General features: G+C 47.6%; 246 protein-coding genes, 3 riboswitches and 1 other annotated feature (2 of these 250 cut by a window edge). Of the genes, 193 read left to right on the top strand and 53 right to left on the bottom strand.

Going from position 1 to position 225,542, the window contains the following annotated elements; translation table 11 throughout:
- From QRD89_RS16395 to gnd, 5 genes are all read left to right on the top strand, one after another.
- On the top strand, nucleotides 1–853 hold the 3' portion of the coding sequence (locus QRD89_RS16395; protein ID WP_286095821.1) for a PIG-L deacetylase family protein. The gene continues 35 nt to the left of window position 1, outside the view; the window shows 853 of its 888 coding nt (coding positions 36–888); its start codon lies beyond the left edge, outside the window; it ends in the stop codon at nucleotides 851–853.
- 25 nt (nucleotides 854–878) lie between these two features.
- On the top strand, nucleotides 879–2,324 hold the full coding sequence (locus QRD89_RS16390) for an O-antigen ligase family protein (RefSeq protein WP_062514780.1): 1,446 nt from the start codon (nucleotides 879–881) through the stop codon (nucleotides 2,322–2,324).
- A gap of 15 nt (nucleotides 2,325–2,339) precedes the next feature.
- The gene (locus QRD89_RS16385; RefSeq protein ID WP_286095820.1) at nucleotides 2,340–3,428 is read left to right on the top strand and encodes a glycosyltransferase; all 1,089 of its coding nucleotides are present in this window, start codon (nucleotides 2,340–2,342) and stop codon (nucleotides 3,426–3,428) included.
- A gap of 211 nt (nucleotides 3,429–3,639) precedes the next feature.
- Nucleotides 3,640–5,139, top strand: coding sequence for a glucose-6-phosphate dehydrogenase (gene zwf, locus QRD89_RS16380; RefSeq protein ID WP_286095818.1), 1,500 nt, complete (start codon nucleotides 3,640–3,642; stop codon nucleotides 5,137–5,139).
- 39 nt (nucleotides 5,140–5,178) lie between these two features.
- Nucleotides 5,179–6,588, top strand: a complete 1,410-nt coding sequence (gnd, locus tag QRD89_RS16375) for an NADP-dependent phosphogluconate dehydrogenase (RefSeq protein WP_286095817.1) — start codon at nucleotides 5,179–5,181, stop codon at nucleotides 6,586–6,588.
- Nucleotides 6,589–7,665: 1,077 nt separating this feature from the next.
- On the opposite strand, the gene QRD89_RS16370 is transcribed toward gnd, so the two are convergent.
- Nucleotides 7,666–7,950, bottom strand: coding sequence for a hypothetical protein (locus QRD89_RS16370; RefSeq protein ID WP_286095816.1), 285 nt, complete (start codon nucleotides 7,948–7,950; stop codon nucleotides 7,666–7,668).
- 266 nt (nucleotides 7,951–8,216) lie between these two features.
- Here QRD89_RS16370 and QRD89_RS16365 point away from each other — a divergent pair, with 266 nt between their 5' ends.
- Together QRD89_RS16365 and QRD89_RS16360 are read left to right on the top strand one after the other, a co-directional pair.
- Nucleotides 8,217–8,987 (top strand): SHOCT domain-containing protein, encoded by a 771-nt coding sequence (locus tag QRD89_RS16365; RefSeq protein ID WP_286095815.1) that lies wholly within the window; start codon nucleotides 8,217–8,219, stop codon nucleotides 8,985–8,987.
- Between the two features lie 97 nt (nucleotides 8,988–9,084).
- The gene (locus QRD89_RS16360) at nucleotides 9,085–9,327 is read left to right on the top strand and encodes a hypothetical protein (protein ID WP_286095814.1); all 243 of its coding nucleotides are present in this window, start codon (nucleotides 9,085–9,087) and stop codon (nucleotides 9,325–9,327) included.
- A 35-nt stretch (nucleotides 9,328–9,362) separates the two neighbouring features.
- Here the strand turns inward: QRD89_RS16360 and QRD89_RS16355 are convergent, their stop codons facing one another.
- Entirely contained in the window at nucleotides 9,363–11,183 is a 1,821-nt protein-coding gene (locus QRD89_RS16355) for an InlB B-repeat-containing protein (protein WP_286095813.1), read from the bottom strand.
- A 298-nt stretch (nucleotides 11,184–11,481) separates the two neighbouring features.
- Here QRD89_RS16355 and QRD89_RS16350 point away from each other — a divergent pair, with 298 nt between their 5' ends.
- The 12 genes from QRD89_RS16350 to galU all read left to right on the top strand — a co-directional run bounded on the left by QRD89_RS16350 (nucleotide 11,482) and on the right by galU (nucleotide 23,883).
- Nucleotides 11,482–12,240 carry a YveK family protein gene (locus QRD89_RS16350; protein WP_286095812.1) on the top strand — a complete coding sequence of 253 codons (759 nt, stop codon included), beginning with the start codon at nucleotides 11,482–11,484 and terminating at the stop codon, nucleotides 12,238–12,240.
- Nucleotides 12,230–12,928 (top strand): CpsD/CapB family tyrosine-protein kinase, encoded by a 699-nt coding sequence (locus tag QRD89_RS16345; protein ID WP_286095811.1) that lies wholly within the window; start codon nucleotides 12,230–12,232, stop codon nucleotides 12,926–12,928. Before QRD89_RS16350 ends, QRD89_RS16345 begins: the two co-directional genes overlap by 11 nt.
- A 146-nt stretch (nucleotides 12,929–13,074) precedes the next feature.
- Nucleotides 13,075–13,845, top strand: coding sequence for a tyrosine-protein phosphatase (locus tag QRD89_RS16340; protein WP_286095810.1), 771 nt, complete (start codon nucleotides 13,075–13,077; stop codon nucleotides 13,843–13,845).
- Nucleotides 13,846–13,859: 14 nt separating this feature from the next.
- Nucleotides 13,860–14,531 carry a sugar transferase gene (locus tag QRD89_RS16335; protein ID WP_286095809.1) on the top strand — a complete coding sequence of 224 codons (672 nt, stop codon included), beginning with the start codon at nucleotides 13,860–13,862 and terminating at the stop codon, nucleotides 14,529–14,531.
- Between the two features lie 129 nt (nucleotides 14,532–14,660).
- A complete protein-coding gene (locus tag QRD89_RS16330) occupies nucleotides 14,661–15,851 on the top strand; it encodes an O-antigen polymerase (protein ID WP_502875596.1) in 1,191 nt (396 codons plus the stop codon).
- Nucleotides 15,832–17,118, top strand: a complete 1,287-nt coding sequence (locus tag QRD89_RS16325) for a polysaccharide pyruvyl transferase family protein (RefSeq protein WP_286095806.1) — start codon at nucleotides 15,832–15,834, stop codon at nucleotides 17,116–17,118. Before QRD89_RS16330 ends, QRD89_RS16325 begins: the two co-directional genes overlap by 20 nt.
- Nucleotides 17,084–18,175: a glycosyltransferase family 4 protein gene (locus QRD89_RS16320; RefSeq protein WP_286095805.1), complete on the top strand. Its 1,092-nt coding sequence runs from the start codon at nucleotides 17,084–17,086 to the stop codon at nucleotides 18,173–18,175. The genes QRD89_RS16325 and QRD89_RS16320 overlap by 35 nt, the downstream gene beginning before the upstream one ends.
- Nucleotides 18,168–19,250 carry a glycosyltransferase gene (locus QRD89_RS16315; RefSeq protein ID WP_286095804.1) on the top strand — a complete coding sequence of 361 codons (1,083 nt, stop codon included), beginning with the start codon at nucleotides 18,168–18,170 and terminating at the stop codon, nucleotides 19,248–19,250. The genes QRD89_RS16320 and QRD89_RS16315 overlap by 8 nt, the downstream gene beginning before the upstream one ends.
- Complete coding sequence (locus tag QRD89_RS16310; RefSeq protein ID WP_286095803.1) at nucleotides 19,240–20,523, top strand: lipopolysaccharide biosynthesis protein; 1,284 nt, start codon at nucleotides 19,240–19,242, stop codon at nucleotides 20,521–20,523. Before QRD89_RS16315 ends, QRD89_RS16310 begins: the two co-directional genes overlap by 11 nt.
- 29 nt (nucleotides 20,524–20,552) lie before the next feature.
- Nucleotides 20,553–21,539 carry a UDP-glucose 4-epimerase GalE gene (gene galE, locus QRD89_RS16305; RefSeq protein WP_286095802.1) on the top strand — a complete coding sequence of 329 codons (987 nt, stop codon included), beginning with the start codon at nucleotides 20,553–20,555 and terminating at the stop codon, nucleotides 21,537–21,539.
- Between the two features lie 24 nt (nucleotides 21,540–21,563).
- The gene (locus QRD89_RS16300) at nucleotides 21,564–22,937 is read left to right on the top strand and encodes a sugar phosphate nucleotidyltransferase (protein WP_286095801.1); all 1,374 of its coding nucleotides are present in this window, start codon (nucleotides 21,564–21,566) and stop codon (nucleotides 22,935–22,937) included.
- A gap of 61 nt (nucleotides 22,938–22,998) precedes the next feature.
- The gene (gene galU, locus QRD89_RS16295) at nucleotides 22,999–23,883 is read left to right on the top strand and encodes a UTP--glucose-1-phosphate uridylyltransferase GalU (protein ID WP_286095800.1); all 885 of its coding nucleotides are present in this window, start codon (nucleotides 22,999–23,001) and stop codon (nucleotides 23,881–23,883) included.
- Between the two features lie 78 nt (nucleotides 23,884–23,961).
- Here the strand turns inward: galU and QRD89_RS16290 are convergent, their stop codons facing one another.
- Entirely contained in the window at nucleotides 23,962–25,671 is a 1,710-nt protein-coding gene (locus QRD89_RS16290) for a phospho-sugar mutase (protein WP_286095799.1), read from the bottom strand.
- A 14-nt stretch (nucleotides 25,672–25,685) separates the two neighbouring features.
- Nucleotides 25,686–26,648, bottom strand: coding sequence for a mannose-6-phosphate isomerase, class I (manA, locus tag QRD89_RS16285; protein WP_286095798.1), 963 nt, complete (start codon nucleotides 26,646–26,648; stop codon nucleotides 25,686–25,688).
- A gap of 605 nt (nucleotides 26,649–27,253) precedes the next feature.
- Between manA and QRD89_RS16280 the strand changes: the two genes are divergently transcribed.
- The 7 genes from QRD89_RS16280 (at nucleotide 27,254) to QRD89_RS16250 (ending at nucleotide 35,926) form a co-directional block, all read left to right on the top strand.
- Nucleotides 27,254–28,207 (top strand): LCP family glycopolymer transferase, encoded by a 954-nt coding sequence (locus QRD89_RS16280; RefSeq protein ID WP_286095797.1) that lies wholly within the window; start codon nucleotides 27,254–27,256, stop codon nucleotides 28,205–28,207.
- Nucleotides 28,208–28,664: 457 nt separating this feature from the next.
- Nucleotides 28,665–29,414 carry a DeoR/GlpR family DNA-binding transcription regulator gene (locus QRD89_RS16275; protein WP_286095795.1) on the top strand — a complete coding sequence of 250 codons (750 nt, stop codon included), beginning with the start codon at nucleotides 28,665–28,667 and terminating at the stop codon, nucleotides 29,412–29,414.
- Between the two features lie 17 nt (nucleotides 29,415–29,431).
- Nucleotides 29,432–30,727: a four-carbon acid sugar kinase family protein gene (locus tag QRD89_RS16270; protein ID WP_286095794.1), complete on the top strand. Its 1,296-nt coding sequence runs from the start codon at nucleotides 29,432–29,434 to the stop codon at nucleotides 30,725–30,727.
- Between the two features lie 13 nt (nucleotides 30,728–30,740).
- A complete protein-coding gene (gene pdxA / locus QRD89_RS16265) occupies nucleotides 30,741–31,748 on the top strand; it encodes a 4-hydroxythreonine-4-phosphate dehydrogenase PdxA (RefSeq protein ID WP_286095793.1) in 1,008 nt (335 codons plus the stop codon).
- A gap of 186 nt (nucleotides 31,749–31,934) precedes the next feature.
- A complete protein-coding gene (locus QRD89_RS16260; protein WP_008636905.1) occupies nucleotides 31,935–33,308 on the top strand; it encodes a GntP family permease in 1,374 nt (457 codons plus the stop codon).
- A 269-nt stretch (nucleotides 33,309–33,577) separates the two neighbouring features.
- Nucleotides 33,578–34,528: a dihydrodipicolinate synthase family protein gene (locus QRD89_RS16255; RefSeq protein WP_286095792.1), complete on the top strand. Its 951-nt coding sequence runs from the start codon at nucleotides 33,578–33,580 to the stop codon at nucleotides 34,526–34,528.
- A gap of 123 nt (nucleotides 34,529–34,651) precedes the next feature.
- Nucleotides 34,652–35,926 carry an Nramp family divalent metal transporter gene (locus QRD89_RS16250; protein ID WP_286095791.1) on the top strand — a complete coding sequence of 425 codons (1,275 nt, stop codon included), beginning with the start codon at nucleotides 34,652–34,654 and terminating at the stop codon, nucleotides 35,924–35,926.
- 101 nt (nucleotides 35,927–36,027) lie between these two features.
- On the opposite strand, the gene QRD89_RS16245 is transcribed toward QRD89_RS16250, so the two are convergent.
- The 3 genes from QRD89_RS16245 to QRD89_RS16235 all read right to left on the bottom strand — a co-directional run bounded on the left by QRD89_RS16245 (nucleotide 36,028) and on the right by QRD89_RS16235 (nucleotide 37,814).
- Nucleotides 36,028–37,032, bottom strand: coding sequence for a LacI family DNA-binding transcriptional regulator (locus tag QRD89_RS16245; protein ID WP_286095790.1), 1,005 nt, complete (start codon nucleotides 37,030–37,032; stop codon nucleotides 36,028–36,030).
- A gap of 248 nt (nucleotides 37,033–37,280) precedes the next feature.
- Nucleotides 37,281–37,481 (bottom strand): hypothetical protein, encoded by a 201-nt coding sequence (locus tag QRD89_RS16240; RefSeq protein ID WP_026577964.1) that lies wholly within the window; start codon nucleotides 37,479–37,481, stop codon nucleotides 37,281–37,283.
- An 81-nt stretch (nucleotides 37,482–37,562) separates the two neighbouring features.
- Nucleotides 37,563–37,814 carry a helix-turn-helix domain-containing protein gene (locus tag QRD89_RS16235; protein WP_286095789.1) on the bottom strand — a complete coding sequence of 84 codons (252 nt, stop codon included), beginning with the start codon at nucleotides 37,812–37,814 and terminating at the stop codon, nucleotides 37,563–37,565.
- Nucleotides 37,815–38,131: 317 nt separating this feature from the next.
- On the opposite strand from QRD89_RS16235, the gene QRD89_RS16230 reads away from it, so the two are divergent.
- The 16 genes from QRD89_RS16230 to QRD89_RS16155 all read left to right on the top strand — a co-directional run bounded on the left by QRD89_RS16230 (nucleotide 38,132) and on the right by QRD89_RS16155 (nucleotide 56,223).
- Nucleotides 38,132–39,052, top strand: coding sequence for a dihydrodipicolinate synthase family protein (locus tag QRD89_RS16230; protein ID WP_286095787.1), 921 nt, complete (start codon nucleotides 38,132–38,134; stop codon nucleotides 39,050–39,052).
- A gap of 62 nt (nucleotides 39,053–39,114) precedes the next feature.
- On the top strand, nucleotides 39,115–40,122 hold the full coding sequence (locus QRD89_RS16225; protein ID WP_286095786.1) for a LacI family DNA-binding transcriptional regulator: 1,008 nt from the start codon (nucleotides 39,115–39,117) through the stop codon (nucleotides 40,120–40,122).
- 20 nt (nucleotides 40,123–40,142) lie between these two features.
- Complete coding sequence (locus QRD89_RS16220; RefSeq protein WP_286095785.1) at nucleotides 40,143–41,117, top strand: tripartite tricarboxylate transporter substrate binding protein; 975 nt, start codon at nucleotides 40,143–40,145, stop codon at nucleotides 41,115–41,117.
- Between the two features lie 23 nt (nucleotides 41,118–41,140).
- Nucleotides 41,141–41,563: a tripartite tricarboxylate transporter TctB family protein gene (locus QRD89_RS16215; RefSeq protein WP_286095783.1), complete on the top strand. Its 423-nt coding sequence runs from the start codon at nucleotides 41,141–41,143 to the stop codon at nucleotides 41,561–41,563.
- A 10-nt stretch (nucleotides 41,564–41,573) separates the two neighbouring features.
- A complete protein-coding gene (locus tag QRD89_RS16210; RefSeq protein ID WP_286095780.1) occupies nucleotides 41,574–43,058 on the top strand; it encodes a tripartite tricarboxylate transporter permease in 1,485 nt (494 codons plus the stop codon).
- A gap of 165 nt (nucleotides 43,059–43,223) precedes the next feature.
- Nucleotides 43,224–44,270, top strand: coding sequence for a lactonase family protein (locus QRD89_RS16205; protein WP_286095779.1), 1,047 nt, complete (start codon nucleotides 43,224–43,226; stop codon nucleotides 44,268–44,270).
- 137 nt (nucleotides 44,271–44,407) lie between these two features.
- Nucleotides 44,408–44,872 carry a hypothetical protein gene (locus QRD89_RS16200; RefSeq protein WP_286095778.1) on the top strand — a complete coding sequence of 155 codons (465 nt, stop codon included), beginning with the start codon at nucleotides 44,408–44,410 and terminating at the stop codon, nucleotides 44,870–44,872.
- A gap of 180 nt (nucleotides 44,873–45,052) precedes the next feature.
- On the top strand, nucleotides 45,053–45,742 hold the full coding sequence (locus QRD89_RS16195; RefSeq protein ID WP_286095776.1) for a DUF4867 family protein: 690 nt from the start codon (nucleotides 45,053–45,055) through the stop codon (nucleotides 45,740–45,742).
- Nucleotides 45,739–47,499 carry a solute:sodium symporter family transporter gene (locus QRD89_RS16190; protein WP_035388273.1) on the top strand — a complete coding sequence of 587 codons (1,761 nt, stop codon included), beginning with the start codon at nucleotides 45,739–45,741 and terminating at the stop codon, nucleotides 47,497–47,499. The genes QRD89_RS16195 and QRD89_RS16190 overlap by 4 nt, the downstream gene beginning before the upstream one ends.
- Nucleotides 47,500–47,520: 21 nt before the next feature.
- Complete coding sequence (locus QRD89_RS16185; protein ID WP_286095775.1) at nucleotides 47,521–49,575, top strand: alpha-glucosidase; 2,055 nt, start codon at nucleotides 47,521–47,523, stop codon at nucleotides 49,573–49,575.
- A gap of 80 nt (nucleotides 49,576–49,655) precedes the next feature.
- Complete coding sequence (sftI, locus tag QRD89_RS16180; RefSeq protein ID WP_286095774.1) at nucleotides 49,656–50,999, top strand: sulfoquinovose isomerase; 1,344 nt, start codon at nucleotides 49,656–49,658, stop codon at nucleotides 50,997–50,999.
- Nucleotides 51,000–51,013: 14 nt separating this feature from the next.
- Nucleotides 51,014–52,180 (top strand): diphosphate--fructose-6-phosphate 1-phosphotransferase, encoded by a 1,167-nt coding sequence (locus QRD89_RS16175; RefSeq protein WP_286095772.1) that lies wholly within the window; start codon nucleotides 51,014–51,016, stop codon nucleotides 52,178–52,180.
- Entirely contained in the window at nucleotides 52,164–52,901 is a 738-nt protein-coding gene (locus tag QRD89_RS16170; RefSeq protein ID WP_236096522.1) for a GntR family transcriptional regulator, read from the top strand. The genes QRD89_RS16175 and QRD89_RS16170 overlap by 17 nt, the downstream gene beginning before the upstream one ends.
- A 15-nt stretch (nucleotides 52,902–52,916) precedes the next feature.
- Complete coding sequence (locus tag QRD89_RS16165) at nucleotides 52,917–53,810, top strand: class II fructose-bisphosphate aldolase (RefSeq protein ID WP_286095770.1); 894 nt, start codon at nucleotides 52,917–52,919, stop codon at nucleotides 53,808–53,810.
- A 17-nt stretch (nucleotides 53,811–53,827) separates the two neighbouring features.
- A complete protein-coding gene (locus QRD89_RS16160; protein WP_286095769.1) occupies nucleotides 53,828–55,261 on the top strand; it encodes an aldehyde dehydrogenase family protein in 1,434 nt (477 codons plus the stop codon).
- A gap of 62 nt (nucleotides 55,262–55,323) precedes the next feature.
- Nucleotides 55,324–56,223 (top strand): AEC family transporter, encoded by a 900-nt coding sequence (locus QRD89_RS16155; protein ID WP_286095768.1) that lies wholly within the window; start codon nucleotides 55,324–55,326, stop codon nucleotides 56,221–56,223.
- A 67-nt stretch (nucleotides 56,224–56,290) separates the two neighbouring features.
- On the opposite strand, the gene QRD89_RS16150 is transcribed toward QRD89_RS16155, so the two are convergent.
- A complete protein-coding gene (locus tag QRD89_RS16150) occupies nucleotides 56,291–56,467 on the bottom strand; it encodes a hypothetical protein (protein ID WP_161484925.1) in 177 nt (58 codons plus the stop codon).
- A 263-nt stretch (nucleotides 56,468–56,730) separates the two neighbouring features.
- Here QRD89_RS16150 and QRD89_RS16145 point away from each other — a divergent pair, with 263 nt between their 5' ends.
- From QRD89_RS16145 to QRD89_RS16125, 5 genes are all read left to right on the top strand, one after another.
- A complete protein-coding gene (locus QRD89_RS16145) occupies nucleotides 56,731–57,408 on the top strand; it encodes a DnaD domain protein (protein ID WP_286095767.1) in 678 nt (225 codons plus the stop codon).
- On the top strand, nucleotides 57,405–57,731 hold the full coding sequence (locus QRD89_RS16140; protein WP_008636877.1) for a replicative helicase loader/inhibitor: 327 nt from the start codon (nucleotides 57,405–57,407) through the stop codon (nucleotides 57,729–57,731). The genes QRD89_RS16145 and QRD89_RS16140 overlap by 4 nt, the downstream gene beginning before the upstream one ends.
- On the top strand, nucleotides 57,728–59,002 hold the full coding sequence (gene dnaB, locus QRD89_RS16135) for a replicative DNA helicase (protein WP_286095766.1): 1,275 nt from the start codon (nucleotides 57,728–57,730) through the stop codon (nucleotides 59,000–59,002). The genes QRD89_RS16140 and dnaB overlap by 4 nt, the downstream gene beginning before the upstream one ends.
- Before the next feature lie 245 nt (nucleotides 59,003–59,247).
- Nucleotides 59,248–60,519 (top strand): flagellin N-terminal helical domain-containing protein, encoded by a 1,272-nt coding sequence (locus QRD89_RS16130; protein WP_286095764.1) that lies wholly within the window; start codon nucleotides 59,248–59,250, stop codon nucleotides 60,517–60,519.
- 1,314 nt (nucleotides 60,520–61,833) lie between these two features.
- Nucleotides 61,834–62,016, top strand: a complete 183-nt coding sequence (locus QRD89_RS16125) for a hypothetical protein (RefSeq protein ID WP_286095762.1) — start codon at nucleotides 61,834–61,836, stop codon at nucleotides 62,014–62,016.
- 78 nt (nucleotides 62,017–62,094) lie between these two features.
- Here the strand turns inward: QRD89_RS16125 and QRD89_RS16120 are convergent, their stop codons facing one another.
- On the bottom strand, nucleotides 62,095–62,280 hold the full coding sequence (locus tag QRD89_RS16120) for a hypothetical protein (RefSeq protein ID WP_286095761.1): 186 nt from the start codon (nucleotides 62,278–62,280) through the stop codon (nucleotides 62,095–62,097).
- Nucleotides 62,281–62,659: 379 nt separating this feature from the next.
- Between QRD89_RS16120 and QRD89_RS16115 the strand changes: the two genes are divergently transcribed.
- The 11 genes from QRD89_RS16115 (at nucleotide 62,660) to QRD89_RS16065 (ending at nucleotide 74,596) form a co-directional block, all read left to right on the top strand.
- Nucleotides 62,660–63,706 carry a TRAP transporter substrate-binding protein gene (locus QRD89_RS16115; RefSeq protein WP_286095760.1) on the top strand — a complete coding sequence of 349 codons (1,047 nt, stop codon included), beginning with the start codon at nucleotides 62,660–62,662 and terminating at the stop codon, nucleotides 63,704–63,706.
- Between the two features lie 93 nt (nucleotides 63,707–63,799).
- Nucleotides 63,800–64,294, top strand: a complete 495-nt coding sequence (locus tag QRD89_RS16110) for a TRAP transporter small permease (protein WP_286095759.1) — start codon at nucleotides 63,800–63,802, stop codon at nucleotides 64,292–64,294.
- Between the two features lie 12 nt (nucleotides 64,295–64,306).
- Nucleotides 64,307–65,581, top strand: coding sequence for a TRAP transporter large permease (locus QRD89_RS16105; protein WP_286095758.1), 1,275 nt, complete (start codon nucleotides 64,307–64,309; stop codon nucleotides 65,579–65,581).
- Between the two features lie 15 nt (nucleotides 65,582–65,596).
- Nucleotides 65,597–67,207 (top strand): PucR family transcriptional regulator, encoded by a 1,611-nt coding sequence (locus QRD89_RS16100; RefSeq protein ID WP_286095757.1) that lies wholly within the window; start codon nucleotides 65,597–65,599, stop codon nucleotides 67,205–67,207.
- A gap of 95 nt (nucleotides 67,208–67,302) precedes the next feature.
- Nucleotides 67,303–68,580 (top strand): M20 family metallo-hydrolase, encoded by a 1,278-nt coding sequence (locus QRD89_RS16095; RefSeq protein WP_286095755.1) that lies wholly within the window; start codon nucleotides 67,303–67,305, stop codon nucleotides 68,578–68,580.
- Entirely contained in the window at nucleotides 68,567–69,349 is a 783-nt protein-coding gene (locus QRD89_RS16090) for a dihydroorotate dehydrogenase electron transfer subunit (RefSeq protein WP_286095754.1), read from the top strand. The genes QRD89_RS16095 and QRD89_RS16090 overlap by 14 nt, the downstream gene beginning before the upstream one ends.
- Nucleotides 69,346–70,266, top strand: a complete 921-nt coding sequence (locus QRD89_RS16085; RefSeq protein WP_286095753.1) for a dihydroorotate dehydrogenase — start codon at nucleotides 69,346–69,348, stop codon at nucleotides 70,264–70,266. The genes QRD89_RS16090 and QRD89_RS16085 overlap by 4 nt, the downstream gene beginning before the upstream one ends.
- A 3-nt stretch (nucleotides 70,267–70,269) precedes the next feature.
- A complete protein-coding gene (gene allB, locus QRD89_RS16080; RefSeq protein ID WP_286095752.1) occupies nucleotides 70,270–71,688 on the top strand; it encodes an allantoinase AllB in 1,419 nt (472 codons plus the stop codon).
- A gap of 18 nt (nucleotides 71,689–71,706) precedes the next feature.
- Entirely contained in the window at nucleotides 71,707–72,987 is a 1,281-nt protein-coding gene (locus tag QRD89_RS16075; RefSeq protein ID WP_286095751.1) for a CapA family protein, read from the top strand.
- Between the two features lie 248 nt (nucleotides 72,988–73,235).
- A complete protein-coding gene (locus tag QRD89_RS16070) occupies nucleotides 73,236–73,577 on the top strand; it encodes a PadR family transcriptional regulator (RefSeq protein WP_286095750.1) in 342 nt (113 codons plus the stop codon).
- A gap of 14 nt (nucleotides 73,578–73,591) precedes the next feature.
- Nucleotides 73,592–74,596, top strand: coding sequence for an HAAS signaling domain-containing protein (locus QRD89_RS16065; RefSeq protein ID WP_286095749.1), 1,005 nt, complete (start codon nucleotides 73,592–73,594; stop codon nucleotides 74,594–74,596).
- Between the two features lie 131 nt (nucleotides 74,597–74,727).
- On the opposite strand, the gene QRD89_RS16060 is transcribed toward QRD89_RS16065, so the two are convergent.
- Nucleotides 74,728–75,921: a NupC/NupG family nucleoside CNT transporter gene (locus tag QRD89_RS16060; RefSeq protein WP_286095748.1), complete on the bottom strand. Its 1,194-nt coding sequence runs from the start codon at nucleotides 75,919–75,921 to the stop codon at nucleotides 74,728–74,730.
- A gap of 139 nt (nucleotides 75,922–76,060) precedes the next feature.
- Nucleotides 76,061–76,162, bottom strand: a riboswitch (purine riboswitch).
- 151 nt (nucleotides 76,163–76,313) lie between these two features.
- Here QRD89_RS16060 and QRD89_RS16055 point away from each other — a divergent pair.
- The 6 genes from QRD89_RS16055 to QRD89_RS16030 all read left to right on the top strand — a co-directional run bounded on the left by QRD89_RS16055 (nucleotide 76,314) and on the right by QRD89_RS16030 (nucleotide 81,029).
- Nucleotides 76,314–76,616: a hypothetical protein gene (locus tag QRD89_RS16055; protein ID WP_286095747.1), complete on the top strand. Its 303-nt coding sequence runs from the start codon at nucleotides 76,314–76,316 to the stop codon at nucleotides 76,614–76,616.
- A gap of 16 nt (nucleotides 76,617–76,632) precedes the next feature.
- The gene (locus tag QRD89_RS16050; RefSeq protein ID WP_286095746.1) at nucleotides 76,633–76,869 is read left to right on the top strand and encodes a hypothetical protein; all 237 of its coding nucleotides are present in this window, start codon (nucleotides 76,633–76,635) and stop codon (nucleotides 76,867–76,869) included.
- 165 nt (nucleotides 76,870–77,034) lie between these two features.
- A complete protein-coding gene (locus QRD89_RS16045; RefSeq protein WP_286095745.1) occupies nucleotides 77,035–78,228 on the top strand; it encodes a transglutaminase-like domain-containing protein in 1,194 nt (397 codons plus the stop codon).
- 280 nt (nucleotides 78,229–78,508) lie between these two features.
- Nucleotides 78,509–79,084 (top strand): GNAT family N-acetyltransferase, encoded by a 576-nt coding sequence (locus QRD89_RS16040; RefSeq protein ID WP_286095744.1) that lies wholly within the window; start codon nucleotides 78,509–78,511, stop codon nucleotides 79,082–79,084.
- Nucleotides 79,085–79,095: 11 nt separating this feature from the next.
- Nucleotides 79,096–79,539 carry a hypothetical protein gene (locus QRD89_RS16035; protein ID WP_286095741.1) on the top strand — a complete coding sequence of 148 codons (444 nt, stop codon included), beginning with the start codon at nucleotides 79,096–79,098 and terminating at the stop codon, nucleotides 79,537–79,539.
- Between the two features lie 147 nt (nucleotides 79,540–79,686).
- A protein-coding gene (locus QRD89_RS16030) for an IS3 family transposase (RefSeq protein ID WP_286095740.1) occupies nucleotides 79,687–81,029 on the top strand; the annotation gives its coding sequence in 2 pieces (ribosomal slippage) (nucleotides 79,687–80,157 and nucleotides 80,160–81,029; 1,341 coding nt in all).
- A 180-nt stretch (nucleotides 81,030–81,209) separates the two neighbouring features.
- On the opposite strand, the gene QRD89_RS16025 is transcribed toward QRD89_RS16030, so the two are convergent.
- The 4 genes from QRD89_RS16025 to QRD89_RS16010 form a co-directional block, all read right to left on the bottom strand.
- Nucleotides 81,210–82,829 (bottom strand): L-lactate permease, encoded by a 1,620-nt coding sequence (locus QRD89_RS16025; protein WP_286095739.1) that lies wholly within the window; start codon nucleotides 82,827–82,829, stop codon nucleotides 81,210–81,212.
- Between the two features lie 18 nt (nucleotides 82,830–82,847).
- Nucleotides 82,848–83,813: an L-lactate dehydrogenase gene (locus QRD89_RS16020; RefSeq protein WP_286095738.1), complete on the bottom strand. Its 966-nt coding sequence runs from the start codon at nucleotides 83,811–83,813 to the stop codon at nucleotides 82,848–82,850.
- 235 nt (nucleotides 83,814–84,048) lie between these two features.
- Nucleotides 84,049–84,987 carry a proline dehydrogenase family protein gene (locus QRD89_RS16015; RefSeq protein WP_286095737.1) on the bottom strand — a complete coding sequence of 313 codons (939 nt, stop codon included), beginning with the start codon at nucleotides 84,985–84,987 and terminating at the stop codon, nucleotides 84,049–84,051.
- 36 nt (nucleotides 84,988–85,023) lie between these two features.
- Nucleotides 85,024–85,842 (bottom strand): AraC family ligand binding domain-containing protein, encoded by an 819-nt coding sequence (locus QRD89_RS16010; RefSeq protein ID WP_286095736.1) that lies wholly within the window; start codon nucleotides 85,840–85,842, stop codon nucleotides 85,024–85,026.
- A 331-nt stretch (nucleotides 85,843–86,173) separates the two neighbouring features.
- On the opposite strand from QRD89_RS16010, the gene QRD89_RS16005 reads away from it, so the two are divergent.
- The 3 genes from QRD89_RS16005 to QRD89_RS15995 all read left to right on the top strand — a co-directional run bounded on the left by QRD89_RS16005 (nucleotide 86,174) and on the right by QRD89_RS15995 (nucleotide 90,633).
- Nucleotides 86,174–88,441: a glycoside hydrolase family 3 C-terminal domain-containing protein gene (locus QRD89_RS16005; RefSeq protein ID WP_286095735.1), complete on the top strand. Its 2,268-nt coding sequence runs from the start codon at nucleotides 86,174–86,176 to the stop codon at nucleotides 88,439–88,441.
- Nucleotides 88,442–88,564: 123 nt separating this feature from the next.
- Nucleotides 88,565–89,572, top strand: a complete 1,008-nt coding sequence (locus tag QRD89_RS16000; protein WP_026578012.1) for a ketoacyl-ACP synthase III — start codon at nucleotides 88,565–88,567, stop codon at nucleotides 89,570–89,572.
- A gap of 71 nt (nucleotides 89,573–89,643) precedes the next feature.
- Nucleotides 89,644–90,633, top strand: coding sequence for an aldo/keto reductase (locus QRD89_RS15995; protein ID WP_286095734.1), 990 nt, complete (start codon nucleotides 89,644–89,646; stop codon nucleotides 90,631–90,633).
- A gap of 65 nt (nucleotides 90,634–90,698) precedes the next feature.
- On the opposite strand, the gene QRD89_RS15990 is transcribed toward QRD89_RS15995, so the two are convergent.
- A complete protein-coding gene (locus QRD89_RS15990) occupies nucleotides 90,699–91,304 on the bottom strand; it encodes a TetR/AcrR family transcriptional regulator (protein WP_286096892.1) in 606 nt (201 codons plus the stop codon).
- 179 nt (nucleotides 91,305–91,483) lie between these two features.
- Here QRD89_RS15990 and QRD89_RS15985 point away from each other — a divergent pair, with 179 nt between their 5' ends.
- From QRD89_RS15985 to QRD89_RS15970, 4 genes are all read left to right on the top strand, one after another.
- On the top strand, nucleotides 91,484–93,016 hold the full coding sequence (locus QRD89_RS15985) for an FAD-dependent monooxygenase (protein WP_286095733.1): 1,533 nt from the start codon (nucleotides 91,484–91,486) through the stop codon (nucleotides 93,014–93,016).
- Between the two features lie 246 nt (nucleotides 93,017–93,262).
- On the top strand, nucleotides 93,263–93,565 hold the full coding sequence (locus tag QRD89_RS15980) for a hypothetical protein (protein ID WP_026578016.1): 303 nt from the start codon (nucleotides 93,263–93,265) through the stop codon (nucleotides 93,563–93,565).
- Entirely contained in the window at nucleotides 93,566–93,769 is a 204-nt protein-coding gene (locus QRD89_RS15975; protein ID WP_026578017.1) for a helix-turn-helix transcriptional regulator, read from the top strand.
- Between the two features lie 186 nt (nucleotides 93,770–93,955).
- Nucleotides 93,956–95,286 (top strand): IS3 family transposase gene (locus QRD89_RS15970; protein ID WP_286095523.1). Its coding sequence is split into 2 segments (ribosomal slippage): nucleotides 93,956–94,328 and nucleotides 94,328–95,286, totalling 1,332 coding nucleotides; the frame shifts between segments, so codons are not numbered across the junction.
- Between the two features lie 59 nt (nucleotides 95,287–95,345).
- On the opposite strand, the gene QRD89_RS15965 is transcribed toward QRD89_RS15970, so the two are convergent.
- Nucleotides 95,346–96,221: a 5'-methylthioadenosine/S-adenosylhomocysteine nucleosidase gene (locus tag QRD89_RS15965; RefSeq protein WP_008637788.1), complete on the bottom strand. Its 876-nt coding sequence runs from the start codon at nucleotides 96,219–96,221 to the stop codon at nucleotides 95,346–95,348.
- A gap of 140 nt (nucleotides 96,222–96,361) precedes the next feature.
- Nucleotides 96,362–96,465, bottom strand: a riboswitch (purine riboswitch).
- 91 nt (nucleotides 96,466–96,556) lie between these two features.
- Entirely contained in the window at nucleotides 96,557–97,060 is a 504-nt protein-coding gene (locus tag QRD89_RS15960; RefSeq protein ID WP_008637787.1) for a hypothetical protein, read from the bottom strand.
- A 457-nt stretch (nucleotides 97,061–97,517) separates the two neighbouring features.
- On the opposite strand from QRD89_RS15960, the gene QRD89_RS15955 reads away from it, so the two are divergent.
- From QRD89_RS15955 to QRD89_RS15900, 12 genes are all read left to right on the top strand, one after another.
- Nucleotides 97,518–98,891, top strand: coding sequence for a TcaA NTF2-like domain-containing protein (locus tag QRD89_RS15955; protein WP_286095731.1), 1,374 nt, complete (start codon nucleotides 97,518–97,520; stop codon nucleotides 98,889–98,891).
- 35 nt (nucleotides 98,892–98,926) lie between these two features.
- Nucleotides 98,927–99,706, top strand: coding sequence for a DUF6574 domain-containing protein (locus QRD89_RS19290; protein WP_502875591.1), 780 nt, complete (start codon nucleotides 98,927–98,929; stop codon nucleotides 99,704–99,706).
- Nucleotides 99,707–99,879: 173 nt separating this feature from the next.
- Nucleotides 99,880–100,053 (top strand): hypothetical protein, encoded by a 174-nt coding sequence (locus QRD89_RS15945; RefSeq protein WP_286095729.1) that lies wholly within the window; start codon nucleotides 99,880–99,882, stop codon nucleotides 100,051–100,053.
- A gap of 124 nt (nucleotides 100,054–100,177) precedes the next feature.
- Nucleotides 100,178–101,086 (top strand): DUF4367 domain-containing protein, encoded by a 909-nt coding sequence (locus tag QRD89_RS15940; RefSeq protein ID WP_286095728.1) that lies wholly within the window; start codon nucleotides 100,178–100,180, stop codon nucleotides 101,084–101,086.
- 33 nt (nucleotides 101,087–101,119) lie between these two features.
- Complete coding sequence (locus QRD89_RS15935; protein WP_062514657.1) at nucleotides 101,120–101,308, top strand: hypothetical protein; 189 nt, start codon at nucleotides 101,120–101,122, stop codon at nucleotides 101,306–101,308.
- A gap of 111 nt (nucleotides 101,309–101,419) precedes the next feature.
- Nucleotides 101,420–101,689 (top strand): hypothetical protein, encoded by a 270-nt coding sequence (locus tag QRD89_RS15930; protein ID WP_286095726.1) that lies wholly within the window; start codon nucleotides 101,420–101,422, stop codon nucleotides 101,687–101,689.
- 195 nt (nucleotides 101,690–101,884) lie between these two features.
- Nucleotides 101,885–102,076: a hypothetical protein gene (locus QRD89_RS15925; protein WP_286095725.1), complete on the top strand. Its 192-nt coding sequence runs from the start codon at nucleotides 101,885–101,887 to the stop codon at nucleotides 102,074–102,076.
- Nucleotides 102,077–102,464: 388 nt separating this feature from the next.
- Nucleotides 102,465–102,662: a hypothetical protein gene (locus QRD89_RS15920; protein ID WP_286095724.1), complete on the top strand. Its 198-nt coding sequence runs from the start codon at nucleotides 102,465–102,467 to the stop codon at nucleotides 102,660–102,662.
- 94 nt (nucleotides 102,663–102,756) lie between these two features.
- Nucleotides 102,757–102,865: riboswitch (SAM riboswitch) on the top strand.
- A gap of 131 nt (nucleotides 102,866–102,996) precedes the next feature.
- Nucleotides 102,997–103,131: a hypothetical protein gene (locus QRD89_RS15915; RefSeq protein ID WP_008637776.1), complete on the top strand. Its 135-nt coding sequence runs from the start codon at nucleotides 102,997–102,999 to the stop codon at nucleotides 103,129–103,131.
- Nucleotides 103,132–103,155: 24 nt separating this feature from the next.
- A complete protein-coding gene (locus QRD89_RS15910) occupies nucleotides 103,156–104,709 on the top strand; it encodes a sodium:solute symporter family protein (RefSeq protein ID WP_062514645.1) in 1,554 nt (517 codons plus the stop codon).
- Between the two features lie 322 nt (nucleotides 104,710–105,031).
- Complete coding sequence (locus QRD89_RS15905) at nucleotides 105,032–105,175, top strand: hypothetical protein (RefSeq protein ID WP_008637765.1); 144 nt, start codon at nucleotides 105,032–105,034, stop codon at nucleotides 105,173–105,175.
- A 281-nt stretch (nucleotides 105,176–105,456) separates the two neighbouring features.
- Nucleotides 105,457–106,653 carry a dicarboxylate/amino acid:cation symporter gene (locus tag QRD89_RS15900; RefSeq protein WP_286095723.1) on the top strand — a complete coding sequence of 399 codons (1,197 nt, stop codon included), beginning with the start codon at nucleotides 105,457–105,459 and terminating at the stop codon, nucleotides 106,651–106,653.
- A 238-nt stretch (nucleotides 106,654–106,891) separates the two neighbouring features.
- Here QRD89_RS15900 and QRD89_RS15895 read toward each other — a convergent pair whose 3' ends face one another.
- On the bottom strand, nucleotides 106,892–107,476 hold the full coding sequence (locus tag QRD89_RS15895) for a CGNR zinc finger domain-containing protein (protein ID WP_286095722.1): 585 nt from the start codon (nucleotides 107,474–107,476) through the stop codon (nucleotides 106,892–106,894).
- A 190-nt stretch (nucleotides 107,477–107,666) separates the two neighbouring features.
- Between QRD89_RS15895 and QRD89_RS15890 the strand changes: the two genes are divergently transcribed.
- Entirely contained in the window at nucleotides 107,667–108,527 is an 861-nt protein-coding gene (locus tag QRD89_RS15890; protein ID WP_286095721.1) for an alpha/beta fold hydrolase, read from the top strand.
- A gap of 62 nt (nucleotides 108,528–108,589) precedes the next feature.
- Here the strand turns inward: QRD89_RS15890 and QRD89_RS15885 are convergent, their stop codons facing one another.
- Both QRD89_RS15885 and QRD89_RS15880 read right to left on the bottom strand, forming a co-directional pair.
- The gene (locus tag QRD89_RS15885) at nucleotides 108,590–109,414 is read right to left on the bottom strand and encodes a methyl-accepting chemotaxis protein (RefSeq protein WP_008637761.1); all 825 of its coding nucleotides are present in this window, start codon (nucleotides 109,412–109,414) and stop codon (nucleotides 108,590–108,592) included.
- A gap of 154 nt (nucleotides 109,415–109,568) precedes the next feature.
- Nucleotides 109,569–110,318, bottom strand: a complete 750-nt coding sequence (locus tag QRD89_RS15880; protein WP_008637760.1) for an SDR family NAD(P)-dependent oxidoreductase — start codon at nucleotides 110,316–110,318, stop codon at nucleotides 109,569–109,571.
- Nucleotides 110,319–110,489: 171 nt separating this feature from the next.
- On the opposite strand from QRD89_RS15880, the gene QRD89_RS15875 reads away from it, so the two are divergent.
- The 6 genes from QRD89_RS15875 to QRD89_RS15850 all read left to right on the top strand — a co-directional run bounded on the left by QRD89_RS15875 (nucleotide 110,490) and on the right by QRD89_RS15850 (nucleotide 113,199).
- Nucleotides 110,490–111,086 (top strand): GNAT family N-acetyltransferase, encoded by a 597-nt coding sequence (locus QRD89_RS15875; protein WP_286095720.1) that lies wholly within the window; start codon nucleotides 110,490–110,492, stop codon nucleotides 111,084–111,086.
- On the top strand, nucleotides 111,080–111,436 hold the full coding sequence (locus QRD89_RS15870; RefSeq protein ID WP_286095719.1) for a hypothetical protein: 357 nt from the start codon (nucleotides 111,080–111,082) through the stop codon (nucleotides 111,434–111,436). Before QRD89_RS15875 ends, QRD89_RS15870 begins: the two co-directional genes overlap by 7 nt.
- Nucleotides 111,437–111,459: 23 nt before the next feature.
- Nucleotides 111,460–112,098 carry a pyridoxamine 5'-phosphate oxidase family protein gene (locus QRD89_RS15865; RefSeq protein WP_286095718.1) on the top strand — a complete coding sequence of 213 codons (639 nt, stop codon included), beginning with the start codon at nucleotides 111,460–111,462 and terminating at the stop codon, nucleotides 112,096–112,098.
- 28 nt (nucleotides 112,099–112,126) lie between these two features.
- On the top strand, nucleotides 112,127–112,675 hold the full coding sequence (locus QRD89_RS15860) for a histidine phosphatase family protein (protein ID WP_286095717.1): 549 nt from the start codon (nucleotides 112,127–112,129) through the stop codon (nucleotides 112,673–112,675).
- Nucleotides 112,660–112,836, top strand: coding sequence for a hypothetical protein (locus QRD89_RS15855; RefSeq protein WP_235601497.1), 177 nt, complete (start codon nucleotides 112,660–112,662; stop codon nucleotides 112,834–112,836). Before QRD89_RS15860 ends, QRD89_RS15855 begins: the two co-directional genes overlap by 16 nt.
- Before the next feature lie 78 nt (nucleotides 112,837–112,914).
- On the top strand, nucleotides 112,915–113,199 hold the full coding sequence (locus QRD89_RS15850) for a DUF3784 domain-containing protein (RefSeq protein ID WP_062514624.1): 285 nt from the start codon (nucleotides 112,915–112,917) through the stop codon (nucleotides 113,197–113,199).
- A 46-nt stretch (nucleotides 113,200–113,245) separates the two neighbouring features.
- Here QRD89_RS15850 and QRD89_RS15845 read toward each other — a convergent pair whose 3' ends face one another.
- Entirely contained in the window at nucleotides 113,246–115,045 is a 1,800-nt protein-coding gene (locus tag QRD89_RS15845; protein WP_286095716.1) for a M3 family oligoendopeptidase, read from the bottom strand.
- A 473-nt stretch (nucleotides 115,046–115,518) separates the two neighbouring features.
- Between QRD89_RS15845 and QRD89_RS15840 the strand changes: the two genes are divergently transcribed.
- The 4 genes from QRD89_RS15840 to QRD89_RS15825 are packed head-to-tail and all read left to right on the top strand — an operon-like array spanning nucleotide 115,519 to nucleotide 117,356.
- Entirely contained in the window at nucleotides 115,519–115,893 is a 375-nt protein-coding gene (locus QRD89_RS15840) for a VOC family protein (RefSeq protein ID WP_286095715.1), read from the top strand.
- Between the two features lie 17 nt (nucleotides 115,894–115,910).
- Nucleotides 115,911–116,204 (top strand): RNA polymerase alpha subunit C-terminal domain-containing protein, encoded by a 294-nt coding sequence (locus QRD89_RS15835; protein WP_286095714.1) that lies wholly within the window; start codon nucleotides 115,911–115,913, stop codon nucleotides 116,202–116,204.
- Nucleotides 116,205–116,229: 25 nt separating this feature from the next.
- On the top strand, nucleotides 116,230–116,682 hold the full coding sequence (locus tag QRD89_RS15830; RefSeq protein WP_286095713.1) for an NUDIX hydrolase: 453 nt from the start codon (nucleotides 116,230–116,232) through the stop codon (nucleotides 116,680–116,682).
- A 38-nt stretch (nucleotides 116,683–116,720) separates the two neighbouring features.
- The gene (locus QRD89_RS15825; protein ID WP_286095712.1) at nucleotides 116,721–117,356 is read left to right on the top strand and encodes a hypothetical protein; all 636 of its coding nucleotides are present in this window, start codon (nucleotides 116,721–116,723) and stop codon (nucleotides 117,354–117,356) included.
- A gap of 92 nt (nucleotides 117,357–117,448) precedes the next feature.
- Here QRD89_RS15825 and QRD89_RS15820 read toward each other — a convergent pair whose 3' ends face one another.
- Together QRD89_RS15820 and QRD89_RS15815 are read right to left on the bottom strand one after the other, a co-directional pair.
- Nucleotides 117,449–117,871, bottom strand: coding sequence for a VOC family protein (locus QRD89_RS15820; RefSeq protein WP_286095711.1), 423 nt, complete (start codon nucleotides 117,869–117,871; stop codon nucleotides 117,449–117,451).
- 363 nt (nucleotides 117,872–118,234) lie between these two features.
- Complete coding sequence (locus QRD89_RS15815; RefSeq protein WP_008637723.1) at nucleotides 118,235–118,387, bottom strand: aspartyl-phosphate phosphatase Spo0E family protein; 153 nt, start codon at nucleotides 118,385–118,387, stop codon at nucleotides 118,235–118,237.
- A 329-nt stretch (nucleotides 118,388–118,716) separates the two neighbouring features.
- Between QRD89_RS15815 and QRD89_RS15810 the strand changes: the two genes are divergently transcribed.
- On the top strand, nucleotides 118,717–119,580 hold the full coding sequence (locus tag QRD89_RS15810) for an aldo/keto reductase (RefSeq protein ID WP_286095710.1): 864 nt from the start codon (nucleotides 118,717–118,719) through the stop codon (nucleotides 119,578–119,580).
- Between the two features lie 94 nt (nucleotides 119,581–119,674).
- Here the strand turns inward: QRD89_RS15810 and QRD89_RS15805 are convergent, their stop codons facing one another.
- Both QRD89_RS15805 and QRD89_RS15800 read right to left on the bottom strand, forming a co-directional pair.
- Nucleotides 119,675–120,178 carry a sugar O-acetyltransferase gene (locus tag QRD89_RS15805; protein ID WP_286096891.1) on the bottom strand — a complete coding sequence of 168 codons (504 nt, stop codon included), beginning with the start codon at nucleotides 120,176–120,178 and terminating at the stop codon, nucleotides 119,675–119,677.
- A 177-nt stretch (nucleotides 120,179–120,355) separates the two neighbouring features.
- Nucleotides 120,356–120,754 carry a cupin domain-containing protein gene (locus tag QRD89_RS15800; RefSeq protein ID WP_286095709.1) on the bottom strand — a complete coding sequence of 133 codons (399 nt, stop codon included), beginning with the start codon at nucleotides 120,752–120,754 and terminating at the stop codon, nucleotides 120,356–120,358.
- Nucleotides 120,755–121,056: 302 nt separating this feature from the next.
- On the opposite strand from QRD89_RS15800, the gene QRD89_RS15795 reads away from it, so the two are divergent.
- The 6 genes from QRD89_RS15795 to QRD89_RS15770 all read left to right on the top strand — a co-directional run bounded on the left by QRD89_RS15795 (nucleotide 121,057) and on the right by QRD89_RS15770 (nucleotide 125,918).
- Nucleotides 121,057–121,491 (top strand): MerR family transcriptional regulator, encoded by a 435-nt coding sequence (locus QRD89_RS15795; RefSeq protein WP_286095708.1) that lies wholly within the window; start codon nucleotides 121,057–121,059, stop codon nucleotides 121,489–121,491.
- Between the two features lie 253 nt (nucleotides 121,492–121,744).
- Nucleotides 121,745–122,335 (top strand): TetR/AcrR family transcriptional regulator, encoded by a 591-nt coding sequence (locus tag QRD89_RS15790; RefSeq protein WP_286095707.1) that lies wholly within the window; start codon nucleotides 121,745–121,747, stop codon nucleotides 122,333–122,335.
- A gap of 14 nt (nucleotides 122,336–122,349) precedes the next feature.
- A complete protein-coding gene (locus tag QRD89_RS15785) occupies nucleotides 122,350–123,627 on the top strand; it encodes an MFS transporter (protein WP_286095706.1) in 1,278 nt (425 codons plus the stop codon).
- A gap of 121 nt (nucleotides 123,628–123,748) precedes the next feature.
- Complete coding sequence (locus QRD89_RS15780) at nucleotides 123,749–124,621, top strand: AraC family transcriptional regulator (RefSeq protein WP_286095705.1); 873 nt, start codon at nucleotides 123,749–123,751, stop codon at nucleotides 124,619–124,621.
- 150 nt (nucleotides 124,622–124,771) lie between these two features.
- Nucleotides 124,772–125,446 carry a Type 1 glutamine amidotransferase-like domain-containing protein gene (locus QRD89_RS15775; RefSeq protein WP_286095704.1) on the top strand — a complete coding sequence of 225 codons (675 nt, stop codon included), beginning with the start codon at nucleotides 124,772–124,774 and terminating at the stop codon, nucleotides 125,444–125,446.
- A 217-nt stretch (nucleotides 125,447–125,663) separates the two neighbouring features.
- Nucleotides 125,664–125,918: a hypothetical protein gene (locus tag QRD89_RS15770; protein WP_286095703.1), complete on the top strand. Its 255-nt coding sequence runs from the start codon at nucleotides 125,664–125,666 to the stop codon at nucleotides 125,916–125,918.
- A 95-nt stretch (nucleotides 125,919–126,013) separates the two neighbouring features.
- Here the strand turns inward: QRD89_RS15770 and QRD89_RS15765 are convergent, their stop codons facing one another.
- On the bottom strand, nucleotides 126,014–126,202 hold the full coding sequence (locus tag QRD89_RS15765; protein ID WP_026578042.1) for a hypothetical protein: 189 nt from the start codon (nucleotides 126,200–126,202) through the stop codon (nucleotides 126,014–126,016).
- A gap of 172 nt (nucleotides 126,203–126,374) precedes the next feature.
- On the bottom strand, nucleotides 126,375–127,130 hold the full coding sequence (locus QRD89_RS15760; protein ID WP_286095702.1) for a PAS domain S-box protein: 756 nt from the start codon (nucleotides 127,128–127,130) through the stop codon (nucleotides 126,375–126,377).
- Nucleotides 127,131–127,389: 259 nt separating this feature from the next.
- Between QRD89_RS15760 and QRD89_RS15755 the strand changes: the two genes are divergently transcribed.
- The gene (locus QRD89_RS15755) at nucleotides 127,390–128,286 is read left to right on the top strand and encodes an alpha/beta fold hydrolase (protein ID WP_286095701.1); all 897 of its coding nucleotides are present in this window, start codon (nucleotides 127,390–127,392) and stop codon (nucleotides 128,284–128,286) included.
- Between the two features lie 170 nt (nucleotides 128,287–128,456).
- Entirely contained in the window at nucleotides 128,457–129,071 is a 615-nt protein-coding gene (locus tag QRD89_RS15750) for an HAD-IA family hydrolase (protein ID WP_286095700.1), read from the top strand.
- A gap of 82 nt (nucleotides 129,072–129,153) precedes the next feature.
- Here QRD89_RS15750 and hxlB read toward each other — a convergent pair whose 3' ends face one another.
- Together hxlB and hxlA are read right to left on the bottom strand one after the other, a co-directional pair.
- Nucleotides 129,154–129,711, bottom strand: a complete 558-nt coding sequence (hxlB, locus tag QRD89_RS15745) for a 6-phospho-3-hexuloisomerase (protein ID WP_286095699.1) — start codon at nucleotides 129,709–129,711, stop codon at nucleotides 129,154–129,156.
- A gap of 5 nt (nucleotides 129,712–129,716) precedes the next feature.
- Entirely contained in the window at nucleotides 129,717–130,349 is a 633-nt protein-coding gene (gene hxlA / locus QRD89_RS15740; RefSeq protein WP_286095698.1) for a 3-hexulose-6-phosphate synthase, read from the bottom strand.
- Between the two features lie 175 nt (nucleotides 130,350–130,524).
- Here hxlA and QRD89_RS15735 point away from each other — a divergent pair, with 175 nt between their 5' ends.
- Nucleotides 130,525–130,881: a winged helix-turn-helix transcriptional regulator gene (locus QRD89_RS15735; RefSeq protein ID WP_008633405.1), complete on the top strand. Its 357-nt coding sequence runs from the start codon at nucleotides 130,525–130,527 to the stop codon at nucleotides 130,879–130,881.
- 23 nt (nucleotides 130,882–130,904) lie between these two features.
- Here the strand turns inward: QRD89_RS15735 and QRD89_RS15730 are convergent, their stop codons facing one another.
- Together QRD89_RS15730 and QRD89_RS15725 are read right to left on the bottom strand one after the other, a co-directional pair.
- On the bottom strand, nucleotides 130,905–131,090 hold the full coding sequence (locus tag QRD89_RS15730) for a hypothetical protein (protein ID WP_008633404.1): 186 nt from the start codon (nucleotides 131,088–131,090) through the stop codon (nucleotides 130,905–130,907).
- Between the two features lie 94 nt (nucleotides 131,091–131,184).
- On the bottom strand, nucleotides 131,185–131,358 hold the full coding sequence (locus QRD89_RS15725) for a hypothetical protein (protein ID WP_161484916.1): 174 nt from the start codon (nucleotides 131,356–131,358) through the stop codon (nucleotides 131,185–131,187).
- A 156-nt stretch (nucleotides 131,359–131,514) separates the two neighbouring features.
- On the opposite strand from QRD89_RS15725, the gene QRD89_RS15720 reads away from it, so the two are divergent.
- The 9 genes from QRD89_RS15720 to QRD89_RS15680 all read left to right on the top strand — a co-directional run bounded on the left by QRD89_RS15720 (nucleotide 131,515) and on the right by QRD89_RS15680 (nucleotide 137,943).
- Nucleotides 131,515–132,561, top strand: coding sequence for a serine hydrolase domain-containing protein (locus QRD89_RS15720; protein ID WP_286095696.1), 1,047 nt, complete (start codon nucleotides 131,515–131,517; stop codon nucleotides 132,559–132,561).
- A gap of 12 nt (nucleotides 132,562–132,573) precedes the next feature.
- Nucleotides 132,574–133,008 (top strand): GNAT family N-acetyltransferase, encoded by a 435-nt coding sequence (locus tag QRD89_RS15715; protein ID WP_286096890.1) that lies wholly within the window; start codon nucleotides 132,574–132,576, stop codon nucleotides 133,006–133,008.
- Nucleotides 133,009–133,119: 111 nt separating this feature from the next.
- On the top strand, nucleotides 133,120–133,278 hold the full coding sequence (locus QRD89_RS15710) for a DUF2964 family protein (RefSeq protein WP_161484915.1): 159 nt from the start codon (nucleotides 133,120–133,122) through the stop codon (nucleotides 133,276–133,278).
- Between the two features lie 312 nt (nucleotides 133,279–133,590).
- Entirely contained in the window at nucleotides 133,591–134,148 is a 558-nt protein-coding gene (locus QRD89_RS15705) for a maltose acetyltransferase domain-containing protein (protein ID WP_026578049.1), read from the top strand.
- Nucleotides 134,149–134,241: 93 nt separating this feature from the next.
- Entirely contained in the window at nucleotides 134,242–134,505 is a 264-nt protein-coding gene (locus tag QRD89_RS15700) for a hypothetical protein (protein WP_286095695.1), read from the top strand.
- A gap of 29 nt (nucleotides 134,506–134,534) precedes the next feature.
- Complete coding sequence (locus QRD89_RS15695) at nucleotides 134,535–135,728, top strand: M28 family peptidase (protein ID WP_286095694.1); 1,194 nt, start codon at nucleotides 134,535–134,537, stop codon at nucleotides 135,726–135,728.
- An 18-nt stretch (nucleotides 135,729–135,746) separates the two neighbouring features.
- A complete protein-coding gene (locus QRD89_RS15690) occupies nucleotides 135,747–135,968 on the top strand; it encodes a DUF3951 domain-containing protein (protein ID WP_286095693.1) in 222 nt (73 codons plus the stop codon).
- A gap of 432 nt (nucleotides 135,969–136,400) precedes the next feature.
- Nucleotides 136,401–136,937, top strand: a complete 537-nt coding sequence (locus tag QRD89_RS15685) for a sigma-70 family RNA polymerase sigma factor (RefSeq protein WP_286095692.1) — start codon at nucleotides 136,401–136,403, stop codon at nucleotides 136,935–136,937.
- Nucleotides 136,915–137,943 carry a DUF4179 domain-containing protein gene (locus QRD89_RS15680; RefSeq protein ID WP_286095691.1) on the top strand — a complete coding sequence of 343 codons (1,029 nt, stop codon included), beginning with the start codon at nucleotides 136,915–136,917 and terminating at the stop codon, nucleotides 137,941–137,943. Before QRD89_RS15685 ends, QRD89_RS15680 begins: the two co-directional genes overlap by 23 nt.
- 54 nt (nucleotides 137,944–137,997) lie before the next feature.
- Here the strand turns inward: QRD89_RS15680 and QRD89_RS15675 are convergent, their stop codons facing one another.
- Entirely contained in the window at nucleotides 137,998–138,297 is a 300-nt protein-coding gene (locus QRD89_RS15675) for a hypothetical protein (RefSeq protein ID WP_286095690.1), read from the bottom strand.
- A 60-nt stretch (nucleotides 138,298–138,357) separates the two neighbouring features.
- Nucleotides 138,358–138,501, bottom strand: a complete 144-nt coding sequence (locus QRD89_RS15670) for a hypothetical protein (RefSeq protein WP_286095689.1) — start codon at nucleotides 138,499–138,501, stop codon at nucleotides 138,358–138,360.
- 201 nt (nucleotides 138,502–138,702) lie between these two features.
- Here QRD89_RS15670 and QRD89_RS15665 point away from each other — a divergent pair, with 201 nt between their 5' ends.
- Nucleotides 138,703–138,876 carry a hypothetical protein gene (locus tag QRD89_RS15665; RefSeq protein ID WP_286095688.1) on the top strand — a complete coding sequence of 58 codons (174 nt, stop codon included), beginning with the start codon at nucleotides 138,703–138,705 and terminating at the stop codon, nucleotides 138,874–138,876.
- A gap of 357 nt (nucleotides 138,877–139,233) precedes the next feature.
- Here QRD89_RS15665 and QRD89_RS15660 read toward each other — a convergent pair whose 3' ends face one another.
- The gene (locus QRD89_RS15660) at nucleotides 139,234–140,223 is read right to left on the bottom strand and encodes an ABC transporter substrate-binding protein (RefSeq protein ID WP_286095687.1); all 990 of its coding nucleotides are present in this window, start codon (nucleotides 140,221–140,223) and stop codon (nucleotides 139,234–139,236) included.
- Nucleotides 140,224–140,472: 249 nt separating this feature from the next.
- Here QRD89_RS15660 and QRD89_RS15655 point away from each other — a divergent pair, with 249 nt between their 5' ends.
- From QRD89_RS15655 to QRD89_RS15645, 3 genes are all read left to right on the top strand, one after another.
- Nucleotides 140,473–141,420 carry a FecCD family ABC transporter permease gene (locus QRD89_RS15655; RefSeq protein WP_286096889.1) on the top strand — a complete coding sequence of 316 codons (948 nt, stop codon included), beginning with the start codon at nucleotides 140,473–140,475 and terminating at the stop codon, nucleotides 141,418–141,420.
- Nucleotides 141,417–142,472 carry a FecCD family ABC transporter permease gene (locus QRD89_RS15650; RefSeq protein ID WP_008633378.1) on the top strand — a complete coding sequence of 352 codons (1,056 nt, stop codon included), beginning with the start codon at nucleotides 141,417–141,419 and terminating at the stop codon, nucleotides 142,470–142,472. The genes QRD89_RS15655 and QRD89_RS15650 overlap by 4 nt, the downstream gene beginning before the upstream one ends.
- Before the next feature lie 120 nt (nucleotides 142,473–142,592).
- Nucleotides 142,593–142,943 carry a DUF2200 domain-containing protein gene (locus tag QRD89_RS15645; RefSeq protein ID WP_286095686.1) on the top strand — a complete coding sequence of 117 codons (351 nt, stop codon included), beginning with the start codon at nucleotides 142,593–142,595 and terminating at the stop codon, nucleotides 142,941–142,943.
- An 89-nt stretch (nucleotides 142,944–143,032) separates the two neighbouring features.
- Here the strand turns inward: QRD89_RS15645 and QRD89_RS15640 are convergent, their stop codons facing one another.
- A complete protein-coding gene (locus tag QRD89_RS15640) occupies nucleotides 143,033–143,743 on the bottom strand; it encodes a hypothetical protein (RefSeq protein ID WP_286095685.1) in 711 nt (236 codons plus the stop codon).
- Nucleotides 143,744–143,905: 162 nt separating this feature from the next.
- On the opposite strand from QRD89_RS15640, the gene QRD89_RS15635 reads away from it, so the two are divergent.
- The 5 genes from QRD89_RS15635 to QRD89_RS15615 all read left to right on the top strand — a co-directional run bounded on the left by QRD89_RS15635 (nucleotide 143,906) and on the right by QRD89_RS15615 (nucleotide 146,187).
- The gene (locus QRD89_RS15635) at nucleotides 143,906–145,156 is read left to right on the top strand and encodes an MFS transporter (protein WP_286095684.1); all 1,251 of its coding nucleotides are present in this window, start codon (nucleotides 143,906–143,908) and stop codon (nucleotides 145,154–145,156) included.
- Nucleotides 145,157–145,174: 18 nt separating this feature from the next.
- Complete coding sequence (locus QRD89_RS15630) at nucleotides 145,175–145,366, top strand: hypothetical protein (RefSeq protein ID WP_286095682.1); 192 nt, start codon at nucleotides 145,175–145,177, stop codon at nucleotides 145,364–145,366.
- The gene (locus tag QRD89_RS15625) at nucleotides 145,363–145,539 is read left to right on the top strand and encodes a hypothetical protein (RefSeq protein ID WP_286095681.1); all 177 of its coding nucleotides are present in this window, start codon (nucleotides 145,363–145,365) and stop codon (nucleotides 145,537–145,539) included. The genes QRD89_RS15630 and QRD89_RS15625 overlap by 4 nt, the downstream gene beginning before the upstream one ends.
- Before the next feature lie 104 nt (nucleotides 145,540–145,643).
- Entirely contained in the window at nucleotides 145,644–145,922 is a 279-nt protein-coding gene (locus tag QRD89_RS15620; RefSeq protein WP_008633372.1) for a hypothetical protein, read from the top strand.
- 67 nt (nucleotides 145,923–145,989) lie between these two features.
- Entirely contained in the window at nucleotides 145,990–146,187 is a 198-nt protein-coding gene (locus QRD89_RS15615) for an acetyltransferase (RefSeq protein WP_286095680.1), read from the top strand.
- Nucleotides 146,188–146,352: 165 nt separating this feature from the next.
- Here QRD89_RS15615 and QRD89_RS15610 read toward each other — a convergent pair whose 3' ends face one another.
- Nucleotides 146,353–146,562 carry a hypothetical protein gene (locus QRD89_RS15610; RefSeq protein ID WP_062514536.1) on the bottom strand — a complete coding sequence of 70 codons (210 nt, stop codon included), beginning with the start codon at nucleotides 146,560–146,562 and terminating at the stop codon, nucleotides 146,353–146,355.
- Between the two features lie 82 nt (nucleotides 146,563–146,644).
- Between QRD89_RS15610 and QRD89_RS15605 the strand changes: the two genes are divergently transcribed.
- Nucleotides 146,645–146,815 (top strand): hypothetical protein, encoded by a 171-nt coding sequence (locus tag QRD89_RS15605; protein WP_008633367.1) that lies wholly within the window; start codon nucleotides 146,645–146,647, stop codon nucleotides 146,813–146,815.
- Nucleotides 146,816–146,876: 61 nt separating this feature from the next.
- Here the strand turns inward: QRD89_RS15605 and QRD89_RS15600 are convergent, their stop codons facing one another.
- Genes QRD89_RS15600 through QRD89_RS15590 form a run of 3 tightly spaced genes read right to left on the bottom strand, consistent with a single transcriptional unit; the run spans nucleotide 146,877 to nucleotide 149,065 of the window.
- Entirely contained in the window at nucleotides 146,877–147,797 is a 921-nt protein-coding gene (locus QRD89_RS15600) for an alpha/beta hydrolase (RefSeq protein ID WP_286095679.1), read from the bottom strand.
- A 15-nt stretch (nucleotides 147,798–147,812) separates the two neighbouring features.
- Entirely contained in the window at nucleotides 147,813–148,532 is a 720-nt protein-coding gene (locus tag QRD89_RS15595) for a CPBP family intramembrane glutamic endopeptidase (protein ID WP_286095678.1), read from the bottom strand.
- On the bottom strand, nucleotides 148,529–149,065 hold the full coding sequence (locus tag QRD89_RS15590; RefSeq protein ID WP_008633362.1) for a helix-turn-helix domain-containing protein: 537 nt from the start codon (nucleotides 149,063–149,065) through the stop codon (nucleotides 148,529–148,531). The genes QRD89_RS15595 and QRD89_RS15590 overlap by 4 nt, the downstream gene beginning before the upstream one ends.
- A 218-nt stretch (nucleotides 149,066–149,283) precedes the next feature.
- Here QRD89_RS15590 and QRD89_RS15585 point away from each other — a divergent pair, with 218 nt between their 5' ends.
- Nucleotides 149,284–149,943, top strand: coding sequence for a haloacid dehalogenase type II (locus tag QRD89_RS15585; protein WP_026578061.1), 660 nt, complete (start codon nucleotides 149,284–149,286; stop codon nucleotides 149,941–149,943).
- A 133-nt stretch (nucleotides 149,944–150,076) separates the two neighbouring features.
- The gene (locus QRD89_RS15580) at nucleotides 150,077–150,250 is read left to right on the top strand and encodes a spore germination protein (RefSeq protein ID WP_008633359.1); all 174 of its coding nucleotides are present in this window, start codon (nucleotides 150,077–150,079) and stop codon (nucleotides 150,248–150,250) included.
- A 46-nt stretch (nucleotides 150,251–150,296) separates the two neighbouring features.
- On the opposite strand, the gene QRD89_RS15575 is transcribed toward QRD89_RS15580, so the two are convergent.
- On the bottom strand, nucleotides 150,297–151,058 hold the full coding sequence (locus QRD89_RS15575; RefSeq protein WP_286095677.1) for an MBL fold metallo-hydrolase: 762 nt from the start codon (nucleotides 151,056–151,058) through the stop codon (nucleotides 150,297–150,299).
- A 118-nt stretch (nucleotides 151,059–151,176) separates the two neighbouring features.
- Here QRD89_RS15575 and QRD89_RS15570 point away from each other — a divergent pair, with 118 nt between their 5' ends.
- Together QRD89_RS15570 and QRD89_RS15565 are read left to right on the top strand one after the other, a co-directional pair.
- Nucleotides 151,177–151,596 carry an Lrp/AsnC family transcriptional regulator gene (locus QRD89_RS15570; RefSeq protein WP_026578063.1) on the top strand — a complete coding sequence of 140 codons (420 nt, stop codon included), beginning with the start codon at nucleotides 151,177–151,179 and terminating at the stop codon, nucleotides 151,594–151,596.
- A 17-nt stretch (nucleotides 151,597–151,613) separates the two neighbouring features.
- Nucleotides 151,614–152,501 (top strand): alpha/beta hydrolase family protein, encoded by an 888-nt coding sequence (locus tag QRD89_RS15565; RefSeq protein ID WP_286095676.1) that lies wholly within the window; start codon nucleotides 151,614–151,616, stop codon nucleotides 152,499–152,501.
- Nucleotides 152,502–152,813: 312 nt separating this feature from the next.
- Here the strand turns inward: QRD89_RS15565 and QRD89_RS15560 are convergent, their stop codons facing one another.
- Nucleotides 152,814–153,416 (bottom strand): YczE/YyaS/YitT family protein, encoded by a 603-nt coding sequence (locus QRD89_RS15560; protein WP_286095675.1) that lies wholly within the window; start codon nucleotides 153,414–153,416, stop codon nucleotides 152,814–152,816.
- Between the two features lie 96 nt (nucleotides 153,417–153,512).
- On the opposite strand from QRD89_RS15560, the gene QRD89_RS15555 reads away from it, so the two are divergent.
- The 8 genes from QRD89_RS15555 (at nucleotide 153,513) to QRD89_RS15520 (ending at nucleotide 159,006) form a co-directional block, all read left to right on the top strand.
- The gene (locus QRD89_RS15555; protein WP_286096888.1) at nucleotides 153,513–153,965 is read left to right on the top strand and encodes a MarR family transcriptional regulator; all 453 of its coding nucleotides are present in this window, start codon (nucleotides 153,513–153,515) and stop codon (nucleotides 153,963–153,965) included.
- 14 nt (nucleotides 153,966–153,979) lie between these two features.
- On the top strand, nucleotides 153,980–154,507 hold the full coding sequence (locus tag QRD89_RS15550) for a GNAT family N-acetyltransferase (RefSeq protein ID WP_286095674.1): 528 nt from the start codon (nucleotides 153,980–153,982) through the stop codon (nucleotides 154,505–154,507).
- Nucleotides 154,507–155,112, top strand: coding sequence for an FMN-binding negative transcriptional regulator (locus QRD89_RS15545; protein ID WP_286096887.1), 606 nt, complete (start codon nucleotides 154,507–154,509; stop codon nucleotides 155,110–155,112). Before QRD89_RS15550 ends, QRD89_RS15545 begins: the two co-directional genes overlap by 1 nt.
- 138 nt (nucleotides 155,113–155,250) lie before the next feature.
- Nucleotides 155,251–156,255 (top strand): Gfo/Idh/MocA family protein, encoded by a 1,005-nt coding sequence (locus QRD89_RS15540; RefSeq protein ID WP_286095672.1) that lies wholly within the window; start codon nucleotides 155,251–155,253, stop codon nucleotides 156,253–156,255.
- Nucleotides 156,256–156,310: 55 nt separating this feature from the next.
- Nucleotides 156,311–156,748, top strand: a complete 438-nt coding sequence (locus QRD89_RS15535; protein ID WP_286095670.1) for a hypothetical protein — start codon at nucleotides 156,311–156,313, stop codon at nucleotides 156,746–156,748.
- Nucleotides 156,749–156,864: 116 nt separating this feature from the next.
- Nucleotides 156,865–157,485: a GNAT family N-acetyltransferase gene (locus tag QRD89_RS15530; protein WP_008633340.1), complete on the top strand. Its 621-nt coding sequence runs from the start codon at nucleotides 156,865–156,867 to the stop codon at nucleotides 157,483–157,485.
- Nucleotides 157,482–158,447, top strand: coding sequence for a LipP1 family hormone-sensitive lipase (gene lipP1 / locus QRD89_RS15525; RefSeq protein WP_026578070.1), 966 nt, complete (start codon nucleotides 157,482–157,484; stop codon nucleotides 158,445–158,447). Before QRD89_RS15530 ends, lipP1 begins: the two co-directional genes overlap by 4 nt.
- A 100-nt stretch (nucleotides 158,448–158,547) precedes the next feature.
- Nucleotides 158,548–159,006, top strand: a complete 459-nt coding sequence (locus tag QRD89_RS15520) for a DinB family protein (RefSeq protein ID WP_286095669.1) — start codon at nucleotides 158,548–158,550, stop codon at nucleotides 159,004–159,006.
- Between the two features lie 43 nt (nucleotides 159,007–159,049).
- Here the strand turns inward: QRD89_RS15520 and QRD89_RS15515 are convergent, their stop codons facing one another.
- A complete protein-coding gene (locus QRD89_RS15515) occupies nucleotides 159,050–159,838 on the bottom strand; it encodes a CPBP family intramembrane glutamic endopeptidase (RefSeq protein ID WP_286095668.1) in 789 nt (262 codons plus the stop codon).
- Nucleotides 159,839–159,926: 88 nt separating this feature from the next.
- The gene (locus tag QRD89_RS15510; RefSeq protein WP_286095667.1) at nucleotides 159,927–160,088 is read right to left on the bottom strand and encodes a hypothetical protein; all 162 of its coding nucleotides are present in this window, start codon (nucleotides 160,086–160,088) and stop codon (nucleotides 159,927–159,929) included.
- Between the two features lie 119 nt (nucleotides 160,089–160,207).
- Between QRD89_RS15510 and QRD89_RS15505 the strand changes: the two genes are divergently transcribed.
- From QRD89_RS15505 to QRD89_RS15475, 7 genes are all read left to right on the top strand, one after another.
- On the top strand, nucleotides 160,208–160,603 hold the full coding sequence (locus QRD89_RS15505) for a VOC family protein (RefSeq protein ID WP_062514506.1): 396 nt from the start codon (nucleotides 160,208–160,210) through the stop codon (nucleotides 160,601–160,603).
- Nucleotides 160,604–160,618: 15 nt separating this feature from the next.
- Nucleotides 160,619–161,020: a hypothetical protein gene (locus QRD89_RS15500; RefSeq protein ID WP_082794472.1), complete on the top strand. Its 402-nt coding sequence runs from the start codon at nucleotides 160,619–160,621 to the stop codon at nucleotides 161,018–161,020.
- A 193-nt stretch (nucleotides 161,021–161,213) separates the two neighbouring features.
- Nucleotides 161,214–161,513, top strand: a complete 300-nt coding sequence (locus QRD89_RS15495) for a PadR family transcriptional regulator (protein WP_008633330.1) — start codon at nucleotides 161,214–161,216, stop codon at nucleotides 161,511–161,513.
- Between the two features lie 15 nt (nucleotides 161,514–161,528).
- Nucleotides 161,529–162,728, top strand: a complete 1,200-nt coding sequence (gene chrA / locus QRD89_RS15490; RefSeq protein WP_008633329.1) for a chromate efflux transporter — start codon at nucleotides 161,529–161,531, stop codon at nucleotides 162,726–162,728.
- A gap of 105 nt (nucleotides 162,729–162,833) precedes the next feature.
- Nucleotides 162,834–163,208 (top strand): YdeH family membrane protein, encoded by a 375-nt coding sequence (locus tag QRD89_RS15485; protein WP_235601496.1) that lies wholly within the window; start codon nucleotides 162,834–162,836, stop codon nucleotides 163,206–163,208.
- 75 nt (nucleotides 163,209–163,283) lie between these two features.
- Nucleotides 163,284–163,463 carry a hypothetical protein gene (locus tag QRD89_RS15480; protein WP_286095666.1) on the top strand — a complete coding sequence of 60 codons (180 nt, stop codon included), beginning with the start codon at nucleotides 163,284–163,286 and terminating at the stop codon, nucleotides 163,461–163,463.
- Between the two features lie 70 nt (nucleotides 163,464–163,533).
- The gene (locus QRD89_RS15475; RefSeq protein ID WP_062514498.1) at nucleotides 163,534–163,953 is read left to right on the top strand and encodes a VOC family protein; all 420 of its coding nucleotides are present in this window, start codon (nucleotides 163,534–163,536) and stop codon (nucleotides 163,951–163,953) included.
- A gap of 40 nt (nucleotides 163,954–163,993) precedes the next feature.
- Here the strand turns inward: QRD89_RS15475 and QRD89_RS15470 are convergent, their stop codons facing one another.
- Both QRD89_RS15470 and QRD89_RS15465 read right to left on the bottom strand, forming a co-directional pair.
- Nucleotides 163,994–165,109 carry a glycerol dehydrogenase gene (locus tag QRD89_RS15470; RefSeq protein ID WP_062514496.1) on the bottom strand — a complete coding sequence of 372 codons (1,116 nt, stop codon included), beginning with the start codon at nucleotides 165,107–165,109 and terminating at the stop codon, nucleotides 163,994–163,996.
- 85 nt (nucleotides 165,110–165,194) lie between these two features.
- Entirely contained in the window at nucleotides 165,195–165,851 is a 657-nt protein-coding gene (locus QRD89_RS15465; RefSeq protein ID WP_286095665.1) for a DUF4396 domain-containing protein, read from the bottom strand.
- A gap of 136 nt (nucleotides 165,852–165,987) precedes the next feature.
- Here QRD89_RS15465 and QRD89_RS15460 point away from each other — a divergent pair, with 136 nt between their 5' ends.
- The 4 genes from QRD89_RS15460 to QRD89_RS15445 all read left to right on the top strand — a co-directional run bounded on the left by QRD89_RS15460 (nucleotide 165,988) and on the right by QRD89_RS15445 (nucleotide 169,761).
- Nucleotides 165,988–166,308 carry a metal-sensing transcriptional repressor gene (locus QRD89_RS15460; RefSeq protein ID WP_062514492.1) on the top strand — a complete coding sequence of 107 codons (321 nt, stop codon included), beginning with the start codon at nucleotides 165,988–165,990 and terminating at the stop codon, nucleotides 166,306–166,308.
- 11 nt (nucleotides 166,309–166,319) lie between these two features.
- Nucleotides 166,320–168,719 carry a heavy metal translocating P-type ATPase gene (locus tag QRD89_RS15455; RefSeq protein WP_286095664.1) on the top strand — a complete coding sequence of 800 codons (2,400 nt, stop codon included), beginning with the start codon at nucleotides 166,320–166,322 and terminating at the stop codon, nucleotides 168,717–168,719.
- Nucleotides 168,720–168,736: 17 nt separating this feature from the next.
- Complete coding sequence (locus tag QRD89_RS15450; RefSeq protein WP_286095663.1) at nucleotides 168,737–168,940, top strand: cation transporter; 204 nt, start codon at nucleotides 168,737–168,739, stop codon at nucleotides 168,938–168,940.
- Nucleotides 168,941–169,173: 233 nt separating this feature from the next.
- Entirely contained in the window at nucleotides 169,174–169,761 is a 588-nt protein-coding gene (locus QRD89_RS15445; protein ID WP_062514484.1) for a DUF1541 domain-containing protein, read from the top strand.
- 266 nt (nucleotides 169,762–170,027) lie between these two features.
- On the opposite strand, the gene QRD89_RS15440 is transcribed toward QRD89_RS15445, so the two are convergent.
- Complete coding sequence (locus QRD89_RS15440) at nucleotides 170,028–170,960, bottom strand: cation diffusion facilitator family transporter (RefSeq protein ID WP_286095662.1); 933 nt, start codon at nucleotides 170,958–170,960, stop codon at nucleotides 170,028–170,030.
- 436 nt (nucleotides 170,961–171,396) lie between these two features.
- On the opposite strand from QRD89_RS15440, the gene QRD89_RS15435 reads away from it, so the two are divergent.
- From QRD89_RS15435 to QRD89_RS15425, 3 genes are all read left to right on the top strand, one after another.
- On the top strand, nucleotides 171,397–171,993 hold the full coding sequence (locus QRD89_RS15435; RefSeq protein ID WP_286095661.1) for a hypothetical protein: 597 nt from the start codon (nucleotides 171,397–171,399) through the stop codon (nucleotides 171,991–171,993).
- A 237-nt stretch (nucleotides 171,994–172,230) separates the two neighbouring features.
- Entirely contained in the window at nucleotides 172,231–173,382 is a 1,152-nt protein-coding gene (locus tag QRD89_RS15430) for a zinc-binding metallopeptidase family protein (protein WP_286095660.1), read from the top strand.
- A gap of 41 nt (nucleotides 173,383–173,423) precedes the next feature.
- Complete coding sequence (locus QRD89_RS15425) at nucleotides 173,424–174,758, top strand: sigma-54 interaction domain-containing protein (RefSeq protein ID WP_286095659.1); 1,335 nt, start codon at nucleotides 173,424–173,426, stop codon at nucleotides 174,756–174,758.
- Between the two features lie 56 nt (nucleotides 174,759–174,814).
- Here QRD89_RS15425 and QRD89_RS15420 read toward each other — a convergent pair whose 3' ends face one another.
- The gene (locus QRD89_RS15420) at nucleotides 174,815–175,303 is read right to left on the bottom strand and encodes a DUF2798 domain-containing protein (RefSeq protein WP_286095658.1); all 489 of its coding nucleotides are present in this window, start codon (nucleotides 175,301–175,303) and stop codon (nucleotides 174,815–174,817) included.
- Nucleotides 175,304–175,377: 74 nt separating this feature from the next.
- Between QRD89_RS15420 and QRD89_RS15415 the strand changes: the two genes are divergently transcribed.
- Complete coding sequence (locus QRD89_RS15415) at nucleotides 175,378–175,527, top strand: hypothetical protein (protein WP_286095657.1); 150 nt, start codon at nucleotides 175,378–175,380, stop codon at nucleotides 175,525–175,527.
- 31 nt (nucleotides 175,528–175,558) lie between these two features.
- On the opposite strand, the gene QRD89_RS15410 is transcribed toward QRD89_RS15415, so the two are convergent.
- Together QRD89_RS15410 and QRD89_RS15405 are read right to left on the bottom strand one after the other, a co-directional pair.
- A complete protein-coding gene (locus QRD89_RS15410; RefSeq protein WP_286095656.1) occupies nucleotides 175,559–176,284 on the bottom strand; it encodes a hypothetical protein in 726 nt (241 codons plus the stop codon).
- Entirely contained in the window at nucleotides 176,241–176,849 is a 609-nt protein-coding gene (locus QRD89_RS15405; protein ID WP_286095655.1) for a transglutaminase-like domain-containing protein, read from the bottom strand. The genes QRD89_RS15410 and QRD89_RS15405 overlap by 44 nt, the downstream gene beginning before the upstream one ends.
- A gap of 178 nt (nucleotides 176,850–177,027) precedes the next feature.
- Between QRD89_RS15405 and QRD89_RS15400 the strand changes: the two genes are divergently transcribed.
- From QRD89_RS15400 to QRD89_RS15320, 17 genes are all read left to right on the top strand, one after another.
- A complete protein-coding gene (locus QRD89_RS15400; RefSeq protein ID WP_062514472.1) occupies nucleotides 177,028–177,858 on the top strand; it encodes a MurR/RpiR family transcriptional regulator in 831 nt (276 codons plus the stop codon).
- 15 nt (nucleotides 177,859–177,873) lie between these two features.
- The gene (locus QRD89_RS15395; RefSeq protein ID WP_286095654.1) at nucleotides 177,874–179,250 is read left to right on the top strand and encodes a YjiH family protein; all 1,377 of its coding nucleotides are present in this window, start codon (nucleotides 177,874–177,876) and stop codon (nucleotides 179,248–179,250) included.
- Nucleotides 179,251–179,271: 21 nt separating this feature from the next.
- Entirely contained in the window at nucleotides 179,272–180,384 is a 1,113-nt protein-coding gene (locus QRD89_RS15390) for an amidohydrolase (protein WP_286095653.1), read from the top strand.
- A gap of 1 nt (nucleotide 180,385) precedes the next feature.
- Entirely contained in the window at nucleotides 180,386–181,504 is a 1,119-nt protein-coding gene (menC, locus tag QRD89_RS15385) for an o-succinylbenzoate synthase (RefSeq protein ID WP_286095652.1), read from the top strand.
- A gap of 9 nt (nucleotides 181,505–181,513) precedes the next feature.
- Complete coding sequence (locus tag QRD89_RS15380; RefSeq protein ID WP_008633282.1) at nucleotides 181,514–182,209, top strand: hypothetical protein; 696 nt, start codon at nucleotides 181,514–181,516, stop codon at nucleotides 182,207–182,209.
- Between the two features lie 77 nt (nucleotides 182,210–182,286).
- The gene (locus tag QRD89_RS15375; RefSeq protein WP_008633280.1) at nucleotides 182,287–182,505 is read left to right on the top strand and encodes a helix-turn-helix domain-containing protein; all 219 of its coding nucleotides are present in this window, start codon (nucleotides 182,287–182,289) and stop codon (nucleotides 182,503–182,505) included.
- A 156-nt stretch (nucleotides 182,506–182,661) separates the two neighbouring features.
- A complete protein-coding gene (locus QRD89_RS15370) occupies nucleotides 182,662–183,174 on the top strand; it encodes a DUF6141 family protein (protein WP_286095651.1) in 513 nt (170 codons plus the stop codon).
- An 11-nt stretch (nucleotides 183,175–183,185) separates the two neighbouring features.
- On the top strand, nucleotides 183,186–184,028 hold the full coding sequence (locus tag QRD89_RS15365; protein WP_286095650.1) for a metallophosphoesterase family protein: 843 nt from the start codon (nucleotides 183,186–183,188) through the stop codon (nucleotides 184,026–184,028).
- An 11-nt stretch (nucleotides 184,029–184,039) separates the two neighbouring features.
- Nucleotides 184,040–184,360: a hypothetical protein gene (locus QRD89_RS15360; RefSeq protein WP_286095648.1), complete on the top strand. Its 321-nt coding sequence runs from the start codon at nucleotides 184,040–184,042 to the stop codon at nucleotides 184,358–184,360.
- Nucleotides 184,361–184,424: 64 nt separating this feature from the next.
- Entirely contained in the window at nucleotides 184,425–184,760 is a 336-nt protein-coding gene (locus QRD89_RS15355; protein ID WP_286095647.1) for a YhfM domain-containing protein, read from the top strand.
- A gap of 157 nt (nucleotides 184,761–184,917) precedes the next feature.
- Nucleotides 184,918–185,937 (top strand): LacI family DNA-binding transcriptional regulator, encoded by a 1,020-nt coding sequence (locus QRD89_RS15350; protein WP_008633270.1) that lies wholly within the window; start codon nucleotides 184,918–184,920, stop codon nucleotides 185,935–185,937.
- A gap of 109 nt (nucleotides 185,938–186,046) precedes the next feature.
- The gene (locus QRD89_RS15345; RefSeq protein ID WP_286095646.1) at nucleotides 186,047–186,811 is read left to right on the top strand and encodes a sugar phosphate isomerase/epimerase family protein; all 765 of its coding nucleotides are present in this window, start codon (nucleotides 186,047–186,049) and stop codon (nucleotides 186,809–186,811) included.
- 27 nt (nucleotides 186,812–186,838) lie between these two features.
- Entirely contained in the window at nucleotides 186,839–188,104 is a 1,266-nt protein-coding gene (locus QRD89_RS15340) for an ABC transporter substrate-binding protein (protein ID WP_008633266.1), read from the top strand.
- A 50-nt stretch (nucleotides 188,105–188,154) separates the two neighbouring features.
- A complete protein-coding gene (locus tag QRD89_RS15335) occupies nucleotides 188,155–189,108 on the top strand; it encodes a carbohydrate ABC transporter permease (protein WP_008633264.1) in 954 nt (317 codons plus the stop codon).
- Entirely contained in the window at nucleotides 189,105–189,926 is an 822-nt protein-coding gene (locus QRD89_RS15330) for a carbohydrate ABC transporter permease (protein WP_008633261.1), read from the top strand. Before QRD89_RS15335 ends, QRD89_RS15330 begins: the two co-directional genes overlap by 4 nt.
- Before the next feature lie 25 nt (nucleotides 189,927–189,951).
- The gene (locus tag QRD89_RS15325) at nucleotides 189,952–191,058 is read left to right on the top strand and encodes a Gfo/Idh/MocA family protein (protein ID WP_062514453.1); all 1,107 of its coding nucleotides are present in this window, start codon (nucleotides 189,952–189,954) and stop codon (nucleotides 191,056–191,058) included.
- On the top strand, nucleotides 191,055–192,098 hold the full coding sequence (locus QRD89_RS15320; protein ID WP_286095645.1) for a Gfo/Idh/MocA family protein: 1,044 nt from the start codon (nucleotides 191,055–191,057) through the stop codon (nucleotides 192,096–192,098). The genes QRD89_RS15325 and QRD89_RS15320 overlap by 4 nt, the downstream gene beginning before the upstream one ends.
- Before the next feature lie 134 nt (nucleotides 192,099–192,232).
- On the opposite strand, the gene QRD89_RS15315 is transcribed toward QRD89_RS15320, so the two are convergent.
- On the bottom strand, nucleotides 192,233–193,120 hold the full coding sequence (locus QRD89_RS15315; RefSeq protein ID WP_286095644.1) for a PhzF family phenazine biosynthesis protein: 888 nt from the start codon (nucleotides 193,118–193,120) through the stop codon (nucleotides 192,233–192,235).
- Between the two features lie 218 nt (nucleotides 193,121–193,338).
- On the opposite strand from QRD89_RS15315, the gene QRD89_RS15310 reads away from it, so the two are divergent.
- From QRD89_RS15310 to QRD89_RS15220, 19 genes are all read left to right on the top strand, one after another.
- Nucleotides 193,339–194,082 carry an SDR family NAD(P)-dependent oxidoreductase gene (locus QRD89_RS15310; RefSeq protein ID WP_286095643.1) on the top strand — a complete coding sequence of 248 codons (744 nt, stop codon included), beginning with the start codon at nucleotides 193,339–193,341 and terminating at the stop codon, nucleotides 194,080–194,082.
- A 5-nt stretch (nucleotides 194,083–194,087) separates the two neighbouring features.
- Nucleotides 194,088–194,516, top strand: coding sequence for a GNAT family N-acetyltransferase (locus QRD89_RS15305; RefSeq protein WP_286095642.1), 429 nt, complete (start codon nucleotides 194,088–194,090; stop codon nucleotides 194,514–194,516).
- An 83-nt stretch (nucleotides 194,517–194,599) separates the two neighbouring features.
- Nucleotides 194,600–195,157 (top strand): hypothetical protein, encoded by a 558-nt coding sequence (locus tag QRD89_RS15300; RefSeq protein WP_286095640.1) that lies wholly within the window; start codon nucleotides 194,600–194,602, stop codon nucleotides 195,155–195,157.
- Nucleotides 195,158–195,316: 159 nt separating this feature from the next.
- On the top strand, nucleotides 195,317–195,568 hold the full coding sequence (locus QRD89_RS15295; protein WP_286095639.1) for a hypothetical protein: 252 nt from the start codon (nucleotides 195,317–195,319) through the stop codon (nucleotides 195,566–195,568).
- Between the two features lie 11 nt (nucleotides 195,569–195,579).
- Nucleotides 195,580–196,038, top strand: coding sequence for a DUF1648 domain-containing protein (locus QRD89_RS15290; protein ID WP_008633219.1), 459 nt, complete (start codon nucleotides 195,580–195,582; stop codon nucleotides 196,036–196,038).
- A gap of 38 nt (nucleotides 196,039–196,076) precedes the next feature.
- On the top strand, nucleotides 196,077–196,283 hold the full coding sequence (locus QRD89_RS15285) for a hypothetical protein (protein ID WP_153017417.1): 207 nt from the start codon (nucleotides 196,077–196,079) through the stop codon (nucleotides 196,281–196,283).
- Nucleotides 196,284–196,306: 23 nt separating this feature from the next.
- Nucleotides 196,307–196,834 (top strand): GrpB family protein, encoded by a 528-nt coding sequence (locus QRD89_RS15280; protein ID WP_286095638.1) that lies wholly within the window; start codon nucleotides 196,307–196,309, stop codon nucleotides 196,832–196,834.
- Nucleotides 196,835–196,970: 136 nt separating this feature from the next.
- Nucleotides 196,971–197,597, top strand: coding sequence for a TetR/AcrR family transcriptional regulator (locus QRD89_RS15275; protein WP_008633207.1), 627 nt, complete (start codon nucleotides 196,971–196,973; stop codon nucleotides 197,595–197,597).
- Nucleotides 197,598–197,599: 2 nt separating this feature from the next.
- Nucleotides 197,600–199,081, top strand: a complete 1,482-nt coding sequence (locus QRD89_RS15270) for a DHA2 family efflux MFS transporter permease subunit (RefSeq protein ID WP_008633206.1) — start codon at nucleotides 197,600–197,602, stop codon at nucleotides 199,079–199,081.
- A 117-nt stretch (nucleotides 199,082–199,198) separates the two neighbouring features.
- Nucleotides 199,199–199,927: a ZIP family metal transporter gene (locus QRD89_RS15265; RefSeq protein ID WP_026578116.1), complete on the top strand. Its 729-nt coding sequence runs from the start codon at nucleotides 199,199–199,201 to the stop codon at nucleotides 199,925–199,927.
- 33 nt (nucleotides 199,928–199,960) lie between these two features.
- Complete coding sequence (locus QRD89_RS15260) at nucleotides 199,961–201,595, top strand: spore germination protein (RefSeq protein WP_062514433.1); 1,635 nt, start codon at nucleotides 199,961–199,963, stop codon at nucleotides 201,593–201,595.
- A 15-nt stretch (nucleotides 201,596–201,610) separates the two neighbouring features.
- Nucleotides 201,611–202,705, top strand: coding sequence for a GerAB/ArcD/ProY family transporter (locus QRD89_RS15255; protein WP_008633199.1), 1,095 nt, complete (start codon nucleotides 201,611–201,613; stop codon nucleotides 202,703–202,705).
- Between the two features lies 1 nt (nucleotide 202,706).
- Nucleotides 202,707–203,837 carry a Ger(x)C family spore germination protein gene (locus QRD89_RS15250; protein WP_286095637.1) on the top strand — a complete coding sequence of 377 codons (1,131 nt, stop codon included), beginning with the start codon at nucleotides 202,707–202,709 and terminating at the stop codon, nucleotides 203,835–203,837.
- A 137-nt stretch (nucleotides 203,838–203,974) separates the two neighbouring features.
- Entirely contained in the window at nucleotides 203,975–205,339 is a 1,365-nt protein-coding gene (locus QRD89_RS15245; protein ID WP_286095636.1) for a hypothetical protein, read from the top strand.
- Between the two features lie 237 nt (nucleotides 205,340–205,576).
- Nucleotides 205,577–205,738: a hypothetical protein gene (locus QRD89_RS15240; RefSeq protein ID WP_161484912.1), complete on the top strand. Its 162-nt coding sequence runs from the start codon at nucleotides 205,577–205,579 to the stop codon at nucleotides 205,736–205,738.
- A 124-nt stretch (nucleotides 205,739–205,862) separates the two neighbouring features.
- Complete coding sequence (locus tag QRD89_RS15235; protein WP_286095635.1) at nucleotides 205,863–207,437, top strand: sensor domain-containing diguanylate cyclase; 1,575 nt, start codon at nucleotides 205,863–205,865, stop codon at nucleotides 207,435–207,437.
- A 79-nt stretch (nucleotides 207,438–207,516) separates the two neighbouring features.
- Nucleotides 207,517–208,446 carry an aldo/keto reductase gene (locus QRD89_RS15230; RefSeq protein ID WP_286095634.1) on the top strand — a complete coding sequence of 310 codons (930 nt, stop codon included), beginning with the start codon at nucleotides 207,517–207,519 and terminating at the stop codon, nucleotides 208,444–208,446.
- A gap of 57 nt (nucleotides 208,447–208,503) precedes the next feature.
- Nucleotides 208,504–209,115: a pyroglutamyl-peptidase I gene (gene pcp, locus QRD89_RS15225; protein WP_286095633.1), complete on the top strand. Its 612-nt coding sequence runs from the start codon at nucleotides 208,504–208,506 to the stop codon at nucleotides 209,113–209,115.
- A gap of 363 nt (nucleotides 209,116–209,478) precedes the next feature.
- A complete protein-coding gene (locus tag QRD89_RS15220; protein ID WP_502875581.1) occupies nucleotides 209,479–210,909 on the top strand; it encodes a peptide MFS transporter in 1,431 nt (476 codons plus the stop codon).
- Between the two features lie 37 nt (nucleotides 210,910–210,946).
- Here the strand turns inward: QRD89_RS15220 and QRD89_RS15215 are convergent, their stop codons facing one another.
- From QRD89_RS15215 to QRD89_RS15205, 3 genes are all read right to left on the bottom strand, one after another.
- Nucleotides 210,947–211,453, bottom strand: coding sequence for a DoxX family protein (locus tag QRD89_RS15215; protein WP_286095631.1), 507 nt, complete (start codon nucleotides 211,451–211,453; stop codon nucleotides 210,947–210,949).
- Between the two features lie 212 nt (nucleotides 211,454–211,665).
- The gene (locus QRD89_RS15210; protein ID WP_008638683.1) at nucleotides 211,666–211,866 is read right to left on the bottom strand and encodes a hypothetical protein; all 201 of its coding nucleotides are present in this window, start codon (nucleotides 211,864–211,866) and stop codon (nucleotides 211,666–211,668) included.
- Between the two features lie 328 nt (nucleotides 211,867–212,194).
- A complete protein-coding gene (locus QRD89_RS15205) occupies nucleotides 212,195–213,538 on the bottom strand; it encodes a sodium-dependent transporter (protein ID WP_286095630.1) in 1,344 nt (447 codons plus the stop codon).
- Nucleotides 213,539–213,639: 101 nt separating this feature from the next.
- Nucleotides 213,640–213,853, bottom strand: a binding site (T-box leader).
- 285 nt (nucleotides 213,854–214,138) lie between these two features.
- Here QRD89_RS15205 and QRD89_RS15200 point away from each other — a divergent pair.
- The 7 genes from QRD89_RS15200 to QRD89_RS15170 all read left to right on the top strand — a co-directional run.
- Entirely contained in the window at nucleotides 214,139–214,570 is a 432-nt protein-coding gene (locus QRD89_RS15200; RefSeq protein WP_062514421.1) for a VOC family protein, read from the top strand.
- A 368-nt stretch (nucleotides 214,571–214,938) separates the two neighbouring features.
- The gene (locus QRD89_RS15195) at nucleotides 214,939–216,552 is read left to right on the top strand and encodes a DUF6583 family protein (RefSeq protein WP_286095629.1); all 1,614 of its coding nucleotides are present in this window, start codon (nucleotides 214,939–214,941) and stop codon (nucleotides 216,550–216,552) included.
- Between the two features lie 39 nt (nucleotides 216,553–216,591).
- Nucleotides 216,592–217,806, top strand: a complete 1,215-nt coding sequence (locus tag QRD89_RS15190) for an ABC transporter permease (protein WP_286095627.1) — start codon at nucleotides 216,592–216,594, stop codon at nucleotides 217,804–217,806.
- Nucleotides 217,775–218,800, top strand: coding sequence for an ABC transporter permease (locus QRD89_RS15185; protein ID WP_286095626.1), 1,026 nt, complete (start codon nucleotides 217,775–217,777; stop codon nucleotides 218,798–218,800). The genes QRD89_RS15190 and QRD89_RS15185 overlap by 32 nt, the downstream gene beginning before the upstream one ends.
- Before the next feature lie 15 nt (nucleotides 218,801–218,815).
- Entirely contained in the window at nucleotides 218,816–219,541 is a 726-nt protein-coding gene (locus QRD89_RS15180) for an ABC transporter ATP-binding protein (protein ID WP_286095625.1), read from the top strand.
- 256 nt (nucleotides 219,542–219,797) lie between these two features.
- Nucleotides 219,798–223,760, top strand: a complete 3,963-nt coding sequence (locus QRD89_RS15175; protein ID WP_286095624.1) for a cell wall-binding repeat-containing protein — start codon at nucleotides 219,798–219,800, stop codon at nucleotides 223,758–223,760.
- Nucleotides 223,761–223,790: 30 nt separating this feature from the next.
- Nucleotides 223,791–225,542: the 5' portion of a cell wall-binding repeat-containing protein gene (locus QRD89_RS15170; RefSeq protein WP_286095623.1), read on the top strand. The gene runs 720 nt beyond the window's last position; 1,752 of the gene's 2,472 nt are visible here — the first part of the coding sequence; its start codon is at nucleotides 223,791–223,793; its stop codon lies off the right edge, out of view.

Raw genomic sequence — 225,542 nt, 5'->3', positions numbered from 1 at the left:
CCCGGTCAACTCGCCGGTGACGAAGACGTTGTTGAAGCGGCATTATAATGAAGATTTGGAGCCTGTCATCGATGAGGGCGTGAAGAACGTCCTCGTCCTTGCTCCACATATGGATGATGAGACGATCGGACCCGGCGCGACGCTCCGCAAGCACGCCGATGCCGGTGCGAATGTCCACGTCCTGTTCATCACGGACGGCGGAAGCAGCGTCAGCGACCTGTCGAAGGAAGAGCTGATGGAGGCCCGCCGTGCGGAAATCGATGAAGTCACGACCATCCTCGGTCTGACGAGCGTCGATTACTTGAACCTTCCGGATGGAAGCGTTTCGAGCGAACCGACCAGCATTTCCTACATCAAAGAGAAAATCGAACGGATCCAGCCGGAGGTCATCTATACGACGCCGTACATAGATGCTCATCCGGACCATACCCATACAGCGCAGCTCCTTGCTGATACGCTGAAGGAGCTGCAGAACTTCTATCCGAAGGTCCGCATGTATGAAATCAACTGTGCTTTCCCGCCGAGTGCGATCAACTGTGTGATCGACACGACGGATCAGCACGGCTATAAAGTCGAAGCGACGAAAGTGTTCGGCTCCCAGGCCATCGCCTTCGACGGCTTCCTTGAGCTCAATCACCTGAAGGGGAATCTCGTTACTCCCGGAGTTGAGACGGCGGAAGCCTTCATCGAATGGGAGCGGGGGTACTTCATCAACCACTGTGACACCCTGACGAATATGAACTACCATTTCCCGAAATACTTCAAACAAGTCAACCGGACAGACACACTGCTGTGGGCGATCTTTAAGAACTACGCCATGAAGAAAGATCTCTACCGCAAAACGATGCCCTAAATAACAGAAAAGAGGTGCCTATCCCATGCCCATAGAATGGAAAAAACTCACATTCATCCCGCTCATCCTGGCTTTCTTCTTTGTCGGAGCGGCCCTTGATAATACCGTCGTAGACCTTGTGATGATGCTCTTCTTCGCAGGCTATGCGCTTGTAAAACCGAAAAACGCACTAATCGTGCTGTTCATGTATTTCCCGATCCGCCCGTTTTTGCTGGAGTACAACACGGCATTGAAGGGGATCGGAGACATCATCGTCTTCGCGCTCTTATTCCGCATCCTGTGGATGTATAGAAAAGACTTGAAGAAGCTGTTCCACTTCTACTGGTTCGAGCTCGCCTTCATCGGATTCATCATCGTCGGAGCCGTTTCCGCCTTGATCACAGGCGTGACGCCGACCGCAATCATTTTCCAAATCCGCGGATTCGTCCTGTTCTATCTCGTCTTCTACATCGCGAAGCGTCTGGAGATCACGAAGGAAGATGTCTACAAGTTCGTCGCGACGACGATATTCGTGACGGTCATCATCTGTATCCATGGATTGATCGAGAAGCTCTCCCTCCGAGGATGGCTGCTTCCGCAAAGCTGGCAGGATATGCCGCTGTCTTCGAAGAACCGGATCCGTATTTACGGCATGATCGGAAACCCGAACATCCTGGCTTACTATCTGTCGTTCTCGTTTGCGATCATCCTGTATTACCGTAACTGGTTCAAAGGGAAGTACCAGTGGCTCTTCTACGTCATTCTTGCGCTGACGTTCAGCGTCTGGGCGCTAACCTATTCCCGCGGCACGTGGATCGCTGTCGGCGTCGCCCTGCTTGCCTACGTGCTCGTAACGAAATCGTGGAAGTTCCTGAAGACACTCGCCCTTACGCTTGCTGCCGGAATCGTGCTTATCGCTGTCCCGGTCAGCTACGCGACGTCCTTCATCGAAGACTCGAACTTCGGTCAGGAGAAGAAGGCGAAGCAGTCCGTCTATGACGACAGTGAAGGAAGCTTCCGCGACCGGATCGGTTCGACGTTCGATAAGGAAACCCGTGAACAAAGCGGGCAGTCCGGCCGGATCTGGATCGTGAAGCAAGGATTCGAGATCTTCCTCGATCACCCGGTCATCGGAACCGGATTCGCGACCTACGGCGATGGAGCTACGCTCAGCTACGGGTCCCCAATCTATGACGATTACGGCATCGAACGCGAATTCTATTCCGACAACCAGTACATCCAGATCATCACCGGAACGGGAATCGTCGGCGTCATCCTATTTGCCGTCTTCCTGTTGAACATGCTGTATGAAATTTGGAAGCGGAGAAAAGAAACGATCCTCGCCCCGTTCCTGTTCGCTGTACTGCTTGCTGCGTTTGCGGCCGGTATGGTGTACAACATATGGGAAGGGGATTCGTTCACGATCTTCTACTTCGCCCTGCTCGGATTTTTGTTGAACATGAGGCCAGACCATGAGCCTGACCTCCACTAAGGAGAGAGAAAGCTTATGAATAAACGTGTGCTAGTCATCAGCAACATGTATCCCAGTCGGAAGAATCCGACGTACGGAATCTTTGTAAGAAACCAGGTGGAAGCGTTGAAGGAGAAGGGGATGTCGATCGATATCGCCGTCAACCGCGACAACCGCGGCGGCAAGTTCCACCTGCTTAAGAAATACCTGATCTGGATGCTGAAGATCCTGATCAAACTTCTGACAAACGGACGCTCCTATGACGTCATCCATGCCCATTACATCTTCCCGAGCGGACTGCCGGCGCTTCTCTTCAAGAAGCTGTTCAAAACGAAGCTCGTCGTCACCTCCCACGGGGGAGATCTCGACCAGATGGCGAAGAAGAACCCGTGGATTCGCAAGATGACGAAGAAGATCATGGAGAAGGCGGATGAAGTCATCGTTGTCGGCGAAGCGCTGAAGGACGAAGTCGTCGGGGAGTTCCACATCCGCCCCGACAAAGTATCCGTCATCAACATGGGCGTCGACCGCAGCGTCTTCCGCCCGGTCGATGCCGGGGAGATGAAGGACGAACTCGGACTGGCGCGCGACCGCAAGCACATTCTGTTCGTCGGCAACCACATCAAGGCAAAAGGACTCCAGGAGCTTCTCGAAGCGTTCCAGTCGCTCAACAAACAGCGCGGCGATATGGAGCTTCACTATATCGGAAGCGTGAAGGATGAGAACTTCCTCGACTTCCTGAAGCGGAGCGTCCATCCGGATCAGAAGGCGCACGTCCATTTCCACGGGACGAAGAGCCAGGCCGACCTTGCCAAGTGGACGGCTGCTGTCGATGTGTTCGCCCTGCCTTCCTATATCGAAGGCTTCGGACTCGTCGCACTCGAAGCGATGTCGTGCCATACGCCGGTCGTCGCATCGAACGTCGGCGGGCTCACGTACCTCCTGAAGGACGGAGCCGGCATCCTCGTCGAACCGAAGAGTGCCGAATCGCTCGAAGCCGGTCTCAAGCAGATGGTCGAAGACGAACTTGGCCGGAAGCGGATGATCGACAAAGGCGAAGAAATAGCGGCACAAAACGACACCGACATCCTTTTGGACAAAATCATCGCCCTTTACAACAAGTGATGCATACTTCTATCAAATGGTCGAAACATAAGGTTAAACCAGCAGGCTGACGCAATTTCCATGCTCAGCCTGCTTTCGTTTAAATCGTCTTGCTTTCATAAAAAAATGTCGAATTATATAATAGGGTATAGTGTGGATGACTTAAAAAATTGGTAAAGATGCTATATACTTGAGTACAGTGCATTGGTAAAGTACAGGAGGTAGAAAAGAAATGGATCATAAGGAACGCGAACAATTGGATGTAAATGGAATCGATTCCGTCGAAATGATGGATGACATGACCTTTGTTTTATTCGGAGCAAGCGGAGATTTGGCCAAGCGGAAAATCTATCCTGCCTTATACAACTTATATATCGAAGGAAAAACTCCAGAGAAGCTCTCTGTCGTAGGTCTTGGACGTAAGCCATATACGAAAGAAGTGTTCCACGACATCATCAAGGAGTCCCTGGAAACCTTCTCCCGCCGCAAAGCGGACCCGGACAAGCTCGAGGCTTTCCTCGACCAGTTCCGTTACTTCATTTTCGATGCGATGGAAGCTCAGTCTTATCAGGACCTGAAAGCCTTCATCGAAGAGCGTGAAGCGGAGATCGGCATTCCGGACAACCGTCTGTTCTATCTATCCGTCGCGCCGACACTCGTCGAGCCGATCACCGAATCGATGAACGAAAACGGCATTACGAATACAGAAGGATGGAAGCGTCTGATCGTCGAGAAACCATTCGGCAGCGACCTTGCCAGCGCCCAGCACTTGAACGAGCGCCTGACACAAGTGTTTAACGAGGACGAAATCTTCCGTATCGACCACTACTTAGGAAAACCGATGGTGCAGAACCTGGAATCCCTGATTCGTCCGAACCCGATCCTGAAATCGATCTGGAACCACGAACTGATCTCCAACGTCCAGATTACGGCGAGTGAGACAGTCGGTGTCGGTACACGTGCCGGTTATTATGACAAATCCGGAGCAATCCGTGATATGGTCCAGAACCATCTGTTACAATTGGTAATGATGACGGCGCTGCACCACCCAGAGAAGTTGTCAGCGAAAGAGATCGAAGAGAGAAAGACAGCGATCATGCAGTCGATCCGTCCTGTAACGGACAACATCGAACAGCACGTCGTCCGCGGGCAGTATGAAGCAGGGAAACTCGACGGCGAAGCTCTGCCTGGTTACATGGAAGAAGACGGCGTCGCCGAAGATTCCAACAACGATACTTACTTTGCAGCGCGCTTGTATCTCGATAACGAATACTGGAAGGACATCCCGTTCTACATCCGTACAGGAAAACGCCTGTCCAAGAAATCGACCCAGATCGTCATCGAATTCAAGAACGAAGCAGACGAAGCAGAGGTACAACAAGGCGTTGTCTCCAACCTGCTCGTCATTGAAATCAACCCGAACGAAAGCATCAGCCTGCGCGTCAACATGAAGGACGACTCGAACGAACACTTCGAACCGGCTTACGTCACGTTCTCGAAGAACCTGGACGACCAGCCCGAAGCATACGAGAACCTGTTGAACGACGCCATGGGCGGCCTTTCCACTTACTTTGCCCACTGGAGCGAAGTAGAGCTGTCATGGAAATGGATCCAGCCGATCTTGGAAGCCTTCGAAGCGGACCAGCTTCCGCTCCACGGCTACAAAGCAGGATCACAAGGACCGGCAGCTGCCGACGACCTGCTTAAAGAAGACGGCTTCAACTGGTGGTAAGAACGACGTTTATTACAAAAGGGAAGGATTGATCGGAACATGGGTAAACAGAATATCGGAGTTATCGGTTTAGGGGTCATGGGTGCGAACCTTTCCCTGAACATCAAAGACAACGGCTACAGCGTATCTGTCTACGATTACTGGACAGACCGCGTCGACGAAATGGTGAAGGATGCGAATGACGACAAAGTCGTCGGCACATACAGTGCTGAAGAATTCGTCGGTTCCCTCGAAACACCGAGAAAGATCTTGATGATGGTCAAAGCCGGTGAGACGACGGACAAAGTCATCGACAGCCTCGTCCCTTATCTTGAAAAAGGCGACATGCTGATCGACGGCGGGAACACGTTCTATGAAGATACCGAGCGCCGCGCTTCTTATCTCGAAGAAAAAGGCATCCACTTCATCGGCACAGGCTTCTCCGGCGGGGAGGAAGGTGCCCGTAAAGGACCTTCCATCATGCCTGGCGGACCGCGTGAAGCATACGAAGAAGTGAAACCGATTTTCGATGCGATCGCAGCGAAAGTCCAGGGAACTCCTTGTGCTGCCTACATGGGCCAAGGCGGAGCCGGCCACTACGTGAAGATGGTCCACAACGGCATCGAGTACGGCGACATGCAGCTCATCTGTGAGGCATACTTCCTGATGAAGAACGTCCTCGGCCTGTCCGCTGAAGAGCTTCACCAAGTCTTCAAAGAGTGGAACGAAGGCGAACTCGACAGCTACCTGATCGAAATCACAGCCGACATCTTCACGAAAGTCGACGAAGAAACAGGCAAACCGCTCGTCGAAGTGATCCTTGATACCGCAGGTCAGAAAGGTACCGGAAAATGGACGAGCCAAAGCGCGCTTGACCTCGGTGTACCGCTTCCGATCATCACCGAATCCGTATTCGCACGCTTCATCTCCGCTATGAAAGAAGAGCGTCAGAAAGCGAGCCAATACCTGACTGGTCCGGAAATCAACTTCACCGGCAACAAAGAAGAAGCGATCGAATCGATCCGCAAAGCGTTGTACATGAGTAAAATCGCTTCCTACGCGCAAGGCTTCACGCAGATGAAGGCAGCTTCCGAAGAAAAAGGATGGGACCTTCAGTACGGCGACATCGCGATGAACTTCCGCGGCGGCTGTATCATCCGTGCGCAGTTCCTGCAGAAGATCAAGGATGCGTTTGAGAATGATAAAGAGTTGACGAACTTGCTGCTTGATCCTTATTTCCAGGATATCGCGGTGAATTATCAGAAGGATCTTCGTGATACGCTTACGCTTGCGATCCAGAATGGTATTCCTGTTCCTGCGTTCTCTGGTGCGCTTGCGTACTTTGACAGTTATCGTACGGCGAAGCTTCCGGCGAATCTGCTTCAGGCGCAGCGTGATTATTTTGGTGCGCATACGTATCAGCGTGTGGATAAGGAAGGTACGTTCCATACGGACTGGATGAATATTTAATGTTTTTTAGAGTCAGTGCCCTTTTGGGTGCTGGCTTTTTTTGTTGGGGGGGTGTTTCCGCTATCTGATTGGGAGTAGGAGGGGGCAGGGGTAACTCGCTTTCCGTGGGGAGAGGGGGAGCCTCCTCGATTTTTCAAATCTGCGGGGTCTCCCCGCTTCTCCAGTTCCCACAGGAGTCTCGTCACCCCTGCCCCCTCCTTGCGGTGATGGAGAAACGGAAACGCAGAGGGTCGTCACAGCAACTCTCTTTTTTGGGAGAGGGAGAAAGGAAATGGACGGGGGTAACTCGCTTTCCGTGGGGAGAGGGGGGAGCCTCCTCGATCCTTTGGATCTGTGGGGTCTCCCTGCTTCTCCAGTTCCCACAGGAGTCTCGCCGTCCCTCGCCCCTCCTTGCGGTGATGGAGAAACGGAAACGCAGAGAATCGTCACAGCAACTCTCTTTTTTGGGAGAGGGAGAAAGGAAATGGGCGGGGGACGACTCGCTTTCCGTGGGGAGAGGGGGAGCCTCCTCGATCCTTTGGATCTGTGGGGTCTCCCCGCTTCTCCAGTTCCCACAGGAGTCTCGCCGTCCCTCGCCCCTCCTTGCGGTGATGGAGAAACGGAAACGTCTGGGATTGTTAAAGCCACTCTCTTTTTGGGGAGAGGGAGAAAAGAAATGGACGGGGGTAACTCGCTTTCCGTGGGGAGAGGGGGAGCCTCCTCGATTTTTCAAATCTGCGGGGTCTCCCTGCTTCTCCAGTTCCCACAGGAGTCTCGTCACCCCCGCCCCTCCTTACGGTATCTGGTGAACGGAAACGCTGAGGATTGTCACAGCTACTCTCTTTTTTGGGAGAGGGAGAAAGGAAATGGGCGGGGGACGACTCGCTTTCCGTGGGGAGGTGGGAAGCCTCCTCGATCTTTCAGATCTGTGGGGGCTTCCCTACGCTCCACTTCCCACAGGAGTCTCGCCGTCCCCCGCCCCTCCTTGCGGTGATGGAGAAACGGAAACGCAGAGGGTCGTCACAGCAACTCTCTTTTTTTGAGAGGGAGAGGGCAAAAGAAGGCCCATGTTCTTTGGGGAACATGGGGGAAGTGGGGTTATGCTTTTTTGCTTCTGGTGATTTGTGTGATGAGTCCTAGAAGGAAGAGGAGCAGGCCGTTGGCGATGGCGAAGATGGCGAAGTAGGCGCCGGTGAAGGCTTCGCCTGTCGATCCGAGCACAGCGAACAGGGCGCCGGCTGTGATGGAGACGAGAATGCCGCCGATCATGATGAGGACGCCGGAGATCATGAGATCGGCGGAGCCGTCGCGCTGCCATTTGACGGCGTAGACGTTGGCGGTGATGAACAGAGCAATGACGAACACATAGACGATGGTTTCCATGTCATCCCTCCTTATTTGCTTCTACTATACATGGTTATGAAAGCATTTACAAAAATAGAGCCGAACATATCAAGGAATGAAAATCACCGGTGCTTCGTATAGTGAAGAGTGCTAGTGATAAGTATATTCCTTAGCATCTTTCTTGTGTATTTTACTACCCAACAAGTAATTCTCTTATTACATTTACTTTTATTAATTGGTACTTTTATCCTCCAATCTATTTGTTTTGTTATATAATTTACGTAACGAAAAGGGGAGGCGTACTCATGTGGACTTTTATTGGGATCGTTGGTGTTATTATTATGGTCATTGGAGTGTATGGTTACATTACTAATGGTGGGGAGGACTGGGAGAAAAAAGTGGATGGGAAGGTTGAATTGGCCTTTCAATCACAGGATATTACACCGACACAATTATTTAAAACAAGAGGTAACTATATAATTGCGGTTGATGAAAATAAGGAAAAGATATGTTTCTTAGTGCCTTCTAAAGTAGTGATACGGGATGTGTCGGATTTTAAAATATTTAATATGAATTATCAAGATCTGATGGAAGTAGAAGTAAAGGTTGACGGTGAGACAGTCACTAAAACATCCAGAAGTAGCCAATTAGCTGGAGTTGCTATAGGAGGATTATTAGCAGGTGGAGCAGGAGCGGTTATAGGTGGCTTGTCTGGGAAGACTACATCTTCTGAGAAAGTGCGTAGTATTCAATTAAACATAGTTATTAACAACACCGAAAATCCCTTCCATTCGTTTGAGTTCCTAAAAGTAACTGAGGCTAAAAAGCAGGATATTCAGTACAAAGCTGCTTTGGATATGGCAATGCACTGGCAAAGTCTTCTTAAAGTAATCATTGGAATTGCTGATAAAAGGGATAAGCAAAAAGTTACCAATCATCAACACATGGATCATTTATTCAAAACAGGTCAGGTGGACAGTCTGGCTGACGAGCTAAGAAAAATGCATGAGCTTTTTAGTGATGGGATAATAAGCCAAGAAGAATATGACGTGCAGAGGAAGCGTATGCTCAATTAGGTTTGACTTTCGATTGCATAGGATAGCCTTTTTAGGGTGGTTAAATTATCCATTACATGGTAGTTTTGGGCATAGGAAGAGAAAGAGAGGGACGCCTGTGTATCACAAAATAAGTACCATCGTTACATTTCTTTTTGCTTTTATATTCTTATATGCCGCACTCTTTAATCAGTCATTATTGTCCACTCCCCTGTACCAATGGCTGATGTGTGCGTTTCTGTTTATGCTTGGAGCGGAAGCGGTGTGGGCGAGGCAGGTCAAAAAGCGGGCGAATATCACAGCGGGGATCTTCTGTATGGCTACGGCCCTGTTTATTCTTGCTGCTACAACATTCTTATGAAAAAAGGCAGCACATATTCATGTGCTGCCTTTTACTTATTCTGTTGATTGGCTTGACGTATCGACCTGTTTGAATACCGCGGTCACCTGCTTGTTGCGATCCATCGTGACGGAGCTGCTCGATCCAGCTCCGGAGATATCTCCCTGCCAGCCGGCGAACTTCCAGCCGTCACTCGCGACAGCGGATACGGATATCGATTGTCCCGCCTTAGCACTCTTGCTGGAAGCACGGATGGTTCCTTCTCCGACGACCGACATCGTGAGGGAGTAAGTCTCCGGCTCTGGTTCCGGTTCGGGCTCTGGCTGCGGAGCAGGGTCAGGCTTCGGTTCCGGTTTCGGTGCAGGAGCTGGTGACGGTTGGGGTTTCGGCTCAGGCTTTGTTTCCTGTTTCGGTTGCTCCGGAGCAGGTGAGTTGTCCTCCTCACTCTCCTCGGATACCGTCTCTTCCGGCTCCGCCTCTTCGGCTTCTGTCTCGACAAACACGGCACGGACCGACTTATCTTCGTCCATCGTCAGCACAATATCCCGCTCCGTTCCAGTGAAGGACCCTTCCCAATGATCGAATTCCCATCCATCTTTGGCCCGGGCGCGCAAACTGACTTCCGTCATATCGGGATACGTACTCTCAAGGGAATCACGAACGATATTCCCTTCTCCGTCAATCGCTAGAGAAAGCTCATGCTGGCCCTTTTCGAACACGGCAGTCAGCTGCATGTGATCCTCTACTGTCAGATTGAGCGGGTTCACGGCATCATTCCGGTCTCCACGCCATCCGACGAATTCCCATCCTTCGGCAGGAATCGCTTCGATGGTGACATCTTCTCCCACCGCATAGCTGTCCTCGGCAGGGTACACAGAGACAGATCCTTGGCCTTCCGCAGAGGTTTGAATAAATTTCTCCCCTTCGTCTCCCTCTACAAAAAGATCGACCGTTTCTTTCAATCCATCATAGCTCACCGTCAGCGTGTCTTTCCCTTCCGCAACGGCTGTCAAGGTCGCGCTTTGGTCATCACCGGCTTCAATATTAAAAAGTCCGCCATCCACGGACCATTCCGGTTCAAACGTCATCTCTTCTCCAGCTGCATCCGTTCCAGTGACGGAAAGGTCTAAGGTCTCATCCACCGCGACCGGCTCCAGTTCCTCCGGTTCCACTGACATCTTCTCGAGCAGCTGCTCAACGACTTCCACATCTAATTGCTCGGTGTAATCTTCCCACTCGACGGAGACCTTCGCTTTCCCGAGCTGATCACCAGCTAGTGTCACAAATTTCTTCCCGTCCTTCTCCTCAAGCGTCACTGTCTTCTTATCGACGCTCCACTCAGCAGCGAGGGGAGTAAGCTTCTCGTCTTCGCCTTTATACACAAGCTCAATCTTCCGGTCAAAGCCCTTCTGAATGAGCGGACGTTCCGTATGTATGTATATCTTTGAAGTCAAATCATCCTTCGCCTGATTGAGCGTATCCGACTCCGCATAAGTCAGGCCACGGTCCAGGGTCTGGTATCCCTTCTCTATATCACCCATCGAAAGGTAAAGGCTTGATAACTTCCCATATAAGTCCGGCTCCTTCGGTGTTTCATAGATCCCTTCCTGAATGACAGCGACCGCCTCATCCGTATCCTTCACCGCCACATACGCATCGGCAAGCTCCAATCGCGCATCCACATGCCCGGCGTCCTTCGACAAGACTTCCTTATACAGCCGTATGCTTTCTTCATAATTCTCCGCTGCATAAGCATCCTTCGCCTGTTTATATAATTTATCCAACGTATTCGCTTCGACCGCATTCATTGTGAAGAATGCCCCGACTCCGACAACGATCAGTCCAATGACTACGATCAACAGGGACTTCCAGTTCACTGAAGCCTCACACCTTTCCTTATTTAATAGATTAGTTCCCCTCCATTATACATAGATTTAAGAAAAATATGGATTAATTAGTGGGAATTTTGTAGAATAGTAGGTATTGGAAAATGAAAAGCTAATACATTTGTACTAAATAGTGGTATCTACTGCAGCATAAACCTTGATAGGACGATACTATTAGGTAGCAGGGATATGAAGTGTTTGAAAAATTTGCAATTGTCACCGCAAATTTGAAAATATGTATGCTATAATGTCCTCATGTGTAAATTCGACAAAAATTGGAGGTTCATCAATGGAAGAGACTATTTCCTTGAAAGAAATTTTCGAGGTGTTGAAGAAAAGAATGTGGCTTATCCTCGGTCTTGCCGCAGGTGCCGCCGTTATCAGTGCCCTTATCACGATCTTCTTGATCACACCTACGTATGAAGCATCTTCACAATTCATCGTAAACCAGTCCCAGAGTCAGAACCAGAATGCAGCGGTCGATATCAACGAAATACGATCCAACGTAGAACTTATTAATACATATAATGTTGTTATCAAAAGCCCGGCTATATTAGATGAAGTAGCAGACGAATTAGGCTTATCGATGACAGCCAGCCAGTTGGCAGGAAAACTGCAAGTGTCCAGTGCAGAACAATCCCAGGTCGTAAACGTGACGGTGACGGATGAAAGTGCCCAGCGTGCAGCAGATATTGCCAACACGACTGTCAGCGTGTTTAAAGAGCAAATTCCTCAATTGATGAGTGCAGATAATGTCAAAGTATTATCTACAGCGGATGTGGGAACGAATCCATCACCAGTAAGCCCGAATAATACATTAAATATAGCCATAGCGCTTGTAGTTGGATTGATGATCGGTGTCGGTCTTGCCTTCTTATTAGAATACCTGGATAACACCATCAAGACAGAAGAAGACATTGAAGATTACCTAGGTATGCCGGTGCTTGGCGTTGTCTCTACCATTTCCGATAACGATATGGTGGGAAGAGGACGTACTCAAAAAAAAGCACAAGTAAGTTCCGTAAGGGGTGAATCTGTTGGCACGTAAACCGAAGAAGCACGCATACAACAAGTCTGTACGTACCCTTATTGCGAACGACAACCCTAAATCACCCATTTCGGAACAGTTCCGGACCATTCGTACCAACCTTCAGTTCGCGCAAGTTGATGGTGATTTGGAAACGATGATCATCACTTCGGCAAGTCCATCGGAAGGAAAGTCGATTACTGCCGCAAACGTAGCGATCGTGTACGCACAGCAAGGGAAGAAAGTCCTCCTCGTTGATGCAGATCTAAGAAAACCGACGGTTCACTATACGTTCCGTACTGGGAATACACACGGCTTAAGCAATTACTTGGTCGGAAGCCAGCCGCTTCGTGAGCTTGCACACATGAGCAGTGTGGATAAGCTTGATATCATGTCCAGTGGTCCGATTCCACCTAATCCATCGGAACTGCTTGGTTCCAAAAAAATGATCGAGTTTATTGAAGAAGCAAGAAAGCTTTATGATTTGGTCATTTTCGACACCCCGCCAGTTCTAGCTGTAGCTGATTCGCAGGTATTGGCAAATCATGTAGATGGGGTCCTTCTTGTCGTCCGCAGTAAGCAGACAGAAAAAGAAGCAGCTATGAAAGCGAAAGAACAGCTTGTACAGACGAAAGCAAATGTCTTAGGAGCTGTCTTAAATGATCAAGAAGTGAAGAACAGTAACTACTATTATTACTATGGCCAGTAAATAAAATGAGAGAAGCGTGATGGCTTTTCTCATTTTTTATAGAAGTTAATTTTTTCAAGGAACTATCTTCATGTTATTACAAATTATTGATATAATAATTTGTGTAGTTTGAAAGTCTTGTTAAATAACCATATAGGAGGAAAGTTATGATTGATATACATAGTCATATTATCCCTGGTATAGATGATGGGGCTCAAACCTTAGAAGATAGTTTAGCAATGGGAAGGTCAGCTATAGATAATGGAATATATAAAATTATCGCGACGCCCCACCATAAGAATGGTGTCTATGAAAACTATAAGGATGATATAGTTGCTCAAGTAGAAGTGTTGAATCATCATTTTAATGAACATGGGATTGAATTGGAAGTATTACCAGGGCAAGAAAATCGCATTCATGGTGACTTTTTAGAAGGAGTCAGTAAAGGAGAAATTCTTACAGTCAATGATAATAATAAATATTTTTTAATTGAATTTCCAAGTGGACATATTCCAAGCTACGCTTCTCAATTGTTTTTTAATATACAGTTAGCGGGATATATCCCAGTAATAGTGCACCCAGAGAGAAATAAAAGGATAATAGAACAACCTGATCTTCTGTTTGACTTTGTAGAAAAAGGGGCCTATGCCCAGCTTACTACTGGAAGTATTTGCGGTTCATTTGGGAAGAAGATTATGAAATTCTCAGAGCAGTTAATTGAAGCGAATCTAGTTCACTTACTTGCAAGTGATGCACATAATATCTCTAGCCGTGGTTTCAATTTTTATGAAGCGATTATGAAAGTTGAAAACCAGTTTGGTAAAGATAAGTCAGAGGAATTTTTGCAAAACTCTAGTCATTTAATTTCTGGAGAAATGCTATCGACTGATATGCCAATGAAAATAAAAAAAAGAAAAATAATTAAACTATTTAAGTAGAAAGGAGAGATATAATGAAGGTTAGTGAACTTACTCAGTTTAATGAATCATATAGCTTAGAACAACAAATTAATAACCAAAAAAGTTATGATTTAGCGAAGCGAATGTTTGATGTAGTTTGCTCATGTTTAGCAATAGTAATTTTAAGCATCCTTTTTCTTTCCATAGCAATCGCAATTAAAGTTGAGGATCCAAAAGGGAAAATTTTCTTTTCTCAGATTCGAGTAGGAAAGAATGGAAAGAAATTTAAGATGTTTAAATTTAGGTCTATGGTACATGATGCGGAGGAAAGACTTAAAGAATTATATAAATATAACGAAGTAAGTGGCGCAATGTTTAAAATGAAAAATGATCCAAGGGTTACTAATATTGGTAAATTTATAAGGAAAACATCACTAGATGAATTGCCGCAACTTATTAATGTAATTATTGGCGATATGAGCTTAGTAGGTCCGAGACCGCAACTTGTAAGTGAAGTAGCAGAGTACGATTCACATCACAGCAAGAGGCTTCTAGTAACACCTGGTTGCACGGGCTTATGGCAAGCTACCGACAGGAATTCGGTTGGATTTGAAGAAATGGTGAAGCTAGATTTGTATTATATTAGGAATAGATCATTTTTCTTCGACATTAGAATATTAATACAAACATTAAAAATTTTATTAAAACCGAATACAGCATCTTAACTGAGGGATATATATATGTTTATTACTAGTTTTTCACTTTATATAATCTGTTGCATATTAGTTGCAACAATAATTGTTAAGCGTTCCTTGCAAAAAATATACCTCACCCCGTTCATGTATGTTTTAGTGATGCAGTTATTATTACCTTTTTTGTTCATATATCCTTTTTCTTATTCTCCAAATAATATTGAAGCGGTAGGCTTGCAATGGTACTCGAGATATTTGTCTTATATTAATGAGGCATTACTTGTAGGTAGTTTAGGAACTCTGTTTTTCTTACTTGGGTTTTACTTATTCTCAAAACGTAAAACTAAGTATAAAGGTATTTTTATGAAATCAGTAGATGGATTAGCCAATCCAATAGTTTTGTATTTAATGGGTTTTACTATCTTTCTATTTATGTTTTTTATGAACGATTTTCAATTGTTTCCAAACCCAAAAGGAGTAAGAAATATTGTATCATCCAATGGAATATTTGGACCTTTATATAATCTAGTTGTATCTTCTCTACCATTACTTGTTGGTTTAGTTATATTACGTTTCCAGAGACATAAAAACTCACTTGACTTATTTATGTTAATCATTCTTGTATATGCAGCATTTTTAACGGGTTCAAGAACAGTTCTATTTTCTGGCGTTCTTTTCTACATAATAGCTTACTTTTCTTTAAAACAGCATTATCTCAGAAACTATTTGAAATTATTAGTGGCTGGCCTGCTATTTATAGGAGTAATGATAGTCTTATCATTGTTTAGAATGGGAGATTTGACTGCAGGTACAAATATAATGGATGTTATAGGTAATTTCTTATATGGAAATACCTTTTCAGATTTTAGAGATACAGCATGGGTTCTAGCTGGTATTCAAGATGAATTATTAAATGGAAAAACTTACATTTCTGCAATAATGAGTTTTGTACCCAGTAGTTTTTTAAATATCCGAGAAATTTGGAGTTTAGGAGTAATTACGACGACAGCTACAGGTTTAGATAGTACTACGCATCCTGGGCTAAGACCAATTATTTTTGGAGAATCTTATATGAATTTTGGGTTTATTGGAATGATACTTTTTTCTTTTGTCTATGGAATGATCATAAGTTATTTAGATAAACTTTATATTAATAAATTAAAATCTGAGGAAAGTACTTTTAATAAGCTTTACTTTTTATTTTTAATACTTTTTTTAACTGAATTATCGAGCAATCTAATGATCACTGCAGGGTTCTTTTATGTTTACGTGGTAATGGGACTTTTTTTACTCGGAAAAATTATCAAAGAAATTTTTGGAGGTAAGTATTCATATGAAAATAACTATAATTGACGCATATACTTGGTATAACAAAGGGGATGCAGGAATTCTCCTGGGTACTGTTGAATCACTAAATCAAATGTATAATAATCCAGAGATTCGTGTACTATCATTCACTCCAAGACTTGATCAACTTAAGTATAGTCAAGTTTATTCAAATATTAATTTGGTGAGAACTAATTTACTTAATCCATATCCATTAAAGAAAACAAAGTTCCAGAAGCTTATTGCAATTGGAAAATTAGCGAAAGAAAAATTAATACAAGATATAATTTTTAAAATCTCAAAAGAAAAATACCTAAAAAAGTATGAATCTGCCAGAATAATTAACGATTCAGACGTAGTATATGTATGTGGAGGTGGCTTCCTCGGCGGGAAAAAATTTAACAGCTTAATACACTTACACCAAATAAAAAAAGCTACAAAATTAAATGACAATTGCATATTATGGGGAACTTCAGTAGAGCCACCCACCAATAAATTGCTAAAAAAGATAACAGAAGCTACTTTGGGCGATCTAAACTTGATTTTACCTAGGGAAGATATAACGGAAAACTATTTAAATACTTTTTATCCAAAGAGTAAAACCATTGCTACACCTGATATGGCTTTTAACTTAAAAACTATAGAGACTCAAAGAATTGAAGATTTAATGGATAAACTCGGATCAGGAAAAAAGATAGGGATAACAATTAGAGACTGGCACTTCCCTAATTCCATAGATTCTGAAAAGGATAAGCAGAATTACTTTAAAAGCATAGTTGAAATTATCGAAAGAAAATCAGCTTTAGGTTACAAATTTGTATTTATACCCCAGGTTATATTTACGGGAGATGATGATCGAATAATAGCAAAGGAAGTTAAAGAACATTTGAATAATAAATATAAAAATAATTTTGTTGTTTTAGAGGATGATTATTCACCAGGTGAACTTAAATACTTAATTTCAAAACTTGACCTGTTTTTAGGTACAAGAATGCATTCTAACATATTTGCGACAAGTGTAGGTGTTCCAACTTTTGCAATTGCATATGAAAGGAAGACCAACGGGATTATGAATAGACTAAATATGAATGAGTACGTGGTAGATATTGAAGATGTAAGTGCAGAAAAAGTTTTAGTAGGTTTACAATCCCTTGAAGAAAATAAAGATATAATATCTGAGAGTTTAAAGAAAAGTGTGCAGCATTTTCAAAATAATATTAATTCTGTAGGTAAAACAATATTGAATGAGGTAGATGTTAATGATTACGATAATATCGTTAAGAGGGCCAACTAATACGGGTTTAAAAGGAGGTGCAAGAAACTATATTCAGTCTTTTGCTGAAGCACTAAAAAAAGAAAGTGAAAATAATATAACAATTTTATGCTGCAAAGAAGACAATGATGATTTACCATCCAACGAAATAATAAATGGAATTGAGATTATTAGAATTGACAAGGGTAAATTTCCATCATATACGTTGTATAAATATTTCAAAAAAAATCTGATGCATAAAACTAAACTTCTAATAGAGAATATGGTATCTTACCCTTTGTTTACCAGGTTATTTTACAAAAAGAATCATATAACAGTTATACATCACTTAACAGGTAAAGAATATTTAAATAGAAAGAATAAAGTGGAAGGTATTATAGGCATAGTATTAGAAAAAATATTCATTAAATTGTTTTATAATAAATCAAATATTATTACCGTTAGTGAAGAAAGTAAGAGAGATATAATGAAAGTAGGTCTAAAAGAAAATAAAATAACCATAATATATCCTGGTATAGATACTAAGTTCTTTAATAAAGGTAAAAAGGAGAAGAATCCAACTTTTTGTTATGTAGGAAGATATGATGGGCCTAATGGAGTCAAAAAGGTTGATGATCTTATAGAAGCTTTTAAGAGATTTGATAACAAAAATTTCAGATTAAATATTGCTGGCCCTACAAAATATGAAAAAAGATTATTATCTCAGATTAGTAATGATAATAGAATAACATATTTAGGTATGATAACTGAGAAAGAAAAAAAAGAGATATTACAAAAGTCTTGGGCACTTATCAGCCCTTCTAGTAGGGAAGGTTTTGGAATTACTTACATAGAAGCTAATTCATGTGAAACACCTATCATAGCTTATAACATTAATGACTTAGAAACACTAACTGATAGAAACAGTATTGTTGTACCACAAGGTGACATTGAAGGACTCTATATGTCTATGAAATCTCTAATTGAGAGTGAAGAAACTACAAGTCAATTAAGAACAAATTCCAGGAAGTTTGCTTTGAAATTCTCAAAAGAAGTCTTTGATGAAAAAGTTAGAAAGTATGTGAACAGTCATGTCTAGTAAAAAAATGCTAATTGTAACTGAATGCTTTGCAGGTGGAGTCTATAAATATTTGAAAAATTATTGTTCTTATTTAGAGTCTATAGGGTATTCATATGATTTAATTATTGGCACTAAGGAAGAAACTCCTGATTTAAATACTATAAAAGATGATTTCAACTACAAAAATATGTATCTACAAGATATAAGAAAAAGAAGTTTTAAAAATCTTTTTCAGTTTTATAGAACAATAAAAGATGTAACTATATCCAATTCATATGAGATCGTTCACCTACATTCTTCGTTGGCAGGTTTCTTAGGCCGTTTCGGTATAAAAGAAACTTCTAAGAAATTTTATACGCCACATGGATATAGTTTTATTCAATTAACTAAACCGTTAAAATCAAAAATTTATAAGTGTATTGAAAAGTTCATAAATAAAATGGATAAAGCTACTACAACAATAGCAATTTCTGATTCAGAAGGTGACCTAGCAAATCAAGTGGGTAATAAAGTGGATATCGTTAAGACAGGACTGACATCTATACCAAGTTATATAGAGAGAAGGTCAGGTTCATCTGGTGGTGCTGTTAATAATGTAATATCAATTGGTCGTTTGGCAGATCAGAAAAATCCTATTTTATTTTTAGATATTGCAGAATTACTACCATCATATAATTTCACATGGGTTGGAGATGGTCCATTACGTTCACTAATGGAAGGAACAATTAGAAAGAGGAATTTACATAATGTAACAATTACAGGATGGCTAGATTTCTCAGATGTTGAAAAACTTTTGGTCGCTGACGACTATGTTTATTTACAAACTTCACTTTGGGAAGGACTTCCACTAACCCTTCTTGAAGCTTTGGCAGCTTCCTTGCCGGTTGTTGTTATGGATAGTTATGGTAATAGGGATGTTGTTTCAGTAGGAGAGAATGGATTTATTTGTAACAATGTTGAGGAATTTGTTGAGTCAATAAAAATTGTTAGTGATAAGTACAATCAATTCTCTCAAAAATCTTATGAAATCGTTAGTAGTGAGTACAATTTCAATAAAAATATAAAAAAATTAGTTGAAATCTATGATAGATAGAATCATAACATCCTATTCAATTCTTTCGAGAATTTATAGCGCCGGGTTAAGTTACTTATTTTTACTTCTATTAGCAATATTGATGAATAATAATGATTTTGGATTGTATAATTTTTTTATAGCACTAGTAGTATTTTCTGTCTATATTGTATCGTTCGGAATGGAATCAACAATAATTTTCAGTAAAAATAATGAAAAAAGAAATGATAATTCAACCCTAGTAATTGTATTAATTCAAATGTCGCTTATATTCATTTTGTATATAATTTTTACTAACTTATTTTCATTTGCGATATTTTCTGCTATAGATATAAATTTAACTTTATACCATTATCTAATACTATATGCAATAATACTTCTTCAGGTAACCCAAGCATTGATAAGAGTAATAAACCAAAGTAAAGAAAGGTTTATAAAAGCTTTTTTAGGAGAATTTATAGTAAGACCCACCGTTCTTGTCATTGCATGTATATATGTATATTTAGCAAATTATGAGGTAAACTTGTACACCGCTATGGTTATTTATGGGATTTCTTTATTGTTTAGTGTTACTATAAGTTCAATTTTGGATATAAAAAATATAATTAAATTCATTTTATTTGTATTAATCTCTAAAAATAAAAATGATCTTGATTTAAGCAAGCAAAAAATAGTGCAAACTACAAAAAGATCTTTTAGATACTTTCTTATACAAGTTTTAAATCAAGCTCCTACATTCTTTTTGGTTTATTTTGTAGGGATGATTGGATCTAACGAAAAGATTGGTGTTTTCAGGGCTTTATCACAAACAGCTTCTTTAGTTGGCTTTATATTTAGGGCAATAGAAGGTATATACAATCCTAAGTTTAGAAATTTATATTTAAAATCATATAATGACCTTACTGAAGTATTTAATATTCAAATAAAACTTTCACGAAAAATCACAGGAGTAGCAGTATTTATTGCTTGCGTTTTGTCACCATTATTACTATGGTTCCTTAAATTCGATATAGTATATAGTTGGGTGCTAATTATATTATTAAATGCACAGTTAATAAATGCAATGTTCGGGTCAAATGACTATTTCTTGGTTACACTAGGTCATGATAAGAAGGTAATTAATGCAGCAGTATATCAGTCTTTATCTGCAATAATCCTCGGTTTTATTTTCACACAAATACTAGGTATCTATGGAACGTCATTAGCTTTGTTATTCTCTTTTTGTGTATATCGTGTTATTTGTGAAATATATATAAAACAACATCAGAAAAAAATATTGTTAGAAATTTCGTGATAACATTAGTTATTGTTAGGTGGTAAAAAATGAGAATTTTAGTATGTGGTGGCGCAGGATACATAGGTAGCCATGCTGTTGCTGAATTACTGAAGATTGGGCATGAAGTTATTGTAATAGATAATTTGGCTACGGGACATAAAAAGTCTTTGGTCGAAGGTTCTGTGCATTATGAAGCTGATTTAACAAATATAAATAGTATAAGAGAAGTTTTTCTAAAGTATGAATTTGATGCAGTTATGCATTTTGCTGCTAGTTCATTAGTGGGAGATAGCATTATAAATCCTCTTGATTACTATTACAACAATGTTTATGGAACTATGAATCTAATTCAGTGTATGAAAGAACATAAGGTTAGTAGTTTAGTATTCTCATCTACTGCTGCTACTTATGGAGTTTCAGAAGAGATGCCGATACGCGAGGAGTATGAATTAAACCCTACTAACCCCTATGGTGATACAAAGCTTGCTGTTGAGAAGTTGCTTAAGTGGGCAAGTTCAGCATATGGAATAAACTATGTGGCACTAAGGTACTTTAATGTAGCAGGTGCACATCCAAACTATAATATTGGAGAAGACCATAACCCTGAATCTCACATTATTCCAATAATTCTAGCTACAGCCTTAGGCCAAAGAGAATACGTTTCAATCTTTGGAGATGACTATTGTACTCATGATGGTACATGTGTGCGTGACTATATACATGTATTAGACTTAGTAGATGCACATATTAAGTCATTGGATTATCTTAGGAATAGCAGGAAGTCAAATATTTTCAACTTAGGTAATGGAGAAGGATTTTCAGTTAAAGAATTAATAAATGTTGCCCGAGATGTTACAGGTAAAAAAATATCTGCCAAGGTAGAGGCTCGTAGAGAGGGTGATCCTCCTATTTTAATAGCATCTTCAAGAAGAGCAAAAGAAGTTTTGGGTTGGAATCCAAAATATAATTCTATAGAGAAAATAGTCTCTAGCGCTTGGAATTGGCATAAAAAAAATCCACACGGTTATCAATAAATAGAGGGGAGATGTAAAAATAAAATGAAATTAGTACTACTCTCAGGAGGTTCCGGTCAACGTTTATGGCCGCTTTCTAATGACTCTCGGTCAAAACAATTTATAAAAGTTCTTAAGGACGAAAGCGAAAATCAAATTTCTATGGTTCAGAGAGTATGGAGCCAATTAAGAGAAAATGGAATTGACGATGAGTCCATTATTGCTACAAGCAAATCTCAGGTAGACATGATTAGAAACCAACTAGGTGATAAAGTAACTATTGTAACGGAACCGGAAAGAAGAGACACATTTCCCGCAATAGCACTCGCTTCTGTCTATCTTTACTCAGAAATGAAATGTGCTAGAGATGAAGTGGTAACCATGTTGCCCGTAGATCCTTTTGTTGAAAACAATTTTTTCAACAAAGTTAAAGATCTTGAAAAAGTTATAAATGAATCAAAGGCTGATATAGCATTAATCGGGGTTAAACCAACTTATCCATCTGAAAAATATGGATATATTGTTCCTGAGGGTGAAATGGATAGATATGTAAGTGTTAATTCCTTTAAAGAAAAGCCTAATAAAGATGTGGCTATAGATTTAATTAGCAAAAACGCTTTATGGAACTGTGGTGTCTTTGCTTTTAAGCTTGGATACATTCTAGATCTTTTAAAAGAGAAAGGTTTTTCGAGTAATTACAAAGAATTACTTCAGCAATATAAAAATTTTAGTAAAGAAAGTTTTGATTACGAAGTATTGGAAAAAGCACAAAACATAGTAGCAACCTCCTATGATGGTAAGTGGAAAGACTTAGGGACTTGGAATACATTAACTGAAGAAATGACCACTAATATGATAGGGAAAGGTATCATAGCTGATGATATAAATAACTCCCACATCATTAATGAGTTAGACATTCCAATAACTCTCCTAGGGTTAAATAATGTGGTAGTAGCTGCAAGTCCTGACGGGATTCTGGTATCAGATAAAGAATCTAGCCCTAGTATAAAGAAATACGTTGGAAAGTTTAATAACAGGCCAATGTATGAGGAAAGACGATGGGGGTGGTATAGAGTCCTTGATTATACAAAATTTGTGGAAGGAAACGAAATATTGACTAAAAGAATAGGCATTACTGCTGGTCAGAATTTGAGTTATCAGGTTCATTATAAGAGAACTGAAGTTTGGACAATTGTAAAAGGGGAAGGGGTTTTTGCTATAGATGGACAACTTCAGCACGTGAGAGCTGGAGATGTTATCCAGATACCCTTAGGTCAAAAGCATGCCCTAAGAGCAACTACCAATATGGAAATTGTAGAGGTTCAAACTGGTAGTGAGTTGATAGAGGAAGACATACATAGATTTGCTTTAGATTGGAATGAAATTGAAACCTTATGTAATGCATATGTTAATTATTAATATTAAGCAATAAAACTTATACTTATGGTTATATATTTCAATTTGAGGAGTGGTTATTTATATGGTTAAAATAAAAAAAGCTATTATTCCAGCAGCAGGCTTAGGTACTAGATTTCTTCCAGCAACAAAAGCGATGCCAAAAGAGATGCTCCCAATAGTCGATAAACCAACTATACAGTACATAGTAGAGGAAGCCATTGCTTCTGGCATTGAAGACATAATTATTGTAACTGGTAAAGGGAAAAGAGCAATCGAAGATCACTTCGATAAGAATTTTGAACTAGAAGATAACCTGATGAGCAAGCAGAAATTCGATATGTTAGATAAAGTAAATGAAACCTCTAATGTAGATATCCACTATATCCGTCAGAAAGAGCCTAAGGGCCTTGGACATGCTGTCTGGTGCGCGCGCAAATTCATAGGTAATGAACCATTCGCTGTACTATTAGGTGATGATATTATCCGTTCTGAAGAACCAGGTTTAAAACAATTGATTGATCAATACGATAAAACTAGGTCTTCGGTCATAGGTGTTCAGCAAGTCCCGGATAATCAAACACATCGATACGGTATAATTGACCCAGAAAACAAAGAGGATCGCCTATATCAAGTGCGAAATTTTGTAGAAAAGCCTCCTAAGGGTGAGGAGCCTTCCAATCTTGCCATTATGGGACGTTACGTATTGACACCTGAAATTATGATGTTCTTGGATAAGCAGGAGAAAGGTTCTGGTGGAGAAGTTCAATTGACCGATGCTATACAAAAATTAAATGGTATTCAAAGAGTATTTGCCTACGATTTTGATGGTGCTCGCTATGACGTAGGTGAAAAGTTGGGATTCATTCAAACTACTATAGAAATGGCCCTGGAGAATCCAGAACTTAAGGATGACGTTATGGATATTTTGAAATCTTTAGTTGAATCAAGTGAAAGTGTAAAATCTTAAATAAGAGTAATAATTATATATTTTCTTTGTAAACTTAAAAAGCCACGATCCCTATTCAAAGGATCGTGGCTTTTTATTTCAACTTGATGGGACAGTAATTCTGTTGTTAATAGTAGTTTTTAGAGTATTAATGATTTCCTGGCTTTTAGCATTAGATGTTGATTTAACCCCATAGTAAAACTTGATTTTTGGCTCAGTACCGGATGGGCGAAGACAGAACCAACAATCATCCTCTAGGATGAACTTGAGCACATTCGAGTTCGGGAGGTCTATTTCCTCACTTCTTTTTTCTTGCACATATTTACGGGTGGAGGAATGATAATCTTCAATAGCTACAACTTTCTTACCTGCTACTTCTTCAATGGCTGCATTTCGGAAATCATCCATGATTCCTTGAATAGCAGCCGCTCCTGACTTTCCTTCCAGTTTCATAGACTGTAGATCTTCAAGGAAGAATCCATGCTTTTCATATAGTTCGTGGAGGGCTTCCCATAAGGTTTTGTCCTGATTCTTCCAATAGGCCGCCACTTCTGCTGCCAATAGAGCAGCCTGAACCGCATCTTTGTCCCTTGCAAAGTCTTTGACGAGATAGCCATAGCTTTCTTCATAGCCGAACAGGAAGTTGAATTCTCCGCTTTGTTCGAATTCGCGGATTTTTTCTCCGATGAACTTAAAACCGGTTAGAGTATCGATTGATTTAACTCCGTAAGAATTTGCAATGACACGACCGAACTCAGAGGTAACGATGGTCTTGATTAAGAGGCCGTTGTCTGGAAGGTTCTTATTTTGACCTAAGAGGTAATCAAGCATTAAAGCTCCTGTTTGGTTACCGGAAAGTACTTTGAAATTACCATCGGCATCCGGTGCAGCAACTCCTAAGCGGTCTGCGTCTGGGTCGGTAGCCATCAGGACATCGGCTCCTATTTTTGCTCCATAGTCGATAGCCATTTCAAAGGCTTGATGTTCTTCCGGGTTGGGTGATGATACTGTCGAGAATTCTGGGTCCGGAGAAGCTTGTTCTTTGACGGTATAAACAGAAGTGAATCCATTCTGTTGAAGGCCTTTTTCGACTAAGTCTTTAGCTGTTCCATGAAGAGGGGAGAAGACGATATTCAGGTCTTTTTTTATGTCACTGCGAACGGTAACGTGCTTCAGTTCTTCCAGGTAAGCAGTATCAACTTCTTCGTCGATCCATCTTAATAGATTATTTTGCTCCAATTCATCTTGGTCCGAAACTTGCACTTCCAACTCATTCTCTACCTGATTTACGTATTTGATAATGGCTTTGGCTTGGGATGGTGGTACCTGACCGCCGTCGTCGTTGTACACTTTAAAGCCATTGTATTCTGGAGGGTTGTGGCTGGCTGTGATAACGATTCCAGCACCTGCATTTAAATGGCGGACTGCAAAGGACAGTTCTGGAGTCGGCCTTAGGGAGGTGAACACATAAGCTGGGATGTTGTGACAGCCTAGGACACGAGCTGTTTCCACAGCGAATTCTTTCGACATATAACGAGAATCGTAAGCAATGGCTACACCTCGTTCGATCAGTTGTTGTTCTTCTATGTAATTGGCAAGCCCTTCCGCAGCTTTACGGATGGTGTATATATTCATCCGGTTGGTACCAGGACCTATTTTTCCTCGGAGGCCGCCTGTGCCGAATTCCAGATCTTTATAAAAAGCATCTTCCAATAGGTTTTCATCATCAGCCAGCTGATCTAATTGCAATGCCAGGTCTTCATTTAATGTTTGAAATTCTCTCCAACGTTGGTACTCTTTTTTCCACATATAGATGCACCCCTTCAATTTTGATTAGATTTGGAAACGATGAACGTCGCGTTTCCGTGTAGTGTATAGGACTCCATAGTCGAAGGAAGAATGAAATGATCCCCTTTTTTAAAGAAATAGGATTGGTCTTCAATCGTTAACTTCCCTTCACCCTCGATCGTGCTAACAAGCAGATAAGTAGAAGGAGACAGTTCTTCACTCTTGTCCGTTACTTGCCATTTATATACGGAGAAATAATCTTCTTCTATCAATGTTTCTTCCACTAGCCCTTCTTTAGTCTTCCTGCTCTTTGGAAAGGCAGGGTCATGGTGGGGAGCACTCGTCACATCCAGGGACTTCTCCAGATGCAGTTCTCTTTGCTGACCGTTGGCATCCACTCTGTCATAATCATAAACACGATATGTGATATCGGAACTTTGTTGGGTTTCTAAGATTTGTATTCCTGCCCCTATAGCGTGAATTGTCCCACTAGGTACATAGAAGAAGTCTCCAGGGGTTACCTTAATTTTGCGAAGCAGATTGTCCCAATCTCCGCTGTTAACCATATGTATAAGCTCTTCCTTATCAGCCGCATGATGTCCGAAGATTATTTCTGCATCTTCTTCACAGTCGACGACGTACCAGCATTCGGTTTTTCCGTAGTTTTCTCCTTCTACTTCTCTTGCGAAGGAATCATTAGGATGGACTTGAACGGAGAGATCCTTTTTTGAATCTAATAGCTTCGTCAATAGAGGGAACTCGTTACCTTCCTCATTTGAAAAGAGTTCGCGGTGATGCTCCCATGCATAGGCGAGAGTTTTCCCTTGAAGAGGGCCGTTTTTTATAGTGCTGGAGCCATTAGCATGACCGGAAATGCACCAAGCTTCACCAGTTTGATTAGAAGGAATATCATAGTCAAACAGTTCCTGCAGTTTGGTTCCTCCCCATATTCTTTCTTTGTACTCGGGTTGTAAAAATATCGGTTCTTTATACTTCATTTATTCACTCCTATAAAATAATCACAAAATAGATTGTATCATAAACCAAAAGTGGAAAATATATTTAATTACATAAGTAAAAAGAATTTTAAAGTTGCATATATTGGAACTTTTAAGGTTTAAAGACTTATAAAAACAATTATTGGATCCCTCTACTATAACTCGACAAAAAAAGAAGAATAGAAAAGTGTTTTTCTTGCAATTTTTTTGGGTAAACTGTGATAAAATCAATATTGAAAACGTTTCCAAAATAAATCAGAAAGAGGGTAGTTGCTGATGATTATAAGAGAAGGTGACTTTGCTGCAGGTCTGATTAATGGAGCTGTACTTTCCATACCTGTTTGGAGTATCCTCTTCATCATGGTTTTAAGGTTTATACAATAGAAAAGAGATTATAGAATAAGTCTCCTTTTCGGGAGGCTTTTTTATTTTGTTCAACAATCAGCTGATTTGACCGATATATCTTATGTCGAACACCGTAACATAATGTAGAAATATGGGATTTAATAGATACATATGAAGCTTAATGGTATAGTGGGAAAAGATAGAAATATATGGTTTCTGTTACATAGGCTTAACTTTATTTGGATACGGAGTGTGGAAAGATGAGAAGCGATAGAAATAAGAAAAAGAAAAAAGGGTTATGGTGGAAGATCCCTTTGTTAGCAGTCGTCCTTTTACTTTTAGCAGGAGGCGGCTATGTATTCAGCGTGTATAACAGTGCTAAAAACACGGTGAACGATGACATGCACGAAGAAGTGCAGTCCATCGATCATGAGGCAACGAAGAAGAAAATAGAGAAGAAAGAACCGTTGAATATATTGCTTTTAGGGGTGGATGAACGTGATGGTGACCGGGGCCGCTCCGATGCGCTTATGGTTTTATCTGTCGATCCGAACAATAATCGCAGCCAGTTGATCAGCATCCCGAGGGATACGAGAACAGAGCTTGTCGGTGATGCGAAACAAGCCGGCAAGATGGACAAGATCAACCACGCTTATGCGTTTGGTGGTACGGATATGTCGATCCAGACGGTTGAGAACCTGCTGGATGTAGAAATGGATTACTTTGTCCGCATGAACATGGAAGGTCTTGCAGAAATGGTTGATGCCATCGGCGGAATTACGGTGAATAATGATTTGGCTTGGACAGATACCGGCTATTATAAGAAAGGCTTTGAGTACACAAAAGGGTTAATGGAATTGAATGGTCCTGAAACAATGGGGTTTGTACGAATGAGATACCAGGACCCGGATGGGGACTTCGGTCGTAACGAACGTCAGCGCAAGGTTATTGAGGGCATCATTGATAAGGGAGCCAGCGTAGGTTCTGTCAATAAAATAGGAAGCATCATGGACGTCCTCGGTAATAACGTCAAGACGAACATGGATTTTGACATCATGAAGGATCTTCTTGCCAATTACAGAGGTGCGGGTGATCATCTCACTACCTATCAGATGACAGGTAACGGTGAAAAGATCGACGGTATCTATTACCTGCAGGTCGATGAGGGCCAGGTGCAGGAAGTACATGATATGATTACTGATTATAGCTCCTAACAAGAAACCGGCTGGTAGCAGCCGGTTTTTTTCGTACATCCAACAAATTATTCCTGTTTAATCGCATGCATGATTGGTTACAATGAGATAAATAAACATAGAAAGACAATGTCTTGGAGAGGATGGAAGGCATGAGTAATGAAGAAGGTAATTTCACTAAAGGATGTTTGAATGGTCTATTGTTATCAATTCCAATATGGCTGCTTATCTACCTTCTTTACAAATCAATATTTTAAGTACTAACAATAGTATAGAGTTTGTTAGAAGGATCCTTGTCTTTTACAGATAAGGGTCTTTTTTATGATTTGAAATTAAGATTTCACTCATTTTGAACAAATTCGAACAATATTCCAAGGATTAAAGAACATAAAAGAACATATTTTGTTATTTTATGTTGATTTAACTTCACTGAAAGCGTATACTTAACACAAACGAACATTGGAAGAGGTTGAAATAGATGATACAAGCGGAAAGACGGTTCGAGATTTTAAAGCAGCTTCACTCAGAAGGAACGGTTTACATTGATCAGCTATCCTCTCTGTTTGATGTGTCACCGATGACCATTCGGAGGGATCTTGCTTCGCTTGAAGAAGAAGGCAAACTGATCCGCTCCCATGGAGGTGCGGTCCTGCCGGAGACGTTGACACAAGAGATTCCTTATCAAACGAAGCTGTCCAGTTATACGGCAGAGAAGCAGCAAATAGCAAGAAAAGCAGTGGAACGTATTCCGGAGCATGCAAGGGTGTTATTGGACTCAGGGACAACCAATCTTGAAATCGCTAAGCTCTTGAACAAGAGGGATGATCTCTTGATTGTGACCAATGATGCGAAGATATCGATGGAGCTTCTCAATTCCGAGTGTCAGGTCATTTCAACCGGAGGGGAACTCCAGAAAGGTGTCGGTGCTTTCATCGGAGCCCATGTACAGGAATTTTTGAGGCAGATTAAAGTCGACATCGTTTTTATTGGTGCTAATGCGGTTCATCCGACAGAGGGTATTTCGACTCCGACTTTAGAGAAGTCGTATATCAAAAAGCGTATGCTCGAGAGTGCTAGTGCTAAATGGGTCGTCGCAGATCACAGCAAATTCAATAAGCGATCTTTTGCTCATGTGTGCGACTTAGGTGAGATCAACGGCATCATTACGGATGATCGAATTGACAGCGATACAGTAGAAGGATTACAGAAAGTAACCAATGTCTATTAGATGAAGGAGGGGTGGATGTGAGCAGTATTGTCGTGCTTTGTGACGACCTGACAGGAGCGAATGCCACAGGCGTCAAGCTGAATAAGAAAGGGTTCAAAACAGCAACGATCATACATGGGCTGCCAGTGCCGGATGCTGGATACGAAGCCATTTGCTTGGATACCGACAGCCGCTATGTTTCCGAAGATATGGCGAAGAGCAGGGTGAAAGCGGCTCTGGAGAAAAGTGAACGTCTGGGACGGGGAGAGATATACAGCAAACGGGTCGATAGTACCTTGCGAGGGAACATCGGAAGTGAAATGGAGGCCATGCTGGAATTTCTCGGAGAGGATGCCGTAGCGGTGGTCGTCTCCTCCTTCCCCGACTCGGCACGAACCACTATCGGGGGATTTCTGCTGGTGGACAATGTTCCTCTCCAGCAAACGGATGTAGCCGCGGATCCTGTAAAGCCTTTAACGACATCAAAGGTGGAGGAAATCATCCGGTGCCAGACGACCCTGCCGATTACTTCTGTCGGTCTCGATGTGGTCATGGATGGTCCGGACGCTTTAAAGAGAGAAATTGATGACGCGAAACAACACTCGAAAGTCATCTGTTTCGACGCGGTGACGGAGGAACATATTGAGTTGATTGCGGAAGTCGTCAAGGATATGAATGGTCCGATTCTTGCTGTCGACCCCGGGCCATTCACAGCGGCCTATGCAAGTAAGAAATTGAATCAAGTGCGGACGAATGAGAAGTACTTGATAACCATCGGAAGCGCCACTTCCCAAACGGGCCTGCAGATCGACTATTATACGCAGAAAACAGGCGTGGAACCGATTTATGTCGATCCTGCCCGCTTGGCTACTTTTTCAGAAACATGGGATCAGGAAGTGGATCGGATTGTCGCTATCGCGGAGGAAAGGCTGGAGGCCAGCGACATTTTACTCGTGACGACCTACCATCCGGGACATAAGATGTTGAACCTTTCTCAAATGGCTGAAGAAGAGAGCACAACCGAAGAAGGGCTTGCCAAGAGAATAACCGATGGGCTCGGTGTCATCAGCCGCCGCCTTTTGCAGAGCCATCGGGAATCCTTCAAAGGCTGCTATTTGAGTGGCGGGGATGTAACAGCATCTGTAGCCTCGATTACCAGAGCGCATGGGATTGAACTGAAAGACGAAATTCTCCCGCTCGCCGCCTATGGAAGTTTTACAGGAGGCTACCTGGATGGTATGCCGATTGTAACTAAGGGTGGAATGATCGGGGATAAGAAAGCCTTGTACACCTGTATGAACTATATGATTTCTTCTACAAAAAACTTTAATTAAAGGATGATGAAAAATGAACAACAACCTACCTGTAATCGTAATTCCAACCGGAGACCCTGCTGGTATCGGTCCTGAAATCGTCATTAAATCCCTGGCGCAGCAAGAAATTTACGATGTATGTAATCCTGTGGTCATTGGGGACCAAGGTGTTCTGAAAGTAATCATGGAATCCATTCATACCCACCTGAACCTGAATGTTATCAAGCAGACGTCAGAGGCTATTTTTGAAAGCGGTACCATTGATTTGATTGATCTCGACAATGTCGACCTCGACAGCTATGAAATGGGAATGGTTTCGGGGATGTGCGGGCGTGCTTCCTATGAATATATTAAAGCAGCACATGATTTAATCGAGTCCGGAGACGCAGACGCCATCTGTACACCTCCAATCAACAAGGAATCGCTGCAAGCAGCAGAAGACGTTCCTTATATCGACCATACGGCGATGCTGTCAGCGTTTACCGAGGCGGATGATCCGATGACGATGTTCGAAGTGAATGATTTGCGCATTTTCTTCCTGACTCGTCACGTATCCCTCGCCGATTCCATCCCTATGATGACCAAGGAGCGGGTGGAAGATTACTTGATTCGTTGTAAGAAAGCTTTGGAGCTGTTGGGAATCGAAAATCCGAAACTGGCACTTGCAGGTTTGAACCCACACTCCGGAGAAGGCGGACTGTTTGGACGTGAGGAGATAGACGAATTGAAACCAGGCCTGGAAGCTGCACGGGAACAAGGGGTTGAGGTGAACGGACCGGTTCCGGCAGACTCTGTTTTCCACCAAGCGGCAAATGGGAGATATGACGCTGTCCTTTCCCTGTATCATGACCAAGGACACATCGCTGCAAAAATGTATGACTTTGAACGTACCGTATCCGTGACAAACGGTCTTCCATACTTGCGGACATCTGTAGACCATGGGACGGCTTTCGATATTGCCGGTAAAGGAATCGCAAGCTCGGTCAGTATGGTGGAAGCCATCAAAGCAGCGGCCAAATACACACCATTTTTTAAAAAATAAAGAGTAAAACCCTATAGATGCAAGCGTAAAAAAAGAGTCCCCTTGGTGCCGTTCCTGTTCCGTACCCTACCACAGATCCAGAACGGACAGCCCAAGGGAGGACTCGCTTGTCATTATATATAAACAAAACTTCATTAGCAATTTAAATAAGCTTTCTATCAAGAACCATAAAGGAGATGAATGTGAGTGGAAGCACCAGGTGGACAAATAATTCTAGGTTTGGTCATTGGTATAGCCTTGCTTGTTTTCTTAGTTATGAAAACTAAAATACATGCCTTTATCGCATTGATTATTTCAGCCTCGGTCATCGGTTTAGTAGCAGGCATGACCCCTCCCAATGTGGCAAATGCCATTACAGACGGCTTCGGAGGAACGCTTGGTTCGATCGGTATCGTCATCGGTTTCGGTGTGATGCTGGGGCGCGTCATGGAAGTCGCGGGAGCTTCGGAAAGACTGGCTTACTCTTTTGTGAAAATGCTCGGAAAACGAAGAGAGGACTGGGCGATGGCATTAACGGGTTACGTCGTTTCCATTCCTATTTTTGTCGATTCAGCCTTTGTTATTTTAACCCCATTATTGAAAGCGATTTCAAAGAAAACGAAACGTTCTATCGTTACCCTGGGTGTTGCACTGGCCATCGGACTAGTAGTGACGCACTCGCTCGTCCCTCCTACTCCAGGACCCCTTGGGGTCGCCGGAATATTCGACGTCAGTGTCGGTCTCATGATTTTGTGGGGATTGATCTTCTCCATTCCATTGATCATCGTCGGTGTATTCTATGCAAAATGGATAGGCAAACGAATTCACCAGCTTCCGGACGAAGATGGCTTAGGATGGATACGTCCGGAACAGCCGGCTGAAACCTATGAAGAATTCATCAATCAGCAGGAGAACAAACATCTCCCTTCCTTGTTCATGTCGATGGCTCCGATCTTAATTCCGATTCTATTAATCTTTGCCAATACAGTCGTCTCTGCGCAGGGATTAACAGAAGGTATCTTCGGCTATATCCAATTCTTCGGTAACCCCGTCATTGCCGTAGGGATCGGCTTGGTTTTCGCGATTTATACATTGACGACTCGCTTAAGCCGCACCGATTCGCTTGACCGTATGGAAGAAGGAATTAAATCTGCCGGTATCATTTTACTCGTCACAGGTGCTGGTGGTGCTCTCGGGAACGTTCTTCGTGAAAGTGGATCAGGGGACTATGTCGCCGAATTGATCGTAAACATGTCTGTGCCGCTCGTACTTCTACCTTTCTTCGTGTCCAGCTTTGTACGACTTGTGCAGGGAAGCGGAACGGTGGCAATGATTACCGCGGCTTCCATCACGGCGCCGATATTAGCGGGAGTCGATGGAGTCTACATGCCTCTTGCGGCAGTCGGAGCGACAACAGGATCCCTCTTATTCTCTTACTTTAATGACAGCTTCTATTGGGTCGTAAACCGGATGCTTGGTATTAAGAACGCTAAAGAACAAATGATGGTGTGGTCCATTCCGACTACGTTGGCATGGCTTACAGCATTTGTGATGCTGGTAGTTGTTTCCTTTTTCGTTTAAGTAAGGACGGACACATAGCATGAAATAGGAAAGAGACCTGATCTTATTGCGGAAGGCCAAAACCTCGCAGTTAGGATCAGGTCTCTTATTTATTGCACCTCGACGGGACAAGTAAATCAGCTTAAAACAAGGGAAGTCGTTCCGGGAGGAGATCATTTCCAATAAATATCAATAAAATATTCAAAATACTTTGACTTGTAAACGTTTACGTGATACATTCGTTACGTAAACGTTTACTATAAAACTAAACATACCCAAGGAGGAAGGAAATGATGAAAAACAAAACAAAGTGGAGTGGCGTATTTCCGGCTGTTTTAATTCCTTTTAAAGAAGACGATTCAATTGATGAGCAAGGATTTCGATCGTTGGTTCGTTGGGTAGCTGGACATGAAGGGGTAAATGGTATTGTAGTAAATGGCCATACGGGAGAAATTATGACGTTGCTTCCGGAAGAACGGGCGGAAGCGGTACGAATCGCAGCAGATGAATTACAAGGAGAAGTTCCGGTCATTTCCGGTATTTCCGCAGAAGGAACGAAAGAAGCTATTCAACATGCCCAGGCTGCGGAAGCAGCTGGTGCAGAAGGAATTCTTCTCATGCCACCTCACTCATGGTTGCGCTTTGGCATGCAGCAGAAATCCACGGTGGAGTTCTTTAAGGATGTTGCAGCAGCAATTGATATCTCAATTGTGGTTCACCAATACCCATCATGGACGAAGTCTTCTTATTCCACCAGTCAACTTATCGAAATGTCCAAAATTCCGAACGTTGTATCTTATAAACTTGGGGAGAGGGATATTGCTCAATATGAAGTAGATGTTCGTGCACTTAAACAAGAAGCACCAGATTGTTCCTTGCTGACATGCCATGATGAATACTTACTCCCGACTCTTGTTCAGGGTATTGATGGGGCGCTTGTCGGTTTTGGATGCTTTGTTCCGGATCTGATCTCCGAATTAGTCAAATGTGTCAAGAACAAGGATCTTCCAGCCGCTCAGAAAGTATATGAACGCATCTTTGAATTAAAACAGGCCGTTTACAAAATGGATGAGCCGTCCTCAACTTCTCATCTCCGCATGAAAGAAGCGATGTATCAGCGCGGGTTGATCAGCAGTCGTCATGCTAGACGTCCTGTTCTTCCATTATCTGAGCAAGAGGTAGAAGAAATTCGTCAAGGGTTATTGAGTGTAGGCTTGCTGAAAGACGAAGTGAAATCATAGCGTCGAAATTCTATTAAATAGTCAACGGCCTTAGAGGGAAGGGTCCTCTCTTTGGCCGTTTATGATATGGATAGATTAAGCTGGTTTACACCTTGACATAAAGGATTATAAAGGAGGGACAATTTGGGGAAACAAGAAGTTGAAGTAAGAGAAATGATAAACGACAGTCAGTCAAAACGCCTCCCGATTACTGAATTATTAAAACGGGTGGGGCCGGGAATCATATTAACTGGAGTCGTGATGGGTCCTGGTGTCATTACTACAGCTTCTATGCTTGGTGCCTCTCATGGATATTCTCTATTATGGCTGTTTTTTCCTATATCATTTATGGCAATCAGTTTCTTACTGGCTACGTACCGCATTACACTGCTCACAGGGATGCCGTCTATTCACGCGATCCGGCATTATTATGGAAAATTTGCTGCAGCTATTGTCGGTATCTTTGCGTTTCTGTCTTGTGTATTCTTTACTATTGGAAACATATCCGGTACCGGGACAGGCATGAATTTATTGTTCGGAATCAATTGGAAATTCGGTGCCTTAATTATGTTGTGTGTTCTAGTATATTGTTATTTTGCTAAAGGAGTGTACTCGAAAGTTGAAAAGGGTGCGATGATCTGCATTCTAGGAATGATTTGCGCATTTTACGCTACATTGTTCAGTACAGGTGGGCCAAGCGCTGCGCAGACTATGGACGGGCTCACTCATTGGTATTTTCCAGCAGGAAGCTTCGCTTTAGCCCTGGGATTTATCAGCACCCACGCTTCTATCACTACGGGGATATATGGAACCTATTTAAGTAAAGAGAAGAAGTGGAAAAAGGAAGATTTGTTTAATGGAGCTATGCTTGCAGACTCTATTTCACATGTTCTGGGCGTTGTTTTAGTTAGTGGAGCGATTGTTCTTGTCGGAGCAATTGTAATGAACCCTCAAAATATTCTCATCGAGTCCCCAAAGCAAATGGCGGATATGCTTGTTCCATTTATGGGAAGAGCAGCAGGAGCAGTCATGGGAATTGCTCTTTTAGCTGCAGCTTTCTCATCTTTGTTAGGTAACACCCACCGTTCCGTCGTCCTGCTGAATGCCGGATTTAATAAACCGACAGGCTTGGAAGATAAAAGCATTAAATGGGGGTCGATAGCTGTATTAGCCGCATCGGCAGTCATAAGTTTCAGTTACGGTGGATCTCCCGTTCAACTAATCTACTTAGCGAACATCGCCACCGCTGTTGCAGCACCGGCTGCAGGTTTTTTTATCACTCTGATGTTGTTTCGAAAAGATGTCAACAAAGGTGTAAAGCAGCCGAGAGTGCTGCAGGTATGTATGATTATCAGCTACCTGTTTGGTCTAGTATTAATCGGGTTGGCAATTGTCGATCTTGTTCGTATGTTAAGTTAAGAAATTACCTAGTCACTATTCTTTTAACAATCCGCATTTTGTAAGCGTTAACAAAAAAAGACCCCGAACTTTGGTTATGAAATCAAAGTTCGGGGTCTTTTTTATTGCTCTATATTCCTTGTTGTTTCGCGGTCGACGTAACTCATAGGAAATACAAGGTTTTTAGGTTCTATCCGTTCTCCGGCGAGTAGTCTGATGAGCGTCCGAGTAGCTTCTCGACCAATCCCAGGAAGATCTACCCTGACGGATGACAAGGCTGGTGTTAATTGAGAAGCAATAGGAACATCGTCTGCACCGACAACGGATAAATCCTCTGGAATGGATAGTCCCATTGTAGTTGCTATCCGCATCGTTCCGATAGCGAGATAATCGGAAGCACAAACGATGCCGGTCATTGAAGGACGGGAACTTAAGAATGCTTCAATGCTTTCTTGTGAGGCTGCTACATCGAATTCATCTAGCTCCAGCATATCATTGCTTCCGGAGTCTAAGGCAAGTCGCTGCAAAGCCTGATGATAGCCTTCCAAGCATTTTACACTGTGCATGGAACTCATTGGCCCATTTATCAAGCCGATATGTCTATGACCGCGTTCGTATAGAGCTTGTACGGCTTGATCGATTCCATCCGCGTCATCAGGACGAACGCAAGGGAAAGGTGAGCTCTCTACATAGCTGCCAATAACGACCGTCGGCAAACCAAGGTTTTCCAACCATTCTAATTGAAATTCTTCACTCCTGGGTGAGAATAAGATGATACCGTCCACAGATTGATTTTCCAGTAATTTTTTTTGTTGGATAGAGGTGAAGGACATAACAATATTGTACTCGGTTTGATCCATTCCTTTAGCGATTCCATCGATTACCGTTGAAAAGAAAGGGTTGTTTAAGGTGAAAGATCCTCTCGGAACTATAACCGCAATGTTCCCAGTTTGCTGCTTCACGAGTCCTCTAGCTCCTAAATTGGGCCGATAATTCAAGTCTTCCATGACTTTTCGGATACGAGCTTCGGTGGCGGCACCTACACCTGGTTTTCCGCTGATCACTCTGGATACTGACGCGATAGATACACCTGCTTCGCGTGCCACATCTTTAATACTGACAGTCACAACGTTACCTCCGCTAATTAACATTAAGTATCTCTATTATAAAGGTAATTTTGTGAGATGCACAAAATTAAAAAAGTGTATTAACCTTCTCCATGAGAAATCAGTTACTAGGAATACTTAACATAATTGGAGTGATGTAGTACCAGCTAGGAAGCAGTAGGTCAATCATAAGGAAGGTGCTTGTTCTCATGTCCTTGTGGAAGAATTTTATGAGGTATTTGAATTATTTACACTGAGGGAAGTCCAAGTCATTTCCTTCTCTCAATCTCTTTTCTCAACTGATCCACAACATAACCGACAGCCTCCTCTTTATCACGGCCTTCACGGAGACTTCCAAACTCGAAAGTTCCAAGCACGCTGCCAATGACAAAGTAAGACAAGAGACCGCACCAGATTTCAATGCAGATACGTTCCTGCTCGATGGTAAAGTAGAGATATTCTTTTTTCAAGGGGGTTCACCTCGTTCGGGGAATGGTTGGAATGTTACCGGGGATAGCGCTTGAGGAGCGGGAAGAGATGAAGGAACAGGTTTAATTATACTCCTTTATCTCTTCCGGGGTGGGATAGATTTCGTCGTATTCGATTTCTAATGCTTCCGCCACTGCTTTCATGGTGATGTTGGTGGGGTTTCTCTTTCCGTTCTCTAAATCACTGATGTAGGTTACGTCCATACCGGCACGGAAGGCCAGCTCCTCTTGCGTCCACTTTCTTTCTATGCGGAGTTTACGAATTTTGATTCCTATAACCACGTTGTATAACTTACTTTCAATATAATTAGCCATGTGAAAATCATCCAATGGTTTCGGTGATCTGCCCATGGACTATGAGTCAAGTTTTGGGTTTTATTTACAATTTTATTGAACTTTTTTGTGGCGGGTGATAAAGCTCGATGCTCTTGGCGTATGAGCTAGGAATCAGGGTTTGTTCATTTATTCGAAAGAAAATTCAAAAAAAGTGTTGAAATGTAAGCGTATTCTTTTTATAATCATAGTGAAACGTTTTACTATTTTCAGCTTTTATATAGATTATTACCTTTATTAACCAATGATTTACTTGTTTTTCATAGTGAAACGTTTTACTAAAGAAGGGGATGATAGGTTTGAAACGACTGTATGGTGTGACAACGGCGATGGTAACTCCAATGAATGAAGTGGAAGAGGTCGATTTACAGGCTACTGAGCGATTAACGAACTTCCTGATCGACAAAGGGGTGGATTGTTTGTTTCCTCTCGGCACGACGGGGGAGATGTTCAAGCTGTCGTTGGAGGAGCGGAAGCGTGTAGCAGAGGAGGTCATTAATACGGCGGCGGAGCGGGTGAACGTATTCATTCACGTCGGTGCGATGACGACGAAGGATACGTTGGAGCTAGCCAAGCATGCGTGGCAGGCCGGGGCGGACGGCATCGGGGTGGTATCACCGGCGTTCTTCAATGTCAGTGACGAAGAAATCCTGGAATATTACCAGACGATATCCCAGTCGCTGCCGGAAGATTTCCCTATCTACTTATATAACATTCCGCAGTGCTCTGGAAATGACTTGTCGGTGGATGTAGTAAGAGAGCTTGCAGAGAAGTGTGCGAACATAGTTGGAATCAAGTACAGCTTCCCTGATTTTGTGAGAATCAAGGATTACCTTACGGTGCAGCCTGGTGAGTTTTCTGTTTTGACGGGGGCGGACGGATTGTTCCTTCCAGCGCTGGCGATGGGGTGTGCCGGAGTGGTATCCGGCGTGTCGGGAGCTTTCCCGGAACCGTTCGTTGAAATCAATAAGCTGTATGCGGAAGGTAGAATCGAAGAGGCGCAAAAGGTGCAGAAGGCCGGTAACGAAATCATTACGATTCTGAAGGCCGGGGCGAACATGTCTTATTTCAAGAAGGCGCTCGAGTACCGCGGGGTTCAGGGTGGAAGCATGCGCAGTCCGCACAAAGATCTGACAGAGGCGGAGAAAGGCATGCTGCTTGAGGAAATCAGGGCTTGGCAGGAGAAACACGTGTGGGATGAAATGTCCTCAAATGTTTGAAGTTTCACGGCTTCCGTGTATTAAATTAAACTAGTAGATCATGCAAACACGGAGGTATCAGGATGAGAAGAGTGACGATCAAAGATGTAGCAAAGGATGCACAAGTATCGATTGCAACCGTTTCGAAGGTGATCAATGATAAAGGGTATGTCGGCAAGGATACGAGGGATACGGTTCTGAAATCCATTCAGCGTCTCGGGTACAGCGTCAATGCAAACGCAAGAAGCTTGAAGGCTTCGAAATCCAATAAGATTGCCGTTTTGACATCGGACATCTCGAATCCGTATTTGATGTCTATTGCAAAGGACGTCGAGGAGATGATCCGTTCGCTTGGATCGCATATGATACTGCTCAGCCACAATGATGATCCGCAACTCGAGAGGGAAGCGTTGAAAATCATCATGGAGCAGCAGGTCGATGCACTGGTCATCATTCCGACGGGTGAGAATGGTGACATGATTGAATCTATACAGAAGAAGAACATTCCGGTCATTGCGATCGATAGACAGGTCAATGAAGTCGATACGGATCTGATTGTTGATGACAACTATTACGGATCTTATGAATGTATGCATTATCTCCATCGTCTTGGTCATGAGACGGTCGGCATCATTTACGGCCATGAACGTAACTCGATCGGGCGGGAGCGTCTCTACGGTGCGGTCGATGCAGTGAAGGAACTGAGGATGGATGATAGAGAATCGCTGGTGCTGGAAGCGGACTTCAAAGAAGCCGAGGCGTATCGGGCGACAATTGAGCTGTTGATGAATCCGAAGCCGCCGACGGCGATCTATTCCTGCAATAACACGATGACGAAAGGGGTCCTGAAAGCAGTTCGGGATCAGGAACTGCGGATTCCAGAAGATGTATCCGTCATAGCCTTCGGTGATAACGTACAGTGGGAGTTGATTGAACCGAAGCTGACGTTGATGACGCAGCCGATGAAGCGGATCGGGATGGAAGCATCGATCATGCTGAAGAACCGTCTGACGCTGAAAGAACAGTTCGATGTCCAGAAGAAAGTCATGAAGCCCTCCTTAGTGGAAGGAGCGTCTTGTAAAACTATATGAAATTAAGGGAGCGAATCAATATGAACAAAAAAGTAAGCGTATTCATGATGGTGTTTTTCGCTTTGATCCTGACCGCCTGCAGCAGTTCCAGCTCTAATTCCGAAGCGGCAAACTATCCGGATGACCAGGTCGAAGTCATCGTTCCGTTCGCATCCGGTGGATCTTCGGATTTGGTCTCGAGAACGATCGCGACAGAAATGGAAAGCGGCCTCGGTGTACCTGTGACGATTACGAATAAGACGGGTGGTTCTGGTGCGACAGGAATGCTTGCTGTGAAGAATGCCCAGTCGGACGGCTACACACTCGGGTATGTTCCTGTAGAAATGTCGATGCTTGATGGACTGGGGCTTGCAGATATCAAGCCGGATGATTTCGAATATATCGGTCAGCTGATGACGATTCCGGCGGCCATCACTGTGCCGGCTGATGCGCCTTACGATACGATAGAAGACTTCGTTCAATATGCCAAGGACAACCCAGGGGAAATCCAGATCGGTAACTCCGGAGCGGGATCCATCTGGCACATCGCAGCAGCGGCTTTCGCACAGGAAGCGGATGTCGATGTCGAGTATGTTCCTTATGAAGGAGCGGCACCTGCCGTGACGGCACTGATGGGCGGCCATATATCGGCTGTTGCTGTAAGCCCTTCCGAAGTAAGCGCCGGTGTAGCAAGTGGTGACTTGAAGGTGCTTGCGGTCATGGGAGATGAACGCGATCCTTCCCTTCCGGATACACCGACGATGAAGGAATCTGGGTATGATGTATCTGTTGCTGGATGGGGCGGATTTGTCGCGCCGAAGGGAACTCCGGAAGAAGCATTGAAGAAGCTGAGGGAATCATTTAAGGAAGCTTCCGACAGCGATAAATTCCAGAAGTTGATGGAAGATCGCGGTATGATTCCTGCCTATAAAGAGGGCGAAGAGTTCAAAGCGTATGCAGAAGAACAGTATGATTACTTCAATGAACTGATTCCGACCATCGAATTGAATCAGTAATGGTAGGAAAGGAGGAGAAGGACGTGAAGGATCTTCGCCTTTGGATAAATGCGACTATCTTCATTATTGCTGTGTTTCTGTTCTGGCAGACGTTCCAGTTCAACACGGCATTCCAGCAAGAGGGAGTAGGACCAGCCTTCTTCCCTCGGGTCACACTGATCGTCATCATGGTGCTTACTGTGATAGAAACGTTTCTGGCGCTTCGGAAAGCGAAGGAGGAAGGGCGGCAGCAGGTGATGAGCAAGCGGCTCTTTCTCTTCATCGTCGCCATCGGGGCATTCGTTTTCTTATTCCAGGCTTTACCTTTCCTGGTCATTTCTACAATTACCCTGTTTTTGATGGGGGTTATTCTTAGAATAAAGGTTCTTCCGTCCGTCCTTTTATCGGTAATCCTCAGCGTGTCTGTCTATTACATTTTCACGGAGGGATTCAACATCATTCTATAGGAGGAGGGGCATGATGGGCTTCATAGGAGATTTATTTCAAATAGGCACGATCACATTCATTCTGATCGGCAGTGCTCTCGGCCTGTTCATTGGAGCGCTGCCTGGACTTACAGCGACCATGGGTATCGCTATACTAACGCCTCTGACGTTCTGGCTTCCTCCTGAACAGGGACTTGCTATGCTGATCTCCATCTACTGTACAGGTATATTCGCAAGCGGAATCCCAGCGATTCTGATCAACACCCCGGGCACCCCTGCATCGATGGCGACGACCTTCGACGGTTACCCATTGACGAAGCAGGGAAAAGCGGGACTTGCGTTAGGGATCAATGCCATTTACTCCGGACTTGGCGGAATCATCAGTACGATCTTTCTTATCCTGCTCGCCCAGCCGATATCAAGTTTCGCCTTGAGCTTCGGTGCACCGGAATATTTCGCCTTGGCGATTTTCGGACTATCGATGATGATCGGAGTATCCGGAAAATCGATCACGAAAGGGCTGCTTACCGGTTTTATCGGATTATTCATCGCAACGATCGGGCTCGATCCGATCGTCAGCACGCCGCGTTTCACCTTTGAGCAGAGTGCACTCTACGACGGCATTTCCTTCATTCCGATCATGATCGGTTTGTTCGGAGTCGGAGAAATTTTCTATCAAGTGCTTGAAAATCCGCAGAAGATCGAAAAGACGAAGCAGAAGATCGGACGTATTCTTCCGAACAGGAAGGAGCATAAGGAGATGGCGAAGCCTTTCGCCATGTCCTCCATCGTCTCAACCTTCATCGGAGCCATTCCTGGTGCGGGCGGCGATATCGCCTCGATCGTTACATGGGAGCAGAGTAAGAAATTTGCCAAAGGCAAGAAGAAAGAGGAATTCAACAATGGATCGCTTGGCGGTCTGGCCGCTACGTGTACCGCGAACAACGGCGTCATCGGCGGCGCCTTCACGACGATGCTGACACTCGGTCTCCCTGGCGATGCGGTCACCGCAATCCTTATCGGGTCGCTTATGATGTACGGCATGCAGCCGGGGCCGAACCTGCTCGTGGAAAACCCGGATATCGTGCATACGATCTTTGGGCTCTTGCTGATATCGAACATCTTCGTCATCATTATCGGCTTGTTTGGTGCTCAGCTGTTTTCAAGAATCTTGTTACTCAAGCAGGAATTCATCTGGGTTTCGGTCATTCTATTCAGTATCGTAGGAGCGTACGCCTTGAACAACAGCGTTTTCGACGTATGGGTGATGTTCATCAGCGGATTTATCGGTTTGCTGTTCAGGAAATTCGACTATCCATTGGGACCGCTCATTTTGGGGCTGATTCTCGGACCGATGGCGGAGTCGAACTTCCGGAGGGCGTTGGTGATCAGTGGGGATTCCTCGTATTCGATCTTCTTTACGAGGCCTATTTCGCTGATTTTGATTAGTCTGGCTGTGATTTCTTTAGTTTTTCCTTTGATCAAGATGATTCGGAAAAAGCAATCACTTGCGTAAAACAGCTTGATTTTGAGGGATCGTTAATAATACAAGAAGGAACGCAGACGATCAGGCTGCGTTCTTTTTCTCGTTATCTGGAAAGGTGTTTCATTTTGCAATACACTAGTTTATGAGATAATTAGATAAGAAACGCAGCACACTAATCGTTAAAGGAGTTTTGGAATGGCTAAGTATAATGGATATGTCGGTACGTATACGAAACAGGAAAGTAAAGGCGTGTACCAGTTCACGCTCGATACGGAGAAGAAAGAGCTTGGCGATGTGAAGCTCGCTGCTGAATTGAACAACCCTACGTATGTAACGGTCAGTGACGATGATCAGCGTTTATATGCGGTCGCAAAAGATGGCGAGGAAGGCGGCGTGACGGCTTTCTCGATCGGAAGCGACGGCGGGCTGACACCGCTGAATGGGCAGTTCGCAGCCGGATCACCTCCATGTCACGTGAGCGTCGACCGCGATACGAATACGGTCGTGACAGCGAATTACCATACGACGAAAATTGCTTCCTATTTAACGAATGAAGACGGATCGCTGAATCCGGCTGCTTCTGTAGTGGAGCACGAAGGGACAGGCCCGCACGAACGCCAGGAGAAGCCGCACATGCACTATGCAGGCTTCACGCCGGATGAGAAGTATGTCATCGCCATCGACCTCGGAAGCGACCGCGTGATTTCTTATGCGGTGAATGACGGGAAGCTCGATCAGGTCCAAGTGTTTAAGACAGCACCTGGTGCCGGTCCGCGCCACATCACCTTCCACCCGAACGGCAAATTCGCCTACGTCATGACTGAGCTGAGCTCCGACGTACTCGTGCTTCACTACGACGAGAAGGACGGAAGCTTCACCCAGAAGCAGGCGATCACGACGATTCCGGAAACGTTCGAGGAGACGAACGACGGAAGTGCGATCCACATCTCGTCCGACGGACAGTTCGTCTACGCCGGCAACCGCGGCCACAACTCGATTGCGTCATACAAAGTGGACCAGGATTCCGGAGAATTGACGTTCATCGAATGGACGTCGACGGAAGGAAACTGGCCGCGCGATTTCGTCCTTGATCCGACGGAGGAATTCTTGATTGCGACGAACCAGAAATCGAACACGATGACGTTGTTTGAGCGGGATAAGGATACTGGGAAGCTGACGCTTGTTCAGGCGGATGTGTATGTTCCGGAGCCGGTTTGTGTGAAGTTTACTTCCGGTAAATGATTGGTTTATATAATAATGCTATGCACCCATGGAGGAGCCTCCATGGGTGTTTTTTTATGACAGAAAGGTGTGGTTGATGAAGGAATACTGGAGGAAATAGGGAATACATAGGACTATGTGATGAAGGGGGAAAGGGTATGAAGAAAAATCCGATTGCTACAGCGCTGTTTATTCTCGGCGTATTATCCATTGTTGGAGGGATCATTTTAGGCGTGGTTTACGGAACGGAGGAGCCGTCCTATGGCTACGATCAACGAACACTTGGTTGGTCCTTCGTCATATACGGGGCCGTCTGGGGAGTCGTGTTACTGGGATTCTCTGAAATTATCAAACTGCTACAGGGAATCTATAACCAAGGTGCGCCGGAGAAGGAGCGGGCCGAGGAGCACATTTCCACGCCTCCCCCGGAAACAGACAAAGGGTTTGCGGGAAATGTATCTACCGCCGCGAGAAGTGAAATCGTAAATTTCTATAAGAAGAAGGGGATAACGGTTGAGGGAATAGAGCCTATGGAAAAGGAATACTTTTACCTCGTTACGGCCGGTGGGAAACAGGAAATCGTGGAACTGGGCGGGTTTAAGCCGATTGTCCATCCTTCCTGAACAGGACGAAGAGCGCAGACTATGTCTGCGTTTTTTTGTTATCTAAAACAACAAACTATGAAAAGTTATCTCAAAATTAAAAAAACACTTGCTTTATTGAATGCGCTTCCATTAGAATAAGACTCAAAGATAGGTAGTGATGTTTAATTAAAGGTTCATACCTTTGGGAGGAGGAAGCATATGCTGAAGCAGTTGCAGGACCTTAATCAGTCGATGAATGTGGAAGATGTCAGATCGAAGTCCTTTATACGTTACGGAAAGGTGTTGGAGGATTTTCCTTTTCAGAGGTTCGAGGAACGGATGGCCCGCACGTTGATTCCGGAGGTGGGAAATGAATACGTTCCCGGGTCAGCGGAGTTGGAGGAACCCGAATTGAAGGCGCTTTTGGAACGAAGGTACTACGGGGAGATGAGCTGTCAGATTGGATACTGTAACGGCAATAATTCGAACCTGGGTGGACTGGAGTACCACAAAGGCAGTGAGATCAACGTCGCCATGACGGATATGGTGTTGTTGTTAGGGCACTTGAATGAAGTGGAGGATAATTCATTCGATACGGGATTTCTGAAGGCATTCTACATACCGAAGGGCACAGCGGTGGAAATCTATCAAACGACTCTGCACCTGGCACCTTGCAAAGTAACCGCTGACGGATTTAAATGCATGGTCATCTTGCCGGAGGGTACGAATACTCCCTTGGAAGAGGAACAGGCAGGGGAAGACCCTCTGCTTTACATGAAGAACAAATGGCTTCTTGCTCATGAAGAGCATGACAGGTTTGTCTCTAATGGCGCTCATGTCGGGATCAAAGGTCCGAATGTATTTGTTCAGTTTCTGGAAAATGAATTCACTCAAGGAGGAAGGACATGAATAGCATCGCTTTTACTCTGATTACATGTGTGTTCTTTATGGGACTTGTCGGTTGGATCTCTTATCGGAAGGCGAAGGGCCAGGTCAATGATTCGGATGGATACTTCTTGGCAGGACGCGGTCTGACAGGGGGATTCATAGCTGGTAGTCTGCTTCTGACGAACTTGTCTGCGGAGCAGCTGATCGGATTGAACGGACAGGCGTACAGTGCGAATCTATCCAACATGGCTTGGGAGGTCACGGCACCGATTGCTGTCATTATCATGGCGCTTGTCCTCTTGCCGAAGTACTTGGGCGGGGCCTTCTCCACGCTGCCGGAATTCCTCAGCACCAGGTTCGATGATGGTGTGAGACGGTACATTGTCCTGTTGTTCATGCTCGGTTATGTATTTGTTACGATTCCTTCGGTTTTGTATTCGGGAGCACTGGCAGTCCTGAAATTATTCGACGTCCCGGGCCTTCTCGGAATTTCGTTTGAATCCTCGGTTTGGTTAGTGATATGGATTATCGGAATCATCGGTGCAGTTTATGCTATTTTCGGAGGATTGAAAGCGGTTGCGATTTCGGATACGTTAAATGGGATCGGATTGTTGTTCATCGGTCTTTTGATTCCTGTTCTGGGGCTGCTGGCTTTAGGTGATGGAAACCTTTTTCAAGGGTTCAAGACGATGACGACCGATCATGCGGAGAAGCTGAATGCGATAGGGTCGAAGGATGATTCTATTCCGTTCTCTACCATCTTCACGGGCATGATCTTCATGAACATGTTCTATTGGGGAACGAACCAGTATGTGATCCAGCGTGCGCTCGGTGCGAAGAACTTGGCAGAGGGGCAGAAAGGGGTTCTGTTTTCAGGATTCTACAAGCTGATCGTTCCTATCCTGATGATGATCCCGGGGGTCATCGCCTTCCATCTGTACGGAAGCGGGATGCAGACGATGGATTTGGCTTATCCGACGATGGTGACGAACCTGATGCCTACGATCTTATCCGGTTTGTTCCTTGCTGTCCTTCTTGGAGCGGTGTTCTCAAGCTTCAACTCCTTGTTGAACAGTGCGGCAACGATGTTCGCTCTGGATATTTATAAGCCCAGCTTTAAACCGAATGCCAATGATGAGCAGCTGGTAAGGGTCAGTAAGTATTTTGGTACGATCCTGGCGCTGATCTCTTTCTTCATCGCGCCGTTACTGATGAATGCACCGGAAGGGCTTTGGAATATCATCCGCCAGTTCACCGGATTCTTCAACATTCCGATCATTGCGATCGTTCTTGTTGGGATCGCATCTAAGTTCGTTCCACCGGTGGCAGCGAAGATTGTCGTGGTCTTCCACGTCGTTACCTATTACATGCTGGTATGGGGTCTCGGACAGTTGTTCGGCATCGAAATCACGATGAGCTTCGTCCATATTTCCGGCATTCTGTTTGTTATAGAAGTAGCGATTATGCTTGTCGTCGGTTATATGAAGCCGCTTGCCACTCCTTATTCCGTCAAGTACAGCCCGAAAGTGGACATGGTCCCTTGGAAATATGCACTGCCTACAGCTGTCGTATTACTAAGCTTGATGGTTTTCGCCTATATCGTGTTCTCTCCGATCGGCCTTGCTTATCCGGATGCGATCGTTTCGAACTGGTTCTGGATGGCGACAGCTTTATTAGCGGGAGTGACCGCAGTCATTCTTATGGTGGCTAAGAAGAAATGGGAAAATAAATACGTACGATCACAAGAAGAGCAGTTGAAAGAAGCGGGAAATTTATAATTCGAATCGGAGGTCTCTTTCATGAAGACGGTATCAGAACAAAAGCATGGACTAAAGTTACACACTCAAGGAGATCAATTTACCATCGAACTGGATGGCCGTACCCTGCTGAAGCATTCTCCACAATCACCATGTGTCTATGTAGGACAAGGCGAAGAAACGATGGATATGTATAGAGGGAACTTTCACATCGAGGATTATGTCATAGAACGAAGCGGATTGAGATACGCGCAGGTTACGGAAAACCAAACAGGGTATGAAATTGAATTAAAACGGTCTCCAAAAGACGAATCCATCCTGGTGATGCAGGTAGTTTATGAGAAGGAGAGTCTTCGTATTCAATTCGATGGGGACAGGGAGATGTATAACCGTTTCTGGATTCGTATACATGCAGATAACAGCGAACGAGTGTATGGCTGCGGCCAACAAATGTCCCATTTGAATCTTAGAGGGAAGCACTTCCCACTTTGGACATCCGAGCCAGGAGTCGGCCGGAACAAATCAACCTATACGACCTGGCAGGCAGATGTGCATGACAAGGCAGGAGGGGATTATTATCATACGAACTATCCTCAGCCTACCTATCTATCTACGAGAAAGTATTTCTGTCATGTCGAGACGACGGCCTATGCGGATTTTGATTTTCGTAATGATGATTTCCACGAGCTGCAGGTGTGGGAAATACCGGAAGCCGTCCTGTTCGAGAGTGGAGAAACCTACAAGGAGCTCGTTGGCAGTCTGACCTCTCATCTGGGGCGCCAGCCTGAGCTTCCGGAGTGGACGTATGACGGGATATGGCTCGGTATGCAGGGTGGAACGGAGAAGGTCCAGCAGAAAATAGACGAGGCGCGGGAGAAGGGAATAAAAGTAGGAGCAGTCTGGGCCCAGGACTGGCAGGGCAAGCGCGTCACTTCCTTTGGCAGACGGTTGAATTGGGACTGGAAATGGGATGAGAACGAATATCCGGATTTAGATGTGAAATTGAAGGAATGGAAGGCGGAGGGGATCCGCCTGCTCGGCTATATCAATCCTTATCTCGTAAACGATGGTACCTTATATAAAGAAGCGGTTGAACTGGGTTATCTCGTTCGGAACCAAGCAGATGAGGTGTACTTGGTCGACTTCGGAGAGTTTGACTGCGGGATTGTGGATCTGACTCATCCGGAGGCATTCCAGTGGTATAAAGAAGTGATACAGGCCAATTTGATTGATTTTGGACTGGACGGCTGGATGGCAGACTTCGGAGAGTATCTGCCGACAGATGCCAAACTGCACAATCAAGTTTCCGCCAAATTGATGCACAACGCGTGGCCGATGCTGTGGGCGAAAGTCAACTTCGAAGCTGTGGCAGAGTCGGAGCGTCCGGATGATCTGGTTTACTTCATGAGGGCTGGTCATACCGGCAGCCAGAAATACTGCCACTTATTATGGGCAGGTGACCAGAGTGTGAACTGGGATCTGGATGACGGGATCGCCTCGGTTATACCGGCAGCACTGTCCGCAGGCTTATGCGGGAACGGTCTGCATCACAGCGATATCGGAGGATACACATCGCTTCACGGTAATAAAAGGACGAAGGAATTGCTGCTCCGATGGCTGGAGATGGCTGCTTTCACATCAGTGATGAGAAGCCACGAGGGGAACCGCCCCAATGAAAACTACCAATATGATCAAGAGGAAGAAACGATGCAGCATTTCGCCCGCATGACAGACGTCCATGTAGCGCTGGCTCCCTATTTGAGAACGCTCGTCAAGGAGAATGCGGCGGAAGGGATTCCTGTGCAGCGTCCGCTCTTCATGGAATACGAAGAGGATGAAAGAACGTATGAGCTGCAATACCAATACATGTTGGGGGAAGACGTTTTAGTCGCTCCTGTCTATGAGGAATCCGCGACATCCTGGTCAGTGTACTTGCCTGAGGATGAATGGGTGCACTTATGGAGTGGAGAATCCTACAGCGGCGGTACGGTTGAAGTGGCAGCCGGTATTGGCGAACCACCTGTGTTCTATAGAAAAGGTTCTGCCTTTAAAGATACCTTTGAATCCATTCGCCAGCATTACGCATGGAAAAAATGAAAATAAACATAGTTACCTTTAGTAAAAGGTAACTATGTATGTTATATTTGTCTTAAGAACACGAAGGAGGCTACCTGGCAATGAGCATGACCATTCTTTACGTCCCGATCGGCAGAAAGACATTTGACTTGGAAGCAGGAGAAATACAGCGGAAGAACAGTTCGACCATGCTGAACAGTCTTGGGGTTGAAGTGATTGAACCGGAAGAAATCGTGACGTCACCGGATGAATTAGAGGATTTCTTAAATGGCATAGAAAAGGACCGCATCGTCGCATCGATTTATCAAAGTGTCACTTTCGCAGATGGAGAATTTGTGGAGGTGTTGATCAAGCAGGTGCAGGCTCCTGTCATGGTTTGGTCCATCAGGGAGCCGAGCATCAACGGCCGGCTCCGGTTGAATTCCCTGACAGGCGGAAACAGCACGAGCCATATGCTGAAATGTGCGAATCATCCGTATTCTTTCTTGTTCGGGAACCCGGAAGAAGCACAAATCAAAAGCCGCCTGCTCAAGTTCCTGAAAGTCCAATATGTCATTCATGAACTCAAGCAATTCAAAATCGGCGTCGTCGGAGAGCACCCGCCCGGATTCTTTTTCTCTGGGACGGATGAGGAGCTTCTACATAAGCAATTCGGTGTAGAGATCAAGAAAGTAGATTTGATGAAGGCTTTCGAAGAATCAAAGAAACTGCCACAGGAAGCATGGGAGCACGCGATCGATCGGGCGGAACAGCAGGTGATCGGTCTGAACCGAAACGAAGAGACGGTCCAGAGGTTTGCCCAGTTCACGACACATGTGGAATCCATCATAGAGGAAGAGGGACTCTCCGGTCTCGCCATCCGCTGCTGGCCTGATTTCTTTAATGAACTGGGAGCTGCCGCCTGTTCGACGCTGTCCCAATTCACGGAGGACGGTATCGTATCGTCTTGCGAATCGGACATTCACGGCGCTGTCTCGATGTTCATTCTGCAGCAGCTGAGCGGCGGGAAGGCACCTTACCTTGGAGATATGGTCCACGTGAATGAAGCAAGCAATTCTGTCGTCTTCTGGCACTGCGGAGCGGGAGCCTACTCTCTTGCCCATCCGGATCAAGGAGCACGTCCGGGCGTACACCCGAACCGCAAGCTCGGTTTTACGATGGAATTCGGCTTGAAGCCGGGGCAGGTGACCATGTTCCGTGTAGGATACACGCCGGAAGGGTACCGACTGTTAGTGATGCGCGGCAATGCTCTCGATACACCTCAACGCTTCCATGGCACTTCGGTGGAAGTGGAACTGGAAACAGACATCAACGATACGTTATACGGCTTGATGGAAGAAGGGTTCGAGCCTCACTATGCCCTTGTTTATGAAGATGTTGCTGATGAATTGGTAGAACTCGGCCGCCAGCTTGGTGTGGAAACGGTGGTCTATACTAAAGATTAAAGGAGGCACGCCCGATGATGAAAATAGCAATTGGGCAAGCAGGAGGGCCGACCGCTGTGATCAATGCCACATTAGCCGGTTTTGTAGAAAGTGTAAAAGATACCTATGACGTGACCTTTGTCGAGGATGGTTATGAGGGTCTTGTTGAAGAAAGGTTCCGTCCCGGGGATTCCACCATGCTGCAGTGGGTGGTGGATAACAAGGATGTCCCGGGCGCCTGCCTTCGGTCAGGGCGCTATGCCTTCGACGATGAAGCCATCCGGAAATCGGTGGTAAACCTTGCTAAGCATCACATTGATGTCCTAGTTTTCATCGGAGGGAACGGAACGATGGAAGCCCTGTACAAAGTGAAGCAGGAAGCAGAGAAGCAGGGTGTCGAGCTCAAAGTATTAGGGCTTCCGAAAACGGTGGACAATGATTTGGGTGCGACCGATCATGCACCCGGATTTGCCAGTGCGGCGAAATACATTGCCCAGACGACGAAGGATATGAGCCGGGATTTATATGCGATGAACAACTTCGAGCAGGTGAGGGTTCTGGAAACGATGGGAAGGAATGCAGGCTGGTTGGCGGCTGCTTCCGGTGCCTTCCGGGAGTACGAAGAAGAAGGCCCGCATTTTATCGCGATACCGGAGAAGCCGATCGATAAGCAGCTGCTGATGGATGCTGTCCGGAAAGCATTGGATTCCTATGGGTACGCCCTCCTCGTCGTCAGCGAAGGTGTGCAGTGGGAGCAGGGAGAGCAAACGACGCTGGATGAGGTGAATGGACGGTCCATCTTAGGAGGGATCTCCACGGAAATCGCGAATTTCATTAAACAGGAATGCAACGTGACGACAAGAGCAGAGCTCTTAGGAATGAACCAGCGCTCTTGTTCTACATCCCGACTAGATGCAGACGAAGCCTATCAGATCGGCTGGGCCGGTGGCCGGTGGCTGCAGAAAGGGTACGATGGCTGCATGGTGGCGATCGAGCGTAAGCCGACGGATTGTTATACAATAGAATTAAAACCAGTTAAATTAGAGGATGTCATTGCGGAGGAAGAAAGGTTGCTGCCGCCTGCTTTCATCGAGGACTATCAAGCTTACTACCGTTGGCTGAGTCCGTTGTTGGGAGGTGATCCCCCTTCTTACCCTCCAGTTACGAAGAGGAGAGTGGAAATAAGTGAGTACGGATATTAATAATGGTCTGAATAAAGATCTTGCCTTATATATACAGCTGAAAGAAGTGTTTATCGAACGTATCCAGAACGGCCAGTGGAAGCCTGATACATTGATTCCGACCGAACAGGAATTGATGAAAGAATTCAACGTCAGCAGAACGACGATTCGGCAAGCCGTCTCGATTCTCGTTCAGGAGGGTCTTGTCGAGAAGAAGCAGGGTCGGGGAACGATCGTTAAGCCCAGAAAGCTGAGCGGAAACCTCAGTCAATTGAAGGGTTTCGCAGAAGAAGTGTTGGAAAGAGGCCAAACGCCGCGCAGTCGTTTGATCCGAGCCGAATTCAAAGACAACCTTCACCATGAAAAGTCGATGCTGGATATCAAAGACGATCAACCGATTCTCTTGATCGAGCGTATCCGGTTCGCGGACGACATGCCTGTTGCCATCGAGCGGACATGCTGGCCGAAGGATGTCGGGGAAATCTTGATGAAGCATGACCTGGATGAAGCGAGGTATTATGAAATCCTCGAAAAATATAACATCTATTTGAACCGGGCCAAAGAGAAGATCAGTGCAATCAACGCAACGATCAACGAGGCAGACGAACTTGGTATCCGTGCCGGGGAAGCGCTGCTCGAAATGACACGACTGAGCTTCGGCGTCCATGATCGTCCTATTGAATATACAAGAACTAAATATCGTCATGATCAATACCATTACAGTTTTGAACTAAAACGATAAAAAGGAGAAATGACAATGCCATTCATTGATGGGAAAACGATGTTGAATCATGCACGGGAGAACGGGTACGGAGTAGGTGCTTTCAGTGCACATAATGCGGAAACGATCGTAGCCATATTGGAAGCAGCAAAGGAAAAGCAATCGCCGGTCATGATTCAAATCGGCCAAAAGGTCATTCAGACACTCGGTTTGAAGCCTATGAAAGAGATGCTCGACAGCTTCGCAGAGCATTATGATGTGCCGCTTTGTATCCACTTGGATCACAGCCGCCAATTCGAACAAACGATGGAAGCGATCCAGCTTGGATTTCAATCGGTGATGTTCGACGGCTCCGCCCTGTCTTTCGAGGAAAATACGAAGATAACGAGGCAGGTGGTCGAAGCTGCCCGGGCCCTTGGTATCGGCTCAGAAGGGGAGATCGGAAAGATCGGCGGTACGGAAGATGATATTACGGTAGCAGAGAAAGACGCCCTCATTACGACAACACAGGAAGCGGTGGATTTCGTAGAGGCGACGGATGTCGATTATCTGGCAGTCTCGATCGGAACAGCCCATGGCATCTACCAACAGACTCCGAACCTCCACTTCGATCGGTTGGAAGAAATCTCGAAAGCGGTGCAGCGTCCGGTTGTTCTTCATGGAGGTTCTGACGTTCCGGATGAACAAGTGAAACGCGCCATCTCTTTGGGCATTGCCAAAATCAATGTCGATACGGAACTCCGTCAAGCGTTTACCCGAGGCTTACAAAACTACATGGACGAACAGCCGGAAGACATCGTCCTTGCCAATTCCTTAGGAGCAGGCCTTGCGCAGATGAAAGAGAAAGTAAAAGAGAAGATCGATGTATTCGGCAGTGCCGGATATGCAAGCGAGTTCAGCACAAGCAAAAAGGTCGTAACGTTACAATAAATAAGGAGGTTGTTACTATGTTTGAAGCGATGACAACGTACTCGTTTGGACTTTTTATAGACGGAGAATGGGTCGAGAAAGACGGTAGAGATCCGGTCTTCAATAAATACTCACAGGATGTAGTTGCGGAGACGGCTCGAACCGATAAAGAGGATGTCGATCGTGCTGTGGAAAGTGCGCGAGCAGCTCTTTCCAACTCCTTCTCTCCGTATGAGCGTTACGAGGTTTTATTGAAAGTGGCGCACTTGCTTCGGGATAACGAGGAAGAATTCGCTCAGGCGATTGCTAAAGAGGTCGGAAAACCGATCACAGAATCCAGGGGAGAAGTAGGCCGATCTGCCTTGACGCTTGAAATTTCCGCCGAAGAAGCGAAACGGATTCACGGCGAAGAAATTCCGGTGGAGGCAGCTCCCGGGTCAGAAAACCGCCGTGCCTTTACAAGACGCTATCCGGTCGGCGTTGTAGCAGCCATCACACCGTTCAACGTCCCGCTGAATCTTGTTTGTCATAAAATCGGACCAGCTCTCGCCGCAGGCAACAGCGTTATTTTGAAGCCGGCCGAGCAGACACCTGTCTCCGCGTTACTACTGACCAAACTGTTTGAGGAAGCGGGACTGCCGAAGGGCCGTTTGAACGTATTGACGGGCAAAGGTGAAGAGGTCGGCCCATTACTGACATCCAACCAGGACATAAACATGTTCACCTTCACAGGAAGCCCTAAAGTAGGAGGGATCATCCGCGAGCAGGCTGGGCTGAGAAACGTTGCGCTTGAACTTGGAAATAATTCCGCGACCATCGTTCACAAGGATGCCGATATCGAAGAATCAGCTTCTCTTGTTGCTCAAAAAAGCTTCAATAATGCGGGGCAGGTGTGCATTTCCGTCCAGCGCGTCTATGTCCATGAAGATGTCTACGACGAATTCCTGACGAAAGCTCGGGAGGCTTCGGCCGGCATCAAACTGGGCGACCCATTGCAGGAGGCTACCCAAATGGGACCGATGATTGCGGAAGAAGAAGCGATCCGGGTCGAACAGTGGGTGAAGGAAGCTGTTGCAGAAGGAGCAAACGTAGAGACGGGCGGAGTGAGAGATGGAGTGTTTTATCACCCGACTGTACTTACGAACGTAAAGGATACGATGAAAGTCTGCCGCGAAGAAGTGTTCGGTCCAGTTGTCGCGGTCGATTCCTACCTGGATGAAGACGAAGTCATTGCGCGTGTGAATGATTCCGAATACGGACTGCAGGCGGGACTGTTTACGAATGATATGTCCTTCGTCATGAAGGCTATGGATGAGATTCATGTCGGCGGATTGATCGTCAACGATACATCAGGCTATCGTGTCGATCATATGCCTTACGGCGGAGTGAAGAAGAGCGGTACTGGTAAAGAGGGCCCTCGTTATGCCATCGAAGAAATGACGGAAGAGAAAATTATCGTATTAAATAGTTGAGAGGAGGGGAGTCGTAAGCGGGCTCCCTTTTCCTATCAAACGTTTGGCAGGAGAATCAGACTATGGAATTCATCACAATATTATTGCCGATTTTTTTCGTTTTTGCGACGGGTTACTTTGTTCAAAAGATCTTCGACTTTGATATCACCAACTTTTCCAAGCTTGCCCTGTACGTTCTCGTACCGTTTCTCGTCTTCCGGACGTTCTATCAAGAATCGATCACCTTCTCCTATTTCTATATCACGATCTATATGGTTGGATTGTGCGTGGTCATCATCGTTGCAGTGACGCTGCTATCGAAGTTCTATCACTACACCGAAAAAGAAAAATGTGCGTTGATCCTGTCGTGTGCCTTCATGAATAATGGCAACTACGGCACGCCGCTCGTCTTATTCCTGTTTGGTGCAGCGGGGATGGAAACGGCGATTCTCCTGATGGTGTTGCAGCAATTGTTGATGAGTACCCTCGGCGTGTATTATGCGGCGAAGGGAAGCGACGAAGCAGATGGAATGGGAGCGGCTCTCCGCTCGGTCCGGAGAATGCCGATGGTTTACGGCGCGATAGCAGGAATCATCTGCAACAGCTTCGATATCACCATCGGCCCATTACTGAACGGAGTGAACCTGATTGCGGATGCTGCGATTCCGGTGATTATGGTGACCTTAGGAATGCAGCTGGCCAAAATGAAACCGCAGATCATGGACGTGAAGAAATTGTCGGCCGCCGTTCTATTGAAATTGGTTGCCGCACCTTTGATCGCTGCTGTCATTGTATGGTATCTGCCTGTCGATCCCTTAGTGAAGCAGATCATGATCATTATGGCTGCGACTCCTACAGCGGCGAACACTACGATGTATGCTATCCAGTTCCAAACGGATCCGCAGATGGTCACGAGTGCCACGCTCACTACAACCTTGTTAAGTGCGCTTACGATTCCTTGTGTGATATATTTTGTCATCTAAAAAGAGAAAAAAGCAGCAGGCGGGAAATCCCGTCTGCTGCTTTTTTACTCCGGCTGTATGAAAGAGCTCAAGCTTCCCACTTCAGCTTCATGATCATCTCCATAATCGCCTCTCGCTTATCGTTTCCTTCCACTGTAAACGTCGACGCCTTGAAATCGGCGAGGACGATGAAGCGGTCGGCTCTCAATATTTCCATCAACACAGGGGTCTTTTCGATATGGGTAAAGAAAAACTCTTTCTGCACGTACTTCCACCTCGTCACTTTCCAACCGCGCCTTCTTTTCCTGACGGTTTTCTTCTACCTACTAATTCCTCCTCTTCAAACGGTTAAACCTGAATAGAGGATTTTCGGGGTTTTGCGCGTTGGAAATTCTCTCTTATTTATAGTTCGAAAAAAAATTTGAAGAAATTTTGATTTTTTTGACACCAAAATGCCTCTCTTTCTCGATTATAGATATGAAGGAGTTTTTCCTTCTAAATTAATTAAAAAAAATAGGAGATGAGGCTGTGAATTATTTGAAGGAGATCAATGCGTTCCACGATGAGGTGGAGTTGAATGAGGTGTCGGCGTCTGCGTCGCTGCTCTGGTATGTGCTGATGCAGTTCAACAACAAGACGGGATGGAAGGAGGAGTTTACGGTGCCGACGGCTGCGGTGCTGGTGAAGTCGGCGATGAGTGAGAAGATGTTCCTCCGCGCGCGGAAGGAGCTTGCGGAGAAGGGCTACCTGTCTTTCCGGTCCGGCTCCCGTCATTCGTCGCCTTCGTATACGATGATTTCCTGTGTGAAGGAGGCCGGCGGGGCGGACAAGCGGGAGGACAGCAGGGAGGGTGCTGAGGGGGACTTTATTAAAAGAAAAGAAAGGAGAGGAAAAGAAGAGCCGGGGCGTCCGCACCTTTTCTACGAGCAGAACGTCGGAACGCTGTCGCCGCATGTGGCGGAGCGGATCACGGCGTGGGCGGAGGAGCTTCCGGATGACGTCGTGACGTCGGCGATGGGGGTGGCGGTCGAGAACAACAAGCGGTCGTTCCGGTATATCGAGTCGATCTTGAAGAACTGGCAGGCGCGCGGCGTCCGGTCGCTTGCGGATGTGGAGCGGGAGGAAAGGCGGCCGCGGGAAGAGGCGGACAGGGCGTCGGTATGGATGGCGATGTATGAAGAGAAACGGGAGGAGACGGTCGGATGAAATACGAAAAGGCGTTTGAAATTGTCGATATGCTGGAGGAGCTGTATGCACCGAAGTTCAAGGTGACAAAAAGGAAGCTGGATGTGTGGATCCCGGCGCTTGAGCGGATGGATTACGAGAAGGTGAAAGCGAACGTGACGGAGCACGCGCTGCGTTATCCTTATTCGCCGGTCATCTCGGACATCGCCGCTTATGAGGAGGAAGAGGACGATTTCATGGAAAAGGTCGAGCAGTGGAAGCGCGAAGCGGCGGCGGTCCCGCCAGAAGTGAAGCGGGAATTTTTTCAGAAATTCGAAGAACTATTAAGGAGATGGGAACGATGATGTATAACAAAGAAGCGGAAGTGTCGGTGATCGGAAGTTTGCTTGTGGACGGGATGCTTGCCGGGGAAACGATCCTGTTGCCGGAGTATTTCTATGACGGGCGCCATCGAATGATTTTCCAAGCGATCAGGAAGGTCGATGAGTCAGGGGCGCCTGTCGATATGGTGACGGTGACGACGGAGCTTGGTGAGAAGGTACGCGAAGTCGGGGGCGTCAGCTATATGACGGAAATGGCGACCTCGATTCCGACGACCGTCGACTTCAAGCATCATCAGCTCCTCGTCATCGACGCCTACCGCAACCGGAAAACGAGGGAAGCGGCCCAGCGCTACATGCAGAAACCGTCGGAAGAAGCCCTCGATCTCCTCCTCGAAGAATTGGAGAAATACCGCCAAGTGAAACGAGTCATCGAAGACCCCTCACTCTATGACACCCTCATTGAAGTATCCAAAGAACTGGAGCCGTTGGAGGACGACGCGATGACCGGCTATTCGACCGGGTACGACGAGGTCGATCAGATTACCGGAGGCGTGCAGCCAGGGGATCTGGTCATCCTCGCCGGCCGTCCCTCGATGGGCAAGACCGCCTTCGCCTTGAACCTCGCCGCCCGCCACTGCGAAAGCGGCGGCGAAACGATTTTTCTGACCCTTGAGATGACACAGAAGGCGCTCGTGAGGCGGATGCTGTCAGCGAAAGCAGGAGTGGACGGCCACAAGTGGAAGCTCCGCACCTTTTCCGAAAGCGACCTGCGCAACTGTCTGGATGCGATCGGCGAGATGTCGCAATGGAAGCTCTATCTCTGTGAGCAGGCTTACACCGTACCCGAAATCCGTGCCCACCTCAGGCAGATGATCCGCAAGCACCAGCTGACCCGTCCCCTCATCGTCATCGACTACCTCCAGCTCCTCGAAGCCCCGGGCTACCACGAACGGCGCGATCTCGAAATCGGAGCCATGACCCGCTCCATCAAGCTGCTCGCTAAAGAACTCGACGTCCCGATCATTCTCCTTTCCCAACTTTCCCGCAGCGTCGAACAGCGCAAAGACAAACGCCCGATGCTCTCGGACCTGAGAGAATCCGGCAATATCGAACAGGACGCCGACGTCGTCGGATTCCTCTACCGTGAAGACTACTACAGCAGAAGCACCGGAAACGAAATCGAACTGATCATCAGCAAGCAGCGCAACGGTCCGGTCGGGGATGTGAAGCTCTACTTCGATAAGGAAATCGGGCGCTTTAGGAACCGGAGGGAGCGGCTGCAGGTGCTGTAATAATTTTTGTGAAGAAATGAGAAAATCTGCTAAACATAGCTGAGAGGGTGACCGATATTACTAATGATCGTCGAAGTCGATGATCCGAATGGCACGAATGCCTGGGCGCGTCCGGGGGAGAAGGTCATGGTTGGAAGAAGAAAGATTGGTAGAAGGTAATGACTCTAGTTACATAGAGTGGTTATACATCATGGGGACACAAGGATGTGTCTTCATAAATACAAAAACATGGAGGTAACAAAATTATGAGAATTAATCACAACATCGCAGCGCTTAACACGTATCGTCAGTTGGGTAGTGCTAACAATGATCAAGGCAAATCTATGGAGAAATTGTCTTCTGGTCTTAGAATTAATAACGCTTCTGATGATGCCGCTGGTCTTGCGATTTCTGAGAAGATGCGTGGACAGATTCGGGGATTGGATATGGCCGCAAAGAATGCTCAAGACTCAACTTCTTTAATTCAGACGGCTGAAGGAGCTCTAAATGAAACACATTCAATCCTTCAACGTCAGCGTGAATTAGCTACTCAAGCAGCAAATGATACTAATACTGCTGAAGATCGTAAAAACATTCAGGACGAAATGGATCAATTAGGTAAAGAGATTGATCGTATCGCAGAAACAACTCAGTTTAACACTAAGAACTTACTAGATGGTTCAATGGATAAGTCAACTGTAGCAGCGGCTAATGCTAGTAAGAATGCAGCCCTTACTGCAGGTGTAGGGACGCCCGTCGTTTTAACTACTGACCTTACAGCTTTGACGGACAAAGATGGTAACAGTTTAGGTGTCCAAGTTGGTGATACTATTGAGATATCTTATGTGAAGAATGGCCAAACCGTAACGAATACTTGGACTAATGATGACGGTTCATCTGCATCTTTAACGCTTGCTGAATTAGAGACAACTGACGGAGCAACTGGTACTGATGATTCAAACTTCGCACTTACTGTTGATGGAGATGGAGCTTTGACAGCAACTGCATCAGCTAATGGTGAGACATCAGCTATTCACGGTTTAACTATTACAGTTAAAGATTCAAGTGGTAATGTTAGAACTGGAGCATCTAATGCACTTTCCAGTTTCTCTGAAACAACTCAAGCTACAGATAATCATTCGGATGGTTCATCTACATTCCAAATTGGTGCAAATACTGGACAAAATATCAATCTTGCTATTAAGGACATGGGTTCTTCAGCCTTAGGGGTTAAAGATATTAAAGTTGGTAACCAAGGTCAAGCGAACGTTGCAATTAAGGTTATTGATGAAGCAATCAAAAAAGTATCTGCAGAGCGTTCTAACCTTGGTGCTACTCAAAACCGTTTAGATCACACAATTAACAATTTGAATACATCTTCCGAAAATCTAACTGCAGCGGAATCTCGCATCCGTGACGTAGACATGGCAAAAGAAATGATGAACCAAACGAAGAACTCTATTCTTTCACAAGCTGCTCAAGCAATGCTTGCTCAAGCAAACCAACAGCCACAGGGAGTTCTACAACTTCTTCGTTAATTTTAGATTATTTGAAAGGGATTCTAATTTTCTTAGGGTCCCTTTTGCTTTGTTTGTATAGATTATTGACTCTAACTTAATTGGGACTTTATTTAAAAAATATAGATTAAATAGTATGTGTTTTGCATTTATTAAATTATAAATTGTGAGGTCTGTATGAGGGGAATACTAACATTAGCTTCAGTCGGATTATTTTTAGCAGCAATTTTTCTAATTGTTTACTTTGGATTTACAGTTATAGCAGTAATATTATCATTGCTTTTTAATCCTATAGTATGGGTTATAGCAATTGTAATTGGTTTGGTAGTTTACCTTAAAAAGAAATAAGAGTATTCTATTCACTGTAATTTGTGGAAAAACTTTTTCGGTTCAAGATAACGAAATAATTATTGGAATTGCAATTTGCCATGCCTCGCTTGGGGAAGCAATACACTTGTTCCATAGGTCAGTTCTATCAGGTGTTATTAAGTAAAAACGAGACATGGGATAAGTCTACAAAGAATGATTGGGATTTTCTTTTCTCGGAAGAAGCAGATGCTATAAAACGTGAAGTCCTAAAATATACACTAGATAAAATAGCTTTCTATGTGGATCCCGAAACTATAAAGAATTTTATGGAAGTAGAAAAGGATAAGTAACATAAGCTTGGTGTATTCCAAATATCTCTTGAAGGGGAAGGCTATTCTCCTATGTTTACAAATATTCTTTCTTACAAGTTGTTTGAAAGGTTACTATCTGACCGTGAGGAACGTTTGGTGACTAAGGATCCTTTCATACACAAGTTAGTCAATTCACCATCTATATATTGGATTAAATTCTTCTTCCATTGGACGATTATTTAAGGACTTTTTATAGTAGTAAGAAAATATGATGAAAATGGCAACGATATAGGTAACCAAAAAATTCTACAAAATACGCTTGAGTAACGAAGGTGGAAGACGTGGACATCGCATATAGAATCAGTAAGAAAAGCGTGAGGAATATGACTCCACGCTTCTTTTTCATGCCGTATTGTTTAACAGGATTAATAAAGGACGGTAAGAAGCAGGTTGATGATGAAAAGGGCGAGGCCTAATGCATCCATGAAAGAACACATCCAATAAATACGATCTACCATTCTATTAAAATGTTATTTTATAACTAAACTAACTTGATTTGTCAGACACTTTGCGTCAAAATAGTATAAAAGACTTAATACGTTGATACAGGAGCACAGGAATCGACAGAAACTCTCCGGAAACGGGGTCAGTCGCGGACTTTTGCGATAGATGTCCCTAGGATGAATGGGAACGATTCGAGGAACGAGGTGGTCGTGTGAAAGAGGATTTGGGTTCTTCGTGGGAAGAGCTCGTGGAGCTGGCGATGGAGTCGTCCTGCTCGAAAGCGGAGTTCAGGCGGTTTTTGGAAGAAAGAAGAGCGGAGGATGTCGAGAAGCGGCGCAGGGAGATGAAGGTGATCTTTTGTAATGATGCTTCTAAAGAAAAGCAAGATACATAGAAAGCAGGGAAGTTTCCCTTGCAGTTAAATAGCGGTCTCATTAGAAAATCCCTCGAGTTATCAGCTCGAGGGATTTTTTTATAATTGTTTTAACTGAAAGGTCCGTGTGAATTCTTTATGGTCCATCTCTAATATAGAACAGTTCTTCTTCACTTCGTCGAAGAAGTTGAATCCTTCCTCGGCGGGAAGATCGCGATGTTCGGCGTAGTAAAGCAGGAGATCGTGTAATTCCTTGAAGGCTTGCACTTTGTTAGCGTCAGTCATTAGTATTCCTCCTTATGTCATATGCTTATCTGAATAGTATCCATTATGTTCGTGAACCGAAACATATGTCAATATAAATATTAAGAAAATTGAAAAAAATATATCCGTTTGGCTGTTTGGACAAATTTTCAAGAGGAGGATTTGTGTCGAATATCCGTGCGGAACGGAGATCATGACGCGCGTCGTATGTCTGATCGTATCATGTTTTGTACTTATATGTCATATTATCTAACATGATAGGTTATATTAAATTACGTTTGTCATTGTTAATTCTCATGAATTTTTAGAGATTATTTAGTCAGAACGGACAAAGAAATATTCTGAAAATTCATATAAGATGTTTTTAAGCGCAAGAATCCAACAAAAAGGGGAGCTAGTCTTGAAGAGAAAGCATCTTATTGGTTTACTGTCTATCTTTATCATGGTTGTGTTAAGTGCCTGCAGCAATTCGAGCAGTGGAGAGAGTTCAGCGTCCGGAGATGAAGATTATGATTCGATGACCATTACGTTCAGCCATAATCAGCCGACGGACAGTCCGGAACATAAGGGAGCGGAGAAGTTCAAGGAAATCGTAGAGGAGAAGACGGATGGAAAAGTCACCGTGGAATTATATCCTTCTCTTCAACTTGGTAGTTTGAGAGAACAGGTGGAAGGTACGCAGCTTGGTGAGATTGATATTACGATGCAGCCTACCGCCGTTATTTCTCCATTTGTGGATAATATCAAGGCCGTAGATCTTCCGTATTTGTGGCCGGCGGATAAAGATCAGATGTATGAAGTGCTGGATAGTGAAGTAGGGGATGAACTGCTTGGGACGTTGGATGAAGGTGGATTCAAAGGTCTCGGTTTCTGGCCCGGCGGGTACAAGCTGTTTACAACCAACGACAAAGAGATTCATCAACCGAGTGACTTTGAAGGGGTAACGATGAGGACGATGGAGTCGCCGGTATTGCTTGCTCAATATCAGGAGTGGGGAGGAAATCCGATTCCTGTCCCGTATGCGGAGCTTTATAATTCCCTGCAGCAGGGAGTGGTGGACGGTCAGGAGAACCCACTACAGACGATTTACCTGAACAATTATCATGAAGTGCAGAACACGATCATCGAAAGTTACCACGGCACGATGACCTATGCTTTGATCAGCAATAAAGCATGGTATGAAGGATTGCCTGCTTCTGTTCAGGAAGCGATCGTCGAAGCGGAAGAAGAAGCGAAGAACGCAGCGAGAGAGGCTTTGGAGTCAACGGAAGAAGAATACCGGGAGAAGATCAAGGCGGAAGGGGTCAACTATTATGAATTGACTCCGAAAGAGATCGAAGTGTTCCGAGAAGCATCCATTCCTGTTCATGAGGAGAATTATAACACGGATGAACAGAAAGAACTGCTTCAGAAAATCTACGACAAGATCGACGAAGTACAAGAATGATAACTATATAAGCAGGGAGATGGTAGGGGGCTTCTGAGAAAGCGGCCCCTTACTACTGCTTTTTAAGAGGAATCCTTAATAGGGAGGATTAAGATGAACATCTTAAAGAGAATAGAAGATTATTCAATTGCCGCAGGGCTGTTCGCTGTCACGATTCTATTGTTCGTCAACATCGTCCTGCGGTATGCGTTTGCAGCCAATACGACATGGGCGGAGGAATTCATCCGTTATGTGATGATCTGGATCACCTTCATCGGTGGAAGTGTCTGCTTCCGCAAAGGGATGCATGTCGGGGTGGACTTTATCATGGATCTCGTTAAAGGGAAGGCGAAGAAAGGTCTTCAATTGTTCATTCATATCATTTCGATGATCTTTCTTGCTTTTCTTATCAAATACGGTATAGATTTAGTGATTTTCACAATGAACACGGGCCAGATTACGCCTTCGTTGCAAATTCCTTTGTTTTACATTTATTTAGCGATACCGGTCGGGTCCGGGTTGTCGCTGCTTCATCTGGTGATCAACTCCGTCAAGTTATTTCGAGAGAAGTCGGATGATCAGCCAATCCATGAAATGACAGAGAGATAGGGGGATGGTGTGATGCTTACATTTTTATTTGTCGTACTCCTGGTACTTCTGCTTGCGAGTGTTCCTATTTATGTAGCGCTTGGATTGTCCTCCTTCGCTGCGGTCGCTCTCTTCAGTGATATTAATCCAATGATTTTAATTCAACGCTTGTTTGGAGGTCTGGATCAGTTTGCCTTAATGGCCCTTCCATTTTTTATATTGGCGGCCAACATTATGGATGTCGGCGGATTATCTACGAGAATCCTTAAATGGGCACGAGCGCTTGTCGGACATGTGACCGGCGGAGTGGCCATGACGACACAGGTATCGAGCATGCTCTTCGGTGCGTTGTCCGGGTCCAGTCCGGCCACCGTCATCGCCATAGGGAAAATCATGTATCCGGAATTGACGAGAAAGGAGTACAATCCTTCGTTTTCTTCCGGACTTCTGGCATCAGCGGGGGCGATCTCCTTGATCATTCCACCTAGTATAACGTTGATTATCTTTGGATCTGTTACAGGTGTGTCGGTCGGCAGTTTGTTTATTGCGGGAATCGGAGCGGGTCTTATTTACGGCCTTTCTTCCATCTGCTACATATATTTTTATGCCAGGAAGAACAAGCTTCCCCGGGATAAGCGTGCTTCGGCAAAAGAGTTCGGAAAAGCGACGAAGGATGCTTTTTGGGCTTTATTGATTCCTGTCATCATTCTGGGTGGTATTTACTCAGGTATCTTTACACCTACGGAAGCTGCCGGTGTTTCTGCCGTGTACGCGCTGTTCGTCAGTGTGGTCATATACCGCGAGATGTCTTGGAAGAGCCTCTATGAGACGTTGTTGGAATCAGCAAGGACGACGGCTCAAGTGCTTGTTCTCGTAGCGGCGGCGCAGGTTCTTGGTTGGATTCTGACCAGAGAAGGCCTGCCGCAGCAAATTGCCGCGTTCATTACGGCTAATATAGAGTCAACGATTCTGTTCCTGCTGTTGATCAATATTGTGTTACTGGTGCTCGGCATGTTTATGGAGGGGGTTGCGGCCATAACGATATTAGCTCCACTTATTTTCACGACGGCTGTTTCCATGGGAATCGACCCGGTACACCTCGGCGTCATTATGATAGCTAACCTTGCTATCGGCATGTACACACCGCCGTTCGGCATCAATATATTCGTTACTCAGACAATCAGCAAGTTGAACATGGTGCAGATGCTTCCTGGATTGACACGTTTCTTTGCAGTCAATGTGGTGGCGTTATTAATTATTACGTATATACCGGAAAGTTCTTTGTTTTTAGTTCATCTACTCGAATAAAGTTGGTGGGAATGTATGGGTATAACCGTTGAGCAAGCGATGAAAATCGGGGGATTGAAGGCGTGTGCGGTCGTTGCCGGACATCAAGGACTGGAGAGAATGCTGAAGGTCGTTACCGTCATGGAAGTGCCGGACATCGTACGTTGGTTGAAAGGTGGAGAGCTGTTGTTGACAAGCCTTTATCCGATCAAGGACGATGCGGAAGCACAGGCCGGACTTGTGCGAAACCTTGCGGAGAAGGGGATATCTGCGCTTGCTATCAAGCCGCATCGCTTCATTGATGCGATCCCTTCGGTCATTTTAGAGGAAGCCGATAGCAACGATTTTCCAATCATTGAAATTCCAGAGGAAGTCAGCTACTTGGATATACTGGGCCCTGTAATGAACACAGTTTTCCATAATAAGGTCGTCATTCAAGAGGATTTGGAACAGGCTTATAAACTGCTGGATGAAATCAAATACAACAAAGACGGCGACATCGACCAGCTGAGAAAGACATTATCTTACCTTACGAAATATGACGTTCAGTTGGACACGTTCGTTTCCTACATGCATGTGCCTGAGCACGACCTCCTAGTCGCACCGCTTACCGTGGAGCAGAAAAGGGAGCTCGAGATGATCCAGCGCCCTATCCATGTGAACCGGTGGAATGAAAAGGAAGAATCAGACCAGGATTGCCTTGTGGCCCCTGTCATCATCGATGGAAGGTTGGTCGGGGCAATCACCTGTATCGGTGTAGAGACCGGTTTGATGGAAGTGGATCTGGCGATTTTGGAACGGGGCGTGACGGTGCTGTCTATGGAGTTGATGAAGAAAAAGGCCTTGTATGAACTTGAACAGCAATACAAGAGCGACTTTTTTCGTGACTTGCTTTTCTCCCCTATTCAACATAAGGATACGCTCCTTGAAAAAGGGGATCTATTCGGCTTCGATGTTTCTCTGCATTATCGATTCGTCACCATCCAATTCAGCCGATCGGAGCGGGATTTGGAATCCATTGCTGAACTTGTCACCCGCCTGGAGGTCGCAGGGTCCAATATCGATCCGCGCATCATTACAGGTACTGTTCAAAATGGGCTGTATATGCTGTATCCGACAGTGAATAAGAGCGAGGATAAAGTCCGTCATGATTTTCAATTGATTCATCGAGAGTTGAAGAAGATGACAGGAAGAGAGATTTATATCGGTATCGGAAGAAGCGGTGAGGATATCCGGGAAATCCGCGAAGGATATGAACAGTCGCAGCAAGCGGTCATCCTCGGCAGGAGCTTATTTGGAAACCGGGATATCATCCACTATGAGGAATTGGGCTTCTACCGGCTGCTGGCGGAAGTGAGAAGTGTAAGCGAAATGAAGAAATTTTATGGTGAAGGAATCGGGGTGCTGGAAGAGTATGATGAGAACCACGATTTGGAGCTGGTTCGTACTCTGACTGCCTACTTCCATAACAACGAATCGATGTCGAAAACAGCGGAAGATCTGTTCATTCATATCAACACGTTGAAGTATCGGCTTCAGCGCATCAAATCATTGACGGGGCTCCATGTGAAGAACTCAGAAGATAAATTGATCCTCCACATAGGATTGAAAATTCGGGACTTCATTAAATATGATTATCGATTCTGACGAAAAAACGAACAAATGAATAGCTGAATAGACAAAGATAAAATTCTGAATATTTGCGAAAATAAACGAAAGACGATGTAAAGAGGGGTCTTAACGTGAAGCAAATATGGATGAAGTCCTTACAGAGAATACAGAAGAACTTGGAGACGATCAACAGCATCGGCAAAACGGATAACGGAATGGAACGTCTTGCCTTTACGGAAGCGGAGCAGCAGGCGAGACAATGGTTTAAAGAAAGATGTATCGAAGAGGGAATGGAAGTCCGGACAGATCCGGTCGGAAATGTGATTGCAAGACGTGAGGGAAAAAGAGAACAGGCTGGGGCCATTGCGATCGGCTCCCACTTAGATACGGTGTATAACGGAGGGCGGTTTGATGGCACGATTGGGGTTCTGGCGGGTCTTGAAATCGTCCATCGATTAAACAGGAAGAAAGTGATGACAGACCGTCCAATCGAAATTATTGCATTTGCAGCGGAAGAGTCGGCGCGCTTCGGGATGGCGACCATCGGCAGTAAGGCGATGGCCGGTCTTCTCGATGAGGGTTGTACCGATCGTCTTCTCGATAAGGATGGCGTCTCACTGGGAGAGGCGATGAACCAGCTGGGTTATCGGGGAGAGCTTCTTTCGAAGGCTGCGCGTCGAAAAGAAGAGCTGTTCGCTTTTTTGGAACTGCATATCGAGCAGGGACCGGAGCTGGAACAGTTAGGGAAACAGGTCGGCATCGCGACAGGCATCGCAGCCCCTGTGCGTTTGAAAGTTCAAGTGAATGGGATGGCGGCCCATTCGGGAACGACCTCCATGGTTCGCAGGCAGGATGCTCTTGTCGCTGCCTCGAAGCTTGTGCTTGCCGTGGAAGCGGCGGCGAAGAGGGAGAAGGCATACCGGACCGTAGCGACGGTCGGAATGCTGGAGGTCCGTTCAGGCGCGATGAATATCGTCCCTGGTGACGTACAGTTTTATGTGGATATCAGGAGTTTGGATCGGGCCTCCCGGTTGAGGGTCATGCGATCTTTGGAGGATACCGTGCGATGCGTGGAAGAGGAAAATGGTGTCCATGTAACGCTGGAAACCATCAGTAAGGAAGAACCAGTCCTGTTGGATGCATGCGTCCAACAAGTGCTGGGAAATGCTTGTGAAACATTAGGCATCCAACCGAACCTTATGCCGAGCGGTGCAGGGCATGATGCGATGAATATGGCCGCGCTTTGTGCTGCGGGATTGGTTTTCACCCCGTCCCGTAAAGGAGTAAGCCACCATCCGGAGGAGTACACCGAAATCGCAGATATTACCAGAGGGGTGGATGTTTTGGAAGCAGCCGTCCTTCAATTGGACCATTCAGGAAAGGAGAGATTCGCAGATGAAGCAATATGAGGTTCCCGTTCTCTCCAACAAACAGGTGAGTAACCGGTATTGGCATATGCGTGTGGATATTTCGAATGTGAAGGAAACGATTACCCCGGGACAGTTCTTCCACATCCGGTGTACGTCGGAGCGTTCACCGTTTTTGCGAAGGCCGTTCAGTATATATCAAATTCATGATCAATCGCTGGAATTTCTGTACCTCGTCAAAGGTGTAGGGACGCAGCGGATGACCCATATCTCCCCGGGGGAGACGCTTAATTTACTAGGTCCGCTTGGGGAAGGATTCAAGCTGGATCCACAGGCAAAGACGATTCTTCTCGTTGCGCGAGGTGTCGGGGTGGCGACGCTGGCTGCTATTGCACAGCAGGCCTTCAAACAGAATGTCAAAGTGGTGGCGGTCTTGTCTGCACGTACGAGGGAAGACTTGCTTGCTGCAGAATATCTAACGGAATTCGGTGCAGACGTCTATCCGGTTACAGAAGAAGAGGGAACGAGTGACGTAGCTTACGTCAACGAGCTTTTGACGACAAATATTTTAATCCAATACAAGATTGATACGGTGTATACGTGCGGATCGCGGCGGCTTTCCAAGCTTACCCAGCAGCTGGCTGATAAGTACCGCATTCCTGGAGAGATTGCTCTTGAAGAGCACATGGGCTGTGCGATGGGAGCATGTTACGCGTGTGTCAGTGACATTATCGAGAATGGGCAGAAAAAATCCGTCCGCGTTTGTATAGACGGCCCGGTATTTCCATTGGAAAAGGTGATGATGGAATGATTAAACAACGGAAAACGGAAGTGAAAATAGGCAGCTTGACATTGAATAATCCGATTATGCCTGCCTCCGGTGCGTTTGGGGCAGAGATGGAGGCGGCGATCGATTTCACTCGTCTTGGAGCACTGGTGCCGAAGAGTATAACGAAATATCCTCAGCCGGGAAATGCGAAACCCCGCATTTGCGAAACGGAATATGGGATGATTAATTCCATCGGGATTCAAAGTAAAGGGATAGATGCGTATGTGCAGCATACGATTCCCTCCTATGCGAAATACCACGTTCCCCTCATCGCCAGCATATCTGCTCAATCGATAGAAGAATTCGCTGAAATGTCTGCCATTCTCGGCAACCATCCGGATGTCGATGCTTTAGAACTGAATATATCATGCCCGAATTTAAAAGGGGACGGCAAAGCGTTCGGGATGGACGCTGATCTTACACGTACCCTGCTCGAAGAAGCTAAAAAAGTTACAGACGTCCCTCTTATCGCCAAACTTACTCCGAATGTTACAAGCATACAGGAAATTGCGACAGCGGCAGAAAAGGGCGGTGCCGATGCCTTGAATGTGGCCAATACGCTGCTTGCGATGGCGATTGATATCGAGACTAGAAGACCGCTGATAGGTAATGTGATGGGGGGATTATCCGGCCCTGCCGTAAAGCCTGTAATTGTTCGGATGATATATCAGGTATCTCAGGTTACTTCTCTTCCGATCATCGGCTGCGGCGGTGTCTTAAGTGGGAAAGATGCCATTGAAATGATCATTGCAGGTGCAAGTGCTGTTCAGGTCGGCACGGCAAGTTTCCTGACGCCGACGGCAATGACGGATATTCTGGATGAGATAGAAGCTTATTTGGAAGCGCATGATATCGACGATATTCAGGATTTGGTCGGTTCTGTGCGGTTAGGAGGATAAACCATGCAGTGGGATTTAAAGATTATTAACGGCACGATTGTCACCGGTTCGGCGATGTATGAAGCGGATGTCTATGTGAAGGAAGGGAAAATTGCGGCGATCACAAAAGAACAGCTGCAGGGAGCCTGCACACGCGTGGTGGATGCAGAAGGAAAACATGTTCTTCCCGGCTTGATTGATACGCATATTCATTCCCGCGACCCAGGGCCTACGTACAAGGAAGATTTCGCCCATTCGACAAGGGCAGCTGCTATGGGTGGGATTACGACGGTTTTTGAGATGCCGAATACCAATCCACCTGTGAATACGCCGGAGAATTTCGACCTGCAACAGCGTAACCTGGACGAGAAAGCCTATGTCGATTACGGCCTTTGGGGGATATGCCTCGGTCCAATGAATCTGGATTCTATCCAAGGCTTGAATGATAAAGGCGTCATCGGCTTCAAATTCTTCTGGGGGTATGCTGTCCATGAGAAAACGTTCCAGCTTCTTTATAATTACGAGCCGGGGATGGATGATGTCATTCCTCCGTTCGATGATGGTGACGTTTTGGAGATGATGGAGGAAGTGGCGAAGACAGGCAAACGGTTCGCCGTCCATGCAGAAAGCAGTGACTTGATCCAGAAGCTCACTTCCCGTGTTAAAGACAGCGGAAGTGACAGCTATGCTGCTTTTCTCGAAGGTCGTCCCAATCTTGCTGAATCGCTGACAGTGAATAAGGGAATTGAACTGGCGAAAGCGACAGGGGCCAGGCTTCACATCCTTCATGTCAGTTCAGAAGAAGGTGTGACAGCTGTGAAAAGAGCGCAGGAAGAAGGATACCCGATCACTGTCGAGACATGCCCGCATTATCTGTTTTTATCAGATGAAGATTATCCGGCGATCGGAACATCGATGAAAGTGTATCCGCCCGTCAAATTCAAGAAGGATCAGGATGCGATTTGGGAAGCGGTCCGAAACGGGACGATTTCTCATATCTGTTCGGATCATGCCCCTCATACAGCGGAAGAGAAAACGGGGGATTTATGGTCGATCCCAGCAGGTATGTGCGGTGTGGAGACGATGGTTCCGCTAATGCTGAACGCTGTCCATGATGGGAAAATCACTCTCCCGGACGTCGTCCGTCTCTTAGCGGAGACGCCGGCGAAACTATTCGGAATCCATCCACAAAAAGGGACGCTTCAAGTTGGTGCGGATGCGGATGTGACCATCGTCGATATGAATCAAGAAGATAAGATAGATCAGGAGCGACTGCAGAGCAAGAGTAAAGTGACCGCGTTTGACGGTTTCTCTGTGAAAGGTCTGCCTGTGATGACCATTGTGCGGGGAAACATCGTCATGGATGAACGCGTCATCGTCGGGGATCAGGGCGGCGGCCGGATAGTGAAGCCGGTGGAGACTAGAGAAATACTTCGGAAATGATGGAAAAGGGGTGAAGAGATGAGGATGTTTGCGACAGGAGACAGTTTCATTGCCCGCAGACTGCCGCCGGAGGATGCGGCATCACAGGATCTTGCCCGATTGTTCAAGAACGGAGATATGAACTTTACGAATCTGGAAGTCACTACTCATAACCGGGAAGGATCTCCTTCTGCTTTCAGTGGCGGTACATGGGCAGTGGCGCCCCCTGCCGTCTTGGATGATTTGAAGCTTTATGGTTTTAACCTGTTTAACTGGGCCAACAACCATACGCTTGACTATCTTTACCGGGGTCTTGAGGCGACGGAGAAAGAACTGGATGCACGGCAGATGATCCATGCGGGAGCCGGTCGGGACTTAGCTGCTGCTGCTTCCCCTAAGTATTTGGAAACAAAAGCGGGGAGGGTCGCCCTGATCGGCGCTACCGCAACGTTCCATCCTTTCTGGGCAGCAGGAAACAGGAACCACTACATAGAAGGACGGCCGGGAATCAATCCCCTGCGTTACCGGACGGAAAATTTTGTGACCGAGGATCAGATGGCTGTTTTGAAAGAGATATCCGAAGCTACCTACCTTGATGCTGGAGAGAAATTAAACAGGCAGGAAGGGTTCTCGAAAGAGGATGGGAAGGGATTTCTTTTTTCGGGGTCGTTGTTCTTTACTGAAGAGGAGTCGTTTCAGAAAAGAACCCCTCTTGAAAAAGACATGGAACGTATAAAACGCTCCGTCCGTGAGGCGTGCAAACAATCCGATTTCGTCATCATCAGTCTTCATTCCCATGAAATGAAAGAGACAGACAAGCACGTGTCCCCGGAATTCCTGGAGGAAGCCGCCCGCGAGTTCATTGATGCCGGCGCTGATATGATCATCGGGCACGGTCCCCACGTCATTCGAGGCATTGAAATCTATCAGGGGAAACCGATTTTCTACAGCCTCGGCAATTTCATTTTTCAAAATGAATCCGTTGCTGCGCTTCCTGAAGATTTCTATAATACTTATAATCTTGATTCTAATGCACCTGCTGTGGATGGATTTGATATTAGAAGTGATAATGGAAAGAAAGGGCTTGGTGCGAATCCTGCTGTTTGGGAATCGGTGATCGCAGACGTGCAGTGGGAATCCGGAGAAGTAGTGGATATCAAACTGCATCCGATCGAACTCGGATATCGTTTGCCGCGTCATCGCCGGGGCTGGCCGAAGCGGACGACGGATACAATGGTCCTTGAAACAATAAAGGAGCTTTCTATCCCCTATGGAACTACGATGATGATCGAGGATGGGATAGGTAGGATTCATCTGTAGAGCTGATGAAACGTCTTTACGTTTTATCAGTTTTTTTGTGGAGGAAACATTGGTTTGACTATATAAATCTATGATTTTCGTCCCGGTGTCCGGAATCACCTCGCAGCGGACGCTTGTGCATACGTGAACGGAAGAGCCTGGATCTTGATGGTCCAGGCTCTTTTTTTTATGAAGATGTGTAAAATAAAATAAGATGCAATTTACAATAGTGTGCGTCATACAGTATAATAAAAGCAGGAGTTGATGAGATGAGCAATGCGAAGGCGAAAGAACACCTGGATAAGGTGCTGCAGGAGCTGCGGCGGGGTACGATTACGATCGGTGTGATGAGTCAGCTTTCTGAACCGCAGTACGGCTATTCGCTCGTTACGATGCTCGGGGAAAGAGGCATACACGTCGAGCCGGGGACGCTGTATCCGCTCCTGCGCCGGCTGGAGAAGCAGGGCTTGCTTGAGAGCCGCTGGGACACGGGCGAGGCGCGGCCGCGGAAGTATTACCTGTTGAGTCCGCTCGGCAGCGAGGTGTATGAGCTGCTCAAGGAGGAATGGCGCTTGATTGCCGCCAGTATGAAGGACGTCATGGGAGAATGAAGGAGGAGAAAAGGATGGAGATGGTGGACCGGTACATTTATGCCGTCACCCAGAAGCTGCCCGAGTCGCAGCGGGAGGATATCGCCCTTGAGCTTCGGACATTGATCGAGGATATGCTCGAGGACCGCGCCGGAGGAAGGGATGTCACGGAAGACGATATCGAAGCGGTGCTGCTCGAGATGGGGAGCCCGAGGGAATTGGCGCAGAAATACAGAGGTACGAAGAATTATTTGATTGGTCCGGAGCTCTATGATTCTTATATTCTTGTATTGAAAATTTCCCTGATCGCGACGGCGGCGACTATCATTATTTCCTTTCTGGGCCAGGTGGTCGTCGATCCGACCCGCGTCATCGACCACTTCGTCGGGTGTATCGTCTCGCTCGTCACCGGACTGCCGACGGCCCTTGGCTGGACGACGATCGGGTTTGCGATCGTCGGCTATGCGGGAGCGTCGGATTCAATCGATCTTTACGGCGGGAAGGATTGGAAGCCTTCCAAGCTGCCGCCCGTCCCGGAGAAGAAAAGGCAGATCAAGCGCGGGGAGACGATTTTCAGCATCGCCTTCTACATGTTCCTGCTGGCCCTCTTCGCCTTCTCCAATGAATACTTCGGCATTTGGATTTTTAAAGGCGACGGCTTCAACGGCGTCGTACCGTTTCTGAATACCGGGAATTGGAACGCGTATCTGTTTCTCTTCCTGATCTTCGGATTCGGCATCATCAAAGAATGCCTGAAGCTCATCTACGGCAGGTGGACGGTCCAGCTGGTCATCTATACCGCCGTCGTCAATGTATTATCGTTCGGGGTGCTTCTGCTTCTGATCAACGGTCCGACCTTCTGGAATCCGGACTTCATGCAGCAGCTCGCGCAGACGGAATATTTTGTCGCCGGCAGTGAGGCCTATGACACGGTAGAAATCATTTGGGAGCAGCTGACGATGTGGATCGTCGTCTTCATGGCTGTCGGATTGGTTTGGGACGTCGCGTCGGGCTGGTATAAGGTCAGGCAGGGGAAGTGAATGAGAGAAAAGGAGTATCAACGGAAGGGGTTCCGGGGGTACTCTTTTTTTCGGAAGAAGAAAAAGAGCGCGCAAAATGTTTAAATCATTTTGCGCGCTCTTTCTATACATGTATCCTCTTAAACACTTCTTTAAATAAACATATTTACAAAGATAGCTGTGATAAAGCTTGCCATCGTACCGGCGATAATCGCTTTGAAACTCAGCGATGCGATTTGTTTTTTCTTGGACGGAGCCAAGGATCCGAGGCCGACGATCAATTGTCCGATTGTAGAGAGGTTCGCGAAGTTGCACAACGCAACGGACAGGATTGCGATAGTCTGCGGCTGCAGCTGCTCCTGGATTTTCAGTACGTCCTGGAAGGCGATCAATTCATTTGCCGTAAGCTTTGTTCCGATAATGGATGCAGCGCGGAACGCATCTTCCACCGGGATGCCGACAAGGATGGCGAAAGGGTAGAAGGCATAGCCGAATATGGTAGCGAGATCGAGTCCGACGATGCCGAGCATGCCGTTGGTTAGAGCCAGGATACTGATGAAGGCAATCAGCAGACCGCCGATATTCGCAGCAAGCTTCACGCCGCTTACCGCTCCTTCGGAAATGGCTTCGAAAATATTGGTGTGGCCCGCCTCTTCCATCGAGACATCTTCTTTGGTTATCGATTCTTCCGTTTCCGGTTCCATCAATTTAGCTATGACGATCGTAACAAAAGGTACGGAGAAAACGGATATGAGCAAATATTTGATATCGATCCCCATCTGGGCATACGACAACAGGATGGCACCACTGGCGGAAGCCGTTCCTCCCACCATCACCGTAAACATTTCCGAACGGGTAAGCTTGGCCAGATAAGGCTTGATAAGTATGGGAGATTCGGCGACCCCAAGCATGGTATTGCCGACGGTGTTAAAGGATTCGACCCTCGTCGTACCGAAGATTTTGCCGACGACCCAACCGAGCCCGCGGACGACGGAAGGGATGATCCGTAAATAATACAGAGCGGATACAAGGGCCGAGATGAAAATGATGACCGATAATACCTGGATTGCAAAAACAAACCCGACAGAGGTTCCTTCTGCAAAGAAACCGCCGAATAGGAAATCGATTCCCTCCCGGCTGTAGTTCAGTACGTGCTGTACGCCCTGAGCGGCTTTCTCCAAAATCCAGCTGCCGAGGGGAACGTTGAGCATGAAGTAGACGAAGAGTCCTTCCAGCGCAACACCTGTAACGATCGTGCGCCATTTGATGGCTTTTTTATTTGTGCTCAGAAGCCAAGCCAGAAACAGTAATCCAATGAGTGATAAAATGCCATAGAAAATATGCATGAGAGCCTCCTTAAAGTGGCTTCATAGACCCTTGCTATCGTTAGACGTCTGACCTTTTCAAACAACAAAAAAAAGGCGCATCCTCTCCATCTATAAAGAAAGAAGAGAATGCACCTCCATTATTGTAAAAAGTCACATGGGGCGTTCTAACCTTCCTTATAGTCCGGCATTTTACGGCTGCCGGGTAGAAACTTATGGACCATATTTCCATAGATATATAAGGGTCGTATGAAGTTGATTTCTGAATTCTAGCAAAGGTTTTCGGAATAAACAATAGGGCTGTGAAAAGTATCAAAATAGCGAATATTGAAAATCTAATTCCTTCCTATACTATTCTTCTTTTTTTTGCTGTCTGGTAAAATATGCATAGTGTGTTTTCTTAGGAGGCTGCCATGAAAAAAATGGGTGCGATTGTGTTCAGTGTACTGCTTATCATTGGAATCGGGTTCGGATACATCCAATATAAAAAGGCAGGCGTGGAACAGCGGGTCGTGGAGTATTTGACGACAGAGAAGCATCTGAAGGAGAGCGACATTGTTTCCAGTGAGCCGTTTGTGGCGAATCTACGGGGCGATAAGAATTGGATGGTCAGCGTCCGCCTGAAGGATGATGAGAGAACCTATTATTATTACAGAAGTAAGGGGAAAGTGGTGCTGGAATCGTACGTAGAAGACGGCGTTGAACACGCGCCGTAACAGGGGAGGGATTCCATTGAAGAATCCAATGAAGCTGATCTTTGCGGTCTTTCATGTGGGGACTCCACTTCTCTATTTCATCGGGTATTCCGTCATTTCGTACATGCGTGGAAATTCGGTGGGAGCGTCGATCCCGGATACTTTATCGATCATCGCCATCTACTTGATCGTCGTCAACTGTATGTGGCTGTTCAGCGTGGATAAGTTTAAGCGGGCGGTTGAAGTGGATGAGGAAAATCAGTCGCGAGGATAGAAGGAGGGGATGTTTTGAGCTTCGTTACGATACTGCTTGGTGTCGGTGTTGTTTTCTTTTTGTTTTTTATGCTCGCTGTCACTTCTTCTCTTATGAAATGAAGGAAATGATTGGATGTTCCTAGAAGGATAAGAGGCGATGAATTAAAGGGGGAAGAGCGATAGAATGATGAAAGTATTCGACTATTCGTTCCAGTACGAAAACACGACGACAGGACGCGTGAACCTGTGGCTTGCGCACCCGCCGGAGACGGACCGTCAGACGGTGCTCGCCGAAGAACGCGCCGAGGCGGAAACGTACAGCGATGAGATCGGCAACCGCTTCAGCTATCATGAACTTGCGCCGGGGGAGAAGGTGGAGGCCTCCTACACCGTCGGACTGGAGACGGTGGCAGGAAAGCAGGCGTCCCTCACGGCAGAGGAACGGGAGCGTTACACCAGATCGACCGCGATGATTCCGGTGAATGAAGAAATCCGCCGTATGGCCGGAGATCTGACGGCAGAGGCAGAGAACGACCGGGAGAAGGGGCGGTTGTTGTTCCTCCATCTCGTTGCGGATTATACATACAAGTTCCCCGTCCGCGCACGCGGGGTGGAGCATTTCCTCAAGGAGAAAAAGGGCGACTGCGGAGAATATTCGTTTCTCTACGCCTCCCTCTGCCGGGCACTCGGGATTCCGTGCAGGGTCATGGTCGGGGCGTTCGCGATGGGGAAGCACCACGCACACGTATGGAATGAACTCTACGTAGAGGGCGAGGGGTGGATTCCGGTCGATACCAGCATGGCTTACACGGTGAAAAAGCAACTGTGGCGCTTCTTTTTCACATCGATCCGGACACTGAAGTGGCGGCGGTACTTCGGGGAAACCGAGAACCAGCGGATCGTCTTCTCCATCGACACCGAGCATGAGCCGGTGCCTTCGTATCCGGAGGAGGACTTGGAAGGGCGGCCGTATGAGACGTTCCCGCTTGCCGACAAGGATTTCACCTGGGGCAAAAGCGCGCTGCACGGGCGCATTCCTTACTTCCAGCCGATGTATTTTCACTATGAAGCGGATCGTCCGTATAAATGGAAGCGGACGGAGGAAGCGCTCGGTTCGTGGCGTGTCAAAGAAGGATCCACCGGCCGGGGCTTTCTTGCGACGAGGACGATCGCCGGCTACCTTGCACTCTTCCTTGCCTTTATCTATTTTCTCACTTCGTGGGAGATTGCGAGCATCCTGTTTCCGTTCCCGGCGTTTCTGTATTGTTTGAGCTTTTGTGTACGCAAGGAGCGCACGGTGTTCTTCTCGCTTGCGTCGAGCTTCTTCGGGGCGGTTTCAATCCTCGTGATGCTCGGATTTTTAGCGGAATATGTATGAAGGAAGAGGAGCCATTACCCGGCTCCTCTCCTTAGTTTGGGGGAAAGCCGATAACGACGGACAGCGGTATGGCCTACACGTTTTACAGAGGAAGCTATTGGAGAAACGGAAGACATAGAGGGGTGGGAAATGGAGGGTCAGGCGTCGGTCGTTTTGGAAGTGACGCTTGTGGACCATAGTGGAAGGTTTGTCTACCGAATCGGATTGACACCTTTTCGCACGGAACAAAAAGAGGGATAATGGGTGCTGTAAGAAAGTTCCTGAAAAAGGAGTGGTCGCTGTGCTGTTGGAAACAGAGAAGTTCGAGTGCAGGTCGGAAACGGAGCGTTTGGTCATCCGGCCGTTGGAGGAAGAGGATTACGGGAACTGGCTGGATGGGTTTGAGAGCCGGGGCGCATCGAAGCATGTCCATGACCCGGGGAGGCTCGACATGCGCGAATGTACGAGAGAATGGTTCAGCCGATTGGTAGAGAAACATCAGGAGCTGGCACGGACGGATAGGGCGTTTGTTTTCGCTGTGTTCCGAAAAGCCGACGGTGCGCATCTTGGCATGGTCGATTTCTCTACGCTTGCAAGAGACTCCTTCCAATGGGGGCGGATCGGTTACACGATACATAATCAGTATTGGCGGAACGGCTGCGGCGGGGAAGCGGTGAAGGAAGCGCTCCGGATCGCCTTCCGCCGGTTGGATTTCCACCGGATCGAAGCCCACATAAACCTGGACAATGCCGCATCTGTGAAGCTTGCCGAGAGCTGCGGCATGGAGTATGAGTGCATCCGCAAAGGATTCCTCTATGAAAACGATGCGTGGACGGATCACCTCGTCTACTATAAAAATGCCGAAAGTCCTATGTAGGGGCGATCGGCATGAATTATCTTTGGAAGCTGAATACCGCAAGCATTTTCGCCGCTCTCCTCGCACTGATTCCTCTTGAGCTGATGCTTAACGTCTACCGGATCAGCCGGTTGACGGGATGGGGGTTGGACCGGACGGTGCTGGTCCTTGGTGTGGCCATGGGTGTGACCGTGCTTGCCGGAACGGTTCTTCTCTACTGGTTCATGAGGAAGCGGATGGAGAGAAGGAAGGCAAATGTGTGGACGGCTCTCACTTGGATTCCCTATTTCGTGCTGTTCGCCTATCTGTTTTCGGTTTCGTTCCCGATTACGGACCCGGGGGAGGCGCCGAACCCTGGGATGGGCTTCTTCGTCATCGGCGGGCTGCTTGGCTATCCTTTTTACCTGTTGATCCTGAATGTGATCGTGCTGTTGACGGGGGAAGGCGTACAGAAGAAAGAGGGACTCCCAGATTAATAGGGAATCTTGAGGTATGTGTAAGAATTATAGTTGGAGAGAGAGCGGGCAGAGGGACATGGGACGCTTTCCGTGGGGCGGCCGGTGAGCCTCCTCAGAGCTGTGAAATGCCCCCTGAATATTGGACAATATTCAGGGGGCATTTCTATGAATAAATGGAGTAAAGAAGAAAAGTTAAGCATTGTGTTGAGATATCAAAACGAAAACATCAGTATACGAGGACTTTTCGAAGAACTCGATATCGATAATTCTTCGTTACGATATTGGGTCAAATTGTTTGAGTATCATGGGAATGAAGCTTTTCACTTTCCCTATACAAACTACCCTCCTGCCTTTAAACTGAAGGTAATTAACTATATTCAGGAAACAGGAGCCTCCATACGTGAAGCTTCCGCTCTCTTTCACATTCCAGACTTCTCTATGGTTCGCCGATGGATCGTGAAGTGGAAACAGGGCGGCCTGGCGGCCTTGGGTCCTGTACAGGAGGATCAACTACTTATGGCTAAGGACAAATCCAATAAACCGTCTCGTTCTTTCAAATCCATAGAAGAAGAAATAGAATACCTACGCATGGAGAACGCTTATCTAAAAAAATTAAATGCCTTAGTCGAAGAGGAAACCAAGAACCAACCGAAAGGCAAAAAGCCCAAACGGTCTTCGAACTAAGGCACGCCTTCCCTGTATATAAACTCGTCAAGGTAGCTGGTATCCCCCGTAGTACTTACTACTATCACGTGAAGCAGATGGGGAAAACAGATCCTGATCGTGAGCTGAAAGAAAAGATCACGGAAATCTTCCATCAGTCTGATAGGAAATACGGGTATCGTCGGGTTCAAAATCAGTTGGAGAATGAAGGTATTCATGTGAATCATAAAAAAGTTTACCGCCTGATGAAAGAGTTAGGCCTTCGATGCCAAGTTCGCATGAAGAAATACCATTCTTATAAAGGGAAAGTCGGTGAAGTAGCCGATAATCTCTTGAATAGGGAATTTACAGCTTCGAAACCGAATCAGAAATGGGTAACGGATATTACGGAGTTTAAATTGTTTGGTGAAAAACTCTATCTTTCTCCCATTCTGGACTTATTTAATGGTGAAATCATTACGTATACGATCGGATTGCGCCCTACGTACGCCTTGGTAGCGGAAATGTTGGAGAACGGCCTTCAGCGTTTGAACACGAAAGACGAATTAATGATGCATTCCGACCAGGGATGGCATTATCAAATGCGTCCCTATCGAGAACGCCTTCAAGAAGCAGGCATCACCCAAAGTATGTCTGGAAAAGGGAACTGTCACGATAATGCCGTGATAGAAAACTTCTTCGGCATCATGAAATCAGAGCTTTTATACTACAAAGAATTTGAAAGTATCGAGCACTTCAAAGAGCAACTGGCAGCATTTATGGATAATTATAATCATCAAAGAATTAAGTCGAAACTCCGCATGAGTCCGATTCAATTTCGTGAGAAATTTAATAAAGCGTCATAAAAAACATTGTCCAAGTTCATGGGTTCATTTCACTGTGCTCTTCCGGGGTCTCACCTGTTCCTCTAATCCCGCCGGAGTCTGCCCATGTCCCTCCGCCCTGTGCTGAAATTTCCCTTAGCTAATTACATAGTTTCTGAGTAAAAAGGAAGGACTCCCCGAATAACAGGGAGTCCTTCCTTTTTATAAAAGCGACAATCCATAGGTCAGGACGCAGACGACGGCTAGCAGGGCAAGGCTGTATTTCAGCGTCATTCGGAACAGGTTGGATTCCTGACCGGTCTCTTTGACGGCAGCGGTCGCGATGGCGATCGACTGTGGGGAAATCAGCTTCGCCATGACGCCGCCTGCGGTATTCGCGGCAAGCAGGAGGCCGGGATCGGTCATGATTTGTCCGGCGGTGACGACCTGGAGGTTGCCGAACAGGGCGTTGTTGCTGACGACGGATCCGGTGATGAAGACGCCGATCCAGCCGAGGACGGGGCTCACGAACGGGAAGAAGCCGCCGGTCTCCGCTAAGGCGAGCCCGATGGAGGAGCTCAGTCCTGCGAAGTTCGAGACGTTGGCGAATCCCATGACGAAGCAGATCGTCAGCACAGGAAGCCACAGTTCACGGATCGTCCGTTTCAATGCCTGCATTCCTTCAGGGAGCGTGATCGTCTTACTCGTCCAGCCGGTGACAAGGACGGCGGCCAGTATCGCCGTTCCGGTCGCAGCGACTAGGTCGAGTTGGAAGACGGCAGCAAGGGCGCTCGTTTCCGGAACGATCGGTGGAGCTTGCAGGATTTCCTCGTGAAGAAAAGGAATCTCGAGGCTCCGCGTCGTTGCAGCAAGCGGTCCGCCTTTTTCAAACAGGCTTTGGAACGCAGGCAGGCTCCAGAGCGTGATTGCCGCGGTCAAAATGTAGAATGGGGACCATGCCCGGATGATGTCGCCGATCCGGTAGGTCGTGCCGGTATCGACGGCGGGAGCGCCTTCTTCGCGGTGGATCGTCTTCGGCTGCCATTTTCTCAAGAACAACGCAAGTCCGGCCATGCTGGCGAGAGCGGCGAGAATGTTCGCAAGCTCCGGTCCAAGGAAGAGGATCGTGAAGAGCTGGACACCGGTATAAAGTCCGCTCACGACGAACAGGGCGGGCAGCGTTTCCTTGATGCCCTTGAATCCGCTCAAAAGGAAAACGAGCAGGAACGGGATGGCAAAGGAAATCAACGGCAATATGTAAGCGAGCATCCGGGACAGCTCCATCGTCTCGAGGTTCCCCATCTGGGCACCGACGATGACGGGAATTCCGATGGCGCCGAAGGCACCGGATGCGGCGTTGGCGACCAGACAGAGCGCGGCTGCTTTCAGCGGCCGGAACCCGAGCTCGACGAGCAGGGCGGCACTGATCGCAATCGGTACGCCGAATCCGGCGGCTCCTTCGAGAAAGGCATTGAAGCTGAAGCCGATCAACAGGAGCTGGAGCCGCTGGTCTTCCGAGATGCTCGCGATGCTTGCGCGGATGATGGTGAACTTCCCGGTGTCGACGGCGATTTTATACAGCCAGACGGCCATGATGACGATATAGCCGATCGGCCACAAGCCCTTCGCTATGCCGGCAATGGCGGATGCGACCGCGTTGGAAACGGGCATATCGAAGAAAACGACCGACAGAATAATGCTGAGGGCAAGCGTCAGGAACGCCGCAAGCACGCCCTTCATTTTGAAAATCGTCAATGCGAGAAAGAAGAAAAGGATCGGGAGAGCGGCGACGAGCGCGCTCACCCATGTGTTTCCGAACGGATCGTACTGTTGTAACCACATGACAGAAGCCTTCTTTCTTTATGGTCTCGTTGCCGCCTTGAAATGTTCGCCGAGGATTGCTTTCAGGACGCCGGCGCTGTGGTGAAGCTGTTTCTGTTCGGTTTCGTTCAGGTTCAGTTCAACGACGTTTCGGATACCGGTCCGGTTCACGACGGCAGGTACACCGATGTAGACGTCCTCCAGGCCGTATTCTCCGGCAAGCGGGGCGCTGACGGTAAGGATGCTGTTCTCATTGTTCAGGATCGCTTTCGTAATCCGCGCCAGTCCCATCGCGATGCCGTAGTAGGTCGCACCTTTTTTCTCGATGATCTGGTACGCCGCGTCACGGACGTTGAGGAAAATCTCCTCCAGGTCTTTTTTATGGTAACGGGGATCGCGTTCGACCCACTCCATCACAGGCACGCCGCCGATCGTCGCATGGCTCCAGACCGGAAGCTCGGTGTCGCCGTGTTCGCCGATGATGTTGGCGTGGACGTTCTGCGGGGTGACGTCGAAATATTCGCCCAAGAGATAACGGAACCGGCCGGAATCGAGGATCGTTCCGCTGCCGATCACGCGGTTCTGCGGCAGGCCGCTGAACTTCCAGGTCGCATACGTAAGAATGTCGACCGGGTTTGTCGCAACGAGGAAGATGCCGTCAAAGCCGCTCGCCATCACATCATCGACGATCGATTGGAAGATAGCGAGATTCTTCTTCACCAAATCGAGCCGCGTCTCGCCGGGCTTCTGGTTCGCTCCGGCACAGATGCAGACGATATCGGCATCCTTACAATCCGCATACGTGCCGTACCACGTCTTCGTCGGATTCGGCGCGAACACTTTTCCGTGGTTCAAGTCCATCGCATCACCCATCGCCTTGTCTTCGTTCAAATCAATGATCACGAATTCCTCTGCAATCGCCTGGTTCAGCATCGCAAAAGCGTAACTGCTTCCGACTGATCCTGCTCCGATCAAAGCTACCCGGTTCACGTTTTCTCTTGTCATTATGGATTCCTCCCGTATGGTTGTGTTTGTTTGTGAATCATTTCACAATTATAGTATGCAATAGATTTTGAATGATGACAATGGGTATTTGTGAAGTTTTTCACAAGCGAGGGTGAGTTGTCATATTTTGGTCACAAATGAAGTAGAAGGCGGCATACTATCAGCTGCGATTTGCCCATCAAAGGGGAAAGAAGCCGATGATTCCATGTTGAACCATCGGCAGGAGTTTTCTTATTCAGTTTCCACCATCAATAATATCCGACAGGAATGTGTAAATATTCGGCGGGTGCTCCGCTATCCGGTGAACGACATAGAGGTACCACTCCGTACCGTACGTCGTATAGACTTTCGTGCGTATCTTCTCTTCTCGGAGCGCGTTCAGCAAGTCATGGCGGACACCATCGAGCATCTCGACTTCCACGTTCGGTTGATGGAGGAGCCCTTTCGATTTCAGGGCAAAGAGAAGGTTCTCATCATGCGTGGCGATCGACAGCGGATGGTCGCGCTCGACGCAGGCAGCCGCAAATTCGATATACCGCTCATTCAGCGCTTTAGATCTTGGAATATGGATGTCATCCGGCTCTTCGTACGCCCCTTTTACCAAGCGGATTCTGCCGGGGTATTGCAAAAGTTCCTGTAAATCGCCCGCGGAACGCTTCAATTGAAGCTGCAGAGTGATGCCCACATTGGAAAAGGATGCCGCAATCTTTTTGTACAGGGAGAGGATGGCGTCTGTCTTCTGCGATTCCTCCATACTGATCATGAGCTGGATATCGTTCTTGCCGGCTTCTTTCGCTAACCTTTCTAAATGAGTGAAGGCCATCTCGTCGGAAATCATCATTCCGATATGCGAAAGATCGAAGGATACGGTTGCTTGCAAGTCATGGCTTCCGAGGTCCTTGATCAGTTCGCTGAATTCCTGTACAGCAGATTTACATGCCTCTTCGGAGGTCGTATTCTCCCCGATGAATTCTATCGAAGCTTCATGCCCGGCCTGAAAGGTCTGTTTGACGCGTGTGATGTCATCGGGGCGGGTTTCTCCGGCTACGAAGCGCTGCGCCCCTTTGACAAGCAGAGGATACAGTTCTTTGGAGTTCTGGATATAGGCTTTTACATGCTGGTCTCTGGCGATGGATTTGAGACTTTTGGAGAAACGGATCGCTTCTGTGTGCATAGAGGAATCCCTACTTTCTATATAAATTATCTCTGGTCATTGGTCATGGAGAAAAATATCCCGATACTGGCCGGGCGTCAGTCCGATAAACTCCTTGAAGAAGTTGCTGAAATGACTTTGGTCGATAAAGCCTGTCTCCATGGCGGCATCGAGTGGTTTGGCGCCCTGTTCCAGACGTTTCTTCGCTTCGCTGATTCGTACCGTCTGTAAATAACGGTACGGCGTGATCCTGAGGGTGCGGGTAAACGAGCGCAGGAGCGAGTATTTATTCATGCCGGCGATCCGGGCCAGGTCCTCCAGATTCACCGGCTCTGCGTAGTGAGTCTCCAAGTAGCTGCAGACCTGTTGGATCTCCTGCTTCGTCGCTTTATTGTCCGTATGCTCCCGGGTGGTCGTATATTCTTCAATCAGCTGCTGAAGAAGGAAATAAAACGTTTCTTCTTTTTCAAAATCCGCGATTTCATCCATGATCATCTGATGAAGGGTATGAAGCAGCTTGGCATGGCGGCTGCCATAAGATACAGGCGACGTGAAGGAAGGGAGATAGTCCCTGCCTGTTATCTCTTCTGCCACCTTGCGCATGACGTCAGGCTCGATGTTCAGACAACGGTAATCGAGCGTTTCGTTGTCTACGGACTCACAGGCGTGATTATCCAGCGGATTGAAAAAGATCAGGTCGCCCGTACCGATGACATACTCTTTGTTCTTACAGGACAATCGTCTCTGCCCGCTTTCGATGAACCCGATCACGTAATAGTCGTGGAAGTGATTCGGGAATTTCTGCATGATTCCTTCGAAGCGGTATGCTTCTATCTGAAGGTCCGCATCATAATGGACCGTTCGCTCTTCTTTCATGACACCCACCGTCCTTGCTTGTTCTGTTGGTCAGTTTATCACACCCAACCTCCAGGCTCTTGCAATATATTGACTGGAAAAACATACTAATATAAAAATGTATGCAGTCGAGATAAATCCAGAAAATGAAGTAGTGTGGGATAGAGAACAACGATCCTGAGCACCATCCCATCTTCTACATAGCATGTTGCACATTACGGCCCCTTCTTCTATCAACGGAAAGGTGCTCGAGCACATGGCCCGAGTCGTTTGTTTAGATTATTTACTAAATATTGGGTAGAATCATCCTACAGAACAAGTACGTTGACCAATCGTTTAGGAGGAATTACCAATGGATGCATCGATCGACCACCTCATAAAAAGTATGACCCTCGAAGAAAAAGCAGGCTTCTTGAGCGGCCGCGACTTCTGGAACTTGAAAGGCCTCGAACGTCTGGATATCCCGTCCGTGATGGTGACGGACGGTCCGCACGGTCTCCGGAAACAGGCGCAGGGAGCGGACCATCTGGGCTTGAATGCCAGCGTGCCGGCCACCTGTTTCCCGTCGGCAGCAGGACTTGCTAGTACGTGGGATCAGGATTTGATACGCCGCGTCGGCGAAGCGCTCGGGGAAGAGGCGAAGACGGAGGAGGTCGCCGTGCTGCTCGGGCCGGGGACGAATATCAAGCGGTCTCCGTTGTGCGGGCGAAATTTCGAATACTTTTCGGAAGACCCTTATTTGTCGTCGATGATGGCAGCGAGTCATATCGAAGGGGTGCAGAGCAAAGGAATCGGTACCTCCCTGAAGCACTTCGCTGCGAACAACCAGGAGCACCGGCGGATGTCGGTCGATGCGAGAGTCGATGAGCGGACGCTCCGTGAAATCTATCTGGCGAGCTTCGAGCATGCCGTGAAACAGGCGGCGCCTTGGACGGTGATGTGCTCTTATAACCAAGTAAACGGGGAGTACGCATCGGAAAGCTACCGGCTGCTGACAGAAATTCTCCGCAACGAGTGGGGCTGGAACGGCGTCGTCGTCTCTGACTGGGGCGCTGTCAACGAGCGCGTCGACGGGCTTAATGCCGGTATGGATCTCGAGATGCCGGGGACGAACGGCATTCACGACAGAGAAATCGTCGAAGCGGTCAAGAAGGGCGATTTGACGGAAGCGACGATCGACACCGCGGTCGGCCGTGTCCTCGGGTTGATCCAGAAGGCGGTAAAGAATCAGCAGCAAACCTCTTATGATAAAGAAGCCCACCACCGGCTTGCCCGCGAAGCAGCGGCTGAGGGGATGGTCCTTTTGAAAAATGAAGGACGTATCCTTCCTCTAGATAAAAAAGCCTCGGTCGCGCTGATCGGCTCGTTTGTGAAGCAGCCGCGCATTCAGGGAGGTGGCAGCTCGCACATTAACCCGACGAAAGTCGATGATGTGGTGGAAGAAGTGAAGAAGACGACCGGCACCGACAGGGTCACCTATGCGGAAGGCTATCCGCTTGAGAACGATGCCGTCGATGAAGCGATGATCGAAGAAGCATGCACGACGGCAGCGGCCGCCGATGTCGCTGTCCTTTTCGCCGGGCTGCCGGACCGGTATGAGTCGGAAGGGTATGACAGGAAGCACCTTGAGCTGCCGGAGAATCACCGTGCGTTGATCGAGCGGGTGGCGGCGGTCCAGCCGAACGTCATCGTCGTGCTCAGTAACGGGGCGCCGGTAGAAATGCCGTGGCTTGACGAGGTGCCGGCTGTCCTTGAGGGCTATCTCGGCGGGCAGGCGTTCGGCGGCGCGGTCGCCGATCTGTTGTTCGGGGAGAAGAGTCCGAGTGGAAAGCTTGCCGAGACGTTCCCGGTCCGACTCGTCGATAATCCTTCTTATTTGAACTTCCCGGGGGAAGGGGATATCGTCGAATATAAAGAAGGCCTCTTCGTCGGTTACCGGCACTATGATGCGAAACAGACCGAGCCGCTGTTTCCATTTGGCCATGGTCTCAGCTACAGCACGTTCGAATACAGCAACCTCACGATCGATTCGTACGAGATCGACGATACGGAAGAAATAGAAGTGCGTGTCGATGTGATGAACACGGGCACGGTCGAAGCGAAAGAGACGGTCCAGCTGTACGTCCGCGATACAGAAAGCAGCGTGATCCGTCCGGAGAAAGAGCTGAAAGGCTTCGCCAAAGTAAGCCTCGAGCCGCAGGAAGTGAAGACGATCTCCTTCACCCTCGACCGGCGCTCGTTCGCTTACTACAACGTCGAGCTCGGCGACTGGCAGGTGGAGACGGGGGACTTCGATATCCTGATCGGCAAGTCGTCGAAGGACATCGTGCTCAAGGATACGATCCACGTCCGATCGACCACCGTGATTTCGATGCCGATCCACCGCAACACGCTCGTCGGTGATCTGTTGAAGAACCCGAATACAGCCCCTGTCATGAAGGAATTCCTCGCTGAAAACAACCCGTTCGGCGGGATGGAAACCGAAGACGGCGAAATGGATGCCATGATGGACGCGATGATGGCAAACCTGCCGCTGCGCGCACTGGTCAATTTCAGCATGGGTGCCTTTACAGAGAAACATCTGCAAGAGCTGATTGGCAGCCTTTCCCGGCGTATATAAGGAACAGAACCTGGACGAATGGCGTCCAGGTTCTTTTTTTCTGCCAAGCGGACTATTTGCTTTATAATGGAAAAGTGGTACCATTAGTACCAGGTACTAAAAACTATGTGTGAGGTGGATGTAATGGGAAAGGCAAGAGTGACGGCGATTGGGACGTATGTGCCGGAGAAGAGGCTGACGAACCCAGATTTGGAGCAGATGGTCGATACGAGTGACGAGTGGATCGTCAAGAGGACCGGAATCAAGGAACGCCGGATCGGCCGTCCGGATGAGCAGACGAGTGATTTGTGCATCGCTGCGGTCGAGGATCTGATGCACCGATATGACAAACAGGTGGAAGATGTGGATATGATTCTCGTAGCGACAAGTACGCCTGATTTTCCGTTTCCATCCGTCGCAAGCATCATTCAAAATAAATTAGGAATCAAAGCGTCCGGAGCGATGGACTTGAGCGCGGCGTGTGCCGGATTCGTGTCCGCCCTGCATACCGCTCACGGCTTCGTCGCCTCCGGGCTTCATAAGAAAGTATTGGTCATCGGAGCGGACAGCCTGTCGAAGATCACGGACTATACCGACCGCAATACGTGTGTACTGTTCGGTGACGGCGCAGGCGCTGTGCTGGTGGAAGCGGATGCGGAATCCGACAGCTTCCTTGGCGCGTATGTGGGCAGTGACGGAAGTGCGGCCCAGCACGTCTATCGTCTTGGATTATCATCGAATGTGAACGACATCGAGCTTCAGGATACGCCGTATCTTGTTCAGAACGGCCGGGAAGTGTTCCGCTGGGTCGTCCGTAATATTCCGAAGACGATCACGACGCTGCTGGAGCGTGCGGAAATGCAGATGAAAGAAGTCGACTGGTTCGTTCCGCACAGTGCGAATTTGCGTTTGATCGAGCCGATCAGCGAGAAGCTGGACTACTCGATGGATCAGACGCTGTACAGCCTGGAGAACTTCGGAAACACGTCGGCGGCATCCATTCCTTTGGCGTTCGATCTCGGTATTCGGGAAGGCAGAGTCCAGAACGGGGACCGCGTGCTTCTATACGGTTTCGGATCCGGCCTTGTCCATGCGGGCCAGCTTTTAGAGTGGAATCCGGACGAGCAGGTCAACGAACCGAAGCCGCTGTAAGTGTTCGTGTTTCCCTTTTCCTCATTCCGGATATATACCTTTAAGCAATGCAAAAAGGAGGATCTGGAAAGATGAAAACATTCGAACATGCGTTAAAGCATAAAGTCGGACTCGGAACGGCTCCGCTCGGGAATATGTTCCGCGAAGTGTCCGAGGAAGAAGCGAGAGAAACGATCCAAACCGCCTGGGATGAGGGTGTCCGTTATTTCGATACGGCACCGTTTTACGGCGCAGGCCTTGCGGAGATGCGTCTCGGCGAGGTGCTGTCCAAGTATGACCGCGACGATTATTTGATCAGTACGAAGGTCGGCCGGTACGTGCTGGAGGAAGAAGAAGAGGACAAGGAAGGCTTGTTCCAGTACGCCCGTAACAATAAAGTCGTGACCGATTACTCGGCTGATGCGACACGGCGCTCGATCGAACAGAGCCTCGATCGTCTGAAGACCGACCGCCTCGACTTCGTGTTCGTCCATGACGTCTCTCCGGATTTCCACGGCGACGACTGGATTGCGAAGTTCGAAGAGGCGCGGACCGGTGCGTTCCGTGTCTTGTCTGAACTCCGGGAACAGGGCGTCATCCGCTCGTGGGGTCTCGGCGTGAACACGACCGAACCGATTGAAATCGCGATGGAGCTGGAGGAAAACAAGCCGGACTTATGTCTGTCTGCGACCCAGTACACGCTGCTGCAGCACGACCGCGCCCTCGAGCGCATGATGAAGACCGCGGAAGAAAACGGCGTCGGCATCGTCGTCGGTGGACCGTACAACTCCGGTGTGCTGCTCGGCGGCGATCACTTCAACTACGAGAAGGCGGGAGCCGACATCATCGGCCGCGTTAATCAGCTGAAGGAGATCGGCGACAAGCACGGCGTCCCGTTGAAAGCGGCTGCGCTCCAGTTCTCGACGGCGCACCCTGCTGTGAAGTCCGTCATTCCGGGATCGACGCGTCCGGACCGGATCAAAGAGGATATCGCCATGATCCAGAAGGAGATCCCTCAAGCGTTCTGGGAAGAGCTCGTGGAGAAAGGCTTCGTTTCAGAAAAAGCACCGTTACCGAAATAAACAGGAAAGCCTGCCGAAGAATGTCCTTCGGCAGGCTTTTTTTGTATGGGGAGCCCGGCTCTCTGTTATTTCTTTCTCTTGGCAAGGCCGGCTGCTTGGAATGGGCCGAGCAGCGACAGCCGGGCGATGTAGACCGAGATCTCCTCCGGTGATTCCTTCGTTCCCGTTTCCAGCCACTCCTGGATCACCCCGAGATGAGCGGATACGAGATAGGAGAGCAGGTAATCGTACGGTACCAGACGATCTTCCTCCTTCGCGGTCTGCAGCACCTCCCTGCCGACGTTCGTCTTCAAGTAATCTTTGAACGCGAGCTGGAAGGAAACGTCGCCGTTCGGACCGAGGACCGCATGCATGAACGCTGCATTATCCTTTATATAAGCCAAGAGGGATACGATGAAGGGGAGTGGTTTATTCGTTGCGAGGAAATGCTTCATCTCCTGGAGGTCCACTTTCTCCGCCACCGCTTCGATCTCCTCGAACACCTCTTTCTCACACTGCTCCAGGAGATCGAACTTATCCTGATAATGCAGGTAGAAGGTACCCCGGTTGATCGCCGCTCTCGTCGTAATGTCCCGTACGGAGACGGCATGGAACCCTTTTTCCCCGATAAGCTCAGCAAGTGCTTCCCTAATCAGCTTCTTCGTCCGGATGACGCGTCGGTCATGGGTCATCATCTTTGTCCCCCTTTTTTTCATATAATCGACACTACATTGGAAAACTGTTGATTATACGGCAGTTGTGCCTGGGATTGTTCATTGTAATCTACTTCCAGCTTATTATAATGGAGGTAGAAGGTGTTTATCAACACAGTGTTCATTAATTCGCTTATCAAAAAGAGGAGGATGTCACGATGAAAGCTCAGGTACTAATTGTAGGTGCGGGTCCGACGGGCCTCGCGCTCGCTCATAGTCTCGTAAAGCTCGGAGTTCCCTTCCGGATCATTGATCAAAATAAAGGACCGGGGGAGGCTTCCCGTGCGCTCGTCATCCACGCCCGGATCCTTGAACATTACGCGCAGCTCGGTCTTGCCGAGCAGATCGTCGAGCGGGGGCTCCCGATGTCATCCCTTCGATTCTGGGAGGGGAAAGAAGAGAAGGCGAAGCTGGAATTCCCGAATTTAGGAAAGGGAGTGAGCCCGTTCCCTTACGTTCTCAACCTTCCTCAGGATGAGCATGAAGAAATTCTGGTGAAGGAACTGCAGCGAGCCGGAGTGGAAGTGGAATGGGAGACATCGTTATCGGCCTTCACGGATCACGGGGACCGGATCGACGTCCGCCTTGAGAAAAAGGGGGAAGAGGAGAGGACGTCTGTTTCCTACCTGGTCGGATGTGACGGCGCTCACAGCACCGTCCGGAAGGGGCTCGGGTTGGGTTTTCCCGGCGGCACGTATGAACAGCTCTTCTTCGTAGCGGATGTGGAAGCGGATATCGATGTCGCACCTGGAAGTATGAATATCTTCGTGGAAGACAATAAGCTGCTTCTGTTCATGCCTGTCCGGGAGGAAGGGGCGTACCGTGTAATCGGAATGGCGCCGCCCGAGTTGACCGGTGTGGAAGACCTTTCTTATGCCGATGTGAGCGGTTATGTGGAAGAGAAAGTCGGCATCACAGCGACTAACGTCCACTGGTTCTCCACCTACCGCGTCCATCACCGGGTCAGTGAGCAATTCCGGAAAGGGCGTGCCTTCATTGCCGGTGACGCCGGGCATATCCACAGCCCGGCAGGAGGCCAGGGGATGAATACAGGAATCGGCGATGCCGTCAATTTATCGTGGAAGCTTGCTGCTGTCCTGAAAGGCGAGGGAGACGACGCACTTCTCGATACGTACGAAACGGAGCGGATAGCCTTTGCGAGAAAACTGATCGCCTCAACGGATAAGGTCTTCCAGAACGTCGTCGGGGACAACAGGCGCGGCAGCTTCTTGCGGAACGTGTTCTTTCCGCATATGCTTCCCCTTCTGTTCGGCTTCTCCGGCATAAAGAAAAAAGCGTTCCGCATCGTTTCCCAGACAGAGATCAACTATAAACAAAGCAGCATCAGTCAAGGCACAGCCGGAAAAATCGAGGCAGGGGACAGGCTCCCCTGGATAGAGACAGCTGCCGGGGACAATTTCGCCCCGCTCGCATCCTTCGACTGGCAGATCCACATCTACGGCGAGGCGGAGCCGGCGCTCTCCGCCTTTGCAGAGAAGCATGCCCTGCCGATTCATGCCTTCCCTTGGCAGGCGGGGATGGAGAAGAAGGGATGGAAGCAGGATGCGCTCTACCTGATCCGGCCGGACGGGTATGTCGCCCTCGCCCTTCCAGAACAGGAAGTCGCCGCTTTCAATTCATATCTTAAGAAGCACAACATACTTTTCGATAAACGAAACAGAACCACATAAAATAGGAGATAGTTCAGGGGGCGGCTCCTGCGTCTGGTGAGCTGCCCATTTCCCTACACCCTCTTGCTCAAACAGCTTTGAACTCCCGCGCCGAGTCTACGTTCGACCGGCCTCTCACCCTGGTGATTTTTTGAAATATGGTTTTTGATGAGTTAAATGTAAAAAGTATTTGACATTCTTGCATTTACTGCTATGATAAGAAATGTAAAAAGAATTTTACATTTTAATGAGAGAGGGAGCTGGGAAATGGATTATGTTAAAATCGTGTATTCCGTCCTATTGTTAATCAGCGGAATTTTGATTTTCGTTGCACCAATGTTTCAAAGAGGTGATGAAAGAAGGAAGTTTATCCACACGAAAGCTCAATCCTATGCGTTCATCGTAGTTATAGGTGTGCTTATTTTAGAAGTGGCCCAGTCCCTTTACCTGACTATCGATGGGAATGCTTCTTATAATGGTAATGGGATTTCCCCCATAATGTTTCTAACTGTCATTTCCGTTATTTATTTAGTGACATTACTAATTTACAGAAAAAAATATGGTGATTAAATGCAAAATCACATTAGAGAATTAAGAAAATCGGTTAAGTTATCCCAGGAAGAACTGGCTAAACTCTGTAAAGTATCCAGACAAACGATCAATGCCATCGAAAATGATAAATACGACCCCACCTTGCAATTAGCATTTGACATAGCCTCTGTATTGAACACCACAGTAGATAAGCTTTTCATCAGCAGTTCGAATAGAAAGTGATAAATTCGACCTCCCATCGAGGTCTTTTTTTATGCACTTATTAACATTTAAAAAAAGTCCGGGATATGTGAACTATAACCCGAATAATGGACACTTATAAAAAAGTGCCCCGTTATTCGGGTTATTTCTGTTTCAAGGAAGGAAACCCGTTTATAATCAAAATAAATATATGAACGGAGTGTGACTATGAGTAAACATCTTTATTCAAATACGGAAATGAAACAATTAGAGGACAATCCGAATGTCGTAAAGGTATCGGAACGTTCTATCACATACCATCCTTTATTTAAGAAAGCTGCAATTCAGGAATATCAGAATGGAAACTTTCCATCTCAAATATTTGAAGAGCACGGATTTGATTTAGTAGTGATTGGGAAGGATCAACCCAGAAGATGCTTAAAGCGCTGGCGTAACACATTTGAAAAGTACGGAGAACTTGGTCTGGAGGGAGACCGTCGTGGAAAAGGAAGTAAAGGTCGACCTTCTTCAAAGAAGATGTCTGCGGAAGAAAAACTTGAGAAAGCGGAAGCTCGTATTAAGTACTTAGAGGCTGAAAATGATTTTTTAAAAAAGCTAGACAAACTCGAAAGGCAGGCGTTGAAGAAGAAACGAAAATAACTCCATCAGAAGTCTATCAGCTTATTTATGAAACAATCCATAATTACTCCTTAAGGAGTATGGTCTCTTATTTATGTGAATTCACAGGAGTAAGTCGAAGTGGATATTATGCGTGGATAAATAGTGATTCCAAAAGACAAGTGAAAAATCAGAAAGACGAAAAGGATATACAAATTATTCAAGTTATCTTCTCACAAAACCATGAGAAAGTAGGAGCTCTGCAAATTAAGTTGATTCTCGAAAATGATTATGGGGTCATCATGAATCATAAAAAAATTCGAAGATTAATGAAGAAATTTGATCTTTCGGCAAAGATCAGACAGGCTAAACCATACAAACAAATGTTGAAAGCCACTCAAGAGCATCGTACGTGCCCAAACCATCTTAACCGAGAGTTCACACAACTAGAACCCGGAAAAGTCTTTTTGACTGATATCACTTACACGTATTTTGGGAAAGGTCAAAAAGCATATCTTTCTTGCGTGAAAGATAGTACAACAAAGGAAATTGTAGCTCACCATATATCTACTTCCCTAGGGATGGATATTGTTTACCGAACGTTAGAGAAACTTCAAGACACCGTAAGATCTTTCCATCCAGAAGCAATGATTCATTCGGATCAAGGGTTTCATTACACTCACCCCAAATTCCAATCTAGAGTGAGAGAAGCTGGCCTTCGTCAGTCCATGTCCCGAAAAGGTAACTGTTGGGATAATGCACCTATGGAATCATTTTTTGGTCATTTAAAGGATATGGTGGATCACCAATCATGTGAAAGCCTAAGCCAACTTAAAGAAGAAATTAGCCAGTATATAGCAAAATATAATAATAAAAGATATCAGTGGAATTTAAATAAGATGACCCCGGTGCAATACCGAGATCATCTCCTAGCCGCCTAAGGTTCTTTTTATAAACTGTCCGAATTATAGGTTACAGTTCAATGCTCCCGGACTTTTTCTTATTCCTGTTCCTTGATATATTCCTGAACGACCTCATACACATACTCCTGGTTCGATGCTGCCGTGTCCGGGTTGTACGCTCCGCCGTTCGTCTTGTTGTTGGACAGGATGCGGATGCCGAGGAACGGTACATCATAGGCGCCGGCGATCTGTGCCGCTGCCGCCCCTTCCATCTCCTCGACAGAAGAGCCGAAGTTCTCGTGGAACCACTGGATGCGGTCGACTTCATTGTTCCAGACGTCGGCTGATCCGATCGTTCCTTCGACGACTTTGCCGTCTTCATACGTATCCTTCACGGCGTTCGCCGCTTTCAGAAGACCCTCGTCCCCTTCGAAATAGCGGACCTTCTCCGCGTCTTCATCCTCGCCCGCGCTTCCTTCGGAGGCAAGCAGGTCCATCGGAATCCACTCGGTCGGCTCGATGCCTTCTTCGTCTTCCAAATGGCCCGTTTTCAGAGAACCGAGGTTGACCGTTCGTTTCCCGAGGACGATATCAAAGACGTTCAACTCCGGATCGTGCCCGCCGGATGTCCCCTGGTTGATGATCGCGGCTGGATCGAACTTTTCAATGGCGATCGCCGTCGCTGCTGCGGTGTTTTCCATTCCTTTGCCTGTCTTCATGACGATGACCGGATAATCATCGACCGTTCCTTTATAAAATACGAAGCTGCCGGATGTTTCCTCTTCGACGTCCTTCAGACGAGCGGCGAATTCCTCCGCCTCGATCGGCATCGGTCCCTGGATGAGGATCGGCTGCTGCGGATCGGCTTCCTCCGCCTCTGCCTTCGTCGTGTCGGTTTGGGTGTTACAGCCGGCAAGCATGGATAATACGATAAGTAAAAGTGCGATCGTTCGGATTGTGGCTGTCTTCTTCATCTGTCTCTCTCCTTCGATGTTTGGTTTTCCATAAGGGCCGCGGCATAAAAAAAAGCGCCCGGGACCAGCAGATCAGCTGCTGTCTCAGACGCCAAGTCAAAAATGTACAATTGGATGGAAAAGCCGTTCCAATCAGGAAACCCGTGACATTCTCAACTCGTAGTCCGGTTCTTTCGATGGGAACCGGGTAGAGACGCTCAGACCATATCACTGAGAATATACGAGTACCTTATGGAATTGATTACGGTGTTCACTATACCAGATAGGTTTCCGTTCCACAACCGTAAAAAGCGAACATTTTTATTTATATAAAAAAATAAAGTTCGGTTTTAAGGTCAATATTTGCCGTATTCTGTCGCTGTCAGCGTCGTCGATCCGAAAATGGCGAGTGAAGGGTCCTGGTCGAGCTTACGGATCGTCAAATAGTACGTGACGTTCCGCTCCCGGGGCTGCAGCGTATCGACGTACAGGAGCGGGACCGGCTGGGCGAACCCCTCCCGGCCGCCGGCGATTTCGACCGCGTTGCTGTAGACGATGCTTGCAGGATCGAAATAATTTTTGTAAAGGCTGACGACGATGCCGCACGCTTCTTCTGATGTATTGGTGACGGGGATGAGCCCGTTCAAGGAAACGGGGTTCCCGGTCGTCCCGGCATGGAGCGACACTTTCGAGATCGCCCGGTCTTCTTCGAACAGGATCGGCAGGCCGGAGAACGCCTGATTGTCGAAGTTGAACTGGACGAACCGTTTATGATGGACACTGTTCTTCTGGTTGAAGACAGGGTTGAAGTTCGGCAGGTAACTGCTCGAGACGGTTTTCTTATGGGAATGGTCTTTCATGGCTGTAGGCAGCTCCTTTCTTCATGGATTCCAAGAGTCCGCGAGAAGCCTCTTTATGCATGATATGTAAAAAGGCGGAATGTGGAATATGCGTGATGGAAAACGTGGGTGTTGGGTTGGAGAGGTCGGGCTCCGGGGAATGGGACGCTTTCCGCGGGGCGGCCGGTGAGCCTCCACATCGCGTCGCTCTTCCGGGGTCTCACCTGTTCCGCTAATCCCGCCGGAGTCTGCCCATTCCCCTCCGCCCTATGCGGTAATTATATCCCCTCTGTTTTATGCTCCATCAACCGGCTGCAGCGGATGGAGAGAGAAATAAACATACCGAAAGGAGGACATGCTTCCCGTCTTCCCTACAGAGACCGCGTGTCATAACCATGTTTCCTTGTGAATATAGTCCTTGAATAAGGGGAGAGCTTGGATACATAACGGCCGATCAGCAGAGGAGGGGGGCACATCGATGGCAACATGCACGCATTGCGGAAAGGCGCTCAAGGACGGGGAGAACTTTTGTACAGGATGTGGGAATAAGCGGGCCTCGCGCGTTTCCGGGAAACGGAAGACGGCACCGCTTTCGAAGAAGCAGAAGCTGACGTTCCTGATCGGAGGAGCGGCGATCGTGCTGCTTGTCGCCGGGCATTTCATCGTGACACAGCTGCTTGACCCGGTCACGAAGATCAAGGCGATGGACCGGGCGGTGACGGAGGAGGATGCGGAAGGTTTTCTTGATGAGCTTGAGGTGAAGAAGGACGCCTGGCTGAAGGAAGAGGAGTACCTGCGCTACATCAAGACGAGCGATTGGGAGACGATTCGTGAGCGGCTGACCGGAGCTGTCCACGCGGAGCAGGAATTCGATCGGATCGTGCGCGATGATTACGGCAATCCGTTTTTTATCGTGAAGAAGAAACCGTTCCTTTTCTATGACAGGTTCGAGTTCGAAGCGGTGCCGACGACGGTTCATGTGACGACAGAGCTCTCCGATACGTCCTTTGAGGTCGAGAACGAGACGTACGATTTCAAAGATCCGGTCGAGAGCGAGACGCTCGCGTCCGCCTATCCGGGGACGTATGAGATAAAAGGAAAAGCGGACGGTGATTACGGGGGTTGGAAGGAGACGTGGGTGCTCGATATTTTTTCCGGGGAGAACGGCTACGATTTCTATGCGGACTTCCTCTATTCCACCTACGGCATCGATACGAACAAGCCGGAAGCCGTCCTTTTCGTGAACGGAAAGAGTACGAAGAAGACGCTCGCCGAAGTCGGGGAGATCGGGCCGGTTCCTGAGGATGCGAAGCTTGAGCTGCACGCCGAATGGAAGAGCGCAGACGGCAGGGTGGAGAAGTCCGAGGTCGTCCGTCCGGGAGACGTCTCGTTCGGTGCGCTCCCGTTCCTGTTCGGCATGGAGGAGGAAGATGCCTTCCTTGAGGAGGAACAAGCGCCGGTGGAAGCCGCGGCTCCCGGGGGCGGGGAAGAACAGGCGGCTGAATTCGTGGAAGCATTCCGGACGGCGTATGAAGAAGCGTTGAACACACGCGACTACAGCCGGATTGAACCCTTTTTGAAAGAGGGAAGCATTGCAGCCTCTGATTTGAAAAGCTTCATGGCCGGGCTTGAAGAGGACGGCTCATCCTATGAGTTCCTCACGAATGAAGTGTCGGCGATCGATGCCCGGGATGAGGACACCTTTTTCCTGACGACAAGGGAGACGTTCGTCTTCCACGGAGCGGACGGTGCGAGCGTCGACTATGACCGGAAGAAGGAGTACCGGATCGTTCTTGTCGACGGCACGTTCGCGATCGAGGAAATCACCATCCGGGACACCGATAGAAACTGATTCTTTTCATGCGGCACCAGAGAACAACCAAATAGATGGAAAGGGATGATTCTATGTACTGTCAACAATGCGGCACGACAATCGAGGCCGATGCGAATTTCTGTGGAGGCTGTGGTCTGCCCGCTTCCAGCGTGGAAGGGGAGACGGTCGTGCGCAGAGCGGCGCTTCCGGTTCCGGTCGGTGGTCCCTATACGAACCGGGCGGCCCGGACAGGGAGCTCGTTCGTCACCTTCGCCCGCGATGCGCTGAAAGGCCCGTGGCAGGCGAGCAGGGCGACAGGGGAAAACCAGCTCCTTGAAGGCGTCCTCACGCTCGTTGCAATCGCCCTTCTGATGCCTTTGTATTCCTACTTCGTCGCACGGGAAGCGGCCGGAGGATTCGGAGGATTCGTCAAGGTCCCGTTCGGCGCCACCGTCCTGGAGCCGTTTCTTTACATGCTCTTGTTCCTCGCCGTCTACGCCGGTATCAATGTCGGCGTCGCCAAACTGATGCATAACGACGTCAGCTTCAAGAACGTCCTGGCCCGCTACGGTGCACTCGCCATCATCCCGGGCTGCGGTCTTGTTCTTGCCAACTTCCTGCAGCTGATCTCGCTGAACTTCGTCGGCGCTCTCGTCTATCTCGTCACACTCGTCGCGTTCCTGCTCGCAAGCGTCACTCTTGTTTTCTCCATCGATGCGGACAGGGAAACCGAAGGCGGCCTCGACAGTTTCTACGGACTGCTGATCACGAGCGTCGTCATGATGCTGTTCTTCTTCCTCGTCGGCATGAGCCTCGTCGACCGGATGGTGAACCAGATGCCGTTTTTGTGGTAAAAGCGCTACAGAAAAACCCAGGATATAAAAAGTCCAGGTGCAGAAATGGGAATTACTGCACCTGGACTTTTTTACTGGAATACGTGGTTGCCGACTGGATTTCCTCCTCCTGTTGAGTCAATGCCTGATTTTATGAGACCATTTCACTGGAACCGGCTTGGAGGTGACAGGAAATGGACAATGGACGGAGACTTACTCTATCCATCCTCTTATCGATCGTATTAACGACTATTTTAGTAAATGCAGTAGAAAATACTACGGTTCTATCCGTGGGAACAGCTGTCATTATCTTCTTCTCCCTGTGGGTATTCAACAGGAAAAGATGGAAGGGAAACAGCAGGAAATAAGAACGAAAACGCGCCATACCTTAAGCGGGGACTGGTGCGTTTCTTCTTTCATTACCATTTTTATGAAACTGATGGCCGTAGGTATTCGTACATATAAGAAGACACACAAACGGAGGTTTTTTCAATGTGGAAAAAAATGATCGCCCTTGCTGTGGTACTGCTGCTGTTTGTCGGCTGTTCATCCGATCCGTCTGCAGGAGAAGATACAGAAGAGAAGCCGACGACGAAAGAAAAGGTGACAGAGATGCTGGAGAGAATGTTCTCCGGACCGGATGAAGCATTAACGAAGCTTTTTGATCAGAGTGATCACGAAGGCCTCATGAACTATTACGAGGAGCAGTTCAGCGGATACATGACCGATGAGCGGATGGAAGATGCGATGAATACCAACCTGTTTACAAGCTTTCACCAAAAAGCTTATAGCAATGATGTAAAGATGGATATAAAGAAACTGGACGTGGAAGAGAGTGGGGATGCGGACGGTGCGTATGATTTTGATATCCAGATCAACATCAGTAATGGGGAGACGGCAGGTATTAAGGGAAGAGTGAATACGGACGAAGAGGGGAATGTCACCCGGGTGCATTTCAGCGACGGCCAACCCCTGCTCCATGCCTTCGATAAACCGGAAGAAATAGAAGAAGGCCTTTACCGGTACGATTCATCTATGGCGGAGGCCGTCGCAGGTGACGAAGCTTACCAGCCGATGTATCCGACGATCATGCCTTATGAAGTGGACGGCGTACAAGTCGATTCGGAGAGCAAACAGCAGGAAGAGAACCTGACCTTCACCTTTTATGGTGAAAAGGGAGAAGAGCTGGAACTGACAACCGTCAAGGACGGCGAAATTGCTTATGAAGAAGCAGAGATGGAAGAAGCGGTGGTCGGTGATCAGACGGCTCGTTATGCAGGTAAGGAAGGCGGAGAGCAGCGGCTGATCTGGACGAATGGATCGATTACGTATGAGTGGAAAGGGAAGGTTGAGGGGATGTCGAAGGAAGACTTGATTAAGATGGCAGAGTCTTTCGAGTAATGAAGGAGCATCATCAGTAAAGGAGTTTTTTTAGTGCGTGCAAAACTTGTTAAGTCTTCCATAGCTGCCGGCTTTCTTACCTTTGTGCTCTGCCTCGTCATTTTCTTCGCAGCAGACTCTCCCTCTCCCTATATAGGTGCCCTCGTTACAGGCTTTCTCATTTTTGAAATAGTCTTCTATCATTTCTTTGGCAGAGACAGGGAGAAGCAACGGTTGAGGTAAGGGCAACTATATGTTTTGGGGGCTGGCATTTTATACGCTGGAGTGCATCGTCAATCAGTGTCGTACTTACCTGCTATTTATCCATGAAAAGTAAAAAAGTAACGCAGATCTTTGAAGGTTGAATGTGATGGAAAAAAAGAAACAGGGAGGGGATCCGCCATCGAAAAAGAGAAGAATGGTCAAGCAATCTTATTAACGATCGGTTGGTTATCGGCTGTATTAGCTCTTGGTTTCTTACCGGTATTTCTCGGCCCCGTGGCGATCAGTATGGGGGTTGTCTTAAGAAGGGATTATGATGTCGGTAAACAAGGGAATGTCTTAATAGGAGCAGGAATTATTGGGATTAGTGCAGGCATGGTCATAGGCTTCTTAACCGCCTGATGAATGGTGGGAAAATCCTTTCCCGAGCTTAATCTTCGCTTGATATGGGAATTAAATCCAATGAAGAGGGTATATGCCAAAGAAGATCCTTTGTCTACATCAGTCTAGCTTCTCTCTTGTTCGGGCCTGCGTTATTGGACTTCATGAACGGCTGAGGAGAACAGGGTAATCTATAAACGACCCCGAGGTGATTGGATGAGTTTTAAAAAGAACTTCGTTATCCAAACCATTTTAATACTGGTTTCGTACCTGATCCTGTTCCTGGTGGATACATTCGTTCATCCTGTCAAAGATAGTTTGTGGACACTCCTTACCTTCGTGTATATAGGTGAATTGATTTTTTATAAATTGGATTCCGGCTATCGGGATAATAAAGAAAAGGATTAAACCACTCTTTATGCTTTCTGAAAAAGCGATAAATGAGGTGCGATTAATAAAGATTACCAGTGACATCGGGGTCGAACAAAATAAGAGAAGGATCTTTTTTCTGGAACAAAACAAAAAGCAGTACATGCTTCAAACGGCTTTTTCTAGCTGTTGGTTTTTAGGGGGAATTCGTATCAAAGGTAATAAAAATAGCAAAGACCAAGAAAGCATTTCATTCAAAGTGACAGCCTGGTGGTTTTCTATCCCGAGAATCATACGTATCAGTATTTTTCTGATAGCATTCCTTATCATGGCTTTCCTGTTGTGGTGAAAGGACAAGCGTTGAACGAAGAGAGCCGATCTGCACTAAAGCGGGCTCTCTTTTTATTCTTAAAAAAGGAGCCGGCATATGGAAGCTATCTCTGTCATACTCATGTCCATCGGTCTCATTCTGGCTCCTGTGGTCGGATTCTTCTATCCTGCGTGGAGACAAAGTCAGGGAAGGGATTTATCCGAACGGCAGGTGTACGGCATTCGGGCTTTGGGGATCGGGATTCTGCTGTTGATGTATATCCTGACTCAAATCATCCGACTGGTATCCAATTGAAGGCTCCAGCTTAGAGAGGTTCGTGACGAAGGGAATTGACGAAACGGCGGTATGTGGTAGAATGAAATCTATTACCAATCGAATATTTTGAATTTTCTTATCGAGAGAGGCAGAGGGACTGACCCTGTGAAGCCTCGGCAACCGGCAGATGCATGCACGGTGCCAATTTCAGTGGAAGGCGAAAGTCATTCCGAAGATGAGAGGACAAGCAGCAGCCCGATACGGTTGTGCGAAACCCTTTTCTCTTAGTGAGTGAAGGGTTTTTTATTTTTTCAAAAAAGGGGCTGATGATCGCTTCAAGTGGTTCCATACAAGGTTGGAGAGGAGGATGGCGATGTTCATAGCGATGATGGTGTGGGTGGGAACGATGATTTTCTCCTTCCTGTTAGGCACCTTTCTCTGTTACAAAGTGGAGAAATCAGGAGTGAAACGGTGGGGAGCTACAGGGAAACTGTTCAAGTATAAATGAAGTGGGGAAGGAAGTTGCTGACAAATGATATGGTATGTAGTCGTATTTAGTTTTTATGTGCTTTTTCTAGTATGGGCGAATATAAAAAGTTTGAAAAAAGCAGAGTCGATCGATGATTATACAACCGGAGGCCACAGGATGGGGCTGCTTCTTGGTATCGGTACCACGGCAGCGACGTGGGTCAGTGTGGCTTCTGTCATCGGGGTCCCTGGTTATTTGTACAGCTCCGGTGTCGCAGCTGTCATCGGCTGGGTCGCGGGCTGGTGCTTCGGCGGTGCCTTGATCCCGATCGTCGCGTACAAAATTAGACGACCGGAAAAGCCGGCCAGGACGTTTCCGGAATTCATCCGGCATCGGTTCGAGCCGTTTGAGAACAAGAGTGCTCTGCAGGCGATTGTCGGCATTCTTATGTTTATCGGTTATTTGCTTCTCGTCAATATTCAGGTGACTGGTTTCGGTATTGTGTTTTCCAGTATTACAGGCATTGATTACAAACTCGCAATCTTTGGATTCTTATTATTTATTATCATTACCAGTGTAGGTGGATTTTGGTCGGTGGCAGCGACAGATACGGTGAACACGATCCTCATTACGATCGGCGTCCTGCTTGCGGGCGGTGTCGTATGGTCGTTAACGGGTGGAATCGGCAGTATCCTGGACACACTTGCGACGACAACCGCTCCGACAAACGTCGGCGGACCGGACCTTGAGGAGGGTATCCTGCTTTCCCCGTTCGGGACCTTCGGTATCGGGGCCCTGCTGTCCATTTTTATTTCGAACTCTTTAGGGACGCCTTCTTCCCCGCACTGGGTCACAAGGATGCTGGCGCCTCAAAACGTGAAAGTGGCGATTTTGCAGGTCGTAGGTACGATCGTCGTGTTGATCTTCATCATGGGGCCGCTGATCGTCATCGGTCTCGGGGCGAAAGTGCTCGTACCCAGCATACCGGTCGGAAAGACGACCGATTATATCATTCCTTTGGTCATTCAGGAGTACACGCCGCCGATTATCGGTGCCATTACCCTGGTAGCCATTTGTGCAGCGGCTATATCGACGGCCAACTCTATGCTCCTGCACTGCGCTACGTCTCTTTATTATGATGTGTACTTGAACATAGCTCCGAAGAAGATCAGTGAGAAGAAGTTCAAGAACTGGCTCCGCCTGAGTATATTCGGGATCGCCGCCGTGGCTGTTCTGTTAGCGATCAATCCACCGTGGTTTTTGGCGATGGGCTTTGTCTACGTGTACGGAGGGTTCGGCGCCGCCTTCTTCCTCGTCGTATTCTTAGGTCTGTACTGGAAGCGGATGAACCGGGCTGGTGCTTATGCCGGTATCATTATCGGGTCTCTCGTTTATATCGCGGCGAAGGCCTTAGGATACGAGCTGCCTTTTGTCATCGCCGTTGCTGCATCCCTCATTGGTGTGATGATCGCGGTTTACTCGACGAAAAGGGCTCCTTTGGAAGCTTACGAGCCGTACTTTGAAGCGGAAATCAGTGATTCCACTCGTGAGGTGCTGTCGAATATCAGAGCGTCCTCGCAGGGGGAGTCCGAGGAGAAATCGCATAAGATAGGGTAAGTGGGGGATTTAACTGCCTGATCCGTGATTAGAGCTGCACCTTCCTTGTGGAGGTGCAGCTTTTTTAGTTCATTGAAGAAGCAGGTTTGTTGGGAGAGCGGGCTCCGGGACATGGGACGCTTTCCACGGGGCGGCCGGTGAGCCTCCTCTTTTTATATCTAACTCTTTCTTGGAAGACTTCTTTTGAAAATAGTAACAGCTTGTAAACAGTGATCTTTTCCTTTATAAGGAAAAACGGGTCCGTACATGGTATTGTAAATATAGAAAAGAGCAGGACACAATAGCATGGAGAAAGATACAGTAAGAAAGGGAGGGGAATTACATGGATGTTTTCGGAATGATGGGGTTCATTTTTGGGATCATGGGATTCATTTTCGGTCTGATTGCGTTTACGACAGGCGCGATCAGTACCAACAAAGTGAAAGAGCTGGAAGACAGAATCAGTGATTTAGAGAGAAGATCGTGAATAGAACGTGCTGCAGGAATGATCACCGTCTCTAAGTATCGTGACATGCACTCCCTCTCTTTTGTGAAATAGAAGATTAGAAACCATGAGCTGCTTAAAACACTGGGATGGCGATGGGGAAGCAGCAGCACAAAACAGGAGCTGTACTCATAAATATCCACTGTTTTTACAGTTTTTTTATACTTCACAAACCATTAAAAAAAGGTTATCGTATAAACCAGGTTTTATTCTATTACACATGAACTCGTTAAAATTCAGCAACAGGAGGAAGGAAGAGGGAGATGAAAAAAATACCATTGTTGTTAAGGATTGTTCTTGCGATCGCTCTAGGTATCGTGATAGGGCAATTTGCACCAGAAATCCTTATTGAAATTGCTGCAACATTTACAGGTTTATTCGGTAACTTTCTGAGCTTTGTCATCCCGTTAATCATTCTCGGTTTTATTGCTCCCGGCATCGCGTCCATGGGAAGAGGCGCAGGAAAGATGCTTGGTCTGACGACTGGATTAGCCTATGCCTCTACGGTCCTGGCAGGTACGGTGGCTTTTTTGTTTGCTAAGAATCTGTACCCATCCTTTTTGCAAGGGCAAAGTGGAGAATCCTTTGCTAATCCGGAAGAATCGCTGGTGGAAGCACCTTTTTCCGTTGAAATGACTCCCATTATGGGCGTAATGGCCGCACTTATATTATCTTTCTTGTTAGGGGTAGGAATGACGGCTGTTAAAGGGGATTATTTATTACAAGTCATGAATGAATTCCGCTCCATTATCCAGAAAGTAATAAAGAACATCATCATTCCTCTATTACCGTTTCATATATTCGGAATCTTCGCGAATATGACGTATGCAGGACAAGTAGGGACAATCTTGAGTGTATTCGCGAAAGTGTTCTTGATGATCATATCGCTGCACTTGCTTTATCTTGTAGTCATGTATTGTATTGCAGGCAGTATGCATGGCAGGAATCCATTCCGCTTATTGAAAGTAATGACGCCTGCCTACTTTACAGCGCTTGGAACGCAGTCTTCTGCGGCTACGATTCCCGTCACATTAAAGCACGTGAAGAAAATCGGGGTACGGGAACGTGTAGCAGACTTTGCTGTGCCGTTACTTGCTAATGTCCATTTGGCAGGAAGTGCGATCACGATTACCAGCTGTGCCATGGCGGTTATGTATATGCAAGGACAAGCAACCACATTCGCAGACGTATTCCCGTTCATACTGATGGTAGGAATTACAATGATTGCCGCCCCAGGTGTACCTGGCGGAGCGGTCATGGCAGCCATCGGCCTTCTCGAATCAATGTTAGGATTTAATTCCACCATGGTCTCTTTAATAATTGCTCTCTACCTGGCTCAAGACAGCTTCGGTACCGCAACGAACGTTACGGGCGATGGAGCAATTACTGCTATTGCTGATAAGCTTATGAAAAAAGATAAACAAGAGGATGTTCCAGTACCCGGTCATAACGTGGGATAAGAACATTCGCTTATAGTAAAAATCCGCTGCTTAGGCAGCGGGTTTTTTTGTTTGCTACATATTAGGAGAGCGTGCAGGTGCTTAACTTACTGCACATGTAATACATGATGAAGACCTCCTGGATTCAAGTTTTCACCTGAAAGGGGCGTTAGATAAATGTTGTAGGGGAACTTCGTCTGCTTTCGGAACGAACCCAACGCTTTGGAGTAACATCTTTCCATTCCATTTTGTTTAGTAACTATTTTTTCTTTTTCTTTGCATAGAATTCAGCAGCCTTCTTACGGTTGCCGCACATTTCCATGCTGCACCAGCGTCTTTTTCCGGGTTTAGAGGTATCCACGAAGTAGAGACGGCATTCTTCATGCTCACAATTTCGTATCCGGCTGACAGAAGTTGTTTCCAGTGTGTGAAAAATAGATCGAATGATATGGTACAGGACATGATCTTTCACCGACATTCCTTCACACACCAATTTAAATGCTTCCTCAGCAGACGCAACGGTCAGACGGACGTTCAGCTCTTCCGACATCTTTTGTAACTGCTTGATTGTACCGAGGGATACTTCCTTATTTTGTTCCAGATCAGACAGGACGATTTGGCAAAGGCTTCGAAGCGAACGAAGCTCATGGATCAGCGCATGCAGGGTTTCTTTGTTTTCCAATGCGTCAAGATCAGACTGCCGCACGACGTTGTTTTCCTTTAGCCATTGAAACGTAGCAGATCTATCGTCTAAGGTATCAATCTCTTGTTTATTGGCGTTGTAAGTAGTATTGACAAGGTTGATCCATGCAGGACCACCTAAAACAAATAGTGATTTATCCATCTCTTTCTCCTCCCCTCCTTAAATATAACCGTTAAAAGATATGTTGACAAGTTATAAAAGGTGCCTTAATGTAAGTTTATAACCTTTAAAATTATTTTTAAGAGGTTATAAAATGTTAGGAATGTAAAGTGTTGTCGTATTACAAGGATTAGATGGAGCATGGCTACTAAAAAACTTATGAGGTGATTACATGGAAGTGGCGTACAAAACAGTGAAAGTGAATGGCATATCGATTTTTTACCGGGAAGCGGGAAATAAAGAAAATCCAACGATTCTCTTGCTTCATGGTTTTCCTTCCTCTTCTCATATGTTCCGAAATTTAATTACAGAGCTGATGGAGGATTATCATATTGTGGCGCCTGACTATCCAGGGTTCGGAAACAGTGACCAGCCTGAATTGGAAGAGTTTGATTATACATTCGATACCATCGCTCTTTTGATCCATGAATTTGTAGAAGAATTAAACTTAGAGAAGTTCAGTATTTACGTTCATGATTATGGAGCTCCGGTAGGCTTCCGGTTGGCAGCCGACCATCCGGAACGAATTCAATCCATCATTACTCAAAATGGGAACGCTTATGAAGAAGGGCTCCTGCCTGCCTGGGACCCTGTCCGCACCTATTGGGGAAATCCGAGTGAGGAAAATAAGAATAACATCCGATTTCTTTTATCTGCGGAGTTTACGAAGTATCAATATACGAACGGAACGCGAAACCCCGAACGCATCAGTCCCGATGCTTGGAATATGGATCAATGGGCATTGGATCGTCCCGGCAATGACGACATCCAGCTTGCTTTGCAATACGACTACAGGAACAACCTTAAACAATATCCACGATGGCAGGAATTCTTCAGGACGTATCAGCCTCCTGCACTGGCTGTATGGGGGAAAAACGATATATTCTTTGGGCCGGAAGGGGCACTTGCTTTTCAAAGAGATCTCGAAGACTGTGAAGTACACCTTCTAAATACCGGGCACTTTCCATTAGAAGAAGATTTGCATACAAGTGCTTCTTTAATCAAACAGTTCCTGCACGACCGTTTAAAATAAGTGCTCCCAGCACGAGAAAAGCGGATCTCCGTATCATGCCGGAGATCCGCTTTCCTCTTTCCTTATCCTTTAATGAATGCCTGACTCATGTACTCTTTCAAATCCGTCGATGTTTTATTCAACTTCTCGATTTCGGTCATGAATGCCGTCACGAGCTTCGCTTCCTCTTGGGAAGATTCGGCGATATCGTGGAAATCCTCCTCCATCCGGCTGATCGCTCCTTTGATGGCATTCAGCGTTTCTTCTATTTTTTCTGTCGCCGTCTTCGAGTCGGCGGAAAGCTTGCGGACTTCATCGGCAACGACGCCGAATCCGGCGCCGACGCTTCCGACGCGGGCGGCTTCGATGGCGGCGTTCAGGCCGAGCAGGTTCGTCTGGTCACTGATGCTGCGGATTGTTGAGACGACGTCTGTCACGTTCCGCGAATACTGGGCTGTCTGTTTCGTGTTCTGTGAAATCTGCTCGGTCGTCGCGGACAGCTCCTCGGAGTGGGCGGCGATGTGCTGCACTTTGCCGAGCAGCGATTCAGAAATGTCTTCCATCGAGGTGATGATGGAGGTGAACATGTCCCGCTTCCGTGTACTGACAGCTGCATTGACGGCAGCGATCACCTGCCCGTTTTCTTTAATAGGAAAAGAAATGCTGTTGAAGGGAACCCCGAACTCTTCTTCTCCGACCTTCACGACGGTCGTGCCGTTCGGATCGACCATCTGAAAGTTCAAGTATCCGTCAGGCAGCGGATCACCCGGCTGGTGCTGGAAGTTCAGCTCTTCACTCGGGGAGTAGTAGAGGTACTTTTCGTGGTCGAATACGGTAAGCATCGTATCCTCCCGCAGGATTTCTTTTATGTATGGAATGGATGTAATGAATGCATCAACTTTGTTCATGTGTAACTCCTTTATAGCTTCTTTTCCTTTAATATCGGCTGCGTCCGGTCAAAATGAAAGGTTATGGCAGAAGGTTTTTATCCCTTTCGTCTATTGTTCCGAGTTTCCCGACAGCATGAAAAAGCAGCCCGGTACCGGGCTGCTTTGGTTGTGTTTATTTTGTATTCGTGAATCCACCATCGATGCTGATGACTTCACCGTTGATGTACTGCGCTTTGGACGTCAGCAGGAAGGTCACTAATTCTGCGACTTCCTCCGGTGTACCGAGACGCTTCTGCGGAATACCGCCGGTGGCGTTTTCCTTCATTTTCGGATTGGCTTCGTAGAATTCTTTCACCATTTTCGTTTCTGTCGGACCTGGTGCAATGGCGTTGACCCGCAGCCCGTCCTTCGCATATTCCGCTACCATGCTCTTCGTCAACCCGACGATGCCGTGTTTCGTTGCGGAATACGTGACGACCGAATCCTGGCCGATGACACCGGCACTGGAGGATGTATTCACAATCGATCCGCCGCCGTTCTTCACCATGACTTCTGCTACGTAGCGGACACCATACAGCGCGCCAAGCAGATTGATGCCGACGATTTTCTCGATCTCATCGACCGACGTATCCAAATAGTATTTCCCGCTTCCGGAAATACCTGCGTTATTGAAGAAATAATCGATCCCGCCGAAGTGCTCGACCGTCTGATCGACGTAATTTTTGACGTCTTCTTTTTTCGAAACGTCCGCCTTCACGAAGAGGGCGTCGACGCCTTTCGCTTTCAGCTCCTGAACCGTTTCCTCCCCAGCAGTGGCATCGACATCGACGATTGCTGCGTTTACGCCTTCTTCTGCAAGCAGCATAGCCGTTGCCTTACCGATTCCGCTGGCTCCACCTGTAATGATTGCTGTTTTACTCATGTTCATTCCTCCCTACCTCTTTATAATATTCCTCCTCAGCATGAAAATAAAAGAATCTGCCTGAGTCTTTCGGTTTGCGACGTAAGTAATGGTAATGGTGGATATATTTTCTTTTTCATCGTAGAAGGAATGATCCTCCAAGAAATAGAAGAGGAAAGAGGGGGGATGGAAATGCACTACACATCTTTATTGGAAGAAGACTTACTGGACGCTGCCGAGTTATACTGCCGCGCCTTTACAGGGGAAGGTTTCTCGAACGAGGAGAAGGAATACGCACTCCGGAACATACAAAAGCACACCACTTATGAAGGATATACAGGGATGAAAGCCACCGATCAGGACGGTCGTCTGGCAGGTTTCGCGTATGGTTATAAAAGTCTGCCGGGTCAATTTTATCGGGGGAAATTAGAAGAACAGATGACACAGGACCAAGCAGACTTCTGGTTGAACGACTGCTTTGAGTTCGTAGAGTTAGCCGTCGACCTCTCCTATAAGAGGAGGGGAGTCGGGAGTTCTTTACACGATAAATTGTTTGAGGTCGTAAGGAATTCTACAGCCGTCCTGACTACATCCATCAGTAACATTTCGGCGGTAAGCCTGTATGAAAAGAAGAGGTGGAAAATCATTAAAGACCATGCACCGGTCATTTCATCTCGAAATCTTCAAGTCATTATGGGGAGGGAATCCCCCTCTAAAGCTATACATCAAGATAAACAGGCGGCCGCTGTGCCGTCCGTTCACAAAGGAGGAGTCGCCGGACGATGGTAAAAAGAAAATCCTTAGCAGCTTTCCTTCTGCTGATGATCACGGTACCCGTCTACAGCTTAATTTCTGAAGGTCCACTATCCACGTATGTTCGCTTTTTTGTCTACGCTTTAACCTTCGCCGTCTTATGCGGAACGCTTCTGTCCATTGGTTTGGAGGCGTTGATTAAGAAACTGGGTTCCAACAGCTTCCCCCTGCGATTGATCCTGCATATCGGGACAGCGCTCCTATTAACCGCTGCATTCGTTACCAACAATTACATAACGATCGCCATGTATGTTGCCTTGCCTGTCGCTCTCGGTTATTTCTTCATTGATGAAGGATTGAGAGTCCGATCAAAGCGCCTTGGTTGATCGGGCAATGGGGAGGAGTAATGATGAAAGAGAACGATTGCTTCAAAGAAACGATTCAAACGGAAGAAGAATTGCGGGCCATCATCGGTGTTCCCAGTGACTTAGTTAAAAACAAAGTATTGACCTATCTGGATCATCATTGTGCTGCGTTCATCTCCAAATCTCCATTCCTGGTTATATCCACTGCCGATGAATCCGGCTTCTGCGACGTTTCCCCGAGGGGAGATGAGGTCGGATTTGTACGGGTTCTGAATGAAAAGCAGCTTGTCATACCGGAGAGGCCCGGCAATAAACGTGTCGATTCGATGCGGAACATTCTGTCCAATCCAAGCGCAGGTCTTCTCTTTTTCATTCCCGGAATGGAAGAAACGTTAAGGGTGAATGGGAAAGCGACGTTAGTGACAGATGACGAGCTTCTGGAGAGCATGTCCCTTAAAGGGAAAAAGCCGCTCCTCGGTATCGGGGTGGAGGTAGAAGAATGCTTTGTTCATTGTGCGAAAGCTTTCCTGCGTTCGGGCTTGTGGAAGCCTGACTCCTGGCTGGACAAATCCCATCTGCCATCAGCTGCTGCCATGTTGTTTGACCATGCGAAGCTACCACGATCCAATGTGGATTCCATTCAAAAGAGATTAGAAGAAAGCTATACAAAGCGACTTTATTAGCCGAAACTTTTATTTCAAGGAGGCTTCTATGACGACCAACCTGTACCTCGTACGACATGCCCATTCGACCTACACATCAGACGAAAGGAATCGACTGTTATCAGAAAGAGGATACAAGGATGCAGAGAAAGTGACCGAGCTTTTAAGAAAAGAGAAAATCGATGCCGTCCTTTCCAGCCCCTATGCAAGAGCGATTCAAACCGTGGAAGGAACGGCTGTTTCTCATGGGAAAGAGGTGCATCTCCTTGAGGATTTTAAAGAAAGGACGTTGACGGAAGGGCAAGCCCCTGACTTTGAAGCGGCAATCGAAAAAGTATGGGCGGACCCGGACTTCAGCTGGGAAGGCGGAGAGTCGAACAGGGACGCACAGCAACGAGGGATCAGAGGCATGAAAACCGTCTTAGCAGACTATGAAAACAAGAATGTCGTCATCGGGACGCACGGGAATATCATGGTGCTGATCATGAATTATTTTGACGAAGCGTATGGGTATTCGTTCTGGAAACAGCTTGCGATGCCTGATGTGTATAGACTCTCTTTTGAAGGGGAGTCGTTCATGGGGTGCCAAAGAATCTGAGTGGACCATATACAAAAGCAATCCTGCTTGCCTTTGGGCAGGTAATGGGATCGACGCTTGCCGGAAGGTTGGTCGATATGGAAGGATACCCGTTTTTGTTTATCCTATTCTCGCTTGTCGGTATGATCGCCCTCTTCGTTGTTCCTAAAAGCAAGTATTGAGTCGTCAAAGTAAAATATTGGAACCTGGATGGATTTAAAACGTAGATATGGTATAGACCCAGAAAGGCGGGAGAAAACGTGGACTATGGATTGCTGTTGCTCGGAATCGTTCTTCTAGGGATTTCCTTTTTGGTCGGAGTAAAGAAACAGACGTGGCTGCTGGCGGGTTTTAACGAGAAGATGATACGGAATAAGTCGTTGTTAGGCACCGTTACGGGCCTTGGCTTTTTTCTGCCTTTAGGTTTGCTTGCGGTCTTCAACAGTGTGGTTCACTACGCCGGGGAAGGTACGGTCCTTATAGTCGCCATGCTCGTGCTGCTTACCATCGTATATGTGATCATCAATAGGAGAATGCTCGATTGACGCTTGAAAGGAGATGCCGGAACTCTATGGAGAGGTCCGGCATTTTTTATACCATCGTATTGGTGAGCTCCAAATATTCTTCAATTGCGTCTGCAACCGGTTTTATCGAAGCTTCCCAGAAGTGCTTGTCTGTAAGGTCCTGATGCAGGTGTGCAGCAGCCAGCTGTTCTACCGTCATCCTTCCGGTATCCCGCAGCAGAGCATCGTATCGTCGGGCAAATCCTTCCCCCTGTTGTTTGGAAAGGGTGTAGATGCCGTTACTGAATAAGTATCCGATCGTGTAGGGGATATTGTAAAATGGTTTTTCCGTACTATAGAACTGCGGAATGGTCATCCAGCGATATCGATCATGTTCGCCGACCGTGTCTCCATATAAGGCGGTTTCGGTTTTTTCCATGAGGGTGGATATTTCCTCGCTTCCGACGTAACCATTCTGTCTTTTCTTATAAAATTCCTTTTCGAATTCATACATGGAAGGAATCATCCCTAAATAGGTGGAACCGGCTACAATTTTCATTTCAAGGAGAGCCAGTTTTTCCTGGTCTGTGGTGGCTCTGTTTACAGCTGCATCCAATACTAGATTCTCCGAGAACGTAGATGCCGTCTCCGCGACGCTTGTCCCTTTTTGCCGGGCGAAGTAGGGAAGCTCATGGAGAATGGCGTTATGATAGGCGTGGCCGAGTTCGTGCGCAATGGTGACGACATCCTGATAGTGGCCTCGAAAGGAAAGAAAAATCCGGCTTTCCTTGGCCAGTGGCAGGGAGGTACAGAATCCACCATCCATTTTGTCGGCACGGTCTTCTGCTTCGATCCATCCTTCTTGGAAGGCCTTTTCCGCAAAAGCTCCCAGCTTTTCACTGAAAGCATGGAACTGCTGGACAATGATGTCTTTTGCTTCTGCATAAGAAATTTTCTGCTTGGATTGGAAACTGCTGGTCGGGATGTCGTACCATGTGAGTGTCTCTTTTCGGGCGAGTTGTGCTTTTCTTTCGAGGAAATCGCGAAGGAGGTGCTGGTTTTCTTTCACGACAGCAGTCATGGTGTCGACCGTTTCCTCGTTGATCCGGTTTTGCTCCAGCGCTTCTTTTAACACATTGTCCCACCCCCGTTCACGATAAACATCTAATCGGAAGCCGCTGATGTTGTTCAGGATAGAGGCGAACGTATCTGCATGCGAGGCACAGACGTGGTTATAGGACTGGATGATCGTTTTTCTTCGTTCTTCCTCGTCTGAAAACAGCACCTCACTAAACGCCTGCCCGATGGAAAAAGGCTCTGTCTTTCCGGCTGTTTCCACAGGGACCCTTAGTTTCGATAGTTGCTGCTCGTAATGGTCTTCCCACGTAGAAAACCCACTCACAGAAAGGCTTTGAATCGTTTTCTCTATTTCGTGGGGACGTTTGGCTTCTATCCTTTGTCTTCTTTCTTTTAAGTGAAAAAGATAGGTTCTCACCTCGGTGTTCTCCAATAATTCGTTCCACGCATGTTCAGACAGCGAAGCCAGTAATGAATCGAATTCCACCTCCATTTTCTCAAGATCAGCTTTCGTCTTCGCACTCTCGGCGATCATTTTCGTTACATGGTCATCCTGTGTATTTTCGGCGCGCAGGCATATAAGGAACTCCTCCACCTGGAACGATCCGCTCATCACGTACTGGATTTCATCAAATACCTGCACCAATGGCTCGGTGCTTACCTCTTCATATGGTTGTAGTTTATGTATATCATTGGTGATGTTTTCTATGGATTGTTGAAGCTCTGTCAGGAAGTTCATTAACTTTGGAGAGCGACTCCCACCTGGATAAAGAGAGTCTAAGTCCCATCTCATCGGTACGGTTTGCTTCATATGTTTGCTCCTTCTCTTGGATTTAAATCCTCTATTTCCAACTATACATCACCTAATAAATGGGTACAAAGGAAATGTTGACTTCCTCCTTGATGGCGTAAAATATGTTTGAAAATAGGAGGGATCGTATTAAAAAAGCCAATCGTATTCCTTTCTGTAAGCATGCTCCTGTGCATAGGATTATTCGTAATCAATCATTTCCCGGGAAACAAGGAACCGTGGTGGACGATTATGCTGCTAGGTGCCGCCCTCACTGAATTCCTCTCTGCTTACTTCCGTGAAAAGGAAAGAAAACAAGAGGAAAATGTAACCTGAATAATGTACGTATTCAGGGGATTTCTATATCAAGAAACTGATTTGGTAAAAAATTGATGTTTGATGATATGATGGAAAGAAGAAAAGCCAAGGAGTATGCACTGCTTTTTCCATCCGCGTCTGGTGAAGCATTCTATAAGAAAAAAGGAGGGGAAAGGATGAGTCGCTCGTTTATTGAACAGGTGCACTACGTCAGGATTCCAGTGAAGGATTTAACGGCTTCCGCCCGGTGGTACACGGACGTGTTGGGGCTCGAGATGGTGACTATAACGGAAGAACCGATGGCGATCATCAAAGTGGAGGATGGTCCGTTTCTACTTATCTTGGTGCCTACCAATGATGAAACGTTTGCCCATTTCACGATTAATAAGGAAGCGGCGTTCAGCATCGGGTTTACAAGTCCGAGGCTGGCTGAGCTTCATCAACACTTGACCGCTCACAACGTGAAGGTGGAGGAGATAAGGGAAGACAACGGCCATGCCTACTTCCACTTCTATGACCCGGACGGCAATAAACTGCAGGTACACTGGTAACTAAAGGAGGCAGGAAGATGACTGAAAATAAAGAACAGAGAACCTGTGAGAAGGGCCATCGGTACTATAAAAGCAGCGATTGTCCCACTTGCCCGACTTGTGAAAGCGAACGAAAACCGGAAACCGGATTTCTCTCCATCCTGGCAGCCCCCGCCAGAAGGGCTCTTGAAAACAATGGAATCACGTCTTTGGAGACGTTATCTGCTTACAGGGAAGAGGAAATCTTGAAATTTCACGGCATGGGGCCGTCGTCGATACCGAAGCTGAAGGACGCTTTGAAAGAGAAAGGGTTAGCTTTTAAAGAGGAATGATTTCGGAAAGGAAAAGGTGATCGGTATGTCTGATTATGTCATGCAGATGAGGAAGCTGATTGGAACAAGACCTTTAATCGTACCTGGGTCGACCGTGCTTGTATTCAACGATTCCGGAGAGCTTTTGCTGCAGCATCGTTCTGATACAGAGGAGTGGGGATTACCAGGCGGAGCCATGGAGCCGGGCGAAAGTTTGGAAGAGACCGCTGCGAGGGAGCTTTTTGAGGAAACGGGTCTGCGGGCGGAGAGATTCACGTTCATCGACCAACTGTCCGGGAAGGAATTTTATTTCAAATACCCGAACGGCGATGAAGTGTACAACGTGATCGGCATTTATGAAGCGCAGCATACATATGGGAAATTAGCGATGGCCGATGGAGAGAGCATCGACCTGAGGTATTTTCCGATAGACGGACTGCCTTCAAATGTTGTTGATTGGGCGAAGTTGGTTATCGGTGCCTATAAGCGATTCCTATAGCTTTAATCAGTACACTTGTAAAACGAAGGGAGGATTCCATGAGAAAGTTAGGAAAATGGACGCTCATTGCGATGGCAGGTGCAGGAGTTATCGTCGGTTTCCTCATCGTTATTTTTATCGTCGATATGACTCCTGATGCAGGAAAAGAAGAGGAAGTGAAAGAGAAGGCAAGTGCGTATCTGGACGCTCATTTTTCCGGGCAGATGGAGATGTACGATACGTTGTACGACAACATGGGGAATTTCAACGGATTCGATTATGCTGCCAAGGTAAGGAATACAACGAACGGCGTCGACTTCACCGTCTATGAGGATGCTGCCAGTGGGGAAATGGTGGATACGTATGCCGTCAATTATTTTGAAGATGAGCTCTCTGATTTGATTATGGAGGATGTGGAAAAGCGGTTTATCGAGATCGAAATGGTGATGGTAAGCTATGCGGACCCGGCGGTGACGGATAAGTATATAGGGGAAACGGATCTGCCTGCTATTCAAGAGCTGGACGCAGCTCCTTCCGTGTCCATATGGGTCAATCGAGAGCGGAAACCTGCGGATGAGCGAAGCGTCGATGAGCTTTTGGATATTTTGAAGAATGATCTTAAGCTTCCTCATGCCCAAGTGATGGTCCAGTACCAGGCAGAGGAGGAAGAGGGAATACTTACAAAGGAATACTAGAGGTTCCCGGGAGTGGGCTCTGGAAAACGTCCCATTTCCGGAGCCGCCACCCTGTAAAAGAAATGGATGTCTCCTTATATATAAGAAGTAAATTATTCCACTTCATCCCAGGCGGGGTTCCAGACGACTTCCCATAAGTGTCCGTCCGGGTCCTGGAAGTGACCGGAGTATCCACCCCAGAACGTATCGTGCGCCGGGTCGGTGATCGATGCACCAGCTTTTTCCACCTTAGCCATCACTTCATCGACCTCGGCTTTACTGTTGACATTGTGACCGAGCGTGAACTCGGTCGGGCTCGGGCTGCCTGTTTTCACTTTCGTTTCATGAGCGATGCTTTCCCGGTTCCATACAGCAAGCTTCAGACCAGGCTGCAAATCAAAGAATGCGACCGCTCCATACTCGAACTCCTCCCCGACAATTCCCTCCGTCGGAAAGCCGAGGCCGTCCCGGTAGAATTCCAGCGAGGCCTCCAGGTTATCGACGCCGATCGTAATGACAGATACTCTTGGCTTCATGAAAGCCACCTCCTGCTTGATATGGAATCATTTTACCATTGAAATCGTTGGAAGGCAGATAAAAAAGCCAGAGCATGCGCTCTGACTAAAGATTGGAGGGGGACTCGCCATGAAGGTTTGAATGCAGTCAAAGCACTTCATTTGGGGAGCCACCATCTGCATCCTTTCCATTCCGTTCCTTCCATAAACCCTCACTTACCCTTGAGTCCAAAAAAAAGCAGCACAAGCATACCAATAAAGTTCAGAACCATCGCACCGAGCATGATCCATCCGGCCGTATCATAGGGGAAAAAGTTAAACATGCTGTTCTCCGATCTGCTTTTTATTATGTAGTATGCGCGGAGCCTGTGGTTGTATTCGTCCTTACTGGCAATGTTTCCGGTAAAGGTTCAGAAGGTGGTCCAATTCCTGCGAGATCTTGACGATGCTTGGATAGTCGGCGTGGCTGAGGTAGGCGTTGTACATGTTCCGTCTTTTCTTCTCGATGCGCTCTTTAAGTAAGATGCACGCGCTCATGGCTGTCCTCCTTTCATAGGTATACATAAAAAAGCCGGGAGAATTGCTCCCGACCAGAATGTGGTAATTAGATTTTAGCACATATCGAGGAGCATATCTGTGCGTATATATCCAACAAAATGACAGAACCTTGAACTTTGCATGAAAAGAGTAAGGCTTACTAAGAATGAGTCCGGGCTTTCATCTCCTTTTTTAATGAAAGTGTTCTGCCTTGACCTTGAGTTCTCTCTAAGGAATATACTGCGTGTACATCAGCCTTTATCAGGTTGATATTCAGCACAGGGAGTAAGTGCTGTTCTCATTTCAATAAAGAAGAGGAGATGTTTTCTATGTTGACGGAAGCATACGAACTGCCTAACGGGATAAAAATCCCTAAAATCGGACTTGGAACATGGATGATCGGCAACGAAGAGGTGAAGCAGGCAGTAGTGGATGCCGTGAAAATCGGCTACCGGCATTTGGATACGGCACAGGCTTATGAGAATGAACGAGGGGTGGGAGAAGGAATACGCGCCAGTAGTGCAGCCAGGGAAGACTTGTTCATCACTACGAAATTGGCTGCTGAAATCAAATCCTACGATGAGGCGGTGGCTTCGATCGACCAATCTTTGGAGAAGATGGGATTGGAGTACGTAGATATGATGATCATCCACAGCCCGCAGCCCTGGAAAGAATTCCGCGGGGAAGATCGTTATTTCGAGGGGAACAGGGAAGCGTGGAGAGCCCTGGAGGATGCCTATAAGGAAGGGAAGATCCGTGCGATCGGCCTATCAAACTTTCAGAAGGAAGATATCGATAACATTCTTGAATCGTGCACGGTGAAGCCGATGGTCAACCAGATTCTCGTCCATATAAGCAACACTCCATTAGAGTTGATTCACTATACACAAGAGCAGGGGATTCTGGTCGAAGCTTATTCTCCTATTGCTCACGGGGAACTGATGAAGAATGAAAAAGTGGTGGAACTGGCGGATAAGTACAACGTGACCGTTCCGCAGTTGAGTATTCGTTACACGCTGCAGTTGGGGCTTCTGCCGCTGCCTAAAACAGCCAATCCGGATCATATGAAGAACAATGCGGATGTCGACTTTTCTATTACAGAGGAAGACATGGAATTCCTAAAAACCATAGATACAATCAAGGATTATGGGGAAGCGAGCGGGATGCCTGTGTTCGGTGGAAAGCTCGACTGAATGATGAAAGAAAGCGTCCTTTTCCCAATCAGGGATAAGGACGCTTTTATCATCTTCAATAAATCAGATATCCGGTACATCGGTCGGGCCTGACTTATTCCGTTTTTTCGATGTCTTTTATATAGTTGGCCGGTACTCCTCCGACCATCACTCCCGGCGGAACATCCTTTGTGACGACGGACCCGGCGGCGATGATGGACCCTTCCCCGATGGTTACGCCGGGGAGAATGGTGGCATTGGCTCCGATCCAGACGTCGTTCTCAATGTGAACAGGCGCGGGGTGCAGCGTGCTTCGCTTCGCAGGATCCTTATCATGATTAAGGGTCGCAAGGACGACGTTATGCCCGACAAGCACTCCATCTCCAATGGTGATACCACCTTGGTCCTGGAATCGGCAACCGGAATTGATGAAAACCCGTTTGCCTATTTCGATGTTCTTTCCGCAATCGGTGGAAAACGGAGGGAACAGCATGAAGCTGCTGTCCACCGGCTTTCCAATCAGCTCAGAGAACAGTTCCCTCAGCTGTTCCGGCGGATGGTAGGCTCCATTCAGCTCGGCTGTTTTCTTCAAGGCTTCCTGAGAAAGGTGATGCATCATCAAGTGAGCTTCGGAGCCCCTTCCACGCTTGTCCCTTCCTTCATACGGGTTAGAAATTCGGTCTGATCCATGACGTACACTCCTCTGTAATTTTACTATCAGTCTACATCTTAGAGTGGGCTCTAAGGGAAGGGGAACGCTCAAAAAGCAGCGGGGCGCTCGACTTGCTGCTACTTCCTAAAGTTTGTCGTACCACTCATCATCGACCGGTTCCATCCATTCGGTTTCTCCCGGAGTCATAGCCAGGTGTACGAACCAGCTGTCTTTGGTCGCCCCATGCCAATGCTTCACCTCCGGAGGGATATTGATCACATCTCCCGTCTGCAACAGTTGGGCAGCCTTCCCTTCTTCCTGATACCAGCCCTCTCCGCCTGTCACCAACAATACCTGGCCGATCGCATGGGCATGCCAACTGTTCCGCGCCGCAGGGGCGAAGGTGACATTTCCGATTCCCGCGTTAAGCGGTTTCTCGTCTGTGAACACCATCTCTAAGTACGCATCACCAATGAAGTTTTCGGAGACTATCTTCTGTCCGATTGAAAAAATAGTGCTGTTTTCTAATCCTTCGTTTTTCATGATTGGTTTCCTTCTCCCTACGCTGATTTTTTTGTTCAAGAGGAAGTATAGACCTTAGAGTACAATCCAAGGCAAGCAATTGGTAACTATCATTTTCCCCTTGACTTAGAGTTAACTCCAGCTTGTAAAGTAAAATAGGAAGGGGAAAGAAAAGTTCCCCGACAGTTGAACGCTGATCGGTATCAGGGCTGCTTAGAGAAAAGATTATCCAGGTAATGAGGATACTTTATTCTGTGAGAATGGAGTGTTACGAAGAATTCGTACGACCATAAAAAGAATGTGGGAAATAAGGGGAGGCTGCTATGGCATATCGTATTGGAGAACTTTCTAAACTTATCGGAGTCAGTGAGCATACGTTACGGTTTTATGAAAAAGAAGGCTTGGTGGTTCCGGATCGTGACAAAAACAATATTCGTACCTATTCCGAGCACCATAAGCTTTGGGTGGAGTTTATCCTGCATATGAAAGAGACCGGGATGACTCTGGAAGCGCTGAAGAAATATACGAAGCTCTGGGAAGCAGGAGAAGAAGGGACGGTCGAAATGGTTTCCATCCTGGTCGATCACAGAGAAAAAGTGAAAAAACAGTTGGACATCTTTCAAAAAAACCTCGATCTATTGGATAAGAAAATCGACTTCTATCAGAATCGTTCAGCAGATAATACGTCCGGTAAATTGTATGAAGAATTTGTGGATAGAAAGAATTCCAAGAAGGAACATCGTTTTCTTGAGGAATAACCACCAACAGGAGGAACCAAACGGGTCCTCCTGTTTTTAGCTTAACGGTTTAGAGATGCTTTTTTCACTGCGGCAGAGCGGGCCCGGGATCTTTGTACCTAACTTATCGTGTGCGCGAGCAGGGGACGACTTAGCATTTGCTGCAGCACAATGGAAATGGTCTTGAGGAAAACATTTACAAATACCTCCCTATCCTTTACAATAATGATTAATCAATCAATCATTATAAAGGTGAAGAAAGGAGTCGATAAATATGGCGATGCAGAAGTCTGCAGAAAAGAGAGAACGGATCCTTCAAGCTGCGATCCAGATGTTCTCTATGAATGGGTACTCCAATGCGACGATCAAAGAGGTGGCAAAGGCTGCCGGGGTGAGCTTCGGTACGGTGTTTACTTATTTTGAAAACAAGGAGGAGCTTTTCCACGCTTCTGTTCTGGAGCCATTGGAGGAAGTGAAGGCGGTGATGCTCGCTTCACCGGAACCGTCGGAAGAGCCGACCGTGCAGATCCGCGAACTGATCGAGCAGCACGTTAGTTTCTTCGCTCAGCAAACGGTCTATGTACGTCTGCTTCAGTATGTGATTGCCCAGCGGGAACGATTTCCTGATTTATTCATGGAGCTCGACCAATTTGCCGTTCAGCTGCGGAATGCGCTTCGTCCGTTGATCGTCAAAGGGCAGGAGCTTGGGGAGTTGATGGAGCTGGAGCCGGATGACGTCAGTGATACATACCTTGCCTACGTCAACGGTGCGCGCCTGACTTTTACGGAGACAGCGGACGACCGTAAGGCGTGGGATATGTTCACCCGCCATGCCTACCTGCTGTTCGGGCCGAGATCCTTATGAAAAGGGGAGAGGGCATGTCCTTTAATCAGCTGCACCCGAATGTGAAGATCAGGGTATTCACGCAATTCATCACCCAGTTCTCCAACATGATGGTGCTTCCTTTCTTAACGGTATATTTCGCTCAGAAGGTCGGTGAGACGGTGACGGGGCTGATGGTCGCAAGCCTTGTATTCTTCGGAATTGCCGGCGGCATCATCGGCGGCTTCTACTCAGACCGGATCGGACGCAAGCGCTTGATGGTTTGGGCCGAAATCGGCTCCGCTTTCACTTTTTTTATCATTGCCTGGCTGAATTCCCCGTGGTTGGACGCGCCGTATCTCACCTACAGCTTCTTTATTTTTGGGATGTTCTTCGGCGGGCTGATCGGTCCGGTCTCCCAAGCGATGGTGCTCGATGTGACCTCCAGTGAACACCGGCGCTATGTATTCACACTGTTGTACTGGGTCGGGAACATTTCCTCCGCGGTTGCCGGCGTGATCGGGGCCGTCCTTTTTCAACAGTACTTGTTCCAGCTGTTTCTCGGCATAGCCGGTGTCTCGCTGCTCTCTGCCGTCATCACACAACTCTTCATCACAGAATCCTACATCAAACCTCACCAAGAGCTGCAACCTTCTGTACAAAAAGTCCAACCAACGATATGGAACAATTATAAAGTCGTCTTTCAGGACCGGGTATTCCTGATGCTCCTCTTTGCAGGGATCTGTATATACTCACTCGAGGAACAACTGACGAACTTCCTGGCGATCCACTTCGTCCAAACGATCGAAGCGCAGCCGCTGCTTTCCTTTTCTTCCATAAACATAGAAATCGACGGGTTCCTGATACTTGGAATCCTGCGTTCGGAAAACACGTTTCTCGTCGTCTTCGCTGCCGGTTTCCTTACGTGGCTTGTGAAAAAGTGGAGGAACAAAGCGGTACTGTTGGTAGGATTGATATCCTATACGATCGGCTACACCCTGTTTACCGTGGTCGATTCTCCGTGGCTCCTGATCGTACTGATGGCTGTCGTAACGTTCGGGGAGCTGTTATATATCCCCGTCAAACAGAGCATGCTTGCAGATCTGGCCCCGGATGATAAACGAAGCTCGTACTTAGCGGTTTTCCAGTTCACCGGCTACATCGCCATGCTCGTCGCCGCTCTCGGCGTCCTGTTAAGCGGATTCGTGCCTGCCTGGTTGATGGGGATGAAATATCTGGTGCTCGGTGCCGTTGGGCTTGTCCTGTTTCTGCGTGTCGATACGCATCTCACTCGGGCGGAGGAGAAGGAAGAAGCGAAGGCAGGTAATTTATAGCTTATATTGATTGATGAATCAATCAATCAATAGTATATGTGCGTACCGTCCGAATCGTGCACCGAATGTCGGGTACTCCGCATCCCGACCTGTTATTCTAAGTCTATAGGAGGTCATGCCAGTGGATAGGCTCAACGCTATGAACAACGCAATCCAATATATCGAGGAACACCTGACCGGGGAGATCGACATGAAGGAAGTGGCGGCAATAGCACAGTGTTCGGAATACCATTTCCGAAGAATGTTCCCCTTCCTTGCAGGCATCCCACTCTCGGAATATATCCGGCGCAGGCGGCTGACGCTTGCAGCCTTTGAGTTGAGGGAGGGCGGTGCCAAGGTCATCGACGTAGCTCTCCGCTACGGGTACGGCTCCCCCGACGCTTTTGCCAAGGCGTTTCAACACATGCACGGCATCACACCGTCTGAAGGGAAGCGGGACGGAAAAGCCTTGAAAGCCTATCCACCGATGTCCTTCCAGTTATCCATCAAAGGAGGAGTGGAAATGAACTACCGTATCGAAGAAAAAGAAGCATTCCGTATCATCGGTTTGAAAAAAAGGGTCCCCATTATTTTCGAAGGGGTCAACCCGGAAATCGCAGCCATGTGGGAAGCGTTGGACGAAGCATCGATCCGGGAGCTGAAGCAGCTGTCGAACATCGAACCGTCCGGCATGCTCAGTGCATCGGCGAACTTTTCCGAAGGGAGGATGCAGGAGGAGGGAGAACTCGACCACTATATAGGGGTCGCGACCACCGAAGCGTGTCCCGATGCCTTCGCAAAGCTTGAGGTCGAAGCCTCGACATGGGCGGTGTTCGAAGCCGCCGGTCCTTTTCCGGAAACGCTGCAGGATGTCTGGGGACGGATTTACTCGGAATGGTTCCCGGCATCGAACTATGAACAAAAGGAGGGGCCGGAAATTCTTTGGAATGAGTCGAAGGACGTGAACGCTCCGGCGTTCCGGAGCGAGATCTGGATCCCGGTTTGGAAGAAGTAAAAGAGCTGTTTCGGCAGCTCTTTTTTTCGTGCTTGGATTTAACCGGGAAGATGGTCTCCATTTAATTTGCTATGAGAGAGGAAAAGAAACTTTATTTATAGAAATTGGCTTGTTAAGGAGTTAACTAATAATAAGAGAGGGAGTGATCAATTGGGAAGCTTAATCCTGTCCGGCGGCGGAAGCTATGAACAAAACCTCGACGTATATCAGTTTCTCGTAAATAAGGTGGATGCAGATAAACCCATCCTCTATATCCCTTTGGCTGGTGATGAAGAGCATCGATCCTATCAAAGGAGCTTCGATTATATTAAGAGTATCCTTATGCCATTAGGCGTAAAAGAATTCGTGATGTGGACAGACCTTGCCGATAAGAAACGAGAGGACTTAACCCGTTTTTCTGCGGTTTATTTCAGTGGAGGGAGAAGTGTAACCTTGCTGGAAGTATTAAAGAAGAGTGGATTCGATGAGGTTATAAGACAGTACTATAACGATGGAGGAATTATCTTTGGTCAAAGTGCCGGGGCCATCCTGTTCGGAAGTGATATTTCCTACACGACTAAACAGAGACAAACCAACCAATACAGGCCACTTCAGCTCCTGCATGGAACTAGGTTATGGTGTCATTATGTCAAAGAAGATGATGAATTCATTTACCATCATTTAAACAATGAAAATATTCCTTTTATCGCACTTGCCGACGGAGGAGCCATACATGTTACGAAAAGAAGGATAGAAGTGATTGCGGAAGACGTTTATGATATGAGAAACAACAGGGATGGAAGGTGTAAGAATCAGCTGCGACGCGGACAACCTCTGAAAAATTAAATTCGAAAGGGTGCCTCTCATTACTACTACGGAGATGCACGTCTGGAATCCGACGGCCTATAGACATGGGAGATATTTGGAGAAGGTGGAATGGGGGGAGACAAAAGATGGTCTTATCCTTACCTTTGAAAACGAAAAGGGTATGATGCACTTTCATTAGGATTCGTATGACGAGGGAAATTTCGTTCTGTCCTTCCGGATTGCGGGGGAAGTGAAGATGTGTTCTTTTGTTGAACATGCTTCCAAAGCGCGGGCGGGTGATGTTGGAAAAGACGACAGGCCGTGGTACTTGTATAAATGCACGGATTCGGAATATCTTGACTGGTATGATGAACAGCCGGGGCCGGAAATCTATTCTATTCAACACCACGTCATAGCGACTTCAGAAACGACGTTTGACATACCTTGCACGTATGAACCGCGTATCAACTACATAGAGGAAAAGGATAATCAGGAGAGCCGGCCATCATAAAGAGGAAACAGGCCGAGAGCAGTTGAAAGTTTCTATAGATCGGTTGATAAAAATAGCTGGTTTAAAGGAGGACGAATATTTGCCTAAGTGACCTGTTACTCCTCTTTTTTTCCTCTCAGTTTCCGAATCCGTGGAATAATGAAGGCCCAGGAAATAAACCCGCCTATCGCTAGACCTGTAACGTTCTCCCACCGTATCTCTCCGCCGACAAAGTACCCAAAGAGAACAGCAAATACAGCAAACATGATAGCGGAAATCATCCCGTTTTTCATTCGCTCTTTCATGAAGCATCTCCCTTTCCGCTTGATATACCAATAGCGTGATGATGAAAGGTGTTTCCATGTAAAGTTACTTCAATATAACGAAATACAAGCGCTTATTAAATAAATGGTTGGCGGGGCATGCAATTGGTCAAAGGCCATGGCTGCGTTTTTTATAGCGGATGACCTGTGAACATCAATGAATTCCCAAATGAACAAGGGCGTCTTTAACGGAGGCCAGAGTAGGAACATCAGACAAATTTATCCCTAATTTTGTTGCCTCAATCGCCATTTCAGGACGTAAGCCGGTAAGGACCGCTTGTACGCCGAGCAGAGATAAGACGTGGATGATTTTAAATAGGGAATCAATCACCACATCATCTAACCTGTACACGCCGGAGAAATCTATAATGAGGTATTTAAGTGCTTGATCCTTTACTTTTTCAGGGATGATTTCTAAGATCATTCCTGCTTTGTCCTCACATATGTTCCCTGTTAATGGAAGGATAGCAATATTACTCATAATAGGCACGATGGTTGCTGACAGCTCGTTTATTTCCTGAAGCATATCCTCCTGCTTTTTTTCGCTTTCTTTCCGGATGGTGATATCACGGATATAGGATTGAATGGCTTTATTATTTTCCCCAAGCATAACGGGATGGCAATATAATTCAACGGTCACCGTTGTTTTGTCCATTCGATAGATGGTCTCTTCAATGACAGCAGCTGGAGAATCGTAAGCCGATTGAATCCTCCGCTTGATTGCACCCTTGGACGACTCCTTAAATATATCTAACGGGCTTACCCCGATCACACTTTCTTTATCCGTCCGGAAGAATTCCTCCGCCGCCTTGTTTATATACAGGATTTTGTAGTCTGTATGAAGAATGATCGGCTCCAGAGAATACTCCATTACTTCCTGGTAATTTATGTCTTCTATACCTTTCAACATTTTTCCACCTCTATATCAGTAAAATATATGAATATATTTTCTAGCATAGCACACTGCAGGATACTAGATTTAGTGAAAGGTCCAGCAAGCGCAGTATATATCCAATCTATGGAAAATTCGCTGTATTTCCTATATATTGGAGAAGATACCTTTTGCTCCTTTCATCAATGGAAATAGTAAGTATGACATCTGCATATGTGCTTCTTTTCACCCCATCAGCATCAATAGTTTGCACTTAAGTAAAGGAGGAATGCCGTTAATGGATGGTAATTTTAGAAAAGTCCGAGGTACCCATCTTTACGTGGAGAGGTATGGTTCCGATGATAAGGTTCCAGTCCTTTATTTGCACGGCGGTCCTGGAGAAAGCTGTTTCGACTTTACGTACCATCAGAAGGCAAGGCTGTCCGATGATCTGCACATAATTGCCCTTGATCAGCGTGGGGTCTGTCGATCTGAAAAAATCGGGGAGGATGACCTCTTTGGTTTAACCGATATCATCGAGGATTGTGAAGCGTTGCGGTCTTCCTTTCATATAGAAAAATGGTCAGTCATTGGTCACTCGTTTGGAGGCTATTTGGCGCTTATGTATGCCCATCTATATCCGGATTCTATTGATAAACTGATATTTGAATGCCCGACCTTTGATTTTGCGCGTACATCACGATCTCTGCTTCGGAAAACAGCAGCAATTGCCCGGACTATCGGCGAGGAAAGCTTGGCACAAAGGTGTGTTTCTTTTTCTAAGAATGAGAGTTTGTCTCCAAGAGAACTGACAGAAGGGTATATGAAACTAAGCGATGAACTCGGAGAAGACAGGGTGAAAATCTATCAATTTTCGTTCGATCATCCGACGGATTATGGTTCAGCTTATTCAGAGGAAGAGTGGGAAGAATTCTATGATAAGTCAGAAATTCACTATGATCGTCTTCTATCTGAAGGGGGAATTTTTCAAAGTCAGTTGCAGCATCTAAAATATGTGGAAAAGCCGATGCTGTTGATGACAGCCGAGCATGACGCGGCTGTCTGTGAGGAGCAGGTGGAGGCATTCAAAGAGACGGACGGAGATATTTATCATTTTGAAGAATGCGGACACACTCCACATCAGGAAAAGCCGGATTTATTCAGTGAGGTGGTGAAGGGATTTCTTATCCGTTAGAGAAATATAGCATAGTTTATTTGCTTAGGAAGGTGGGACGTCTTATTTGATTTAATACCTATCTTCCATGTGTTTACATTGTTTTTCCTGTCCGAAAAGCTTTGGGAAAAGGAAGATATTGGAGAGGGTCTTTTCAAAAGTGATAGAAGAACCATAAAGGAGGAATGAACGTGTATAAACATATCATTTGGGACTTTGACGGCACACTGTTCGATACGTATCCGTGGATGGCGCGGGCGTTCAAGGAAACGCTGGAAAGCCGGGGAATTGACGAGCCGGCAGAAACCATTGAAGGGCATATGAGGGTGTCGGCATCCACTGCCTACAAGCATTATGAACAGAAATATGGAATAGATGAAGATTTTCTGGCCGCCTACAACAAGAAGAGAAGCGAAGCCGAGATGGAACACTCTAAGCCGTATGAAGAGATCGAAGCCGTCTGTACCTACATAGCTGCATCAGGCAGAAAGAATTATCTGTTTACCCATAAGGGCATCACGGCCGTCGAATTACTACAAAAGGCCGGGATAGCCGACTGCTTTACGGAATGCATCACAGCGGAACAAGGATTTGCGAGAAAGCCGAGCCCTGATGCGATCCATCATTTGATAGAGAAACATGGGATGAAGCCGGAACAGACGATCATGATCGGTGACAGGGACCTGGATCTTCTCTCGGGTAAACATGCGGGAATCAGCGCCTGCTACTTTTCGGAGCACAAGGAAGAAAGCGACCATGCCGACCATACTCTCCATGACTTTAAGGAGCTGTATTCCATTCTTTAAATTTCTGCCTTTTGTTTTGTAAATCCATAAGGAAACCACCATACAAAAAGGACACAAATGCTCATTTGTGTCCTTTTCCTGATTATTCAAGATTGGCATGCTTTCCATACATCTTATCGGAATCCAGTCCTTTTTTCTCCATAAAGCGGAGGATCAAGGCGTCATAGAACAGCAGCATCGTCTGCTCGAACAGCGTTCCCATCGGTTGGATAGAGCTGTGACTGCCGGCAGATTGGTCTTTCGTCATGCCTGGCAAGGGAATGACAATGTCGGCCATTTGTCCAATCGTCGATTCCGGAGAGATCGTGACCGCAGCCACTTTTCCTCCAAAATGTTTAGCTTTTTCTGCAATAGCCACAAGGGTTTTCGTTTCTCCAGATCCGGATCCGATGATCAACAAATCACCAGGTTCGAGATTGGCTGTTACCGTTTCTCCCACGACATAGGCATCGATTCCCATATGCATCATCCGCATGGCGAAGGATTTTCCCATGAAGCCGGATCGGCCTGCGCCTGTGACGAATACTTTCTTGGAAGCTGTAATTTGATTCACGAGCTCCTCTGCTTCTGACTCAGGGATCTGCTGGACCGTCTGAGACAGTTCTTCCATGATCTCCGCTAAGTAACCAGCCGTTTTCATTTCCTTCACCCTTGTTTCAGTAATGTCTGCATCTCGCGTGCGGTCGCCTGCTTGTCCTCTTTGCCTGTGATCCCGCCGCCGACGATGACGAGGTCAGGGTTCTGCTTCACGACTTCCGGAAGTGTTTCCAGTTTTATTCCACCAGCAATGGCCGTTTTGGCATTTTTCACAACGCTTTTGATCGTGTGCAGGTCTTGGAAGGAGTCTTTTCCTTCTGCTTGCAGATCGTAGCCTGTGTGTACGCAGATATAATCGGCTCCAAGCTGATCCAACTCTTCCGCGCGGGCAGCGATATCTTTTACGGCAATCATATCGACAAGGATTTCTTTTCCTTGGTTTTTCGCTTCGGCCACCGCGCCTTTGATAGACTCGTCTTCCGCTGTTCCGAGGATTGTAATGATGTCTGCGCCCGCAGCCGATGCCTGGCTTACTTCATAGCCGGCAGCGTCCATGATTTTCAAGTCGGCCAGAACCGTCAAGTTCGGGAAGGCGGCTTTCATTTCTTTTACTGCTTTCAGTCCTTCGTTGATCACGACAGGGGTGCCGATTTCGACAACGTCGATGTATGCTTCCACCTCTTTGACTACTTCAATCGCTTCTGGAATATTGACGAGATCTAATGCTAATTGTAATTTCATGTATATTCTCTCCTTCTCTATGGTTCGAGTATCGTGTGCCGGATAAAGTGGAATGCTTTTATCGCGGGCATGTTCCATAGTATACTAAGGCCGTTCCAGAATAAAAAGTACGCACATTAATCGCATATAGTGATAAAAAGTATACTATTGGATGATAAAAGGGGTGGCGAGAGGGATGCCGAACTTAGGAGAGAAATCGTTTAACTGTGAAAAGGAATTGACCCTGTCTGTAATCGGGGGGAAATGGAAGATGCTGATCTTATGGCATTTAGGTAAGGAAGGCACGAAACGATTCGGAGAATTGAAGGCGCTCATGCCTGGGATCACGCAGCGGATGCTCGTCACACAACTGAGGGAGCTCGAAGCCCATTTGATCGTGCACCGGGAAGTCTACCCGGTCGTTCCCCCGAAAGTCGAGTACTCGCTGACGGAACATGGGGAAAGTCTCATGCCTATTTTGGATGCCATGTATGAATGGGGGAAGGATTACGTCGAGAACGTGTTGGAAAAGGAAGACTCATCCGCCATCTGACAGGACGCGTTTACGAGCGGATGCTAATCCTGTTTCCTGCCTTTTCTCCTCAAGAAAAAGACATCCAGATAAGTCACAAGTGTTATCGGAATAAGGAGCGCCGGCTTTTCTGCCGACTCGAAATCAAAAATCTGATCGAGCAGCAGCATCACCAGGTAAAGGTAGACAGGAATGCCGATGATCTTCAGCAGGACGACCGCAACTTTCATATATATCCCTCCACAAAGGTGTGTTCCTTTACGAGGGATGCTGTAAACGAAAAACGTGCCGGAGCAAGCAAGACTCCGGCACGTTTTTTGTATATTATTCTTGATTTAAGCGGGTATGGTTTTGACCACACTTCGTACATTGCGTCCACAGCGTCGTGACGATTTTCTCGGAAAATTCGTTAGGTACGACCTTGATGACTTTTTGTTCGTCATGGTGGCAATGGGTGCAGTGGTTCTTGATCAAGCTACCGACTTCGTATGTTTGCATAGGTTTGCCTCCTCTCTAAGATTCGTGAGGCAACAGCAGGAGCAACCAGTTTAATATATTTGTAGAAAAGTTTCAAGCAATGTATATAGTTACCATGAGGGTATATAAAAATATATTCATATAGCATAAAATGTAAGAAAAAGGGGAGGCGTTTAGATGGGGTTGGAAAGCAGGGAATTAAACAGAATCATCACGAACATAAGCAGCGATATCGATTTTTCCGGTGTCGTCCATGTGAAACAGGGAGAGGAAGTATTGGTGCACCGGGCCTTCGGCTGTGCGGACAGGTCGGAGGAACGGCGGAATGATATTCACACCCGCTTCGGGATCGCATCGGGGTGCAAGTTGTTCACCGCCATCGGCATCTGCATGTTGGTCGAGCAGGGAAAGATAGACTTCCACACGCCGCTGGCTGACTGTCTGGATATAGCTTTTCCTCACGTGGACCCGCAGATTACGATCCATCAGCTGTTGACCCACACGTCAGGCATGCCGGACTACTTCGACGAAGAGAAGATGAGCGATTACGAAGAACTGTGGAAGGACTATCCGGTGTACCGGATCGAATCGCTTCATGATTTCCTGCCGCTTTTTCAGGAGGAACAGATGAAATTCCCGCCCGGCGAACGGTTCCGTTACAATAATGCGGGCTATATCGTCCTTGGTCTTATCCTGGAGCAGCAAACAGGGCGCACCTTCACGGAATACATTGAAACAAAAATTTTCAAGCCTTGCGGTATGATGAATTCGGGCTACTTCTCGATGGACAGACTCCCCCGGAATACGGCTCTCGGGTACATTGATGAGGAGGAAGCAGGGGCGTGGCGGACCAATATTTACGCCCTCCCGAAACAGGGCGGATCGGACGGAGGTGCCTACACGACGGCCGCTGATATGATCAAGCTGTGGGAGGCACTGTTCCGTTATGAGCTGCTGGAGGAAGAGACGACGAACAAACTCCTTCATCCTCATCGAGCGGTGAACGAAGAGATTCATTACGGCTACGGGATCTGGATGAATAAGAAAGGCAGCGACATCTATAAATATCACGTGATGGGGTACGACCCGGGCGTCAGCTTCCGCGCATCTGTCTATCCCGGGCTTGATGTCAAAGTGGTGGTGCCGTCCAATAAGGAGTCCGGGCCTTTGGAGATGACGAAAGGGTTGGAGGAAATACTATTCGCCGAGGAGATACGAAAATGACTACACGTAACGATTGTGGAATGCAACGAAGAAAACTGGTATGCGTGCTGTACCTTGGAAGTGGCGGAGGAGCAGCGTGAGTTCATGGAGCCGAACGCCGTATCGATTGCCCAATCCAAGTTCGAACCTACGCTGAAACCTTATGCTGTTTATTTGGAAGAGGAGGTCGTCGGTTTCCTCATGTATAATTCGGTGCCGGAGGAATTGGACGGTTACTGGGTGTACCGTATAATGGTCGATAAAAAGTTCCAGGGGCGGGGAATCGGCAGGGCGGCAACGAGCTTGATGATTACCGAGATGGAGAAGTTACCGGGGGCCGGGAAGATCGTTGTCGGCTACCATCCGAAGAATACCGGAGCTCACAAGCTTTACGAGAGTCTGGGTTTTTTCGACAACGGAGATCGGTTCGGGAAAGAAATGGCCGTCATCCGAAAGATGCATTCGTAGGGAAAAGGGCGAACCGTCGCCCTTTTTTATTTTTTCTATTTCTATGAGGTATGATAAACTGATTTTCGAAAAAATGTACATAGTTTTAGGAAATAGAAAGGAGTGTTTCTTTTGAACGTTCCTATCAAGATCATGTTAGCTGGAATCGCGATTCTGTTAGTCGGCGTCTTGTTCCAAAACGAGCCCGGGCTTCGCTACGGTTTGTGGATCGGTGGGTTTGGTTTGGTTGTAACCATTATAGGTTTACTTACGCCGGAAGATCGGAAGTAGGACAACACCTTAATAAAGACGACTTTTACTGAATTCTCACATGGGACTTAAGAAAAACTTCGCAAAAAGACACCCAAATGAAAAGGGATAGTTACCTTGAAGGGCGGAGGTAAATGGGCATACTCCTACGGGCTCACCGGCCGCCCTGTGGAAAGCGTCCCATTTACCGGAGTCCGCTCTCCACATAAGCATTTTTTTATTTTTAGCCTCTATTCTCAGAGGCTATTTTTTATAGGAGATAGAGAAGGAATCCCTGCTCTCTTCCAGAATAGATAAAGAGAAAAGAACTTCATCTGCAGAGGGGCTATGGGAATGAAATCTGAAAAAGAAAAGATGATCGCCGGTGAGTTTTATGATCCGGCCGATAGAGAATTACTCGAAGGCAGGCGCCGGTCGAGACGGCTGGTCCGCAGGCTGAATGATATAGAAGAAGAGGACGAAGCGGCACGTGCCGAAGTGTTGAAGGAGCTTTTCGGTTCGACAGGAGAGCAGCTTTACGTGGAATCGACCTTCCGCTGTGATTACGGCTATAACATTCATGTCGGGGAAGACTTTTATGCCAACTTCGACTGCACGATACTGGACGGCGGGAAAGTGACGATCGGCGACCAGTGCATGCTTGCGCCCGGCGTTCACATTTATACCAATACCCACCCGACCGATGCCGGGGAGCGGACGTCCGGAATTGAATTCACAAAGCCGGTGACGATCGGGAACCGTGTCTGGATCGGAGGGCGGGCAGTCATCAATCCGGGCGTGACCATCGGTGATGATGCCGTGATCGCCTCAGGTGCGGTCGTTGTAAAAGATGTACCGGACAATGTCGTGGTCGGAGGAAATCCGGCCCGTATCATCAAAAAATTGGATTAGCAGGGAGGCGGCGAACGTGTCGCCTTTTTTGTATTCTGGAAATGGTTTGAACCGAAGAGGGGGAGAGAACGTACATAAGTAAGAGAGGTGGAAATGATGAAAGGATTGGAAGTATTGTTATTAATTCTGGCAGCCGCTGGAGTGTGTATCTACCTTTTTTATGAGGCGGACTTTCTTATTTACACAGCCTTAGTCTGCGGAATCGTCTATTCCATCCTTCGTTGGAAACGGACGCACAAGCAGAGGAAGGGGGAGGTTTTAGCGAGTCCGGATGTCAGGCACCATAGCTCTTTTCATTCTTATGGTAGAGAGTTTTTCGATGACGACATTTCGAGTGGAGATGGGGACGACACTTAAGGTGCAGGGAGCCTAAAAGGGGGAGTTGGATGGAACAGAGGTCGATGGTTCATCTGAAAAAATTAGCCGAAGAGATTGGGTGCCGCCCGGTCGGAAGTGAAGCCAACCACGAAGCGGCGCAGTATATAGAGGAATGCTTCGCCGGCTGTGGTATGGAGGTAGAGGTCCAGACATTTAAAGTGCCGGACTGGCAGCTCACGGATGCTTACATAGAGGTAGACGGGAGGAGATTGGAAGCAACGGGGAATAACTTTTCCGAGTCGTGTGCCGTTACCGGGGAGATCGTTCCTTTCTGCACGATGGATGAACTGGACGCATCTCCGGAACTCCACGGGAAAATCGCTTTTCTCTATGGGGAGCTTTCCAAGGAAAACTACGTTCCAAAGGGCTTCTCCATTTATAACCCGGCACATCACCGCCGGACGATTCAATTACTTGAGGATAAAGAGCCTTCTGCCATCCTCTTCGTAAGTATGGAGAAAGGGCAGCGTGTTCCGATTGTCAACGATTGGGACTTCCGGATTCCGTCTCTCACGGTAACACCGGAGACGGCTCTTTCCGTCAAGGGTACCGCAACGGTCGTGATCCAGTCGGAGAGAAGACAGGGGAAAACGTGCAATGTGATAGGTCGCAGGCAAGGAGCAGGTCGGGAGAAAATCATTCTTGCCGCCCACTATGACACCGTATTTGATTCGGCCGGTGCCTTCGATAATGGATCGGGTGTCGCCCTCCTCCTCACGCTTGCAGAGGAAATCGTCAGGCGGACGGACTGGCGTACAGGATTTGAATGCATCGCCTTCAGCTCAGAAGAATACCTCGGCCTCGGAGACGAGCACTACGTGAAGGAACACGAAGCAGGTTTGAAGGATGCAATTGTCGCCATGAATTTCGACGGAATTGGTCAGTCCCTCGGCACGAATACGGTGACGCTTATGGCCGGGTCAGAGGCATTGGAGAAAGCGTTGAAGCGTCGGAAGCACGCCCGCCCTGCGGTGCAATGGCGAACCCCGTGGTATGAAAGCAATCATTACACCTTTTTCGCGCGCGGCGTCCCGAGTATCCCGTTCAGCTGCACCGGGGTTTCCGACCTGCTCCACTCGAAGGAGGACACAATCAGTTGGATCAGTCAGGAGAAGCTGCAGGAAGTCCAGTCGCTTGCTTTAGAGATCATCGAAGACCTTCAGGATAAGCAGGTGGAATGGGCGAGGAAGCGGAAATCATGAAGGAAGGGAGAGGAATGTATGGTTTATATCGTGGCAGTTTTCTCGCTTGCCTTTGTGTCGCTGCTTATTTTCGTTGCCTATAAATTATTTATAAAGAAAGAAACCATCCATAATTATTATACGCCGTTCGATCATATTACCGGCCAGGTCGTCCATGAGTTCCAGGAAGAAAATTTGGAAGACGAAGAGGTGGAGGAAAGCGAGCAGGGGGATGGGAAGAGACCGGAGAGGAAGCTTTGATGAACAGCTTGGAGAGACGCAGACTGCTTTATTCTTACTTTGTAAACGAGACATATATATAAACAGTTTATGTTAACACTGATTCACACTACTTAAATTGCAACGTTTAGCAGATTTATATCATCCCCTCTGTTTACTTTCGTATAAAAGACTAGAACATACAGGATTCGCTTCGGAGTGTTGGTATCCTCCCTGTCCTGACTTTGGTTGTGCCGTTCATGGTGTGAGAAGTTCCCTTCTAACCATTTTGTTTATAGGAGCCGCCATGGTTTTAGCGGGACGGATGATCCTTATTGCCGGATTATTTACGGAACCAATATGAATATATAATTAGGAATACGTGCTTTTCAAAGAGTACGTATTTTTTATTTTGTAAAAAGTTGAAACTTTTATACAGGAAATGAACTCTAAAGACTATAAGGGGAGGATCGAGTGAAGAATCACAGACTGATTAAGAAAGCGAAGAAGGGAGATTCAGAGGCATTCGAGAAACTGCTGATTCAATACAGCGATCGATTGTATCGAACAGCTTATTTATATGCCGGTAACAGGGATGATGCTTTGGATATTGTTCAAGAAACGGCTTATAAAGCATTTCTGGCCATAAAAAATTTAAGAGAAAGCAAATATTTCTTAACCTGGATCACTAGAATACTGATCAATAGTTCTTATGAATGGAAGAGGAAGAAGGAAAAGGAGTTACCATTGGAACAAATTAGTCAAGTTTCAACGGGGAAAGATGATTGTATTGTTGAACATCTGGATTTGGTTTGGGCGTTGGATAGATTGCCGGAGAAGTATCGCGATGCCGTTGTTATTTTTTACTATCAGGACCTTCCAATAAAAGAAGTCGCTGAAATTATGGACGTTCCGGTAAATACGGTAAAGACCTACCTTCTAAGAGGGAAAAAACAATTGAAGGTAATCTTGAAAGGGGAGGGTTACCATGAAGGAGAAATTATTCAATGAAAAATACAACGATATCAATGTTCCGGAGGATGACGTCCGGCAAGCGATAAAGATGGGTGTACGTATAGGAAGTACACACAGATCGGGGGAAGGCAGGAAAGGGTATCTAAACATAAAATGGTTTCTTTCTGCAACTGCTTTTATTATTATCATGTTCGCTACGTTTGCTGTCCCATCTGTATCTCATGTCATGGCACAAGTGCCGGTAGTAGGTCACTTATATTCCACTTTTAATGACTCTATAGGAAGGAACTTAGCATCTCAAAATTTGGTTACTGAATTAGAGGAGACGGCTACTGCAAAAGACATTAAAGTGCGTATAACCAGTGCTTATTATGATGGAGCGGTAATGGGGGTGACCGTAGAAGTGAAAGGTGATGTTCAGAGCGATGATGGCGCACGTTTCAGCGGATTTTACGAAATTTATCAGGGAGATGAGTCGGTATCGGATAGCCGCGAGATCGTCTATTTTACTCCGATCGAAGACGGATACACAGGTCAAATTCAGATTCCTTATCCTTATGAAAGTATGCCCGAGCACACTACATTTCCCTTGGAATTCTTAAGAATTGGAAAGCAAGAGGGAAAGTGGGCTTTTGATGTTCCTGTTAAACAACTGCCTTACAACGTCCTGCCGGTAAACAAAGAGAGCGAGGATACGGCAGCATCTATCCGTGTCCAAGTTGATTCTATTATAGAAGGGAAAGCTTCGACTGCCATCAATTATACTGCTTCTTTTCCGTCTTCAGAGGTACATAATCAGGTCCGACTAGAAGCATATGACGATCGAGGAAGAGAGATAACTATTTCTGTGGATGGTATTGATTTGGAGACTAAAAAGGAAAATGGGAGACTTGTTGTGAAAGGAAGGAGTATCATTCCAGAAGAAATACGAGAAAGGACCAGTTACATAGAAATTTATCCTAAAGTAGCGTTAACAGGGAAAGATCCTAACGATCCCTTAGAACTGGACCCAATCAAAATGGATATAAATTCATTAAATTAAAAGCTAGATACGTTTAAAGAAAAAGAGGCTGATCCCAGGATCAACCTCTTTTCTTTAAGACTTTTTCAAAAGAGCCTCGATATTCGTATTCAGCTTCACCAATTCCGTCTTAATTTCCGCCAATTCCTTCTTTACCCCGTCAAACGTGTCCGATGCGGCTCCGGTGATGTCACCGAAAATGCCGGACAGGTCCAAGTCGTCTGCAGCATCGTTTTTCAGCAGGTTGTTGAATAAAGCATCCTCTTTCGTCAGTTTGGATGCGAGATTCATCAAAGAATCCAGATTCAATTCTTGGGACGAATCTTTCTTCGCTTCTTTTGAATTGTTCTTATCGATTTGATCGAATTTACTCATAGGTATTTCCCCTTTCTCTAATAATGAAGGGGCTGTGGTTTTATCCATAGCCCCTTATGATTAGTTGATGGTTCGCAGGATCTCATTAATGCAGTTAATGACGATCTGGCGTTGCTCACTGGATCCTAGTAGAACAGCGACCAAAAGACCCAGCAAAAACAGGACAGCGATCAGTGCCGCAACTAAGTTTCGTAAGAAGTTCATGATTTTCCCTCCTCCATTACTGGAATGTAGGAGACGTCTCTTACTTTAGTAATCTATGAAAAAACCTCCTACCCGCTTGTACCATCGCCTTTGTTGATAGAAATGAGCCGAATTGCTCAATGGTGAACAGTAGTTTGAAGGGAGAGTGGAAGGGTACTTCAATTGGATGGAGTCTATTACATCCGAATATGGAGGGTTTCGATGGGGGAGATGGGAAGGAACATCGTCATCATTCTATTAGTGATCGGAGGCTGGGCCGCGATCATTCTCCGTGATCTTCCCGGTGCAAAGGCGAAGGCAGACGGGTCCAAAAGTCTTGTCATCTTGGCTGTCGTCTGTTCGGCATTACTTATATGGATCGGGATGAGCTTATAACCATGAAAAAAACGGCCGGGGAAGCTATCCGGCCGTTCGTAGTTTGTTGAAGAAGTACTTTTATAGGGAGCGGGCGGGCTCCGTGGAATAGAGCGCTTTCCGTGGGGTGGCCGGTGAGCCTTCTCATCGCTGCGCTCTTCCGGGGTCTCACCTGGGCCACTATTCCCACAGGAGTCTGCTCTATTCCACTCCACCCTTTGCCATAATTCCCTTCATTCATCGTTATGGATATTTGATTAAAAAGTTTCATGGACGGAAGATTTTTATCCCATCCGCCTATTCTTAAGAGTTTCTCGACAGCCTGAAAACGGCCGGGGAAGCTCCCCGGCCGTTCGTTCTTTCCTTTATTAGAGAATATTATTCTTCTGTCATGATTTCCTGCAGTTCATCGAGCATCTGGTTGGCTGCAATGACGCCTCCGGCTGTGTTCCAGACGGCATCGCTCACTTTATGAGCGTTTCCTTCCTGGACTACATTGAGGTTCTTCCATAATGGATCGCTTGTCCATTCTTCTTCTGTGCTCAATGCTTCCGGGTCGTCCTGAGGGGCGTAAGTGAAGTAGAAGAGGATATCTCCATCCATTTTCGGAATGGCTTCTTTTCCTACTTCGATGGCAAGTTCACCCATTTTGTTGCTTTCGTCGAACATCTCTGTCTGTGCTTCGGTACGTTTGAAGCCAAGCTCGTCAAGGATGACTCCGGAGAAGGAATCCTTGTAGTAGATCCGGGATGTTCCGGCCATGAAGCGTACGACGGAAACTTCCTGATCTGTCTTATCTCCAAGGGCTGTCTTCACTTCTTCGACGTGCGCGTCATAGTCAGCAAGTACTTCTTCGCCTTTGTCTTCAAGGCCGAGTGCCTCTGCGTAAAGCTTGAAGTTCTCCTTCCAGTCTCCGCGCAGCTGCTCGGAGAATACGGTCGGTGCAATAGCGCTCAGTTTGTCATAGACGGCTTCCTGACGCTGTTTGTTTCCGATGATCAGATCCGGCTGCAGTTCCGCGATCTTCTCTACGTTCACTTCCTGCTCCAGACCGACGACCTCGACACCATCCATGTCTTCTTCGATATGCTTATACCAAGGATCGCCAAGCCACGATTGGACGGCTCCGGTCGGTTGGACACCGAGTGCCAGGACGGCTTCTGTTCCTTCGTTAGTCAGTACGACGACTTTCTTCGGCTTCTCCGGGATTTCCGTTTCTCCCATCGCGTGCTTCACCGTGTACGATTCCCCGCCGTCGCCACTGGTGGTTTCTTCTGCCTCTTTATCCGAGTCGCTTCCGCATGCGGTAATGAACAACAGCGCAAGAACGGATAAGAATACCCATAAACTCTTTTTATATGTACGCATAAGTCTCCTCCTAAGAATGATATTCATTATCATTTACCTAAGCTATATAGTAAAAAAAGATGATACGTTTGTCAATGGCGATATTGAAAATCATTTTCAATAATAAGAATGTTTGATACAATTTCAATGGTTGTATGGAAGTGGCGAAAGCTTGCGGCTTCCGCTTTTTCTAACTTTGGTGTAGGGGAGATTCTCTTGATCCATTCCAATAGAGCAAAAACACTTGTATTTATCGGCAGTGTCCTGCTTATGCTTGCGTCGATGGGGGCAAGCATTGTGTACGGTTATGCCGACACGGGCTGGAACACGGCCTATCAGGCGTTCCTGGATTTCGATAATTCCAATGAACATATCATCATTCAGGATGTCCGACTTCCTCGGGCGCTGATTGCGACGGTCGTCGGGGCGGGGCTTGCCGTTTCCGGTGTCCTGCTTCAGGCGCTGACGAACAATCCGCTCGCATCTCCAAGCGTATTCGGGATCAATGCTGGAGCAGGCTTCTTTATCGTCGTCGCTTTTTCTTTCTTTTCCATCAATAATATCCAAGCCTTTACCTGGATCGCTTTCCTCGGAGCAGGCGTGACGGCGGCGATCGTCTACATACTCGGCTCTGCCGGGAGGGAAGGATTGACGCCGGTCAAACTGACGCTGGCCGGAGCGGCGATGGCGGCGTTCTTTTCTTCGATGACGCAGGGACTGCTGGTCGTGAATGAGGCGGCTTTCGATGAAGTGCTTTTCTGGCTCTCCGGATCGGTGCAGGGCAGGAAGTTGGAATCCTTGATCACGGTGCTTCCTTATATGACGGTTGGCTTCGTCCTGTGCATTTTCCTTGCCGGAAAGATCAACATCCTTGTCATGGGAGATGACGTAGCGAACGGGCTCGGGCTGAAAACGCCGGTTGTCCGGTTCTTCGGCATTGCTACGGTCGTGCTGTTATCCGGGGGTTCAGTCGCCATCGCAGGTCCGATCATTTTCGTAGGCGTCGTCGTGCCGCATATTACGAAGTACCTGGTCGGCAACGATTACCGCTGGATTCTTCCGTACAGTGCCGTTCTCGGCGCAATTCTTTTGCTGAACGCGGATATCGCAGCAAGGTACATCGTCATGCCGAGTGAGGTGCCTGTCGGTGTCATGACCGCGATGCTCGGCATTCCTTTCTTCATTTACATTGCGAGAAAAGGGAGGGAGGACGCATGAATAGATACAAAACGATCCGCTCGAAGAACGGGCGTATTTCCTTTCTTATTGATAAAAAAGCCTTGCGTATCAGCCTGATCCTGCTACTGACGGCAGCGATCGTATTCCTGATCAGTACCGGGGTCGGCGAGACGATGATCAATCCGATTGACGTTTTTCAAACATTGATCGGAAACGGTACGGCCTACCATGAATTGATCATCCAGTCGTTCCGCTTACCGAGGATCATCGTTTCCTTCCTCGTCGGTGCCTGTCTGGCTGTAGCGGGAGGCATCCTTCAGAGTCTCGTACGTAATCCGCTCGCATCACCGGACATCATCGGGATAACGGGGGGAGCGTCAGTGGCGGTCGTTGTCTTCCTGATGCTGTTCTCGGATCAGAACAATTCCTTGATGGTAAGTATCCATTGGATGCCGCTTGCGGCCTTCATCGGCGCGGTCATCACAGGCTTCAGCGTGTACTTCCTCGCAAGGAAAAAGACGACTTCGGCTTTAAGGCTGGTGTTGATCGGTATCGGAGTGTCGATGTTCATGAAGTCCTTGACGACGCTGTTCATGATCAAAGGACCGATCTATCAGGCGACTCAGGCGAACGTCTGGATTACGGGTTCTGTGAGCGCCGCCAACTGGGACCAGGTGACGATCCTGCTTCCTGCTGCGGTCGTCCTGCTGCTGGTGACGGCAATGGTCACGAAGCAGCTCGACATCCTGGACTTAGGAGACGGCATTGCGACGGGAGTCGGAAGCAACGTCAAGTTGAGCCGTCTCTTGCTGCTGTTGTTGAGTATCGGGCTCACGGCTGTCGGGGTAGCCTTCGCCGGCGGCATCGGGTTCGTCGGTTTGATGGCCCCTCATATGGCACGGAGGCTTGTCGGTACGGGCTTTGCTCCGCTGCTTCCGGTTGCGGCACTGCTCGGGGGAATTCTCGTCATGCTCGCAGATTTCGCGGGAAAGACGCTGTTCCTTCCGTTGGAAGTGCCGGCCGGTGTATTTACAGCAGCCATCGGTGCCCCTTATTTCATTTTTCTTTTGTATAAAAGCAGGAATGCATAAAGGATGGCGCAGGAGCGGTTCTTCTCATAGGGAAGGACCGCTTTTTTTTGAGTATAGCGGTAGGTGTTTTATGTTACGCTGGATATACAGGAACTATAGACAGTGGAAGGAGGGAATCTTATGCCTGAGCACAAAATTTATTCGATGAGCTTTGCGAAGGTTTATCCGGCTTACGTTGCCAAGGCGGAAAGAAAAGGGCGGACGAAAGAGGAAGTGGATGAAATCATCCGCTGGATCACCGGTTACAGCCAGGAACAAATGGAGGGTGTCCTGGAAAATCAGACAGACTTCCAGACCTTTTTCGCGGAGGCTCCAGCGCTGCACCCGAACCGGACGTTGATCAAAGGCGTCATCTGCGGAGTGCGGGTGGAAGAGATCGAAGAACCGACGATGCGGGAAATCCGGTATATGGATAAGCTGATCGACGAGCTGGCAAAGGGAAAAGCGATGGAGAAGATACTTCGGAAATAAGAGAAATCAAGCCCTGCATGTCGGCGTGTGCAGGGCTTGATTTTTAGGATGTTTATAGTTGTTGGGCTGTCACGGGCTATATACTTGTTTTACAGCCTTTCGTTCTGTCCGTTCCTTTTCCGGCAGGGATCTTGTTTCCTGATGACTTTCCCTGAGAAGTTTGTGTAGGATATGAGCGCAATCGGTTGAAAGCTGGTGATGGTGAAGTTTACCGGAATCAGCGGAGTTGTGGTATCTGTCGTTCGCAGAGAGTTGACCATCGGCACAGGTGAATACCTGCCCAGCTGCGCGGTGATCGTATAGACGTGTTTTACGGCGGTGGTATCTGTGTCGATATACTGGAAAGTGGTCGTCGCAGCAGGCGGCAGTCCGTTGCTTGTAGACACGGGAGTGAGGTCGATCTGAGAGATACTTATACTTTCCGTCGTGGAGGTGACGGCGCCGGGAACCCTTGCCCGGAACATAAGCGTCCGGAAATCCGTAGTCGTGAAGATCAGTTCTTCATCGCGGTACACGTTAAACGTGACAGGGGCTTCGACCATTACGTTTACCGTCGATTCCAGAGTCGTTAACGGCTCCGCTGTGATGGGGAGGTAGGCAGTGAGGACAGCCGCTCCACCCAATGTGATCAGCCAATTCGCGGTTGCGATCAGTTCTATCTGATCGCTCAAGCATAGACGCTCCAAGCTTACTGGAACCTGCAGGCCCGTTTCTACCCCTGTCGTCTGGAGCGGGATAAGCAGGGATGGTGGTGTTTCTTTATGGTTGTAGGACTTGAGGAGCCCGTCGGATGCATACATAAGCATTCCTCCTTTCCGATAGAATGAAAGAGACAAAGGACGTCTCTTTTAACTAACATATGATGAAAGAGGAAAGTTGGCTGGGAGAAGGACATTAAAACGATAGATTCATAGAATGATCCAATACATAGAAAAAAGAATAACGAGTGAGAAGGTGCCTGGATGGGAATGGAGAAAGTAGAAACAGCTTCTGAACACGTGTCGCAGGAACAGCGGAAAACGTTGTACCGCAAAGTATTGGTGGTCGTCAGTATATCGCAGATTCTCGGCGGCGCTGGCCTTGCAGCCGGAATTACCGTCGGTGCTCTGCTTGCTCAGCAGATGCTCGGCACCGATGCATACGCAGGGTTGCCGGCGGCGCTCTTTACATTGGGGTCGGCGGTCGCCGCGTGGGCGGTCGGAAGGTTATCCCAGCGGTACGGGCGAAGGACAGGGCTTGCGGCAGGTTTCGCTGTAGGAGGCCTCGGTTCAGCCGGGGTGGTGCTCGCTGCCATTTTCAATAGCGTCTTCCTTTTATTTGCGGCTTTATTCATCTACGGAGCAGGAACAGCAACGAACCTTCAAGCACGCTACGCAGGTACGGATTTAGCGGATCGGAAGCAGCGGGCGACCGCGGTCAGCATCACGATGGTGATGACGACGTTCGGAGCGGTGGCTGGGCCGAATCTTGTCGGTGTCATGGGAAATGCGGCTCTGTCTATCGGTATCCCGGCACTCGCCGGGCCGTTTCTCTTATCGGGGGCGGCTTTCCTTTTGGCTGGTCTGTTTCTCTTCGTTATGCTGCGGCCGGATCCGCTGACGATGGCGAAGAAGCTGGCGGTACAGGAGGAAGTTCTCACAAGGGATGGAGCAGTAGCTGCAGCGGTTAACAAGCGCGGACTTGCGGTCGGAGCAGTGGTTATGGTGCTCACCCAGCTGGTGATGGTTGCCATCATGACGATGACTCCTGTTCACATGGGGCATCACGGTCATGGACTCCGGGAGATCGGCATGGTCATTGGTTTCCATATTGGAGCGATGTATCTCCCGTCGCTTGTGACCGGTGTCCTCGTCGACAAATTCGGCCGTACCGCGATGAGCATCGCTTCGGGTGTGACACTGCTGCTCGCAGGACTGGTGGCAGCGCTCGCTCCGGATGATTCGGTTGTGCTCTTAATCGTTGCTTTATCGCTGCTTGGATTAGGCTGGAACTTCGGACTGATCAGCGGTACCGCCCAGATCATCGACTCGACGACGCCGTTCACACGTGCGAAAACACAGGGGACGCTTGATGTGTTCGTTGCGCTCGCAGGTGCTTCCGGCGGGGCCCTCTCAGGAATGGTTGTCGCACACGCCGGATATGCTGCGCTGTCCATCGGTGGTGGACTATTATCACTCGTTCTCCTGCCAGTGGTAATCTGGTCACGAAGGTAGTCCGGAAAGGAGGAGAAGATGTCAAGAGCGAAAAAGGTTAAGGATATCGTCCGTTTTCTCTATATTCTGGTCGTCATTGCGGTCAGTCCTATCTTACATAAACATGTGCCGGTCGTGTTGTCGCTGGCACTAGTGCTGGCAGCTTATCCGATCTTGATGTACTTGACGGAAGCTGGAATGAAAGATAGAGGAAGGAGGGATGATGGATGAAGTATGTCATCGGCATGTTTGTGGTGATGGCTGCGATGGTTATCATCACGTTGACGAACGAGTACATTTTTCACGGGGATTATGGGGCAATTGCCAGCTGGGCCATCGTCCTACTGTTTCTCTTAGGTGGAATATGCTTCGCCAATGCCAGGTATTATTTATCAGGAAAGTAGGCTGTCTTCTACAGAGAAGTCCTTTTTTTTGCATAGGAAGAATGATAGGATAAGGAAATAGTTTGTGGGATAAAAAGGAAGAAAAAAGAGGAGGGGATGTAGACATGGATAGGGAAAACATGTCAGAAGAAGAAAAGTGGGCAGAGATCGAGCGCCTGCAGGAAGAGGAAGACCGCCAATCCGAAATTCTGAAGGAGCTGACGGGGAAGGGGCTTTACGAGGTCATGGTGGAGCCGGATGAGGATGGAGTCGTTTATATAGACAGCGAGGATCATGATCATCCCCTCGTTCACGATCTGTACGAGGAAGAACCTGATCGGGATACCATTGGCTTGTTTCATCCTCTAAACAATGGAAAGTCCATCTACCTTCCGGGAAAATAACGCCATTGTTGAAACCGAAATCCACCCCGCACGTATAGATACCATAAGGTGGAAAGAGGGGATTCCGATGATAAAGACCGACTCCTGTCCGAAATGCGGCGGGCAGAAAGTGAAAAAGGGCGTGGTCCATTCCGCAGCCGGCGCTGTGCATATGTTCCCGGAAGGAAATCCGCGGAGCACATCTTCGCCGGTCCTTTCAAAATACTGTTCGAGCTGTGGTTACATATTGGAGTGGTATGTGGAGCATCCGGAACGGTTGGATTAAAGAAAAGCCTCTTTTAAAAGGAGGTTTTTTAGCTTGTTGAGGAAGTAGTTTTTGGGAGCACCGGGCTCCGGGAAATGGGACGCTTTCCACGGGGCGGCCGGAGCCTGTCCATTTCCCTCCGCCCTTTACGGAAAACTTCTTTCTATTATTAGGTATAAGCGGCTTTTAACCGTCCGTTTCTAATGTGGAAATTTCTCTTTCGATAAGGGATAGGGACAATTCAAATGCATGGATCCGCCTTTTGGCTAAGGTGATCTGTGCTTTGTAGCGGGCCGGATTTTCTTTCGCTTGCAACGTTTTTACTGTCTCTTTCAGCTTATGGACCGTGGAATCGATCTGCCGTTTCGCTTCTACTAAATCAGAATGGTCGTACATAGGTAATCGTCTCCTTTTCTACAGGTGGATATCGAAGTATAGACGACAGTTGGGAGACTGTCAAAAAAGAAGGAGGACAGGTATGGAATCCTTTATGGTTTTTGGATTTTTAAATGTAATCTTCTATCTGGGTATCCTCGGATTCGCTATTTATTTCGTTGCGGCTATGCTGCATCGATCCAGAGAGAGGAACGAGTATTTGAAGGAGATTCTTGCGGAGTTGAGGAAGCAGAACGCCGATGAGGGTCGCTGAAGGAAAAGGAGGGTCATTCTGATGACCCTCCTTTTTTGTCTGTATGCTTGGCTTACAGCATTTAGGATTGGAGAAACTGGATCAGATCCCGCAGCATGTCCGGGTGCATTTCGTCCTTCCTGATACTTTCTTTATATTCTTTCTTTACGTTCAGAAGTGTATGATTGCCGGATCGTTTCCGGAGCAGATGGTTCATGTCTGGATAAACCTTCACTTCCGCGCCGGTATGAGAAGCGAATGCACGGGCGGATCCTTGCTTCACCTGGACGTCTTTTTCCCCTTCTATGGCGAGGGAACGGGCAGGCACGTAGGAAAGGTAGTCAGCTGTGTCGAAGGCTCTCATTTCCCTCACCCATTTGGCGTTGATTTTCGTTCCTTTGTATTGGATGACATCAGAAGGATCCGCCTCGATTTTCTCATAGAACTTACGGGTCTGCTTTTCAATTTTTTTGTTCACTTTAAGCACCCGGAAAAAGAACCCCTTCACTCCGGAAGCCTCGGCGATTTCCTGTCTGATCATCCGATTCTGATAATCAAGGAGCTCCTCTCCTTTATCAAAGGATCCGCACAGGAAGATGAACCGGTCTGCGCTTCTGTCTCTCATGACGGCAGGTCCGATAATCGCCCCTTCGCTGTGGCCGATCACCGTGACTTCCTCCACCTCGGAACGGCCTTTCAAAAATTCCAGCCAGTCCCCGGCATCTTCGATAAAGTCCCATAAGCCTGCTGCCACATAACTGCCTTCGCTTTTTCCTACTCCCCGTTTATCGTAGCGCAGCGTGATCAGCCCTGCTTCGTGTAAGCGGCCGGCTAATTCTTTATAGATATCCGCCTGCATCCATCCGCCATTGCCGTCCCTGTCGACTTTCCCGGAACCGGGAATGAGGAGGACCGCCTTCTTGCTGTGCGGATCGGGCAGGGTAAGGGTCCCGTAAAGCTTTGTTCCTTTTCGCTCTATGACTGCTTCCTGTATTTTTGTCATCTGCCTTCCCTCCAATTAGAAGAATATAGGTATAAAGATAAGCTGCATGCTGATATGGGCCGTCATATGTGACCATACACTGAACCAAAAGCCGTACTTCCAGTAAAGATATCCGAAAAACAGACCGCCAATGCTGTTCAGGAGAAGCGCTCGAAAAACGACTGGAAGGCTGAGTTCCCCGAATAAGGCCGCGTTGGCCGGCAGGTGCGCGACAGCGAAGAGGATGCTGGTCAGGATGATCGCTGCCCAGTAATAGCTGTCGGGGACGGAACGCTGCCTGCGGATCTTCCCGACCAGATAGATAAACAGTGTCATACCGAAAAGTCGGAGCATCACTTCTTCCACGATCCCTCCATACAACACGCCGCCGGCAAGCCCGGCAAAAGAAGGGGTCGGGGAGTGGTCGGCAAGCCCAGGAATGATCTGCGGGAAAACCCATGCATCCCCTGCTTGAATGAGGAAGCCGGTCAACACACCGAACCACAGCGAAAGAAGAAGTCCCTTCTGTTTTTTCTCCTTCTTGATTAACGTTAAATCGGTACGCTTCTGTAAAATCAGGCCGATCCAGCTGAATAAAAGTGTCAGGACGGCAGCCTGTACGGTCAATACAACCGTGAACACGTCCCGGTCTGGAATAGGAAGCGCGGAGGTGGTGAAGGTTTCTATCGCGATGAAGTACCCCCCTGCTGCACCAAGGATGCTCAAAAGAAAGCTGATTATCCAGATTCTTTTCATTCCGTATCCTCCTGTTCCGGGAGAAAGATTTGATAGAGCTGGATTTTTCTCCCGTTGTTCTCCTTGCTCTTTTGATGGTACTTCTCGTAAATCTGTGCCAGTTCGCTTCGCATGTCGGAGAATTCTTCGTCGGTCAATTGCACGTCCAGCCGATTGAAGCCGAACGGGTCTTTTTCTATCGTGGGGTTGCTCTTGATATAGGCTTCGGTTTGATCCAGCAGCTGAAAGTAGAGAGTGGTGAACAATTGTATCTGTTCCTCTTCGCTCATCTGTGCGAAGTCGCCGGCATGGATCCGGGCTCCGTCCTTTTTTAAGGAATAGGTCTTTTCAACGGCACCGCGGATTTTCTTCTCTTCGATGACGTGGACCACGTTTTCTTTATCTAATACATGAAGGTGCCGGTACAGCGTTGCCTGCGGAATCTCCGGCAGAGCCTGGACAATGGCATAGCCTGTGGCGGGACCTCTCGACAAGTATTGGATGATCTTCATCCGCACCGGGTGCAGAATGGCATCGGCTTTTGATTTACTCATGGAATGTTCCTCCTCCATTATTATCATTTTTGATAACAATGAAAATATACGATAGATCCGGCGTGGAGTCAATAGATATATTCTGCAGATCGCTTCGGATTTACTCTTTTCAGCAGCCGCTTACGAAATGTTCTATGTTTGCCTTGTCTTAAATGTGGCAATGAACAGAAGGGAGAGATACAGTAGGATTTAATTAGAAGAGTCGGAGGTATGTAAACATGATTAAAGCACTTGTATTTGATGCATATGGAACGTTATTCGATGTCTATTCCGTTCGGAAAGCGTGCAACGACCTGTTTCCGGATAAAGGGGATGCGATCAGTCAAACGTGGCGGAGCAAGCAGCTGGAGTATTTTTTCCTGCGTCAGTTGTTCGAACGCTATAAGCCGTTTGATGAAATTACGCGCGATTCGTTGAGGTATGCCTGTAAGGAGAACGGCGTCACGCTGTCTAAAGAGGATGAGAGCCGTCTGATGGAAGCTTATCTTGAGCTTGCATTGTTCGAGGAAGTGGAAGAAGTCTTGAAGGATCTATCCGACAAACAGCTCGTCGTCTTCTCGAATGGTTCCGAGAATATGATCGCTCCACTCGTCGATCAGTCCCGGATTCAGCCGTATATCGATTCGGTCATAAGTGCCGATGAGATCAAGCAATACAAGCCGACTCCGGCTGCCTACAACCATGCGCTGGAAAGACTCGGCGTGTCGAGGGAGGAAGTGTTGTTCATGTCCTCGAACCCATGGGACATCCTCGGAGCGAAGAGCTTCGGTTTCCGGACGGCCTGGATCAACCGGAACGAGCTTCCGGAAGAAGAACTCGACATCCAGCCGGATTCCATTTACAGCGATTTATCCGGGATTAAGGAATGGACGGAATAACGGTGGACCGAAGCCTTTTGTTTCTACAAAAAAGGAAAAGCCTGAAGTAGCTTCTACAAGGGCGGCTCGACTATACAAACATGGGATAAGCTCCATAAGATGATAGAAGCATGAGGTAAAGGTGGGAAACAATATGCCGTGCATCATTTATGGCAACATCGAAATTGGAAGTTTGTGTGGCGGAGTGGTTAATTTCGGAGATTCTTTGTATATCTCTCCGATCTCGGTATCAGACAGTGAAAGTGACGAAGCGCCGGTCGCACCTGCCAATATTGGCCAGGCTGTGACGGACCCGAATATTACGTAATTTCTTCTATATGAAAAAAGGGAAGCCTGCCACGGCTTCCCTTTTTTTAAAAGTCGTACTTTTCTCCGTCTTTTGGTATAAGAAGGTGGGAATGAAATCCGCGTTCCTCTGCGAAACGCTCCAGCTCCTCCCTCGACAACATCCAATGGTTGACCGCTTCCATATGAACAGACAGGATCGTGGTATGTGGTGCAGCGCGGTGGACCTCAAGAATATCTTCTTTTGACATGACGAGAGAGCCGCCTTGGTTGAACTGGTTGTCGCCGCCGTTGACGACGATGATGCCCGGTGCGTGCCGGCCGATTTCCTCCTGCACACCTTCATACCAGACCGTGTCTCCTGCGACATACAGGGTTTCTTCTGACGGGTGGCGGAAAACGACACCGCAGACTTCGCCGGTGAGCGTCAGGATGTCTCCTCTCCCGTGTTCTCCTTTTGTTTTGGCGAGTTCGATTCCCTGCCATTCGGTATGGGCTGTCAGAACTTCTACATGACGGAACCCGGATTCTTTCACAGTTTCTGCATCCGCATCGTTCTGGACAAACAGTTTCATGTCTTTCGGCAAAGCGTCCTTCGCTGCGTCATCGAAATGGTCTAGGTGCAGATGGGTGAGGAGGACTGCGTCGACATCTTGAAGGATCGTCTCCACGGGTAACGGCAGGTCCACCAATGGATTCTGTTCCTCTTGTCTCGGCGAATCTGGAAACGGGGGATAAGCTCCTTTTTCTGCGAGCATCGGATCGATGAGGAACTTCTTCCCTGCATAGGTGACAAGAAGGGTGGCGTTGCGGATCAGTTGTATATTCATGAGAACATCTCCTTTATTTTAGGCTCAGGTCTATTCTATACTTAAGAAAAAAAGGGATACATAGACAGAATCAAGTCTTTCTCTGTTTTCACTTGATTTATGAAAGGATGGAAGCTGGATGCTCGACCAAACAGACTGGCAGATCATCAAAGAATTGACGAAGAACAGCAGAATCAAGATGAAGGAGCTTGGAGATAAGGTCCATTTGACCGGTCAGGCCGCCGCTTCTCGGGTCGCCAAGCTGGAGGATCAGGGCATCATCGAAGGCTATACGATTACCCTCAACCAGCAGAAGGTGGGCTGGACGATTCATGCCTTCCTTACAATCATCACCGAAAGCATTCATCACCGGCCGTATTTAGAGTTCGTTGACGCAAACAAGGAGTATGTTTCGAATCATTATAAAATCAGCGGAGACGGATGCTACATTCTCGAATGTCGCTTTCCGTCCTATGAAGAACTGGATGCGTTTCTCGTGGATTTAAATAAACAGGCGAACTATAAGCTTTCAATCGTCATTAACAAGCAGCCTGTATAAACATGGAGGTATGGGAATTGGAACAAAAGACACAAGCAAATGCGGGCTTTCAGAAGATAGAGGTGGAGGAGGACCACCTGGGCGTTTCTTACCCCCTTTACCTTTTCTATCCTACAGAAACAGAGGAAAAAGAAGAGCACCTCGGCCCATACCAGATGTCTATTGCAAAAGGGGCCGATCCGCGTAAGGGAAGTTCTCCTCTAGTCGTCCTCTCTCACGGGACAGGAGGCACGCCGCTCGTATATCGGACGCTTGGCCGTTATCTCGCACGTCACGGCTTTTTCGTGGCGATGCCGGTGCACCCCTTTAATAATAAAGACGACAATCGGCTGGAGAACACACAGGAAAATCTGATAAGCCGGCCTATGCATATCACACAGACGATCGATCGGCTGCTTACGGACGATCAGCTCCGGGAGTATGTGGATGCCGGAGACATATCCATCATTGGACATTCGATGGGTGGATACACCGCCGTCGCCGCAGCGGGAGGCGTCCCGGCCACGCTTCCATGGGAGACGGACGACGGGAATCCGGAAACGATCGCAGTGGAGGTCGAGCGGAGGATCAGGAGAATGATTCTCCTCGCACCTGCCTTAGGCTGGTTCCGGTCCGCCGGTGCTCTTGATCGTGTGGACGTTCCGATTCTCGTGATGACAGGCGAAAAGGATGATATCACGCCTTCGTTCCATGCCGATATCCTGCTTCAGGGAGTGCCGCACCCAGAACGGGTCGAGCATCAAGTCATCGAACAAGCCGGGCATTTTTCTTTTTTGAGCCCGTTTCCGGATGTCATCAAGCACCCCGATTTCCCGCCTTCCCAAGACCCGGAAGGATTTGACCGCAGGCAGTTCCAGATGCGGCTTCAGGAAGAGGTGCTGGAATTTCTACGGAAAAAAGGATGATCGGGAGCGTATCCGGTCATCCTTTTTTCGTGCTGAAGTTTATAATAGGCTCCCTGATTGTTCTTTTCGCTTTCATCTACGGAGCATCCGGCCATCATTAGAAGGAAAATAGCTATATAGCTGATCGTTAGTTTCTTTAACATAAAAAGTTTTCCGCTCAGCTATTGTTTCCCTTTATTTGAATAGCCGCTATATGTCCAACTGCCATTCACCCAGTTTTTCTCAACCATTCCGTTCCTATATCTAACTTCAAAACCGGACGTCTGAGGGGGATTGCTTCCTCCTTGGGAAGCTGTCTAAAGCCTTCTTTCCTCAGGAGCTGCCGGCTGGACGACGCGTCATGCGCTCTACCCGGTTCATGAAGTAGTGAAGCACGACGCCTCCCAGAATGACCGTCAACAGCGTGCCGATTCCGATCGGCCCATTGAAAAGATAGGCGAGAATCAGGAACAAGAGATAGAGGAACGACCGGGCAAGTGTAATGCTGGAACGCAGCCATTCCTTCAAAATTAACGTGAGCCGGTCAATCGGTATCGCTGCAAAATTCGACTGCAGGTAAAGAGCTGTACCTAAGCCGATCCCCGTTAAGCCGAACAGGAAGCAGGTAGCCTGGCTGTACCAGGCAACGGGCATCAGGAAGTCATCCAGTAGAAACAGCCAAGTATCGATGCTTATGCCGGTAATCATTGCGGTAAGAAGCCCGAAGAGCTCCGGCCGCTGCTTGACGAGGAGCGCGTTGCATCCGATCAGAATGAAGGCGATGATGATTTCCCAGCTTCCGACGGTGAGTCCGATGCTTTCGGAAAGTCCGACGAGCAGCGCGTCGAACGGGGAGGCGCCTAGTCCGGAAAGGATGGTAAGCGAAATACCCAGTGCCAGGATGACGATCCCGGTGACATACAGCAGGTAGGTCATGTATATCCTCCTTTTTGTTGCAAATGCAACATTCAGTCGTTATACTGAGCATATCTGAAACAGGCTGTATTTGCAACGAAAGAAAAGGAGCAGATGATGAAAGCGATATTGAGAGAAATAGGTATGATCGCAAGGGCACTTGACTCGATCAGCAACATAGAATTCAAGGAGTATGACCTTACGAAAGGGCAGTATTTATATCTGGTCCGCATCGTGGAGCACCCCGGGATCATCCAGGAAAAGGTGGCGGAGATGATCAAAGTCGACCGCACGACTGCGGCGCGTGCGATTAAGAAACTCGAAGGGAACGGCTTTATCGAGAAAAAGCCCGATGATGAAAACAAAAAAATCAAACGGCTGTATCCGACGAAGAAGGGGCAGGCTGTCTATCCCCATATTAAACGGGAAAACGACTACTCGGAGCACGTTGCCTTCCGAGGCTTCACCGAAGCGGAGAAGGCAGCTGCTTTTGACTTGGTCGAGCGGATGAGGCAGAACATCGAACAGGATTGGGAGTTCGTAAAGAAAGGGAACAAACGGAATTATTGAAGGGGGAGAAAGCGATGGACATTCATATCAAAGCTTGCGGACAAGAGCAGGCGCACACTCTGCTTTCTATCGGAAAGGAAACATTCTACGACACCTTCGCCGCACAGAATACGGAGAAGAACATGAACGATTATTTGGCTCAGGCGTACACGATCGAGCGGATGGAAGCGGAACTGGCAGAGGATGATTCCTTCTTTTATTGTATGTTCGTGGATGGCGTACTCGCTGGTTACTTGAAAGTGAACATCGGAGATTCCCAGAGTGAGCCGATGGGGGAGGATGCGCTTGAAATCGAGCGGATATACATAAGGAAGGCGTTTCACAGACAGGGGCTTGGCCGCCGCCTGCTTACTTATGCGCTTGATCTTGCAGGCAGATGGGACAAGTCCGAGGTGTGGCTCGGAGTCTGGGAAAAGAACGAACCGGCACTCGTCTTTTATAAGCGGCTGGGCTTTAGAAGAATCGGGGAGCATTCCTTTTACATGGGAGAGGATGAGCAGACGGATTATCTTATGGCAAAGACGCTGAAGGAGGAGACATGATATACATACCGAAGCATTTCCAGATGGAACAGTCCGCTGCTCTTGAGGTCATCGAAAATAACGGGTTCGCCCTCCTCGTTTCTATGGGGGAAAGGGAAGTGTGTGCTACTCATCTTCCACTGCAGATTAATAGAGAAGAAGAAGCACTGTACGGCCATTTCGCCCTCCCGAACGACCAGTGGAAAGAGGCGGAGGGAAAGCAGGTGATGGCTGTATTCCAAGGGCCTCACTGTTACATATCTTCCGACTGGTACGAAACGAATCGAGCGGTTCCGACCTGGAATTACGTTGCCGTTCACGTCTACGGAAGGCTTGAAATAGTAGAAGATGAGAAGCAGATACTCGCCTCGCTTCATGATTTAGTCACTACCTACGAAGCACCGGGTAGCGGCTACGATTTAAATGAATTAGATCCGGCATTTGTCAAAGGTATGAGGAAAGGCATTGTCCCTTTTCGAATCCTGATAGATAGAATCGAAGGAAAAGCCAAACTGAGCCAGAATCATTCGAAAGATCGCCGGGAGCGGGTCGTACGAAAGCTTGAACAATCCGGCCGGGAAAACGAGCTCGCCATTGCGGATTTGATGAAGAAGCGGTTGGATTAAAGAAAGCCAGGCACGCTTCTTTCCTATATGTATCTATTATTCCTGAAATCTTGTGAAAAAAGCGGAGAGAGTTGTAGAAATCTTCCGGCTTTGAAATAATTGGTAGAGAGTAGATTCCAGTATAGGAGGGTGACAAAGATGTCTGATAAAAAACGTGCGTACATAAAGGATGAAGTCCGGTGGGGGATCATCGGTTGCGGCGATGTGACGGAAGTGAAAAGCGGTCCCGCGTTTCAGCGGGTGGAGAACAGCTCTCTTGTCGCGGTGATGAGACGAAACGGTGCGAAGGCGAAGGACTATGCAGAGCGCCACGGCGTGCCGAAATGGTACGACAAAGCAGAGGATTTGATTCACGACCCGGAAGTGAATGCGATCTATATCGCGACTCCGCCCTCCTCCCATAAAGCCTATACCATCATGGCAGCAGAAGCGGGTAAACCTGTGTATGTAGAGAAGCCGATGGCGATGGATACCAAGGAATGTGAAGAAATGGTAGCCGCTTGTGAGAAGCATGATGTCCCGCTTTTTGTCGCTTACTACCGGAGGTCGCTGCCGCGGTTCTTGAAAGTGAAGGAGTTGATCGAATCCGGGGCGATCGGAGACGTCCGCTTCGCTTCGATCCAGCAGACGCAGCGCCTGATGAAGAAAGACGAAAACGGAGCATGGCCTTGGCGTGTTCTGCCGGAAGAAAGCGGGGCGGGCCTGTTCTATGATGTCGGCTCCCATACGCTCGATCTCTTCGACTATCTGCTTGGACCTTTGACAAAGGTGAAAGGAGCGGCGGATAATCTCGCTGATTCCTATCCGGCGGAGGACACGGTGAATGCAGCCTTCTCCTTCCCGTCCGGTGCGTTCGGTACGGGAATATGGAACTTCTCTTCTTATACAAATAAAGATGAGAACCGCATTGTCGGTACAGAGGGAGAAATCCGTTTCTCCACGTTCGATGAGGAACCGGTCGTCCTTTTGACCGAATCCGGAGAGGAGTCCTTCTCCATCAAGCATCCGAAGCATATTCAGGAACCCCACATCCGTTCGATCACAGCGGAACTGCTCGGGGAAGGGAGCTGTCCGAGTACAGGAAAGACGGCCCTTCGTACCAACGTCGTCATGGATGACTTGGTTCATGCGTATTACCAATAAGGGCTCTGCATCTACGTATCCTACTAACTGGACTGTTTGAATAGGGGGGAGCAGGATGAAGGAAGAAACAGCAGGGAAAGTCAGGCGGATTCTGATGCGGGCTGTACTTCTGCTGGTTGCTCTTGGTATATCGTATATCTTCGCCTATACCTTCCACTATGCCCCGCAAGGGTATGAAGTCGTGGAGAAAAACGAGGCAGAGGTCCTTCTGCAGAAAAATAATTCGATCGGGGTAGAGGAAGAGCAGCTTACCTTTGCGCCGAACGACGAACAGGAGTGGAAAGTGGATTACCTCCTCGATCTGGTGAACCGGCAGCAGGGCCAGTACTGGATATTCTTTACCACTATTCTTACGACCTTTTTCTTCGTCGGAGCTGACGTACGGAAAGGAGAGCCGCTCAGGAAGGTGCTGTTCTTCAGCGGCTTTTATGTCCTTTTCTCCGCCCTGGCACTGGTGCAGAATTGGAATACGATTAAAGACATAGTGGGATGAAAGGGAAGCTCGATCCATCTGGGTCGAGCTTTTTTCCCGTTGTCTTTTTTCCTCATCTCTTCTATAATTTGATGTAAATGATAATGATAATTGTTATCAATTGATGGGGGATAAGTATGAAGACAGAATTCAGGATAGTAGAAGAAGATAAGAGCCGCCGTTTTGCGTTCCGACCGCTTGAAATCGGGGACGCAGACCTTTTACATACATGGATGCATCAAAAGCATATTGCACCGTTCTGGAAGCTCGACGTTTCGAAAGAGAAATTGACGGAATGGGTAGAGAATTCCCTGAAAGCAGAACATAAGGATTGCTACATCGGCACCTGCAACGGGGAGCCGGTCACGTATGTCATTGCTTATGATATCAGGAAAGATCCGATCCGTGAGTATTATGATCATCAGGAAAAGGACTTGGGAATGCATCTGCTGATCGGGCCCCGGCCGCTGTTGAACAAAGCAGACGGTCTCGGACTGATCAGAGCGATGATTTACTTTCTTTTCGACACGTATGATGCGCATCGAATCATCGGGGAGCCGGACCGAAGAAACCGGATCATCCTGCCGATTCTGAAGCAGATCGGCGGCGAGGTGCTTGGACATATCGACCTTCCAGGGAAGGAAGCGACGCTGATTCAAGGGGAGAAAGCGGCGTTTGAAAAGTCGTTGGCCGATCATCAAGTCGTCGTGGAACCGATGCAGAGGATGACATCCAAGGCAGGGGGGATTCTATCATGAAACCAGTCGATCCGCAGGTGTTGGACCTGTTGAATAGCATCGGGGCACGGATGAAAGAACTGGAACATCCGTCCCTTGATCGCCTGAGTCCGGGGGAGTCCAGAGAGTACTACCAAGTTGCTCGTGAGTTTTTTACCGCACTTCCGGTGGTCGGTGCATCGGTGGAAGAAACGTCGTTTGTAAACCGATCCGGGAACGAGATCCCTGTCCGGATTTATACACCCGAGAACGAAGGTCCCCACCCCGCCCTTGTATATTTCCATGGAGGAGGCTGGGTGTTCGGGGATATCGACAGCGCGGACAATGTGTGCCGTTATCTTTCCAGCCGGGCTCAGGTGGTGGTTGTTTCGGTCGGTTACCGTCTCGCTCCAGAGCATCCCTATCCTGCGGCCTTCCATGATGCCGTGGACGGCGTAGAATGGATGACGGCGGAGGCATCGCGATGGCATGTCGATCCGGAAAGAATTGCCGTCGGAGGTGAAAGCTCCGGTGGAAACCTCGCAGCCGCTGTTTCCCTTTACTTTAAAGACAGAGCGGATATAGAAATCACTTACCAATTTCTGATCACCCCCGTCCTCGACTATCGGTTCGACACCTCTTCTTACCAAGCCGGTTATGCGTACAATTTGACGAAGGAAAAAATGGAATGGTTTTTCGGACATTATTTGAAAGAGGAGGAAGACGGCGGGGAGGTCTTCGTCTCCCCGCTTCGGGCGTTGGATGTGACCGGTCTTCCACCGCTTTTACTCGTAACGGCAGCTTACGATCCGCTCCGGGATGAAGGTTTTTCCTATGCGGAGCGTCTGAAAGAAGCGGGAGGTGTGGTGCGTCACCTTCATTATGATGACCTCGTGCACAGCTTTATTAATATGATCGGCAGGGTCGATCGAGCGAGAGAGGCGCTTGAGGAAATGACAGAGGTTCTTCAGACCGTCCTCCACATGGACCCGATCCGTATTTGATAGCGGGTCTTTTTTCTTAAAAACGGGAAACACGAGACGGATGGTTTGAGGCAGGGAATCGGGCAAGCTAGAATAAGAGAAAAGAAGGGAGTGGATTCATATGAACGAAAAGCAGATTTTCACACAGATTAATATGGTCAGGCAGGCGACGCTGAAGGAAATGGACGGCGTTACGGAAGAGCAGGCAGACAAACAGCCGGGAGGATTCAGCAACACGATCCGCTGGAACCTCGGACACATCCTTGTCGTCCAAAATTCTCTCGTAGAACGATTCGGAGGCAAGCCGGTGGAAACACCTTCCCGTTATTTGGAGCTGTTCGCACCGGGAACGAAACCGGCAGACTGGCAGGGCGACGTTCCGACGCTTACAGAATTGAAGCAGGCATTGGAGGAACAGCCGAAGAAACTGGAACAAGCCTTAGCCGGACAGTTGGAAGACGAAGCGGAAAAAGCCTTCCTGGGCCTTCCGACGGTCGGAGAGATCCTGAACTTCACGTTGTACCATGAAGGGGTACATACAGGTACGATCAAAGCACTGAAAGCAACGACTGCAGAATAAGGAAAAGCCGGGAGCTCCCCTAGAGCTCCCGGCTTTTTTTCTATTAAAAGATCCATCCGTTGAGGACCATCCCCATATTAATGAGAAAGTGAAAAAAGACGGCGGGGTAGATGCTGTCCGTTTTCAGAACGACCCAGGCATAAAAGAGGCCGCCGAAGGAAAACAGCAGGCTGAAGACGAGCGGGATGCCGATAGAGACGTGAAGCAGCCCGAAGCCGATACTTGTGATAATCACGGCATGAACCGTCGAGAGATTCTTTTGAAGATAATCAAGCAGAACGCCCCGCCAGAGAAACTCCTCCAGAGATGCGTTTAACAGGGAAAATACCAGCCCGTAAAGCAAAAGGGAACGGGGATAAGCTCCGTCGGTAAACAGCAGGGGAAGGAATATAGACACCGATCCGATAAGGCCGAATGTCAAAAAGAGCAGCAATGGAACCGTGTGGTTTGGCATGACGATCCGCTTTCTCCAGTCGGGAGCTTTTGCAAAGAACGAAGCCTTCTGTCCGGAGAAGCGGATGGCCAGGAGGGAACCGGCCAATATGAACAGGAGGAAGCTCCGGTTTCCAATGACCTTCCACTCCTTAGTAACGTCCCAGAAAGCAAAAAGAAAGTCACTAGATGCTTGGTAAAGGGCCGTTCCTGTCAGGAATCCAATGAACAGGGACAGTACCGGACGATGCCGGCGTGAAAAAGTATAAAGAAGAATCAAAAGTGCAAGGATTCCTGCACCGTAGAGATAGAGTCGGCAGGATAACAGCAGTATGGCCGTGAAGAATAGACCAATGGCTGCCGGGAGTAGTGCATCGTTTTCTGGAAGTGTTTTTGGCATGATTATCTCCTGTGATTTAGTAATTCTAACTTTATTCCATTCTCTTCTCCTTACTTCCTCCATAAGGCTTGCAGGAGGCAGACGGGGGTTAATCGGTTCCCCTTTTTGTTCCGGCTTCCTCCACCGGATGTGCGGAAGAGCTCTTTGATTTCAACAGCTTGATAAAGACAATGATTCCGGTTACTACAGCAGCGAAGATCACCAGATAGATGAACCAAATGATCAGCGGCATCCATTCCTGGACATTCATAGTACTAACCTCCTTCTTCTCTGAGTTTACCAATATATGGACTATGTATCTATAAGAGAAGGAATTCTTCCAGGTTTGTGGAATGTTAAGGAGTAGAGTCGGAAGGGAGTTGGTTCATAGTGAATAAAGTCACCCCGTTTTTAATGTTTCAGAACGGAGATGCAGAAGAAGCGATGTCCTTTTATGCGTTGTTGTTCGAAGATGCCGAAATAGAAAGCATCGTTCATTTCGGATCGGATGAAGGGGCCCCGGAAGGAAGCGTCAAGGCCGGCGTCTTTTCTCTGAAAGGGCAGCAATTCCGCTGCTTCGACAGTCCGATTGAACATGCCTTTCACTTCTCTCCGTCATCTTCCATATTTGTGGAATGTGATTCAGAGGAGGAGATCGACCGGCTGTACCGGGCGCTCGTCGAGGGCGGCCAGGCGCTGATGGAGCTTGGTAACCATGGATTCAGCAGGAAATACGGCTGGGTCAACGATCGTCACGGCGTTTCCTGGCAGCTGAATCTTTCTTAAGTCAAGGTGGTGTTATTGCCTGAAAGAAATGGGGCACTATTTTTTAATGGAAAGAGAGTTGGGAAAACCGTAAAGTACTTTTTTGATTTTACTTTAGCCATCGCATTAACCGGGTGCTCTTACTATATTGCCGGTTTCCTGCTCAGCCACGGGCTGCCGTTTTGGCAGGCTTTGATCATCGGATTTTCGGTCGTCACGCTGGGTGCGTTGACGGAAGCCGTGGGAAGTCCGATGTGGTTGATCGTATTGGTGCCGTTTCCTGCAGGCATGCTTTTGCTTTACGTCTTTCTTGGTGCAGCTGTGCCGCAGTGGCTTCTTGCTTACGGACTGACACTCGCTGTCTACACGGCCATCCACATCCCGATGAGTTATTTTTTCCGATTCCACTCGCTTATTCCAGCGTGGAAACTGTCCTGACGAGGGAAGCGGTCGGAGGAAGCAAACGGAAAAGTTCCCCTAACAGCCTTAACAAAGGAAGCGTTCTGCAGGGCTTCCTTTGTTAAGGCTGTGTAAATTTTCTCCCCATACCTTGCATCCCTTATGCCCATCTATTAGAATAATATCGAATTTCGATATAGGCATTCGATAATAAGAAAAGGAGGCAGACAGTTTGGACGTATTAAGAAAGCTGTTTCTCGGATTCATTCACATACACATCCTGCATCACGCCAAGGAAGAGGCCATTTACGGGTCGTGGATGCTGGAGGAGCTGCGCGAACACGGGTATGAAATAAGTGCCGGTACACTCTATCCGATCCTGCACACGATGGAGAAGGATGGTCTGTTAAAACGGGAAGACGTTAATGTGAATGGCAAAATAAGAAAATACTACCGGAGTACCGAACAAGGGGACACGGTGTTGGAAGAAGCCCGCGCAAAAGCGTACGAGCTGTTCAAAGAGATCAAATGATTGGGGGAGACATCTATGAATTCCATGCAGCAAAAGAGTAAGTTCCAGATCCTTTTGGAAATCCTGATTGTATCGACGAAACTCGGGCTCACGTCCTTCGGCGGACCCGTCGCCCATCTTGCCTACTTCAAGGACGAGTACATCGACCGCCGGAAGTGGCTGACCGATAAGACATACGCCGATCTGATCGCGCTCTGTCAGTTCCTGCCGGGACCTGCAAGCAGTCAGGTCGGGATGTCCATCGGAATCTTGCGCGGGGGGATATTGGGAGGGATCGTCTCCTTTCTCGGATTCACCCTGCCGTCCGTGTTCGTCCTCGTTATCTTCGCACTGCTTTATCAAAACTTCTCCCTCGGAGATGCCGGCTTCATTCACAGTTTGAAAATCGTCGCCGCAGCTGTCGTCCTCCACGCACTGATCGGCCTCGGCAGGAAGCTGACTCCGGATAAAAGCCGGATCGCCATCGCCCTTGCCGGTGCATTGATCATGCTTCTGTTCCCGTCCGCCTGGGTGCAGATTGCTATTATCATCGGAGCAGGTGCCCTTGGTTATGTGTTGTTTCAAAAGAAAGCAGAATCGAATATCGAACCGTTTCATGTTGCTATTTCAAAGAAGTTCGGAATCGCCTCGCTTGCTGTGTTGGCAGCAGCTCTCATTTTCCTGCCGGTTCTGAACCAGGCGCTTCAACATCCGCTGCTGCACATCTTTGACGTGTTCTTCCGTGTCGGATCGCTCGTCTTCGGCGGCGGGCATGTCGTCCTGCCGATGATTGAAAGAGAACTCGTTCCGACAGGCTTCCTGTCACCGGATGAATTTCTGGCCGGGTATGGAATGGCTCAGGCTGTTCCGGGACCGCTCTTCACCTTCTCCAGCTATTTGGGGACGATGATGCAGGGCGTATCGGGAGCGGTCGTCGCAACGGTCGCGATCTTCCTGCCGTCGTTCCTGCTGCTGTTCGGTGCGCTGCCGTTTCTGAGTGAACTGCGCAGACGAGCTTCCTTCCAGGGTGTTTTGATGGGCGTGAACGCGAGCGTTGTCGGTATTCTGCTTGCGGCGTTCTATGATCCAGTTCTTACAAGCTCCATTATGGACGGGTCGGACTTCGCGCTCGCAGCCATCTTATTCGCTTTATTGAACGTCTGGAAAGTCCCGGCCTGGCTGATTGTCATAATCGGTGTTGCCGGCGGATATGTGTTCCAACTATTAGGGTTTTAACGAGGAGAAGGTTCAGTATCTGCTGAGCCTTCTTTTTTTGTTCTAGGCAAGACCTCTTCCTTTTTGTATGATAGGAATAAAATGGAATGAGGGGGAGTTCTCTTGTTGAAACGATTGTTGCCCGTCTGTGTTCTTTTACTTCTTGCCGTATCGGCGGCATTACTTGCTGCGAGGAATCCGACAGGGCCGAATACGATCTCCTATGAGGAGCCGATGGGCTTGTGGTTGTCGATCGGAATGATCGTTGTTCTTTTTCTGCCACCGTTGATTCTCGCCCTGTTCCAGAGCACGATTGCTCGAGTCACATCCGCTGTTTATCAGGGGATCGTTGTCTTTTCTTTCCTCGTCATTATCCCGATCGGCTTCTTCGTTCCGGATCAGTTCTCCGTCGGCGTCGCCGGTGTGGCCGGTACGGCTGCGGGCGTATGGAGTATTATCCTCACTTTGAAAACGGGGGAGGCGCCTAAACCGGCAAAATGAGGGAAGACACCCGGGGCAAGCTATGATAAGATGCCGGCAGAGAGGGATGACAGGAACAAAGGAAGGTGGATACGGTTGCATCGATTCATCGAATATACAGGGTGGATAGCTGCTCTTACGGCTGTTGGTTTCGGCGTATATTATTTCATTAGCGGGGACTTTAAAGCGGAATACTTTATCCCTGCTGCTGTACTGACGGTGGTGGTAAGAATGGTGGCGGTCGTTACTTCTGTAGAGAAAAAAAGTGAGTGCTGACAAAGCTTTAACAAACTGGAATAACCCAGGCTAATGTAAATGGTTAATGGAACAGGAAGGAGAGGGGTATATGAAATTCACCAACTTTCAAGCAAGCCAGATACGAATAGCCAGACCAACCGATCAAATGGATGAGATGATCACGTTCTATGAAGCGGGTCTTGGTTTGGAACGAGTGGCGGAGTTTCATGGCCATCAGGGGTATGACGGCATCGTCTTCGGACTCCCGACGCTCGCTTATCAGCTGGAGTTCACGTCCCACGAAGAAGGAAGTCCGTGCCCTGCTCCGTCGAAGGACAACTTATTGGTTTTCTACATAGAAGATAAGCAGGAACAACTGCAGGCCGCGGATCGACTTACCCGGATGGGGTATGAAGAAGTCGCATCGGAAAATCCATATTGGGAGGAGAAAGGCGTGACAATCGAGGACCCGGATGGGTGGCGGGTCGTGCTGATGAATACGGGTGGATTGAAGGATTCAAAAACATAGAAAAAAGGCCGGGAAGTATGTTCCCGGCCTTTTGCTATAATTATTCCCCTAATCCAAGCATACCCTTGAAGCTGCGGGCGTACTGGTCGGTTGCGATGATGGCATCCGCCACTTCTTCTGCTGTGATGGTGAATGCCTGGTGGATCGTTTCGCCATCGATGGTCGCTGCTTCGGCTACTTTCAGGATGTCCTCTCTGGAGGCGTCTTTCAACTTGATGTCTTCCAGCGTGATCGGAAGGCCAAGACTTGTGTACAACGCCATGTACTCCTCGATTTCTTCCTGCGGGTGTTCTTCCATCGTCAGTTGGACGAGTGTACCAAACGCCACTTTTTCTCCGTGCGTAAGATGGTGGATTTCTCCGTCCAGAGCGGTAAATCCGTTGTGGATGGCGTGGGCAGCACCCAAACCGCCGCTTTCAAATCCGAGTCCGCTGAGAAGTGTGTTCGCTTCGATGACATGTTCCAGTGCCGGTGTAACGACTTGACGCTCATTGGACTCATAAGCGAGCAGTGCATAGTCGAACAGCACCTCTTCACATTTTTCTGCAATCGCCTGGGCGGCAAGGGTCGGCTGCCCTCCTGCCATCGTATTCCCGCTGTTTCTTACGACGCTGCGTACTTCAACGAGCGTTGCGAGCGCATCGGCGATTCCGGAAGCAAGGAAACGCGGTGGTGCCGCTGCGATGATTTTTGAGTCGAGCAGGACGAGATCAGGGTTCTTTTTGTAGAAACGATACGTTTCGAACACCCCTTCGTCGGAATAAACAACAGACAAAGCACTTGTCGGTGCATCCGTGGAAGCCGTTGTCGGTACGATGACCGTAAAGCCTTGAACCTGGTCGGAAACGGCTTTAGCGGTATCGAGTGTTTTACCTCCGCCGACACCGACGACGATGGAAGCTTGGGCTTCTTTCGCAATATCCGTGATCCGGTCCATTTCCTGAGTCGATGCTTCCCCGTTGAAGACGACTTCGTTCGTTTCGAATCCTGCTTCTTTCAAGTGACCCACGACGTCATGCCCCGCAATCTTCCATACGGTTTCATCTGCCAGGACGACCGCTGTTCCGCTTAAACCTTCCAGGTGTTTCCCAATATTTTGAATGGCGTTACGCCCCTGCACATATTTGGCCGGGCTGATGTATATACGTTCCTTCATCTCTCATCATCCTTTCGTAGTTTGTTTCTACAGGTATCTTCCCAACATATCATCGATGTTAAACAAAGACTTTCATAAAAAAAGGTCACATCGCTTCCTTGATTCCTTTTTTCACCAGCAGCCAGTTGGCCGGATAGCTCGTCAGGAAACCGAGGATCATAGCGATCTGCATCATGAACCAATAGGTGATTTGATCCGGGTGCGGCGGCTGTGTGAATAAGACAAAATGGACAATCGCCATCCAGCCGAACATGCCGATTTCAAAAGCGATCAAGGAGAGCGAATCCGCTTTGATAGCAGATTTGATTGCATGTCCGGCACCTTTTTTCTTGTGCATCGGGTAAATCGCATAAAACTGGAACAGAATTCCGAAAATATAAGCAAGGATGAACTCGATCGTGTAATGCGCAAACAGGGTCGTCCCTGCGATAGTCAATCCGGTCAGCGCAACGATCGGTACTCCGACTGCATCGCCGAGCGTGCATCCGGCCGAACAGTGGCTCGTCGAAACGAACACTTTGGTCGATTTGCCCCGGTCATCCTCTTTCTCTATATTCTTTGCCTTCAAGCGGCCCCATTTGAAGTAGGTCCATAAGGCAAAAGGACCGAAGAACCAACCGTTGATCGGCCAGACGACATTCATCACGCCCATCATCTGCGGATGTTTGATGATGTCGATAAGAATGATGAGGGAAGATAACAAACCAATACTGAGAGCAATCCATGATACCGTGACTAACATTTACTCACCTCTTTTTTATTTTTATACCCGGTAGCGGTATTCATAAACATGGAGGAATCTTTTAAATAAACATAATCCTCTGCGTTGACTATTTATACCTTATAGGGGTATATTGAAATGGACAGGAGGAATCCATATGTGCGAGGAACATAGTTTACCGGAGAACAGCGGCAAAAAGCCGGCGAAACCAAGAACAGTACAAGAGAAAGATGCGGTCGTGAACCGCTTGAAACGTATAGAAGGTCAGGTGAGAGGGATTCAGAAAATGGTCGAAGAGGACCGTTACTGTGTCGACATCCTTATTCAGATTTCAGCGATAGATAAGGCGTTGAAGAAAGTCGGCCATTCCTTGTTGGAGCGCCATACCCATCATTGTGTGGCTGGTGCGATTAAAAACGGGAACGGCGACGAAGCCATCGATGAATTGATGAAAGTCATCCAACAGTTCTCCAAATAGGAGGGATTAAGATGAGTGGAAAAAAAGATATGAACGTCGGAATCACCGGGATGACCTGTTCGGCGTGCTCGACCCGGATCGAGAAGGTCCTGAACAGAATGGAAGGTGTCGAAGCGAATGTCAACCTTGCGATGGAGAAGGCGACGATCCACTACGACGACGATTACGTTCAGCCGTCCGATATAACCGCAAAGATTGAAAAGCTGGGGTACGGTGTCCAGAAAGAACAGGTGGAACTCGACATTCACGGCATGACGTGCTCGGCTTGCTCGACGAGGATCCAGAAAGTGTTGAGTAAGATGGACGGAGTGGAACAGGCGACCATCAACCTGGCAACGGAAGCCGGATTCGTCGAATACGAACCGGATCGTGTATCCATAGATGACATCATTGCCAAAGTGAAGAAGCTCGGGTATGAGGCGGTTATCAAACAGGAACGTGAAACCGAGAAGGAACAAAAAGAGGCGAGAATCAAGCAGCAGAAGATAAAGTTGTTCGTGTCTGCCTTGCTTTCCCTGCCTCTTTTATACACGATGATCGCTCATCTCCCGTGGGATATCGGCCTCCCGGTTCCGGGTATCCTGATGAATCCGTGGTTCCAGTTCGTCCTTGCGACGCCTGTGCAGTTCTATATCGGTGCCCGGTTCTACTCCGGAGCTTATCGGGCGCTCAGGAATAAGAGTGCGAACATGGATGTACTGGTCGCGCTCGGTACTTCCGCCGCCTATTTCTACAGCGTCGTCGAAGCGTTCCGCTGGCAGGCAGTCCCGGATAGGATGCCGGAGCTTTATTTTGAGACGAGTGCCGTCCTCATCACGCTGATTCTTGTCGGGAAGCTGATGGAATCGCTGGCGAAGGGACGGACGACAGCCGCGCTCACGAACCTGCTGAATCTGCAGGCGAAGGAAGCGACCGTTATCCGAGAAGGAATGGAAGAAAAGGTGCCGGTCGACCAAGTAACGGTCGGGGACACGCTGCTTGTGAAACCCGGGGAGAAAATTCCCGTCGACGGCCGCGTGCGTAAAGGTACCTCCGCAGTCGATGAGTCCATGATAACCGGTGAGTCTCTTCCAGTGGAAAAGCAGGAAGGAGACGCAGTCATTGGATCGACCATCAACAAGAATGGAACCATTCGGATGGAAGCGGAACGGATAGGGAAAGATACCGCCCTTGCCGGCATTGTTCGGATCGTCGAAGAGGCGCAGGGATCGAAAGCTCCGATCCAAAGGACTGCGGACGCCATTTCCGGCATTTTCGTTCCGATTGTCGTCGGAATCGCTCTTCTTACGTTCCTGCTCTGGTTTTTCCTGAACGGTGACATCGCACCTGCGCTGGAAGCAGCCATCGCTGTTCTCGTCATTGCCTGTCCGTGTGCCTTGGGACTGGCGACACCGACATCGATCATGGTCGGAACCGGAAAGGGAGCAGAACAGGGGATTCTTTTCAAAGGCGGGGAGTATTTGGAAGGCACCCAGGGGCTTACAACGGTGCTTTTGGACAAAACAGGTACCGTGACGAAAGGGAAACCCGAGGTAACGGACGTCATCGCTCTCCAAGGAGAAGAAGCCGATTGGCTGCCTGACTTGATCGCAGCCGAGAAGGCATCCGAGCACCCGCTCGCTGATGCGATCGTCACGTACGGCCGGGAGCGCGGCGTGGTAGAAAGAGAAGCGGAATCCTTTGAGGCTGTCCCTGGCTATGGGATTAAGGCAGTCGTCGAAGGCAGGCAGATCCTTGTCGGTACGAGAAAATGGATGGAACGGAATCAACTGTCATATGAACCTTACGACGAGGCATTTTCTCGTTTGGAACAGGAAGGAAAAACAGTTATGTATCTGGCTGCCGATCAGCAAATCAAAGCCTATATTGCTGTTGCAGATACGATCAAGGAGACGTCCAAAGAAGCCGTTTCTGATTTGAAGGCGCTCGGAATTCATGTGTACATGGTGACAGGGGATAACAGACGGACGGCAGAAGCTATTGCTGCCGAAGTAGGCATCAGGAATGTGCTGGCAGAAGTGCTGCCGGAAGAGAAGGCAGCGAAGGTGAAGGAATTGCAGAAGCAGGGCGAGAAAGTCGCCATGGTCGGTGACGGCATCAATGATGCGCCTTCTCTTGCCACCGCCGATATCGGCATCGCCATTGGCACAGGCAGTGATGTGGCGATAGAAACGGCAGATGTTACGCTGGTCGGAGGCGACCTGGAACACTTGGTGAAAGCGATCCGCCTCAGCCGGAAAACTATGAAGAACATCCGGCAGAATCTATTCTGGGCACTGGCCTATAATACGGCAGGCATCCCGGTTGCCGCTCTCGGGCTTCTTGCTCCGTGGGTGGCAGGCGCGGCTATGGCCTTAAGCTCTGTCAGCGTCGTCAGTAACTCGCTGCGGCTAAAACGGATGAAACTATAATGGAAAGGATGAGCGATATGGAAAAAACGCTTAAAGTAGAAGGAATGACGTGCGGCCACTGTGAACAAGCAGTCAAAGGTGCACTGAAAGAGATCGATGGAGTGGAGGAAGTAACCGTTCATCTCGACAACGGTGATGTCGAGGTGAAAGCAGCCGATCATGTCAGCGAAGCGGCGATGGTCGAAGCCATTGAAGAACAGGGATACGACGTCGTATCCTGACAAACAAAGCCTGAAGGATCTCCTCAGGCTTTTGTCAGTTTTTCAGCAAAGGGCGGAGGTGAATAGGCAGACTCCGAAGTGCTCATTGGCCGCCCTCTCTATGTTTGTAAAAGAACCGTTTCCTCAAAAGTAAATGAACAGCCTGTAAAGTCTGAGGGATCCCCTTCGGACTTTTGTATAAATAAAGGAAGATGGTCAAGGATGGTAACACAAGAGAAAAAGGAGATGAGAGAATGAAATGGATGAAGATGTTGGTATTATCCGCGGTGGTGCTTGTAGGCTTGGCTGCCTGCGGCAATGATGACAGTGGACAGGACGAGAAGAAGGATCAGGAAGCGACCGACACGGAGCAAATGAGCCATGAAGAAAAAAACGGGCATGAATCGATGGATCACTCCGGATCCGGAGAAGTTCCGGACGATTTGAAGGAGGCAGAAGATCCTACCTTTGCCGTTGGAAGTAAAGCGGTAATCACCGCTGACCATATGCCTGGCATGGACGGGGCGGAAGCGACGGTTGTCGGAGCCTATGATACGACTGCTTATATCGTTTCCTATGAACCGACAGACGGAGGCGAGCGGGTGACTGATCACAAATGGGTCATCCACGAAGAAATCGAAGGTCATAATGATCAGACGTTTGAGCCGGGCGAGGAAGTCACACTCCGGGCTGATCATATGCCTGGCATGGACGGAGCGAAAGCGACCATCGAATCCAAAGAAGCTACGACCGTGTATATGGTCGACTACGTGCCCGTCGACGGTGGAGAAGAAGTGACGAACCATAAATGGGTGACGGAAAGCGAATTAAAAGCACAATAGGGCATACAAAAAGAAGGCTGGATCCTCAACCAGCCTTCTTTTTATTATGTTCTCCTGTTCCTTATAAGCAGCAAAGCGATAAACGCAGCGAAGGAACCAGCCACCACGATGGCCATGATGGCGATCGAAAAGAATAGAGGATCCATGAAACCGGTCTCCTTTTTCAGAAAATTTCTGTTAGTACCTATTCTAACACTTGGAAAGGGGCTGTTGAAAGGGGATAAAAAAAATCCCCTTCAGGAGGAGTATCTCCAGAAGGGGGGGTTTTAATGATCGTGTTCATGGGTATGGTCGCTGCAGAGGACCGAGTTGTCGTGCGCGTGTTCCTTCGATTCCAGTTGAATCGTCACATGGCCGATTCCCTTATCCTTAAGTCGTTCTTCCACTTTTTTAAGGATTCCCTGGCAGTCGGCGATCGTCCGGTCATCGGTCACCACGGCATGACAGGAGAGGGCGTTCTGTCCGCTGGTGATGCTCCATACGTGCAGATCGTGGATGTCCTGAATGTCCGCTGTGTCTTTGATCGTTGCGACGATATCATCGACGTCGATGTTCTTCGGTGTTCCTTCCATCAGCACATGAACCGAGTCGCGGGCGACCCTTGCTCCGCTGATCAGTACAAGGACGGCGACAATCACACTTGCGAGCGGATCGGCCCATCCCCAGTCGAACAGCATGATGAGGATGGCGGCGATGATGGCACCGACGGATCCAAGCAGGTCACCAAGGACATGAAGGAACGCCGCCCGCAGGTTAAGGTTGTGCTCCGTATCGCCCCGCATGAGAATCCATGCGACCACAAGGTTGACGATAAGACCGATAATTGCAATCGTCAGCATTCCCGTCGAGGCTACCTCCGGCGGTTCCAGGAATCGTTTATAAGCCTCGTAGAAAATATAAAGGGAGATCAGTACGAGCGTCACACCATTGAATAGTGCCGCAAGGATTTCAAACCGTTTGTATCCGTAAGTCTTGCTGTAATCTGCCACTTTTTCCCCCATAACGAACGCAAGGACACCAACACCAAGCGACACGGAGTCACTCAGCATATGTCCGGCATCCGACAGCAGCGCCAGGCTGTTCGTAAGGAATCCTCCGATTGCCTCGACGATCATGTAGCCGGTTGTCAGGATGAAACTGATCCATAATGCCTTCTTGTTCGCGCCGTGTGTGTGATCATGACCGTGGTCGTGGCCCATCTTCAACGCCTCCTACCTGTACTATTCCAATTCAACTGGTAAATAATACGTTGGATTATTCTATATATGCACATATATTCATATATAAAGCTTAACGCGGAATAACAGGCACGTCAAACCTGAATGCATAAAAAAGGCCTCCACATTTAGGGGATGTGGAGGCCTTCGTAAAGGGTGGTCAAATTCTACATATTCACATATTGGTCAGATATGTGGGTTGTTTGCGTGTCCATTGTAGTACATTGATGATGTTATGTAAACACGCTTTAAATTGGTAAAGAATTTATACCTGATATAAACCCTTCTGTGAAAGGGTACAGCCATTATAAAAAGAATATTCCGTTAATTGGAAAGGGAATAGGAACGGTAAGAATGGATTTTTGAGGACGATTTTTCAAATGAAAAGGGAAAAGCACGAACAAGGAGGGGAAGTCTCATGCAACGAATGATCGTATTTATGGTGTGGACCGCATTCATCCTCTATGCCGTATTTGCAGCACCAAATGGAAACGCAGGTTACCTTGAATCGCTTATAAAAATGGATGATCCTGATCCATCTCTGTTAATGGTCTTCAGCTTTCTGGGGATCTACCCGATGATCTTCGCCGCTTTGCTCCTGGAGGAAGATGACAGCAAGGTTCCGGCGTGGCCGTTCGTCATCGCTTCCTTCTTTCTCGGAGCCTTCGCACTGCTGCCTTATTTCCTTTTCGCAAGCGGCCGTGCAGAAGGGAGGATACGTATTCCTAACCGATTGATTCAGCTGCTTCACTCCAAAGCATTTCTGCTCCTGCTTGGGACAGGAACGACTGCCCTGTTTCTTTACGGGGTATCGGCAGGTGACTTCGAATTATATGGGAAGGCATTCCTCACCTCCCAGTTCGTCCATATTATGACGGTGGACTTTCTCGTCCTGACGCTGCTTAGTGTTTATGTCATCTTTTGGAAAGAACGGCGGAATGGACGATCGAATATGCTCCAATGGCTCGGACTCATCCCGATGCTGGGGGCGGTTGTATATCTGTTCAGAAAATAAGCAGAGCTTGTTGAGCTCTGCTTGTTTTTGTTTAGCAAAGGTCCCAAAGCGGATCCAGTCGACTCTATTTTTAACGAGTAAGTCATTTTTGACTTATGTCGAACCTTTATCGAATTATGTAAATTAAAGGATGTTATATATGATGAGGTAAAGGTGGGGTAGTATCTGACGGAATCCAACATTAAAACTTGTTTTTTTGAAAGGGTTTACTTATAAATAAATAGAGGAGAGATGCCGGTGAAGCTGGAACGATTGAAGCAGCGGCTCGGTGAGATGGCAGATATCGGCAAAGTGCAGCAGGATGGGACAAGCAGCCTTTCCTTAATGAATGAAGAGATCGAAGCAAGGGTCCTCTTCATGAAATGGGTAGGGGAAGTCGGTGGAAAGGTGCGGATTGACGACTCAGGAAATATCCATGCCCGGATAGAAGGAAGCAATCCGGACAAAGCACCAATCGTGCTCGGCTCTCATCTTGAAAGAAAGACGGGAACATTTTGTGATGCGCTCAGCATGCTGGCAGGACTGGAAGTGCTGGAATCGTTGAAGGAAGAAGTGGAGCTCTCCCAACCATTTGAAGTTGTTCTATTCATGAATGAGACGGAAACGCCATACCCGGCAATGGTGCCACGCGAGACAGTCTCCGGCATCTTCAGCAAAGGATTGGAGCAACCTGTGCGGATCGATTTTCATAGAAAAAAGGCTGTAGAAGAGGTGGAAGCGTTCATCAGTTTACATATCGGACCAAAACCGGTGCCTGGTGAAGCCGCGCCTTTTGATATCGTCACGAGCGTACAGGGAACTTCTTGGCACTCCGTCGAATTCATCAGTCTTCCCGGCCGCAAAGGGATGGTGCCGGTCTCTTCTCGGAAGGATCCTTTGGTAACGGCAGTCAAAGCAGTCAAACGAATTAAGCAGTGGATCAGTGGTTTGGAAGATGAAACGATCGTCACGTTCGGCAAGATTCACAAGGTGCCGGGTGCAACGGATCGTTCTCCTTGTTCCATTACATTCTCTCTTGATGTGAAACACCCGGTCGAAGCAGTGCTGAGGCAGCGTATGGTGCACGTCGAAGAAATAATCCGCAACGTCGCTGAAGAGGATGCGGTTGAAAGTGTCTGGGAGGACGTTTCCTTTCTGCCGCCGGTAGCGTTCAGCGAGACGCTTATCTCTCTAGTGAAAGAAAGCTATAACGATAGAGGAATCGATTACAGAGAAAGCGTCGGCAGTTCGATTCATGACACTTATATATGGAATCAAATGGATAAAACCGTAGTGGTTTCCGCATCGATCCTCTCCGGTGAGTACAAAAAGAAAGAAGATTGGTGCGATATTGAAAAGACCGTCGTCGTCATAGAGGATACAGTGAAGAAAATCATGCGCTGTTTGTGACGTACTATTGTTAAACTGGTAAAAAGGATAAAGGTGATACCATGGATATTCTGAAATTACAGGATTATCAAATGTTTAAAGATATTGTTGAACATTCCTTTGATGAGATCTTTGTCACCGACCAAAATGGGATGGTTTTATATGTCAATGAGTCCTGTGAACAGAATTATGGCATTCCCTCTTCTGCATTAATTGGAAAACATATTTATGAACTTGCTGAAGAGTTGTTTACCCCTTCTGCGACTGTCGAAGTCATGAAGCAGGAGTGCCCGGTGGAAGTGATGCAGGAAACGAAGCAGGGAAGACGCCTGCTCGTGAAATCACAGCCGGTATTTGACCCTGTAACGGGGGAATTGACGAAAGTGATCAGCTATTCAAGGGATTTAACAGATTTCACAACATTAAAGAACCGTATGGAGCAGCTGGAGAAACAGCTGAATACACAGCAGAATGAAAAGACCGGTGAAGTGGCCGACCTTATTACGGAAAGTAAGTGGATGAAGCGTGTCACGCGTATGATGACAAAAGTCGCAGGCACAGAAGCTACTGTCCTCTTGAAGGGGGAAACGGGTGTCGGCAAGAATTTGCTGGCATCGAAAATTCACAAGCTGAGCAGCCGCCGGAATCAAAAGTTCTATGAAGTGAACTGTGCGGACCTTCCCGATCATCTGCTTGAGACAGAGTTATTCGGAAATCCTGAGTACGGTGTCGAAGGGTTGATCGAGCTGACGGATGGATGCACATTGTTTCTGGATGCCATCGGCGAGATGTCTATAGACATCCAGGGAAAGCTGCTCCGCGTATTGGAAACGAAGCAAATCGTCTCGAAGCATCGCCGCATCGACGTGGACATCCGCTTCCTTTTCTCTACAAATCAAAATTTGGAGGAGCGGGTGAAAGCAGGTACTTTCCGGAAAGATCTTTTCTACCGTATTCACGTCGTACCGATCGATGTCCCTCCCCTCCGGGACCGGGAAGCGGATATTTACCCGCTCTCGATGTATTTCCTAAAGAAGTACAATGCCCTTTATGACAGGAATGTGAAACTGTCCCCGCTCGTTCTGCATGCGTTCTACGAATACGACTGGCCGGGCAACGTCCGTGAACTGGAGAACTTGATCGAACGCCTCCTGATTACGACAGACTCCGACGAAATCACGATGGATCAGCTTCCGTCGATGATCAAGACAGGGTCGATTGCTCAGGCGGTGACGCTTCCTGAGAAGCTTGAGCAGCTGGAAAGGTTGCTCGTCGCTGAAGCCTATGATCAGTATGGATCGAGTTATAAGGTGGCGGAGAGTCTCGGGATCAGCCAGTCGTCCGCCATGCGCAAAATTCAAAAGTACTTGCGGGACGGCAGGATGAAGGTGGATTGAAACGGTTTATAAAAAACCATCTCTCCCTATGAAAGGAGAGATGGTTTTTTCGTTTTCTATACGGTTGCGGAAGCTGCCCCTGGTGATTGAATGAACTTGGTGAAAAGGAAGCGTACAAGCGGTCCCATGACGACAAGCTGCAAAGGGAGCGCCAGGATGAAATTCGAACCGAAGATAGTCAGGTAATCAGTAACGACCGTTTCTACGTGGAAGCCGCTGTGAAGGCTCATTGTCACTAGTCCGAACATTGACATAAGTGCCGCCATGCCGATGACCATGCTTATGGAAATTGCCAGGATCTTGTAAAGCTTCTTCGATGTACGAGCCGTCAGCTTGAAGGCGACTTTCTTAGCGGTCGGTCCGACGATGAATAAATCAAGAATGAAGGCGACGATAAACGCAATCAGGAAGTTAAGCACTCCTTCCATGAAGGTCATCTCATGGATCGTTCCGTGAAGATAGAAGTTGTATATCGTCATGACTAAGACCATACCGAAACACATCAGAAAGCCGAATTGCAGGTTTTCTTTTTTATTTGTGGGCATAAAGATAACATCCTTTCTCTTGGTTATTTCTGCATTATAGCGAGAAGGAATGCTGCTTCGTAAGTGAACATTTTGTGAACGTTGTATTTCTTATTCATTACAGAATGCAGCTTTTGAAGGTATTTAAACATGAATCTTTGACAGAAGAGGAAGGTGAGTTGTTCAACAAAACGATGGGTATCGTTTTGGCGGTCCGTGGAAGTTATGAGATGCTCCTCTATTAAAAAAAGGTCGTATCTCTTATGATACGACCTTTTACTCTGGTTCTTTCCTTCCTATCGTTACCACAGGCGGGGTATAGCTGATGACTTCAATGAGATAATGCTGCTCTGTCAAACCGTAACAGACCACATCGGAACCGTCTCCGATGGTTCCGTACTGCTTCTGCCAATCTGTGAAATGCGCATGTTCCACGATGAAGTACGGCCAGACGCGATCCCGCGCCACTCCTTCCTTGTCAACGAAGGGAGCATCGATCAAATCTGTTCTCATTCCTTCATCCGAATAACGGACAGCAACCGGTGAATCAAAGAGGAATGTGGCTGTTTTGTCATCAAATTCTGTTCCGTAATAGCTGTCTTTCTTACATAAATAAAACGTCAACTCCAGCCTGTCCAAGTCCTGTTTCCATTGATCGATAGCGATGTAATGGGTGAGCTCTTTATGAGGTACCCACGTATGAACGATTTGCTGCATGGAAATCCCTCGTTTCTTTAAAGTCATCGTTTTATTTTCGAGGATGCCCCTTGATGTTGCTTCCGTTTGGTTGCTACACAATATCTCTACATAAAGGACGAATCCGACAAAACGGTACAACTGCATGTTCTTCTTCATGAGCGAATATGCTTCTTCCCCGTTCGCTAAAGCAGCGGCTGTAGAATCCAACGTTTCCTCCAATGTCCCCGTATGGTTGCGGGTAATAATATCATCGGTTTTTTCATAAGTCGTCGGGAAGATGGTGTATGTACATATGGAGTGCATCCGTATGCGCCTGCAGCACCTGCATCGTCTTTTCGTTCGGTTGGGTATAAATAACCGGATAATCTTTTTCTCCCTTGTCCTCCTCCGTCTGAAAAGCAAGGTGTTCTTCTGTCGTGGAGAATACGGCGTGAACACCAGGTTTATTCCCGCGGGCGTCGACTCTTATCCAACGCTCCAACGTCTTGAGATAGACGCTGTTCAGTGCATGGATGCAGTAGCCTTTCTCCGGCTTGTCGAAAAGCATCAGCCGCTGATAGCAGAAGCCTGTGGGAATCCCTTCGCTTCTAAGCAGAGCCGCCAGTAGATTTGATTTCGCATAACAGATGCCCTCTTTCTCCTTCCATACTTCAGATGCCGTACGGGTAACTGCCGTACTCTGAATATCCCAGGCATGAGCGATTTCATCGCGCACGAAGGTGAATGCCGCTTCTGCTTTCTCTATGTCTGTCTGCTTTTTGTCAAATAGCTGTTCCGATAGTTTTACGATCGAGGGATGATTATAATCTACCACCTCTGACTCTTGTAAGTAGTCAGAGAGTTTGGCGGATTGCAGTGTTTGTTTCAAGATCTGTCCCCAACTTTCTTTTTCCAGTTATCATACACCTGTTTGAATATTTATACAATGCGCGAGCGGAGGATGATTATTTCGTAATTTTCAAACAAATGATTGTAAGGAAGGATTAGATGCGGTACATTTATAAAAAAGAAGGAAATCCTTCATCGAGAATAAAGGAGGAAAAAGGATGGAAGAATCGTTGCTGGAAACGATCAAAGGTGTTTATTCCTCCTTATCACCAGGTCAAAAAAAAGTGGCGGCTTATATGATCGATCACCGGGAAGAAAGCGCGCTTGCAACCGCGTCCCGGCTTGGCAGGCTGGCGGGAGTGAGTGAAACGACGGTCATTCGACTTTCCAACGTCCTTGGGTTTCGCGGCTTTTCTCATCTTCAGGAGGCAATCAGAGAGGAGTTTCTCAAGCAGAAGCAGAGCGTACGGGAGCATTCCCCGGCATACGATGTTTTTTCTGACGTTGCGGAGAAAGAAAGGCATGTGTTCGGTCAATTACTGGAACAGCTGGATCGAGGGCAGTTGAAGCAGGCGGTCGATGCTTTAATCGCAGCCGAACAAGTCCATATCGCAGGTTTCGGCAGCTCCTATGCTGTGGGTTACTGGTTCTACGCGGCGCTTAGGAAGTTGAGGAGCAGGGTGTCCTTATCCGGTCCTGACGGCGTGGCAGCAGAAGATATAGGTGATATTCGGGAGAATTCCCTTCTTGTATTATTTTCTTTTCCAAGATACCGAAAAGAAGGGATGTTGTTGGCGGAAGAAGCCAAGAAGCAAGGGGCGGTGGTGCTCGTCCTTACGAACAAAGCGCTCGCCCCGCCTGCCCGATCAGCAGACATCACGGTGACGACAGAAGAGCGGATGGAATCGGATTATCACTCCATCGCGGGAGCCGTAAGCATATCGGAAATGCTGATCGAAGCGGTTATGGAAGAAGGCGGAAACGAAATGCGCGAGCGTCAGCAGCGAATGGAACAGCTCTATGCTGAACAGAATCTATTTTTAGAATGAAGAGGAGTGGAAGGGATGCAGGAACAGTGGAAGCATGTCGAACGTGAGAAAAAGAGGTTTTCTGCCAAGGATTACGCGGCATTCATTCTTCCGTCCCTGTTGGGGCTGTTGTTTTTTATGGTGCCGATTCAGACGGAGGATGGGATCACGATTCCTGTTGCTTTCCTTGCGAATGGGCTGAATGAAGGGTTTGCCGGCACAATACCTGTCCTGACGGTGTTGGCGATAACGATCTCTGTCATTGGATCGCTCGCCGCTTATTTGTGGAAGCCGAAATGGATCATGGAATCCACCTATTGGAAGGCCCTGTTTTATGTCAGTAAAAACTGGGTGATGACGAGGGTTCTCGGGATGATCTTTGCCTGGATGGCTCTTCTTACGCTGGGGCCCGATTTTCTGACGTCCGACGTGACAGGCGGAATGCTGTTGTTCGACCTTTTGCCTGTTCTGTTCACGACCTTTCTATTGGCAGGTTTTCTGCTTCCATTGCTGCTGAATTTCGGTCTGCTTGAATTCGTCGGAGCGCTGCTTCGTAAAGTGATGCGTCCTCTGTTCACTCTTCCCGGGCGTTCCTCGTTGGACTGTCTCGCTTCCTGGGTCGGGGACGGGACCATCGGTGTCCTGTTGACATCGAAGCAGTATGAAGAAGGGTATTACACAAAAAGAGAAGCAGGTGTCGTCGCGACGACGTTCTCCATTGTCTCGATCACATTCACGATTGTCGTCATCAGTTACCTGGAAATGGAGAGCTATTTCCTGCCTTATTACGCCACGATCATCATAGCAGGGCTTGCTGCTGCTTTGATTATGCCTCGTATTCCTCCGTTGTCCTGGAAGAAGGATGACGTCTATGAGGGAACGACAAGAAAGACCGAAGAAGCGATTCCGTCGGGGACTTCGCTGTTCCGATGGGGAACGACTCAGGCGCTCAGGAAGGCGAGAAGCGGCGGCGGTGTGAAAGCGACACTGAAAGAGGGAATGCAGAACGTGCTGGATATGTGGATCGGCGTCCTTCCTGTCGTCATGGCGATTGGAACGGTCGCCGTCGTCATAGCAGAATTCACTTCCTTTTTCACCATCATCGGCAAGCCGTTCGAATGGCTGCTTATGCTGATGCAGGTGCCGGAAGCAGAGGCAGCCGGTCAGACGATGGTCGTCGGTTTTGCGGATATGTTTCTGCCGGCTGTCATCGGAAGCGGGATAGAAAGTGAAATGACGCGCTTTATCATTGCAAGCGTATCTGTTACGCAACTTGTTTACCTGTCGGAAATGGGGGGCTTGCTGCTTGGATCGAAACTTCCGGTTTCCTTCAAGGACCTTGTGTTTATTTTCCTGCTACGAACGTTGATTACGCTGCCGATTGTCGTCGGCATCGCTCACTTGATTTTCTAACCATAGAGGGAGGACTCACCATTGCAACACGAAGATATTCTACGAACCTATGAAGATTTGCATAAGCTTGCAGAGCCTAGTGGAAAAGAGCAGAATACTTCCGCCTATCTGAGGGGAAGGCTTGAGGCGGCTGGTTTTGCCCTCCGTACATTTCCGGACCATCACGGTTTTTATGCTGAGTTAAGCGGGGAAACGAATGCCGTGATCGCCCTGCGTGCCGATATGGATGCACTGCTCCAGGAAGTGGATGGGGAAGTGAGGCCGAACCACGCTTGCGGCCATGACGCCCACAGTACGATGGTGCTGCACACCGCTTTAAGAGCTGTAGAGTCGGGGCATTCTTACCATCATACCCTCCGGTTTATTTTTCAACCCGCAGAGGAAATTGCGGCCGGTGCCCTGCAGATGCTCAAGGGAGGAGCTCTGGATGACGTCCGGTTTCTTGGAGGGATTCACCTCCGCCCGGCGAAGGAAGTACCGAACAAAAAGGCGGCGCCCGTTATTCTCCACGGATCGATCGTCACACTGAAAGCCGTCGTACGGGGGGTTCCTGCCCATGCCGCCCGTCCGGAATTTGCGAATAACCCGATCGAAGCTGGAACCAGACTATTGGAGGCGTTGAAGCAGGTTCACATCGAGCGTCCGTATTCGTTCAAAGTGACGGAATTCTATGCTGGAGAAGCATCCAATGCCATTCCTGAAAAAGCCCGTCTCACGTTCGATGCACGGGCAGCGGAGACAGGGACTTTGGATGACATCATGAAACAGGCGGAGACGCTTATGAGACAGGTGGCTTTGGACACGAAGACAGACATCGAATGGGAGTGGGTGGAATTTTCCCCTGCTGCAGTCAAGCACGAACAAGCGGTGGCACTTGCTGAAAAGGCGATCGGAGTGGCTGTCTCGGATGATGCTGTCGTCCCGCCGTGTGTTTCTCCGGGGGCAGAGGACTTCCACTTTTACACGCATCACCAAAAAGGGCTGCCGGCGACGATGATCGGTCTTGGATGTGGACTTGAGCCGGGACTTCATCATCCGAAAATGACTTTCGATACATCCGCGCTCTTCACCGGAGTCGACATTTTGGAGGCGCTGCTTCTGGAAGCGGACCACGTCACCTGGGAGGGGAAATGACATGAAAATCAACGAAATCATACTAAGACACATAAAAATGGATCTCCTCCACCCGTTTACGACGAGTGTGGGAACGGAATACGATAAGGACGTCCTTATTATTGAAGCAAAGACGGACAGTGGGTATTCCGGATGGGCGGAATCGGTATCCATCAAGGAGCCGATCTATAATGAAGAAACAATCGGGACCAATCTGCCGATCATGAAGGATTTCCTTTTCCCGTTGGTGCTGGAGGAAGCGCTGGACCATCCGTCAGAGGTTGCAGAACGTTTCCGGTCGATCCGGGGGAACTTCAATGCAAAGGCAGCCGTCGAACAGGCTGTCTGGGACGCTTATGCGAAGGAAGAAGGGCGTACATTGAGTGAGGTACTTGGTGGCACCAAGAAGGAAATTGATGTCGGTGTCAGCATTGGAATCACAGAAACGAAGGAAGCCCTGCTTGAAAAGGTGCGGGACTTCATCGACGCAGGATATAAACGGATCAAGGTGAAAGTGAAACCGGGCTGGGATATTGACGTGTTGGAAGCGATACGGGAAACTTTCCCCGACATCGAGCTGATGGCGGATGCCAACTGTGCTTATACATTGGAGGACATCGATCACTTGAAGAAGTTTGATCGTTTTGGACTGATGATGATTGAACAGCCGCTCGACCATGACGATATCATCGATCACGCCAAGCTGCAGAAGCATTTGCAGACACCGATCTGCCTGGATGAAAGCCTGCATACGAAAGAGGACGTCAGGAAAGCGGTGGAGCTCGACAGCTGCCGAATTGTCAACTTGAAAGTAGGTCGTGTCGGAGGTCTGACGGAAACGCTCGCCATCCATGATCTGTGCATGGAGAAAAACATTCCAATGTGGTGCGGTGGTATGCTGGAAACGGGAATCGGCCGGGCGCACAACATAGCGATCACCTCGCTTGAGGGATTTACATATCCCGGAGATACGGCTCCATCCTCTCATTATTGGGAGAGGGACATCATTTCTCCAGCGGTTGAAATGAAGGATGGGATCATCCACGTTCCCGACAGACCAGGAATCGGCTATGAGCCGGACGGTGACTACATCGAAACGATCACCCTGTATAAAGAACGATTCACAAGCATCAGGAAATGAGGGATCATCATGAAAGCACATGGAGAAATCATCCACCACCCGACAGGCAGAGTATCCGTTTATCATGTGCGGCGTTTAGGAGCCGAAGATATTGAGGATCTGCTCCACATGCAGATGATCGTCGAAGCGCAGGTTCAGGAAAAAGACACGCTCCAACCGCTCTCGAAACAGGAATTTAACACCATTTTAGAAGGAGCCGGGCTGTTGATCGGTGTCTTTGTCGAGGAGGAACTGATCGCCTTTCGGGCACTATGGTACCCAGGTCCGGATCCGGAAAACCTCGGCATGGATATCGGCCTTCCGGAAGAAGAGTGGGACCTTGTCGTTCATCAGGAAATTTCCTGTGTCCGGCCGGATTATCGCGGGAACCGGCTCCAGAAACGGATGGGGGCATGGATCATGCAGGCCTTTCAGGAAGAGGATACCGACAAAGCGCATCTCTTGTGCACGGTTCATCCGCGGAACATAAGCAGCCTGAAGGACAAACTTGCCCAAGGCATGGCGATTGTCCGTCTGAAAGAGAAGTACGCCGGTATGCTCCGTTATATCCTGTACCGCCCGGTGTCAGGCGTATGGGAATGGGAGGACGAACGGGAGAAGGTCGTGCAAAGAGCGGATCTCACTGCGCAGAAGGAGCTGCTTGCAGCCGGCTACTACGGAGCAGAATTAATGGATGACTGTCTCATCTTCCGTCGTTCCAAATAGTTGGTGATGAAACAGGGAATCTTTTTCTTTTTTCTTCATTTTGTTTAAGATAAGAAGTAAGAAAGGAGGGGTGTGTCATGAGTAAAAACATTGAAGGATTTCTATATACCCGCATAGCGGAGATCCGTGAGCAACAAGGAATGACCCAGAAGGAGCTTGCTGATAAGTCAAATTTGACCGTCGATCAGCTCGATGCTATTGAAACGTCTGATTTTGATAGGTACGAGGGGAATAATATCGATCTTAAATTGATTGCCGAGGCTCTTAACGTTGAGTACCGGGACGTTATTAGATAACCAGAAATCCCCCATGCGATCTTTACATTCTATATTATGAATGTAAAGATTACATGGGGTTTGTTAAAATATAGAAATGGGGAACGTTTTGTTCTCTTTGTACATAATGGGGAAGGGGAAAATTTATGAAGGAATGGACGTGTTGGAGGTTAATGGGTGGACGGTAAACAGAAGAACTCCGTCTATGAAGAAGTACAATGGCCCGGCAGGTGGTTCTTTTTCGTGATAATCGGGACGGTTACCGGTATTTTTTGGTATGCATTCATCCAGCAGATTTTGTTGGGTGTTCCATTAGGAGATCAGCCGATGACAGATTCCGGGTTGATTCTTGCCTGGGTAGTTTTTGGAATCCTCCTTCCTTTGTTTTCTTTAAAGGTGAATATGACGACACAGGTCCGGGACGACGGCGTGTATGTCAAACTGTTTCCCTTCCACTTGAGATACCGGAAGTTTCTACATGCGGATATTGAAAAGGTCTCTTCCATCCGTGTCCGGTCCCTCGTCCGTTTCGGGGGATGGGGTATCCGGGTCAATTTTTCGGGAGAAAAGCTCTATAATACCGGCGGCAGGGAAGGCGTAGAGCTGATACTGAAATCGGGAGAAGTCGTGGTGATCGGTTCCCGGAAAGCAGAAGCACTCGCCGCAGCAGTTCAAAAGAGAATAGATTAGGAGGAAGCGTTATGCCTATCATTGCGTTGCTTGCCGATGTCCATGGCAACGGAACCGCCCTTGAGGCGGTGCTGCAGGACGCGAAACGGCAAGGGGTAACAGACTATTGGTTTTTAGGAGATTTGATCATGCCCGGCCCGGGAGCGGATGACTTATTCGAGCAGTTGGATCAGGTACGCACTTCCGCCTATGTCCGCGGCAACTGGGAGGATGGCTTCCTCGACGTCTTGAAGAAAGATATAGACATCGGGAATGCTACGGATCTTTACGTTACACGACTCACGAAATACCTTTGTGAAAGATTGAATCCTTCCTACATCGATCGGATAAAAACGCTGCCGCTTGTCCAGACGAAACAGATCAATAAGCTGCATATCCGCCTGAGCCACCACCTGCCGGATAAGAACTACGGAGGAGACCTGTGGCCCTCCCATCCTCAGGAAGGGTTTGACCGCTTATTTGACGATGGCCATGATGTCGCGATTTACGCGCACACCCATCACCCGCTTCTGCGCTACAGTACAAACGGACAGTTGATTATCAATCCCGGCACCGTCGGCCAGCCTTTTTTTAAATGGGGAAAACTGAACGGGGACCTCAGGGCACAGTATGCCCTCCTTGAAATCGATGAAGATGGAATAGCGGATGTAAGATTTCGTAAAGTTGCCTATGACGTGGAACGGGAACTCGCGATTGCCAGGGAGAAAAAACTGCCGTTTTTCTCCCTGTATGAAGAAGTCCGGGAAACGGGTGTCACCCATACCCACAATCACGATCTATTACATAAGCTTCACGCAGAAAACGGCGGGAAGGCGGAGCTCATCGCCTATTTTGAAAAGCATTACTGGACGTAAGGGGGCAGAAGATGTTTTGGATTTCATTCTTCCTTGTGCTGATCGGTCTTCTTCTCTGTGGGACCGGCTTATCTGTCGCAAAGAAAGGAAAGACTGCATTTATCGCCGGCTATCATACCACCTTTCATCCGAAAGACGAGCCTAAGCTCGCAAAAAGATTCGGCTTCCTGCTCTGTCTGTTCGGGGTGGAGACGATGGTCTTCCCCCTGCTCTATTCCCTCGGGTGGATGGAAGGGACGCATTATGCCATGCTTGCGGTTTTAAATATTATGCTGGCCCTGTTTTTCCTGGCAATGGATCAATGGGGAAGCGGTTCAGGAGGGGAATCATGAAGAAAGGTGTAGGAATTTTTGCCTATTACTCACGTTAATCGCCTGTCAATCGTCGGAGAAAAAGTTGACACTGCTCGATGATGTGTCATTGATTGAGGTGTCGGAGTCAAGAGGCTATGGCGGCTTGAACGAAAATCATTTCACGGTACTCGATCAGAAGGAGACAGTTTCCAGATTCGAGGAAATTACGGAAGAGACCGTCGCTGTCAAACAGGACATCGACGTGAACGGAACGAAACCGGACTATGACCTGCTTGTCCGCTATGAAAACGGGGAAACGAACGGCCTGCAATGGAAGATGGATGGAGAGAGCAGTCGGCTGACCTATGCAGGACACGAGTCGGAGGCGTACGAGCTGAACGCCGAAGAGACGAATCAGCTGCTTGATATGTTGGAATAAGTCCGCATTCAGCGGGCTTTTTTTATGGAGGAAGAAAAAATCCCGACATCCATTTTAAAAATTCAGAATATTTTCCGGATAGTATTGCATTTCCAAAACGAATCGCTTACACTATTTGTAATCGATTACATTTTGACACAGGAACAGGAGCTTACTTATGGCGAAGATGAGTGATGTAGCGAAACTTGCCGGTGTTTCAACGGCAACGGTATCGCGCGTGCTGCGCAATCCCGAAGCGGTAAAGCCGGTGACGAAAGCGAAAGTGGACCAAGCGATTGAGCAGTTGAATTATGAGCCGAATATGCTGGCCAGGCATTTCCGACGCACGGAGACGAATACGATTCTCGTCCTTGTGCCGAACATCCGTAACACGGTGTTTGCAGAAATCGTCGGCGGTATTGAGGAAGAAGCGTCTGTCCACGGATATCGTGTCCTGCTCCGCAATACCAACAACCAGTTCGGCAGCGAGTATGGATCTGTCGAACACTTGAAGCAGCGGCAGGTAGACGGGATGATCATGCTGTCTCCTAAAATGGAGGAGCGTCTGATGCTGGAAATTTCAAACGAGTTTCCAATCGTGCTTGCGACCGCTCATTTGGCATCTTCGAACATACCGTTTGTGTCGATCGATAACAAAAAGAGTGGCTGGAAAGCAACCGAGCATCTCATCCGCCTCGGCCATAAACGAATTGCCTGTATTTCAGGGCCGCTTCGCATGCCACTGTCCGAGCTTCGTTACGAAGGCTATCGTCAGGCGATGATCGAGCACGGCCTCGGCGTCGATGAACGGTTCGTCCGGGAAGGGGACTTCACCTATGAATCCGGGTATGAACATATGACGTCTTTACTTTCCCAAGCCGAACGTCCGACTGCTGTCTTTGCAGCAAGTGACGACATGGCGATTGGAGCGATCAATGCAGCTTCTGCTGTTGAGTGGAAGGTACCGGAAGACCTGGCAGTTGTCGGGTTTGACAATATCCAGTTTGCATCCATGTACAATCCGCCTCTGACAACCATTGCCCAGCCGTTTTTCGATATGGGGAAACGGGCGATGGAGCTTCTGCTGAAGAAGCTGAACGGAGAAGAAGTCACGAAGATGGAGCATCTATTGTCGGATGAATTGGTGATCCGTGAGTCGTGCGGGGCGAAGCAGCAAAAGAAGGTAGTCCCGCTGTAATATCATTGGTTAGTAAAATGTAATCGATTACAAATAGGGTGAGCTATCATCCTTTTTTAAAAAACCTTTTTGTAATCGTTTACATTAACAAAATAAAGGAGTGTATCAAATGACAAAGATTCCAGTAGCTGTACAAATGTTCACCTTGCGTAATGAAAGTGAAAAAGATTTCAAGGGGGTGCTGAAGCAAGTGGCGGACCTCGGTTATGACGGGGTGGAGCTTGCCGGGCTCGGCGGCCTGCAGGCAGAAGAAGTGCGGGAAACGCTCGACCTTCTCGGGTTGAAGGCGGCATCCAGTCATATTCCGCTCGACGTCCTGGAAGAGGGAATCGACGGCGTCATCGAAGAGCAGAAAATTCTTGGAAGCAAGCATATCGTCTGCCCATACCTGCTTCCGGAGCAGCGGACGAAGGAACATTACGAGCATCTGGTAAGCGTGTTGAATAAAGCAGGGGAGAAAGCTCATGCAGCAGGCATCACGCTTTCCTATCACAACCACGACTTCGAGCTTGAAGCATGGGAGGACGGTACGACACCGCTTTCCTATATTTTGAAAGAGACGAATCCGGAGTGGGTGAAGGCGGAGTTCGATATTTACTGGCTGACGAAAGCGGGAGAATCACCAGCCAAATGGCTCGAGAATTACCAGGGTCGGACGCCACTCGTCCACTTGAAGGATATGACGACAGATGGAGAGCAGTTCTTCGCAGAGCTTGGAACAGGCGGTGTCGATATCGAGCGCGTGCTTGAACTCGGTGGAAAGAACGGGGTGGAATGGTGGATCGTAGAACAGGATCAATCGAAGCAGTCCCCGCTTGATAGCATTGCGGAAAGTTTCCAGTACCTGCAGAAACAAAACGTGACATCCGTTTGATCAAATCATTATAAAGGAGCGGTTCTATTGAAGAAACTGGCGATGTTAATGATGTTGTTCTTGGTTTTGATTCTGACTGCGTGCAGCGGTTCTTCCAATTCTGCAGGAGGAAGCGAGAAGAAGGTGCTTGAGTTCTGGCACATCGATCCCGGCGAGAAGGAGAAGGTGTATGAAGAAGCAGTCGAGCGCTTTGAGGAGAAGCACCCGGATGTCGAGGTTAAAGTCCTTCGGATTCCAAACGATGCGTATAAGCAGAAGCTGTCTGTTGCCATGTCCGGCGGCAACCCGCCTGATGTATTTAACAGCTGGGGCGGCGGCTGGCTGAAACAGTTCGTTGATCAAGGAAAAGTGCTGGATGTAACCGAGGACGTCGACAAGTCCCACTTTAATGAATTGGCGCTTCAGAATTCGATGTACGAGGACAAAGTGTACGGCCTGCCACTTGGGCTCTCCATCGACGTCGTTTTCTACAACAAAGAAATCTTTGATAAATATGGATTGGAAGAGCCGAAGACATACCAGGAATGGCTTGAAATCAACGATACGCTCAATGAGAACGACATCATTCCAATCGCCCTTGCCAACAAGACAAAATGGCCAGGCGCATACTACCTCATGAACTTCGCAAGCAGAGAAGCGGGTACGGATCTTTTTGACAGCGCTTTCCATAGAGAAGGGAAAGGGTTCGACGATGAGGGGTATGTACAAGCGGGAACGTACATACAGGAAATGGTGAAGAACGATGCCTTTAATGAAGGCTTTAACGGAGTACCTTACGACGAAGGTACAGGACGTCAGCTTTTGTATTCCGGTCAGGCGGCCATGATGGATATGACGATTTCCTTCCTGAACAATGTCCGTATGGAAGCACCTGAATTCGAAGAGAAGCTCGACTTCTTCGTCTTTCCGGAAGTGGAAGGCGGCAAAGGATCCGTCACGGATCTAGGAGCTTCCGCAAGTCCTGTATGGTCGGTATCAGAAAGCTCTGAACACCCAGATCTTGCTACAGAATTAATTCAGGAACTGACAAGTGAAGAAACGGCACAGGCATACGCGGACCGCACCGGTTCCCTTACTTCCATCAATGGAGTGGTTCCGAATGATGAATTCACGAAGAAATTCCATGAAGTAGTGGAAGGCGCGACCCACCTGCAGATGCCTTACGACCAAACTCTTCCTCCAGAGCTTGCCGAGCTTCATAAAGATACGACCCAGGCTGTTTTCGGACTGGAGATGACGCCGGAAGAGGCGGCAGAGAAGATGGAAGCGAAAGCGAAGGAAGTACTGGAATAAAAGGAGGAAGGGGGCTTCCCCCTTTCCTTCTATTAAAAAGGAGGGATCTTGTGGAAACACATGTGAACAAAGTGGCACGAGCCAAATCAAAAGCAGCTTCCCGAACGAAAGAAAAGACGAAAAACGTCAAGTCCAGGGATATGATGACCATCCTGTTGTTTATCGCACCAGCCTTCATCGTTTATGCCGTCTATGTCCTTTATCCGATTTTTTCTACTTTCCAATATAGTTTGTATGAATGGGACGGTATGAGTGAGATGGTGTTCGTCGGTTTGCAGAACTATGTCCAGCTGTTCCAGGATCCGGTGTTCTGGACGTCGTTGACGAATAATACGTGGGTCGTTCTCGTTTCCGTATTCGTCCAAATTCCACTCGGTCTGTTAATGGCTTTGATGCTGTTTGCTCCGGTCAAAGGCATCCGCTTCATGAGCAGCGTTTACTTCTTTCCTTTCCTCATGTCGACGGTCGCCATCGGTCTCTTGTGGGTGCTCATGTTCGATCCGATTAATGGTATCGTCAATAATATCGTGTCCCTCTTCGGTGTAGAAAACGTCGCCTGGCTCAGTCAAGCTGACACCGCCATGTTCGCCGTCCTGCTTGTTGTCGTCTGGCAGTTCGCCCCTTTCTATATGATTCTCTTCAAAGCGGCGATCGTCGGTATTCCGGAAGACCTGTATGAAGCAGCCAAGATGGACGGAGCGAACGCTCTACATAAGTTCATCCATATCACGCTGCCGATGCTGATGCCGACTATTGTGAGCAGCTCTATTCTCGCTATCGTCGGTTCCCTGAAGGCGTTTGATATCTTCTATATCATGACAGGCGGCGGCCCGAACCATGGGACCGAGCTGATGGGCACCTATATGTTCAAACAGGCTTTCGTCAATTTCAATATGGGGTATGCGAGTGCGATCGCCTTCCTGATGTTTTTCATCGCTTTGATTGTGACCATCATCATTCAGATGCTTGATTTCTATCGTAAAAAGAAAGGAGCACTGCTATGACAGCGACATTCAAGCGCATTCCGTTATATGTCTTTGCCATTCTTCTGCTCGTCTTCACCGGCTTTCCGTTCCTGTATATGATTTCGACGGCATTGAAGACGCAGGCCGATTTCTTTGAAAAGCCGTTTGCCTTCTTTTCTTCCTTCAACTTAGAGAACTTCGCCGCCGTGTTTGAAATGGGGCTGACCCGTTACTTCTTCAACAGTATTCTGATTTCCGTGCTTGCTGTCGGCATCGTCATGTTCATTGCAGCACTCGCGAGTTATCCGCTGAGCCGGATGAAATTCAAATTCAACCGCGTTCTGTTCCTGCTTTTCATCTCCGGGATGATGCTGCCGATCCATGCGACGCTGATCCCGATTTTCAAGTTTACGGAAAACATCGGCCTATATGATACGATCTGGGCGCTGCTCGGACCGTATATCGCCTTTAGTCTGCCGATATCGATCTTCATCCTGACACAATTCATGCAGGAAATTCCGAAATCGCTCGAAGAAGCAGCGAAGATGGATGGGTGTACCCACTTCGGCGTCTTCTGGCGGGTGATTTTGCCGATGCTGACTCCGGCATTGATGACGGTGCTGATCTACAACTTCATCCACTTATGGAATGAGTTCATCTTTGCCCTTGTGCTGATCTCAAGTCCCGAGAACATGACGCTCCCGCTTGGTCTCCAAGACTTTAAAGGAGAATTCTCCGTCAACGTCCCCGGCTTGATGGCAGCCCTTACCCTTGCCAGTCTTCCGATCCTGATCGTGTACTTATTCTCACAGGAGAAAGTCGTGAAGGGACTTGCTGGCGGGGCCGTGAAAGAATAATAGAGAGAAAGAAGAGGTGGAAGAAATGACAATTCGCGCAGGAATAATCGGTTGTGGAACGATCAGCGATATTTATTTGAAAAATAGTCAGGAATTTGCGAGCTTCGATATCATCGCTTGTGCCGATGTCGATCTGGACCGCGCTCGTGAGAAAGCAGAGGCTTACGGCGTCGAGCGCGCCCTCACGGTAACGGAGCTGTTGGAGGACGAAGCGGTCGACGTCGTCATCAATCTGACACCGCCGCTCGTTCATAAGGAAATTACGATGGGAGCGCTTCGAAACGGGAAGCACGTTTACAGCGAAAAGCCCCTTGCCGTCACATTAGAAGACGGAAGAGAAATCCTCGCCTTTGCGGAAGAACAGAATTTGAAGGTGGGTGTCGCTCCGGATACGTTCCTAGGTGCAGGCCTCCAGACTTGTCAGGGGCTTATGGAGAAAGGAGCGATCGGTATTCCATTGTCCGGCCTCGCTTTCATGATGAATCTTGGTCCGGAACGCTGGCACCACCATCCGGAGTTCTTTTACCAGAAAGGAGGAGGGCCGCTGTTTGATATGGGACCTTACTATTTGACTGCCCTTATCCAGCTGCTCGGTCCGATTAAGTCCATTATGGCTGTCGCGACGACAAGCCCCGCGGAACGTGCAATTGCAAGTGGTCCGAAGGAGGGGACAGTCCTTTCTGTCGAAACCCCAACCCACTATTCCGGTATCCTCGAAATGGAACAGGGGGCTCTTGTCACCTTAACGATGAGCTTCGATGCAGCACCGGCGGAAGGCTCGCTGATCGAGCTTTACGGAACAGAAGGGGCTTTGAAAGTGCCGGACCCGAACACGTTCGGGGGCCCTGTTTCCTATAAGAAACGCGGGGAAGATGTCTGGCAGGAAGTCTCCGTTCCATCGGTCTATTCAGAGAACAGCCGCGGAATCGGTCTTGCCGATATGGCGGAGGCGATCAAGCACGGGACGCCGTTCCGAACGCATGGGTCTCTTGCCTATCATGTCCTGGAAGCGATGCATGCCTTCCATACTTCTTCTGATTCCGGAAAGAAGGTGGACCTTACAAGTACGGTGACTCCGTCGCCGCTCCGTGAAGATAGTTATCAAATGAGTGAAAGGATGAATCAATCATGAATAAGATCAGAGTTGGAGTCATCGGCTGCGGCAGTATTGCACAAAAGCGCCACCTGCTGGAATATAAAACGAATCCGAATGTAGAAATCGCTGCGGTCTGTGATGTCATCAACGACCGGGCGCTGGCTGTAGCAGAATCATACGGCGCCGAGGCGTTCTTCGATTACAGAGAACTGTTGAAGCGGGCGGATATAGATGCAGTCAGCGTCTGCCTCCCGAATGCTCTGCATGCCCCTGTAACCATTGCTGCCCTGGAAGCGAAGAAGCATGTCCTCTGTGAAAAGCCGATGGCTGTATCTAGCGAGGAAGCACAGGCGATGATCACCGCTGCCGAAGCAAACGGGAAGAAGCTGATGGTCGCTCATAACCAGCGCTTCGTCGCTTCGCACCAGAAAGCGAAGCAGATGCTTGAGGACGGAGAGCTCGGCAGAATCTACAGCTTCCGGACGACCTTCGGCCACGGTGGTCCGGAAAATTGGAGCATCGACGGCGCAGACAGCTGGTTCTTCGATAAAGAGAAAGCGTTCGTCGGCGCGATGGGGGACCTCGGCGTCCATAAAGCGGACCTGATCCGCTACCTGCTCGGTGAAGTCGATGAAATAAGTGCATTCGTCCAGACGACTGCCAAAGAGAACACCGAAGTGGATGATAACGCCGTCTGTATCCTGAAGATGGACAGTGGTATCATCGGGACACTGACTGCCAGCTGGTCCTACGTTGCCGGCGGGGACAATGCTACCGTCTTATACGGCGAGAAGGGGGTCATGGAGCTTGAGAACGACCCGGACTATTCCTTCCGAATCCGCTACAAGACCGGAGAAGTCCTGAACTTCGAACTGGATAAAATCCAGACGAATGAGGAAGGCGGTCAGACGACGACCCATGTAATCGATCATTTCGTTGACTCCATCCTTCATGATCGTGAACCTTTGATTACCGGGGAAGAAGGTAGAAAATCATTAGAAGTGATCCTGTCCGCCCTGGAAGCGAGTGAGACGGGAAAAGTGGTGAAAGTGACCACTCCCGTACCAGTTAAATAATTCGTTCCAACCTTCTTATCGTCACCCTGTCATGGGGTGGCTTTTTTTATTTTCCACCCGATCCCTGGAAAATTTATTAAAATGAAGGATAAGCGATTGTCATGAGAGGCTCTGTACAGTAAAGGGTAGTACGTTCAGGAACGTGTGAACCAATCACCCTGCGCAATTTTTTCTACACGTCCTCCAATGGTTGCTGTAATTTTATCATTTATTTTCTCTGCTCTTAAATACAATAAAGAAGGCCTGTTGATCTCGTATCCTTGTTCCGTACGAATATTAATCTTGTCTTCATTAAAATACCTGTATTTCACTAAGTAAGAAGCTAGACTTCCATTTGAACTCCCGGTAGCTGCGTCTTCCGGAATCCCATAATAATCAGCAAAATCCCGGACGTTCAAATGATTATCGGGACTGTAAGTTTCAGAAGAGAATACCATAATTGCCTTGGCGTCAGTTTGTTTAATTAATTCATAGTATTTATTTTTATTTAATCGGACACTCCTTACGGCTTCCAGTGAAAGTAAGGGTACGATAATTATAGGAAGTCCTGTAGACACTTCTTGAATTGGAAATCGATGATCGATACATGTTTGGTTAATAGTTAAAACAGCCGCAATTTCTTCTCTGTTTAATATGCGGCCAAAAGCAGGTTCATTTAAGTTCATCCAATAAATTTGTTTTCCCTCATCGAACATAATGGGGGTTTGTCCAGATATAAAATTTAATGTGATATCTTTTTTGGTTTCGTTTAATATTTCTCTTTGGATGATGTACGCAGTACCCAATGCTGGATGCCCGGCAAAGGGTACCTCTTCATTAGGGGTGAAAATACGAACATCATATCCCCCGTTTATTCTGGTAGAAGACAATAGGAAAGAGGTCTCTGAAAAATTAATCTCTTTTGCTATTTGCTGCATCTCATCAGAAGACAGATTTTCAGCATTGCGAAAAACTGCCAGTTGGTTTCCGGTGTACTTCCCTTGTGAAAAAACATCCAAGATGGAATAACTTATTTTTTTCATACCTCTACTCTCCTGACTATATGTTTTAATCGTTTCCATAGAATAGTAATTTTACCATGGACATAGGAAAGAAAGGTGGAAAATCCTTTGCTTGGATAAAATAATTAGAATAATTTTCCTGTAAGCTATTTTAGATAAATAAATGTAAACCGATGCGTGAGATAGTATAATGATGATGTTTACCAATTTTGATAATTTATTACATACAGGAGTAGGAGATGGAACGTGTGTGGAATAGTGGAAAAGTCATTGTCACTGGTGCTGCCTCCGGAATCGGAAAGGCAATTGTTAACCATTGTCTTCAGGAACAGACCGCCGTCATTGCTTGTGATATCAAGGAGGACGCATTGTATGATTTGAAACAATCCATGGGAGGTAAGGAACGTCTGTATACCTATCGACTGGATATAAGTAAATATGAAGAGGTGGAGAAGTTCTTTGAGTATGTTACAGAAGAACATCCAGATACGAACGGTTTAGTTAACAATGCCGGCATTTATCTTGCAAAAAACATTATGCAATATGAACCGGAGGAAATAGACCGCGTGCTTGATATCAATATTAAAGGGGCGGTGTATTTTTCCAAGTTCTTCGGTAAATGTCTATTTGAGTCGAAGCGGAGAGGATCGATCGTCAACCTGTCGAGTGTATCCGCTTTGGACGGCAGCACGGATGCCATTTACGGTCTCTCGAAAGCCGCTTTGATCGGCTTAACAAAAAGCTGTGCGATCAATTACTCTCCGTACATCCGGGTTAACGCAGTTGCCCCGACCATCGTTCAGACACCGATGATGAGTCAAATCCCTGCATGGAGAGTGGAGGAGTATTTGGCAAATGAACTGATTGATACGCCGGTTCTTCCTGAGGATGTGGCAGATACGGTCGTTTTTCTTTTGTCGGAGAAGGCCAAGCACTATACTGGTGCGACGTTCGATCTGAACAATGGCGGCTATTTGAGATAAGGAGGATGAAGGTGAAAGAATTGGTTTCCAAACAGGAGATTATCGCTGCTTTTCCCGTCATGAAACAGCTCCGGACTCATCTTACCGAATCCGCTTACCTCGATTTGGTGACAGAAGCGCAGCGAGTGGACCGCTACCGTCTTTTTGCGTGGATGGAAGACGAAAAGCTCGTGGCCGTTGCGGGAGTGAAACCGATGACGACACTCTACTATGGACGATTCGTGTGGGTGTGTGACTTGGTGACGGACGAAAAGCACCGTTCGAAAGGCTGTGGCGAGAAGCTGTTAAACGCCGTCCATCACTGGGCTGTTGGAGAAGGGTATGAGAGTGTGGCTCTTTCATCCGGTCTCCAGCGCAAAGACGCCCACCGGTTTTACATGGATAAGATGGGGTATGATCAAGTTAGTTTTGTATTTAAGAGGTCTCTGTCTTAATTGTTTTTCTTTGACATCTTCCTGACTCATATCCTTTGTAAGATGAACCTGTAACACAAATATTGTTTACAGGAGGATATCAAATGAAAAACGTATTATCGAAGAAAGCCATTACAGGAGCGCTTGCGCTGGCCATCGCGATTCCGGGTGTCGCCTTTGCTGCCACGTCGGATTCCGAGTCCGGAGAGTCTGCGTTTGAAACCGAAGTCCGCGAGCTTCTCCAGCAGTTTAAGAGTGGGGACATCACCGAAGATGAAGCAGTTGATCAGCTGAAGGAGCAGGGATTCCATCGGGGCGGGCACGGCTTTGAGGCGCTGGATGAAGAGACGAAAGCGAAAGTCGACGCCATCCGCGATCAGGTGGAAGCAGGTGAGATGACGGAAGAGGAAGCGAGAGATCAGATGGAAGAGCTCGGCCTGAAAGGTCCCCATCACGGAAAAGGTGGATTCATGGAGAACTTAACCGATGAGCAGAAGCAGGTGATGGAGGAGGTACGCGATCAAGTGGAAGCCGGCACGATGACGAAAGAGGAGGCAGACGCCCGTTTGGAAGAAGCGGGAATAGACCTGCCAGACCGCCCGGATATGCAGGATGGAACGGATCCTGATGAAACGGAAGTCTCCCAGACGACAGCCTTGTGAACGCAGCTTGGAAGACCTTCTCGAAAAGAGAGGGTCTTTTTTCTATATACCAAATCCATAATGGGACAGGGCATTGTATCATAGAGTAACTATTGATGAATGTCATATATTTTGGAATAATTGGAAGTAGTTAATAAGAAAGGGGTGTGAAAGGAAGAGATGAAACGAACCATGTCACGAATATCGATTTGCTTATTTGCTCTCAGCCTTATTTTGTATATTGTCATGCTGCTTGGGAACGACGCTTACCTTCTTATCAGTGTCGTACTTGCGGTCTTCGGGTTGATTGCAGGAGCGTTCTCTGAGAAGGGGCTCTACAAGCGCATCGGTTTGATCGGGAACGGGGCTTTAGTAGTCGTGACGCTCGTTATCCCCATCACTGTCACAACCTTCTTCTGGAACACGCCGTGAAAAAGGAGATCATGATACAGCGGTCTATCCCTTTGTTGACAGCCGCAGCTCTCCTTTTCCACAGCGTCCAGCTGGGTGTTCATCTACCGGATCTGCCGAGGAACATCCCCATCCACTTCACCAATACTGTTCCCGATCAATGGGGGTCCAAGTACTTCCTGTTCCTTCTTCCGGTCATCGGTATCCTCAGCTGGCGGTTGATCGGTCTGTTAAAACGCCGGCCGGAGAAGCTGAATTACATCAATCTAACCGAGAAAAACAAAAAGATACAATACGAACGGGCCGTTCTCTTCCTCGTCGTAATTCAAAATACGATTCTTCTCATTGTTCTGTCCGCAAATCAGGATTTCCTGATGCAGGCGGCAGGAAGAGAGGTTTCTTTTTATTTCTATACAGCCATCGGTTTAATGGCTGCGCTGTTCTTTGTCTGCATGTATCAATTGTTCTGGGCTGCATTATTACGGGAATGAACTTATACGTCGTCCCTTTCTTCATAAGGGGCTTTCCGGTGAGTGTCTATGTCAGGAAGGGTGCTCCGGTTGTTCCGACCTTCGTAAACGTCGTCAAGCGGCGTGTAAGCCTCGCCTTCGGAAACTTTTTTCTTCGTCAGCTTTCGGATGAAGCTGATGAGCAGCAAAACGGCCATCAGGATTATAAGGACAGTAGCGATAGAACATTCCTCCTTTATCTATTATATACTGTAACAAAAGGGTAGCAGCGGTGGAAAGGGGAGAGACCTTGCGTAACGTAGAAGTCACCAGTTACAACGAAGCATGGCCGGCAATGTTCGAAAAAGAAGCGGATTCGCTCCGGAAGATTTTCGGGGAAGTGGTCCCGGCTATTCATCATATTGGCAGTACGGCAGTCCCTGGTCTGCATGCGAAGCCGGTCATTGATATCCTACCGGTCGTAACCGACATTTTCGTTGTCGATACATACGAAGAGAAAATGGCGGCCCATGGTTATGAAGCAAAAGGGGAAAACGGGATCGCCGGCCGGCGCTTCTTTCAAAAGGGCGGGGACGACCGGACCCACCATGTCCACGTGTTTCCGAAGGGCAGCAGCGAAATCGTCCGCCATCTCGCTTTTCGTGATTATTTACGCGCGCACAAGCGGGCGAGAGAAAAATACGGGCGCTTGAAAGCGGAGCTTGCCGTCAGGTTCCCCGAGGATATTGATGCCTATATTGCAGGAAAGAACAACGTTGTTAAAGAGATAGAAAAGCAAGCAATGATTTGGTATCGAACGAAGGCCGGGAGACGGTGATCTCCCGGCTTATTTTTTTGAAAATAAAAAATGTGACACCGTGTCACTTTTTAGTTGACTATTCGAATCAAGGGGAGTAATATACATACTATCAGTTGGATGTGACACCGTGTCACATTGTGGGGGAAAGCATACTATGCCGAAACAAACATTCTTCAATTTACCAGAAGAGAAGCAGGAAGCGCTGATGAAGGCAGCGCGTGCCGAGTTTTCTAGAGCACCGCTTCACGATGCTTCGATTTCCAACATCATTAAAGGATGCGGAGTATCCAGAGGCAGTTTTTATCAGTATTTCGAGGATAAGGAGGACGTGTTCTTCTATCTGTTGAAACAGCACTCGAAAGAGAGGCAGGCTTTGTTCATTTCTTATCTGCAGCAGACAGAAGGGAACATATTCGAAGCGATGACGAATTTGTTCCACCAGACGCTGGATGAGTTTGAAGAGGAAGAGAACCGCTTGTTCTTCAAGCACGTGTTTCTGAACATGAATCACAAAGTGCAGAATACGTTTACGAATGGGGAAACAAGGGATCGATTCCTTACTTACTTGAATGATATCCGGCAGTATATCGATGAGAGTCTGCTGGATGTAAGAAATGAAGAAGAATTGTACCATGCTATCCATCTCGTTCGTGTGGTGATGTTCAATAATATGATCCGGCATTTTGCGAAAGGTTTATCAAAAGAGAAAGCGATGGAGCAGTTTGCGATCGAGCTCAGGCTTCTGAAGCGCGGCTTGTCCATCAGGAATGAGGAGGAATAAGTATGGCTGAACAAACACAGCAAGTAGAGAAACAGCCGATCAACCGCATAGCGATCGTATCGGTACTGTTAGTCAGTGCGTTTGTGGCAATATTAAATCAGACGTTGTTGAACACGGCGCTGCCGAATATTATGGAAACATTGAATGTTACCGCTAATACATCCCAGTGGTTGATGACGGGATTCATGCTCGTCAACGGGGTAATGATTCCGATCACTGCCTTTTTAATAGGAAAGTTCACGACGAGACGCTTGTTCTTTACAGCGATGACGCTGTTTACGATTGGTACCGTCGTAGCGGCAGCTGCACCTAACTTCTCGGTGCTGCTTATCGGCCGTTTGATTCAGGCGAGCGGTGCCGGTATTATGATGCCGCTTATGCAGACTGTTATGTTGATGATTTTCCCAGTCGAGAAGCGGGGGACGGTCATGGGGATGGCGGGACTTGTCATCGCCTTCGGTCCGGCAATCGGGCCGACATTGTCCGGGTATCTCGTCGAAGAATATTCCTGGAGAACACCGTTTCTCATTATTATTCCGATTGCCATCGGAGCCATCATCTTCGGTGCCTTTGCGCTTAAGAACGTAACGGAACAGACGAACCCGACGATCGATGTGCTGTCCATTATCCTGTCTACCTTCGGATTCGGCGGTCTGCTTTACGGATTCAGCAGCGCCGGTAATGACGGCTGGTCCAGTCCGAACGTGTATATTACGTTGATTATCGGTGTCGTCGCCCTTGCGTCGTTCATCATCCGTCAGTTCCGTTTGGAAACACCGATCCTAGAGTTCCGTGTGTTCGGTAACAAAATTTACGCCCTTGCCGCTGTCATCACGATGATCGTCATGATGTCCATGCTCGGTGCAGAATTGCTCCTGCCGATCTACATGCAGACGATGCGCGGATTCACAGCACTTGAATCTGGTCTGATGCTGCTTCCGGGAGCGCTCGTCATGGGAATCATGTCTCCCATCACCGGAAGGATTTTTGATAAGATCGGAGCACGCTGGCTGGCGATTACCGGACTTACCATCATCGCATCAATGACGTACGTCTTCTCCAACTTGACGGCGGACACGAGTTACAGCTTCATCGTGACAATCTATGCGATCCGCATGATGGGTGTCGCAATGGTTATGATGCCGGTATCTACAGCAGGGTTGAACCAGTTGTCTAAAGAGTGGATCCCGCATGGTACAGCGATGAACAACACGCTTCGTACCATCGCAGGTTCCATCGGTACGGCACTGCTTGTAACAGTGATGACGAATGCGTCCAAAGACTATACGCCGTCTGCTGGTGAACAGCCGCAGAACATTATGTCCAATGCCCTTATCCACGGCATTGATGTAGCGTTCCTTGTCGCAACCATCATTGCGATAGTCGGGCTACTGTTGTCCTTCTTCATCAAAGGAAAGCCGAAGAAAGAAAAGAAAGTGCCTGCTGCGGAAACGAAGGCAGAGCCGGCCTTGCAGACAAACTAACCAGAAACGAAATCCTCTCACAACCGTGAGGGGATTTTTTTGTTTATGCCGGCCCACATAGCCTGCCTTTTTTAACACACACTAGAAGAATATAACGGAATTAGAAAGGTGAGGGCTATGTGGACAGCAGCGTTCTGGGGAGGAGTCGCAGGATCGGCGGTATTTATCGGCTCGCTAGTCGGCCTCTTTTTCACCATGAAGAAGAGTTGGATCGGGGCCATCATGGCATTCGGTACCGGCGTTTTGATCGGTGCTGCTTCGTTTGAACTCCTGCTTGATTCGATTCATGAAGGAGGACTAAAAACAACGACGCTTGGATTTCTCGGCGGAGCCCTGCTGTTTACGATCGTTGAATTTGTCCTTGCAAGAAAAGGCGGGAAAGAGCGTAAGCGTTCCCGTGAGAATCCTCAAGGATCCTCCGGGATGGCGATCTTCTTCGGTACGATCATCGATGCCATTCCAGAGTCCGTCATCATCGGCGTCAGTCTGCTCGAAGGAGGCGGAGTGAGCTGGCTCCTCGTCATCGCCATCTTCATCAGTAATTTTCCAGAGGGCCTCTCTTCCAGCGTCGGATTGAAAAAGGATGGTTACTCTAATCGGAAGATCCTGTTTTTATGGGGGGTCGTCCTCGTGTTATCTGCGCTTAGTTCCCTGACCGGTTATGTTTTTCTTGAAGGTGCCTCGGACGGGCTGATCGCCTTCATCGGAGCGTTCGCGGCCGGAGGGGTCATTGCGATGGTGACGGCTGCCATGATGCCGGAAGCGTATGAGGAAGGCGGCGCTGCCGTCGGTTTTATCGCCTCGGTCGGTTTATTGTGTTCCTTGATTCTCACGCACTTTCAGTAAGAATAGCCAAACTATGAGTAAGGAGGGAATACCATGGAATCTGTGTTAGCGTTCCTTACAAGGACGGATGTGTATGTAGGTATCGTTGTCTTGATTCTGTTTCCGGTTTTTGCGACGAAAGCGGCCCATGGTATTGTCGACTTGCGGCGAAAGGCACGAGGGACTAGGACAACGTACGAGAAAGAACAGGAGAGAGAACCAATTGGAGACCTTCTTAAAGAGAATAAAAAGAAAATAGATGACCGGATCGGGATGAATGCAGACATTACAACACGTAACTTCAAGCTAGGGGAAGACGGCCCATCTAGTGCCCTTATCCATATCGACGGTCTTGTGAACGTGGAGGAAATCAATAATTTTGTTTTGAAACCGCTGATGTCAGATGGTGCAGGTAAGCGGAAGCATTGGAGAAAAGATGCGTTGAAGCAGCATCTGCTTGACCACGTGATCAGTGTAGCCGGGATTAAAGAAGTGGAAGATATCGAGAGCGGCATCAAGGGAGTCATGACCGGGTCGGCGTTGTTGCTTGTGGACGGCGTGGAGGTCGGGATTGTTCTTGATGTGAAAGGGTGGAAGTCAAGAGCGATTGAAGAGCCGCCTACAGAAGCGCTTGTCCGCGGGCCTCGTATCGGGTTCATCGAAAACATTCGTGACAATACCTCTATCCTGAGGAGACTAACGAATGACCCGAACTTGACTATCCTTAATTTTGAAATAGGCGATCGGTCAAAAAAGGATTTGGCCATCGTCTATATCAAAGATATTGCAAACGAAGAGCTGCTTCAGGAAGTCATCCAGCGAGTGAAGAATATCGACATCGATGATGCACTTGAATCGGGTTACATTGAGCAGCTCATCGAAGATAATTATTTATCCATCTTTCCACAGGTGCAGGCGACGGAGCGCCCGGATCGGGTGATGGGAGGTTTACTGGAAGGGCGGATCTCTATTCTTCTTGACGGAACACCGTACGCGTTAATCGTGCCGGCGACGTTCGCTATGATGATACAGTCTCCGGAGGATTATTATGAGCGCTGGATTCCAATGTCCCTGATTCGGATGCTAAGATATTTTGCTGCTATCTTAAGCATTTTTCTGCCGTCGTTTTATGTCGCCTTCATTTCCTTTCATCAAGGAATGATTCCGACAGAGCTCGCTCTTGCCATTGCCAGCACGCGGATAGGGGTCCCTTTTCCGACGATCATTGAAGCGCTCTTAATGGAACTTGCCATCGAAATGCTGAGAGAAGCGGGCCTGCGCCTTCCGCGTCCGGTGGGGCAGACGATCGGGCTTGTCGGTGCCATCATCATCGGGGAAGCGGCCGTTCAGGCGGGACTCGTCAGCCCCATTATGGTCATCGTTGTTGCCACGACGGCGATTGCCTCCTTTGTTTCGCCTCAATACGGGATGGGAGTCGCACTTCGGGTGCTGCGCTTTGTTGCCATGTTCTTTGCTGCCTTTCTAGGTTTATATGGGATCATTTTGTTTTTCCTGCTTCTATGTATTCACGTCGTCAAACTGCGGAGCTTCGGTGTACCGTACGTTACACCGGCAACGATTTACAATTGGAGCGAAGTGAAAGATTTCATTTTCCGACTGCCTCTGTTCGTTATGAAACAAAGACCGAAGGAGTTTTTTCCAAAAGAGCGAACGCGCCGGAAGTTTTAAAAGGAGTACGGGTCTATGAATACAGGTTCAGATAAATTAACGACACCTCAGACTATTGCGCTGCTCGGCTCGATGCTTGTTGCTGTCGGTATTTTCACGCTGCCCCGGGCATTGGCGGAGAAAGTGAATACGCCGGATGTGTGGATACCGATCTTGATTGGTGGAGGTATTACTCTGGGCGCCGGATTTTTGATCATTGTCCTCAGTCTGCGTTTTCCAGAAAAGCATTTCTTTCAGTACAATCAAATCATTACGGGCAGGTTCATCGGAACACTCATCAGTCTTTTATTTATTTCCTATACGATTACTCTGGCTGCTTATGAAATCCGTGCGATGGCGGAGCTTACTCAATTTTACCTACTCGAGGATACGCCGCTTTCTGTCATTATGATCAGCATGCTGCTTGTCGGTATTTATTTGTCGGTCGGAGGAATCAATCCCATTGCGCGGATGTTCGAGTTTCTCTATCCTGTATCCATTTTCTTCTTTCTTATGATCATCTTGCTCGGTCTGAAGATATTCCATATCGACAACTTACGCCCTGTTCTCGGACAGGGAATCGGTCCTGTGCTGGAAGGTATATCCCCGACGCTGTTGACGTTCAGCGGTGTGGAATTCATGCTCGTTTGGATTGCTCTCATGAAGATGCCGAAGAAAGCGTTCCAGGTCGTCGGCTGGGGTGTCGGCGTGACGGTTCTTCTTTATTTAGTCACGGTCGTCGTCGTTGTCGGTGCGCTGTCTATCGATCGAACAAAAATCGATACATGGCCCACGTTCTCTTTAATTCAGCAGTACGAATATACAGGGGTGTTCTTCGAGCGATTCGACGCCGTCTTTCTCGTCGTCTGGTTGATTCAAATCTTTGCGACGTATATCGCCTGCCACTATATTGCCGCAACCGGCCTGGCGTTCACATTTAAAACCAAATATAAAAAGGTATGCTATCTTCTGCTTCCTGTCGTTTATTTGATTGCGCTGATTCCGGAAGATTATAATCAGATGGCTGTGATGGGGGATTACATCGGCTATTCGAGCATTGTTTTCTCGATGGCTATTCCAGCTTTACTTTTGGGGATTGCTGTTATCAGAAAGCAGAAGGGAAGCGGATGATATGAAGACCACCTATCGTCTTTTGTCTATACTTTTAGCTTTCATTGTGCTGGCTGGGTGCTGGGATAACAAGGATATTGAAGAGCTGTCATTCATTCTTGGAGCTGCTTTCGATAAATCCGAAGATGAAGAGAATCCGATTGAATACACCGGCCAACTGGCAACTTTACAAAATGAAAACGTCGGGCCTTCCAATTTGCCGCCCTTTCATAATTTCACGTTAACAGGAGATTCCATACACGAGATTATCCGTGAACTAGCCATGGAAGAACCGAATCCTTTATATACAAACCATCTAAAGGTCATCATCCTGCAGGAAAACCTGCTTGAGGCTTACCCGATGTCATCGATTCTTAACCAAGTGACGAGGGATAACGTTTCTCGTATGAGTCCGCGGATGTTCCTGACCAGGGAGTCGGGGAAAGAGGTGTTGTCTGTGGAAGGGAATGCAGATATACCAAGTACTTATCTAAGGGAATTGACGAACAACCATACGCGGACGACCGGACTTCTTCCTTCGGTCCGTCTTGGTGATGCCGTCACCTACTTGTCAACCAAATCCAGTTTTCTGATGCCGAATGTAGAACTTGTGAACAATGATATCAAGCTGAATGGAGCAGGTATTATTAAAGGAAGGACACAGAAATACGCAGGCCATCTCGATCAGTCAGATGTGGAAGGTGTGAATTGGATTAAAGGACAGGCGACCGGCGGGGTTGTAAAGATGAAAAATGACGATGGGGTCGTCACCGTGTACGAGCTTCAGACGTTGGATACGAAGGTAATACCTAAATGGAGCGGTGGAACACTCTCCTTCCAGGTGAACGTTACCTCATCCGGTTGGATCACCGAAGATTGGTCGCAGGAAGGAGACTCTTTCGAATCTGCCCAGCTTGAAAAAGTAGAAAAGGAGACCTCTAAAGAAGTGACCAGGATGATGGAAGATGTGATGAAGAAGCTTCAGGAGGAATACGCGGCGGATGTCGTCGGTTTCCACGAACGTTTCCGGATAGCCTATCCGAAAGAATGGGAACGGGTAAAAGGAGAATGGGATGAGCTGTTCGCAGAAGCGGATGTCACGTTCGATGTAGATATTACTGTAACTGGATTCGGTTCAGAGGGGACGAAGTAGGTCGGTGCATATAGACACCGGCCTTTTTCTGCTGCTATTCGTCAACAAACGAGCCGTCAGCATTGAAATAATTTCCACGAATGTTTAGTATGAGGGCATTAATGACTTTAGCAAGCCATCCAGTTAGGAGATGTACTATGCCGCAGCTAACCAACTACTTGTATCTATTTTATTCATTTGTCTTCCTTTTGAATATCATCCACGTATTCTGGCAGAATGCCGTACTTTACACAGGCATCGGTATCCTTGCGATCATCATGATTGCCATCAGCTTTCCACGTGCTGATAAGGTTTTCAAGATTCTTGGTACCGTTCTGATTGCTGCCGGTACCTTTTTCTACTTTTCAAGCGATTCGGGCCTTCGGGATATTCCGGATGCTTTCGCAGGAAATATCAGCCTTCTGTTCCTCGTCTCTATGCTTCCTTGGATGAACAGCGCCGTGAAGGCAGGTCGCTACAATACACTGTTGAAGTCTTTGATCGGAAACAAAGACCGTCGTCTCAGTAAGCTTTACGGACGCAGCGAGCTGACAATGGTGTCGCTTGCTGCTTTCCTGAACTTATCCTCTGCGACCGTTTCCCAGGATTTGTTGAAAGAAAAGTTGAAAAACGTCCCTACGAACGTACGTAATAATTTTGTAGCGATGGTGACATTGAGAGGCTATTCTCTCGCCCTGTTATGGAGTCCGCTTGAGATTCTATTGGCAACCGCTATTTTCATAACAGGAGCCAATTATCTGGCAGTCCTCCCGTGGATGATCGCGATTTCTATTATAGGGATCCTGCTCGACTCGGCGTTTGCGAGGTTCTTGTTCCGGAACGAATCCTTACCGGAAGAAGATACGGCCAAGAACATTCCGATGGATAAAAAGAAATTCTTTCAGTTCATAGCCGCCCTGGCCCTGTTTCTAGGAGTCGTCGTTTTCCTAGGCAATGTCATCCAACTCGATTTCCTGTTCTCTGTGACGATTTCCATCTTTCCTTTCGCGTTTTTATGGGCAGTGGTGATCCATAGAAGAAGGAGTTTCTTCCACATCGGATGGCCGACGTGGAAGTGGAATACGAACAGGCTCGACAATTTTATCGTTCTGCTTGTTACGCTGTCCTTTTTAACAGAGACGCTGACGGCATCGCCTTACCTGCAATACATACAGGATCCGATCATTGCTTTGGAAGGCCGGCCGATTTTGATTATGTTCTTCATACAGGCGGCATTCCTGTTCATCACACTGCTTGGTGTTCACCCGATTGCAACGATGGGGATCTTCGGTGGAATAAGCGGACTCCTGCTGGGAGCGTTCCCTCCGGTCACGCTCGTCATTCTCCTCTCCAGCTGTGCCATCGCGACCGTCCCGTCTGCACCTTATGGACTTATTGTCACGATCACATCCGTCGCCTTGAAGCGGAATCCATATCAAATTGTGCTTCGGAATCTGCCCTATACGATCGGTCTCGGATTTGTCGGGATAGGAGTTTCCCTGCTGTCCATGCTTTTCTATTAATTTTTTACATAAATTACTAGTTTAGCAGCTGGAGATTTTGGATACATTGGTAGATAGGAACCAATCAATGTGCTGTTTCATTACCGTATCAGTTGCAAATTTCGCTGTTTTTCAACATAATCTTAACAGAGGCAAAACATAGATAACCCTCGGCGAAGAGACAGACAGGTTTTCTGAGAAATTCTAAGATGAGTGTCCGTACGTCATTGGTGAATAATTAGAAAGAGGGGAAACAAAATGAGGGAAGATATGATCCGTGTGTTGGACCAAAGGGATTTTCTGGTGAAGGAAAACAAGAGGCTCCAGGAACAGTTGGAGCATGAACGCTTGAAAGTGTCCGTGTTGAAAAGGGAACTAGAGAAAGAAGAAAAGAGAACGCTCGTACCAAGCGGTGCGTGAATATAGAGTAATGCCGGACCATCCTACCTGGTCCGGTTTTTTTCTTTTCTAAAGATTCTACTGGATTCGACACGCGCGCTGTGAGATTATAATGGAAAGCCGTACATACAGGGAGGGGTTTTCCATGCAGGAACTATTGATCTATATCTGCCTATATCTTCTGCCCGCAGGAATGATGTTCCATTTAGCTCTCGATGTATGGGGGAGGAACCGGAGAAGCACCGAACATATCCTTCTCGGAAGCTACATTTTCTTATACGGAACATTGTTCTTCTTCGAATTCATCCGCAACCAGGTCGATATTTCCTACAGTCCATTCATCACCACTTACCTGTTCGGAAACGCAGGTCTGCTTCTATTATCGCTATCTCTTCATTTTATCTTCAAAGTTACCCACCTTTATAAACGAATGGCTGCTTATTTGTATCCTTGGATCTTTTACGTCCCTGCCGTCCCGGTGCTTCTGACCCTGCTGCTGCAGACGAATCTGACGAATAGTGCGGCATTTGAACACGTCGGTTTGTTCCACTACCCTGAGTACAATACGGAATACCTGATGACGATGACCATTGGGAACGTCTTTCACTTCGGTATTGTACTCCTGCTCGTGTACCTCTATAAAACAGCCAGGGTACCTGTTCAAAAACGTGTATTGAAAACGTTGATGATCGTAGCCGGACTTGTTCTTATCTGGGATGTCATCTTCGGCTATTTGGAGATCCGAGGCTTCCTGCCGCCGTATCCATATATCTATGGCGGTATTATCTGGGCTTTTGCATTAAATATTGCCATGAAAAAGTTCGATTTCCTTGCTTCATACAGTAGAAGATTCTCCATCTTATATGATCTAAATCCATCGTCCATCCTTTTAATAGATAGAAAGGGAAGGATCGACAGTGCGAATCCGGCGACGAACAAACTGCTCCGCTATGTAAAACTTACCGGACACAATCTGACCGATTCCCTTGCTGAATCCTTCAAGGAGGCGACAATGTCCGCCTTGGATGAGGCTTTTGAGACGGGAGGGAAATTCTCCGGACTCGAATCTAAAATCGTCACGGCCGATGGCCGGGAACGATTCGTTCTTATCGACGGTGATTTCCTGCTGATCGACCAGCGTATCTATCTGATGCTTATCATACGGGATATCCATATGATGAAAGAAGCCCGATCTACCGCCGAGTTTCTCGCCTACCATGATCCGCTCACAAAACTCCCGAACCGCCGCCGATTTTATGAGAAAGCAGAGGGAGCGCTCGCAGGGAAAGAAAATATGGCCCTTCTCGTATTCGATCTGGACGGATTTAAAACCATTAATGATACTTACGGCCACCAAGTAGGCGATGATTTTCTCGTTCATATCGCCGACAGCCTGACAGAATTCATCCCACCAGACGGATTTGCTGCCCGCGTCGGCGGGGATGAATTTTACGGAATGATTCATTATGAAAATCGCGAAGAACTGGAGTCGAGAGTTACCTTCTTGACGAAAGAAATAAGACAGCGCGTCTTTCACTATGGAACCATAGACATTCCTGTACGCTTCAGTCTCGGCATCAGCTGCTTTCCGGAGCATGGAGATGAGTTGGAAGTGTTGATAGCGAAGGCGGACGAGGCGATGTACGTGGTTAAGCAGGAAAGACGAAATGGACACAGCTTCTGGTCGAGCCGGACGGGAGTTACAAGCCCCTCTAAATAGGACCGGTGCAGATGGTTTTTCATCGCTTTCTTCGTGGTACATAATAGGAGAGTAGTGATAATAAGGGAGATGAATAGTTATGGACAAATCTATCCGTTTAGGTAAATCTGACTTGCACATCAATCCGATCGGCCTTGGAACGAATGCTGTCGGCGGACATAACCTCTACCCGAACCTTGATGAAGAGCAGGGGAAGGATGTCGTCCGTACAGCGATTAACCAAGGGATGAACTTTCTTGATACAGCCTTCATTTATGGGCCGGAGCGTTCAGAAGAGCTTGTCGGGCAGGTCATGAAAGAATACAAGCGTGAAGAGATCGTCCTTGCGACAAAAGGCGCCCACGAATTCAAAGGGGACGATGTGGTCATAAACAACCGGCCTGAATTTCTAAAACAAGCGGTCGAAGGAAGCTTGAAGCGTCTGGATACCGATTATATCGACCTCTTCTACATTCACTTCCCTGATGAAGATACACCGAAGGATGAAGCAGTCGGTATGTTGAAAGATTTGAAAGATCAAGGGAAAATCCGCTCGATCGGAGTTTCCAACTTCTCTGTCGAACAACTGAAAGAAGCCAATAAAGACGGCTATGTTGACGTCATTCAGGGTGAATACAACCTGTTTAAACGCGAAGCAGAAAAGGATATGCTGCCTTACACAGCAGACAACCAAATTTCCTTTGTGCCGTATTTCCCATTCGCATCCGGACTGCTTGCAGGTAAGTATGATGAAAATACGACATTCAATGACCTGCGTGCGAAGGATCCGCTTTTCCAGGGAGAAGCATTTAAACAGAACCTCGCCAAAGTTGAGCAGCTCCGCCCGATCGCTGAGCAGAAGGGTGTGGAAATTCCACATATTGTTCTCGCCTGGTATTTGAATCAGCCGTCCATCGACGCCGTTATACCTGGTGCAAAACGTGCATCCCAGGTCATTGATAACTTGAAGACGTTGGAAGTCTCCTTGACGGATGATGATATTTCCAAGATCGATCATATATTTTCATAACGTCAAGAACTCGGAACTCCCTTAACGGGGAGTTCTATTTTTTAGGGAGCTGATCTTTTGAAAAAACTATTACTAACAGGGTTTGAACCATTTCTCCATTATCCAATCAATCCCACGCAGCAGATCGTGGAAGAACTTAAAGGAAGCGAGGTGAATGGATATAGAATAGAAGGAGAAATCCTTCCTGTAGATTTTAACCGGTCAGGAAAGGAAATAAAGAAGCATATAGACCGCGTTCGACCGGATGCAGTTATTTCCCTCGGTTTGGCAGGAGGACGTGACAAAGTGACCCCGGAGCGAGTCGCTGTCAACTGGAATGAAAGCAGCGAGAAGGACAATGAGGGAAATACTCCCGATGGAGAAAAGATTTATTCTCAGGGTCCGGACGGAATCTTCTCCACGCTTCCAGTGAAAGAGATGGTTCAAGTCATAAAAAAGAACGGTTTTCCGTCGGAAATATCTAACACAGCAGGGACTTACTTATGTAACCATGTGATGTACCAGGTGCTCTATTATTTCCGACAACAGAATCGAAGTACACCATCAGGATTCATACATATTCCCGCCTCACATGAATTAGCCGTTCGACACGGAAATCTCCCGAGCTGGTCTCTGGAAGATTTGGCAGCAGCGGTAAAAGCTGCGATTGAAGTAGTAACTTATGATTAATCTGACTTTTTCGACGTCCTTTTCCTTATTCATGAGGAAAAGGACGTTTTTTGTATGGATCGTGTCCCTATTGGGAATACAGCTGACACGATCCATCATTTCCCGGGAAATGTAGAGATGTGGACTTTGGATAAGAGGAAACTCGTAAAAAGGATAACTGTTTCGTGTTTCGAAAAATTCCAATAAAAAAATTATGGAGGAATCTACCTTTTTGTGTGTTTATAACAATTGATATATCAACATTCCACTATTATTATCTAAAAAATTTTAATTATAGTAAAATAAAGACTTTTTCATTTATTACTTACATATGTCGAATTTTGATTTATAATGAAATTTCTAAAAACTAACACACTTTTACAAATGGAGGGAATAATTGTGCAGGCAACTATTGATAACGCACCGAAACAAGGTAATGGAAAACATCCGCCTGGTTTATTCCTGCTCTTCATTACGGAAATGTGGGAACGCTACAGTTATTACGGCATTCGTTCCTTTCTTGTTCTATACTTGACGGCTGAGCTGGTAAGCGGCGGTCTTGGAATGAGTGACAGTCAAGCGCTTGTTCTATATGGTAACTATATTGGTCTCGTTTACTTGACTCCGATGATCGGCGGCTGGCTGACGGACAAGTTCATGGGATTGCGGACAGGGATCACCATCGGTGGTATCACAATGGCTGTTGGTGACTTTACATTGTTTCTCGTGCAAGAGCAATGGGGATTATACTTAGGATTGCTTCTATTAATTATAGGTAACGGTTTCTTCAAACCGAATATTTCCACCCTCGTGGGTGAGCTCTATGATAAGAATGATTCAAGGAAAGACTCTGCATTCACCATCTTCTATATGGGAATCAACCTTGGTGCTTTCTTCTCACCATTGATTGCGGGTCTCCTTTATCAGGATATTTTTTACTCCACCGTAAATGGAGTAGAGCACTTCGGTTTCAAATTCGCATTCCTTGCATCTTCTCTCGGTATGATCATCGGTCAGGTTCTTTTTAATGCACTTTCTAAGAAATACTTGGGTGATATCGGTACGAAGCCTGCCCGTACGAAGGCGGCTCCCGTAAAGAAAGAGAAGGCGAAGCCGCTTACGAAACAAGAGAAACAGCGGACGTTGGTCATATTGATTCTCGCTGTGTTTGTCATCATGTTCTGGGTAGGATTCGAGCAGGCAGGTGCATCATTCACGTTATACACACGAGATTTCATTGACCGTACCATCTTCGGATATGAAGTGCCTGTATCCTGGTTCCAGTCCTTGAACCCGCTGTTCATCCTGCTTTTTGCACCAGTCGTGTCAGCTATATGGTTGAAACTGACGAAAACGAAGCGTGGGGATTTCAGTGTACCGACAAAAATGGCGTTCGGCCTCATTCTGTTAGGACTTGGTTTCATGGTCTTGATCCCTGCAGTAATGGCCACAGGCAGTGATCCGGATAATGTAACGATGAAAGTAAGCGCTGGCTTCATGGTGATCACATACCTGCTTCATACGATAGGAGAGCTTTGTCTGTCACCAATCGGCTTGTCGATGGTTACGAAAATGTCCCCTGTCAAGTTCGCCTCTGTGTTAATGGGCGTATGGTTCTTAAGTAACGCAGCATCCAACAAGCTTGCCGGTGTCGTTGCATCATGGACGACAGAGGCAGGTTACCTGGAGATCTATGTTTATATCGGTCTGGCTGCCATCATTCTCGGCTTCATTCTTCTCGCATTGACCAAGCAGATTCAGAAACTCATGAACTTGGAAGAGCTGGAGAAAGAAGATCAAGTGAAAACAGCATAACGAAGGAAGGACTTCCAATTAAGGAAGTCCTTTTTTTTTACGTATGAATAAGCACTCGTTTATGCCGCTTCTGTTCTGTTTTCATCATCAAATATGGGAGCACCCAGCGGTCGAGGCCGTAACGTCCTGCGTTCGCACCTGCGACGAGGAGGAATATGGCTAATATCGCCATTTGCGGATTGGTGCTTGTCGTTCCGCTTAACAGGAAGCTGAAGTTCATCATGATTCCGCCAAGAGCGGCAAGGTTCGTAAATAAGCCGAGTATCAATGCCAGACCTACGAGAACTTCGCCCCACATGACGAGGAAGGCGAACAGTTCGTGGTTTGGAAGTGCCACTTGTTCAAGAAATACGGCCCACCAGCTTTGGACAGCTGGATGCGCCCCTTCCGCTTTGCCGATCGCCCCTTGCAGAAACCCCTGAACTTCGAAGCCTCCTGTTAATTTTCCAATACCGGAAGTCAGCCACACATACCCAAGATACAACCGTACGAACGTCAACACACCAGCAGCAACCTTGTTATTCCGCAAAAGATCATTAATCATTTTTCTCACTCCTTTTAGTTTGTTCACCACTTCACATGATAATGGATAAGAGCTCTTCCTTACACTTACAGTATAAGCTGGAAAAGGATGGAGGGCTATAACTTTGTTCACCATTTCACAAATTGGTCGATAACATATGTCTTTATCATGACTATTGCACGGTTCCTGTTTACTTTTATGAAAAGAAGCCTCCAAAGCATAGAGGCTTCTTTTCACACTGCTTGGTCCTTTCGTAAACGCAGGTGCTTCATCCCTTTGAAAATACGGAAAATGCTGTTAGCTGCAATCAGTGTTCCAATCGCCATATAGAAGACTTGGAAGCCATCGAGGGCATAAACCGTGACGATGAAAAAGGCCAGCACAAGGATGATTCCGTGAAAAATAGTATTGAAAAGCATGAATCGTTTAGTCACTCGTAATCACTCCGTTCCTTGGTTTTCTACCTCATGGTACCTCAATTATCTGGAAAATAAAAGAAGTGATCTTTCATGATTTTATAAAAAAAGAACAGAGGGGGGTATCCCTCTGTTCTTTCAACTTGGTGAAGTAATACATTTCATAGGTAGAGGAAGTGTTTAAAACGGGACGCCTTCCACGGGGCGGCAGGTGAGCGTCCTCATCGCTGCATTATTCCGCCGTTGGACGCTGCCTGTTTCTCTCCGCCCCTTGCCGTAATGGGGCTTCCATAATCACATCGAGGTAATTCGAGCTTACAACTCTTTTCTCAACCGGATAAGTTTTTTAGATAACTCCGATCACATCAAGCATAACGATGATGATTAGTAAGGGTGCGACATAGCGAAGCAGGATGAACCACATATTGAACAACCCTTTTTTCAGACTGCTGCCATGACTGAGTTCTTCATATAAAGCGCTTTTCTTCATTTTATTTGCGACAAACAGGGCAATCAACAGGGAACCAATCGGGAACAGGACGTTACTGACGGCGTAATCCATGTTGTCGAAGAACGTACGGCCGAACAGCGTATAGTCTGCGAGTAAGCCGTAGGAAAGTGTGGACGGCGTACCGACGATAAAGATCGCAAGTCCGATGATCCAGGCCCATTTTTTCCTTTTCCGAGCGTCCCCTTTTGATAGGACGGAAACGATGATCTCAAGCATCGAGAAGGCAGAGGTCAAAGCTGCGAATAGGAACAAAAGCAGGAATGCCCCGAAGAATACCATGCCGAAAGGAAGCTGGCTGAAGATCGTCGGGAGTACCTGGAATAGCAACACAGGCCCAGCATCCGGTTCAAGTCCGAAGGCGAAGACAGCAGGGAAAATAGCAAGCCCCGCCAACAATACGATGAAGATGTTCATTCCACCGATGGAAAAGGCCGCTCTAGGAAGACTTTCTGATTTTGGCAGGTAAGAGCTGTACGTCACCATGACGGACACGCCGACACTGAGAGTGAAGAAGGACTGCCCCATTGCTTCCAGAACGGTTTGTGATGTTACTTTGCTGAAATCCGGCTGCAGCAGGAACGTGATTCCTTCCATAGCTCCGTCGAGCGTCACAGCACGGATGACAAGCAGGATAAATAGTAAGAATAAGACCGGCATCATAATTTTACTGGCTTGCTCAATACCCTTTTGAACGCCTCGAGCTACTACTAGAATCGTAAGGATCATAAAGATAAACTGGACGAGCAGGCTGATTCCGGGATTGGAAATGGTGCTCCCGAAAACATCCGCGTAATCGGTTGAGGACAAATCATTGAGTTGGCCCGTGATGACTTTGTATAAATAAGCCACAATCCAGCCGCCGATGACACTATAGAAGGATAAAAGCAGGAATGAAGTAATCATTCCGAGAATACCTACCCAATGCCACTTCGTCCGGGGGGCGATTTCTTTATAGGATGCAATGGCGTCTTTCTGGGATGTACGTCCAATGGAGAATTCCGCCAGAAGCAGCGGAAGCCCGAGAAACAAAGTAAATAAGATGAAGAGAAGAAAGAATGCTCCTCCTCCATTTTGACCGGCAATATACGGGAATTTCCATATTGCACCCAGTCCGATAGCGGATCCTGCGGCTGCAAGAATGAAGCCGAGCTTGGATGTCCATTGCTCTTGTTGTTTCATAGTGACTAAGCTCCTTTTCCAATGAAATTGAAAGACTCTTTGGCGCAGAGAACCACTAAAGTCTTCCTCCGAAAAAACAATAAAAAATCGCCCCTACATGCCGTAGGGACGATTTTTTATCGCGGTACCACCCTGGTTATGGAGACAAAAAATCCCCATCACTCAAACGTATAACGGTCGTCACCGTCTTCTGCCCGAAGGCAAAAAAAGCTCCAGAAATGAAATTCACGTACCTTTTGTGTGCCGGTTCCCACCAACCACCGGTTCTCTGTGACAGGGAAAAAGTCGCTACTGTATTTCTTTCAAAGCCGTTCTGCATGTTTATTGGTTGTTATCATTTTTATCATGCTTTCTATAAGGTTGTCAATCTATTTTGGAAATAGCGGAAGGCCGTATAGAAATAGTCCCTGTCAGAAGGGGTGTTTGCAAGTGGGAGTGGAAAAATTTAGATAAACAAAGGGATTTCGAGTGTTATAAACCCAAGGCGAAAAAAGGAACAATATTTTCGGAATAATCAAAATATAGGTGGCGTCCCGTCTTTTCTTGGTGTATCCTTAATAGGAACATACGTTCTTAAAAATTGAAGAAGGAGTGGTTGAAATGTCTATCAAATTGACCCCTTATTTAGTGTTCGACGGGAATGCAAGAGAGGCACTGGCTTTTTATGAAGAAGCACTCCAGGGCCGTATAACAGGAATCATGAAGTTCAAGGACATGCCTGAAAACCCTGATCATCCACTGCCGGACGAAATGAAAGACCGGATTATGCATGCACAATTGAAAGCAGGAGAGGCAGACATCATGTTTTCAGATTCGTATCCCGGCATGTCTTTAAAACAGGGAGAAAACGTCCAATTGGCCATTCTTCCTGATGATGAGGAGACGGCGCAGCATATCTTCGACGCGCTTGCGGCGGAAGGGGAGACCATCATGCCTCTGCAGAAGACGGATTGGAGTCCGGTCTACGGGCAGGTAAAGGACAAGTTCGGCATCACATTCCAAATTAATGTGGATGAGGAACCTTCCAGCTGATCTTTACTTTCTTTTATTTGTGGGAGATACTGTCTGCCTGTGTCTCCCTTTCCTCCTTCAATCCTTCAATATAACTCTCCAACATCAATTGTATAATAATGGTCATAAGCTCAGCTGCCCTCCGATAGGATAAATACGTGCTGACTTTTCCAGTCCCTCCGGTCCAAAATATGCTGAATAGATATTTAGTTGGATAATCAAGGCATATTTTTTGTATTTTTTTGCCGATTATGTGTAGGAATGGGGTATATATCGTTGTATAATGAGGAAGGTTTTTCAAGAAATATGGACATTTCTTGAAACTTTTCTCAAACGACTCACGTAAGTATAGTCAGAAAAGGTATTAAAAAGAAGAAAGGGAGAGGTACATGAGCGAACAACCAAAGAAAAAAGGGATGAATAAGTGGTTAATTATCATCCTGACAGTCGTAGTTATTGCAGCAATCGGAGGAACGGCTTTTGCATTACTTAAAGAGAACAATCCTATGGTTATGTACATGGATGCTCAGAAGAATACGATCGATGAGCAGACAGAACGCATGGCTGAATACACAGAAGACCAGATGGAACTTGCAGACCGTCAAATGAAAGAAGCGTATAAGTCGGAAGGCACAGTGACAATGGATATGAATTTCCAAGGAGACCAGGTCCAACAGGTCTTCCCTGAAGTAGCGATGATTCAAGGGGTCCTTTCAACCGTGCAGTTGAATCTCGACAGCAAGTACAATCCTGAAACAAAGGAACTTTACGGCGGCATGGATCTGCAGATGCAGGGAAGCAGTTTGGCAAATGGTAACTTCTATCAGAGCGAAGATACTTTCGCTGCACAGGCTCCATTTGTATATGATAAGTATTTTGCATTCGGCAACGATCAGCTTGGTGATGTCCTTACCAAATACACAGGATCTTCCGAAGGTTTGGAAGAACTCCCTAATTTCGCTGAATATGCGCAGTCTCAAATGACGCAGGAAGAAGCGAAAGAAATGTTGACAGAGTATGCAGTAGCTTTGGGTAAAGAGTTGAAGCAGGATCAGTTCACGCTTTCTGAAGGCGAAGAATTTGAAGGCGAGAAATATGATAAAGTAACGATTGAAATCAGTGAAAAAGAAGCGAAGCAGATGCTTGTTACCCTTCTTGAGAAAGTGAAAGAAGATGAGCGCATCCAGGATACGCTGGAACAGCAGGCAGCGCTTCAAGGAAATGTCGAAGGAGTTCAAATGGAAGACCTTCAGGCAGAGCTTGATAAAGCAATCGAAAATATCGATAAAGTTAAAATCCCTGGTGGAATCACTGGTGAAGCCTACATCAAGGACGATTTAGTAGCCCACCAGACTTGGACAATGAACATTGCTGATGATACGGACGAAACAATTAAGGTTGCAATCTCTAACGACTACATGAAGGATGGCGAAGATAAGTACACGTCTACCTTTGATGTTAACCTTTCCCCTGACAGTAAAGACGAGAGCATTGCTGTTAAGTATGAAGAGAAAGGTGAAGAGAAAGATAAAGGACTTCACGTTGATTATACAATCGGAGTGAAGTCAGACTTCGAGCAGGATAACTTTACAGCCGACCTTCTTTTGAACACGGACTATACGAACGAAGGTTCTAAGTCAGACTTCGAACTGAAACTTGGCGGAGAAGCTTTCGAACAGCAGGCAATGCCGGCGATTTCTGGATTTATCAACACGACTTCCAAGGAAGACGGCGACAATAAAGTCAACCAGAAAACAGATTTCGGTTTGAATCTGAGCATGGATGATCCTGCGATGGGCAATATGTCTGCAGACCTTGAGTTCAATTTCGACAACAACTTGACGTTTACGGATGACCTTGAGTTCCCGGCACTGGAAGAGAACAACACAGTTCAGCTTATGGACGTTTCCGATGAGGAAATGATGCAGATTGGTCAAGAAGTTCAAATGAACTTCCAGGAACATCTTAACTCCATTATGGGCGGTTTCGGTGCAGGTTTCTAATCCGATGAACACCCTGAATGAGAAAAGGAGGCAGGTCGTATGAATGGGTTCTCGTTATTGCGTTATGAAATGAGGGCAGCCGTCAAACGGCCTGCCCCTCTTTTTTTATCTATTGCTATTCCCTTACTATTGATCGTACTCGTAGCATTGATGCTTCAAAGCTTCGTAGAAGAAGGCGCAGAGCCTGTACGGGCGGCGGTGGTTGATGAGGACGATACGTTCCAGACAAAAGCACTTATCAATCAGCTTTCAGAAGAGAAGCGGCTGAGTCAGGCATTGACGCTTACCCCGATGGATGCGAAAGAGGCAGAAGCGGCTTTTGAACAAGGGGAGCTTGCCGGTGTCATGATGATTCCGGAAGGATTTACGAGCAGTCTGATGAACGGTGAGAATGATCCAATCGTTGTCATGACGAATGAAGACGATCCTGTGGATGCAACGATGCTTCAAGTACTTCTGGATAGTGGAGCCGACTACATATCGGCCTCCCAGAGTGCTGTTAATGCTGTTTATGATTTAAGTATCCGCGAAATGCCTGAAGGGGAAAGAAACAGACGGCTTCAGGAGGTCATCATAACTTATAGTTTATTCGCACTTGACCGGAACGATGTTTTTGAGGAAGAGATGGTGGTTTCAGGAGCCGGTATCGGATGGGAGAGGCATGCGTATCTCGCTGTTATGATGACGTTCATCTTCCTTTTTCTCGTTTGTTATCAGATGCTCGACGGAAACAGGGAAACAGGGTCCATTCTGATGAGGTGGCGGATGGCTGATATCACCTTTGTCCATTGGGTCATGGCAAAGCAGTGGAAATGGGGCTTTGTAACATTTGGAATGTTGGAGCTGCTCGTTGCAATCACTTCCCGCACAGATGCTGCATTGGTGCAGTCTCCGACCCTTCATCTTGGGCTTCTGCTTGCCGCATTGTGGATGTCTGCCTTTGCCGTTCTCCTTTTCTCTCTACAAATCCCGGCAGGCATGAGGTTCTTAATCTTATTTGTTATATCCATTATCGGTCTTTTAAGTGCTGGGGCATGGGTGCCGAGAATTTATTTACCTGAGTGGCTGTCCCAGAACTGGAATCCTTATCAATTAAGTTATGATGTCTTTCAATCAGCTCTGCTCGATGAGGATGAACGGGGACATCTGACAGGCTTGGCTTTGTGGGGCGTAGGTTTGAACATTCTTGGCTTGGCGGCTGCATTATGGAGGGAGAATCGGGATGCTTACTTATCTATCTTTACATCTAAATAAATGGAAGAAGCGCCCGGTTCTTTTTCTGCTGCTTTTCTTATTTCCACTTCTTTCGACATGTATTTTATATCCATTGCTTGAAAGGACAGCAGAAGAGACGGCTGTGCCGGTAGCCATTGCTGACGAGGATGACAGTTCCTACTCACGAATCATTCTCGAACGTCTTCAAGAGGCAGAACGGCTCCGTTTTACTGCTATGACGAAAGAAGAAGCAGAAAAAGCGGTAAGGAAAGGTACCATGGAGGCTGCCTTTATTTTGGAAAGCGGCCTTGAAGATACGATACGGCTTGGGCAGGTGGACAATGTTGTCACATGGATACGGGCGGATGAATCACTATTAGACGTTTTTGCTAAAGAGGCGGTTGGAGCTCAAGTTATGCGGCTTGCCCTCAATGCAAAAGCAGGGGTGGACGTCTCGGCAGCGAACGGCACGGCATCCTTTGAAGAAGCGTTTGCTTATTCGGAAGAGTTCTGGGAACCGGAGCCTTTGTTCCAAGTCCACTTTACGGAACGATCCCCGGAAAATCCATCAATGGAAGCTCCTAAACTGGAAGGCTGGCAGGTGATGGTTATCCAATTATATTTCTTGTACAGCTGGATGCTTGCTCTCTTCTTCCTTCGAACAATATTGGCTGACGATCGAGAAGGACGCCTTGATCGTATCCGATTGCTGCAGGGGACAACGACGCGCTATTTCTTTCATCATTTTCTATTGTTCGGTTTAGTTGGAATCGGCAGCTTCGCTCTGAGTATCTGCGGACTCTTTTATTTCGCTGCTACTCCTCAAGAGTTAATCGAGGAGTGGGTCATCCGCAGTATCCTTGTATTCGCTGTTACTTTATTCATCACCTGGTGTTTATTCATGGGGACGGGGAGAAAACGGTGGTCGATTCCTGTCTTACTGCTGCTTGCCCTCGCATCATTCATGTTGACCGTATCCGGAATCGGATACCTCGATATGTGGCCCCATTACTGGCTCGTGAAGAAATGGTAGGAAGGGAGTACAGTCATGATTCATTTACAAAACGTTTCCAAGAAATATAAACGAAAAGAAGTGCTTGAACCGTTTACTCTGACGATTCGAGAGGGAAGCTCCGTCGGTGTCATTGGTCCAAACGGTGCCGGTAAGTCCACGTTTCTAAAATTGGTTGCATCCCTCGATCGTCCTACGAAAGGAAAAGTCTTCTATGATGACATACCGTATGACAGGGCCGTGCGCCGTGTCCGGGCAGATATTGGTTACGTGCCACAGGACATTGCGCTCTATGAGGAATTGACAGTCAAAGAACAGATTTCCTTTTGGAGAAAACTGGAGAAGGGGAAAGTAGATGAAGGTTTTCTTCAGACGATGATCGAAATGCTGCGGCTTGACGAAGTGTACCAGCAGCGGGTGGATCGCCTTTCCGGGGGGTGGAAACGGAAAGTAAACTTATGCATCGGGCTGATGCGGAATCCTCGAATCTGTCTTTTGGATGAGCCTACGGCCGGCGTTGATCTGGCAGCGAAGGAGGATATTCTATCATGGTTAAGGCAGCTTCATGCAGATGGAAAGACGCTCATTTATATCAGCCATGACTGGTATGAATTAAAAACGCTGAGTGATGAGTTCCTTCTCTTTGCTGAAAAGAAACCGATCTTCCAAGGATCGCAGGCAGAGTGGAGGGAAAGGAAAGAAGAACTGCTTAAGTCCTATGAATCTCACAAAGAGTTAAAGCGTATTCTTGAATTTTCATAAACGAGACTTATTGGAAGACAGGGTCGGATGAATCAAGTGTCATTTGGTGTAGAATCCTCTCACTTTTTGAGGGGCTTCCTTCTTTTTATATAGTTCCAATCAACCGGATTTCTTTCCTTAGGGAGGGATCCGGTTTTTTATAAACGAAAATATTCATTATTTTACTAATTTTTTATACAATTTACACTAATGTTACATTTAATGTTATATAATGAATATTGTTGCAGAAATTAAAATTAATATGGGAGGTTTTGTTTTGAAGAAGAACTACTTCGTACGCAGTGTGAGTTCTGTGGTTGTCGGTTCGCTCGTTCTTGGAGCTTTCACGCTTCCAGCCGGAAATGTCCGCGCAGAAGCACCGACCGCTGATGATCTGCTGATCTCAGAGTATATCGAAGGATCCTCGTTCAACAAAGCTTTGGAATTGTACAATGGGACAGGCAGCGACCTGGACTTGAGTGCCTTCACGCTAGAAACCTATTTTAATGGAAAAACAGTAGACCCCGCCGAGCTCCAGCTCGAAGGAACCCTCAAAGCTGGTGAAGTTTATGTAATCGCCCACGCGCAAGCAGGAAAAGAGATCATGAATGTCGCCGATACCACGAATTCGCAGGTCGCTAACTTCAATGGTGACGACGTCATCGTTCTGAAGAAGAACGGTGAAGTCATCGATTCAATCGGCCAGATTGGATCCACCGACAAATACGCACTAGATGTGACACTGACCAGGAAGACGGACAGCCTGGCAGGCGATGTCAATCCTGATGATGCTTTTGACACCAGCACCTCATTTAAAAGCCTACCAAAAGATACATTTACTCATTTAGGGGAATACCCGGATGATGCCGATTCAGGTGATCCGGAAGATCCAGCTGCTCTCACAAGTATTGCGGATGCAAGAACGAATGACATTGGTACTGCAGTAAAAGTACAAGGTGTCGTGACAGCAATGTTCGAAGCCGGCGGCCTGACGAACGCATACATACAGGATGACACAGCAGGTATCATTGTCCGTGCTTCCGGTTTGACGGCAAACGTCGGTGATGAAATAACAGCTGAAGGAAGATTCGCAAGCTACTATGGAATGGCTCAGATTGAAACCGGCGGGGACAAAGTCGTCGTTACGACCCCTGCTAAAGGATTGCCTGCGCCTCAAGCCGTACAAGCGGCTGATTTTCAGGCAGAGTCCGGGGAAGCAATCGAAGGTGAATTCGTTCAAGTGGATGATATAGAAGTTACTGGTGAGAACGACCGTGGAGACTTCATTGCAGAAGATGACAGCGGCGAGTTCCTGATCAGTCCGGCAACTGCTCTTGCTCTGGAAAGCGGTAAGACATACGAAAGGCTGCAAGGTGTCGTTAATTACAGCTTTGATGAGTACCGTCTCGTGCCGAGAGATGAGGGCGATATCATTGAGAAGCTCTTCTCCGTGACGGCCAGCCCGGGGAGCGGTACAGTCAGTACCGGGACGAAGGTTACTCTGCAGACGGCCCAGCCGGATGCAGCGATACATTATACAGTGGACGGAACATCTCCCTCAGCAGACAGCAAAGCCTATGAAGGACCGATTGAGCTTACCGAAGACACGGTAGTCAAGGCTGTCGTCGTGAAAGAAGACGGCGAAACGAGCGAAGTATCTACATTCTCCTATGATGTCTTGGATGTGGAGGATATTGCTATTCATGATATTCAAGGGGAAGCCCACAGCTCTCCTTATGAGGGAGTCAACGTATCAAGTGTCGGTGGCATCGTTACGGCTCTTGATGGAACGAACGGCTTTTACATGCAGGAACCTGATCCAGATGATAATGATGCAACATCAGAAGGAATCTATGTCTACGCGAAAGGTTCCGGTGTGAAAGTCGGCGATGAAGTGTCGGTAAACGGAGAAGTGAAGGAATGGCGGGAGGACGGTTATGATGATGCAGCAGACCTTCTGACTACGCAGATTACTTCCACGTCCGTCACGGTACAGTCCTCGGGCAATGATCTACCGGCAGCCATTGTTCTCGGGGAAGACAGGATTCCTCCAACCGTAAAAATTAAAGAAGGAGACGCTTTTGATCCTGATAAAAACGGTTTGGATTTTTATGAAAGCCTGGAAGGAATGCGGGTGGAACTCAAGGATGCTACGGTCACCGGCCCACCTAAATATGACGAGCTCCCTGTCTATGTGAATACGAACGATGACCAGTTGTTTACAAATGCCGGAGGGCTGCTGGCTTCTCCTGAAGATTACAATCCGGAACGAATCCAGCTGGATGTAGATGGATTGGATGTCAACGCCAAAGTAGGAGACAAGTTGGATGGTTCTGTCACCGGAGTCGTCAGCTATGACTACAGTAATTTCAAAATCCGCCTGACGAGCGATTTTCCTGAAATTTTAGACGGCGGAACGAAAAGAGAGACGACCAAGCTGGAGAATGTCGAGGACGAACTGAATATCGCGTCCTATAACGTGGAGAATTTCTCTGCATCCACAGATCAGGATAAAGTCAATAAAATCGCTGAGTCGATCAACGCGAACCTGAAACAGCCGGATATCATCGGACTTGTCGAAGTCCAGGATAACAACGGGGCAGAAGATGACGGGACGGTCGAAGCGGATGAGTCTTATCAGAAATTAATAGATGCCATTAAAGCAGATGGCGGGCCGGAGTATGCCTTTACGGACATCGCTCCTGTCGATAAACAGGACGGTGGTCAGCCGGGAGGAAACATTCGTGTCGGCTTCCTTTACAATCCCGACCGTGTAACGATGACAGATAAAAAGGACGGAGACGCGGAGACGGCTGTCGAAGTGTCGGAAGATGGATTAAGCCTGAATCCGGGCCGTGTCGATCCGCTGAACGAAGCTTTTGAAGACTCGCGGAAGTCCTTGGCAGCAGAATTTGAATTCCAGGGAGAGAAAGTAATTGTCGTTGCGAACCACTTCAATTCTAAAGGTGGAGACGATGCGCTCTTCGGAGCCAATCATCCTGTGGAGCTTGGAAGTGAAGTGCAGCGAATGAAGCAGGCAGCCGTTCTTAACGGTTTTGTCCAGGATGTTATAGACAACGTGGATGATGCGAACGTCGTCGTACTTGGCGACTTGAACGACTTTGAGTTTTCGAAGCCGTTGGAAACGTTGAAAGGCGATATTTTAACAAACATGACAGAAATGCTTCCGATCACAGAACGTTATTCCTATAACTACCAGGGGAATGCCCAGGTGCTCGACCATATCCTGGTCAGCAATAACCTTGCCAAATTGGCGGAAATCGACAGTGTAAACATTAACTCAAATTTCTCTGAAGCAGACGGCAGAGCAAGTGACCACGATCCGATGCTTGCTCAATTGGAATTCGGTACGCAGGTAGAGCGCGTGTCTGGAGAAGACCGATATAAAACCGCTATTGAAGTATCTAAGCAGGGATGGGAGGAAGCAGATACCGTTGTTATTGCACGTGGAGACTCCTTCCCGGATGCTCTGGCAGGTGCACCGCTTGCCTTTAAAGAGGACGCACCGATTCTTTTAACGAAGTCGAAGCGTCTTTCGGCTGAAGTGAAGGCGGAAATCGAACGGTTGGGTGCGAAGAAGGCCATTATCTTAGGTGGAACAGGCGCAGTATCTGACTATGTCGGGTACCAGCTTAAGGGAGAAGGCTTGTCCGTAGAACGGATCAAAGGTGCTGATCGATATGAAACAGCAGCGAACATCGCTGCCCGCCTGGACGGCAGCCCGGATAAAGCAGTCGTAGCGGATGGGAGAAACTATCCGGATGCATTGTCAGCTGCCTCCTATGCAGCGGCCAACGGCTACCCGATTCTTCTGACTAAGACGGACAAACTGCCTGCAGAAACGAAACGTGCGTTGTCCGGTATGGAAGAGACCATCGTTCTCGGCGGAACGGCGGCAGTCAGTGAAGAGATCTTGAAGAAATTGCCGAATGCAACAAGGTACAGTGGTGCCACGCGTTATGATACGTCCGCAGAAATAGCTGGGAAACTGTTCGGAAAGACGAATCATGCCTTCGTCGCAACAGGAGCGGATTTTGCAGATGCGTTGACAGGTTCTGTTCTTGCAGCGAAGGAGAATGCCCCGATGCTGCTCGTGCAGAAACAGCAGATTCCTGAATCTATCGAACAAGTTATAGAAGAACAGGATTACAGTCAATATCACATTCTCGGTGGAACGAATGCGGTAAGTGATGATGTCATGGATGATTTAAAAGAGTAAATCATAACGATATAGGGGAGAGGTAGAACCATGAAGAAACTTAAACCATTGGCGGTTGTTGCTGCCACAGGAGCCATCGCTCTAGGTACGTTCGCTTTGCCATCGGGGGAAGTCCAGGCGGCAGAGGGGGATTTTGACTTAACCATCATGCACAGCAATGACACCCACGCGCATCTGTCCAGTGTTGCCCGTAAGGTGACACTGGTCGATCAAATCCGTGCAGCGCGTGATAATTCCATTCTGCTGGATGCCGGGGATGTGTTCTCCGGAACGCTTTTCTACAATCAGTACAAGGGTCTTGCTGATGTGAAGTTTATGAATATGATGGGCTATGATGCCATGGTTCCAGGAAACCATGAGTTCGACGACGGTCCTGAGCCGCTTGCCAACTTTATTGCGGAAGCAGATTTCCCAATTGTCAGTGCCAACATTGATTACAGCAAAAACGAACGATTGAATGCGGTATTCAAAAATGAAATCGGAAAACCGGGGGAAGCGGGAAACATTTATCCTGCAACGATCATTGATGTAGATGGCGAACAAGTCGGCGTATTCGGATTAACATCGGAAGAGACGGCATACCTATCTAATCCCGGAGAAACGATAGCTTTTGAAGATTACATTGAAAAAGCAGAAGAAACGGTGAAAATGCTTGAAGATGCGGGTGTAAACAAGGTCATCGCCTTAACACACGTCGGGGTCACTTATGATGACGACTTGGCTGAAAAAGTTGACGGCATCGACGTCATCATCGGCGGACACAGCCATACGCAGCTTGATGAGGCCGTTGTTTATGATGAGGGCGGAGAACCTACCATTGTCGTTCAAACGGGGGAATATAGTGAATTCCTTGGAGATCTTCAAGTAAGCTTCGACGAGGAAGGCGTCCTTACCAAGTGGGACGAGAACCTGATCGAAATTGACGCTAAGAACGAAGACGAGGAGTATATCATTGAGGCGGATCCTGAGGCGCAGGAGCTGCTGACCGAATTGGAAAAACCACTGGATGAGCTGAAACAGCAGGTGGTAGGAGAGACGACAGTTCCTCTGAACGGGGAACGGGCAGATGTCCGCCAGGGAGAGACCAACCTTGGGAACTTGATAACAGATTCCATGCTTTGGAAAGCACAAACGAGCGTTCCGGAAGCATCTATTGCCATTCATAACGGTGGAGGAATCCGTGCTTCCATTGATCAAGGTGAGATTACAATGGGTGAGGTATTGACGACAATGCCGTTTGCCAACAACCTTGTAACGCTTGATCTGACAGGAGACCAGATTCACCGTGCGCTTGAAAATGGTGTGAGCGATCTGGAAAACGGCGGCGGACGTTTTGCCCACGTTTCCGGTCTACAGTACACGTTTGACCGCTCCAATGAAGTCGGTAAACGAATTATCGATGTTAAAGTGAAGATGGACGACGGGTTTGAACCACTCGATCTGGACAAAGAATATACGATTGCGACGAACGCTTTCATTGCTGACGGCGGAGATGGCTATACAAGCTTCAAGGAAGCGAAAGATGCCGGTAAGATGAAAGAATTGTTCTTCGTTGACTATCAAGTATTCACAGAATATTTAGATGCAAAAGAAACCGTGTCCCCGAAAGAAGAAGGAAGAATCATCGAGAAGGCGACCGAGCGTGTTAAAGGAGCCGATCGTTATAAGACAGCCATCGAAATCTCGAAAAAAGGCTGGGATCACGCAGATACGGTTGTCATTGCACGGGGCGACGAATTCGCTGATGCCTTAGCTGGTGCGCCGCTTGCCTACCAGAAGGAT

Origin of the sequence: Halobacillus sp. ACCC02827, assembly GCF_030291935.1 — a bacterium.
GTDB lineage: Bacteria > Bacillota > Bacilli > Bacillales > Halobacillaceae > Halobacillus.
Note: the sequence above shows the minus strand (reverse complement) of the source record. Positions and strands in the feature narration are given on the sequence as shown.

What these genes read in the sequence shown, in the direction of transcription:
- QRD89_RS16390 (WP_062514780.1), top strand. Translation starts at nt 879, where the DNA reads ATGCCCATAGAATGGAAAAAACTCACATTCATCCCGCTCATCCTGGCT.
- QRD89_RS16385 (WP_286095820.1), top strand. Translation starts at nt 2,340, where the DNA reads ATGAATAAACGTGTGCTAGTCATCAGCAACATGTATCCCAGTCGGAAG.
- zwf (WP_286095818.1), top strand. Translation starts at nt 3,640, where the DNA reads ATGGATCATAAGGAACGCGAACAATTGGATGTAAATGGAATCGATTCC.
- gnd (WP_286095817.1), top strand. Translation starts at nt 5,179, where the DNA reads ATGGGTAAACAGAATATCGGAGTTATCGGTTTAGGGGTCATGGGTGCG.
- QRD89_RS16370 (WP_286095816.1), bottom strand. Translation starts at nt 7,950, where the DNA reads ATGGAAACCATCGTCTATGTGTTCGTCATTGCTCTGTTCATCACCGCC.
- QRD89_RS16365 (WP_286095815.1), top strand. Translation starts at nt 8,217, where the DNA reads ATGTGGACTTTTATTGGGATCGTTGGTGTTATTATTATGGTCATTGGA.
- QRD89_RS16350 (WP_286095812.1), top strand. Translation starts at nt 11,482, where the DNA reads ATGGAAGAGACTATTTCCTTGAAAGAAATTTTCGAGGTGTTGAAGAAA.
- QRD89_RS16340 (WP_286095810.1), top strand. Translation starts at nt 13,075, where the DNA reads ATGATTGATATACATAGTCATATTATCCCTGGTATAGATGATGGGGCT.
- QRD89_RS16335 (WP_286095809.1), top strand. Translation starts at nt 13,860, where the DNA reads ATGAAGGTTAGTGAACTTACTCAGTTTAATGAATCATATAGCTTAGAA.
- QRD89_RS16330 (WP_502875596.1), top strand. Translation starts at nt 14,661, where the DNA reads ATGCAGTTATTATTACCTTTTTTGTTCATATATCCTTTTTCTTATTCT.
- QRD89_RS16325 (WP_286095806.1), top strand. Translation starts at nt 15,832, where the DNA reads ATGAAAATAACTATAATTGACGCATATACTTGGTATAACAAAGGGGAT.
- QRD89_RS16320 (WP_286095805.1), top strand. Translation starts at nt 17,084, where the DNA reads ATGATTACGATAATATCGTTAAGAGGGCCAACTAATACGGGTTTAAAA.
- QRD89_RS16315 (WP_286095804.1), top strand. Translation starts at nt 18,168, where the DNA reads ATGTCTAGTAAAAAAATGCTAATTGTAACTGAATGCTTTGCAGGTGGA.
- QRD89_RS16310 (WP_286095803.1), top strand. Translation starts at nt 19,240, where the DNA reads ATGATAGATAGAATCATAACATCCTATTCAATTCTTTCGAGAATTTAT.
- galE (WP_286095802.1), top strand. Translation starts at nt 20,553, where the DNA reads ATGAGAATTTTAGTATGTGGTGGCGCAGGATACATAGGTAGCCATGCT.
- QRD89_RS16300 (WP_286095801.1), top strand. Translation starts at nt 21,564, where the DNA reads ATGAAATTAGTACTACTCTCAGGAGGTTCCGGTCAACGTTTATGGCCG.
- galU (WP_286095800.1), top strand. Translation starts at nt 22,999, where the DNA reads ATGGTTAAAATAAAAAAAGCTATTATTCCAGCAGCAGGCTTAGGTACT.
- QRD89_RS16290 (WP_286095799.1), bottom strand. Translation starts at nt 25,671, where the DNA reads ATGTGGAAAAAAGAGTACCAACGTTGGAGAGAATTTCAAACATTAAAT.
- manA (WP_286095798.1), bottom strand. Translation starts at nt 26,648, where the DNA reads ATGAAGTATAAAGAACCGATATTTTTACAACCCGAGTACAAAGAAAGA.
- QRD89_RS16280 (WP_286095797.1), top strand. Translation starts at nt 27,254, where the DNA reads ATGAGAAGCGATAGAAATAAGAAAAAGAAAAAAGGGTTATGGTGGAAG.
- QRD89_RS16275 (WP_286095795.1), top strand. Translation starts at nt 28,665, where the DNA reads ATGATACAAGCGGAAAGACGGTTCGAGATTTTAAAGCAGCTTCACTCA.
- pdxA (WP_286095793.1), top strand. Translation starts at nt 30,741, where the DNA reads ATGAACAACAACCTACCTGTAATCGTAATTCCAACCGGAGACCCTGCT.
- QRD89_RS16255 (WP_286095792.1), top strand. Translation starts at nt 33,578, where the DNA reads ATGATGAAAAACAAAACAAAGTGGAGTGGCGTATTTCCGGCTGTTTTA.
- QRD89_RS16235 (WP_286095789.1), bottom strand. Translation starts at nt 37,814, where the DNA reads ATGGCTAATTATATTGAAAGTAAGTTATACAACGTGGTTATAGGAATC.
- QRD89_RS16225 (WP_286095786.1), top strand. Translation starts at nt 39,115, where the DNA reads ATGAGAAGAGTGACGATCAAAGATGTAGCAAAGGATGCACAAGTATCG.
- QRD89_RS16220 (WP_286095785.1), top strand. Translation starts at nt 40,143, where the DNA reads ATGAACAAAAAAGTAAGCGTATTCATGATGGTGTTTTTCGCTTTGATC.
- QRD89_RS16210 (WP_286095780.1), top strand. Translation starts at nt 41,574, where the DNA reads ATGATGGGCTTCATAGGAGATTTATTTCAAATAGGCACGATCACATTC.
- QRD89_RS16205 (WP_286095779.1), top strand. Translation starts at nt 43,224, where the DNA reads ATGGCTAAGTATAATGGATATGTCGGTACGTATACGAAACAGGAAAGT.
- QRD89_RS16200 (WP_286095778.1), top strand. Translation starts at nt 44,408, where the DNA reads ATGAAGAAAAATCCGATTGCTACAGCGCTGTTTATTCTCGGCGTATTA.
- QRD89_RS16195 (WP_286095776.1), top strand. Translation starts at nt 45,053, where the DNA reads ATGCTGAAGCAGTTGCAGGACCTTAATCAGTCGATGAATGTGGAAGAT.
- QRD89_RS16190 (WP_035388273.1), top strand. Translation starts at nt 45,739, where the DNA reads ATGAATAGCATCGCTTTTACTCTGATTACATGTGTGTTCTTTATGGGA.
- QRD89_RS16185 (WP_286095775.1), top strand. Translation starts at nt 47,521, where the DNA reads ATGAAGACGGTATCAGAACAAAAGCATGGACTAAAGTTACACACTCAA.
- sftI (WP_286095774.1), top strand. Translation starts at nt 49,656, where the DNA reads ATGAGCATGACCATTCTTTACGTCCCGATCGGCAGAAAGACATTTGAC.
- QRD89_RS16175 (WP_286095772.1), top strand. Translation starts at nt 51,014, where the DNA reads ATGATGAAAATAGCAATTGGGCAAGCAGGAGGGCCGACCGCTGTGATC.
- QRD89_RS16165 (WP_286095770.1), top strand. Translation starts at nt 52,917, where the DNA reads ATGCCATTCATTGATGGGAAAACGATGTTGAATCATGCACGGGAGAAC.
- QRD89_RS16160 (WP_286095769.1), top strand. Translation starts at nt 53,828, where the DNA reads ATGTTTGAAGCGATGACAACGTACTCGTTTGGACTTTTTATAGACGGA.
- QRD89_RS16155 (WP_286095768.1), top strand. Translation starts at nt 55,324, where the DNA reads ATGGAATTCATCACAATATTATTGCCGATTTTTTTCGTTTTTGCGACG.
- QRD89_RS16140 (WP_008636877.1), top strand. Translation starts at nt 57,405, where the DNA reads ATGAAATACGAAAAGGCGTTTGAAATTGTCGATATGCTGGAGGAGCTG.
- dnaB (WP_286095766.1), top strand. Translation starts at nt 57,728, where the DNA reads ATGATGTATAACAAAGAAGCGGAAGTGTCGGTGATCGGAAGTTTGCTT.
- QRD89_RS16130 (WP_286095764.1), top strand. Translation starts at nt 59,248, where the DNA reads ATGAGAATTAATCACAACATCGCAGCGCTTAACACGTATCGTCAGTTG.
- QRD89_RS16120 (WP_286095761.1), bottom strand. Translation starts at nt 62,280, where the DNA reads ATGACTGACGCTAACAAAGTGCAAGCCTTCAAGGAATTACACGATCTC.
- QRD89_RS16110 (WP_286095759.1), top strand. Translation starts at nt 63,800, where the DNA reads ATGAACATCTTAAAGAGAATAGAAGATTATTCAATTGCCGCAGGGCTG.
- QRD89_RS16105 (WP_286095758.1), top strand. Translation starts at nt 64,307, where the DNA reads ATGCTTACATTTTTATTTGTCGTACTCCTGGTACTTCTGCTTGCGAGT.
- QRD89_RS16100 (WP_286095757.1), top strand. Translation starts at nt 65,597, where the DNA reads ATGGGTATAACCGTTGAGCAAGCGATGAAAATCGGGGGATTGAAGGCG.
- QRD89_RS16090 (WP_286095754.1), top strand. Translation starts at nt 68,567, where the DNA reads ATGAAGCAATATGAGGTTCCCGTTCTCTCCAACAAACAGGTGAGTAAC.
- QRD89_RS16085 (WP_286095753.1), top strand. Translation starts at nt 69,346, where the DNA reads ATGATTAAACAACGGAAAACGGAAGTGAAAATAGGCAGCTTGACATTG.
- allB (WP_286095752.1), top strand. Translation starts at nt 70,270, where the DNA reads ATGCAGTGGGATTTAAAGATTATTAACGGCACGATTGTCACCGGTTCG.
- QRD89_RS16075 (WP_286095751.1), top strand. Translation starts at nt 71,707, where the DNA reads ATGAGGATGTTTGCGACAGGAGACAGTTTCATTGCCCGCAGACTGCCG.
- QRD89_RS16070 (WP_286095750.1), top strand. Translation starts at nt 73,236, where the DNA reads ATGAGCAATGCGAAGGCGAAAGAACACCTGGATAAGGTGCTGCAGGAG.
- QRD89_RS16065 (WP_286095749.1), top strand. Translation starts at nt 73,592, where the DNA reads ATGGAGATGGTGGACCGGTACATTTATGCCGTCACCCAGAAGCTGCCC.
- QRD89_RS16060 (WP_286095748.1), bottom strand. Translation starts at nt 75,921, where the DNA reads ATGCATATTTTCTATGGCATTTTATCACTCATTGGATTACTGTTTCTG.
- QRD89_RS16055 (WP_286095747.1), top strand. Translation starts at nt 76,314, where the DNA reads ATGAAAAAAATGGGTGCGATTGTGTTCAGTGTACTGCTTATCATTGGA.
- QRD89_RS16045 (WP_286095745.1), top strand. Translation starts at nt 77,035, where the DNA reads ATGATGAAAGTATTCGACTATTCGTTCCAGTACGAAAACACGACGACA.
- QRD89_RS16035 (WP_286095741.1), top strand. Translation starts at nt 79,096, where the DNA reads ATGAATTATCTTTGGAAGCTGAATACCGCAAGCATTTTCGCCGCTCTC.
- QRD89_RS16025 (WP_286095739.1), bottom strand. Translation starts at nt 82,829, where the DNA reads ATGTGGTTACAACAGTACGATCCGTTCGGAAACACATGGGTGAGCGCG.
- QRD89_RS16020 (WP_286095738.1), bottom strand. Translation starts at nt 83,813, where the DNA reads ATGACAAGAGAAAACGTGAACCGGGTAGCTTTGATCGGAGCAGGATCA.
- QRD89_RS16015 (WP_286095737.1), bottom strand. Translation starts at nt 84,987, where the DNA reads ATGCACACAGAAGCGATCCGTTTCTCCAAAAGTCTCAAATCCATCGCC.
- QRD89_RS16010 (WP_286095736.1), bottom strand. Translation starts at nt 85,842, where the DNA reads ATGAAAGAAGAGCGAACGGTCCATTATGATGCGGACCTTCAGATAGAA.
- QRD89_RS16005 (WP_286095735.1), top strand. Translation starts at nt 86,174, where the DNA reads ATGGATGCATCGATCGACCACCTCATAAAAAGTATGACCCTCGAAGAA.
- QRD89_RS16000 (WP_026578012.1), top strand. Translation starts at nt 88,565, where the DNA reads ATGGGAAAGGCAAGAGTGACGGCGATTGGGACGTATGTGCCGGAGAAG.
- QRD89_RS15995 (WP_286095734.1), top strand. Translation starts at nt 89,644, where the DNA reads ATGAAAACATTCGAACATGCGTTAAAGCATAAAGTCGGACTCGGAACG.
- QRD89_RS15990 (WP_286096892.1), bottom strand. Translation starts at nt 91,304, where the DNA reads ATGACCCATGACCGACGCGTCATCCGGACGAAGAAGCTGATTAGGGAA.
- QRD89_RS15985 (WP_286095733.1), top strand. Translation starts at nt 91,484, where the DNA reads ATGAAAGCTCAGGTACTAATTGTAGGTGCGGGTCCGACGGGCCTCGCG.
- QRD89_RS15980 (WP_026578016.1), top strand. Translation starts at nt 93,263, where the DNA reads ATGGATTATGTTAAAATCGTGTATTCCGTCCTATTGTTAATCAGCGGA.
- QRD89_RS15975 (WP_026578017.1), top strand. Translation starts at nt 93,566, where the DNA reads ATGCAAAATCACATTAGAGAATTAAGAAAATCGGTTAAGTTATCCCAG.
- QRD89_RS15965 (WP_008637788.1), bottom strand. Translation starts at nt 96,221, where the DNA reads ATGAAGAAGACAGCCACAATCCGAACGATCGCACTTTTACTTATCGTA.
- QRD89_RS15960 (WP_008637787.1), bottom strand. Translation starts at nt 97,060, where the DNA reads ATGAAAGACCATTCCCATAAGAAAACCGTCTCGAGCAGTTACCTGCCG.
- QRD89_RS15955 (WP_286095731.1), top strand. Translation starts at nt 97,518, where the DNA reads ATGGCAACATGCACGCATTGCGGAAAGGCGCTCAAGGACGGGGAGAAC.
- QRD89_RS19290 (WP_502875591.1), top strand. Translation starts at nt 98,927, where the DNA reads ATGGAAAGGGATGATTCTATGTACTGTCAACAATGCGGCACGACAATC.
- QRD89_RS15945 (WP_286095729.1), top strand. Translation starts at nt 99,880, where the DNA reads ATGGACAATGGACGGAGACTTACTCTATCCATCCTCTTATCGATCGTA.
- QRD89_RS15940 (WP_286095728.1), top strand. Translation starts at nt 100,178, where the DNA reads ATGTGGAAAAAAATGATCGCCCTTGCTGTGGTACTGCTGCTGTTTGTC.
- QRD89_RS15925 (WP_286095725.1), top strand. Translation starts at nt 101,885, where the DNA reads ATGAGTTTTAAAAAGAACTTCGTTATCCAAACCATTTTAATACTGGTT.
- QRD89_RS15920 (WP_286095724.1), top strand. Translation starts at nt 102,465, where the DNA reads ATGGAAGCTATCTCTGTCATACTCATGTCCATCGGTCTCATTCTGGCT.
- QRD89_RS15915 (WP_008637776.1), top strand. Translation starts at nt 102,997, where the DNA reads ATGTTCATAGCGATGATGGTGTGGGTGGGAACGATGATTTTCTCCTTC.
- QRD89_RS15910 (WP_062514645.1), top strand. Translation starts at nt 103,156, where the DNA reads ATGATATGGTATGTAGTCGTATTTAGTTTTTATGTGCTTTTTCTAGTA.
- QRD89_RS15905 (WP_008637765.1), top strand. Translation starts at nt 105,032, where the DNA reads ATGGATGTTTTCGGAATGATGGGGTTCATTTTTGGGATCATGGGATTC.
- QRD89_RS15900 (WP_286095723.1), top strand. Translation starts at nt 105,457, where the DNA reads ATGAAAAAAATACCATTGTTGTTAAGGATTGTTCTTGCGATCGCTCTA.
- QRD89_RS15895 (WP_286095722.1), bottom strand. Translation starts at nt 107,476, where the DNA reads ATGGATAAATCACTATTTGTTTTAGGTGGTCCTGCATGGATCAACCTT.
- QRD89_RS15890 (WP_286095721.1), top strand. Translation starts at nt 107,667, where the DNA reads ATGGAAGTGGCGTACAAAACAGTGAAAGTGAATGGCATATCGATTTTT.
- QRD89_RS15885 (WP_008637761.1), bottom strand. Translation starts at nt 109,414, where the DNA reads ATGAACAAAGTTGATGCATTCATTACATCCATTCCATACATAAAAGAA.
- QRD89_RS15880 (WP_008637760.1), bottom strand. Translation starts at nt 110,318, where the DNA reads ATGAGTAAAACAGCAATCATTACAGGTGGAGCCAGCGGAATCGGTAAG.
- QRD89_RS15875 (WP_286095720.1), top strand. Translation starts at nt 110,490, where the DNA reads ATGCACTACACATCTTTATTGGAAGAAGACTTACTGGACGCTGCCGAG.
- QRD89_RS15870 (WP_286095719.1), top strand. Translation starts at nt 111,080, where the DNA reads ATGGTAAAAAGAAAATCCTTAGCAGCTTTCCTTCTGCTGATGATCACG.
- QRD89_RS15865 (WP_286095718.1), top strand. Translation starts at nt 111,460, where the DNA reads ATGAAAGAGAACGATTGCTTCAAAGAAACGATTCAAACGGAAGAAGAA.
- QRD89_RS15860 (WP_286095717.1), top strand. Translation starts at nt 112,127, where the DNA reads ATGACGACCAACCTGTACCTCGTACGACATGCCCATTCGACCTACACA.
- QRD89_RS15845 (WP_286095716.1), bottom strand. Translation starts at nt 115,045, where the DNA reads ATGAAGCAAACCGTACCGATGAGATGGGACTTAGACTCTCTTTATCCA.
- QRD89_RS15840 (WP_286095715.1), top strand. Translation starts at nt 115,519, where the DNA reads ATGAGTCGCTCGTTTATTGAACAGGTGCACTACGTCAGGATTCCAGTG.
- QRD89_RS15835 (WP_286095714.1), top strand. Translation starts at nt 115,911, where the DNA reads ATGACTGAAAATAAAGAACAGAGAACCTGTGAGAAGGGCCATCGGTAC.
- QRD89_RS15830 (WP_286095713.1), top strand. Translation starts at nt 116,230, where the DNA reads ATGTCTGATTATGTCATGCAGATGAGGAAGCTGATTGGAACAAGACCT.
- QRD89_RS15825 (WP_286095712.1), top strand. Translation starts at nt 116,721, where the DNA reads ATGAGAAAGTTAGGAAAATGGACGCTCATTGCGATGGCAGGTGCAGGA.
- QRD89_RS15820 (WP_286095711.1), bottom strand. Translation starts at nt 117,871, where the DNA reads ATGAAGCCAAGAGTATCTGTCATTACGATCGGCGTCGATAACCTGGAG.
- QRD89_RS15815 (WP_008637723.1), bottom strand. Translation starts at nt 118,387, where the DNA reads ATGAGCGCGTGCATCTTACTTAAAGAGCGCATCGAGAAGAAAAGACGG.
- QRD89_RS15810 (WP_286095710.1), top strand. Translation starts at nt 118,717, where the DNA reads ATGTTGACGGAAGCATACGAACTGCCTAACGGGATAAAAATCCCTAAA.
- QRD89_RS15805 (WP_286096891.1), bottom strand. Translation starts at nt 120,178, where the DNA reads ATGATGCATCACCTTTCTCAGGAAGCCTTGAAGAAAACAGCCGAGCTG.
- QRD89_RS15800 (WP_286095709.1), bottom strand. Translation starts at nt 120,754, where the DNA reads ATGAAAAACGAAGGATTAGAAAACAGCACTATTTTTTCAATCGGACAG.
- QRD89_RS15795 (WP_286095708.1), top strand. Translation starts at nt 121,057, where the DNA reads ATGGCATATCGTATTGGAGAACTTTCTAAACTTATCGGAGTCAGTGAG.
- QRD89_RS15790 (WP_286095707.1), top strand. Translation starts at nt 121,745, where the DNA reads ATGGCGATGCAGAAGTCTGCAGAAAAGAGAGAACGGATCCTTCAAGCT.
- QRD89_RS15785 (WP_286095706.1), top strand. Translation starts at nt 122,350, where the DNA reads ATGTCCTTTAATCAGCTGCACCCGAATGTGAAGATCAGGGTATTCACG.
- QRD89_RS15770 (WP_286095703.1), top strand. Translation starts at nt 125,664, where the DNA reads ATGTGTTCTTTTGTTGAACATGCTTCCAAAGCGCGGGCGGGTGATGTT.
- QRD89_RS15765 (WP_026578042.1), bottom strand. Translation starts at nt 126,202, where the DNA reads ATGAAAGAGCGAATGAAAAACGGGATGATTTCCGCTATCATGTTTGCT.
- QRD89_RS15760 (WP_286095702.1), bottom strand. Translation starts at nt 127,130, where the DNA reads ATGTTGAAAGGTATAGAAGACATAAATTACCAGGAAGTAATGGAGTAT.
- QRD89_RS15755 (WP_286095701.1), top strand. Translation starts at nt 127,390, where the DNA reads ATGGATGGTAATTTTAGAAAAGTCCGAGGTACCCATCTTTACGTGGAG.
- hxlB (WP_286095699.1), bottom strand. Translation starts at nt 129,711, where the DNA reads ATGAAAACGGCTGGTTACTTAGCGGAGATCATGGAAGAACTGTCTCAG.
- hxlA (WP_286095698.1), bottom strand. Translation starts at nt 130,349, where the DNA reads ATGAAATTACAATTAGCATTAGATCTCGTCAATATTCCAGAAGCGATT.
- QRD89_RS15735 (WP_008633405.1), top strand. Translation starts at nt 130,525, where the DNA reads ATGCCGAACTTAGGAGAGAAATCGTTTAACTGTGAAAAGGAATTGACC.
- QRD89_RS15730 (WP_008633404.1), bottom strand. Translation starts at nt 131,090, where the DNA reads ATGAAAGTTGCGGTCGTCCTGCTGAAGATCATCGGCATTCCTGTCTAC.
- QRD89_RS15725 (WP_161484916.1), bottom strand. Translation starts at nt 131,358, where the DNA reads ATGCAAACATACGAAGTCGGTAGCTTGATCAAGAACCACTGCACCCAT.
- QRD89_RS15720 (WP_286095696.1), top strand. Translation starts at nt 131,515, where the DNA reads ATGGGGTTGGAAAGCAGGGAATTAAACAGAATCATCACGAACATAAGC.
- QRD89_RS15705 (WP_026578049.1), top strand. Translation starts at nt 133,591, where the DNA reads ATGAAATCTGAAAAAGAAAAGATGATCGCCGGTGAGTTTTATGATCCG.
- QRD89_RS15700 (WP_286095695.1), top strand. Translation starts at nt 134,242, where the DNA reads ATGATGAAAGGATTGGAAGTATTGTTATTAATTCTGGCAGCCGCTGGA.
- QRD89_RS15695 (WP_286095694.1), top strand. Translation starts at nt 134,535, where the DNA reads ATGGAACAGAGGTCGATGGTTCATCTGAAAAAATTAGCCGAAGAGATT.
- QRD89_RS15690 (WP_286095693.1), top strand. Translation starts at nt 135,747, where the DNA reads ATGGTTTATATCGTGGCAGTTTTCTCGCTTGCCTTTGTGTCGCTGCTT.
- QRD89_RS15680 (WP_286095691.1), top strand. Translation starts at nt 136,915, where the DNA reads ATGAAGGAGAAATTATTCAATGAAAAATACAACGATATCAATGTTCCG.
- QRD89_RS15675 (WP_286095690.1), bottom strand. Translation starts at nt 138,297, where the DNA reads ATGAGTAAATTCGATCAAATCGATAAGAACAATTCAAAAGAAGCGAAG.
- QRD89_RS15670 (WP_286095689.1), bottom strand. Translation starts at nt 138,501, where the DNA reads ATGAACTTCTTACGAAACTTAGTTGCGGCACTGATCGCTGTCCTGTTT.
- QRD89_RS15665 (WP_286095688.1), top strand. Translation starts at nt 138,703, where the DNA reads ATGGGGGAGATGGGAAGGAACATCGTCATCATTCTATTAGTGATCGGA.
- QRD89_RS15660 (WP_286095687.1), bottom strand. Translation starts at nt 140,223, where the DNA reads ATGCGTACATATAAAAAGAGTTTATGGGTATTCTTATCCGTTCTTGCG.
- QRD89_RS15655 (WP_286096889.1), top strand. Translation starts at nt 140,473, where the DNA reads ATGCTTGCGTCGATGGGGGCAAGCATTGTGTACGGTTATGCCGACACG.
- QRD89_RS15650 (WP_008633378.1), top strand. Translation starts at nt 141,417, where the DNA reads ATGAATAGATACAAAACGATCCGCTCGAAGAACGGGCGTATTTCCTTT.
- QRD89_RS15645 (WP_286095686.1), top strand. Translation starts at nt 142,593, where the DNA reads ATGCCTGAGCACAAAATTTATTCGATGAGCTTTGCGAAGGTTTATCCG.
- QRD89_RS15640 (WP_286095685.1), bottom strand. Translation starts at nt 143,743, where the DNA reads ATGTATGCATCCGACGGGCTCCTCAAGTCCTACAACCATAAAGAAACA.
- QRD89_RS15635 (WP_286095684.1), top strand. Translation starts at nt 143,906, where the DNA reads ATGGGAATGGAGAAAGTAGAAACAGCTTCTGAACACGTGTCGCAGGAA.
- QRD89_RS15630 (WP_286095682.1), top strand. Translation starts at nt 145,175, where the DNA reads ATGTCAAGAGCGAAAAAGGTTAAGGATATCGTCCGTTTTCTCTATATT.
- QRD89_RS15625 (WP_286095681.1), top strand. Translation starts at nt 145,363, where the DNA reads ATGAAGTATGTCATCGGCATGTTTGTGGTGATGGCTGCGATGGTTATC.
- QRD89_RS15620 (WP_008633372.1), top strand. Translation starts at nt 145,644, where the DNA reads ATGGATAGGGAAAACATGTCAGAAGAAGAAAAGTGGGCAGAGATCGAG.
- QRD89_RS15615 (WP_286095680.1), top strand. Translation starts at nt 145,990, where the DNA reads ATGATAAAGACCGACTCCTGTCCGAAATGCGGCGGGCAGAAAGTGAAA.
- QRD89_RS15610 (WP_062514536.1), bottom strand. Translation starts at nt 146,562, where the DNA reads ATGTACGACCATTCTGATTTAGTAGAAGCGAAACGGCAGATCGATTCC.
- QRD89_RS15605 (WP_008633367.1), top strand. Translation starts at nt 146,645, where the DNA reads ATGGAATCCTTTATGGTTTTTGGATTTTTAAATGTAATCTTCTATCTG.
- QRD89_RS15600 (WP_286095679.1), bottom strand. Translation starts at nt 147,797, where the DNA reads ATGACAAAAATACAGGAAGCAGTCATAGAGCGAAAAGGAACAAAGCTT.
- QRD89_RS15595 (WP_286095678.1), bottom strand. Translation starts at nt 148,532, where the DNA reads ATGAAAAGAATCTGGATAATCAGCTTTCTTTTGAGCATCCTTGGTGCA.
- QRD89_RS15590 (WP_008633362.1), bottom strand. Translation starts at nt 149,065, where the DNA reads ATGAGTAAATCAAAAGCCGATGCCATTCTGCACCCGGTGCGGATGAAG.
- QRD89_RS15585 (WP_026578061.1), top strand. Translation starts at nt 149,284, where the DNA reads ATGATTAAAGCACTTGTATTTGATGCATATGGAACGTTATTCGATGTC.
- QRD89_RS15580 (WP_008633359.1), top strand. Translation starts at nt 150,077, where the DNA reads ATGCCGTGCATCATTTATGGCAACATCGAAATTGGAAGTTTGTGTGGC.
- QRD89_RS15575 (WP_286095677.1), bottom strand. Translation starts at nt 151,058, where the DNA reads ATGAATATACAACTGATCCGCAACGCCACCCTTCTTGTCACCTATGCA.
- QRD89_RS15570 (WP_026578063.1), top strand. Translation starts at nt 151,177, where the DNA reads ATGCTCGACCAAACAGACTGGCAGATCATCAAAGAATTGACGAAGAAC.
- QRD89_RS15560 (WP_286095675.1), bottom strand. Translation starts at nt 153,416, where the DNA reads ATGACCTACCTGCTGTATGTCACCGGGATCGTCATCCTGGCACTGGGT.
- QRD89_RS15555 (WP_286096888.1), top strand. Translation starts at nt 153,513, where the DNA reads ATGAAAGCGATATTGAGAGAAATAGGTATGATCGCAAGGGCACTTGAC.
- QRD89_RS15550 (WP_286095674.1), top strand. Translation starts at nt 153,980, where the DNA reads ATGGACATTCATATCAAAGCTTGCGGACAAGAGCAGGCGCACACTCTG.
- QRD89_RS15540 (WP_286095672.1), top strand. Translation starts at nt 155,251, where the DNA reads ATGTCTGATAAAAAACGTGCGTACATAAAGGATGAAGTCCGGTGGGGG.
- QRD89_RS15535 (WP_286095670.1), top strand. Translation starts at nt 156,311, where the DNA reads ATGAAGGAAGAAACAGCAGGGAAAGTCAGGCGGATTCTGATGCGGGCT.
- QRD89_RS15530 (WP_008633340.1), top strand. Translation starts at nt 156,865, where the DNA reads ATGAAGACAGAATTCAGGATAGTAGAAGAAGATAAGAGCCGCCGTTTT.
- lipP1 (WP_026578070.1), top strand. Translation starts at nt 157,482, where the DNA reads ATGAAACCAGTCGATCCGCAGGTGTTGGACCTGTTGAATAGCATCGGG.
- QRD89_RS15520 (WP_286095669.1), top strand. Translation starts at nt 158,548, where the DNA reads ATGAACGAAAAGCAGATTTTCACACAGATTAATATGGTCAGGCAGGCG.
- QRD89_RS15515 (WP_286095668.1), bottom strand. Translation starts at nt 159,838, where the DNA reads ATGCCAAAAACACTTCCAGAAAACGATGCACTACTCCCGGCAGCCATT.
- QRD89_RS15510 (WP_286095667.1), bottom strand. Translation starts at nt 160,088, where the DNA reads ATGAATGTCCAGGAATGGATGCCGCTGATCATTTGGTTCATCTATCTG.
- chrA (WP_008633329.1), top strand. Translation starts at nt 161,529, where the DNA reads ATGAATTCCATGCAGCAAAAGAGTAAGTTCCAGATCCTTTTGGAAATC.
- QRD89_RS15475 (WP_062514498.1), top strand. Translation starts at nt 163,534, where the DNA reads ATGAAATTCACCAACTTTCAAGCAAGCCAGATACGAATAGCCAGACCA.
- QRD89_RS15470 (WP_062514496.1), bottom strand. Translation starts at nt 165,109, where the DNA reads ATGAAGGAACGTATATACATCAGCCCGGCCAAATATGTGCAGGGGCGT.
- QRD89_RS15465 (WP_286095665.1), bottom strand. Translation starts at nt 165,851, where the DNA reads ATGTTAGTCACGGTATCATGGATTGCTCTCAGTATTGGTTTGTTATCT.
- QRD89_RS15460 (WP_062514492.1), top strand. Translation starts at nt 165,988, where the DNA reads ATGTGCGAGGAACATAGTTTACCGGAGAACAGCGGCAAAAAGCCGGCG.
- QRD89_RS15455 (WP_286095664.1), top strand. Translation starts at nt 166,320, where the DNA reads ATGAGTGGAAAAAAAGATATGAACGTCGGAATCACCGGGATGACCTGT.
- QRD89_RS15450 (WP_286095663.1), top strand. Translation starts at nt 168,737, where the DNA reads ATGGAAAAAACGCTTAAAGTAGAAGGAATGACGTGCGGCCACTGTGAA.
- QRD89_RS15445 (WP_062514484.1), top strand. Translation starts at nt 169,174, where the DNA reads ATGAAATGGATGAAGATGTTGGTATTATCCGCGGTGGTGCTTGTAGGC.
- QRD89_RS15440 (WP_286095662.1), bottom strand. Translation starts at nt 170,960, where the DNA reads ATGGGCCACGACCACGGTCATGATCACACACACGGCGCGAACAAGAAG.
- QRD89_RS15435 (WP_286095661.1), top strand. Translation starts at nt 171,397, where the DNA reads ATGCAACGAATGATCGTATTTATGGTGTGGACCGCATTCATCCTCTAT.
- QRD89_RS15425 (WP_286095659.1), top strand. Translation starts at nt 173,424, where the DNA reads ATGGATATTCTGAAATTACAGGATTATCAAATGTTTAAAGATATTGTT.
- QRD89_RS15420 (WP_286095658.1), bottom strand. Translation starts at nt 175,303, where the DNA reads ATGCCCACAAATAAAAAAGAAAACCTGCAATTCGGCTTTCTGATGTGT.
- QRD89_RS15410 (WP_286095656.1), bottom strand. Translation starts at nt 176,284, where the DNA reads ATGCACTCCATATGTACATACACCATCTTCCCGACGACTTATGAAAAA.
- QRD89_RS15400 (WP_062514472.1), top strand. Translation starts at nt 177,028, where the DNA reads ATGGAAGAATCGTTGCTGGAAACGATCAAAGGTGTTTATTCCTCCTTA.
- QRD89_RS15395 (WP_286095654.1), top strand. Translation starts at nt 177,874, where the DNA reads ATGCAGGAACAGTGGAAGCATGTCGAACGTGAGAAAAAGAGGTTTTCT.
- menC (WP_286095652.1), top strand. Translation starts at nt 180,386, where the DNA reads ATGAAAATCAACGAAATCATACTAAGACACATAAAAATGGATCTCCTC.
- QRD89_RS15380 (WP_008633282.1), top strand. Translation starts at nt 181,514, where the DNA reads ATGAAAGCACATGGAGAAATCATCCACCACCCGACAGGCAGAGTATCC.
- QRD89_RS15375 (WP_008633280.1), top strand. Translation starts at nt 182,287, where the DNA reads ATGAGTAAAAACATTGAAGGATTTCTATATACCCGCATAGCGGAGATC.
- QRD89_RS15365 (WP_286095650.1), top strand. Translation starts at nt 183,186, where the DNA reads ATGCCTATCATTGCGTTGCTTGCCGATGTCCATGGCAACGGAACCGCC.
- QRD89_RS15360 (WP_286095648.1), top strand. Translation starts at nt 184,040, where the DNA reads ATGTTTTGGATTTCATTCTTCCTTGTGCTGATCGGTCTTCTTCTCTGT.
- QRD89_RS15350 (WP_008633270.1), top strand. Translation starts at nt 184,918, where the DNA reads ATGGCGAAGATGAGTGATGTAGCGAAACTTGCCGGTGTTTCAACGGCA.
- QRD89_RS15345 (WP_286095646.1), top strand. Translation starts at nt 186,047, where the DNA reads ATGACAAAGATTCCAGTAGCTGTACAAATGTTCACCTTGCGTAATGAA.
- QRD89_RS15330 (WP_008633261.1), top strand. Translation starts at nt 189,105, where the DNA reads ATGACAGCGACATTCAAGCGCATTCCGTTATATGTCTTTGCCATTCTT.
- QRD89_RS15325 (WP_062514453.1), top strand. Translation starts at nt 189,952, where the DNA reads ATGACAATTCGCGCAGGAATAATCGGTTGTGGAACGATCAGCGATATT.
- QRD89_RS15320 (WP_286095645.1), top strand. Translation starts at nt 191,055, where the DNA reads ATGAATAAGATCAGAGTTGGAGTCATCGGCTGCGGCAGTATTGCACAA.
- QRD89_RS15315 (WP_286095644.1), bottom strand. Translation starts at nt 193,120, where the DNA reads ATGAAAAAAATAAGTTATTCCATCTTGGATGTTTTTTCACAAGGGAAG.
- QRD89_RS15310 (WP_286095643.1), top strand. Translation starts at nt 193,339, where the DNA reads ATGGAACGTGTGTGGAATAGTGGAAAAGTCATTGTCACTGGTGCTGCC.
- QRD89_RS15305 (WP_286095642.1), top strand. Translation starts at nt 194,088, where the DNA reads ATGAAGGTGAAAGAATTGGTTTCCAAACAGGAGATTATCGCTGCTTTT.
- QRD89_RS15300 (WP_286095640.1), top strand. Translation starts at nt 194,600, where the DNA reads ATGAAAAACGTATTATCGAAGAAAGCCATTACAGGAGCGCTTGCGCTG.
- QRD89_RS15295 (WP_286095639.1), top strand. Translation starts at nt 195,317, where the DNA reads ATGAAACGAACCATGTCACGAATATCGATTTGCTTATTTGCTCTCAGC.
- QRD89_RS15290 (WP_008633219.1), top strand. Translation starts at nt 195,580, where the DNA reads ATGATACAGCGGTCTATCCCTTTGTTGACAGCCGCAGCTCTCCTTTTC.
- QRD89_RS15275 (WP_008633207.1), top strand. Translation starts at nt 196,971, where the DNA reads ATGCCGAAACAAACATTCTTCAATTTACCAGAAGAGAAGCAGGAAGCG.
- QRD89_RS15270 (WP_008633206.1), top strand. Translation starts at nt 197,600, where the DNA reads ATGGCTGAACAAACACAGCAAGTAGAGAAACAGCCGATCAACCGCATA.
- QRD89_RS15265 (WP_026578116.1), top strand. Translation starts at nt 199,199, where the DNA reads ATGTGGACAGCAGCGTTCTGGGGAGGAGTCGCAGGATCGGCGGTATTT.
- QRD89_RS15260 (WP_062514433.1), top strand. Translation starts at nt 199,961, where the DNA reads ATGGAATCTGTGTTAGCGTTCCTTACAAGGACGGATGTGTATGTAGGT.
- QRD89_RS15255 (WP_008633199.1), top strand. Translation starts at nt 201,611, where the DNA reads ATGAATACAGGTTCAGATAAATTAACGACACCTCAGACTATTGCGCTG.
- QRD89_RS15250 (WP_286095637.1), top strand. Translation starts at nt 202,707, where the DNA reads ATGAAGACCACCTATCGTCTTTTGTCTATACTTTTAGCTTTCATTGTG.
- QRD89_RS15245 (WP_286095636.1), top strand. Translation starts at nt 203,975, where the DNA reads ATGCCGCAGCTAACCAACTACTTGTATCTATTTTATTCATTTGTCTTC.
- QRD89_RS15240 (WP_161484912.1), top strand. Translation starts at nt 205,577, where the DNA reads ATGAGGGAAGATATGATCCGTGTGTTGGACCAAAGGGATTTTCTGGTG.
- QRD89_RS15235 (WP_286095635.1), top strand. Translation starts at nt 205,863, where the DNA reads ATGCAGGAACTATTGATCTATATCTGCCTATATCTTCTGCCCGCAGGA.
- QRD89_RS15230 (WP_286095634.1), top strand. Translation starts at nt 207,517, where the DNA reads ATGGACAAATCTATCCGTTTAGGTAAATCTGACTTGCACATCAATCCG.
- QRD89_RS15220 (WP_502875581.1), top strand. Translation starts at nt 209,479, where the DNA reads ATGGAGGGAATAATTGTGCAGGCAACTATTGATAACGCACCGAAACAA.
- QRD89_RS15215 (WP_286095631.1), bottom strand. Translation starts at nt 211,453, where the DNA reads ATGATTAATGATCTTTTGCGGAATAACAAGGTTGCTGCTGGTGTGTTG.
- QRD89_RS15205 (WP_286095630.1), bottom strand. Translation starts at nt 213,538, where the DNA reads ATGAAACAACAAGAGCAATGGACATCCAAGCTCGGCTTCATTCTTGCA.
- QRD89_RS15200 (WP_062514421.1), top strand. Translation starts at nt 214,139, where the DNA reads ATGTCTATCAAATTGACCCCTTATTTAGTGTTCGACGGGAATGCAAGA.
- QRD89_RS15195 (WP_286095629.1), top strand. Translation starts at nt 214,939, where the DNA reads ATGAGCGAACAACCAAAGAAAAAAGGGATGAATAAGTGGTTAATTATC.
- QRD89_RS15190 (WP_286095627.1), top strand. Translation starts at nt 216,592, where the DNA reads ATGAATGGGTTCTCGTTATTGCGTTATGAAATGAGGGCAGCCGTCAAA.
- QRD89_RS15185 (WP_286095626.1), top strand. Translation starts at nt 217,775, where the DNA reads ATGCTTACTTATCTATCTTTACATCTAAATAAATGGAAGAAGCGCCCG.
- QRD89_RS15180 (WP_286095625.1), top strand. Translation starts at nt 218,816, where the DNA reads ATGATTCATTTACAAAACGTTTCCAAGAAATATAAACGAAAAGAAGTG.